The organism is Sulfitobacter pacificus, from assembly GCF_030159975.1.
Taxonomy (GTDB): domain Bacteria; phylum Pseudomonadota; class Alphaproteobacteria; order Rhodobacterales; family Rhodobacteraceae; genus Sulfitobacter; species Sulfitobacter pacificus.
In genome coordinates this window covers 1,582,764-1,810,655 of the sequence record NZ_BSNL01000001.1, presented here as the reverse complement: position 1 = coordinate 1,810,655, position 227,892 = coordinate 1,582,764, and the positions used below count along the sequence as shown (strand labels likewise).

General features: G+C 58.2%; 222 protein-coding genes and 3 tRNA genes (1 of these 225 cut by a window edge). 120 read left to right on the top strand and 105 right to left on the bottom strand.

Annotated elements, in window-relative coordinates:
- Positions 1-81: 81 nt before the first annotated feature.
- The 3 genes from QQL78_RS09130 (at position 82) to QQL78_RS09120 (ending at position 3,632) form a co-directional block, all read left to right on the top strand.
- The gene (locus tag QQL78_RS09130; RefSeq protein WP_284372716.1) at positions 82-2,232 is read left to right on the top strand and encodes a malate synthase G; all 2,151 of its coding nucleotides are present in this window, start codon (positions 82-84) and stop codon (positions 2,230-2,232) included.
- Positions 2,233-2,302: 70 nt separating this feature from the next.
- Positions 2,303-2,728 (top strand): GlcG/HbpS family heme-binding protein, encoded by a 426-nt coding sequence (locus tag QQL78_RS09125; protein WP_284372714.1) that lies wholly within the window; start codon positions 2,303-2,305, stop codon positions 2,726-2,728.
- 127 nt (positions 2,729-2,855) lie between these two features.
- A complete protein-coding gene (locus QQL78_RS09120) occupies positions 2,856-3,632 on the top strand; it encodes a gamma-glutamyl-gamma-aminobutyrate hydrolase family protein (RefSeq protein WP_284372712.1) in 777 nt (258 codons plus the stop codon).
- Between the two features lie 56 nt (positions 3,633-3,688).
- On the opposite strand, the gene QQL78_RS09115 is transcribed toward QQL78_RS09120, so the two are convergent.
- Positions 3,689-4,270, bottom strand: coding sequence for an REP-associated tyrosine transposase (locus QQL78_RS09115; protein ID WP_284372709.1), 582 nt, complete (start codon positions 4,268-4,270; stop codon positions 3,689-3,691).
- Between the two features lie 520 nt (positions 4,271-4,790).
- Between QQL78_RS09115 and QQL78_RS09110 the strand changes: the two genes are divergently transcribed.
- The 4 genes from QQL78_RS09110 to QQL78_RS09095 all read left to right on the top strand — a co-directional run bounded on the left by QQL78_RS09110 (position 4,791) and on the right by QQL78_RS09095 (position 9,933).
- A complete protein-coding gene (locus tag QQL78_RS09110) occupies positions 4,791-6,365 on the top strand; it encodes a Re/Si-specific NAD(P)(+) transhydrogenase subunit alpha (RefSeq protein ID WP_284372708.1) in 1,575 nt (524 codons plus the stop codon).
- Between the two features lie 12 nt (positions 6,366-6,377).
- The gene (locus QQL78_RS09105; RefSeq protein ID WP_284372706.1) at positions 6,378-7,817 is read left to right on the top strand and encodes an NAD(P)(+) transhydrogenase (Re/Si-specific) subunit beta; all 1,440 of its coding nucleotides are present in this window, start codon (positions 6,378-6,380) and stop codon (positions 7,815-7,817) included.
- Between the two features lie 232 nt (positions 7,818-8,049).
- A complete protein-coding gene (locus QQL78_RS09100; protein ID WP_284372704.1) occupies positions 8,050-8,517 on the top strand; it encodes a hypothetical protein in 468 nt (155 codons plus the stop codon).
- Positions 8,518-8,649: 132 nt separating this feature from the next.
- Positions 8,650-9,933 (top strand): DUF3422 family protein, encoded by a 1,284-nt coding sequence (locus QQL78_RS09095; RefSeq protein WP_284372702.1) that lies wholly within the window; start codon positions 8,650-8,652, stop codon positions 9,931-9,933.
- Here the strand turns inward: QQL78_RS09095 and QQL78_RS09090 are convergent.
- The 4 genes from QQL78_RS09090 to QQL78_RS09075 all read right to left on the bottom strand — a co-directional run bounded on the left by QQL78_RS09090 (position 9,869) and on the right by QQL78_RS09075 (position 15,082).
- Positions 9,869-10,942: a YeeE/YedE family protein gene (locus QQL78_RS09090; RefSeq protein ID WP_284372700.1), complete on the bottom strand. Its 1,074-nt coding sequence runs from the start codon at positions 10,940-10,942 to the stop codon at positions 9,869-9,871. The genes QQL78_RS09095 and QQL78_RS09090 overlap by 65 nt on opposite strands.
- Positions 10,943-11,221: 279 nt before the next feature.
- The gene (locus QQL78_RS09085) at positions 11,222-12,220 is read right to left on the bottom strand and encodes an ABC transporter permease (RefSeq protein WP_284372698.1); all 999 of its coding nucleotides are present in this window, start codon (positions 12,218-12,220) and stop codon (positions 11,222-11,224) included.
- Positions 12,213-13,250 carry an ABC transporter permease gene (locus tag QQL78_RS09080; RefSeq protein ID WP_284372696.1) on the bottom strand — a complete coding sequence of 346 codons (1,038 nt, stop codon included), beginning with the start codon at positions 13,248-13,250 and terminating at the stop codon, positions 12,213-12,215. The genes QQL78_RS09085 and QQL78_RS09080 overlap by 8 nt, the downstream gene beginning before the upstream one ends.
- A 110-nt stretch (positions 13,251-13,360) precedes the next feature.
- On the bottom strand, positions 13,361-15,082 hold the full coding sequence (locus QQL78_RS09075; protein WP_284372694.1) for a peptide ABC transporter substrate-binding protein: 1,722 nt from the start codon (positions 15,080-15,082) through the stop codon (positions 13,361-13,363).
- 322 nt (positions 15,083-15,404) lie between these two features.
- On the opposite strand from QQL78_RS09075, the gene QQL78_RS09070 reads away from it, so the two are divergent.
- The 4 genes from QQL78_RS09070 (at position 15,405) to QQL78_RS09055 (ending at position 21,006) form a co-directional block, all read left to right on the top strand.
- Positions 15,405-17,237 (top strand): ABC transporter ATP-binding protein, encoded by a 1,833-nt coding sequence (locus QQL78_RS09070; RefSeq protein WP_284372692.1) that lies wholly within the window; start codon positions 15,405-15,407, stop codon positions 17,235-17,237.
- 3 nt (positions 17,238-17,240) lie between these two features.
- Positions 17,241-18,404 carry an acetylornithine deacetylase gene (gene argE, locus QQL78_RS09065; RefSeq protein ID WP_284372690.1) on the top strand — a complete coding sequence of 388 codons (1,164 nt, stop codon included), beginning with the start codon at positions 17,241-17,243 and terminating at the stop codon, positions 18,402-18,404.
- 64 nt (positions 18,405-18,468) lie between these two features.
- The gene (locus QQL78_RS09060; RefSeq protein ID WP_284372688.1) at positions 18,469-19,815 is read left to right on the top strand and encodes an NAD(P)/FAD-dependent oxidoreductase; all 1,347 of its coding nucleotides are present in this window, start codon (positions 18,469-18,471) and stop codon (positions 19,813-19,815) included.
- Positions 19,816-19,836: 21 nt separating this feature from the next.
- Positions 19,837-21,006, top strand: a complete 1,170-nt coding sequence (locus QQL78_RS09055; RefSeq protein ID WP_284372686.1) for a M20 aminoacylase family protein — start codon at positions 19,837-19,839, stop codon at positions 21,004-21,006.
- A gap of 65 nt (positions 21,007-21,071) precedes the next feature.
- On the opposite strand, the gene QQL78_RS09050 is transcribed toward QQL78_RS09055, so the two are convergent.
- A complete protein-coding gene (locus QQL78_RS09050) occupies positions 21,072-21,602 on the bottom strand; it encodes a hypothetical protein (protein ID WP_284372685.1) in 531 nt (176 codons plus the stop codon).
- Positions 21,603-21,994: 392 nt separating this feature from the next.
- Here QQL78_RS09050 and QQL78_RS09045 point away from each other — a divergent pair, with 392 nt between their 5' ends.
- A complete protein-coding gene (locus QQL78_RS09045; protein ID WP_284372683.1) occupies positions 21,995-23,158 on the top strand; it encodes a M20 aminoacylase family protein in 1,164 nt (387 codons plus the stop codon).
- Between the two features lie 85 nt (positions 23,159-23,243).
- Here the strand turns inward: QQL78_RS09045 and QQL78_RS09040 are convergent, their stop codons facing one another.
- Genes QQL78_RS09040 through moaA form a run of 3 tightly spaced genes read right to left on the bottom strand, consistent with a single transcriptional unit; the run spans position 23,244 to position 26,595 of the window.
- Positions 23,244-24,299: a glycosyltransferase family 4 protein gene (locus tag QQL78_RS09040; RefSeq protein WP_284372680.1), complete on the bottom strand. Its 1,056-nt coding sequence runs from the start codon at positions 24,297-24,299 to the stop codon at positions 23,244-23,246.
- Positions 24,296-25,579 (bottom strand): 3-deoxy-D-manno-octulosonic acid transferase, encoded by a 1,284-nt coding sequence (locus tag QQL78_RS09035; RefSeq protein ID WP_284372677.1) that lies wholly within the window; start codon positions 25,577-25,579, stop codon positions 24,296-24,298. The genes QQL78_RS09040 and QQL78_RS09035 overlap by 4 nt, the downstream gene beginning before the upstream one ends.
- 8 nt (positions 25,580-25,587) lie before the next feature.
- A complete protein-coding gene (moaA, locus tag QQL78_RS09030) occupies positions 25,588-26,595 on the bottom strand; it encodes a GTP 3',8-cyclase MoaA (RefSeq protein ID WP_284372675.1) in 1,008 nt (335 codons plus the stop codon).
- Between the two features lie 111 nt (positions 26,596-26,706).
- Between moaA and QQL78_RS09025 the strand changes: the two genes are divergently transcribed.
- Both QQL78_RS09025 and QQL78_RS09020 read left to right on the top strand, forming a co-directional pair.
- Positions 26,707-26,835 (top strand): hypothetical protein, encoded by a 129-nt coding sequence (locus QQL78_RS09025; protein ID WP_284372673.1) that lies wholly within the window; start codon positions 26,707-26,709, stop codon positions 26,833-26,835.
- Positions 26,836-26,884: 49 nt separating this feature from the next.
- Positions 26,885-27,400 (top strand): hypothetical protein, encoded by a 516-nt coding sequence (locus QQL78_RS09020; RefSeq protein WP_284372671.1) that lies wholly within the window; start codon positions 26,885-26,887, stop codon positions 27,398-27,400.
- 1 nt (position 27,401) lies between these two features.
- Here QQL78_RS09020 and QQL78_RS09015 read toward each other — a convergent pair whose 3' ends face one another.
- From QQL78_RS09015 to glmU, 4 genes are read right to left on the bottom strand one after another with little or no spacing between them, the layout of a single operon-like run.
- Complete coding sequence (locus QQL78_RS09015) at positions 27,402-28,088, bottom strand: DNA alkylation repair protein (RefSeq protein ID WP_284372669.1); 687 nt, start codon at positions 28,086-28,088, stop codon at positions 27,402-27,404.
- Positions 28,081-28,635: a pyridoxamine 5'-phosphate oxidase family protein gene (locus tag QQL78_RS09010; RefSeq protein ID WP_284372667.1), complete on the bottom strand. Its 555-nt coding sequence runs from the start codon at positions 28,633-28,635 to the stop codon at positions 28,081-28,083. Before QQL78_RS09010 ends, QQL78_RS09015 begins: the two co-directional genes overlap by 8 nt.
- Complete coding sequence (gene glmS / locus QQL78_RS09005; RefSeq protein WP_284372664.1) at positions 28,635-30,455, bottom strand: glutamine--fructose-6-phosphate transaminase (isomerizing); 1,821 nt, start codon at positions 30,453-30,455, stop codon at positions 28,635-28,637. The genes QQL78_RS09010 and glmS overlap by 1 nt, the downstream gene beginning before the upstream one ends.
- Before the next feature lie 2 nt (positions 30,456-30,457).
- Positions 30,458-31,810: a bifunctional UDP-N-acetylglucosamine diphosphorylase/glucosamine-1-phosphate N-acetyltransferase GlmU gene (gene glmU, locus QQL78_RS09000; RefSeq protein ID WP_284372662.1), complete on the bottom strand. Its 1,353-nt coding sequence runs from the start codon at positions 31,808-31,810 to the stop codon at positions 30,458-30,460.
- Positions 31,811-31,938: 128 nt separating this feature from the next.
- Between glmU and QQL78_RS08995 the strand changes: the two genes are divergently transcribed.
- Positions 31,939-32,613: an HAD-IA family hydrolase gene (locus tag QQL78_RS08995; protein WP_284372661.1), complete on the top strand. Its 675-nt coding sequence runs from the start codon at positions 31,939-31,941 to the stop codon at positions 32,611-32,613.
- Complete coding sequence (locus QQL78_RS08990) at positions 32,610-33,803, top strand: DegT/DnrJ/EryC1/StrS family aminotransferase (protein ID WP_284372659.1); 1,194 nt, start codon at positions 32,610-32,612, stop codon at positions 33,801-33,803. Before QQL78_RS08995 ends, QQL78_RS08990 begins: the two co-directional genes overlap by 4 nt.
- Positions 33,804-33,879: 76 nt before the next feature.
- Here the strand turns inward: QQL78_RS08990 and QQL78_RS08985 are convergent, their stop codons facing one another.
- Positions 33,880-34,356: a pyridoxamine 5'-phosphate oxidase family protein gene (locus tag QQL78_RS08985; protein ID WP_284372657.1), complete on the bottom strand. Its 477-nt coding sequence runs from the start codon at positions 34,354-34,356 to the stop codon at positions 33,880-33,882.
- Positions 34,357-34,539: 183 nt separating this feature from the next.
- On the opposite strand from QQL78_RS08985, the gene QQL78_RS08980 reads away from it, so the two are divergent.
- The 7 genes from QQL78_RS08980 to QQL78_RS08950 all read left to right on the top strand — a co-directional run bounded on the left by QQL78_RS08980 (position 34,540) and on the right by QQL78_RS08950 (position 43,261).
- Positions 34,540-35,703, top strand: a complete 1,164-nt coding sequence (locus QQL78_RS08980; protein WP_284372655.1) for an isovaleryl-CoA dehydrogenase — start codon at positions 34,540-34,542, stop codon at positions 35,701-35,703.
- A gap of 6 nt (positions 35,704-35,709) precedes the next feature.
- Complete coding sequence (locus QQL78_RS08975; protein WP_284372653.1) at positions 35,710-37,239, top strand: AMP-binding protein; 1,530 nt, start codon at positions 35,710-35,712, stop codon at positions 37,237-37,239.
- Positions 37,236-38,840: a carboxyl transferase domain-containing protein gene (locus QQL78_RS08970; RefSeq protein ID WP_284372651.1), complete on the top strand. Its 1,605-nt coding sequence runs from the start codon at positions 37,236-37,238 to the stop codon at positions 38,838-38,840. Before QQL78_RS08975 ends, QQL78_RS08970 begins: the two co-directional genes overlap by 4 nt.
- Before the next feature lie 101 nt (positions 38,841-38,941).
- Positions 38,942-40,888 (top strand): acetyl/propionyl/methylcrotonyl-CoA carboxylase subunit alpha, encoded by a 1,947-nt coding sequence (locus tag QQL78_RS08965; RefSeq protein WP_284372649.1) that lies wholly within the window; start codon positions 38,942-38,944, stop codon positions 40,886-40,888.
- Entirely contained in the window at positions 40,885-41,550 is a 666-nt protein-coding gene (locus QQL78_RS08960; protein ID WP_284372647.1) for a glutathione S-transferase family protein, read from the top strand. The genes QQL78_RS08965 and QQL78_RS08960 overlap by 4 nt, the downstream gene beginning before the upstream one ends.
- 49 nt (positions 41,551-41,599) lie before the next feature.
- Positions 41,600-42,454: a hydroxymethylglutaryl-CoA lyase gene (locus tag QQL78_RS08955; protein ID WP_284375518.1), complete on the top strand. Its 855-nt coding sequence runs from the start codon at positions 41,600-41,602 to the stop codon at positions 42,452-42,454.
- A 3-nt stretch (positions 42,455-42,457) separates the two neighbouring features.
- Positions 42,458-43,261: a crotonase/enoyl-CoA hydratase family protein gene (locus QQL78_RS08950; RefSeq protein ID WP_284372645.1), complete on the top strand. Its 804-nt coding sequence runs from the start codon at positions 42,458-42,460 to the stop codon at positions 43,259-43,261.
- Positions 43,262-43,364: 103 nt separating this feature from the next.
- On the opposite strand, the gene QQL78_RS08945 is transcribed toward QQL78_RS08950, so the two are convergent.
- From QQL78_RS08945 to QQL78_RS08935, 3 genes are read right to left on the bottom strand one after another with little or no spacing between them, the layout of a single operon-like run.
- Complete coding sequence (locus QQL78_RS08945; protein WP_284372643.1) at positions 43,365-43,757, bottom strand: hypothetical protein; 393 nt, start codon at positions 43,755-43,757, stop codon at positions 43,365-43,367.
- A gap of 13 nt (positions 43,758-43,770) precedes the next feature.
- On the bottom strand, positions 43,771-44,310 hold the full coding sequence (locus QQL78_RS08940) for a hypothetical protein (RefSeq protein ID WP_284372641.1): 540 nt from the start codon (positions 44,308-44,310) through the stop codon (positions 43,771-43,773).
- A gap of 5 nt (positions 44,311-44,315) precedes the next feature.
- Positions 44,316-44,666, bottom strand: coding sequence for a hypothetical protein (locus QQL78_RS08935; protein WP_284372639.1), 351 nt, complete (start codon positions 44,664-44,666; stop codon positions 44,316-44,318).
- Positions 44,667-44,944: 278 nt separating this feature from the next.
- On the opposite strand from QQL78_RS08935, the gene QQL78_RS08930 reads away from it, so the two are divergent.
- The 28 genes from QQL78_RS08930 (at position 44,945) to QQL78_RS08795 (ending at position 68,679) form a co-directional block, all read left to right on the top strand.
- On the top strand, positions 44,945-45,310 hold the full coding sequence (locus QQL78_RS08930; protein WP_025045091.1) for an NADH-quinone oxidoreductase subunit A: 366 nt from the start codon (positions 44,945-44,947) through the stop codon (positions 45,308-45,310).
- Entirely contained in the window at positions 45,301-45,846 is a 546-nt protein-coding gene (locus QQL78_RS08925; protein WP_284372634.1) for a NuoB/complex I 20 kDa subunit family protein, read from the top strand. Before QQL78_RS08930 ends, QQL78_RS08925 begins: the two co-directional genes overlap by 10 nt.
- Positions 45,843-46,451 carry an NADH-quinone oxidoreductase subunit C gene (locus QQL78_RS08920; protein WP_284372632.1) on the top strand — a complete coding sequence of 203 codons (609 nt, stop codon included), beginning with the start codon at positions 45,843-45,845 and terminating at the stop codon, positions 46,449-46,451. Before QQL78_RS08925 ends, QQL78_RS08920 begins: the two co-directional genes overlap by 4 nt.
- Positions 46,451-46,624 (top strand): hypothetical protein, encoded by a 174-nt coding sequence (locus QQL78_RS08915; RefSeq protein ID WP_284372630.1) that lies wholly within the window; start codon positions 46,451-46,453, stop codon positions 46,622-46,624. The genes QQL78_RS08920 and QQL78_RS08915 overlap by 1 nt, the downstream gene beginning before the upstream one ends.
- A 261-nt stretch (positions 46,625-46,885) precedes the next feature.
- A complete protein-coding gene (locus tag QQL78_RS08910) occupies positions 46,886-48,130 on the top strand; it encodes an NADH-quinone oxidoreductase subunit D (protein ID WP_284372628.1) in 1,245 nt (414 codons plus the stop codon).
- Positions 48,131-48,203: 73 nt separating this feature from the next.
- Positions 48,204-49,412, top strand: coding sequence for an NADH-quinone oxidoreductase subunit E (locus QQL78_RS08905; protein WP_284372626.1), 1,209 nt, complete (start codon positions 48,204-48,206; stop codon positions 49,410-49,412).
- 34 nt (positions 49,413-49,446) lie between these two features.
- The gene (locus tag QQL78_RS08900) at positions 49,447-50,538 is read left to right on the top strand and encodes a hypothetical protein (protein WP_489146842.1); all 1,092 of its coding nucleotides are present in this window, start codon (positions 49,447-49,449) and stop codon (positions 50,536-50,538) included.
- Between the two features lie 18 nt (positions 50,539-50,556).
- Positions 50,557-50,808: a DUF5337 domain-containing protein gene (locus QQL78_RS08895; RefSeq protein ID WP_284372622.1), complete on the top strand. Its 252-nt coding sequence runs from the start codon at positions 50,557-50,559 to the stop codon at positions 50,806-50,808.
- A gap of 82 nt (positions 50,809-50,890) precedes the next feature.
- Positions 50,891-52,186, top strand: coding sequence for an NADH-quinone oxidoreductase subunit NuoF (nuoF, locus tag QQL78_RS08890; RefSeq protein WP_284372620.1), 1,296 nt, complete (start codon positions 50,891-50,893; stop codon positions 52,184-52,186).
- A complete protein-coding gene (locus tag QQL78_RS08885; RefSeq protein WP_284372618.1) occupies positions 52,183-52,593 on the top strand; it encodes an MAPEG family protein in 411 nt (136 codons plus the stop codon). The genes nuoF and QQL78_RS08885 overlap by 4 nt, the downstream gene beginning before the upstream one ends.
- On the top strand, positions 52,578-52,994 hold the full coding sequence (locus QQL78_RS08880; RefSeq protein ID WP_284372616.1) for a hypothetical protein: 417 nt from the start codon (positions 52,578-52,580) through the stop codon (positions 52,992-52,994). Before QQL78_RS08885 ends, QQL78_RS08880 begins: the two co-directional genes overlap by 16 nt.
- The gene (locus QQL78_RS08875; protein ID WP_284372615.1) at positions 52,991-53,482 is read left to right on the top strand and encodes a DUF3291 domain-containing protein; all 492 of its coding nucleotides are present in this window, start codon (positions 52,991-52,993) and stop codon (positions 53,480-53,482) included. The genes QQL78_RS08880 and QQL78_RS08875 overlap by 4 nt, the downstream gene beginning before the upstream one ends.
- Before the next feature lie 210 nt (positions 53,483-53,692).
- On the top strand, positions 53,693-54,025 hold the full coding sequence (locus tag QQL78_RS08870; protein WP_284372613.1) for a hypothetical protein: 333 nt from the start codon (positions 53,693-53,695) through the stop codon (positions 54,023-54,025).
- Between the two features lie 114 nt (positions 54,026-54,139).
- Entirely contained in the window at positions 54,140-54,541 is a 402-nt protein-coding gene (locus tag QQL78_RS08865) for a DUF5333 domain-containing protein (protein WP_284372611.1), read from the top strand.
- Positions 54,542-54,545: 4 nt separating this feature from the next.
- Positions 54,546-56,561, top strand: coding sequence for an NADH-quinone oxidoreductase subunit NuoG (gene nuoG / locus QQL78_RS08860; protein ID WP_284372577.1), 2,016 nt, complete (start codon positions 54,546-54,548; stop codon positions 56,559-56,561).
- Between the two features lie 35 nt (positions 56,562-56,596).
- Entirely contained in the window at positions 56,597-56,953 is a 357-nt protein-coding gene (locus QQL78_RS08855; RefSeq protein WP_284375517.1) for a hypothetical protein, read from the top strand.
- Positions 56,954-56,959: 6 nt separating this feature from the next.
- Complete coding sequence (nuoH, locus tag QQL78_RS08850; RefSeq protein WP_037938963.1) at positions 56,960-57,994, top strand: NADH-quinone oxidoreductase subunit NuoH; 1,035 nt, start codon at positions 56,960-56,962, stop codon at positions 57,992-57,994.
- A 7-nt stretch (positions 57,995-58,001) separates the two neighbouring features.
- Positions 58,002-58,496, top strand: a complete 495-nt coding sequence (nuoI, locus tag QQL78_RS08845) for an NADH-quinone oxidoreductase subunit NuoI (protein ID WP_284372572.1) — start codon at positions 58,002-58,004, stop codon at positions 58,494-58,496.
- Positions 58,493-58,891, top strand: a complete 399-nt coding sequence (locus QQL78_RS08840) for a carboxymuconolactone decarboxylase family protein (RefSeq protein WP_284372571.1) — start codon at positions 58,493-58,495, stop codon at positions 58,889-58,891. Before nuoI ends, QQL78_RS08840 begins: the two co-directional genes overlap by 4 nt.
- Positions 58,888-59,319: a carboxymuconolactone decarboxylase family protein gene (locus QQL78_RS08835; protein ID WP_284372570.1), complete on the top strand. Its 432-nt coding sequence runs from the start codon at positions 58,888-58,890 to the stop codon at positions 59,317-59,319. The genes QQL78_RS08840 and QQL78_RS08835 overlap by 4 nt, the downstream gene beginning before the upstream one ends.
- The gene (locus QQL78_RS08830; protein WP_284372568.1) at positions 59,316-59,918 is read left to right on the top strand and encodes an NADH-quinone oxidoreductase subunit J; all 603 of its coding nucleotides are present in this window, start codon (positions 59,316-59,318) and stop codon (positions 59,916-59,918) included. The genes QQL78_RS08835 and QQL78_RS08830 overlap by 4 nt, the downstream gene beginning before the upstream one ends.
- A gap of 74 nt (positions 59,919-59,992) precedes the next feature.
- On the top strand, positions 59,993-60,298 hold the full coding sequence (gene nuoK / locus QQL78_RS08825) for an NADH-quinone oxidoreductase subunit NuoK (RefSeq protein ID WP_008553673.1): 306 nt from the start codon (positions 59,993-59,995) through the stop codon (positions 60,296-60,298).
- 4 nt (positions 60,299-60,302) lie between these two features.
- The gene (gene nuoL, locus QQL78_RS08820) at positions 60,303-62,402 is read left to right on the top strand and encodes an NADH-quinone oxidoreductase subunit L (RefSeq protein WP_284372566.1); all 2,100 of its coding nucleotides are present in this window, start codon (positions 60,303-60,305) and stop codon (positions 62,400-62,402) included.
- Complete coding sequence (locus tag QQL78_RS08815) at positions 62,402-63,964, top strand: NADH-quinone oxidoreductase subunit M (RefSeq protein WP_284372564.1); 1,563 nt, start codon at positions 62,402-62,404, stop codon at positions 63,962-63,964. The genes nuoL and QQL78_RS08815 overlap by 1 nt, the downstream gene beginning before the upstream one ends.
- A gap of 11 nt (positions 63,965-63,975) precedes the next feature.
- Complete coding sequence (nuoN, locus tag QQL78_RS08810) at positions 63,976-65,418, top strand: NADH-quinone oxidoreductase subunit NuoN (protein WP_284372562.1); 1,443 nt, start codon at positions 63,976-63,978, stop codon at positions 65,416-65,418.
- Positions 65,419-65,482: 64 nt separating this feature from the next.
- Positions 65,483-66,217 (top strand): biotin--[acetyl-CoA-carboxylase] ligase, encoded by a 735-nt coding sequence (locus tag QQL78_RS08805; RefSeq protein ID WP_284372561.1) that lies wholly within the window; start codon positions 65,483-65,485, stop codon positions 66,215-66,217.
- A gap of 15 nt (positions 66,218-66,232) precedes the next feature.
- Positions 66,233-67,009 carry a type III pantothenate kinase gene (locus tag QQL78_RS08800; RefSeq protein ID WP_284372559.1) on the top strand — a complete coding sequence of 259 codons (777 nt, stop codon included), beginning with the start codon at positions 66,233-66,235 and terminating at the stop codon, positions 67,007-67,009.
- Positions 67,009-68,679, top strand: coding sequence for a ribonuclease J (locus tag QQL78_RS08795; protein ID WP_284372557.1), 1,671 nt, complete (start codon positions 67,009-67,011; stop codon positions 68,677-68,679). Before QQL78_RS08800 ends, QQL78_RS08795 begins: the two co-directional genes overlap by 1 nt.
- Positions 68,680-68,757: 78 nt before the next feature.
- Here QQL78_RS08795 and QQL78_RS08790 read toward each other — a convergent pair whose 3' ends face one another.
- The 4 genes from QQL78_RS08790 to QQL78_RS08775 form a co-directional block, all read right to left on the bottom strand.
- On the bottom strand, positions 68,758-70,353 hold the full coding sequence (locus QQL78_RS08790) for a DEAD/DEAH box helicase (RefSeq protein ID WP_284372555.1): 1,596 nt from the start codon (positions 70,351-70,353) through the stop codon (positions 68,758-68,760).
- Positions 70,354-70,512: 159 nt separating this feature from the next.
- A complete protein-coding gene (locus QQL78_RS08785) occupies positions 70,513-71,433 on the bottom strand; it encodes a glycosyltransferase family 2 protein (protein ID WP_284372553.1) in 921 nt (306 codons plus the stop codon).
- Positions 71,430-73,049, bottom strand: a complete 1,620-nt coding sequence (locus QQL78_RS08780) for a peptide chain release factor 3 (RefSeq protein WP_284372551.1) — start codon at positions 73,047-73,049, stop codon at positions 71,430-71,432. The genes QQL78_RS08785 and QQL78_RS08780 overlap by 4 nt, the downstream gene beginning before the upstream one ends.
- 195 nt (positions 73,050-73,244) lie before the next feature.
- Positions 73,245-74,258, bottom strand: a complete 1,014-nt coding sequence (locus QQL78_RS08775) for a Hint domain-containing protein (protein WP_284372549.1) — start codon at positions 74,256-74,258, stop codon at positions 73,245-73,247.
- 137 nt (positions 74,259-74,395) lie between these two features.
- Between QQL78_RS08775 and QQL78_RS08770 the strand changes: the two genes are divergently transcribed.
- The 6 genes from QQL78_RS08770 (at position 74,396) to QQL78_RS08745 (ending at position 79,635) form a co-directional block, all read left to right on the top strand.
- The gene (locus QQL78_RS08770) at positions 74,396-75,175 is read left to right on the top strand and encodes an SDR family oxidoreductase (protein WP_284375515.1); all 780 of its coding nucleotides are present in this window, start codon (positions 74,396-74,398) and stop codon (positions 75,173-75,175) included.
- 5 nt (positions 75,176-75,180) lie between these two features.
- A complete protein-coding gene (locus tag QQL78_RS08765; RefSeq protein ID WP_284372547.1) occupies positions 75,181-76,302 on the top strand; it encodes a DNA alkylation repair protein in 1,122 nt (373 codons plus the stop codon).
- Between the two features lie 97 nt (positions 76,303-76,399).
- On the top strand, positions 76,400-77,758 hold the full coding sequence (locus tag QQL78_RS08760; RefSeq protein WP_284372546.1) for an SLC5/6 family protein: 1,359 nt from the start codon (positions 76,400-76,402) through the stop codon (positions 77,756-77,758).
- 34 nt (positions 77,759-77,792) lie between these two features.
- The gene (locus QQL78_RS08755; protein WP_284372545.1) at positions 77,793-78,902 is read left to right on the top strand and encodes an ABC transporter ATP-binding protein; all 1,110 of its coding nucleotides are present in this window, start codon (positions 77,793-77,795) and stop codon (positions 78,900-78,902) included.
- Between the two features lie 9 nt (positions 78,903-78,911).
- Positions 78,912-79,274: a Lin0512 family protein gene (locus QQL78_RS08750; protein WP_284372543.1), complete on the top strand. Its 363-nt coding sequence runs from the start codon at positions 78,912-78,914 to the stop codon at positions 79,272-79,274.
- Complete coding sequence (locus QQL78_RS08745; protein ID WP_284372541.1) at positions 79,267-79,635, top strand: Lin0512 family protein; 369 nt, start codon at positions 79,267-79,269, stop codon at positions 79,633-79,635. Before QQL78_RS08750 ends, QQL78_RS08745 begins: the two co-directional genes overlap by 8 nt.
- Here the strand turns inward: QQL78_RS08745 and QQL78_RS08740 are convergent.
- Positions 79,632-80,297: a helix-turn-helix transcriptional regulator gene (locus QQL78_RS08740; protein ID WP_284372539.1), complete on the bottom strand. Its 666-nt coding sequence runs from the start codon at positions 80,295-80,297 to the stop codon at positions 79,632-79,634. The two genes, QQL78_RS08745 and QQL78_RS08740, sit on opposite strands and share 4 nt — an antisense overlap.
- Position 80,298: 1 nt before the next feature.
- Complete coding sequence (locus QQL78_RS08735; protein WP_284372537.1) at positions 80,299-80,622, bottom strand: hypothetical protein; 324 nt, start codon at positions 80,620-80,622, stop codon at positions 80,299-80,301.
- Positions 80,623-80,845: 223 nt separating this feature from the next.
- Between QQL78_RS08735 and tatA the strand changes: the two genes are divergently transcribed.
- The 4 genes from tatA to QQL78_RS08715 are packed head-to-tail and all read left to right on the top strand — an operon-like array spanning position 80,846 to position 83,277.
- Entirely contained in the window at positions 80,846-81,067 is a 222-nt protein-coding gene (gene tatA / locus QQL78_RS08730; protein WP_276150385.1) for a twin-arginine translocase TatA/TatE family subunit, read from the top strand.
- 3 nt (positions 81,068-81,070) lie between these two features.
- Positions 81,071-81,529: a Sec-independent protein translocase protein TatB gene (gene tatB, locus QQL78_RS08725; protein WP_284372531.1), complete on the top strand. Its 459-nt coding sequence runs from the start codon at positions 81,071-81,073 to the stop codon at positions 81,527-81,529.
- A gap of 3 nt (positions 81,530-81,532) precedes the next feature.
- The gene (tatC, locus tag QQL78_RS08720) at positions 81,533-82,411 is read left to right on the top strand and encodes a twin-arginine translocase subunit TatC (protein WP_284372529.1); all 879 of its coding nucleotides are present in this window, start codon (positions 81,533-81,535) and stop codon (positions 82,409-82,411) included.
- A gap of 23 nt (positions 82,412-82,434) precedes the next feature.
- A complete protein-coding gene (locus QQL78_RS08715; RefSeq protein WP_284375513.1) occupies positions 82,435-83,277 on the top strand; it encodes an ATP-binding protein in 843 nt (280 codons plus the stop codon).
- Here the strand turns inward: QQL78_RS08715 and QQL78_RS08710 are convergent.
- The 12 genes from QQL78_RS08710 to alr all read right to left on the bottom strand — a co-directional run bounded on the left by QQL78_RS08710 (position 83,274) and on the right by alr (position 95,452).
- The gene (locus QQL78_RS08710; protein WP_284372527.1) at positions 83,274-84,212 is read right to left on the bottom strand and encodes a Hint domain-containing protein; all 939 of its coding nucleotides are present in this window, start codon (positions 84,210-84,212) and stop codon (positions 83,274-83,276) included. The two genes, QQL78_RS08715 and QQL78_RS08710, sit on opposite strands and share 4 nt — an antisense overlap.
- 416 nt (positions 84,213-84,628) lie before the next feature.
- Positions 84,629-85,852 (bottom strand): peptidoglycan DD-metalloendopeptidase family protein, encoded by a 1,224-nt coding sequence (locus QQL78_RS08705; protein WP_284372525.1) that lies wholly within the window; start codon positions 85,850-85,852, stop codon positions 84,629-84,631.
- Between the two features lie 62 nt (positions 85,853-85,914).
- Positions 85,915-86,577, bottom strand: a complete 663-nt coding sequence (locus tag QQL78_RS08700) for a protein-L-isoaspartate(D-aspartate) O-methyltransferase (RefSeq protein ID WP_284372523.1) — start codon at positions 86,575-86,577, stop codon at positions 85,915-85,917.
- A complete protein-coding gene (gene surE, locus QQL78_RS08695; protein WP_284372521.1) occupies positions 86,574-87,359 on the bottom strand; it encodes a 5'/3'-nucleotidase SurE in 786 nt (261 codons plus the stop codon). Before surE ends, QQL78_RS08700 begins: the two co-directional genes overlap by 4 nt.
- Positions 87,360-87,428: 69 nt before the next feature.
- Positions 87,429-88,064, bottom strand: a complete 636-nt coding sequence (locus QQL78_RS08690; protein WP_284372519.1) for an SDR family NAD(P)-dependent oxidoreductase — start codon at positions 88,062-88,064, stop codon at positions 87,429-87,431.
- 39 nt (positions 88,065-88,103) lie between these two features.
- Positions 88,104-89,588 (bottom strand): amidophosphoribosyltransferase, encoded by a 1,485-nt coding sequence (purF, locus tag QQL78_RS08685; protein ID WP_284375511.1) that lies wholly within the window; start codon positions 89,586-89,588, stop codon positions 88,104-88,106.
- 157 nt (positions 89,589-89,745) lie between these two features.
- On the bottom strand, positions 89,746-90,876 hold the full coding sequence (locus tag QQL78_RS08680) for a PAS domain-containing sensor histidine kinase (RefSeq protein WP_284372517.1): 1,131 nt from the start codon (positions 90,874-90,876) through the stop codon (positions 89,746-89,748).
- Between the two features lie 104 nt (positions 90,877-90,980).
- Complete coding sequence (locus QQL78_RS08675) at positions 90,981-91,535, bottom strand: CvpA family protein (RefSeq protein ID WP_284372516.1); 555 nt, start codon at positions 91,533-91,535, stop codon at positions 90,981-90,983.
- Between the two features lie 30 nt (positions 91,536-91,565).
- Positions 91,566-92,933, bottom strand: coding sequence for a DNA repair protein RadA (radA, locus tag QQL78_RS08670; RefSeq protein WP_284372514.1), 1,368 nt, complete (start codon positions 92,931-92,933; stop codon positions 91,566-91,568).
- A gap of 108 nt (positions 92,934-93,041) precedes the next feature.
- A complete protein-coding gene (locus tag QQL78_RS08665) occupies positions 93,042-93,824 on the bottom strand; it encodes a DNA repair protein (protein WP_284372513.1) in 783 nt (260 codons plus the stop codon).
- A 126-nt stretch (positions 93,825-93,950) separates the two neighbouring features.
- Complete coding sequence (locus tag QQL78_RS08660) at positions 93,951-94,421, bottom strand: paraquat-inducible protein A (RefSeq protein ID WP_284372511.1); 471 nt, start codon at positions 94,419-94,421, stop codon at positions 93,951-93,953.
- A complete protein-coding gene (gene alr, locus QQL78_RS08655; RefSeq protein ID WP_284372509.1) occupies positions 94,418-95,452 on the bottom strand; it encodes an alanine racemase in 1,035 nt (344 codons plus the stop codon). Before alr ends, QQL78_RS08660 begins: the two co-directional genes overlap by 4 nt.
- A 241-nt stretch (positions 95,453-95,693) precedes the next feature.
- Here alr and QQL78_RS08650 point away from each other — a divergent pair, with 241 nt between their 5' ends.
- Positions 95,694-97,016 carry an alpha/beta hydrolase family protein gene (locus tag QQL78_RS08650; protein ID WP_284372507.1) on the top strand — a complete coding sequence of 441 codons (1,323 nt, stop codon included), beginning with the start codon at positions 95,694-95,696 and terminating at the stop codon, positions 97,014-97,016.
- A 143-nt stretch (positions 97,017-97,159) separates the two neighbouring features.
- On the opposite strand, the gene QQL78_RS08645 is transcribed toward QQL78_RS08650, so the two are convergent.
- The 9 genes from QQL78_RS08645 to QQL78_RS08605 form a co-directional block, all read right to left on the bottom strand.
- Positions 97,160-98,656, bottom strand: a complete 1,497-nt coding sequence (locus QQL78_RS08645) for a replicative DNA helicase (RefSeq protein ID WP_284372505.1) — start codon at positions 98,654-98,656, stop codon at positions 97,160-97,162.
- 150 nt (positions 98,657-98,806) lie between these two features.
- Positions 98,807-99,484 (bottom strand): orotate phosphoribosyltransferase, encoded by a 678-nt coding sequence (locus QQL78_RS08640; RefSeq protein ID WP_284372503.1) that lies wholly within the window; start codon positions 99,482-99,484, stop codon positions 98,807-98,809.
- 69 nt (positions 99,485-99,553) lie between these two features.
- A complete protein-coding gene (gene pyrC / locus QQL78_RS08635; RefSeq protein WP_284372501.1) occupies positions 99,554-100,588 on the bottom strand; it encodes a dihydroorotase in 1,035 nt (344 codons plus the stop codon).
- Positions 100,589-100,621: 33 nt separating this feature from the next.
- Positions 100,622-101,578: a phosphoadenosine phosphosulfate reductase gene (locus QQL78_RS08630; protein ID WP_284372500.1), complete on the bottom strand. Its 957-nt coding sequence runs from the start codon at positions 101,576-101,578 to the stop codon at positions 100,622-100,624.
- A gap of 105 nt (positions 101,579-101,683) precedes the next feature.
- Positions 101,684-102,733 carry a glycosyltransferase family 2 protein gene (locus QQL78_RS08625; protein ID WP_284372499.1) on the bottom strand — a complete coding sequence of 350 codons (1,050 nt, stop codon included), beginning with the start codon at positions 102,731-102,733 and terminating at the stop codon, positions 101,684-101,686.
- Entirely contained in the window at positions 102,733-103,425 is a 693-nt protein-coding gene (locus QQL78_RS08620; RefSeq protein ID WP_284372498.1) for an FkbM family methyltransferase, read from the bottom strand. Before QQL78_RS08620 ends, QQL78_RS08625 begins: the two co-directional genes overlap by 1 nt.
- Before the next feature lies 1 nt (position 103,426).
- Positions 103,427-105,793 (bottom strand): glycosyltransferase family 2 protein, encoded by a 2,367-nt coding sequence (locus QQL78_RS08615; RefSeq protein WP_284372497.1) that lies wholly within the window; start codon positions 105,791-105,793, stop codon positions 103,427-103,429.
- Positions 105,780-106,442, bottom strand: a complete 663-nt coding sequence (locus tag QQL78_RS08610; RefSeq protein ID WP_284372496.1) for a sulfotransferase family protein — start codon at positions 106,440-106,442, stop codon at positions 105,780-105,782. The genes QQL78_RS08615 and QQL78_RS08610 overlap by 14 nt, the downstream gene beginning before the upstream one ends.
- A complete protein-coding gene (locus QQL78_RS08605) occupies positions 106,439-107,458 on the bottom strand; it encodes a glycosyltransferase family 2 protein (protein WP_284375510.1) in 1,020 nt (339 codons plus the stop codon). The genes QQL78_RS08610 and QQL78_RS08605 overlap by 4 nt, the downstream gene beginning before the upstream one ends.
- Positions 107,459-107,688: 230 nt before the next feature.
- On the opposite strand from QQL78_RS08605, the gene QQL78_RS08600 reads away from it, so the two are divergent.
- Both QQL78_RS08600 and QQL78_RS08595 read left to right on the top strand, forming a co-directional pair.
- Positions 107,689-108,597 carry an AAA family ATPase gene (locus tag QQL78_RS08600; RefSeq protein WP_284372495.1) on the top strand — a complete coding sequence of 303 codons (909 nt, stop codon included), beginning with the start codon at positions 107,689-107,691 and terminating at the stop codon, positions 108,595-108,597.
- 63 nt (positions 108,598-108,660) lie between these two features.
- The gene (locus QQL78_RS08595; protein WP_284372494.1) at positions 108,661-109,923 is read left to right on the top strand and encodes a vWA domain-containing protein; all 1,263 of its coding nucleotides are present in this window, start codon (positions 108,661-108,663) and stop codon (positions 109,921-109,923) included.
- A gap of 222 nt (positions 109,924-110,145) precedes the next feature.
- On the opposite strand, the gene purL is transcribed toward QQL78_RS08595, so the two are convergent.
- From purL to QQL78_RS08580, 3 genes are all read right to left on the bottom strand, one after another.
- Positions 110,146-112,305: a phosphoribosylformylglycinamidine synthase subunit PurL gene (gene purL, locus QQL78_RS08590; RefSeq protein ID WP_284372493.1), complete on the bottom strand. Its 2,160-nt coding sequence runs from the start codon at positions 112,303-112,305 to the stop codon at positions 110,146-110,148.
- A 142-nt stretch (positions 112,306-112,447) separates the two neighbouring features.
- On the bottom strand, positions 112,448-112,978 hold the full coding sequence (locus tag QQL78_RS08585; protein ID WP_284372492.1) for a PRC-barrel domain-containing protein: 531 nt from the start codon (positions 112,976-112,978) through the stop codon (positions 112,448-112,450).
- A gap of 502 nt (positions 112,979-113,480) precedes the next feature.
- On the bottom strand, positions 113,481-114,377 hold the full coding sequence (locus QQL78_RS08580) for a LysR family transcriptional regulator (RefSeq protein WP_284372491.1): 897 nt from the start codon (positions 114,375-114,377) through the stop codon (positions 113,481-113,483).
- A 196-nt stretch (positions 114,378-114,573) separates the two neighbouring features.
- Here QQL78_RS08580 and QQL78_RS08575 point away from each other — a divergent pair, with 196 nt between their 5' ends.
- The 10 genes from QQL78_RS08575 (at position 114,574) to QQL78_RS08530 (ending at position 125,897) form a co-directional block, all read left to right on the top strand.
- Complete coding sequence (locus QQL78_RS08575) at positions 114,574-117,990, top strand: indolepyruvate ferredoxin oxidoreductase family protein (RefSeq protein WP_284372490.1); 3,417 nt, start codon at positions 114,574-114,576, stop codon at positions 117,988-117,990.
- Positions 117,991-118,064: 74 nt separating this feature from the next.
- Positions 118,065-118,946: a lysophospholipid acyltransferase family protein gene (locus QQL78_RS08570; protein ID WP_284372489.1), complete on the top strand. Its 882-nt coding sequence runs from the start codon at positions 118,065-118,067 to the stop codon at positions 118,944-118,946.
- A 15-nt stretch (positions 118,947-118,961) separates the two neighbouring features.
- On the top strand, positions 118,962-119,771 hold the full coding sequence (gene murI, locus QQL78_RS08565) for a glutamate racemase (protein WP_284372487.1): 810 nt from the start codon (positions 118,962-118,964) through the stop codon (positions 119,769-119,771).
- Positions 119,772-119,809: 38 nt separating this feature from the next.
- Positions 119,810-120,835: an N-acetyl-gamma-glutamyl-phosphate reductase gene (argC, locus tag QQL78_RS08560; RefSeq protein WP_284372486.1), complete on the top strand. Its 1,026-nt coding sequence runs from the start codon at positions 119,810-119,812 to the stop codon at positions 120,833-120,835.
- A 5-nt stretch (positions 120,836-120,840) separates the two neighbouring features.
- Positions 120,841-121,284, top strand: coding sequence for a cytochrome c maturation protein CcmE (gene ccmE, locus QQL78_RS08555; protein ID WP_284372484.1), 444 nt, complete (start codon positions 120,841-120,843; stop codon positions 121,282-121,284).
- 74 nt (positions 121,285-121,358) lie between these two features.
- Positions 121,359-121,970, top strand: a complete 612-nt coding sequence (locus tag QQL78_RS08550) for a holin-associated N-acetylmuramidase (protein WP_284372482.1) — start codon at positions 121,359-121,361, stop codon at positions 121,968-121,970.
- Entirely contained in the window at positions 121,961-122,536 is a 576-nt protein-coding gene (locus QQL78_RS08545; RefSeq protein ID WP_284372480.1) for a holin family protein, read from the top strand. Before QQL78_RS08550 ends, QQL78_RS08545 begins: the two co-directional genes overlap by 10 nt.
- A 72-nt stretch (positions 122,537-122,608) precedes the next feature.
- On the top strand, positions 122,609-124,579 hold the full coding sequence (locus QQL78_RS08540; protein ID WP_284372478.1) for a heme lyase CcmF/NrfE family subunit: 1,971 nt from the start codon (positions 122,609-122,611) through the stop codon (positions 124,577-124,579).
- Positions 124,576-125,028, top strand: a complete 453-nt coding sequence (locus QQL78_RS08535; RefSeq protein WP_284372476.1) for a cytochrome c-type biogenesis protein — start codon at positions 124,576-124,578, stop codon at positions 125,026-125,028. The genes QQL78_RS08540 and QQL78_RS08535 overlap by 4 nt, the downstream gene beginning before the upstream one ends.
- Before the next feature lie 92 nt (positions 125,029-125,120).
- A complete protein-coding gene (locus QQL78_RS08530) occupies positions 125,121-125,897 on the top strand; it encodes an enoyl-CoA hydratase-related protein (RefSeq protein ID WP_284372474.1) in 777 nt (258 codons plus the stop codon).
- Positions 125,898-125,953: 56 nt separating this feature from the next.
- Here QQL78_RS08530 and QQL78_RS08525 read toward each other — a convergent pair whose 3' ends face one another.
- The 3 genes from QQL78_RS08525 to gltX all read right to left on the bottom strand — a co-directional run bounded on the left by QQL78_RS08525 (position 125,954) and on the right by gltX (position 129,542).
- Positions 125,954-126,253 (bottom strand): hypothetical protein, encoded by a 300-nt coding sequence (locus QQL78_RS08525; RefSeq protein ID WP_284372473.1) that lies wholly within the window; start codon positions 126,251-126,253, stop codon positions 125,954-125,956.
- A gap of 473 nt (positions 126,254-126,726) precedes the next feature.
- Complete coding sequence (locus QQL78_RS08520) at positions 126,727-128,022, bottom strand: citrate synthase (protein ID WP_284372471.1); 1,296 nt, start codon at positions 128,020-128,022, stop codon at positions 126,727-126,729.
- Positions 128,023-128,141: 119 nt separating this feature from the next.
- Positions 128,142-129,542 (bottom strand): glutamate--tRNA ligase, encoded by a 1,401-nt coding sequence (gltX, locus tag QQL78_RS08515; RefSeq protein WP_284372469.1) that lies wholly within the window; start codon positions 129,540-129,542, stop codon positions 128,142-128,144.
- 113 nt (positions 129,543-129,655) lie between these two features.
- Here gltX and QQL78_RS08510 point away from each other — a divergent pair, with 113 nt between their 5' ends.
- Positions 129,656-131,713 (top strand): ComEC/Rec2 family competence protein, encoded by a 2,058-nt coding sequence (locus QQL78_RS08510; RefSeq protein ID WP_284372468.1) that lies wholly within the window; start codon positions 129,656-129,658, stop codon positions 131,711-131,713.
- Here the strand turns inward: QQL78_RS08510 and lexA are convergent.
- The 7 genes from lexA to QQL78_RS08475 form a co-directional block, all read right to left on the bottom strand.
- Complete coding sequence (gene lexA, locus QQL78_RS08505; protein ID WP_284372466.1) at positions 131,707-132,408, bottom strand: transcriptional repressor LexA; 702 nt, start codon at positions 132,406-132,408, stop codon at positions 131,707-131,709. The genes QQL78_RS08510 and lexA overlap by 7 nt on opposite strands.
- An 83-nt stretch (positions 132,409-132,491) precedes the next feature.
- The gene (locus QQL78_RS08500; RefSeq protein ID WP_284372464.1) at positions 132,492-133,664 is read right to left on the bottom strand and encodes a molybdopterin molybdotransferase MoeA; all 1,173 of its coding nucleotides are present in this window, start codon (positions 133,662-133,664) and stop codon (positions 132,492-132,494) included.
- On the bottom strand, positions 133,661-134,134 hold the full coding sequence (gene moaC / locus QQL78_RS08495) for a cyclic pyranopterin monophosphate synthase MoaC (RefSeq protein WP_284372462.1): 474 nt from the start codon (positions 134,132-134,134) through the stop codon (positions 133,661-133,663). Before moaC ends, QQL78_RS08500 begins: the two co-directional genes overlap by 4 nt.
- A complete protein-coding gene (gene trpC / locus QQL78_RS08490) occupies positions 134,134-134,946 on the bottom strand; it encodes an indole-3-glycerol phosphate synthase TrpC (protein WP_284372460.1) in 813 nt (270 codons plus the stop codon). Before trpC ends, moaC begins: the two co-directional genes overlap by 1 nt.
- Positions 134,946-135,611 carry a uracil-DNA glycosylase gene (locus QQL78_RS08485; protein ID WP_284372458.1) on the bottom strand — a complete coding sequence of 222 codons (666 nt, stop codon included), beginning with the start codon at positions 135,609-135,611 and terminating at the stop codon, positions 134,946-134,948. The genes trpC and QQL78_RS08485 overlap by 1 nt, the downstream gene beginning before the upstream one ends.
- Positions 135,608-136,624: an anthranilate phosphoribosyltransferase gene (gene trpD, locus QQL78_RS08480; RefSeq protein ID WP_284372456.1), complete on the bottom strand. Its 1,017-nt coding sequence runs from the start codon at positions 136,622-136,624 to the stop codon at positions 135,608-135,610. Before trpD ends, QQL78_RS08485 begins: the two co-directional genes overlap by 4 nt.
- Positions 136,621-137,202, bottom strand: a complete 582-nt coding sequence (locus QQL78_RS08475; protein ID WP_284372453.1) for an anthranilate synthase component II — start codon at positions 137,200-137,202, stop codon at positions 136,621-136,623. Before QQL78_RS08475 ends, trpD begins: the two co-directional genes overlap by 4 nt.
- 174 nt (positions 137,203-137,376) lie before the next feature.
- Between QQL78_RS08475 and QQL78_RS08470 the strand changes: the two genes are divergently transcribed.
- Positions 137,377-139,053 carry a divergent polysaccharide deacetylase family protein gene (locus tag QQL78_RS08470; RefSeq protein WP_284372451.1) on the top strand — a complete coding sequence of 559 codons (1,677 nt, stop codon included), beginning with the start codon at positions 137,377-137,379 and terminating at the stop codon, positions 139,051-139,053.
- 22 nt (positions 139,054-139,075) lie between these two features.
- Here QQL78_RS08470 and QQL78_RS08465 read toward each other — a convergent pair whose 3' ends face one another.
- The 7 genes from QQL78_RS08465 to fabI form a co-directional block, all read right to left on the bottom strand.
- On the bottom strand, positions 139,076-140,113 hold the full coding sequence (locus QQL78_RS08465; protein WP_284372449.1) for a succinylglutamate desuccinylase/aspartoacylase family protein: 1,038 nt from the start codon (positions 140,111-140,113) through the stop codon (positions 139,076-139,078).
- 5 nt (positions 140,114-140,118) lie between these two features.
- Positions 140,119-141,630: an anthranilate synthase component I gene (gene trpE, locus QQL78_RS08460; protein ID WP_284372446.1), complete on the bottom strand. Its 1,512-nt coding sequence runs from the start codon at positions 141,628-141,630 to the stop codon at positions 140,119-140,121.
- Between the two features lie 8 nt (positions 141,631-141,638).
- Positions 141,639-143,480, bottom strand: coding sequence for a peptidyl-prolyl cis-trans isomerase (locus tag QQL78_RS08455; protein WP_284372445.1), 1,842 nt, complete (start codon positions 143,478-143,480; stop codon positions 141,639-141,641).
- An 80-nt stretch (positions 143,481-143,560) separates the two neighbouring features.
- A complete protein-coding gene (locus tag QQL78_RS08450) occupies positions 143,561-144,739 on the bottom strand; it encodes an aminotransferase (protein ID WP_284372443.1) in 1,179 nt (392 codons plus the stop codon).
- Positions 144,740-144,800: 61 nt separating this feature from the next.
- Positions 144,801-145,322, bottom strand: coding sequence for a xanthine phosphoribosyltransferase (gene gpt / locus QQL78_RS08445; RefSeq protein WP_284372441.1), 522 nt, complete (start codon positions 145,320-145,322; stop codon positions 144,801-144,803).
- 4 nt (positions 145,323-145,326) lie between these two features.
- Positions 145,327-145,935, bottom strand: coding sequence for a LysE family translocator (locus tag QQL78_RS08440; protein ID WP_284372439.1), 609 nt, complete (start codon positions 145,933-145,935; stop codon positions 145,327-145,329).
- Positions 145,932-146,738: an enoyl-ACP reductase FabI gene (fabI, locus tag QQL78_RS08435; protein ID WP_284372436.1), complete on the bottom strand. Its 807-nt coding sequence runs from the start codon at positions 146,736-146,738 to the stop codon at positions 145,932-145,934. The genes QQL78_RS08440 and fabI overlap by 4 nt, the downstream gene beginning before the upstream one ends.
- A 215-nt stretch (positions 146,739-146,953) precedes the next feature.
- On the opposite strand from fabI, the gene pdxH reads away from it, so the two are divergent.
- The 6 genes from pdxH (at position 146,954) to QQL78_RS08405 (ending at position 153,343) form a co-directional block, all read left to right on the top strand.
- Positions 146,954-147,577 (top strand): pyridoxamine 5'-phosphate oxidase, encoded by a 624-nt coding sequence (pdxH, locus tag QQL78_RS08430; RefSeq protein ID WP_284375508.1) that lies wholly within the window; start codon positions 146,954-146,956, stop codon positions 147,575-147,577.
- Between the two features lie 155 nt (positions 147,578-147,732).
- A complete protein-coding gene (locus QQL78_RS08425) occupies positions 147,733-148,266 on the top strand; it encodes a cold-shock protein (protein WP_284375506.1) in 534 nt (177 codons plus the stop codon).
- Complete coding sequence (locus QQL78_RS08420; protein ID WP_284372434.1) at positions 148,227-148,718, top strand: DUF192 domain-containing protein; 492 nt, start codon at positions 148,227-148,229, stop codon at positions 148,716-148,718. Before QQL78_RS08425 ends, QQL78_RS08420 begins: the two co-directional genes overlap by 40 nt.
- Before the next feature lie 78 nt (positions 148,719-148,796).
- A tRNA-Pro gene (locus tag QQL78_RS08415) sits at positions 148,797-148,873 on the top strand.
- A gap of 475 nt (positions 148,874-149,348) precedes the next feature.
- Complete coding sequence (locus tag QQL78_RS08410; RefSeq protein ID WP_284372433.1) at positions 149,349-149,501, top strand: hypothetical protein; 153 nt, start codon at positions 149,349-149,351, stop codon at positions 149,499-149,501.
- A gap of 188 nt (positions 149,502-149,689) precedes the next feature.
- Positions 149,690-153,343 (top strand): vitamin B12-dependent ribonucleotide reductase, encoded by a 3,654-nt coding sequence (locus QQL78_RS08405; protein WP_284372431.1) that lies wholly within the window; start codon positions 149,690-149,692, stop codon positions 153,341-153,343.
- A 369-nt stretch (positions 153,344-153,712) separates the two neighbouring features.
- Here QQL78_RS08405 and QQL78_RS08400 read toward each other — a convergent pair whose 3' ends face one another.
- The 3 genes from QQL78_RS08400 to QQL78_RS08390 form a co-directional block, all read right to left on the bottom strand.
- A complete protein-coding gene (locus QQL78_RS08400) occupies positions 153,713-154,012 on the bottom strand; it encodes a hypothetical protein (RefSeq protein WP_284372429.1) in 300 nt (99 codons plus the stop codon).
- Positions 154,013-154,153: 141 nt separating this feature from the next.
- The gene (locus QQL78_RS08395) at positions 154,154-155,692 is read right to left on the bottom strand and encodes a trimethylamine methyltransferase family protein (protein ID WP_284372427.1); all 1,539 of its coding nucleotides are present in this window, start codon (positions 155,690-155,692) and stop codon (positions 154,154-154,156) included.
- 266 nt (positions 155,693-155,958) lie between these two features.
- Entirely contained in the window at positions 155,959-157,137 is a 1,179-nt protein-coding gene (locus QQL78_RS08390) for a pyridoxal phosphate-dependent aminotransferase (protein ID WP_284372424.1), read from the bottom strand.
- A gap of 230 nt (positions 157,138-157,367) precedes the next feature.
- On the opposite strand from QQL78_RS08390, the gene cysS reads away from it, so the two are divergent.
- The 5 genes from cysS to QQL78_RS08365 all read left to right on the top strand — a co-directional run bounded on the left by cysS (position 157,368) and on the right by QQL78_RS08365 (position 163,064).
- Positions 157,368-158,819 (top strand): cysteine--tRNA ligase, encoded by a 1,452-nt coding sequence (gene cysS / locus QQL78_RS08385; RefSeq protein ID WP_284372422.1) that lies wholly within the window; start codon positions 157,368-157,370, stop codon positions 158,817-158,819.
- A 157-nt stretch (positions 158,820-158,976) separates the two neighbouring features.
- Positions 158,977-160,599 carry a citramalate synthase gene (cimA, locus tag QQL78_RS08380; RefSeq protein ID WP_284372419.1) on the top strand — a complete coding sequence of 541 codons (1,623 nt, stop codon included), beginning with the start codon at positions 158,977-158,979 and terminating at the stop codon, positions 160,597-160,599.
- Positions 160,596-161,576 (top strand): alpha/beta hydrolase, encoded by a 981-nt coding sequence (locus QQL78_RS08375; protein WP_284372417.1) that lies wholly within the window; start codon positions 160,596-160,598, stop codon positions 161,574-161,576. Before cimA ends, QQL78_RS08375 begins: the two co-directional genes overlap by 4 nt.
- The gene (locus tag QQL78_RS08370; protein ID WP_284372415.1) at positions 161,566-162,291 is read left to right on the top strand and encodes a class I SAM-dependent methyltransferase; all 726 of its coding nucleotides are present in this window, start codon (positions 161,566-161,568) and stop codon (positions 162,289-162,291) included. Before QQL78_RS08375 ends, QQL78_RS08370 begins: the two co-directional genes overlap by 11 nt.
- A complete protein-coding gene (locus QQL78_RS08365; RefSeq protein WP_284372413.1) occupies positions 162,288-163,064 on the top strand; it encodes a squalene/phytoene synthase family protein in 777 nt (258 codons plus the stop codon). The genes QQL78_RS08370 and QQL78_RS08365 overlap by 4 nt, the downstream gene beginning before the upstream one ends.
- A 3-nt stretch (positions 163,065-163,067) precedes the next feature.
- Here QQL78_RS08365 and QQL78_RS08360 read toward each other — a convergent pair whose 3' ends face one another.
- Positions 163,068-164,276, bottom strand: coding sequence for an MFS transporter (locus QQL78_RS08360; protein ID WP_284372410.1), 1,209 nt, complete (start codon positions 164,274-164,276; stop codon positions 163,068-163,070).
- A gap of 101 nt (positions 164,277-164,377) precedes the next feature.
- On the opposite strand from QQL78_RS08360, the gene QQL78_RS08355 reads away from it, so the two are divergent.
- From QQL78_RS08355 to QQL78_RS08335, 5 genes are all read left to right on the top strand, one after another.
- Positions 164,378-165,115, top strand: a complete 738-nt coding sequence (locus QQL78_RS08355) for a precorrin-6A/cobalt-precorrin-6A reductase (RefSeq protein WP_284372408.1) — start codon at positions 164,378-164,380, stop codon at positions 165,113-165,115.
- Positions 165,097-165,747, top strand: a complete 651-nt coding sequence (locus QQL78_RS08350; protein WP_284372406.1) for a DNA-3-methyladenine glycosylase family protein — start codon at positions 165,097-165,099, stop codon at positions 165,745-165,747. Before QQL78_RS08355 ends, QQL78_RS08350 begins: the two co-directional genes overlap by 19 nt.
- The gene (locus QQL78_RS08345; protein WP_284372404.1) at positions 165,744-166,409 is read left to right on the top strand and encodes an alpha/beta hydrolase; all 666 of its coding nucleotides are present in this window, start codon (positions 165,744-165,746) and stop codon (positions 166,407-166,409) included. Before QQL78_RS08350 ends, QQL78_RS08345 begins: the two co-directional genes overlap by 4 nt.
- Positions 166,410-166,533: 124 nt before the next feature.
- Complete coding sequence (locus tag QQL78_RS08340) at positions 166,534-167,118, top strand: HNH endonuclease (RefSeq protein WP_284372402.1); 585 nt, start codon at positions 166,534-166,536, stop codon at positions 167,116-167,118.
- 169 nt (positions 167,119-167,287) lie between these two features.
- Positions 167,288-168,202 carry a Hint domain-containing protein gene (locus tag QQL78_RS08335; RefSeq protein WP_284372400.1) on the top strand — a complete coding sequence of 305 codons (915 nt, stop codon included), beginning with the start codon at positions 167,288-167,290 and terminating at the stop codon, positions 168,200-168,202.
- A 65-nt stretch (positions 168,203-168,267) separates the two neighbouring features.
- On the opposite strand, the gene xth is transcribed toward QQL78_RS08335, so the two are convergent.
- On the bottom strand, positions 168,268-169,050 hold the full coding sequence (gene xth, locus QQL78_RS08330) for an exodeoxyribonuclease III (protein WP_284372398.1): 783 nt from the start codon (positions 169,048-169,050) through the stop codon (positions 168,268-168,270).
- A gap of 350 nt (positions 169,051-169,400) precedes the next feature.
- Here xth and QQL78_RS08325 point away from each other — a divergent pair, with 350 nt between their 5' ends.
- Both QQL78_RS08325 and QQL78_RS08320 read left to right on the top strand, forming a co-directional pair.
- On the top strand, positions 169,401-169,673 hold the full coding sequence (locus tag QQL78_RS08325) for a DUF6749 domain-containing protein (protein WP_284372396.1): 273 nt from the start codon (positions 169,401-169,403) through the stop codon (positions 169,671-169,673).
- A gap of 73 nt (positions 169,674-169,746) precedes the next feature.
- On the top strand, positions 169,747-170,832 hold the full coding sequence (locus tag QQL78_RS08320) for a DUF6902 family protein (protein WP_284372394.1): 1,086 nt from the start codon (positions 169,747-169,749) through the stop codon (positions 170,830-170,832).
- A 2-nt stretch (positions 170,833-170,834) separates the two neighbouring features.
- On the opposite strand, the gene QQL78_RS08315 is transcribed toward QQL78_RS08320, so the two are convergent.
- The gene (locus tag QQL78_RS08315; protein ID WP_284372393.1) at positions 170,835-171,158 is read right to left on the bottom strand and encodes a HesB/IscA family protein; all 324 of its coding nucleotides are present in this window, start codon (positions 171,156-171,158) and stop codon (positions 170,835-170,837) included.
- Between the two features lie 84 nt (positions 171,159-171,242).
- On the opposite strand from QQL78_RS08315, the gene QQL78_RS08310 reads away from it, so the two are divergent.
- The 7 genes from QQL78_RS08310 (at position 171,243) to QQL78_RS08280 (ending at position 178,055) form a co-directional block, all read left to right on the top strand.
- Positions 171,243-172,394, top strand: a complete 1,152-nt coding sequence (locus QQL78_RS08310) for a deoxyguanosinetriphosphate triphosphohydrolase (RefSeq protein ID WP_284372390.1) — start codon at positions 171,243-171,245, stop codon at positions 172,392-172,394.
- A gap of 54 nt (positions 172,395-172,448) precedes the next feature.
- Entirely contained in the window at positions 172,449-174,191 is a 1,743-nt protein-coding gene (argS, locus tag QQL78_RS08305) for an arginine--tRNA ligase (RefSeq protein ID WP_284372388.1), read from the top strand.
- A 77-nt stretch (positions 174,192-174,268) separates the two neighbouring features.
- On the top strand, positions 174,269-175,276 hold the full coding sequence (locus QQL78_RS08300; protein ID WP_284372386.1) for an SPOR domain-containing protein: 1,008 nt from the start codon (positions 174,269-174,271) through the stop codon (positions 175,274-175,276).
- Positions 175,276-176,280 carry a beta-N-acetylhexosaminidase gene (gene nagZ / locus QQL78_RS08295; protein WP_284372384.1) on the top strand — a complete coding sequence of 335 codons (1,005 nt, stop codon included), beginning with the start codon at positions 175,276-175,278 and terminating at the stop codon, positions 176,278-176,280. The genes QQL78_RS08300 and nagZ overlap by 1 nt, the downstream gene beginning before the upstream one ends.
- On the top strand, positions 176,273-177,067 hold the full coding sequence (locus QQL78_RS08290) for a segregation and condensation protein A (protein ID WP_284372383.1): 795 nt from the start codon (positions 176,273-176,275) through the stop codon (positions 177,065-177,067). The genes nagZ and QQL78_RS08290 overlap by 8 nt, the downstream gene beginning before the upstream one ends.
- 43 nt (positions 177,068-177,110) lie before the next feature.
- A complete protein-coding gene (gene scpB / locus QQL78_RS08285; RefSeq protein ID WP_284375505.1) occupies positions 177,111-177,716 on the top strand; it encodes an SMC-Scp complex subunit ScpB in 606 nt (201 codons plus the stop codon).
- Between the two features lie 81 nt (positions 177,717-177,797).
- On the top strand, positions 177,798-178,055 hold the full coding sequence (locus QQL78_RS08280) for a hypothetical protein (protein WP_284372381.1): 258 nt from the start codon (positions 177,798-177,800) through the stop codon (positions 178,053-178,055).
- 114 nt (positions 178,056-178,169) lie between these two features.
- Here QQL78_RS08280 and QQL78_RS08275 read toward each other — a convergent pair whose 3' ends face one another.
- From QQL78_RS08275 to QQL78_RS08240, 8 genes are all read right to left on the bottom strand, one after another.
- Complete coding sequence (locus tag QQL78_RS08275) at positions 178,170-179,243, bottom strand: 2'-deoxycytidine 5'-triphosphate deaminase (protein WP_284375503.1); 1,074 nt, start codon at positions 179,241-179,243, stop codon at positions 178,170-178,172.
- Between the two features lie 82 nt (positions 179,244-179,325).
- Positions 179,326-179,402, bottom strand: a tRNA-Pro gene (locus tag QQL78_RS08270).
- Between the two features lie 66 nt (positions 179,403-179,468).
- On the bottom strand, positions 179,469-181,076 hold the full coding sequence (locus tag QQL78_RS21690) for a MerR family transcriptional regulator (RefSeq protein WP_284372379.1): 1,608 nt from the start codon (positions 181,074-181,076) through the stop codon (positions 179,469-179,471).
- A 4-nt stretch (positions 181,077-181,080) separates the two neighbouring features.
- The gene (ihfA, locus tag QQL78_RS08260) at positions 181,081-181,383 is read right to left on the bottom strand and encodes an integration host factor subunit alpha (protein WP_284372377.1); all 303 of its coding nucleotides are present in this window, start codon (positions 181,381-181,383) and stop codon (positions 181,081-181,083) included.
- Positions 181,384-181,478: 95 nt separating this feature from the next.
- Positions 181,479-182,450, bottom strand: coding sequence for a beta-ketoacyl-ACP synthase III (locus tag QQL78_RS08255; RefSeq protein ID WP_284372375.1), 972 nt, complete (start codon positions 182,448-182,450; stop codon positions 181,479-181,481).
- A complete protein-coding gene (gene plsX, locus QQL78_RS08250) occupies positions 182,447-183,532 on the bottom strand; it encodes a phosphate acyltransferase PlsX (protein WP_431358333.1) in 1,086 nt (361 codons plus the stop codon). The genes QQL78_RS08255 and plsX overlap by 4 nt, the downstream gene beginning before the upstream one ends.
- Before the next feature lie 65 nt (positions 183,533-183,597).
- On the bottom strand, positions 183,598-183,804 hold the full coding sequence (gene rpmF / locus QQL78_RS08245; protein ID WP_284372373.1) for a 50S ribosomal protein L32: 207 nt from the start codon (positions 183,802-183,804) through the stop codon (positions 183,598-183,600).
- Between the two features lie 217 nt (positions 183,805-184,021).
- A complete protein-coding gene (locus QQL78_RS08240; protein WP_284372371.1) occupies positions 184,022-184,573 on the bottom strand; it encodes a YceD family protein in 552 nt (183 codons plus the stop codon).
- A 91-nt stretch (positions 184,574-184,664) separates the two neighbouring features.
- Here QQL78_RS08240 and QQL78_RS08235 point away from each other — a divergent pair, with 91 nt between their 5' ends.
- The 3 genes from QQL78_RS08235 (at position 184,665) to QQL78_RS08225 (ending at position 187,794) form a co-directional block, all read left to right on the top strand.
- Positions 184,665-185,129 (top strand): outer membrane protein assembly factor BamE, encoded by a 465-nt coding sequence (locus tag QQL78_RS08235; protein WP_284375499.1) that lies wholly within the window; start codon positions 184,665-184,667, stop codon positions 185,127-185,129.
- Between the two features lie 59 nt (positions 185,130-185,188).
- Positions 185,189-185,917: a GNAT family N-acetyltransferase gene (locus QQL78_RS08230; RefSeq protein WP_284372369.1), complete on the top strand. Its 729-nt coding sequence runs from the start codon at positions 185,189-185,191 to the stop codon at positions 185,915-185,917.
- 65 nt (positions 185,918-185,982) lie between these two features.
- Complete coding sequence (locus QQL78_RS08225) at positions 185,983-187,794, top strand: ABC-F family ATP-binding cassette domain-containing protein (protein ID WP_284372367.1); 1,812 nt, start codon at positions 185,983-185,985, stop codon at positions 187,792-187,794.
- Here QQL78_RS08225 and QQL78_RS08220 read toward each other — a convergent pair.
- Positions 187,791-188,615, bottom strand: a complete 825-nt coding sequence (locus QQL78_RS08220) for a GNAT family N-acetyltransferase (protein ID WP_284372365.1) — start codon at positions 188,613-188,615, stop codon at positions 187,791-187,793. The genes QQL78_RS08225 and QQL78_RS08220 overlap by 4 nt on opposite strands.
- 44 nt (positions 188,616-188,659) lie before the next feature.
- Positions 188,660-189,910, bottom strand: a complete 1,251-nt coding sequence (gene tyrS, locus QQL78_RS08215) for a tyrosine--tRNA ligase (protein ID WP_284372363.1) — start codon at positions 189,908-189,910, stop codon at positions 188,660-188,662.
- A gap of 83 nt (positions 189,911-189,993) precedes the next feature.
- Here tyrS and QQL78_RS08210 point away from each other — a divergent pair, with 83 nt between their 5' ends.
- On the top strand, positions 189,994-191,100 hold the full coding sequence (locus tag QQL78_RS08210; protein WP_284372361.1) for an anhydro-N-acetylmuramic acid kinase: 1,107 nt from the start codon (positions 189,994-189,996) through the stop codon (positions 191,098-191,100).
- A gap of 157 nt (positions 191,101-191,257) precedes the next feature.
- On the opposite strand, the gene QQL78_RS08205 is transcribed toward QQL78_RS08210, so the two are convergent.
- The 4 genes from QQL78_RS08205 to QQL78_RS08190 all read right to left on the bottom strand — a co-directional run bounded on the left by QQL78_RS08205 (position 191,258) and on the right by QQL78_RS08190 (position 194,625).
- Entirely contained in the window at positions 191,258-191,773 is a 516-nt protein-coding gene (locus tag QQL78_RS08205; RefSeq protein ID WP_284372359.1) for a GNAT family N-acetyltransferase, read from the bottom strand.
- Positions 191,774-191,814: 41 nt separating this feature from the next.
- On the bottom strand, positions 191,815-193,089 hold the full coding sequence (gene eno, locus QQL78_RS08200) for a phosphopyruvate hydratase (RefSeq protein WP_284372357.1): 1,275 nt from the start codon (positions 193,087-193,089) through the stop codon (positions 191,815-191,817).
- Positions 193,090-193,164: 75 nt separating this feature from the next.
- Positions 193,165-194,034: a DMT family transporter gene (locus QQL78_RS08195; RefSeq protein WP_284372354.1), complete on the bottom strand. Its 870-nt coding sequence runs from the start codon at positions 194,032-194,034 to the stop codon at positions 193,165-193,167.
- A gap of 171 nt (positions 194,035-194,205) precedes the next feature.
- Entirely contained in the window at positions 194,206-194,625 is a 420-nt protein-coding gene (locus tag QQL78_RS08190) for a Fur family transcriptional regulator (RefSeq protein WP_284372353.1), read from the bottom strand.
- Positions 194,626-195,072: 447 nt separating this feature from the next.
- Here QQL78_RS08190 and QQL78_RS08185 point away from each other — a divergent pair, with 447 nt between their 5' ends.
- Positions 195,073-196,383, top strand: coding sequence for a DEAD/DEAH box helicase (locus tag QQL78_RS08185; RefSeq protein WP_284372351.1), 1,311 nt, complete (start codon positions 195,073-195,075; stop codon positions 196,381-196,383).
- A gap of 92 nt (positions 196,384-196,475) precedes the next feature.
- On the opposite strand, the gene QQL78_RS08180 is transcribed toward QQL78_RS08185, so the two are convergent.
- Entirely contained in the window at positions 196,476-197,240 is a 765-nt protein-coding gene (locus tag QQL78_RS08180; RefSeq protein ID WP_284372349.1) for a DUF533 domain-containing protein, read from the bottom strand.
- Between the two features lie 133 nt (positions 197,241-197,373).
- Here QQL78_RS08180 and QQL78_RS08175 point away from each other — a divergent pair, with 133 nt between their 5' ends.
- Complete coding sequence (locus QQL78_RS08175; protein WP_284372347.1) at positions 197,374-198,264, top strand: DMT family transporter; 891 nt, start codon at positions 197,374-197,376, stop codon at positions 198,262-198,264.
- On the opposite strand, the gene QQL78_RS08170 is transcribed toward QQL78_RS08175, so the two are convergent.
- Genes QQL78_RS08170 through mazG form a run of 4 tightly spaced genes read right to left on the bottom strand, consistent with a single transcriptional unit; the run spans position 198,261 to position 201,960 of the window.
- Complete coding sequence (locus QQL78_RS08170) at positions 198,261-199,670, bottom strand: protein adenylyltransferase SelO (RefSeq protein WP_284372345.1); 1,410 nt, start codon at positions 199,668-199,670, stop codon at positions 198,261-198,263. The genes QQL78_RS08175 and QQL78_RS08170 overlap by 4 nt on opposite strands.
- Positions 199,671-199,675: 5 nt before the next feature.
- Positions 199,676-200,125 (bottom strand): GNAT family N-acetyltransferase, encoded by a 450-nt coding sequence (locus tag QQL78_RS08165; RefSeq protein ID WP_284372343.1) that lies wholly within the window; start codon positions 200,123-200,125, stop codon positions 199,676-199,678.
- On the bottom strand, positions 200,122-201,063 hold the full coding sequence (locus tag QQL78_RS08160; RefSeq protein ID WP_284372341.1) for a nucleoside hydrolase: 942 nt from the start codon (positions 201,061-201,063) through the stop codon (positions 200,122-200,124). The genes QQL78_RS08165 and QQL78_RS08160 overlap by 4 nt, the downstream gene beginning before the upstream one ends.
- A 57-nt stretch (positions 201,064-201,120) precedes the next feature.
- The gene (gene mazG, locus QQL78_RS08155) at positions 201,121-201,960 is read right to left on the bottom strand and encodes a nucleoside triphosphate pyrophosphohydrolase (RefSeq protein ID WP_284372339.1); all 840 of its coding nucleotides are present in this window, start codon (positions 201,958-201,960) and stop codon (positions 201,121-201,123) included.
- 63 nt (positions 201,961-202,023) lie between these two features.
- Here mazG and QQL78_RS08150 point away from each other — a divergent pair, with 63 nt between their 5' ends.
- The 5 genes from QQL78_RS08150 to QQL78_RS08130 are packed head-to-tail and all read left to right on the top strand — an operon-like array spanning position 202,024 to position 206,002.
- The gene (locus QQL78_RS08150; RefSeq protein ID WP_284372337.1) at positions 202,024-203,193 is read left to right on the top strand and encodes a M20 aminoacylase family protein; all 1,170 of its coding nucleotides are present in this window, start codon (positions 202,024-202,026) and stop codon (positions 203,191-203,193) included.
- Between the two features lie 3 nt (positions 203,194-203,196).
- Positions 203,197-204,162, top strand: coding sequence for an agmatinase (gene speB, locus QQL78_RS08145; protein ID WP_284372335.1), 966 nt, complete (start codon positions 203,197-203,199; stop codon positions 204,160-204,162).
- Positions 204,159-204,560, top strand: coding sequence for a DUF5360 family protein (locus QQL78_RS08140; protein WP_284372333.1), 402 nt, complete (start codon positions 204,159-204,161; stop codon positions 204,558-204,560). Before speB (QQL78_RS08145) ends, QQL78_RS08140 begins: the two co-directional genes overlap by 4 nt.
- The gene (gene speB, locus QQL78_RS08135; protein ID WP_284372331.1) at positions 204,557-205,504 is read left to right on the top strand and encodes an agmatinase; all 948 of its coding nucleotides are present in this window, start codon (positions 204,557-204,559) and stop codon (positions 205,502-205,504) included. Before QQL78_RS08140 ends, speB (QQL78_RS08135) begins: the two co-directional genes overlap by 4 nt.
- 33 nt (positions 205,505-205,537) lie before the next feature.
- Positions 205,538-206,002, top strand: coding sequence for a DUF1499 domain-containing protein (locus tag QQL78_RS08130; protein WP_284372329.1), 465 nt, complete (start codon positions 205,538-205,540; stop codon positions 206,000-206,002).
- Here the strand turns inward: QQL78_RS08130 and QQL78_RS08125 are convergent.
- Positions 205,946-206,245: a hypothetical protein gene (locus QQL78_RS08125; RefSeq protein WP_284372327.1), complete on the bottom strand. Its 300-nt coding sequence runs from the start codon at positions 206,243-206,245 to the stop codon at positions 205,946-205,948. The genes QQL78_RS08130 and QQL78_RS08125 overlap by 57 nt on opposite strands.
- Before the next feature lie 63 nt (positions 206,246-206,308).
- On the opposite strand from QQL78_RS08125, the gene prfA reads away from it, so the two are divergent.
- The 3 genes from prfA to QQL78_RS08110 all read left to right on the top strand — a co-directional run bounded on the left by prfA (position 206,309) and on the right by QQL78_RS08110 (position 209,011).
- Positions 206,309-207,364 carry a peptide chain release factor 1 gene (gene prfA, locus QQL78_RS08120; protein ID WP_284372325.1) on the top strand — a complete coding sequence of 352 codons (1,056 nt, stop codon included), beginning with the start codon at positions 206,309-206,311 and terminating at the stop codon, positions 207,362-207,364.
- Between the two features lie 17 nt (positions 207,365-207,381).
- Positions 207,382-208,197, top strand: a complete 816-nt coding sequence (prmC, locus tag QQL78_RS08115; RefSeq protein WP_284375497.1) for a peptide chain release factor N(5)-glutamine methyltransferase — start codon at positions 207,382-207,384, stop codon at positions 208,195-208,197.
- Positions 208,198-208,396: 199 nt separating this feature from the next.
- Complete coding sequence (locus QQL78_RS08110) at positions 208,397-209,011, top strand: DUF4167 domain-containing protein (RefSeq protein WP_284372323.1); 615 nt, start codon at positions 208,397-208,399, stop codon at positions 209,009-209,011.
- A 48-nt stretch (positions 209,012-209,059) separates the two neighbouring features.
- Here the strand turns inward: QQL78_RS08110 and QQL78_RS08105 are convergent, their stop codons facing one another.
- The 7 genes from QQL78_RS08105 to lptF are packed head-to-tail and all read right to left on the bottom strand — an operon-like array spanning position 209,060 to position 217,072.
- A complete protein-coding gene (locus tag QQL78_RS08105; protein ID WP_284372321.1) occupies positions 209,060-209,635 on the bottom strand; it encodes a hypothetical protein in 576 nt (191 codons plus the stop codon).
- A gap of 8 nt (positions 209,636-209,643) precedes the next feature.
- Complete coding sequence (rsmA, locus tag QQL78_RS08100) at positions 209,644-210,486, bottom strand: 16S rRNA (adenine(1518)-N(6)/adenine(1519)-N(6))-dimethyltransferase RsmA (RefSeq protein ID WP_284372319.1); 843 nt, start codon at positions 210,484-210,486, stop codon at positions 209,644-209,646.
- Positions 210,483-211,457: a 4-hydroxythreonine-4-phosphate dehydrogenase PdxA gene (gene pdxA, locus QQL78_RS08095; protein WP_284372317.1), complete on the bottom strand. Its 975-nt coding sequence runs from the start codon at positions 211,455-211,457 to the stop codon at positions 210,483-210,485. The genes rsmA and pdxA overlap by 4 nt, the downstream gene beginning before the upstream one ends.
- The gene (locus QQL78_RS08090; RefSeq protein WP_284372315.1) at positions 211,454-212,677 is read right to left on the bottom strand and encodes a peptidylprolyl isomerase; all 1,224 of its coding nucleotides are present in this window, start codon (positions 212,675-212,677) and stop codon (positions 211,454-211,456) included. Before QQL78_RS08090 ends, pdxA begins: the two co-directional genes overlap by 4 nt.
- Positions 212,678-212,682: 5 nt before the next feature.
- On the bottom strand, positions 212,683-214,848 hold the full coding sequence (locus QQL78_RS08085) for an LPS-assembly protein LptD (protein WP_284372313.1): 2,166 nt from the start codon (positions 214,846-214,848) through the stop codon (positions 212,683-212,685).
- Positions 214,848-215,945, bottom strand: coding sequence for an LPS export ABC transporter permease LptG (lptG, locus tag QQL78_RS08080; RefSeq protein ID WP_284372311.1), 1,098 nt, complete (start codon positions 215,943-215,945; stop codon positions 214,848-214,850). Before lptG ends, QQL78_RS08085 begins: the two co-directional genes overlap by 1 nt.
- A complete protein-coding gene (lptF, locus tag QQL78_RS08075; protein WP_284372310.1) occupies positions 215,942-217,072 on the bottom strand; it encodes an LPS export ABC transporter permease LptF in 1,131 nt (376 codons plus the stop codon). Before lptF ends, lptG begins: the two co-directional genes overlap by 4 nt.
- A gap of 158 nt (positions 217,073-217,230) precedes the next feature.
- On the opposite strand from lptF, the gene QQL78_RS08070 reads away from it, so the two are divergent.
- Positions 217,231-218,703, top strand: a complete 1,473-nt coding sequence (locus tag QQL78_RS08070; protein ID WP_284372308.1) for a leucyl aminopeptidase — start codon at positions 217,231-217,233, stop codon at positions 218,701-218,703.
- A gap of 5 nt (positions 218,704-218,708) precedes the next feature.
- Positions 218,709-219,167 (top strand): DNA polymerase III subunit chi, encoded by a 459-nt coding sequence (locus tag QQL78_RS08065; protein ID WP_284372306.1) that lies wholly within the window; start codon positions 218,709-218,711, stop codon positions 219,165-219,167.
- 92 nt (positions 219,168-219,259) lie between these two features.
- Here QQL78_RS08065 and QQL78_RS08060 read toward each other — a convergent pair whose 3' ends face one another.
- From QQL78_RS08060 to QQL78_RS08045, 4 genes are all read right to left on the bottom strand, one after another.
- Positions 219,260-219,799 (bottom strand): GNAT family N-acetyltransferase, encoded by a 540-nt coding sequence (locus tag QQL78_RS08060; protein WP_284372304.1) that lies wholly within the window; start codon positions 219,797-219,799, stop codon positions 219,260-219,262.
- An 84-nt stretch (positions 219,800-219,883) separates the two neighbouring features.
- Complete coding sequence (locus tag QQL78_RS08055; protein WP_284372302.1) at positions 219,884-220,465, bottom strand: retropepsin-like aspartic protease family protein; 582 nt, start codon at positions 220,463-220,465, stop codon at positions 219,884-219,886.
- A gap of 56 nt (positions 220,466-220,521) precedes the next feature.
- Positions 220,522-221,154 (bottom strand): MarC family protein, encoded by a 633-nt coding sequence (locus QQL78_RS08050; RefSeq protein WP_284372300.1) that lies wholly within the window; start codon positions 221,152-221,154, stop codon positions 220,522-220,524.
- Between the two features lie 109 nt (positions 221,155-221,263).
- On the bottom strand, positions 221,264-223,123 hold the full coding sequence (locus tag QQL78_RS08045; protein ID WP_284372298.1) for an ABC-F family ATP-binding cassette domain-containing protein: 1,860 nt from the start codon (positions 223,121-223,123) through the stop codon (positions 221,264-221,266).
- A 104-nt stretch (positions 223,124-223,227) separates the two neighbouring features.
- On the opposite strand from QQL78_RS08045, the gene ndk reads away from it, so the two are divergent.
- Positions 223,228-223,650, top strand: a complete 423-nt coding sequence (gene ndk / locus QQL78_RS08040; protein WP_284372296.1) for a nucleoside-diphosphate kinase — start codon at positions 223,228-223,230, stop codon at positions 223,648-223,650.
- A gap of 68 nt (positions 223,651-223,718) precedes the next feature.
- Here ndk and QQL78_RS08035 read toward each other — a convergent pair whose 3' ends face one another.
- Both QQL78_RS08035 and QQL78_RS08030 read right to left on the bottom strand, forming a co-directional pair.
- Positions 223,719-224,045: a TfoX/Sxy family DNA transformation protein gene (locus tag QQL78_RS08035; protein WP_284372294.1), complete on the bottom strand. Its 327-nt coding sequence runs from the start codon at positions 224,043-224,045 to the stop codon at positions 223,719-223,721.
- Positions 224,046-224,097: 52 nt separating this feature from the next.
- Complete coding sequence (locus QQL78_RS08030; RefSeq protein ID WP_284372292.1) at positions 224,098-224,220, bottom strand: hypothetical protein; 123 nt, start codon at positions 224,218-224,220, stop codon at positions 224,098-224,100.
- 397 nt (positions 224,221-224,617) lie between these two features.
- Between QQL78_RS08030 and QQL78_RS08025 the strand changes: the two genes are divergently transcribed.
- A complete protein-coding gene (locus QQL78_RS08025) occupies positions 224,618-225,532 on the top strand; it encodes an MYG1 family protein (RefSeq protein ID WP_284372290.1) in 915 nt (304 codons plus the stop codon).
- Between the two features lie 253 nt (positions 225,533-225,785).
- On the opposite strand, the gene QQL78_RS08020 is transcribed toward QQL78_RS08025, so the two are convergent.
- Positions 225,786-225,860: transfer RNA gene (locus tag QQL78_RS08020), tRNA-Asn, on the bottom strand.
- A gap of 75 nt (positions 225,861-225,935) precedes the next feature.
- On the bottom strand, positions 225,936-226,853 hold the full coding sequence (locus QQL78_RS08015) for an MBL fold metallo-hydrolase (protein ID WP_284372288.1): 918 nt from the start codon (positions 226,851-226,853) through the stop codon (positions 225,936-225,938).
- A gap of 45 nt (positions 226,854-226,898) precedes the next feature.
- On the opposite strand from QQL78_RS08015, the gene QQL78_RS08010 reads away from it, so the two are divergent.
- On the top strand, positions 226,899-227,892 hold the 5' portion of the coding sequence (locus QQL78_RS08010) for an ATP-binding protein (protein WP_284372287.1). The gene runs 332 nt beyond the window's last position; the window shows 994 of its 1,326 coding nt (coding positions 1-994); its start codon is at positions 226,899-226,901; the stop codon falls past the right edge of the window.

Sequence of the window (227,892 nt, the reverse complement as noted above, 5' to 3'; positions counted from 1 at the left end):
TTTTTGACCGCGTTGCCTTGTGAGATGTACCCATAGGCTTTATGGGTTTCCGAAAGGAAACATCCGCCGGAGGAACGTGGCATGCAACGCATCGACAAGCAGGGATTGCAGGTGGACACCGCATTGGTGTCTTTTGTGGAAGATATGGCGCTGCCCGGAACGGGTGTGGCCGCTGACGCGTTCTGGACCGGATTTTCTGCCCTCGTGCATGATTTAGGGCCAAAGAACCGCGCGTTGCTGGAAAAGCGCAGCGAGCTCCAGCGTCAGATTGATGATTGGCACAAGGCCCGCCAAGGTCAGCCCCACGATGCGGATGCCTATGCCGCATTCCTGCGCGAAATTGGTTATCTGGTGCCGGAAGGGCCGGACTTTGCCATTGAAACCAAAGGTGTCGATCCTGAAATTGCTGCGGTACCAGGGCCACAGCTGGTGGTGCCGATCACCAATGCGCGTTTCGCGCTGAATGCGGCGAATGCCCGCTGGGGCAGCTTGTATGACGCCTATTACGGTACCGATGCGCTGGGCGATCTGCCAGCAGCGGGCGGCTATGACACGGCGCGGGGCGCGCGTGTGGTTGCGGCGGCCAAGGCGTTTCTGGACGATGCTGTGCCTTTGGCCGCGGGCAGTCATGTTAACCTGACCGGCTACTGTGTGGCGGATGGCGCAGTACAGGGTGTCACGGCGGATGGGTCGGTCACGCTGGCGGATACTGCACAGTTTGCCGGATATGAGGGTGCCGCGGATGCGCCCACAGCCATCGTATTTCAGAAAAACGGATTGCACATCATTGTGCAGATCGACGCCAGCCATGCGATTGGCAAGGACGATCCGGCCCATGTATCGGATGTGATCATGGAATCAGCCCTGTCGACCATCATGGATTGTGAAGACAGTGTCGCGGCGGTGGATGCCGAGGATAAGGTTGTTGCCTACACCAACTGGCTGGGCCTGATGAAAGGGGACCTGTCAGAGACGTTTGAGAAAGGCGGGCAGAGCCTGACGCGGGTGATGAATCCGGATCGTGCATACACGGCACCGGATGGTGGTACGCTGACGCTGAAAGGCAGTGCGCTGATGTTGATCCGTAACGTGGGTCACCTGATGACCAACCCTGCGGTATTGGCCCGGGACGGTGCAGAAGTGGGCGAGGGGCTGATGGATGCGATGATCACATCCTTGATCGCAATGCATGATCTGGCGCGGGACGGTGGCAATTCGGTTGCGGGCTCTGTCTATGTGGTGAAACCCAAGATGCACGGGCCAGAAGAAGTCGCCTTTGCCGACGAGATTTTCACACGTGTCGAAACCGTGCTGGGCCTGCCGGCGAACACAGTCAAGATGGGCATCATGGATGAGGAACGCCGCACCTCGGTGAACCTCAAGGAATGTATCCGCGCCGCCAAATCGCGGGTTGCCTTCATCAACACGGGTTTTCTGGACCGCACGGGGGATGAAATTCACACCTCTATGGAAGCCGGACCAATGGTGCCCAAGGGTGATATGAAGAATGCTGCATGGATTGCCTCTTACGAGGACCGCAATGTGGATATTGGTCTGGCCTGTGGCTTGCAAGGAAAGGCGCAGATCGGCAAGGGCATGTGGGCCATGCCTGACCGGATGGCAGATATGATGGTGGCCAAGATCGGGCATCCGCAGTCAGGTGCGAATTGCGCCTGGGTGCCGTCCCCGACAGCGGCGACCCTGCATGCGATGCATTACCATAAGGTTGACGTTCTGGCGCGTCAGGAAGAGCTGAAGGCAGGCGGGCCGCGCCGCACACTGGAGGATCTGTTGACGATTCCGGTGTTGTCGGGCCGCAACCTGTCCGATGATGAAATCACCCGCGAGATTGAGAACAACGCCCAAGGGATCCTTGGCTATGTGGTGCGCTGGGTGGATCAGGGCGTGGGCTGTTCCAAAGTGCCCGACATCAATGATGTGGGGTTGATGGAAGACCGCGCCACCTGCCGGATTTCTGCACAGGGTCTGGCCAACTGGTTGCACCATGGTGTGGTGACAGCCGATCAAGTGACAGCCGCGCTGCATAAGATGGCGCAGGTGGTGGACCGCCAAAATGCTGGGGATCCGCTGTATAATCCGATGGCACCGGGGTTTGACGGGATTGCGTTTCAGGCCGCCTGTGATCTGGTGTTCAAGGGCCGCGTACAGCCGTCGGGCTATACCGAACCAGTATTGCATGAACGGCGGTTGGAGCTGAAGGCGGCAGGCTGAAAAGCAGGCTTGGGGCGGTGCCGCCCCGAGTTTACCAACGAAAAGTAAAGACTAGAAAAGGGTCATAGAGATGGCAATTTCATTGCGCAAGGCGCGCACGATCATTCGCAAGGCATTGGACAAAGGCCGCGAGATGGACCTCAAACCCCTGTCAGTCGTGGTGTTGGATGCAGGCGGCCATGTGCAGGCTTTTGAGCGCGAAGACGGCGCGGCGCCGGGCCGCTTTGCCATTGCCCATGGCAAGGCCTACGGCGCGGTGATGCTGGGCATGGCGGGCACGGCCCAGATGAACCGGGCAGAGGATCAGGCGTATTTCATGGCGGCGGTGAACGGGGTTTACGGCGGGCAGGTCATTCCGGTGCCCGGCGGCGTTTTGTTGCGCGACAAGAAGGGGGCGGTGATCGGGGCGGTCGGTGTGACCGGCGATACCTCTGACAATGACGCGGTGGCAGCGCTGAACGGGATTGAAGCGGCGGGATTGACCGGCGAAATCTGACCCTGCTGAAAAACCTTGCACTGTCGCCCCAGCGGGCGGCAGAGGCACCTACAAGCCGCCAAGTTTACTTGAGAGATCCCAGCGCCTGTCCTATACTGGATGCAGAGCAGGCAATCTTTGGTGACTTATGGCCCGACCCGTCGTTGGCATTATCGGCAATTCCTATCTTTTGAATGACCAATATCCGGTGCATGCAGGCGGGCAGATGAACTCTGACGCGATTTCTGAAGTATCCGGGTGTATGCCGCTGATCATTCCTTCGGATCCCCGCCATGTCAGCGTCGAGGAACTGTTGAACACCTGTGACGGGTTTCTGTTTACCGGCGGGCGGCCCAATGTACATCCCGAAGAATACGGCGAGGCGGAAACGCTGGCGCATGGGGCTTTTGATCGCGCCCGCGATGCCATTGCCCTGCCGCTGATCCGGGCCTGTGTTGAACGGGGGCAGCCGATTTTCGGCGTTTGCCGTGGCTTTCAAGAGGTGAATGTCGCCATGGGGGGCACGCTCTATCCTGAAATTCGCGAATTGCCGGGGCGGATGAACCATCGGATGCCCCCCGACGGTACCATTGAAGAGAAATTTGAGCTGCGCCATGATGTGACCTTTACCGAGGGCGGCGTGTTTCACAAATTGCTGGGCAGCACGGTAGTGCGCACCAATACGCTGCACGGGCAGGGGATCAAGGAAGCTGGCGCGCGGATTGTGATTGACGGGCATGCGGAGGATGGCACGCCAGAGGCGATCTACGTGCAGGGCGCAGCCGGGTTTACATTGGCGGTGCAGTGGCATCCTGAATGGAATGCTAATGCGGATCCGGTCTCGCGGGCGCTGTTTGCCGGTTTCGGGGATGCTGTGCGCGCTTGGACAAGCCGTAGTGACGCACCTGCGCTCAAGGCTGTTTGATCCCAGCGGCGTTGCTTGCTGCCTTTGCGGATTACCAGACCGCGACTGAGCTGATCCTAGGGCACAACCCCGGCAATCTGTTTCGTTTCATTGGGTAATCTGGTGGTTGGCCTTTGCGCGATAGGTTTGGCTTGCGTGCTATTGTGCAGGCTCAAGGGCAGGTTAATCCCCGCGCGCACGTCACGGTGCAGCGATGTATGCACCCATTCTTGCGGCGTGGCGCAAAGCCCTGCGTGGACCGGGCTGAAGTAGATCAAATCCCGATGGCGCATAAAATCATCCGCGTCACGGATCACATGCTGCCAATGGTGCCTCAGCCAGATGCCTTTCTCACCCCGCTTGATCTGACCCGAACTGCGATTTTCGGACATCGGGCAGCCGCGGGAAAACCGGGATTTCAACATGGCGATCCGGCGGGGGCAGGCCCTTTCACCGGGGGGCAGGGTGCAGAGCATGTGAAGGGTTGCGGGCAGTACAGAGATAGCATCGATGCGAAAGGGATGGCGGTTGAGGGTCTCCCGCATTGCACGGCGCAGCAGATCGATCCGGCGCAGCAACAGGTCGCTGTGTGGGTCTGCAAGGCGGATCGTCAGGAAATAGGTGACGCCTGTGAGAAGGGGCTGCAGGGTGTATGACATGCGCGAGGTTAGGTCTGGTTTGGTTAACAATTGGTGAACCATTCCCGTCTTTGGAGCGACCTTTCTGATCTCCCTGACCTTGCGGCGGGCGGAATGTGGATGACGCGCTGGTTCTGGCGGGTCTGAACAGGTTGCCGTCGTTGGTTGGCTGCGATGCAGCATTGACGGGCCACGACCTTCAAGGGGGTGATGCGGTAGGACGAAACAGCGTGGCCCGCATAAATGTGATTCAAATTAAGGTAAAACACCTCCGTTGGGTGGGAAATATCCAGCTGGCAAGGCGTTCCGCAGTGACATTTTATTGCGCCTACTTTGGTCTTGGTTGAAATAAAGTTTCGGCACAGTTGAGCCTATTTTAGGGCGAAATCGGCAACTTACGGGGTAAACTTTGCGGTAGGAATCCGCTTTTCACCTTGAAATACTTGTTAATATGCTGCCATTTCGCTATTTGCTGCAGGTGCAAAACTATGCCCCGACGCGTATCAAAGACCAGCCGGGACCAAAATTGGGGGAAGACTGAGTGAAGATCGGAACGCCGAAAGAAATTTTTCAGGGAGAGAACCGCGTCGCGATGACGCCGGACTCCGCGCGACAATTGCAAAAGCTGGGGCATGAGTGCCTGATCGAAACGGGAGCGGGCGCTGCTGCCGGTTTCGCCGATGCCGATTACAAGGCTGCCGGTGTCGAGGTGGTCAAAACTGCTGCCGCCCTATGGAAAGCTGCAGATGTGGTTGCCAAGGTGCGTGCACCAAATGAGACCGAGATGAAGCGGTTGCGGGCAGAGCAGACCCTGATCTCCTTCTTCAGCCCCGTGGCTGATGAAACGAACATGAACAAGGCCGCCGAAAAGGGTGCCACCGTGGTCGCGATGGAAATGATCCCGCGTATTTCACGGGCGCAGAAGATGGATGCGCTGTCTTCCATGGCCAATATCGCCGGTTATCGCGCGGTGATCGAAGCAGGCAATAACTTTGGCCGTTTTTTCACCGGTCAGATTACAGCGGCGGGCAAGGTGCCCCCGGCCAAGGTTCTGGTTGTGGGGGCCGGTGTTGCCGGTCTGGCCGCGATCGGGACATCAACATCTCTGGGTGCGATTACGCTGGCCTTTGACGTGCGCCCCGAAGTGGCCGAACAGGTCGAGAGCATGGGGGCCGAATTTGTCTACCTTGATTTCGAGGAAGAGCAGAAAGATGGCGCGGAAACAGGCGGTTATGCCGCGGTGTCCTCGCCAGAGTTTCGCGAGGCGCAGCTGGCCAAGTTCCGCGAACTGGCACCGGAAGTTGATATTGTCATCACCACCGCGTTGATCCCGAACCGCGAAGCACCAGAACTGTGGACCGAAGATATGGTTGCAGCGATGAAACCGGGTTCTGTGATCGTCGACCTTGCCGCAGAAAAAGGCGGTAACTGCAAGTTGACTGTGATGGATGAGAAGATCGTGACCGAGAATGGTGTGACCATCATTGGCTACACCGACTTCCCCAGCCGGATGGCAACGCAATCCTCGACGCTCTATGCCACCAACATTCGTCATTTGATGACTGATCTGACACCGGAAAAAGACGGTGTGATCAACCATAATATGGAAGATGACGTTATTCGCGGGGCAACAATTGCCCACGCTAAAGAGGTGACCTTCCCGCCGCCACCACCCAAAGTGGCCGCAATTGCCGTGCAGAAGAAGAAACCTGCGCCCAAGGAACTGACACGCGAAGAGAAGGCGGCAAACGAGATTGCGGCGTTCAAGCAACAGACCAAGAACCAGGTGACATTGCTTGCCGTTGGCGGGGCGTTGCTCTTGGCCGTGGGGCTGGTTGCTCCGGCCAGCTTTATGCAGCATTTCATCGTGTTTGTATTGGCGGTCTTCGTCGGGTTTCAGGTCATCTGGGGCGTGGCGCACAGCCTGCACACACCGCTGATGGCGGTGACCAATGCGATTTCCTCGATCATCATTCTGGGGGCTTTGATGCAGATCGGGTCAAGCTCCTTCCTGGTGATATTACTTGCTGCCCTGTCGATCTTTATGTGTGGGATCAACATCTTCGGCGGCTTCCTCGTGACACGGCGTATGCTCGCCATGTTCCAGAAATCTTAAGGGGCTGATGTAATGGATTTCGGTTTTACAACAGCAGCTTATGTGGTTGCAGCAATTTTGTTCATCCTGTCCTTGGGTGGGCTTTCGGGGCAGGAAAGCGCCAAGCGCGCGGTCTGGTATGGCATCGCCGGTATGGCGCTGGCCGTGGCGGCAACGCTGATCGGCCCGGGCTCTGGCTACTGGTTTTTGTCACTGGTCCTGATCGCTGGGGGGGGTGCCATCGGGTATCAGCTGGCGACACGGGTGCAGATGACGCAGATGCCCGAACTGGTGGCCGCGATGCACAGCCTGGTCGGTCTGGCAGCGGTTTTTGTCGGGTTTATCGCACATTTTGAGATTGGCCGGGTGTCGAACTATGTCGCTGATGGAGGAGATGTTTATGCACTTGGCACCTTTGCCGGGCTGATCGCCAAGAAAACAGCGGTTGAGATCAACATCCTGCGGGTTGAGGTCTTCCTTGGCATCTTTATTGGTGCGGTGACCTTCACCGGATCGGTGATTGCCTATGGGAAACTTGCAGGCAAGGTGGATTCAGCGGCCAAGAAACTGCCCGGTGGTCACATGCTGAACGCAGGTGCGGCGGGTCTCTCACTGCTCTGCCTGATCTGGTATTTCAACACCGGCGGGTTCTTCCCCCTGTTTGTGATGACGCTGGCTGCGCTGTTCATCGGGTATCACCTGATCACCGGAATCGGTGGGGCGGATATGCCTGTGGTTGTCTCCATGCTGAACAGCTATTCCGGCTGGGCGGCGGCGGCGATCGGTTTCTCGCTTGGCAACGACCTGTTGATCGTGGTTGGGGCCTTGGTGGGTTCCTCCGGTGCGATCCTGTCCTACATCATGTGTAAGGCGATGAACCGTTCGTTCATCAGCGTTATTCTGGGCGGCTTTGGTGGACCAGCTGGTGAACAGATGGCGGTTGAAGGCGAACAGGTCGCGATCGAAGCAGATGGTGTCGCCACGGCGTTGAACGAAGCCGACAGCGTTATCATCATTCCGGGCTACGGGATGGCGGTTGCACAGGCACAGGGCGCGGTGAGCGAGCTGGTGAAAAAGCTGCGCGCGCAGGGCAAGAACGTGCGCTTTGCCATTCATCCGGTTGCGGGGCGTTTGCCTGGCCATATGAACGTGCTGCTGGCGGAAGCCAAAGTGCCTTATGACATCGTAATGGAGATGGATGAGATCAACGATGATTTCCCGGATACCGATGTAGCGATCGTCATTGGCTCCAACGACATCGTGAACCCCGCGGCGCAGGATGATCCCAACAGCCCGATTGCTGGCATGCCGGTCCTGGAATGCTGGAAAGCCAAGACCGTGTTTGTTTCCAAGCGCGGGCAGGGCACCGGCTATTCCGGTATCGAAAACCCGTTGTTCTTTAAGGAAAACACGCGGATGTTCTATGGCGACGCAAAGGCGTCATTGGACAAGCTGCTGCCGATGATTGAATAGTCGTTCTCTTTCAAAGAGAACGGTCGGAAACTTTGAAAGTTTCCGAGACCTGATTGAAACGCCCCGCCAGTGATGGTGGGGCGTTTTGCTTTGCGGAGCGGGCGTTTCGCGAAGCGTGAATGGCGCGTGATGTCGATGGCGTAGCGATCGCACGGTTTCACGTAACAGGGCTGGCCGATCCGTGTCGGGGCCTGTGAATGGTGCTATCACCAACCTACAAAGGACTTTCAAGATGACACAATTCCTGACTGGCGCACCAATCTGGGTCTGGCCCCTGCTGGCTCTGCTGATCTTTGTTGGCCTGCGGGCGCGGCAGGCCAGAAGCGTACCGGTGCTGCTGATCTATCTGCTGCCGCTGTTGGGCATCCTTTCGCTGCGCGCTGTGGCGTCACTGCCGGCGGGGAATTGGATCTGGATGATCTTTCTTGCGCTCTATGGGGCGGGTCTCTGGGCTGGTCACCGGCTACAAGCCCGTTGGGTGCTGGGGCGTACGGGGCGGATGGTACAGCTTGCCGGAGAGAACCTGACGTTGCTTTTAATGATGGCGGTATTCTGGGCAAACTTTCTGGGTGGTGTTCTCTTGGCGGTTGCGCCTGACATCTATGGGAATGCAATGTTTCAGACTGGTTTTACGGCGCTGCTGGCGCTGGCAGCCGGGATATTCGCCGGGCGGGCGCTTTTTGTCTGGCGCGCGGGATAGGGGCTAATACGGTGCAAGTGAAGAAGGGGCGTTGTATACCGCTGTATCCATTTAACACATTGAAAAATATAAGTAATTGAAATGCTCGAAGCAGCGTTCTATGGTTCCTGAAACCCTGCAGGAACCCATGTCATGGCCCCGATCAAAGACTACCCACAACGCTATGCCCTGAGCGGCGAATTGCACGCTCGGCCCTTTCCCTCGCTCAAAGCCCCGTCAAGCGCGGTTTTCCTTGCGATCAAACAGCCAGAGGATGCGGCCAGCCGGGACAAAAGCCTCGACCTCATACATTTGAATGCCCTGCTGGATCACTATGGTGCACCGCGGCCAGACCCGGAGGCGACGCATTATTATGGCGAAATGGGGAAATATTGGCTGAAATGGGAACAGCACACCGAGATGGTGACCTATACGGTGTTTATTGACGCTGTTGGCGCGCGCCCCTTCGACCCTGATGAATTTGGGGTCTTTCCCGAGTATTGGCTGGAGGATGCGCCGGGGGGGCGGATCACCTCGGCATTGTTGCGTTTGATGCCGATGCCACAATCACCGGACCAGATCAGCACCTTGTTGGGCGATTGGTTTGTGCCTGAAAGCCTTGCGGTCGCTTCGGTACTGGGAGAGGCGGCGGTTGTTGCATCGGACTTTCGCATTGATCCGGCCGGACATATGCGGATTGCGGTCTTTACCGATGAGGCGACAGGGGACAGGCGTCGCGGGCGCATTGTGCAGCGGCTCTTTGAGATCGAGAGTTATAAGGCCGCCTCGATGCTGGGCTTTTCCATGGTGCGTTGGCTGGCCCCGCAATTGAACGCGCTGGATATGAAGCTGACCGATCTGATGGCGCAGATGCGCGGCCCGTCGGCGCGGGCAGAGGATACCTTGCATGCGCTTCTCGATATCTCGGTTGAATTGGAAACGCTGGCGGTGAAAACAGCCTTTCGCTTTGGCGCAACCGGGGCCTATCGACGGATCGTGGATCAACGGATTGACGTGCTGCGCGAAAAGCGGTTTCTGGGCCGTCAGGGCTTTGCCGAGTTCATGTTGCGCCGATACGACCCTGCCATGCGCACGGTGCAATCGACAGAGGACCGGCTTAAGGCGATGTCGGAACGCGCCATCCGCGCAGCGGAATTGCTGCGCACGAGAGTGGATGTGGAACGTTCCGCGCAGAATCAGGACATCCTTGCCAGCATGGACCGGCGCGCCGATTTGCAGCTGCGCTTGCAAAAGACAGTAGAGGGGCTGTCAGTGGTGGCAATCAGCTATTACGCGGTCTCGTTGGCGGGCTATCTGCTCTATCCGCTGGCCAGTGCTCTGGGGCTTAGCAAGGGTAGTTTGCTGGCGCTGGTTACCCTGCCGATTGTGGGCGTGGTGTGGTTGATGGTGCGGCGGTTGAAACGGCATCTTGGCTGAGAATCAGCTGGGCGATCTTAGCGCCCAGTGCAATCATGGTGATGGCCAGAAGTGCTGCAACCGACAGGGTCGGCACACCGGATAGACCGGCACCAAGGGTGCAACCACCGGCCAGCACGCCGCCAACCCCCATCAGGGAGGCCCCCAGCAGGTAACGCCCAGTCTGGCGGGGGCTTTCAAAGCTTTGCCATTGAAACCCGCCAAAGATCAGGCTGGCGGCCAATGCGCCCAGGATCACCCCACCGATCAGACCGGTACCAAAGCCCGGCGCAATCGAGGTGCTGGCAATGCCCCAAAACAGCGTGTCCGCAGCTGGAGAGGTGAAGGACAGGCTTTCCATGCCAATTGGGTCAAAATCGTCAAACAGTACAAAGCCAGTGCCAACCCATGCGGCAGGCACCAGCAGGCCGATCAGCGCCGCAAGGATCAGGGTGCCCGCCGCATTGCCAGAGCGGAGCGCAATGGCACCGGCCGCAACTGCGAGCAATGCGGTCCACAGCCATGCGCCACCGGGCAGGGCGGCGAGGGTGATATATTCCCCCATATCCACGGTCACAGCGCCAAGCGAGGTGCGCAGCGGGGCCAGTACCCCTTTCAGCGTCATATGGGCCACAACGGCAAAGACCAGCAGCACAACCGCCGCCCGCAGATTACCGGACCCTGTCAGCACAGTCAGACGTGACACACAGCCACGGGTCAGCACCATGCCAGCCCCGAACAGTAACCCGCCGATGGCGATGGCCAGAACCGGCATGTCAGAGATCATGAAACGGTGATCGTCAAAGCTGATCCATCCGGCAGCAACGGCGGCTTGGGTGCCGACAAGGGCCACAGCAAGAGCCGTAAACCAGACGCCCGCAGCCGCACGGCTGTCTTCACCAACAAGCGCGCGGCGGAAACAGAACTTGGTGATCTGGGCCAGCACACCAAAGAGCACACCAATGATCAGCGCGAAATAGACGGAGGCCTGTGGCGCGGTCAGTGTCTCAAATTCGAACGTCTCAAACATGGCCCGACTCCTTGTGGATCAGTTGGGTGGAACAACTGATCTATTTGGACGGGGAATGCTCGGGGTTCAATGGTGTTTCATAACCATCTACCTTCCTCAGCGAGGAATATTTTCGTAGATACCGGGTGTTTCGGGGAAGTTGTTCTGATTTGCGGGGGTGTCGGGAACAGGCGGGGTATCAGCGATCGCCCGCGGCTGTTCCGGTTCTTATTTTACACACCTTGGATAGAGCAGGGGCCAACCGCGCAGGATGCGGGGGCGGCCCCTGATCAAAAAGGATCAGCGTCCGCGCAGGCGTGGGTCAAGCGCGTCGCGCAGGCCGTCACCAAGGTAGTTCACACTTAGCACAGTCAGGGAAATCGCGATGCCGGGCAAAAGCACCCGCTCGGGGTAATCCTGCATGCGCTGCACTGCATCCGCCAGCAACTTGCCCCAGGTGGGGAAGTCGGAGGGGAAGCCAACGCCAAGGAAGCTCAGCGCACTTTCGGTGATGATCGCGGTGGCAAGGCCCAATGTTGCGGAAACCATGATCGGAGACACCACGTTCGGCAGCAGATGCCGACGAATGATCTTGCCGGATGTGGTCCCGATAGAGCGGGCCGCAAGGATGAATTCGCGTTCCTTCAACGCCAGAATGTCGCCGCGTACAATCCGTGCGGTCTGCATCCATGAGGTCAGGCCGATGATGCCGACGATCAGGATAAACATGCCGCCCTCCGGGCCGAAGCTGGCGTTTAGCGGCTGGCGGAACAGGGTCACGGCGAGCAGGGTCAATGGCAGGATCGGCAAGGAAAGCGCCAGATCGGTAAAGCGCATCAGCCAGAAGTCCAACCGCTTGAAATAGCCCGACAGGACACCCACTGCGGTGCCGATGATCAGCGCCAGCGCCATGGCAAGCCAACCAACGGCCATGGAAACCCGTCCGCCTGCAATCATCTGGGACAGGATATCGCGGCCCAGCTGGTCGGTGCCGAAGGGATGGGCCCAACCGGCCTTGGCATCGCTGTCCCAGAGCAAGGTATAGACCGGGCGCCAGTTCTTGTTGCGGATGTCCAGCGTCTTGGGGTCGAGATCCCAGAGCAGGGGGCCAAAGATAACGCCCAAGGTAATGAAAATCAGGAAACCACCACCGAATACTGCGCCTTTGTGTTTGCGAAACTGGTCCCAAATATCCTTCCATTGGCTTCTGGGCGGCTTTTGCGGCTCTTTATCAGTCAGCGCACCAAAGGTTTCGATGTCGGCCTCGATGGGGCTTGCGGGGAGGGCTTGCTCAGTCATAGCGGATCCTTGGGTCGAGAAGCCCGTAGAGGACATCGGCGATGAGGTTAAACAGAACGATCAGGATGGCGAAGATGAAGGTCAGCGTCATGACCATCGGCAGATCGTTTGCAAAAAGGGCGGTCAGCAGCAACTGTCCGATGCCGTTCACCTTAAAGACGTTTTCGGTGATGATTGCCCCGCCAAAGATCGCCGGCATGCCAAGCGCGATAACCGTGACCACGGGGATCATTGAGTTGCGCAGCACATGGACCATCACAACCACGCCTTCACGCAGGCCCTTGGCGCGGGCGGTGCGTACATAGTCCTGATTGAGATTGTCCAACATTGCCCCGCGCATGTAGCGGCTGATCTGGGCCGTGGTTTGAAGGGCCAGCACCATCACCGGCATGATCATCTGGAAAATCTGAACCTTAAAGCTCTCCCAGTCGGTGACCACATGGGTGGTGTCATAGATCGAGGGTAACCAGCCAAGGTAGACGGAAAAGATCACGATCAGCAGCGGGCCGGTAAAGAACGGCGGGATCGAGAAACCAACCATGGTAATGAAAGTACCAGCCTGATCGAACACCGAATAATGCTTGTAGGCGGAATAGATGCCGATCGGGATTGCGATGACGATGCCCACAACATAGCTTAGCCCGACCACCCAAAGTGTCTGTGGCATACGCTGCATCACGATATCCATCACCGGGCTGCGGGTCTGCCAGGAGATGACGCGCAGCTCACCTTGATAAAACGCGGTGTCAGGCAACCACCCCAGCAGAAAGCTGGTGTTGGTCAGGTAATCGATAAAGATCTTGGGTTCGATCCAGAAGAACTGGATCAGCCATTTATAATATTGCACGTACCACGGGGCCCCAAGACCCAGCGCCTCGCGCATTTTCTGTTTTACCTCTGGTGGTACCGTCAGCGGCACCTGTGCCATCGGATCACCGGGGGCAAGTTGCAGCAATCCGAAGATGATAAAACTGATGAACAAAAGCGTCGGGATAGATAGGATCAACCGGCGGAGTGTAAAGGTCAGCATAGGGTTCAGGCGCCTTTGTTTAGCAGTCTGAGAGATCTGAGAAAGTTGTGTAGGGCGGGGTGAAGCCCGCCCTACGGATTGTCAAGGCGGGGAAGGCCCCGCCGTAACGATTATTCCTTGATGCGATACCAGTCGGCTGCATTCCAGATTTCGCTGTCCCATACGTTCAGGACAACACCGCCAAGGCTGTTGGAGTGGGCGGAAACCCGTGCACGGTTCACCAGCGGAACGATTGTCATCGTGTCTTTAGTGATCATGTCGTTCAGCTTGCGACCAATCTCGCCACGCTTTTCCAGATCGCCGGTTTTTGCCAGCTCATCAAGCAGGGCGTCATAGGCCGGATCACAGAAGCGGTTGATGTTCTCACCCTGCCACTGGCTGGATGGCTTCGGCTCGTTGCCACAACGGTAAGCCGCAAGATAGGCCTGTGGGTCCGTGCCGTTGAAGGTGTTGGCGTACATCTCCACGTCCGCGTAGAATTTCTGGAACGTGTCAGGCGAACCTGGGTCACCACCAAAGAAGACGGAACCGTCAAGGTTGCGCAATTCGGTTTCGACACCGATCTGCTGCCACCAGTCCTTGATCAAGGCCTGGAAGTCCTGGCGTACGGCATTTGTGGATGTCTGATACAGGATCGACAGCTTGACGCCGTCCTTGTCGCGTACGCCGTCACCATCGCTGTCGGTCCAGCCTGCTTCGTCGAGCAAGGCTTTCGCACCGTCAAGGTCCTGCGTCAGACACTCTGTGTTGTCAGAGTTGTAAAGTGCAGGGGCAGGGACGAGGTTACATGTAGGTGTACCGGCCTTACCGTAGCCAACTTCGGTCAGCAGTTCACGGTCGATGGCCATCGACAGCGCTTTGCGGACTTTAAAGTCGGACAGGAAGGGGTGAGGCTCTGCTACGGTTGCCCTTGTTTCAGGCGGCAGATCCGGTGACGGGTTGGTCAGGTTCATTTCCAGACGCTCAACCAGAGGACCGAAGCCCGCGATAGCCTTGCCTTTACCGGCTTCTTCCATCTTTGCAATCACATCGGGTGCCAGTTGCAGGTTCCAGGCGTAGTCATATTCGCCGGTTTCCAGAACCGCACGACCTGCAGCTGCGGCATCGCCACCGCCTTTGAATGTCAGCGTGGCGAAGGCTGGCTTGCCTTCGTGACGATAGTTTTCGTTGGCTTCCATTGTGATTACGTCGTTTGGACGGAACTCAACAACTTTGAAAGGACCTGTGCCGATTGGGTTAAAGTTTGCTTCAGTACATTCTGGCGCTTTGGCCCCCATGCAATCAGCAAACTGGGCGGCTTGGATGATGGGGCTTTCGCCGCCTACAAACGGGCCATATGGGTTTGGCTGAGGTGCAGAGAAGGTGACTTTGACAGTGAGCTCATCAACAGCTTCGACGCTCTCGACACCCTGGAATTTCGCACCCTGTGCACAACCACCTTCGGGGTGCATGCAATAATCAGCGGAGAATTTTACATCCGCCGAAGTGAACGCCGTGCCGTCAGACCATTTCAGGCCGGGCGTGATGTTCCATGTGATTGACTTGAGGTCCTCGGATACGCCGCCGTTGGCGACAGTCGGGATCTCAGTCACCAGAAACGGTACCATGGCACCGGTTTCTGTGTAGCGGGCCAGTGGCTCCACGATCAAAGACGCTGATTCGACGTCCTTGGTGCCGCCCGATAGAAACGGGTTCAGGATGGAAGGGGCCTGCCAATACAGGATTTTGACTTCCCCGTCACGGCCGCGTTCGCCGGAATGTCCGTCGGCAAATGCAACCGGAGCAAAAGCGGTCGTCGCAATTGCTCCCATCAAAAGGGTTCTTAGTTTCATAAATACTCTCCTTGTCGTACACGCTTTGGTTGTGTCACGTATTGGGGCAGGATAATCCCGCCCAGTGGTGTCGATCTGTGGCACTTTAAGAGTGTCGCCTAACTCTACGTAAACGAAGAGTTATATCGAATGCTCCGAACCGCACCTCCAGATCGCATGGCAGCATTCACAACATGTTTCACGAGAAATGCAAGCCCTGTCATCAGTCCGACACAAAATAGGTCCGATTTCGACCAGTCTTGTTTGACCTGCTCTGGTAATCGCCTTAGCCTTGGTTAAAGACGCGCTGCAATAACGTGTCAAAGGATCATCAGGGGACATCATGCTGGATCAGACAAATTCGGGGCCTATTGCACAAATACAGGGCCTCAGGGTCGAATTTCAGACCAAAGACGGTCCAGTTGTCGGGGTTGAGGATGTCAGTTTTGACATCAATCCGGGTGAAACCGTCTGTGTGGTTGGCGAATCTGGCTCCGGTAAATCGGTATCCTCCCTGTCGCTGATGCGGCTGGTTGAGTATGGCGGTGGCGAAATTGCCGGTGGGCGGCTGTTGTTTGACCGCGACGGCAAGGACCAGATTGATCTGGCCCAGACCAGCGGTGCCGATATGCGCCGGATCAGGGGCAACGAGATCGGGATGATCTTTCAGGAGCCGATGACCGCGTTGAACCCGGTGTTTACCGTTGGCCGTCAGCTGACCGAAGGGCTGCGTCTGCATAAAGGAATGACCAAGGTGCAGGCCGAAGCGCGCGCGCTTGAGCTGATGACACAGGTCCGCATCCCCGAGCCCGAGCGCCGGTTGAAGCAATACCCACATGAGCTTTCCGGCGGTATGCGCCAGCGCGTGGTGATCGCCATGGCGCTGGCCTGCGAGCCGAAACTGCTGATTGCGGATGAGCCGACAACGGCACTGGATGTAACGATTCAGGCTGAAATTCTGGCGCTGATGGACCGGTTGAAGCGTGAAACCGGCACGGCGGTGATGTTCATCACCCATGATATGGCGGTTGTGGCCCAGATGGCCGACCGCGTCGTCGTAATGTTTCGTGGCAATAAGGTGGAAGAGGGCACCGTCGAAGAGATTTTCGAGAATCCCCAGCATCCCTATACCAAAGCCCTGTTGGCAGCGGTGCCCAAACTGGGCGAGATGACCGGCAAGGCGTTTCCCGAACCGATGAAGCTGCTGGGGTCCGAAGACAAGCCGATTGTCCCGATCAAGGGCAGCGATGAGGTCTTGCTGACGGTCAAGAACCTCACGACGCGGTTTCCGGTCAAGGGGGGCTTCTTTCGCCGCACGGTCGCCAATGTCCACGCGGTAGAGGATCTGTCGTTCACCATCAACAAGGGGCAGACGCTTAGTCTGGTTGGCGAATCAGGGTGCGGTAAATCCACGGCGGGCCGCTCGATCTTGCGCTTGGTTGAGCCGATGACCGGAGAGATCAATCTGGGTGGCACGGACATCATGGCGCTGAACCAGCGCGAGCTGCGCACCGCGCGTCTGGACATGCAGATGATCTTTCAGGATCCCTTTGCTTCGCTTAACCCGCAGATGCAGCTGGCGGATCAGGTGGCCGAGCCGATCCACAACTTTGACACGCTGAGGGGCAAGGCCATCACGGAGCGGGTCGAGATGCTGTTTGACCGGGTCGAACTGCCGCGCAGTTTCATGCGGCGTTTCCCACATGAGTTATCCGGTGGGCAACGCCAGCGGGTGGCGATTGCGCGTGCCCTTGCCTTGAACCCCAAGCTGATCATCGCGGATGAGGCGGTCTCGGCGCTGGACGTATCCGTGCAGGCGCAGGTGCTGAATCTGATGATGGAACTACAGTCAGAGCTGGATCTGAGTTTCCTGTTCATCAGCCATGACATGGCGGTGGTTGAACGGGTGAGCCATTACGTCGGGGTGATGTACCTTGGCCGGATCGTAGAAATCGGCACCCGTCAGCAGGTCTTTGAGAACCCGCTGCACAGCTATACTCAGGCGCTGATGAAGGCGGTGCCAATTGCCGATCCGCGCAAACGGAAAGACGAGAAGGATCTGAACTTTAAACCGATCCCGTCGCCGATCCATCCAGCAAAATATGACGCCAAACCCTCTGAATACGTAGAGGTTGATCCTGGGCATCACCTTTTGATCACTGATTGCGGATATTGAACCATGACCGACCGTTTGACCCCGCTGGAGCTGATGACCAAGTTGATCAGCTTTCCCACTGTTTCGCGCGATAGCAATATCCCCCTGATTGATTGGGTCGCTGACTACCTGTCCAGCCACGGCATCGAAAGCCACCGCTACATTGATCCGGAGCAGCCCAAACATGCGTTGTTTGCCCATGTGGGTCCATGGGAAGAGGGGGCGATTGTGCTGTCAGGGCACACCGATGTTGTGCCGATTGACGGGCAACCCTGGGACACTGATCCTTTCACGGTGGTTGAAAAAGACGGCAAGTATTACGGGCGCGGCACCTGTGACATGAAGGGGTTTGATGCTCTGGCGATCTGGGCTTTGGTTGAGGGCAAATATAGCGACCTCACACGCCCTTTGCAGATCGCACTCAGCTTTGATGAAGAGGTCGGTTGTACTGGTGCGCCCCCGATGATCAAGGCGATGCAGCCCGTCCTGCCCAAAGGATCCGCAGCGATTATCGGTGAACCCTCATCGATGCAGGCGGTGACCGGGCATAAGGGGGGGAGCGGATTCGATACCCATGTGGTTGGTTTTGAAGTGCATTCATCACTGCTGCACACTGGCGTGAACGCGATCATGGCCGGGGCCAAGCTGATTGAATGGGCTAATGAAATGAACACCGCAAATATGGCGGCCAAGCCAACTGATCTGGCTGCGATGTTTGATCCGCCTTTCACCACCTGCCACGTTGGTGTCATCGAGGGCGGTACAGCCCATAACATCACCGCCAAGGACTGCAAATTCGCAATGGATTTCCGCGTGGTCCCGGGCGAGGACAAGAATTACTGGTCTACCGCATACCTCAAGAAAGTGCGCGAGGTGGAAGAGCAGATGCAGGCAGTTGTGCCTGAAACCGAAATTCGGATCAGCGAACGTTTCGACGTGCCAGCCTTGCAACCCGAGAAAGACGGAGAGGCGGAAGCGCTGGTGCGCCAGATCACCGGGGACAATGCCAGCCACAAAGTCAGCTATGGCACCGAAGCGGGGCAGTTTCAGGAGGCGGGTTATTCCGCCGTGATCTGTGGCCCCGGCGATATCGCGCAGGCGCATCAGCCCAATGAGTTCATCGAGGTGGCGCAGTTTGAGGCTGGCCATGATTTTATGCGCAAGTTGCTGACGCGGTTGAGCGTGTAAGTAACAGTGGGCCAGTGCCCGGTCTTTGACCGGGGCGTCTTTTGCGCAGATCCGGGATATAACGATGCAGGCTTTTCCTATTTCCGAAAAAACGCCGGTAATGTTTGCTGGTCCACCGCCCGTGTCTGCGGATGTGGTGGTGATTGGCGGCGGTGTGATTGGTGTCTGCACAGCGCTTTATCTGGCGCGGGCAGGGCAATCGGTGGTGCTGCTGGAAAAAGGGCGAATCGCGGGCGAGCAATCGTCACGCAACTGGGGCTGGATCAGGCAGCAGGGCCGCGATTCTGACGAATTGCCCATCATGATCGAGGCGCTGGGGCGTTGGAAAGAACTGGCGGGCGAGACCGGAGTGGATTTCGGGCTGCGTCAGGGGGGCGTCACCTATTTTGCAGAAAGCGCCAAACAGCTGGCCGGATACGAACGCTGGACTGCCCATGCCCAGAGCGTCGGGGTGGATACGCAAATCCTGACTGCGGCCGAAACCGCAGCAATGTTCCCGCAGATGGCAAAACCCATGGTCGGGGCGATGGTCACCCCATCGGACATGCGGGCGGAACCCTGGGCTGCGGTGCCCGCATTGGCGGGGATCGCACAACGGGCCGGGGTGCGACTGGTTGAAAACTGTGCCGTGCGGATGCTGGACATACAGGCGGGGCGGGTCGTCGGGGTGATGACTGAGCAAGGGCTGGTAAAGACGGATACGGTCGTGCTGGCAGGCGGGGCGTGGTCATCGCTGCTCCTGCGCAACCATGGTGTTGATATCCCACAGCTTTCCGTACGCGAGAGTGTGGCGGCGACCCACCCTTTGCCGGATGTCCATGCCGGGGCAGCTGCGGATAATCGCGTGGCGTTCCGCCGCCGGATGGATGGCGGATATACCCTGTCACCCGCAGGTGTCGCAGAGCTGTTCATCGGGCCGGATGCCTTTCGTGCCTTTCGCAAATATCTGCCACAGCTGAGGCAAAGCCCGCTTGGACAGACTTACCGGCCCAGTTCGCCCAAGGGTTTTCCTGATGCATGGGATACGCCACGCCGCTGGTCGGGGGATGATATCACCCCCTTTGAGCGGATGCGCATCCTAGATCCCAAACCCGATATGGCACAGCTGCGACGGCTGGTGCGCAGGTTTCAGACACGTTTTCCCAGCCTGCCGCAGGTCCGGTTGAAATCCGCATGGGCCGGTATGATTGATACCTTGCCTGATCAGGTGCCGATTGTAGATCACTGCGCAGGGATTCCCGGCCTGGTGATTGGCACCGGCATGGCGGGCCATGGTTTTGGCATCGGTCCGGGGATGGGCCGGGTGTTGGCAGCTCTGGTCATGGGCGACGCTGTAGGGCATGATTTAGACAGGTTCCGGGCCGGCAGGTTCGCGGACGGGAGTGCGGTCCGATTAGAAACAGTTGTCTGAGTATTATCAAAGGACTTTAACATGCCCATCAAGAACCGCTTTGCCGAAACCCATGCCGAGATTACTGCGTGGCGTCGTCACCTACATCAATACCCCGAGTTGCAATTCGACGTGCATGAGACAGCAAAGTTTGTCGAGGAAAAGCTGCGCAGTTTCGGGATCACGGATATCACCACGGGCATCGGGCAGACTGGTGTTGTGGCTGTAATCGAAGGGCGCAGCACTGGCTCAGGGCGCAGCATTGGCCTGCGTGCCGATATGGACGCCTTACCGATCCACGAGGCAACAGGGGTGCCGCATGCCTCAAAGATCGACGGCAAGATGCATGCCTGCGGGCATGACGGGCACACGGCCATGCTGTTGGGGGCGGCGCAATATCTGGCCGAGACCCGCAATTTTGATGGCCGCTGCGTGCTGATCTTTCAACCGGCTGAAGAAGGTGGCGGCGGTGGCAATGAGATGGTCAAGGACGGGCTGATGGAGCGCTGGTCGATTGACGAGGTTTACGGAATGCACAATATGCCCGGCTATCCGGTGGGCAAGTTTGCGATCCGCAAGGGTGCCCTGCTGGCGGCAGCGGATCAGTTTGACATTGTGATTGACGGGCAGGGCGGTCATGCGGCGGCCCCGCATGAGGCTGTGGACAGCAATCTTGCGGCAGCCCATGTGGTGATCGCATTGCAAAGCATCGCATCGCGCAACGTGGATCCGGTGAAACAGGTGGTGGTATCGGTCTGCACAGTGCGCAGCGACACAGACAGTCATAATGTGCTGCCCCAGACGGTCAAACTGCGCGGCACGGTGCGCTCACTGGATGAGGATGTGCGAGATCTGACAGAGGCCCGCCTGCGTGACATCGTGACCCATACGGCAGCCGCGCATCAATGTCGCGCCGAGATCGACTATGAACGTGGCTACCCGGTGACGGTAAACCATGATGCGGAGACGGATTTCGCAGCGGATGTTGCCGAAACCATTACCCCGGACGTCTGGCGTGACACACCGCCGATTATGGCGGGCGAGGATTTCTCTTACATGCTGAACGCGCGCCCCGGTGCCTATATGATGATTGGCAACGGGGTCGATGGCGCGACGGTGCATCACCCGATGTATGATTTCAACGACGAGGCCATTCCGGCAGGCTGTTCATGGTTTGCCGAAGTAGTCGAGACCCGGCTTAAGGCAGGCTAACACAAGGCTTTTGCGGTAGTTCAGGTGTTTGCGGCCCCGATGATGAAAGGCGGGGCGCGGATACCTCAAACCTTTTTGAAGTTGCCTTGCAGGAATCCGAATTCGATAAGCTGTTTGGTTTGTGTTTTGTCTCCCGTTGGTCCAATGGATTCAAAGTTGATTTGAAACTTGGCTTTGGGAAAGGTGATCCCCCCGCGGGTAACCGTCTTGATCGGACCGGACATATGGACGGTGGCGGATAGATCATAGCCAGTGCAGCATTCGATCGGGTAAGAATTGACGTTGAGATATTCGACGGCCCAGATTTCCTGCGTTTCGCTTGTCTTTGGATGGGTGAACAGATCCAGCTCGCAGCGCCAGCTGGCCTCCAGCGTGACCCAATGTTCGCTGACCATTGTGGGCACAATCAGCTTGAGCTTCTTCTTGTTGAAACTCTTGCGTTTGATGAGCTCCATTGTCTTGAGATAGTCGATTTCCTTGTTGGTGGGGAAAATCCCGGTTGCGATGGCCCGTGTCACTGGTTTGCCGGGCAGTTTCACGATCGGCATTTTGCGTTTGGGAAGGGTTGAATTGTAAGCATAGGTAACTTTTACCAAAACGAATATCCTTGTGCATTTCACCAGATGACCGAAACGCGGGGCGGCAGGTCTGGCGGTGAATTTCCGGTTAAATTGCTTTGCCACGACAAAATAAGCCGCTGGACTTTTTTCAGTGTATTTGCCGGAAGCCATGTCGAAATATGACAACTTCCCCGTAGCTGAACGAAGGCTGGCGATGCAGTAAATGTCCGCAGGTTAAATGTGCCAAGCCGGACAGAGCGTTCAAGTGGGATTGTTAATAGATTATTTAACCCGATTTTTCAATACGGTCGTGTTGCAGGGCGGTTCTGGATGGGGTGCTCACGTCAGGGTGACGCGGCTGTGCCAGCGCTTCCATCCGCTGGTGATTGTCCCTAGAAAGGCTGGGAAACTTGAACAAGGATTACCCCATGCCCGTCAAAAATCGTTTTGCCGAACTGCACGAAAATATCACCGCCTGGCGCCGTGACCTACATGAACATCCCGAGATCCTGTTTGAGACACATCGCACCTCTGCCACAGTGGCGGAAAAGCTGCGCGCCTTTGGCTGTGACGAGGTTGTCGAGGGCATCGGCCGCACCGGCGTGGTTGGTGTGATCAAGGGCAAACAGGACACCAGCGGCAAGGTGGTCGGATTGCGTGCCGATATGGACGCCTTACCGATCCACGAGCAGACAGGTCTGGAGTATGCCTCGAAAACCCCCAATGCGATGCATGCCTGTGGACATGACGGGCACACGGCCATGTTGCTGGGCGCGGCGCAATATCTGGCGGAAACCCGCAATTTCGATGGCACCTGTGTGGTGATTTTCCAGCCCGCCGAAGAAGGTGGCGGTGGCGGCAAGGAAATGTGTGATGACGGCATGATGGACCGTTGGGGCATTCAGGAGATTTATGGCATGCACAACTGGCCGGGCATGCCGACGGGGACGTTTGGCATTCGCACGGGGCCGTTTTTTGCAGCGACAGATCTGCTGAACATCGAAGTTGAAGGTGTTGGCGGACATGCCTCCACCCCGGAAAAAACTGTGGATACAACCGTGGTTGCAGCGCAGATCATCAGTGCCTTGCAAACCATCGTCAGCCGCAATGCCAGCCCCTTGGGCAATATTGTGGTGTCAATCACATCCGTTGAATCCTCATCCAAGGCCTTCAATGTGATCCCCCAGCGGGTCAAATTGCTGGGCACGGTGCGCACGTTGTCAAACGATCTGCGTGATCTGGCGGAAAAACGTGTTGTAGAAATTTGCGAAGGCATCGCTGCAACCTTTGGCGCGGTCGCACGGGTGGAATATGTGCGCAATTATCCGGTCATGGTGAACCATGATGAACAAACGGAATTTGCGGCAGATGTGGCGCGTTCGATCTCTGGTCAATGTGAAGAAGCGCCCTTGGTTATGGGCGGCGAGGATTTCGCCTTTATGCTGGAAGCACGGCCCGGCGCATATATCTTGATGGGCAATGGCGACGGTGCCGAGGTGCATCATCCGATGTATAACTTCAACGATGACGCTATTCCGGCGGGATGTAGTTGGTGGGCCGGTATTGTTGAACAGCGCATGCCTGCTGCGTGATCTGAACGGCGGGGCGGAGGGTAGAAGACCTTCCGCCTTCACCTTGCCTTCCGGGGCGGGCCAAACTATCGGCCTTGTTGCTGTTTCAGCCCTCAGAAAACAGGCGGCGATAAAGAGCGGTCAGCTCTGCCGCTTCCCGCTCAATGGCAAAATGCTCCGCCACATGAGGGCGTACCTTCTGTTCCCATTCCCTGATCGGGCAGGGCGGCGCAAAGGCGGTAGCGATGGCCTGCGTCAGCGCCTGCGGCTGTTCCGGTGCGACCAGCAGGCCGGTGCCCGGCACAACAATCTGCTCAAAGGCACCAACACGCGTGGCGACCACCGGCACACCGCAGGCCATGGCTTCAATCGGGGTCAGGCCAAAACCTTCCCAGCGTTGTGGCGCAACGTAAAGGTCCAGCACGCGATACCAATCGGCCATATCCTCGACCGGTACCTCAGGCAGAAAATGGAAATTGTCTGACAGGCCCAGTGCGTCGATCTTGTCCTTGATCTCTTGCAGGAATGCCCGGTCCTTGGGCACAGCACGGCCCATGATCAGCGCATGTGCCTGTGGGCTGCGTTTTACAACATCGGCCATCGCGGTACAGAACACATCCGTGCCCTTGGAGGCGCGGATCCGCCCGTAACAGCCGATCAGCTGCGCCTCCACCGGCAATCCCAGCTTTGCGCGCAATGCAGCCTTGTCCGCAGCGGGGGTGAACCCATCGAGGTCGATCCCGTGCATGATTACCTGTGCGGGGTTTTCTAGATAGGCCGCCCCCCGTTCAGAGGTGGCAACAACCGCATCCATCTGCCGGATCAGCCAGCGGGTCAGCCCGCTTTGCTGGCGCTGAGAGGCGGAGGTGAAGACCAGCTTCAGCCGCTTGCGCAAAAGGTGTTTCAACACCAGCCCGCCGATCATTTCAACATTGCGCCGCGCATGCCAGACACGCGGCCCATCCGGGCCAGAACGCGGCATGCTCAGCAGTGCGGACAGCGGGATTTGTGGCACATGGGATGGGATCACAGGGCCGGTGGCCGCGATGTTGATGTCACGTGATTGCACAGGCACGAGGCGGACAACTGTGGCCGTCACACCGGAGAGACGTTTTTTGAAATTCGGGGCAATGACCTGAAGGCTGCGCATATCAATTGTCATGGTGTCAGCTCCAGCGCCGAGATCAGGCGGGTGGCAATACCATCCAGCATGTCGGTCCTACCCTCGATGAAATCACGTGCGGCGGTGCAGGCTTTGGTCCGGTCGGCATCATTGCGCAGCAGGTGATTCACCCGTGCCGCCAGATCCGCACCGTCTGCCACGATGCGTGCCGCGCCAAGGGTTTCCATTTCGCCATAGGTTTCCGTAAAGGCAGCCACATGCGGACCGGACAGTACATAGGCACCCGATTGCGCCACTTCAAACGGGTTATGGCCGCCAATGAGTTTCAGGGATCCACCCAGAAACACGATGTCACTCAGATCATACCACAACCCCAACTCGCCCAGGGTATCGGCCAGAAACACCTGTCCGCCCGGCATGTCGCCGCGGCTGCGCCGCGTCAGGCTAAGTCCGGCACCGGCAATCAGGTTCATCACCTCGGTGCCGCGTTCCGGGTGGCGCGGTGCGAGGATCAGGCAAAGGTCGGGGTGGGTTTCCAGCAGCGTTTTATGGGCTGCCAGCACCGCCTGTTCCTCGCCCTCATGGGTTGAGGAGGCAACCCAGACAGGACGGTGACCAAGGGCGGCACGGGCCTCGAACAGGGCATCTTCGTCAACGGGCAGGGGGCCGGCCATGGATTTGATGTTGATGCCCCGCGCAACCCGATCAGCGGGGGCGTGCATATCGACCATGCCCTGGGCCATCTTGTCATTCTGGGTGAGGATCAGCGAAAACACCTCAAGTAGATAACGCGCGGACTTTGGATATTTGCGCCAGCGGGCCATTGAACGATCCGACAGGCGGGCATTGACCATCGCCATTTTTGCCCCGGTTGCATAGGTCCGGCGCAGCATCTGCGGCCAGATCTCGCTTTCCACAAATACCGCCGCATCAGGTCGCCAGTGTTTCAGGAAGCGGCGCAGCGGGCCAGGGGCATCAAATGGGGCAAACTGATGGACGCTGCGCGGCGGCAGGCGGCTGGCCAGTAGTTTCGCTGAAGAAGGCGTGCCCGAGGTGATCAGGAACTGCGCATTGGGCAGATGCACCCCCATCCGGGCGATCAGCGCCAGAACCGACAGGCTTTCCCCGACTGATGCCGCGTGAAACCAGACCAGCGGCACACCTTCTTCACGCGGCTCTGTGGCATGGCCGATTTTCTCATGGGCGCGCAACACGGTGACACCTGCACGGCGCAGCTTTTTGGTTTCGATGAACGTGGCAAAGGGAAGCAACACCATGCTGGCCGCGACCCATGCGCGATAAAGAAAGGGCGCGGACATGTTGAGGTTCAGCCGCCGGTATGGCTCATGTGGCGCGGCATCTGGCCGTCCAACCGCTGGCGGGAATAGTCGAAATCATGGCCTTTGGGTTTGTGGCTGATGGCGTCGCGGATGGCGTGCTCCAGCACGCTGGTGTCATCTGGGCTTGCGCGTAGCGGTGCGCGCAGGTCGGCCATATCTTCCTGCCCCAAACACATGTAGAGCTCACCAGTGCAGGTCAGGCGCACCCGGTTGCAGCTTTCGCAGAAATTATGGGACAGGGGCGTGATAAAGCCGATTTTCTGGCCGGTCTCCTCAAGGCGCACATAGCGCGCCGGGCCGCCTGTGCGTTCGGCCAGATCGGTGACGGTGTAATGATCCGAATAACGCGCGCGCACATCGTCAAGCGACCAATATTGCCCCAGCCGGTCCTCATTGCCCAGATCGCCCATCGGCATAACTTCGATCCATGTCAGATCCATGCCCAGATCGGCGCACCATTTGGTGATTTCGGGCAGCTCGGTCTCGTTAAACCCTTTCAGGGCAACCGCGTTGATCTTGACCTTTAGCCCCGCTTTCAACGCTGCATCCACACCGCGCAATACCTGGGGCAGGCGGCCCCAGCGGGTGATCTCGGCAAATTTGCCCTCGTCGATGGTATCAAGCGAGATGTTCACCCGGCGCACACCAGCGGCATAAAGATCATCGGCGAAGCGCTCCAGCTGGCTGCCATTTGTGGTCAGTGTCAGCTCTTTCAGCGCGCCGCTTTCCAAATGGCGGGTCATGGCGTTGAAAAACGTCATGATCCCCTTGCGCACTAAAGGCTCGCCGCCGGTGATGCGCAGTTTCTCAACGCCCATTCCGACAAAAGTGCTGCACATGGCATCCAGCTCTTCCAGCGTCAGAAGTTCCTTTTTCGGCAGGAAGGTCATGTTTTCGGACATGCAATAAACACAGCGGAAATCACAACGGTCGGTGACCGAAACGCGCAAATAGGTGATGGCGCGGGCGAAGGGATCAATCAAAGGTGCATTCATAGGGCTAATAGGTAATGCCCTGTCGGGGGCTGGGCAAGCGGCATTTGGATGATTGAAGTGGCAGCGTACTAAAGCTAGGCTTGAGGGATTACAAAAAACATGGATTAAAATATGAAACACTTGATGATCATTACCACATTTGCCGTCTTGCTGGCCGGCTGTACCCCGCCGGAAGTTGAAGCACCTGTTGAAGAACCGGAGCAAGAGATTATACCGTTAAGCATTGCATTGCCGACCTGAAGGTCGCGGTTCAAACGGGCATAAACCGGTGCAGGAGATCGGATAGGAAATGAAACAACTTGTGGTCTCCGGCGTTCTTGTGGCGCTTTTGTCTGGTTGTTCGACGGTTGGGGGATTTCTGCGTAAGGATCCTGCGCCGTTAGATGTGGTGACCGGGGAAACCATTCCGACTGCTGCGGAGGTTGAAACCGCCGCCCTTGCGCCTGCGACCGCTGCACCACCGCCGCCGCCTGCGGCCCGCACGGTTGAAGCCTTGGACACAACCACACCTGAACAGCGCGCCGCTGCCGTGGCACCGGCACAGAGCCCCAGCAAAACCCTGGGCAAAACGGTTGTGTCGCTGGGCAGTCCGACGGAACCGGGATTGTGGATGAAAACCCCGCTGGTCAAGGATGAAGCCCAAGGGCGCGTGACCAATCCGGCCAATGGCAAATCCTCTTTGGTGACGCTATTGCCGCTGGATGGACCGTCCACAGCAGGCAGCCGGATGTCGCTGCCCGCATTGCGGCTGATCGGCGCATCCCTGACGGATTTGACTGAGGTTCAGGTTGCCTTGGAAGGCTAGCTCAGGCTGACTTTTTCAGGAACCGCAGGGCTTCCTTCACCGCAAATGGTTTCATCTTGTCGCCATGGGCGTCGATAAACCCTGTGGTGCGGTTCGCGTCATGTTTGGACAATTCGCGCAGCCACCAGCCGATGGCCTTTTGGATAAACCACCGGTGATCAGTGGTCAGGGTGGCAGCCCAGCCAAGGATCCGGTCGCGGGCTTCGATTTCAGCGGGTTTGGGGTGGTTCTGTTTGGTCCAAGGCAGGGTGCTGACGAAGGCAGCGCGCCGTGTCCACATGTGATCCGAGGTGATCCATGTTTCAACGTGATCCAGTCGCGCAGGATCAGCCACCAAACGTTTCTGCCCCGCCATACAGGCGTGATCCGCAATGGCCCAGCTGTCGAAATCCGGTGTCCATGACGCGATCAGCTCCCATGCTGCGGTGTCATCTGGCCGGATGCGGGCCTGCGTCAGCAGTTTCGCCGCGGCCACCCGCGCTTCATAGACATCGGTCTGCCACAGGGCATCCGACAGGGCGACACGGGCGTCGGTCTCGAGCTCTGCCCGCCACTCTTTGGTCAGCGCATCAATCTGCGGGTTGGAAAGACCCAGATAGGTGCGATCGACCTTGTGATACTTGCGCATCTCAACAGCACGGGCTTGATCGGCAAGGGCGGTCAGTTGTTCGAGGTATGGTTCATGCATCAGGCGTATCCAGAATATGTGTCGGCAAACCGTCTATCGTGCGTTGATTGTCGCGGGCCCATCTTTCGGCCACGCCCTTTTCGCCATGTTTTTCGGCCTGCGCCCTCAGCGTGTCCCGTGGCCCCTGATGATCGTAGAAGGGCACCGCATAGCCACAGGAGGTCTGAAGCAGATCAACAGTCATATCGTAAATCTGCCGCGCACCAACGTCGGTTTCAAACTGGGCATTCAGTGCTGCAAAAGCCGCATCGCGGGGGTGCAGGGTTTCTGCGTGGCCATAGGCCCGCATGATCATCGGACGGGTTTCGAATCCACACCACATCAATGTCATCCGGTTCATGCGCAACAGATGGCCGGCTGTCTCATTGCCAGAGCCGCTTAGGTTACGCCAGATGATCCGGTTTGGACCCATCACGCGCAGGCTGTCCATGCCCTTGGGTGAGATATTGACCCGCCCCTCATCTGCGGCTGTGCCGCAAAAGAAAATATGCTGGGCGTCGATGAACCGGCGGTGGTCGTCGGTGATCTGGTCAAACTGCTTGGCCATTACTCCACCGTTACCGATTTGGCGAGGTTACGGGGCTGGTCCACATCGGTCCCTTTGGCGACAGCCGTATGATAGGCCAGCAGCTGCGACGGGATGGCATAGAGGATTGGACCTAAAGCTTCGGAAATCCGTGGCATTTCGATGGTGGCCCAGACGCCCTCGCTGGCCTCGGCCAGTCCTTCGCTGTCCGAGATCAGGATCACCTTACCCTTGCGCGCCATGACTTCCTGCATGTTGCTGACAGTCTTGTCGAACAGCGTGTCGTACGGGGCTAACACCACCACGGGCATGTTTTCATCGATCAGCGCAATGGGGCCGTGCTTCAGCTCACCTGATGCATAAGCTTCGGCATGTATATAGCTGATTTCTTTTAGTTTTAACGCTGCTTCATGAGCCATCGGGAACATCCGTCCCCGACCCAGGAACAACACGTCCTGCGCATGGGACAGCTTTTGTGCCGCATCGCGGATTTCGCCGTTTTTCTCAAGTGCGGCATTGATGACTGATGGCAGGCCACGCAGAGCGCTGACATGGTCGGCAAAAGCCTCGTCACTCAGCGCACCACGCTGCTGCGCCGCTTTGAGCGCCAGCATAAAGAGGACGGTCAGCTGACAGGTAAAGGCCTTGGTTGAGGCGACACCAACCTCGACACCTGCGTAGATCGGCAGGGTCAGATCACTTTCCCGCGCGATGGAGGATTCCGGCACGTTCACAACCGACAGGATGGTTTGCGCCTTGCCTTCGCAATAGCGCAACGCGGCCAGCGTATCAGCGGTTTCGCCGGACTGGCTGACGAACAGTGCCAAGGTGCGACCAGGGATGGGCGGTTCGCGGTAGCGGAACTCAGAAGCGACATCGACCTCGACAGGGATGCGGGCGATCTGTTCGAACCAGTATTTCGCAGTGAGACAGGCATAAGCGGCGGTGCCGCAGGCGACCATGGTGATGCGGTCGATCTGGGTGAAGTCTACGCCCTCACCGGGCAGCAGGATCTCGCCGGTATCAGACATGTAGTGCGACAGCGCCTGACCAATCACACCGGGCTGTTCGGCGATTTCCTTGGCCATGAAGTGTTTATGGCCTGCCTTGTCGATCCGCGTGGCGTCGATCTGAATCTGCTTGATCGCCCGATTGGCAAGGCTGCCATTGACGTCGGTAATTTCAACCGAGCTGCGGGTGATGACAGCAATGTCGCCCTCCTCCAGATAGGAAATGCGGTCGGTCATCGGGGATAGGGCAATCGCGTCACTGCCGACGAACATTTCACCGGTGCCATATCCGATGGCAAGCGGGGATCCCTTGCGCGCGGCAATCATCAGGTCGTCATGTCCGTCAAACAGGAAGGCAAGTGCAAAGGCACCCTCCAGCCGCGACAGGGTCTTTTTCGCGGCGTCCACAGGGGACATCCCGGCGTTCATATGGTGGTAGGTCAACAGGGCAACCGTTTCCGTGTCGGTTTCGGTGACAAACTTGACGCCTGCATCCGCCAGCTCGCTGCGCAATTCGCGGAAATTCTCGATGATGCCATTGTGAACAACAGCAACTTTGCCCGCCTGATGCGGGTGGGCGTTGGTGACATTCGGCGCACCATGTGTGGCCCAGCGGGTATGGCCGATGCCGGATTTACCCGCCAGCGGTTCATGCACCAGAAGATCGGAAAGGTTCACCAGCTTTCCCACCGCACGGCGGCGGTCCAGTTTGCTGTTGTCCACAGTGGCAATACCGGCGCTGTCATAGCCGCGATATTCCAGCCGTTTCAGGGCCTCGACCAAGATTGGGGCAACTTCATGATTTCCCAATACACCAACAATACCACACATTTTTAGCTGCCTCTCTGCTGTTTGGCTTTCTTGGCCTTTAAGATTTCGAACAATTTACGTGCCATGCCGGGTTTTTCAACCTGGGGGGCACGGGCCAATGCAAGCGCGTCTGGCTCCACGTCCGAGGTGATCACGGAACCGCTGCCGGTCATGGCATGCGCGCCGATGGATACGGGAGCGACCAGCATGGTATTGGAGCCGATGAAGGCATTGGCCCCGACATGGGTGTGATGCTTCATCACCCCGTCATAGTTACAGGTAATGGTGCCTGCACCGATGTTTGCCGCTGCGCCGATGGTGGCATCGCCGATATAGCTCAGGTGGTTTACCTTGGCCCCTTCAGCGATCTGGGCGTTCTTGATTTCAACAAAATTGCCGACCTTAACGTGTTCTGCCAGTTCCGCACCGGGACGCAGGCGGGCGTAGGGGCCAATCACTGACCCGCGCGAGACATGACACCCTTCAAGATGTGAAAAAGCGCGGATTGTGGTGCTGGATTCAATGGTTACACCGGGGCCGAAGACCACATTGGGTTCCACCAATGTGTCGCGGCCAATCACCGTGTCGCGGGCCAGGAAGACCGTTTCGGGTGCAGTCAGGGTCACCCCGTCCTCCAGCAGCGCGGCGCGTGCGCGGGTCTGGAAATCCCCTTCGGCGCGGGCCAGTTCAGCGCGCGAGTTAATGCCGACAGTTTCCCATTCCGCGCAGGTTACCGCTGTGGCGGAGAGGTCGCGACCACGGGCCAGCCCGACGATATCGGTGAGGTAATATTCCTCAGAGGCGTTTTTGTTATCCACCGCGTCGATCAGATCAAAAAGCAGATCAGCCTTACAGGCCACAACCCCCGAGTTGCACAGGGTAATCATACGCTCGTCATCAGAGGCATCTTTGAACTCGACAATTCGGTCCAGCTGCTGACCATCCATGACCAGCCGGCCGTAGCGCGCCGGGTCCGCCGCCTCGAACCCCAGCACAACAACGTCGTTCTGGGCGAGGGCCGCCTGCATTTCCTCAAGCGTTTCGGGGCGGATAAAAGGTGTATCCCCGTAAAGAACCAGCGCCATGCCATCAAAGCCGGCAAGGGCGTCGCGGGCTTGCGCGACGGCATGGGCGGTGCCCAGTTGCTCTGTCTGCTCAACAACCTTGAGTGTAGCATCATGGGCAAGTGCTGCGGTACGTACCTGTTCAACCCCGTGACCGGCGACCACTACCGCGCGTTCCGGCGCAAGCATCGCGCCCGCCTCAAGCGCGTGGATCAGCATCGGTTCTCCTGCAATCGGGTGCAGAACCTTGGGCAGGTCGGAATTCATCCGTGTGCCTTTGCCAGCGGCAAGTACGATCAGGGCAGTTTTCATCTTCTACTCATTTCTGCAATTTTCCCCCTCTTTACGCGGTTGGCAGTCCGGTGCAAGTCTGCCACCCATCAAACAAGGTTGCGTATTGCAATAACGGCGGGCGGGGTTTCGCCCATGGGAGTGTTTTTGTGAAGACAGTTGTATTCGATCTGGACGGGACTTTGGCCGATACCAGCGGGGATTTGATCGCGGCGGCCAATATGTGTTTTCGCGAGATGGGCGCGGGTGATCTGCTGGATGCCTCTCGGGATGCGGGCACTGCATTGCGCGGCGGGCGGGCAATGTTGCGTCTGGGGATGGAGAGGCTGGACCGGGCGGGGGATGAGGAGACAATTGATGCCTACTACCCCAAGTTGTTGGCCGCTTACGCCCGCGACATCGACAGGCATACTGTGCTTTACGACGGCGCGATGGCGGCGGTTGCGCGGCTAAAGGGCGCGGGGTATCGCGTGGCGATCTGTACCAACAAGCCTGAAGGTCTGGCTGATACCCTGCTGACGCGACTTGGGGTGCGGGATGCCTTTGACGCCATGTTGGGCGCAGATACGCTGGCGGTGCGCAAACCGGATCCTGAACATCTGTTTGAAACCGCGCGGCGGGCGGGGGGCGATCCGGCGCAATGTATATTGATCGGCGATTCCGATACCGACCGCAACACGGCGCAGGCGGCAGGTGTGCCTTGTGTGTTGGTCACTTTCGGTCCCGCGGGGGGTGATATGTCGGCGTTAGAACCCGAGGCGTTGCTGGACCATTTCGATGACCTGGACAGGATCGTAGCAGATTTGATCGGAACCGCTGCATGAGCGAAGTTTTCAAAGGCAGCTTCACCCAGCAGGAACCCATCCCCGAAGACGGCATTGAAGCGGCGGTTGATGTGATGCGCTCTGGGCGGTTGCACCGCTACAATACGGCAGAGGGAGAGTTGTCCCAGACCGCATTGCTGGAACAGGAGTTCGCCGCGCAGGTCGGGGCGAAATATTGTCTGGCTGTGGCGTCGGGCGGATATGCGATGGCAACAGCCTTGCGGGCGGTTGGTGTGAAACCGGGCGATAAGGTGCTGACCAATGCTTTCACTTTGGCCCCGGTGCCGGGCGCAATTGCCGCGGTGGGGGGCGTTCCGGTGTTTGTCGGGGTGACGGATCAACTGGTGATCGACCTTGATGATCTGGCGGCCCAGGCGGGGCAGGCTGATGTGCTGTTGCTCAGCCATATGCGCGGGCATCTGGCGGATATGGAAGCGTTGATGGCGCTTTGTGATGACGCAGGTGTGATTGTGATCGAGGATTGCGCCCATACGATGGGGGCGTCCTGGAGGGGTGTCCCCTCGGGGACACAGGGCAAGGTGGGCTGTTATTCCTGCCAGACTTATAAACATGTAAATTCGGGTGAGGGCGGATTGTTTGTCACCGATGATCCTGAAGTTGCCGCGCGGGCGGTGATCCTTTCGGGGTCCTATATGATGTATGAGAAACATCTGGCGGGGCCACCTGCAGAGGCTTACGCCCAAATCCGCTATGAAACACCAAATATCTCTGGCCGGATGGACAATCTGCGGGCGGCGATCCTGCGGCCACAATTGCGCAAACTGGATGCGCAGCGCGTGCGCTGGAACGAACGCTATTTCGCAATTGAAACGGGACTGAGGGACACACCTGGATTGACTGTTATCGAACGGCCTGCTGACGAGGTCATCATGGGATCGTCGATACAGTTTCTGCTGCAAGGCTGGTCTGCGACAAATGTTGAAGCGGTGCTGGCCCGTTGCCTGAAACGCGGGGTAGAGTTGAAATGGTTCGGCGGGGCAGAGCCTGTGGGGTTCACCAGCCGCTATGACAGTTGGCGTTATGTCGACGCGCCTGCCATGCCGAAAAGTGATGTTGTCTTGGCGGGGATTGTGGATATGCGGGTGCCGCTGACCTTTTCGCTGGAGGATTGCGCACTGATCGCGCGGATCATCAAGGCAGAGGTCAGTGCGGTGTATCAAGGCAGCTAAAGCATGCCCCCGACAATTGGTCGGGGGCTTTGGGGGACATTTGGCTGTGCCCCTCCACGGGGCGCTGTCAGATGCTTCAGAACGTAATGACCGCATGCTCTCCCATATCGGGTTTGCTTTCAGTCAAATGTGCCTTGGCGATCTCATAGAGAAACTTGACGCTACCGCCGGTGATCCAGACTTCGGCTTCCTTGGGGTCGAAACGCAGCAGCTGAATGTCGGGGTCTTGTTTGCCACCTTCAAACCATGCTTCTGCAACCTTGTTCCAGATATCGTCCAGCTTGGCCGTGTCATTTGACACACTCAGCGTGCCGTCGATGCGGGCGTGCAGGGATTCATCCGTGCTGCTGACGATGAATGTGCCTGCTGTACCGGCACCTGCGGCTTTGGACAGGTCGGTTTGTTTGGCTGTGATGAACCAAAGCGTCGTGCTTGGATCATCGTCGTCGAAATAGTGGCTCATCGGCACGGCGCGGGCAGAACCGGCGGACAACATGCCAGCGCGGGTGTCTTCCAGACGGTCGAGAAATTCTTTTTTGATGTGATCAGTCATGATGCGTGTACCTTTGTATCATCTGCGTTCACTGTCCCAACAGGAAGAGGGCCCTGCGGTTCCATGTTGATCCGCGAAATGGCAAATTTCTTTCCGTCACCGGTCGCCAAGGTTGACGGGTGCGCGGGGCGGGGGTAAAGATATGAACAAGTGTTCATTAATTCGGTTTTTGGGGAGAGAGCCATGTTCACCGCAAGCATGAAATTCAATCTGGGTGAAGACGTCGATGCCATGCGCGAGATGGTGCACCGCTGGGCGCAGGAGCGGGTCAAGCCGATGGCGGCGGAGATCGACCAGAAAAACGAGTTCCCGCCAGAGCTTTGGACCGAGATGGGTGAACTGGGCCTGTTGGGCATGACGGTGCCAGAGGAATTCGGCGGGTCCGGCATGAGCTATCTGGCGCATACGGTTGCGGTCGAGGAAATTGCCCGGGCCTCTGCTTCTGTCTCCCTGTCCTATGGGGCGCATTCCAACCTCTGTGTGAACCAGATCAAGCTGAACGGCACGGATGAGCAACGTGCGCAATATCTGCCCAAACTCTGTTCCGGTGAACATGTGGGGGCGCTGGCGATGTCGGAGCCTTCGGCGGGCAGTGACGTGGTGTCGATGAAACTGCGGGCGGAAAAGCGCAATGATCACTATCGCTTGAGCGGCAATAAATACTGGATCACCAATGGGCCGGATGCGCAAACTCTGGTGGTCTATGCCAAGACCGATCCTGATGCGGGGTCCAAGGGGATCACTGCGTTTCTGATCGACAAGGATATGAAGGGGTTCACCACGAGCCCGCATTTCGACAAGCTGGGCATGCGCGGGTCCAACACTGCCGAGCTGATCTTTGATGATGTCGAAGTGCCGTTTGAAAACGTGCTGGGCGAAGAGGGGCGCGGCGTTGCCGTGCTGATGTCGGGTCTGGATTACGAACGGGTTGTACTGGCCGGTATTGGCCTTGGCATCATGGCTAACTGTCTGGACGAGATCATGCCTTATATGGCCGAGCGCAAGCAGTTCGGCCAGCCGATTGGAAATTTCCAACTGATGCAGGGCAAGATGGCCGATATGTACACGGCAATGAACTCGGCCCGGGCCTATGTTTACGAGGTCGCCAAGGCCTGTGATCGTGGTGATGTGACCCGTCAGGATGCGGCGGCCTGCTGTCTTTATGCCTCGGAGCAGGCGATGGTGCAGGCGCATCAGGCGGTTCAGGCAATGGGCGGTGCTGGTTATCTGTCCGACAACCCAGTGGGCCGGATTTTCCGTGATGCCAAGCTGATGGAGATCGGTGCGGGTACGTCAGAGATCAGGCGCATGTTGGTGGGCCGCGAAATGATGGCCTCGATGGGCTAACCGGACATGTCGCAATCTTTGCCGGGGGTGTTGGACGACGGGGCGTGGGATATACCTGCGCGGTTGAACATGGCCGCGCAGTGTTTGGCGGGCCCTTCGTCCCAGACGGCGATCATCGATCTGACGGGTGAGGGCAGGCGCGATGTCAGTTTCGCAGCGCTTGCAGCAATGACCGATGGTTTGGCGCGCGCATTGCTGGCGAAAGTACAGGCGGGGGATCGCGTCGGGGTTTTGCTGTCGCAATCCCCATGGTGCGCGGCGGCCCATTTGGCAATCTGGAAAATCGGTGCGATTTCAGTGCCTTTGTTCAAGCTCTTCAAGCGCGACGCGCTGTCATCGCGGGTGACGGACGCCGGATGTGAGGTGGTTCTTACCGATGTGGAGGGCACCGCGCTGCTGGGTGATCTGGCCGAGGCGTGGATTGCGGATCAGGTGGGAGTGGGCGGTTCGGATGTGCCATTTGCCGACACTGGTCCTGATGACCCGGCGGTGCTGATCTATACCTCTGGCACCACCGGCAGCCCCAAGGGCGCGCTGCACGGCCACCGGATGCTGACCGGCCATCTGCCCGGCGTCGCAATGAGCCATGATTTTCTGGGACAGCCGGAGGATTGCCTGTGGACCCCGGCGGATTGGGCATGGATCGGCGGGCTGTTTGATGTGGCGATGCCCGGCTTGGCCTTGGGCGTGCCTGTGGTGGCCGCGCGCATGGCGAAATTCACGCCCGAGGGCTGTTGTGACGTGATCAAACGTGGCGGCGTACGCAATGTGTTTTTCCCGCCCACGGCCTTGCGGATGCTAAAGGCTGCGGATGTGTCCGTGGCTGGGCTGCGCTCCGTTGCCAGCGGCGGTGAACCTTTGGGCGCTGAAATGCTGGCCTGGGGGCGGCGGGCCTTTGGGTTGGAGATCAATGAGTTCTACGGGCAGACCGAATGCAATATGATCGCCTCCTCATGCGGTGCGGCGTTCAAGGCAATGCCGGGTGCGATTGGCAAGGCGGTCACGGGGCATCAGCTGGCGGTGCTTGACGCGCAGGGGCAGGAAAGCGACGGTGAGGGGGATATTGCCGTGCGGCGTGGTTCCGCCTCGATGATGTTGGAGTATTGGCAGCGACCGGATGAGACGGCGCAGAAGTATCGCGGCAACTGGATGCTAACCGGCGATCGTGGCATCTGGGAAGGTGACTTTCTGCGCTTTGTCGGGCGCGAGGATGATGTGATCACCTCGGCAGGTTACCGGATTGGACCGGCAGAGATCGAGGACTGCCTGCTGACACATCCGCAGGTTGCCACCTGCGGGGTTGTGGGCAAACCTGATGCGTTGCGTACCGAAGTTGTGAAAGCCTATGTGGTGCGCAAGGTGGGGGCGGAAGTCACTGCCGAGATGCTTCAGGCATGGGTTAAGGAGCGGCTGGCAAGCTATTCTTATCCAAGGGAAATCGAATTTCTGGATGCCCTGCCGATGACGGTGACAGGCAAGGTGATCCGGCGGGAATTGAAGGCGCGTGCAGCGCGGGAAGTTGAGGGACAGACATGAAACTAGCATCACAGGCATTGCCGTCTTCCGAAGCCTATAAGGCCAATGAAGCGGCCCATCTGGAGGCGCTTGACGTGGTTCATCAGGCCGCCGAAGCGGCAGCTCTGGGCGGCGGTGAGAAATCCCGTGCCCGCCATGAAAGCCGGGGCAAGATGTTGCCGCGCGAAAGGGTTGCGAACCTGCTGGATCCCGGAAGCCCGTTTCTGGAGATCGGGGCAACCGCGGCCCATGGGCTTTATGACAATGCGGCCCCCTGTGCAGGGGTGATTGCAGGCATCGGTCAGGTGCAGGGTCAGGAAGTGATGGTGGTGTGCAATGATGCAACCGTAAAGGGCGGCACCTATTTTCCGATGACCGTGAAAAAGCACCTGCGCGCGCAGGAGATTGCCGAAGCGAACCATTTGCCCTGCGTCTATCTGGTGGATTCCGGTGGTGCGAACCTGCCGCAGCAGGATGAGGTCTTTCCTGACCGCGACCACTTTGGCGCGATTTTCTATAATCAGGCGCGGATGTCGGCCAAGGGCATTGCGCAGATTGCGGTTGTGATGGGGTCTTGCACAGCGGGCGGGGCTTACGTGCCTGCGATGTCGGATGTGACGATTATTGTCAAAGAGCAGGGCACGATTTTCCTAGCAGGCCCCCCGCTGGTCAAAGCGGCGACGGGGGAGGTTGTATCGGCCGAGGATCTGGGTGGCGGGGATGTGCACACCCGTCTGTCCGGGGTGGCGGATTATCTGGCTGAGGATGACGCCCATGCGTTGGCCTTGGCCCGCCGGGCCGTGGGGCAGTTGAACCGCGCCAAACCCGCAACGGTGCAATGGCAGGCTTCCGAAGAACCGGCCTATGACCCGTCCGAATTGCTGGGTGTGGTGCCGGCAGATCTGCGCACCCCTTATGACATCCGCGAAGTGATTGCGCGGCTGGTGGATGGCTCGCGGTTCGACGAGTTCAAGGCCCGTTTTGGCGAGACCTTGGTGACCGGATTTGCCCATGTCAAAGGCTGCCCTGTTGGGATCATCGGCAACAACGGCGTGTTGTTTTCCGAGGCGGCGCAGAAAGGCGCGCATTTTGTGGAACTGTGTTCACAGCGCAATATTCCATTGGTGTTCCTGCAGAATATCACTGGCTTTATGGTCGGTCGCAAATACGAGAACGAAGGCATTGCGCGGCATGGGGCCAAGATGGTGACGGCAGTGGCGAGCACCAATGTACCCAAGATTACCATGCTTGTTGGGGGTTCCTTCGGTGCTGGCAACTATGGCATGGCGGGGCGGGCCTATCGGCCAAGGTTCCTGTGGACATGGCCCAACAGCCGGATTTCGGTGATGGGCGGGCCGCAGGCGGCGGGTGTTCTGGCGACGGTGAAACGCGATGCGATCGAGCGGGCAGGCGAGACATGGTCCGCCGAGGAAGAGGCCAAGTTCAAACAGCCGACAATTGATATGTTCGAGGAACAGAGCCATCCGCTTTATGCCTCTGCGCGGTTGTGGGATGACGGGATCATTGATCCGCGCAAGTCGCGGGATGTCTTGGCGCTGAGCCTGTCTGCGTCTTTGAATGCACCGATTGAAGAGACGAAGTTCGGCGTGTTCCGCATGTGATGGTGCTTGGGTGTTCCGGCAGGACATTTCGGAGGCTCTGCCTCCGGACCTCCGGAGCTTAAGGGCAAGATGAAATTGAGAGATGAGAGGTTTGGGTGTCCATGTTTGATACAATCCTGATTGCGAACCGGGGCGAGATTGCCTGTCGGGTGATGGAGACGGCGCAGAGTCTGGGGGTGCGCTGTGTGGCGGTTTATTCGGACGCGGATGCGCAGGCCAAACATGTGGCGATGGCGGATATGGCGGTCCATATCGGCGGATCAGCCCCGGCAGAGAGTTACCTGCGCGGCGATGTGATTATTCAGGCGGCGCTGGACTGTGGCGCGCAGGCGATCCATCCGGGGTATGGGTTTTTGTCCGAGAACCCCGATTTTGTCGAGGCGGTGGAAAAGGCCGGTCTGGTGTTTATCGGCCCCTCGGCATCGGCGATCCGCGCCATGGGTTTGAAGGACGCAGCCAAGGCCCTGATGATTGAGGCTGGCGTGCCGGTGGTGCCTGGGTATCACGGGGCGGATCAAGATGATGGATTGCTGGCAGAGGAAGCGGCCAAGATCGGGTATCCGGTGTTGATCAAGGCGGTGGCCGGTGGCGGCGGTAAGGGCATGCGGCTGGTCGAGGCGGCTGGCGGCTTTCAGGCGGCACTAGAGTCGGCGAGGTCAGAAGCAAAGACGGCTTTTGGCAATACGGATGTTCTGGTCGAGAAGTTTGTCGCCAAGCCGCGCCATATCGAGGTGCAGGTGTTTGGCGATGGCACCAAGGCGGTGCATTTGTTTGAACGTGACTGTTCCCTGCAGCGGCGTCATCAGAAGGTGATTGAGGAAGCGCCGGCCCCAGGAATGACGCAGGAAATGCGTGCTGCGATGGGCGACGCCGCGGTAAAGGCTGCCGAGGCGATTGGTTATGCTGGGGCGGGCACGGTTGAATTCATCGTTGATGGATCGGACGGTTTATCGTCGGACGGATTTTTTTTCATGGAGATGAACACCCGCCTTCAGGTTGAGCATCCGGTGACAGAGATGATTACCGGTGTTGATCTGGTGGAATGGCAGCTGCGCGTGGCGGCGGGGGAAGCTTTGCCAAAGGCGCAGGAGGAATTGAAGATTGACGGCCATGCCTTTGAGGCGCGGCTCTATGCCGAGGACGTGCCGGCGGGCTTTTTGCCGGCGACGGGGACATTGACGCATTTGCAGTTCACGCCACAGACGCGGGCGGATTCAGGCGTGCGTGCGGGGGATACAATCAGCCCGTTTTATGACCCGATGATCGCCAAGGTGATTGTACACGGGGCGACGCGGGATATCGCGCTGGCCAAGTTGCGTGCGGCCCTGAGCGGCTGTCAGGTTGGTGGTACGGTGACAAATCTGGCGTTTTTAGGGGCGCTTGCGGGTCATGTCGGTTTTGGCAAAGGGGATGTCGACACCGGCCTGATTGCCCGCGACATCAACAGTTTGACCCAAGTTCCTGCGGTCGAGGCGCGGCATGTGGCCTTGGCAGGCATGGCGGCTTTGGGCTTGTTGGACGGGAAGGCGGAAACCGGATTTACCCTGTGGCGGCCCCTGCGCCGGGCGGTGACATTAGCGCGCGGCGAGGAAATCCATGCCCTGAAAGTGCGGGTTCTGGGGCCGGATTTGCAGATCTGGAACGTGGATGATGTCGAGGTGCGTGCCACGCGGCGTGGGCAGGGCTGGACCCTCGGCGGGCAACAGGCCGCAGATGTGGTGCTGGCGGCTGGGGTAGTTACGGTCTTTGATGGCTATGGCATGGCCTTTGAGGTGGTTGATCCGTTGGACCGTGCCTCTGGGGCGCAGGGCGATGGCAACCTGATTGAAGCGCCTATGCCGGGGCTGGTCCGGGCAGTGGATGCCAAGGTCGGACAGGTTGTCAGCAAGGGGGACCGGTTGGCTGTGCTGGAAGCGATGAAGATGGAGCATTCCTTGTTGGCGGCGCGGGACGGTGTCGTGGCTGAGGTTCTGGCGGTTGTCGGTGATCAGGTGGAAGCCGGTGCTGCGCTGGTCCGGCTGGAAGCAGAGGCGGAGGTGGCGGCATGATCACCTTGCACCATTGTCCGCAGACCCGTTCGATGCGCACGCTTTGGCTGCTGAATGAGCTGGAGGTGGAATTTCAGGTCAGGTTTCACGCATTTGATCAGTCCTTGCGCGAACCGGAATACCTGAGCCTGTCGCCGGCAGGCCGGGTGCCGGCGTTGGAGATCGACGGGGAGCGGATGTTCGAAACCGGTGCAATCACACAATATCTGTGCGAGCGGTTTTCGCCGGACCGGATGGGACGTTCAAAAGACAGCATGGACCGGATGGCCTGGTTGGTCTGGGTGCATTTTGCTGAAACCCTGAGCCAGCACACGGCGGCGCTAACCCAGCAGCATGTGGCGCTGCGCGAAGACAGTATGCGTTCGCCGATTGTGATGAAACTGGAGGCGGCGCGGATCGGCAAATGTTACGATGCCATTGAGGCGCGGTTGAGTACGCCGGTGGAGAATCGCGACTATTTGCTGACAAGTGGTTTTTCGGCGGCGGATATTTCTGTGGGGCAGGCGGTTTACATGTCGCGCTATTTCGTCAAGCTGGACCGACATCCCGCGGTGGCGGAATGGTATGAGCGTATTTCCGAACGGCCGGGGTTTCAGCAATCCTTGCCGCAAGGGGACGGGATTTATACGCAGGATTTCTATGAACCCTGGCCAGTCGTTTGAAGCGGCTGTTGCAATTGAGTTTATGGGCAAGATGAAGTTGGGGGGCATTATGTCTTTGGGACCATGCGAGATTTTCGAGGTCGGACCGCGCGACGGTTTGCAGAATGAGGCCGGCGAAATTGCCGTGGCGGATAAGGTTGCCTTGGTGGACCGGTTGACCGACGCGGGGTTTCGGCGGATTGAATGTGCCAGTTTTGTATCCCCCAAATGGGTGCCACAGATGGCTGGTTCCGGGGAGGTAATGGCCGCGATCCGGCGCAAGGACGGGGTGCGTTATGCTGCGTTGACGCCCAACATGCGCGGGTTTGAGGATGCTTTGGCGGCTGGCGTGGATGAGGTGGCGGTTTTTGGATCTGCCTCGGAAGGGTTTTCGCAAAAGAACATCAACGCCAGCGTTGCCGAGAGTCTGGCGCGCTTTGCGCCGATTTTGGAAGATGCGCGCCACCGCGATATTCCGGTGCGGGGTTATGTTTCCTGTGTGGTGGAATGCCCCTATGACGGGGCGGTGGCCCCGGCGGCAGTGGCAGAGGTGGCGGATAAGCTGTTTGCCATGGGCTGTTACGAGATTTCGCTGGGCGACACGATAGGCGCGGGCACACCCGACAGCATTGCCCGTATGTTGCTGGCGGTGCGGGATGTGGTGCCTGTGGGCCGTCTGGCAGGGCATTATCATGACACGCAGGGCCGTGCGATGGCCAATATTGATGCCTCCCTGTCTTTGGGGGTGCGGGTGTTTGATGCGGCTGTCGGTGGCTTGGGTGGATGCCCCTATGCGCCCGGTGCCAGCGGTAACGTCGCCACAGAGGCGGTGAACGCGCATTTGACAGCGCTTGGATATGAAACGGGTTTGGATCAGGACGTTCTGGAACAGGCCGCCGGATTGGCACAGGCGATGCGGGGCTGAGAGATGTTTGAGACAATAACGATCGAGATTGATGCACGGGGTGTGGCGACCCTGACACTGGCGCGAGAAGACAAGCATAACGCCATGTCGGCGCAGATGCTGGCAGAGCTGACGCTGGCGGCGGCTGAGCTGGGCGCGGATGATGCGGTGCGGGTTGTCGTACTGACCGGCGCGGGGAAATCCTTCTGTGCTGGGGGTGATCTGGGTTGGATGCGGGATCAGCGCGACATGGACAGCGCAACGCGCGCCGCGGAAGCGGGCAAGCTCGCCACGATGCTGGGCGCATTGAACCGGCTGCCGAAACCGTTGATCGGTCGGGTGCAGGGCAATGCCTTTGGCGGCGGTGTCGGCATGGCCAGTGTCTGTGATGTGGCGGTGGGGGTGGAGAGCCTCAAAATGGGGCTGACCGAGACGCGGCTGGGGATCATCCCGGCGACCATCGGACCTTATGTAATTGCACGGATGGGCGAGGGGCGGGCGCGGCGTGTCTTTATGTCGGGGCGGCTGTTCGGGGCGGCGGAAGCGGTTGAACTGGGCCTGTTGGCGAAAGCAGTGCCCGCCGAAGATCTGGACGCCGCAGTCGAGGCCGAAGTTGTACCCTATCTAAGCTGCGCACCGGGGGCGGTCGCGGCGGCCAAGGCGCTGGCGCTTGATCTGGGTGGTGCAGCGACGGACGAAGCTGTGGCGATGTCGATTGCCGCCTTGTCAGCCCGTTGGGAGACAGAAGAGGCTGCCGAGGGCATCGGCGCGTTCTTTGACAAACGCAAGGCGGCTTGGATGGTTCGATGTGATTGTTCGGGGCATTGATGCATATGCACTTCGCGAAAAATTGGGCTCACCAAACCCTGCGGGAAGTCAAAGGTTCCACGCGTTGAGTGATGCTCAGTTGTCGCGGTTTCGTCGAAGTGCTTTAGGGTCGATTGCCAGAGAGCTTAGACGTGAACGGCGATAGAGGGCCACGGGCGCGTGTCATGACGGTTTTTGCAAAGGTCGGACTACTGACGGCGGCCTTGATCTCATCGTTGCTCATTAGGGTGTCCACCGAGATATCAAAAATATCTGTCAGAACTGTATAGCTGACGGTGAATTGAGCAGGCTCCAGTTGCGTCATGAAGGGGGCCACAATGTTGCAAAAGCCGCGGTGACTTTCTTGTGGGTCACTGTCTTCGAAAAGCAGTACCCAAAGCGCAAACTCGTCATAGCTCTCTTGCAATTCGCCCTGCACCTCGCACCAAAGACCGCCATCGTGCTGGCGCAAAGCTGCGATGACTTCTTGTTCAAGGAGCGCTTTGTCGGCTTTCATATGCTTTCCTTTTCTATCCGGTTGCGGGGCCATCGGGAGGTGGGCGTGTAGCCCAGTCTTCTGCGGCATCTCCGGCCATTTCCGGACATCCCAACTTGTCATATTCACGCATCAGTTTGGCTAGATTGCGTTGCTTTGCATCATATTGCATCAGATGTCCAACCCAGGACCCGATCTTGGCGCCGTCAATAAACAGAGCATCCTCAAGAGCATAGTGGTTCTGAAACAGATTGTGTTCGTCGCGCAGCATGTCATTCGCGCGCGATTGAAGTTCTTCAACCCGCTGCCGTATCTGGTCGCCCTTGTTGCGGCAATCGGGATCCTCGCAGGTGGCACACCAGTCTGAGGTAGTGCGTTCTTCGGCGGTCGACTCCTCCTGCGCCTGCTCTGCGGCTTGATTGGCCGTGAGCACCGCAGTCCCTGCGGCGGCCGGGGCAGCAAGTTGCTCTGCGGCTTCGGCAAGCCGCCGAGCGGCCTGCAGCGCCCTGTAACCGCGGTATGCACGGTAACCGCGATACAGCCAGACACCGGCGACAACAGCGGGAAAAGCCATTGTTGTTATATCTCAGCGCGATCAGAAATTTTGAATACTTCCAGAATTTCATCCAATGCGTGGTGCGGATCAACGCCGGATTCAGTAAGCGCATCTTCGACAACCGGTTCAGTTAGCGCCTGGCCCCCCGTCGCGCGCACAAGGAAGGAGAAAAGGCACAGGCTGTTTTTCCAATGCAGGCCAAGTTGCCGACCACGATGATAGCTGTCGCGTGCTGTCGAAAGAGTTTCTTCATCGGTAAAGGGCGGGGCAGCGTCGGGCTCTAGCCGGTTAAGATAGGCGGCAATGTCACGGATCATCCTCTGGTCTTCAATCTCTTGAAAATCTGCCTTTTGCTGGGCTGAAATCTTCAACAAGAGGTGCTCCTTTGGGGATTTGTTCGATCTTGCGGAAGTAGTTGGATCAAAAATTGACATCGCCGCCTGAAGACTTGTCAGTAGGCTCTACCGAGAAATAGAGCTTACTCTCCCTAAAATTGCAACATTGAAATCAACGGGGCGCGAAGCCCCATTACGCCGCCTTTTCCCATCGCCATCCCGTTGACCCTGTCGGCACTTGGGTTTAGACCCATTTTAACGTCTGTTATGCCGCCGCTCTGACGTGATCCGAGCGGCAAAGCCAAAAGGAGCCTCCCTTGGACGATATGCTGCGGGAATACCTGCCTATCCTTGTTTTTCTGGCTGTTGCCATCGGTTTGGGCCTCGTCCTGATCCTTGCAGCCGTGGTTCTGGCGGTGCGCAATCCGGACCCTGAAAAAGTGTCTGCATATGAATGCGGGTTCAACGCCTTTGATGATGCGCGGATGAAATTCGATGTGCGCTTCTACTTGGTGTCAATTCTATTCATTATTTTCGACCTCGAAATCGCCTTTCTGTTCCCTTGGGCCGTCGCGTTTAAAGACATCTCTATGGTCGGGTTCTGGTCGATGATGGTGTTCCTTGGCGTGCTGACCGCAGGCTTTGCATATGAGTGGAAGAAAGGGGCGCTGGAATGGCAGTAACAGACGCAGGAGTCGCAGGCGGCTATACCGCCGGGCCGGACCGCGAGGTTGCCACGCAAGAGCTGAACGCAGCTTTGCAGGACAAGGGTTTTCTGGTCACGTCCTCGGCGGATGTGATCAACTGGGCGCGCACCGGTTCGCTGCACTGGATGACCTTCGGGTTGGCCTGCTGTGCGGTTGAAATGATGCACACCTCTATGCCGCGCTATGACCTTGAACGGTTCGGGACGGCGCCACGGGCCAGCCCGCGCCAGTCGGATTTGATGATCGTGGCCGGCACGCTGACCAACAAAATGGCGCCGGCTTTGCGCAAGGTTTACGATCAGATGCCAGAACCGCGCTATGTGATCTCTATGGGATCCTGCGCGAATGGCGGCGGCTATTATCACTATTCCTACAGCGTTGTGCGGGGCTGTGACCGGATTGTACCGGTAGACATCTATGTGCCCGGCTGCCCACCCACGGCAGAGGCGTTGTTGTATGGCATCCTGCAATTGCAGAAAAAGATGCGTCGGACAGGGACAATCGTACGATGAGTGACGCACTGAACGAACTGGGTGCCTATATCGAGGCGAAGCGCCCCGATTGTGTGCTGTCATGGGACGTCACCAAGGGTGAGCTGAACCTCAATGTCACGCTGGGCAATATTGCCGGGCTGGTGGATTTTCTGAAAGGCGATGCCACCTGCCGTTTCTCGACGCTCGTGGATATCACGGCGGTGGATTATGCGGGGCGGGCGAAACGTTTTGATGTGGTGTACCACCTGCTGAGCATGTACCAGAACCACCGTATCCGTCTGCGTGTTGCGGTGCGTGAAAAGGATATGGTGCCGTCGCTGGTCGATGTGCACCCGTCGGCCAACTGGTTCGAACGCGAGATTTTCGACATGTTCGGCATCCTGTTTTCCGGCCATCCCGATCTGCGTCGCATCCTGACCGACTATGGTTTCCGCGGCTTCCCGCTGCGCAAGGACTTCCCAACCACGGGCTATACCGAAGTGCGTTATGACGAAGCGCAAAAGCGGGTGGTCTATGAACCGGTGTCACTGGTGCAGGAATACCGTCAGTTCGACTTTATGTCACCATGGGAGGGGGCGGAGTACATCCTGCCCGGTGATGATAAAGCGGAAGGTGCCAAGTAATGGGCGGTTTCTGGTGGCTTGTGATGTCGGCGCTGACAGCGATCCCCATGCTGAAACTGTTGCCGCATTTCGGTATCAACAAATACTGGGCAGCAGTCTGTCTGATCCCACTCGGCCCTGTGGCCCTGCTGTGGTGGATGGGCATGAAGCTGCAAGAATTGGAGAAGCTATGATTGACCTTCTTGAAGAGATGATAGCCAAGCTGTTTGGTCAGCGTCAGGAGCAGCCCATTCGCGTTGCCGCGGATGAAGAGCGGCCAGTGGACAAGCAGTTGAAGGGGCGGAAATGATCTCCACTACTGACTATTTCTTGCTTCTCTTTTTGACAGGCGGTGGGTTGCTTCTGTTTACAGCTACTATTCTCGCCCCGATTCTGATCTGGAGCACATATCGGATCATTTTACGAACCCACTCTTACAAGAAGGTGCTGAAATAATGGACGGCGATATTCGCGTGAACACCTATGATGACGGTTCGACAGATGCCGTCACGGGTGAACAGAGGATCCGTAACTTCAACATCAACTTTGGCCCGCAGCACCCTGCGGCCCACGGTGTTCTGCGTCTGGTGCTTGAGCTGGACGGCGAGATCGTAGAGCGTTGCGACCCGCATATCGGTCTGCTGCACCGTGGCACTGAAAAGCTGATGGAGAGCCGGACGTACCTGCAAAACCTGCCGTACTTCGACCGGCTGGATTATGTGGCCCCGATGAATCAGGAACATGCCTGGTGCTTGGCGATCGAGAAACTGACCGACACGGTTGTACCGCGTCGTGCCAGCCTGATCCGCGTGTTGTTCTGTGAAATCGGTCGTGTTCTCAACCACTTGCTGAACGTCACGACGCAGGCGCTGGACGTGGGCGCACTGACCCCGCCGCTTTGGGGCTTTGAAGAGCGCGAACAGCTGATGGTCTTCTACGAACGCGTCTGCGGTGCCCGTCTGCACGCGGCCTATTTCCGCCCCGGCGGTGTGCATCAGGATCTGCCAGCCGGTTTGCTGGATGATATTCAGGCATGGTCCGAACAGTTCATGACCAAGTTTATGGTCGATATCGATGAGTTGCTGACCGAAAACCGGATTTTCAAACAGCGCAATGTTGATATTGGCATTGTCACTGAAGATGACATTCTGAACTACGGGTTTTCCGGTGTGATGGTGCGCGGCTCCGGCCTTGCCTGGGATTTGCGCCGCTCGCAGCCCTATGAATGTTACGACGAATTCGAGTTCGAAATTCCGGTTGGCAAGAACGGCGACTGCTTTGATCGCTATCTCTGCCGTATGGAAGAGATGCGCCAGTCGGTGCATATCATTCAGCAGGCCATCGTGAAGCTGAACGCGCCCGAAGGGCAGGGGGATGTGCTGGCCCGTGGCAAGATCACACCGCCATCACGCACCGCGATGAAGACCGACATGGAAAGCCTGATCCACCACTTCAAGCTTTATACCGAAGGGTTCCACGTGCCCGAGGGTGAAGTCTATTGCGCGGTTGAGGCCCCCAAGGGCGAATTCGGCGTCTACCTCGTGGCGGACGGCAGCAACAAACCTTACCGCTGCAAAATCCGCGCCCCGGGGTTCCTGCATCTGCAAGCGATGGATCACGTGAGCAAAGGCCACCAACTGGCTGATGTTGCTGCGATTATCGGTACGATGGACGTGGTCTTTGGAGAGATTGACAGGTGATGCAGCCGCCGCTGCATTCCCTTTTTGAAAATACCGGGCGGTGCGCCGCCATCAGATACGAAGGCTAGGATTCATGCTCCGCCGACTACACCCAGACCAACCGCAGGCATTCGCCTTTACCCCCGCCAATCAGGCATGGGCCGAAGCGCAGATCACCAAATATCCAGAGGGCCGTCAGGCCTCGGCGATCATTCCACTGCTCTGGCGCGCACAGGAGCAAGAGGGGTGGTTGACCCGTCCGGCAATTGAACACGTGTCGGAAATGCTGGGGCTGGCCTATATTCGTGGTCTTGAGGTGGCGACCTTCTACTTTATGTTCCAGCTGCAACCGGTTGGTTCTGTTGCGCATATCCAGATTTGCGGCACAACGACCTGCATGATTTGCGGGGCCGAGGATCTTGTGGCGGTCTGCCGTGAGAAAATCGCGGATCAGGCCCATGTGTTGTCAGCGGATGGCAAGTTCTCCTGGGAGGAAGTTGAATGTCTGGGGGCGTGCGCCAATGCGCCCATGGCCCAGATCGGCAAGGATTATTACGAAGATCTGACCGCCGACAAGCTGCGCGCGTTGCTGGACGATTTGTCCGCAGGCAAAGTGCCCACACCCGGCCCGCAGAACGGCCGTTACGCGGCTGAACCAGCCTCGGGCCTGTCCAGCCTCACGGAATTTGAAAGCGGCAAGACACAGTATAATGCATCGGTTCAGCTGGCGGTTGATATTGGCGACACAGTCAAGCGGATTGACGGCACGGAAGTGCCTTTGCTGACGCCATGGCAGGGCAAGCCGGCAAATGCCGGGACCAAACCAGCGGCCAAGAAGGCAACATCGCCAAAACCTGCGGCGGGCAAGCCGGTGGATAAGACCGGCGTGACCAAGCAACAGGCCGTTGCAACCTCGAAAGCAAAACCAGTCTCCAAAGAGGAGCCTGAAAACGCAGTGTCCTCTGGCTCTGCGAAAAAAGCGGATAAGCCAGCGGCGGGTGCGGGCAAAAAGCCCCGTATGATGAAAGCGCCGCGCAAATCGGGGCCGGATGATCTGAAACTCATCAAGGGTGTAGGCCCCAAGCTGGAAAACATGTTAAACGATATGGGCATTTTCCATTTTGACCAAATCTCCAAATGGGGCGCGGCGGAAGTGGCTTGGGCGGATGAGAACCTGAAAGGGTTCAAGGGCCGTGTGACACGGGACACTTGGGTGGATCAGGCGCAGAAACTAGCAGCCGGTGAGGAAACAGCCTTTTCGGCCAAAGCCCGCACGGATGGGCGTTATGACGGCGAGGCGTAAGATCACGCGGTCACCATAGGGGATGTAAACGACGATGACACAGACGCAAAAACGTTCTGAATGTAAAACGATGTGCTGGATTATTGCGGCCATAGCCGGAATTGTACTGATGCTACTTCTGTACAAATTGTTCGGTTTGGGCGGTTTTTGGTCGTTTGTTCTGGGTCTGATCGGCGGTGTGCTTCTGGCATATTTCCTACCGCAATATATGTGCAAGGACAGCCCTGCATCATTGGGGGCGGATACATCGGCAGCAGACACTGTCACCCGTGGACCGGTTGATGTTGGTCAAAACAGCCCGGCGGTGGCAAGTGCTGTGACCGGGGACACCGGAACCACCAATGCGAGCGCGCCATCGGCACATGCTGCGGTGGCTAGCTCGGCGGCAACCACCTCAACATCTGCGACGTCTTCCGGTGATGCCGGAGAGGTCGCGCCTGCCGCACCTTTGATGGCGGCAGAAATCAAACCATCTACCCCACTTGCGGGGGAGGCAGAGCTGGCATCGCGTAAAGGTACGTGGAAATACGAAGCCCCTGCCGCGGAGGCAAAACCCGCTGCTAAGAAACCTGCAGCAAAGAAAGTGGCAGCCAAGAAAACTGCGGTAGCCGAAACGGCCTCTGCGGATATGGTCCCCGAGAAAGCCGCGCCAAAGAAGACGACTGCAAAGAAAGCTGCGGCAAGCACGGCCAAACCGGCCAAGGCGAAAGCCGCACCAAAAGCCAAAACCGCTGCTGCAAAAGCCGCTCCAAAAGCCAAGGCAGAACCAAAGGCCAAGGCTGCACCAAAACCAAAGGCAACGGCAGCCAAGGCCCCTGCAAAGGCAACCACGAAACGCGCGCCTGTGGCGGCGGATGGCAAGCCATTGGTCTATGAGACCGCACCGCCAGAGGGCAGCGATGATCTGAAACTGATCAGTGGCGTGGGCCCTAAGCTTGAGCAGACCTTGAACGAGCTGGGCATTTACCGCTTTGATCAGGTTGCCGGCTGGCGCAAGAAAGAAATCGAATGGGTTGATGCACGTCTGCGTTTCAAGGGCCGGATCGCACGGGATGACTGGATGTCACAGGCCAAGATCCTGGCCAAGGGCGGCGAGACCGAGTTCTCTAAGCGTAAAAAGACCTAAGAGGGAACGGGCCTGATTGTGAACGAGCAGGAAAACAACGGTTCTGCACGGGATCAGGCCCTTGCAAGGAAAGGCCGGATGGTGGGTCTGGTCATCGCGATTACCATGGTGCTTTGGGTGATCGCGAATTTCTCGGTGGCGAAGCTGGGGCTGGAAATGCGCTATTCGCTGCTGTTTGATTTTGCCGCATTGGCCGCGCTGTTTTGGGCGATGGTGGTGATCTGGCAGATGTGGCAAGCGCGGCAGGCTGACAAAAGGTCGGGCCGCTGAAAGTTTAACCGGCCCGCAAGACGGGTCGAGATACCAAAGACCGGCCCGAAGGGGCCGCGATGACAATAGATAGGGCGCAGCAATGCTTGCAGATCAGGACCGCATTTTTACCAACATCTACGGCATGCATGACCGCACGCTGAAAGGTGCGCAAAGTCGCGGCCATTGGGATGGCACGGCGGATATCATCAAAAAGGGTGCGCCTTGGATCGTCGATCAGATGAAGGCATCCGGTTTGCGCGGGCGCGGTGGTGCGGGCTTCCCGACTGGTTTGAAATGGTCCTTCATGCCCAAGGAAAGCGATGGCCGCCCCAGCTATCTGGTGATCAACGCTGATGAATCAGAGCCGGGCACCTGTAAGGACCGCGAGATCATGCGCCACGATCCGCATACGCTGATCGAGGGCTGTCTGATTGCGTCTTTCGCGATGAACGCCCATGCCTGCTATATCTACATTCGCGGCGAATACATCCGCGAGCGCGAGGCGCTTCAAGCGGCGATTGACGAAGCCTATGATGCAGGCTTGGTCGGCAAGAACGCCTGTAAATCCGGTTGGGATTTCGACATCTATCTGGCGCATGGGGCGGGGGCCTATATCTGTGGCGAGGAAACCGCGCTGCTGGAAAGCCTTGAAGGCAAAAAGGGCATGCCCCGGATGAAACCGCCGTTCCCGGCAGGCGCGGGTCTTTATGGCTGCCCGACCACAGTGAACAATGTGGAATCGATTGCCGTCGTGCCAACCATCCTGCGCCGCGGGCCGGAATGGTTCGCCGGCTTTGGCCGTCCGAACAATGCCGGTACCAAGCTGTTTGCGATCAGCGGGCATGTGAACAACCCCTGTGTGGTTGAAGAGGCGATGTCGATCACCTTTGAAGAGTTGATCGAGACCCATTGCGGCGGCATTCGCGGCGGCTGGGACAACCTCAAGGCCGTGATCCCCGGTGGTTCTTCTGTGCCGATGATCCCCGGTGCACAGATGAAAGATGCGATCATGGATTTCGACTATCTGCGCGAGCAGCGTTCGGGTCTGGGCACCGCGGCGGTGATTGTCATGGATAACTCCACCGATGTGATCAAAGCGATCTGGCGGCTGGCGAAGTTCTATAAGCATGAAAGCTGCGGGCAATGTACGCCCTGCCGCGAGGGTACCGGCTGGATGATGCGGGTCATGGACCGTCTGGTGACAGGCGATGCAGAGCCGGAAGAAATCGACATGCTACTGGATGTGACCAAACAGGTTGAGGGCCACACGATTTGCGCGCTTGGCGATGCGGCGGCCTGGCCTATTCAGGGTCTGATCCGCCACTTCCGTGACGAGATCGAGGACCGGATCAAACACAAGCGCACGGGTCGTGTTTCTGCGGTGGCTGCGGAATGATTGACCAATTCGCAGAGTATAGCCACGCCATTGCTGCCCTAGCCATTTGGGCGTTGATGTCGATTATTCTTGGCGGGCTGTCGACTGTTGGGCGGACGGCGGAAACTCGAAGCGATTGTGGCAAACCCATTCGGGACTATGCCAATCCGGTGTACCGGCGTGAACGGGCTTTCGCCAATGCGGTAGAGGTTTCCGGCCCCTTCATTGCTGCGACACTGGCGGCGATTCTGGCCGGGGCTGCGCCGTTTGTGGTTAATCTTCTGGCGTCGATCTTCATTGCCGCGCGCATTGCCATGGCAGTTGTTCATATTGGGACGGAAAACCAGCCGATGCGGTCGGCCATGTTTGTGATTGGCTGGCTCTGCATGATCGGCCTGGCAATTTCGGCGATATGGGCGGTCTTCTGAAGCTCTTTTCGATCGCATTGATCGCAACCTTCTTGCCGGTAATGGTTCAGGCGCAGGGCAAGGCACCGGCACCTGAGTTTGCGGTTGAGATGAATTTTCAATCCTTCATGGCACGGCAGTTTGCAGAGCGGTGCGAGGGGCTTGCCTTTGATCATACGGGGTTTGATCGCCACATGAGGGCGCTCATTGCAAAATTCAGCAACAGGGGCATTCACGCGCGCAATCAGGGCAAGCATTTTGCGCCAATAGATCCGCAACGCTATGAGCCTTACTTTATCGCGTTTTCGGAGAAATATGATCTGACAGAGGATAGCTCCCATCAGAACTATTGTGACGCAGGACATGCTGCAGCAGAGTGGCGCACGCCCGTCGGACAGATGTTGAAAGTTGTTGCCGAATGAATCACCCTGAAGGCCATCACCTAGCCGAGCTAAATCTGGGCATCCTGAAATATGATTGGGACGATCCACGGGTTCAGGATTTTGTTAACGGTCTGGATCTGGTGAATGCGGCAGCGATGCGCAGCCCCGGATTTGTCTGGATGCTGCCAGAAGAGGAAATGCACTTTGAACAGACCTCTGACGCGGGCAATATGGGGGCCAACCCGCGTATGGCCAGTACGTTAAGTGTTTGGGAAGATGTGGCCAGCCTTGAGCATTTCGTCTGGAACACGGTGCATAAGAGGTTCTATGACCGCAAAGCGGAATGGTATGACATGGGCGCTGCCTTGCGTTTTGCCATGTGGTGGGTGCCCATTGGGCATCATCCTACAATGGCCGAGGCGATGACGCGTTTCCGCCATCTGGAACAACATGGGGCCAGCGATCAGGCCTTTGGCTGGGCGGCAGTTAAAGACGCACAACTGTGGCGCAGCAAATCATGCGGGTAGGGACATATGCACTTGCGGCGACAATACATCAGAGCCACGTACACCTGGATACAAAGGTTGCCTGAGGCGCGAATTTAGCAAATATGGGGACCACAATGGGAACACCCCGGATCAGAGTAGGAGAGGCGCTGATGAAAACTTCCGAATCCCACAGGGCACCGGCACCACGACAAACCTCCTGCACAGGTCAGAACTGAAGAGGGCGCAGAGATGAGAACAGGTTATTTGGCAATTGCCCTGGTGTTGGCGGTGCTGGCCGGCTGTACCAGCAGCAAGGACCGCATTGCCTTTGATGGTCATTACTTCCGTACGAAAGTGGCCAAGGTTGATGGGCAAAGAGATGTCTTTTCCGTACGCATTCGCGATGTGGCGCGTTCACTGGATGGGGCACGGGAGGCAGGGCGCCATGCCGGTACGGCCTATTGCGTGGAAAACTACGGCAGTTCCAAAATCACCTGGGTTGTCGGCCCCGACACACCGCCGGAAGAGTTGCAGATCAGCGATAATACACTGGTGTTTCAGGGGGTTTGCCCTCAGCTGTGAAATCGGCAATAAGGGGCGCGTTGAGAACGGGTTAATGACCTGTTATTGCATAACAAAGGGACCCAACCGATGTGGGACAGGGCAAATCCAGCCAACCACATGAGGAACCGAGTGATGAAAATTCTGCTTACAGCAGTTCTGGGCGCAAGCCTTTTGGCCAGCCCGACGATGGCCAAACCCCCTTTGAGCAAGGTGGCGGCCATTGATGATGCGCTGTTTGACCTTGGGATTGCGGATCGTATTCGTAAAAATTGTCCGGTTATTAACGCACGGATGTTCAAGGCGATCGGATATGTGCGCAATTTGGAGAAAAAAGCCCGCGACATGGGCTATACTCAGGCCGAGATTGACGCCTATACGGACAGTGATGTCGAAAAGGACCGGTTGCGGGCAAAAGCAGCCGCATTTTTCCGCGCACGGGGGGTCGATACTTCCGACCCGCAAAGCTATTGTGCGCTAGGACTGCAAGAGATTCAAAAATCGAGCCGGATCGGTTCGTTACTAAGAGCAAAGTGAACCTATGAGCGACCTGCGCAAGATCATCATCGACGGTAAAGAAGTTGAGACTGAGGGGGCGATGACGCTCATTCAGGCGTGTGAGCAGGCGGAGGTCGAAATCCCGCGGTTTTGTTACCATGAACGTCTGTCGATTGCGGGCAACTGCCGCATGTGTCTGGTCGAGGTTGTCGGCGGCCCGCCGAAGCCTGCCGCAAGCTGCGCCATGCAGGTCAAGGATCTGCGCCCCGGTCCCGAAGGCCAGCCGCCGGTTGTGAAAACCAATTCACCGATGGTGAAAAAGGCCCGTGAAGGGGTGATGGAATTTCTGCTGATCAACCACCCGCTGGATTGCCCGATCTGCGATCAGGGCGGTGAATGTGATTTGCAGGATCAGGCGATGGCCTATGGCGTCGACTTCTCCCGCTACCGCGAACCAAAGCGGGCGACCGAAGATCTGGATCTGGGCCCGCTGGTTGAAACCCATATGACGCGCTGCATTTCCTGCACGCGCTGCGTCCGTTTCACCACTGAAGTGGCAGGCATTCACAAGATGGGCCAGACCGGTCGCGGTGAAGATGCCGAAATTACATCCTATCTGGGCGAAACACTTGATTCGAACCTGCAGGGCAACATCATTGATTTGTGCCCGGTTGGGGCCTTGGTGTCTAAACCCTATGCCTTTACCGCGCGGCCATGGGAACTGACCAAGACCGAATCCATCGATGTGATGGATGCGCTGGGGTCCAACATCCGTGTAGATACAAAGGGCCGCGAAGTGATGCGGATTCTGCCGCGCAACCATGACGGCGTGAACGAGGAATGGATTTCCGACAAGACACGCTTTGTCTGGGACGGTCTGCGCCGCCAGCGTCTGGATACACCCTACATCCGCGAAAACGGCAAGCTGCGTAAAGCGGACTGGCCCGAAGCGCTGGCTGCTGCGGCTGCGGCGATGAAGGGCAAGAAAGTTGGCGGTCTGGTCGGTGATCTGGTCTCTGTTGAAGCGGCCTATGCGTTGAAAGCGCTGATCGAGGGGCAGGGCGGTTCCGTTGAATGCCGCACCGATGGTGCGAAATTGCCCGCTGGCAACCGGTCTGGCTATGTTGGGACCGCGACGGTTGAAGATCTGGACAATGCACAGGCCATCATGCTGATTGGTGCGAACCCGGCTGTGGAAGCACCAGTGTTGAACGCGCGCATTCGCAAGGCCTGGACCAAGGGCTGTGGTATTGGGGTGATCGGGCCAAAGGCTGATCTGACCTATGAAACCATGCACATCAGCGAAGATCCCGCGATGATGACAGAGTTGCTGTCGCGTGATCATTCCGAGGTGCAGGAAAAGCCCTCTGTGATCATCGTCGGACAGGCAGCCCTGTGCCGCGAGGATGGCGCGGCCATTCTGGCCGAAGCGATGGCATTGGCCGAATCAACTAAATCCACCTTTATGGTGCTGCACACTGCTGCGGGCCGTGTTGGCGCGATGGACATTGGCGCAACCAGCGAAGATGGCATCACCGATGTGCTGGGCGCGGATGTGATCTATAACCTTGGCGCGGATGAGGGTGATATTCCGGCGGGACCGTTTGTGATCTATCAAGGTTCGCACGGGGATCGCGGCGCACATCGCGCGGATATCATTCTGCCCGGTGCCGCCTATACCGAAGAACCCGGTCTGTTTGTGAATACCGAAGGGCGTCCGCAACTGGCGGCTCGTGCAAGTTTCGCACCCGGTCAGGCCAAGGAAAACTGGGCCATCCTGCGGGCATTGTCTGCGGAGCTGGAGGCGACATTGCCTTATGATTCCATTGCAGCCCTGCGCAAGGCATTGGTGAAAGACGTGCCGCATCTGGGAGATGTTGATGAGGTGCCCGCGAACGATTGGCAGCCGCTGACGCGCGGTGATGTTGGCAGCGCCCCCTTTACGCCCGCCATTGCAGACTTCTATCTGAGCAACCCGATTGCACGGGCCAGCGCATTGATGGCGGAACTTTCCGCAAATGCCGCTGCACGCGCCGCTGCCCCTCTGGCGGCTGAGTGAGAACGGTGGTCGCCTTTGCCCTTGCGTCTGCGGCAATGACGTTAAGCGCTTGCGAACCGCAGGCCCCGTTGGCGTCGGATTTTATCCCTGAATACAAAGGGGTAGAGACCGCGTTGCTGGATGGCGATCTGGTGCAGTTCAACGTGGCAATGACCAAAGCGCAAAGCGGTCAGGACGTGGCGGATTACGCCGAATGTGCCGCCGCGCAATATACGCTTATTCGCGGCTACGGATTCGCAAGACATGTGCGCACAAATGTGGCGCAAGAGGCTGGCCTTTGGCGGGGCGATGCTGTTTATACGATCTCGCCAAGCCTGCCACGTGGCATAAAGACAATCGATGCCGAAGTGACCGTTGCACATTGCGTCGAAAAGGGCATTCCGAGGGTATGAGAAACAATGGTTGAATTCTTTACACAAACCGGCCTCGGCATGGGGCTTTTGCTGGTCGGGCAGGTGTTGCTGCTGGTTGTGCCTTTGCTGTTGGCATTGGCGTTCCTGATGTATGCAGACCGCAAGATCTGGGCCGCTGTGATGATGCGCCGTGGCCCCAACGTGGTTGGCGTTTTCGGTCTGCTGCAATCCTTTGCGGACTTCCTGAAATACATCGTGAAAGAGGTTGTTGTGCCCGCCGGTGCCGACCGGGCGGTGTTCTTCCTTGCTCCGATGATTTCATTTGTCATGGCGATGATTGCCTGGGCGGTGATCCCGTTTAACGAAAACTGGATTTTGGCTGATATCAATGTGGCCATCCTCTACGTCTTCGCGATCTCTTCGCTTGAAGTATACGGCGTGATCATGGGCGGTTGGGCATCCAACTCCAAATACCCTTTCCTTGGATCGCTGCGCTCTGCCGCGCAGATGATTTCCTATGAGGTGTCGATCGGTCTGATCATCATCGGTGTGATCATCTCTACGGGGTCAATGAACTTCGGCGCGATTGTTGCGGCCCAAGAGGGCGGTGGCGGGTTGCTGCACTGGTACTTCCTGCCGCATTTCCCGATGCTGATCCTGTTCTTCATCAGCGCGCTTGCTGAAACCAACCGTCCCCCGTTCGATTTGCCGGAAGCGGAATCAGAACTGGTTGCGGGATATCAGGTTGAATATTCCTCCACACCGTTCCTGTTGTTTATGATCGGTGAACTGGTCGCCGTCGTGCTGATGTGTGCGCTGGTGTCGCTCCTGTTCCTTGGGGGCTGGTTGTCGCCTGTGGCCTTCTTGCCGGATGGGTTCTTCTGGATGTTCATCAAGATGCTGGGCGTGTTCTTTGTCTTCTCGATGGTTAAGGCGATCACGCCGCGCTATCGCTATGATCAGCTGATGCGTCTGGGCTGGAAAGTCTTCCTGCCGTTCTCATTATTCTGGGTGGTGTTTGTGGCCTTCGCGGCGAAATTCGAATGGTTCTGGGGCATCTATGCCCGCTGGCCGATGTGAGGATGATATGAGTCAAACCGATTTTTCCCGCAAAGCCGGATATTTCCTGCTGACCGACTACGTCAAAGGCTTCCTGCTGGGCATGCGTTACTTTTTCGCGCCCAAGGTCACGCTGAACTACCCCCATGAAAAGGGCCCGCTTTCCCCTCGTTTCCGGGGCGAGCATGCCTTGCGCCGTTATCCCAACGGGGAAGAGCGCTGCATTGCGTGCAAGCTGTGCGAAGCGGTTTGCCCTGCGCAGGCCATCACGATTGATGCAGAACCACGCGATGACGGGTCCCGACGCACTACGCGCTACGACATCGATATGACCAAATGCATCTATTGCGGTTTCTGTCAGGAAGCCTGTCCCGTGGATGCGATTGTCGAAGGGCCGAACTTCGAGTTTTCGACAGAGACCCGTGAAGAGCTTTATTACGACAAGGATAAACTGCTGGACAATGGTGCCCGCTGGGAAGCCGAGATTGCCCGCAACCTTGAAATGGATGCGCCCTACCGATGAGCCTTGATGCGCCACAAACTGACAGCTACGCGCGGGGCAAAGCGCTTTCCGAACAGGTGAACCCTGGGATGGAAGACGCGTTGCGCGCGCGCTATGACGCGTTGGTGCCCGGGTTGGCGCATACGGTTGTGGATGTGGCCTATGGCCAGTTCTATGCACGGGGCACGGTTGATGAAAAGACGCGGCTATTGGCGACAATCGCTGCCTTGACCGCTTTGGGCGGGCAGACCAAGCCGCAGTTGAAGGTGAATATCGCCAGCGCGCGGGCCGTCGGTGCCAGCCGCGAGGAAATCAGCGAGATCATTTTTCAAATGACGCTTTATGGTGGGTTTCCGGCGATGATCAACGCATTGAATGCCGCCCTGGAGGTTTTTGAAGCCGAGGAAAGCGCATGAGTGATCAAAGCAACCCTTTCGAAGCGATGATGAAGCAGGCGCAGGAAATGGCCAAGGCAATGCCGGGGATGGATGCGTTTTCGCCCAAGGTATTTGAGGCGATGATGGGCACGATGCCCAAGGACATGATGGAAATGATGTTCGGCAACGGGCTGAACGCCGGGGGGCTGGACGCGCGCACGCGGCTTTTGCTGACGCTGGCCGGGCTGACAATGCAGGGCGCACAAAATGATGTTGCGATCCGTCAGACTGTGCGCCATGCGATTGAGGCAGGGGCGACCCGGCAGCATGTGACCGAAACCATTGCGCAGATGTCGGTTTTTGCAGGGCTGCCGGCGATGACCCGGGCAACGGAACTGGCCAATCAGGCCATGGACGAGAAAGATAACGACATGAAGGGCGACAACATGAAGGGCGGCGAAGCATGATTGTTTTTGCATTTTATCTGTTTTCGATTTGCGTGATTACCGGTGGATTGTTCACCGTTGTCAGCCGCAATCCGGTGCATTCCGTGCTCTGGTTGATCCTGTCTTTCCTGTCGTCAGCCGGGCTGTTTGTCCTGCTTGGGGCTGAATTTGTCGCGATGTTGTTGATCATCGTCTATGTCGGCGCGGTGGCGGTCTTGTTCCTGTTTGTCGTTATGATGCTGGATGTTGATTTTGCAGAATTGAAGGCCGAAATGGCCAAATACCTGCCGTTGGCCTTGCTGATCGGGATGATCATCCTGATGCAGTTTGTGATGGCGTTTGGTGCATGGGAAAGCAATGCGGCGGCTGAAGGTCTGCGTACGCAGGTGACGGATGTAGATGTCCAGAACACTGCGGCATTGGGTCTGATCCTTTATGATGAGTATTTTCTGATCTTCCAACTGGCGGGTCTGATCCTGCTGGTGGCGATGATCGGTGCGATTGTATTGACCCTGCGCCACCGTGTGGATGTCAAACGTCAGGACGTGGTTGCGCAGATGATGCGCGATCCGGCCAAAACGATGGAATTGAAAGATGTGAAGCCTGGGCAAGGGCTTTGAGGGACCAGGAATTTTTGAAAATTCCTACCGTTTTCTTTTGAAGAAAACGAACAACGACGGAAAGACAGTGAACGATGATCGGACTTGAACATTACCTGACAGTGGCGGCAACGCTTTTTGTCATCGGCATCTTCGGGCTATTCCTGAACCGGAAAAACGTGATCATCCTGTTGATGAGTATCGAACTGATGCTCTTGGCGGTGAACATCAATCTGGTCGCCTTTTCCAGTTTCCTTGGGGATCTGGTGGGGCAGGTCTTTACGCTTTTCGTGCTGACCGTTGCCGCCGCAGAGGCCGCGATTGGTCTTGCTATCCTTGTTTGTTTCTTCCGCAACCGTGGCACGATCGCGGTTGAGGATGTCAATGTGATGAAGGGCTAACCACATGGAAACCATCATCCTCTTCGCCCCGCTTGTTGGTGCCATCATCGCCGGTTTCGGCTGGAAGATCATCGGCGAGCCAGCCGCGCAATGGCTGACAACCGGTTTGTTGTTTCTGGCGGCGGCCCTGTCCTGGGTTGTTTTCCTGACACTGGACGGCCCAACCGAACATATCCAGATCCTGCGCTTTATTGAATCCGGCACGCTCAGCACCGATTGGGCGATCCGCATGGACCGTCTGACTGCGATCATGTTGATTGTGGTGACCACGGTTTCAGCGCTCGTGCATCTCTATTCCTTTGGCTATATGGCACATGACGAGAATTTCACCGGCGAGGGTGAAAAATACCGCGCACGGTTCTTTGCCTATCTGTCATTCTTTACCTTTGCGATGTTGATGCTGGTGACTGCGGACAACCTGATCCAGATGTTCTTTGGCTGGGAAGGTGTGGGCGTCGCGTCTTATCTGCTGATCGGCTTTTACTACAAAAAACCCAGCGCCAATGCCGCCGCGATCAAGGCCTTTGTGGTCAACCGGGTGGGGGACTTTGGCTTTATCCTGGGGATCATGGCGCTGTACTTTATGACGGACAGCATCAAGTTTGATGATATTTTTGCTGCTGCCCCAGATCTGGCAGAACAGACCATTGGCTTTCTGTGGACAGAGTGGAATGCGGCGAACCTGATTGCCTTCCTGCTGTTTGTCGGTGCGATGGGTAAATCGGCACAGCTGTTCCTGCATACCTGGTTGCCGGACGCGATGGAGGGGCCGACACCTGTTTCCGCTTTGATCCACGCCGCAACCATGGTGACCGCGGGTGTCTTCCTCGTGTGCCGCATGTCGCCTTTGATGGAGTTTGCGCCCGAAGCTATGATGTTTGTGACGGTGATCGGTGCCACCACAGCATTCTTTGCGGCGACTGTTGGGCTGGTGCAGACTGACATTAAACGCGTTATCGCCTATTCCACCTGTTCGCAGCTGGGCTATATGTTCGTTGCAGCAGGGGTTGGCATGTATTCCGCCGCGATGTTCCACCTGTTCACCCACGCTTTCTTTAAGGCGATGTTGTTCCTTGGTGCCGGGTCGGTCATCCACGCGATGCACCACGAGCAGGACATGCGCAACTATGGCGCGCTGCGCAAAAAGATCCCTTACACCTTTGCGGCGATGATGATCGGTACCTTGGCGATCACCGGTGTTGGTATCCCGCTGACGCATTTCGGCTTTGCCGGTTTCCTGTCCAAAGATGCGATCATCGAAAGCGCTTGGGCCGGTGGTTCCATGTATGGTTTCTGGATGCTGGTGGTGGCTGCGGCGATGACCAGCTTCTACAGCTGGCGTCTGATCTTCCTGACTTTCTATGGCACGGCGCGTGGCGACAAGCATACGCATGAGCATGCCCATGAAAGTCCGATGGTAATGTTGGTGCCTTTGGGCGTGTTGGCGCTGGGAGCGATCTTTGCCGGAATGATCTGGTTCAAGCCGTTCTTTGGTGATCACAAATATGTTGCTGACTTCTACAATATTCCGCTGGTGGAAATGGCCGAAGGGTCTGACAACCATGCCAACGGCGCAGAAGACAGTCATGGCAAATCTGAGGATGGGCATGGCAGCGAAGAGGGGCATCACGCGGCCTTTGGCGGTGCGCCGGGTGAGGGGGCCTTGTACTTTGGCCCGGACAACCACGTGCTTGAGGATGCGCATTCTGCCCCCAAATGGGTCAAGGTCGCCCCGTTCATTGCGATGTTGTTTGGCCTGATCATGGCGCTGTGGTTCTACATCTGGAACCCAAGCCTACCCAGACGTCTGGCCGAGAACCAGCAGCCGCTTTATCAGTTCTTCCTGAACAAATGGTACTTTGACGAGATTTACGATGTGATCTTTGTCAGACCTGCCAAGGCGATTGGCCGGTTCTTCTGGAAGCGCGGCGATGGCAATGTCATCGACGGTACGCTGAACGGCATTGCCATGAGCATTGTCCCGTTTTTCACACGGCTCGCCGGTAAGGCGCAGTCTGGCTATATCTTCACCTATGCTTTCGCCATGGTGATCGGCATCGCGGTGCTGGTGACATGGATGACGATGTCCGGAGGGGCGCACTAATGGATACCCACCTGCTTTCCATTATCACGTTTTTGCCGGCTTTGGCGGCTGCGATTCTGGCGATTTTCCTGCGCGGGGACGATGCCGCGGCACAGCGTAATGCCAAGTGGCTGGCGCTGATCACCACAACGGCGACATTTGTGATCTCGCTGTTTGTGCTGTTTGAATTTGATCCGCAGGATCCCGGTTTCCAGTTTGTCACCGAAGCCGAATGGCTGCTGGGGTTGAAGTACCGGCTTGGCGTTGACGGCATTTCGGTACTCTTTGTGATGCTGACCACCTTCATGATGCCGCTGGTGATTGCCGCCTCCTGGAATGTGGACAAGCGGGTCAAGGAATATATGATCGCCTTCCTGCTGCTGGAAACGCTGATGCTGGGCGTCTTCATGGCGCTGGACCTGATCCTGTTCTACCTGTTCTTTGAGGCCGGGCTGATCCCGATGTTCCTGATCATCGGTATTTGGGGCGGGGCGAACCGTATCTATGCGAGCTTCAAGTTCTTCCTTTATACCTTCCTTGGTTCGGTTTTGATGCTGGTAGCCATGGTGGCGATGTTTGCGGATGCAGGCACCACCTGTATCGGCGGCTGTGACATCAGCTTGCTGAACCACCAGTTCGGCTATGAGAGTTTCTCTGTTCTCGGCATCCAGATCGTCGGCGGTATGCAAACGCTGATGTTCTTGGCCTTCTTTGCCAGCTTTGCGGTGAAAATGCCGATGTGGCCGGTGCATACTTGGTTGCCCGATGCGCACGTGCAGGCCCCGACCGCGGGTTCGGTGGTGCTGGCGGCGATCCTGTTGAAAATGGGCGGCTACGGTTTCCTGCGTTTCTCGCTGCCGATGTTCCCTGTGGGGGCTGACGTGATGGCACCCCTGGTGCTGTGGATGTCGGCGATTGCGATTGTCTATACCTCGCTGGTGGCACTGGTGCAGGAAGACATGAAAAAGCTGATTGCCTATTCATCGGTTGCCCATATGGGGTTTGTGACCATGGGTATCTTTGCTGCCAACCAACAGGGGGTCGATGGCGCGATCTTCCAGATGATCAGCCACGGCTTTATCTCAGGCGCGCTGTTCCTTGCGGTGGGCGTTATCTATGATCGGATGCATACCCGCGAGATTGACGCCTATGGTGGTCTGGTCAATCGGATGCCCGTCTACGCGTTGATCTTCCTGTTCTTCACCATGGCCAACGTTGGTCTGCCGGGCACTTCTGGTTTTGTCGGTGAATTCCTGACATTGGTTGCTGTCTTCCAGGTGAACACCTGGGTGGCTGCCGTGGCCGCAACCGGGGTGATCTTCTCTGCGGCCTATGCCTTGTGGTTGTATCGCCGCGTGGTTCTGGGTGAGCTGATCAAGGAGAGTCTGAAGGGCATCAAGGACATGAGCGCCCGCGAGAAATGGATTATGGCACCGCTGGTGGCGATGACCCTGTTGTTGGGCGTCTATCCGGCGCTGGTGCTGGATATGATCGGACCGTCGGTGTCGGCGCTGGTTGAGAATTACGCAAGCGCGGTAGAGGCGGCTGATACCACCGTCCAATCCGCCGCTGCTTCACACTAAGGATAGATGCGATGATTACCGCAGACCTGAACGTCATTCTGCCCGAAATCCTGTTGTCTGCCTTTGCGCTGGCAGGGCTGCTGGTTGCTGTTTACACCACCAAAGACAAGGTTGGCGGCATGCTGGTCTGGGTCACGGCGATTGTTTTTGTCGTCTTGGCGGCATGGATCGGCACCACGGGCGAGGGGACGCGCGTCGCGTTCAACGGCATGTTCATCGAAGACGGGTTTGCCCGTTTTGCCAAGGTGACCATCCTGCTGTCCGCAGCGGCGGTTCTGGTGATGTCCGAAAACTACATGCGGACACGGGGTTTGCTGCGGTTTGAATATCCCATTCTCGTAGCTCTCAGCGCCGTTGGCATGATGATGATGGTCTCTGCCGGGGACCTAATGGCGCTTTACATGGGGTTGGAACTGCAATCGCTGGCGCTTTACGTGGTGGCCTCGCTGCGCCGCGACTCCGTGCGCTCTACCGAGGCGGGGTTGAAGTACTTCGTGCTTGGCGCGCTGTCATCCGGCCTGCTGCTTTATGGTGCGTCGCTGGTCTATGGCTATTCGGGCACCACGCTGTTCTCTGGCATCATCACTACCGCGCAGGGGGGGGAGACCTCCATTGGGATGCTGCTGGGTATTGTCTTCCTGATTTCAGGCATGGCGTTCAAAGTCTCTGCCGTACCCTTCCACATGTGGACGCCTGACGTCTATGAGGGGTCGCCCACACCGGTCACCGCCTTCTTTGCCACAGCCCCCAAGGTTGCGGCGATGGCGCTGTTTGCCCGCGTGATGCATGATGCCTTTGGCAATGCAGTCAGCGACTGGAGCCAGATTGTCGCGCTGCTGTCCTTGCTGTCGATGTTCCTTGGCGCGGTTGCCGCGATCGGTCAGACCAATATCAAACGTCTGATGGCCTTCTCTTCCATCGCGCATATGGGGTATGCGCTGATGGGGCTGGCCGCGGGAACTGCCTTTGGTGTGCATGCGATGCTGGTCTATATGGCGATCTATGTGACGATGAATGTCGGCACCTTTGCGTTTATCCTGATGATGCAGAAAGACGGCGCGCCGGTAACTGATATTGCGTCGCTGAACATGTATGCCAAGGCGCATCCGGGGCGGGCCCTGTCGATGCTGGTTCTGTTGTTCTCGCTGGCCGGTGTTCCACCGATGCTGGGCTTTTTCGGCAAGCTTTATGTGCTACGTGCTGCATATGAAGCGGGTCTGGTCTGGCTGGCGATTGCCGGTGTGATCGCATCTGTGATCGGTGCCTATTATTATCTGCGCATCGTGTTCTACATGTATTTCGGCGAAGAGCAGAGCGAACAGCTTGACCGTTCGTCCGGCCGTATCCTGCCGGTGTTCCTGACCGCATCAGCGCTGATCATGATCTTCGGGATCATCAATATGTTCGGTGTTGAAACTGCGGCAATGTCTGCCGCCGCCGCGTTGGTGAATTGAGCGGTCTGCCCGTGCAGGCCGTTCCTTCCAGCGGCTCTTACGGCGTCAATGCGGCTTGGATCACATGAGCGGCTGGCCCGCAGGATATGACCGCTGTGTATTTGATGTGGTGGACAGCACCCTCGCCGAAGCGGCGCGGATGCTGCCGCGGCTGACTGGCCCGACATGGATCCTCGCGTTGGAGCAAACCGCCGCACGTGGGCGCCGGGGGCGGGCCTGGGCCACACCACGGGGTAACTTTGCCGGTACACTGATCATGCGTCGGCTTGAAGAGCCGGGTGTTGCTGCCCTTCGGTCATTTGTGACGGCTTTGGCGCTGCACCGCACCTTTGTCGAGGTTACTGGCCGGCCAGAAGCATTTGCGCTGAAATGGCCTAATGATGTTTTGCTTAACGGTGGCAAGGTGGCGGGCATCCTGTTGGAAAGCTCTGGGGAGCATCTGATCATCGGGATTGGCGTAAACCTTGTTCATGCGCCGGGGGCGGAGGTGCTGGAGGCTGGCGCGTTGAAACCGATGAGCCTTGCGCGTGATCTGGGCGTTGATGTTGCGCCCGAGGTGTTCCTAGACGTGCTGGCGCGGGAATATGCATCACTTGACGTGCAATTCACCACCCATGGGTTTGCCCCGATCCGACGTGCCTGGCTTGCCCATGCCGCGAAGCTTGGCGAGGTGATTACCGCTCGCACCATGCGTGAAGAGACAGTAGGCACCTTTGAGGGGATCGACGAAAGCGGCAATCTGATCCTGCAAACCTCTCAAGGGTCTGTGTCGATTGCCGCTGCGGATGTGTTTTTCTAAAAACGGAGATCTCCGATGCTTTTGGCAATTGATTGCGGCAATACCAATACGGTTTTTTCGATCTATGATGGATCAGAGTTTATCGCCACATGGCGCACCGCGACAGAGTGGCAGCGCACGGCGGATCAATATTACGTCTGGCTGACCTCGCTAATGCGGTTTGAAAAGATCGAGGTGGACATCACCGATGTGGTGATATCGTCAACCGTGCCGCGGGTGGTGTTTAACCTGCGCGTTTTTGCAGATCGCTATTTCCACACCCGTCCCATCGTGGTGGGCAAGGCAGGATGTGCTCTGCCTGTTGAGGTACGTGTTGACGCGGGCACAGCCGTTGGGCCGGACCGGCTGGTGAATACCGTAGCGGGTCATGACCTGTTTGGCGGTGATCTGATCGTGGTCGATTTTGGCACGGCAACCACCTTTGATGTGGTGGACACCGATGGGGCATATATCGGTGGCGTCATCGCCCCCGGTGTGAACCTGTCGCTGGAGGCGCTGCACAATGCCGCCGCCGCTTTGCCCCATGTGGATATCAGCCAGCCCGAGCATGTGGTGGGCACCAACACTGTTGCTTGTATGCAATCCGGTGTTTTCTGGGGTTACGTCGGACTGGTTCGTGAGATATGTGCGCGGATAAAGGCGGAACGCGGGCGCGAGATGCGCGTGATTTCGACCGGTGGTCTGGCCCCGCTATTCCAGCAGGCGGTAGACCTTTTTGATGAATTCCGTGATGACCTCACAATGCACGGCTTGACCGTGATTTATAAGTATAACAAGGATTTAGCTGACTAATGAGCAGTGAAAGATTGATCTATCTGCCCCTCGGTGGGGCAGGTGAAATAGGCATGAATGCCTATGTGTATGGCTACGGCAAACCCGGCAAGGAACGTTTGATCGTTGTCGATCTGGGCGTGGCTTTTCCCGATATGGACGGCAGCCCCGGCGTTGATTTGATTATTGCGGACATTGCCTGGCTGCGGGAACGCAAGGATCGCATCGAAGCGGTGTTTGTCACCCATGCCCATGAGGACCACGTGGGTGGCATCGCCCATACCTATGGGCAGTTGCAGGCGCCGATTTATGCGCGCAAGTTCACAGCCAATATTGCCGCCCGTAAGATGGACGAACATGGCCATCCGGCGGATGCGATCCACGTGACTTCCGCTTGGCCACAGCAAGTTACGGTTGGGCCGTTCACCGTTGGTTTTCTGCCGATTTCGCATTCCATCCCTGAAAGCTCTGCCCTGGTGATCGACACGCCAGAGGGGCGTGTGATCCATTCCGGTGATTTCAAAATTGACCTGACGCCGGGTGTTGGCGAAGCCTATGATCCCGACCTCTGGGCCGAGGTCTGTAAGGACGGCGTCAAGGCGCTGGTCTGTGACAGTACCAATGTATTCTCTCGCAATCCCGGTCGTTCCGAAGCAACGGTGGGGCCAGCGATTGAGGAACTGGTCAGCAGCGCCGAGGGCATGGTTGTTGCAACAACCTTCGCCTCTAACGTGGCGCGGGTGAAAACGCTGGCGGTTGCGGCGGATAAGGCCGGGCGCTCTGTCGTTTTGCTGGGCCGTGCGATGAAACGTATGGTCGAAGCTTCGCTTGAAACCGGTGTGATGAAGGATTTCCCACCGGTGGTCAGCCCTGAAGACGCACGTGGCATTCCGCGTGAGAACCTGATGCTGCTGGTGACAGGGTCACAGGGCGAGCGCCGTGCAGCAAGTGCGCAGTTGGCCCGAGGCAAGTTTCAGGGGATCGAGATGAAGGAAGGGGACATGTTCCTGTTTTCCTCCAAGACCATCCCCGGCAATGAAAAAGGTGTCATTCGCATCATCAACCAATTCTCCGAACGTGGTGTCGATGTGGTGGATGAATCTTCCGGTGGTCACTATCACGTGTCCGGCCACGCCAACCGGCCCGATCTTGAGACATTGCATGATGTGGTGAAACCGCAAATCCTGATCCCGATGCACGGTGAACACCGTCACCTGCGCGAGCATGTCAAGATTGCAGACGGCAAGGGCATCAAAGGTGTGCTGGCCGTGAATGGTATGATGATCGATCTTTCCGGCAATACGCCAAAAGTGGCGGAATATATCGAAACCGGCCGCACCTATATCGACGGTTCGGTGCAGATTGGGGCCTTGGACGGCGTTGTGCGTGACCGGATCCGCATGGCGCTGAATGGTCATGTCACTGTGACTGTTATCCTGGATGATGAGGACGAACCGCTGGGGGATCCTTGGGTCGATGCCATGGGTCTGCCAGATATGGGTAAATCCGGCGCGTCACTGGTGGATGTGCTGGAAGAGGACCTGAGCCAGTTTCTGGGTCGCTCCAAAGCTGCGACCCTGCGTGATGATACCAAGCTGAACGACGGGCTGAAACGCGTTGTGCGCCAGTCGGCCAATGATGAGATTGGGAAAAAGCCTGAGGTCACAGTTGTGGTCAGCCGGTTAAGCTGACCTCGACGCTGCGTCCTAGAAACAAAAACGGCCCCGCAATTTATTGCGGGGCCGTTTTTGTTTCAGATGAAGGGCTTATCAGCTGTCTGGCCGCTCGGCAAAGCTCAGCTCGATAAACTCTGGTGTGTGATCACCAAGACCGACAACCCGGTTGCCGCCGCGATCATTATTGCCACGCCCGCCGCCCCGGTTATCGTTGCGCCCACCACCGCGATTGTCATTGCGGCTGCGGTTGTTGTCGCGGGTGTCGTTGCGTTTGCTGTCTTTCTTGCCGTCCTGCGCACCGTCGCGCTTTGTATGGCGCTCTGCGTCGCTCTTTTCCTGCTTGGCTTGGGCAGGGGCATCACTGCTCTGCTTGTCGGCCTTGCCGGCATCATCGGCAACATTCTGATTGGCGGCCTCTGGGGCTTTCGCTTTGGGCGCATCATCCGATTTACGGCTGCGTGAACGGCTGCGTTTCGGCTTTTCTGACTTGGGCGCATCCTCTGCAGGCTTTTCAGCTTCTTTTGCAGGGGCCTTTGCGCTGCCGAGCGGGTTTTCCAGACGTGGAATTTCATGCTGCACCAGACGTTCAACATCGGCGAGGTTCTTTTCGTCGCGCGGCACGCAGATCATGATCGCAGTACCGTCACGGCCCGCACGTCCGGTGCGACCAATGCGATGCACATAGTCTTCGGCGTGGCTGGGTACGTCAAAGTTATAGACATGGCTGACCGAAGGCACATCCAGCCCACGTGCCGCCACATCAGAGGCCACAAGGAAACGCAATGTCCCTTCACGGAACCCGTCGAGGGTTTTGGTGCGCTGGCTTTGATCCAGATCGCCGTGGATAGGGGCCGCGTCATAACCGTATTTTTTCAATGACTTGGCGACGATATCCACATCCATCTTGCGGTTGCAAAAGATGATGGCATTGGTGCATTTGTCACCCTCTGCATCGATCAGCGCGCGCAGCACCTTGCGTTTTTCGGACCCTTCACGGTCTTTGCGCGACGCTTTGAACTCTAGCACCCCTTGGGTGATATTCTTGTTCGTAGTCGCCTGACGGGCCACTTCGATCCGTTCAGGGTTGCTGAGGAATGTATTGGTGATCCGCTCGATCTCGGGTGCCATGGTGGCCGAGAAAAACAAAGTCTGGCGGGTGAAAGGGGTCAGCCCAAAGATGCGTTCGATATCGGGGATGAACCCCATGTCGAGCATCCGGTCGGCCTCATCCACCACCATGATTTTTACGTCATTGAGGATCAGCTTGCCACGTTCAAAATGATCCAGCAGACGCCCGGGTGTTGCGATCAAGACGTCGACACCTTTGTCGATGGCCATGTCCTGTTCCTTGAACGAGACCCCTCCGATCAGCAGTGCTTTGGTGAGTTTTACGTTCTTGGCGTAGGTATCAAAGTTTTCGGCAACCTGTGCGGCCAATTCGCGTGTCGGGCAGAGCACCAGTGAGCGCGGCATCCGTGCGCGGGCACGGCCACGGGCCAGCATGGTGATCATCGGGAGGGTGAAACTGGCGGTTTTGCCGGTCCCGGTCTGGGCGATTCCCAGAACATCGCGCCCTTCAAGGGCAGGGGGGATGGCACCCGCCTGAATGGGGGTCGGGGATTCATACCCGGCTTCATCAATTGCTTTAAGCACTTTGGGGCTGAGCTTTAGATCAGAAAATTTTGTCATATGTGTCCGGTTTTGGCGGACGCTGATTTCGGCCCGCTGCATCAGTCACGTCGGCCCGATTGGCCCAAGGGCGGTATCTGCCGCGACATGTGGCGCACCGATAGCAACTTGGACGGTGCGCGTCAAATAGATCGCATATTTGGGGGTGTCTTTGCGAATTTAGACGGGAAAATGCTTGGAAATTGTGGTATTTAGGTCAAGTTTAGCCTGTTTTAGCAACCCATGGGCGGCCAAGCGGTCGCGCAGAGCGGGCGTATCGGCACAAACCTCATTGAAAAATGCCTGAAGTCCGGCCGTGCCACCTTCGGCCTCGATCATCTGAAACAGCTCATGCATCGACAGCCCACCTTTGTCGCGGGGGCAGTTGGGGGCCAGTTCAGCACGGTAGGATCCTTTTTCCAGCCGGTAGCGATAGGCCGCGTGCCAGTCTTCCCATGATTTGGCGTGGCAATGGGCAAGGTCGATCCCATTGGTGGATTCGGGGCCTTTGAGCATCTCATCATGTTGAAAGGCATTGTGGATTTGCACGCGCACCCCATCCAAGCCACTGCGAACAAAGCATTTTCCGGCCAGATGGCTCAGGAAGCCACCTTTGATATAACTGCCATAGGTCGGGTAAAGCGCCGCAACAACGCGGTTTCGGTCCGGGCCATTGGGCACAAAGGCTTTGAAAGCGGTGCCATCCCCCGCGAGTTGCTCCATCGGTCTGATCCGTGCGATTTTATCTTCGCCCGGCAGATCCGCCAGAATGTCGCCAATCGGGCGGTCCGCAACCAGAAACTCGTCCACATCCATATGGATCAGCCAGTCGACCTCGGACCGGCGCTGATAGGTATGGGTCGCATTATGTGTTTGACGGACCTGATGTTTTTTCGGACGTTTGCCCTTCCACCAATCCGCATCACACAGGGTGGGGCGTGTTTTGGGATGTGCCTTCAGAGCGTCATATGCCGCGCGATTGTCATCATCCAGATAGATGTAGATGCGGTGGGCACCCGCCTCCAGATGGTAGGCGGCAAACCCCAGGATGTCGCGAACCGGCGCGAGGATCGTGGCGCTGATCCCCCAGGTTGCTGTCACACCATCATTTCCTTGGTCGAGGTCAGCCGCACATCGGGATAGTCACGTTCGACCCGGTCAATATCCCATTGCAGCCGCGTCAGGTAAACAATGTCGCCATCATGATCATGGGCGATATGTTGCGGGTTCGCCTGAGTGAATTTGTCCACCGCCGGTTTTTCGCCATTGACCCAACGCGCAGAGGTGAACTGCGACTGTTCAAACCGGACCGGCAGGCCATATTCCAGCTCGATCCGGCTGGCCAGAACTTCGAACTGCAACTGGCCCACCACGCCCACAACAAAGCCAGAGCCGATGGAGGGTTTGAATACTTTTGCAGCCCCTTCTTCGGCAAATTGCATCAGGGCTTTCTCCAGATGCTTTGACTTCAACGGATCGCCCGCACGCACGCCTTGAAGGAGTTCGGGCGCAAAGGACGGGATACCTGTAACGCGCAAAGCTTCCCCTTCGGTTAACGTGTCACCGATCCGCAATTGCCCGTGGTTCGGGATGCCGATGATATCACCGGCCCAAGCCTCTTCGGCCAGCTCGCGGTCTGAGGCAAGGAACATCACCGGATTGGTGATCGCCATCGGTTTCTTGGTGCGCACATGGGTCATTTTCATGCCGCGCAGGAAGTGGCCCGAGGCGAGCCGCACAAAGGCGACACGGTCCCGGTGTTTCGGGTCCATATTGGCCTGAACCTTGAAAACAAAACCGGAAACCTTGTTTTCTTCGGGCAGGATCTGGCGCGGCTCGGCCTTCTGGATCTGCGGTTCGGGGCCGAATTTGGCGATGCCTTCCATCAATTCCTTGACCCCAAAGGAATTGATTGCAGAGCCGAACCAGATCGGGGTCAGCGACCCTTCGGCCATCAGTTCAGCATTCAGAGGTGGCATCAGTTCGCGCACCATTTCGAGGTCTTCGCGCAGCTTGTCCAGCAGGGCGGCGGGCACATGTTCGGCCAGTTTGGGGTCATCCAACCCATTGATTTCAACAGATTCAGAGACCTTGTTGCGGTCTGCACGGTCCATCAGTTCCAGCCGGTCGCGCAGGATGTCGTAACAGCCGATAAAGTCACGGCCCACCCCGATGGGCCAGCTGGCGGGGGTGACATCAATGGCGAGGTTTTCCTGAATTTCATCAATGATCTCAAAAACATCCCGGCTTTCGCGGTCCATCTTGTTACAGAAGGTCAGGATCGGCAGGTCGCGCATGCGGCAGACTTCAAACAGCTTCTGGGTCTGGCTTTCCACACCCTTGGCTCCGTCGATCACCATCACCGCAGCGTCCACAGCGGTCAGGGTGCGATAGGTGTCTTCAGAAAAATCAGAGTGGCCGGGGGTGTCGACAAGATTGAAGCGGAATACATCGTCTTTGCTGGCGAAATCAAACGACATGGCAGAGGCAGAGACAGAGATCCCACGGTCCTTTTCCATCGCCATAAAGTCGGAACGTGTCCGGCGCGCCTCACCTTTGGCGCGGACTTGTCCGGCCATTTGGATCGCCCCACCAAACAGCAGGAATTTTTCCGTCAATGTGGTCTTGCCAGCGTCAGGGTGACTGATGATGGCAAAGGTGCGGCGGCGGGCAATCTCTGGAGGTAGTTCGCCTCGGTTATTCAGTGTATCCAACATCTTGCGCGCCGTTCCTCATGTATTTCTCACCGATGTGTCGGGGAAAGGTAAATGTCGGGCCAAATTCTGCCCGGCGTTCATCGGGCGTACACATACCCTAGATACCGGTGGAAACAAGGGTTGCGGTGTTTTTACCTGTCGCAGGCCAGAGGGTAATCTCGTGCGATCATGGTAGGTAAATGGCCCGTCCACACGCTAACGCGCAGATGCCTTGCGCAACAGTTCTGCGATATCCGGGCGATCCAGCAACGACTCGCTGACGTCCAAACCGGCATGTGGCAGATCGGAATGTCCTGGGATCACCGCGCCCATTGTCGCGGAAAGCGCATCAGGCAGGGCAGATTTGGTGCGCGTGTCGATCAACATCGTTTCTGCGGCGATGCCTTCGGCATAGACAATCTGATGGCTGTCAAACAGCAGTTGGAAATAGTCGACGAAACCGCCGTCCATCACGGTGACCGTGCTGCCGTTCACCAAATGGCGGGCTTTGACCATGATTTCCGCACGCCCAGTCCCCAGTGCATCGCTGCGTTGATAAATAAACAGGCGGTGGTCGGGGCTGACGATAAGGTCGTGATCATTGTTTAGCGTGCCGGCATGGATTTTGATCGGCGCAAAATCCCCCACGGCGCGGACGGTGCTTTGCCCGATCCAGCGCAGCGGCTGCACACCGTCATCGCGGGTCAAGATCCGGTCCCCGACAGAAAGCTCTTCGATCAACCGCTGTTCGCCAGAGGCCAGCGTGATATGGGTGCCACGGGTGAAGGAGACGCTGGCAACCTGTGCGAACTTCTGTCGTGCGGTGGTGGTGTCAATGCCAACCAGCCTGTATTCGACACCGCTGCTAAGTGTGGTCAGGGGCATCAGGAAAACTTCGGCAACGCTGCCTTCCTCGTCCACCTCGACCATCACCAATGCGTCATGCATACTGCCATCGCCGGACATAAAGCTGATCGCGCTGTCCAGCACCAAAGTGGCACGCGCAGTGCCAAGCTCGGAGTCCGGCGCAATGCGAAAATGGGTGTCTGCGCCTGACAGCACCGCAAGCCGTTTGGGCGTTGTCTCAAAAGCAAGTTCATACACATCATCAAGCACCAGCTCACTGGCGAAAGACAGAGGGTCACCCATATTTGCCCCGCCAGAGGCAATAAAATCCTGCGCTGAATAGGCGGCCAGAACTTGCGCGGGGGCGGGTCTTGAACGGGTCATTTCAATCCTTGATGCTCTGGGTTTGGCAGCAGCTAACGCTATGATTGTGACCGCGCTGGGTCAAGGCTGCGGTGTTTTGCTGGCAGTCAGCGGTCAGCATGATAGGTCTGAAGAAATCACAACAGGGGAATCGCGATATGGATCTGGGGATCAAAGGGAAAACCGCGCTGGTATGCGCATCATCCAAGGGTTTGGGACTGGGCTGTGCCGAAGCACTGGCGGAGGCGGGCGTCAATCTGGTGATGAACGCCCGTGGCGCAGAGGCACTGGAGGCTTCAGCCGAGCGGCTGCGCAGCACTTATGGCGTATCGGTCACCGCCGTTGCTGCAGATGTGGCGACGGATGAGGGGCAGGCGGCGGTGATCACGGCAGCGGGTGACGTGGATATTCTGGTCAACAATGCCGGGGGACCCCCTCCGGGCATGTGGTCCGATTGGGACCGTGAGGATTTCATCAAGGCGCTGGATGCCAATATGCTGGCCCCGATTGCGCTGATCAAGGCGCTGGTGCCCGGCATGATGGACCGCGGCTGGGGCCGGGTGGTTAACATTACTTCTCAATCCGTGCGCGCGCCGATCGGCGTTCTGGGCCTCAGCAATTCGGCCCGCACCGGGTTGACCGGCTATGTCGCGGGCACCTCGCGTCAGGTGGCAGGATCGGGTGTGACGATCAATAACCTTCTGCCCGGCATTCATGCCACGGACCGTGCCGACGCATTGGACGGTGTGGTGGTCAAATCGCGCAATATCTCACTTGAAGAAGCGCGCATTGAACGTGCTGCAGGCATTCCCGCCGGGCGTTATGGCACCCGTCAGGAATTCGGCGCAGCCTGTGCGTTTTTGTGCTCCACCCATGCGGGCTTCATTGTCGGGCAGAACCTGCTGCTGGATGGTGGCGCAACCAACATCACGATGTAATTGATATGGCCGAAAAATTCTCGCTCAAGGATCATCTGTTCAATCCGCAAACCATGGCACAGCTGGCCGCAGAGTTTGCCGCCGGGCTACCCGGTTTTGATGCGGAACGTTTTCAGGCTGAAGCCCTGTCTGGCTTTGGTGAACGCGAGCTGATGGAGCGGATGGAATGGATGGCCAATTGCCTTGAGGGGCAATTGGCCAAGGGTTTCCCGACCATGGCGGACCAGTTGGAAGCGGCAATGCCCGCACCACTGGATCCCGCCTTGTGCGACGATGATTTCGGCCAATTCATTCACGCCATGCCTGGTATATTGGCGGTGCGCCACGGGCTTGATGACCATCGCGAACGGGCGCTGGATCTGCTTTATGAGGCGACCAAACGGTTCTCGATGGAGTTCTACATCAGGCCTTTCCTGAACCGTTGGCCGGAGGAAACATTGGCCCGTCTGGCGCGTTGGGCGGCGGATGACAACTATCATGTCCGCCGGTTGGTCAGCGAAGGTACACGGCCCCGTTTGCCATGGGCCAGATCGGTCACGCTGGAGACCGGGCAGCGGGTGCCGCTACTGGCTCGGCTTTATACAGACAAAACCCGCTATGTGACGCGTTCAGTGGCGAACCACCTGAACGATATCGCGAAAAAAGAACCTGAACTGGTGATCTCGCTACTGCAGGAGTGGCAGCAAGAGGGGCGTCAGGATGCAAAGGAGCTTGCGTGGATGACGCGCCATGCGCTGCGCGCCTTGGTGAAACAGGGGCATGCCGGGGCGCTGGACCTGCTGGGCTATCGTGGTGACGTGCCGGTGCGGGCCAGTCTGACGCTGGGCGCAGACAGCTATGCCATCGGGGACCGTCTGGCGATTGGCTGTGAATTGGCGACGGATCAGGATCTGCCGGTCATGGTGGATTACCGCATCACCTTTGCGCGGGCAGGGGGCAAGACGGCGGAAAAAGTATTCAAACTGAAGGTCGCAGAGATCAAAGCGGGCAATCCGCTGACCCTGTCAAAGTCCCATTTCCTCAAGGGTGATGCGACGACTTTCACCCTTTATCCGGGGCCGCATGCGGTGGTTTTACAGGTCAACGGGCAGGATCTGGCCCGCGCCGATTTTGAGCTGACACCCTAAACCCGTTCACGTTTTTGGGACCAGGACGATCATTGGTGGTTGCCTTGCCGATTGGCGGCTAAAGCTGGGCCATTACAGGTCATCATAAGGCAAGCCCATGCAAACCACTGTTCTTATTGCGCTCTTTGCGGCCATTCTGGTCGCCAGTCTGCTGGCCGCCCCCAAACGCGCCTCGGTTGACGGGTTCTTTGGTGGGCTTGGCGTCTCGGGGCGTGCGCCTGGGCTTTGGGTGTTGGTGCTGTCACAGGTCACCACATGGATTTTCGCACGCTCCCTGATGAACGCTGCGATTCTGGGGTATTACTACGGGATTGCTGGTACCTTGGCCTATGCCGCCTACTACGGCTCCTTCCTGACCGGTGGCTTTATTGTCGCCCGATTGCGGGCGAAAGGGGCGCGGTCGATGCAGGATTGGCTGGGCGCGCATTTCGGTGTGGCGGGCAACGGCTGTTACAATCTGGTGATTGCGCTGCGGCTCCTGTCAGAGGTTTTTGCCAATCTGCTGGTGGTCGGGTTGATCTTCAACGCCGTTCTGGCAGGCAGCGGCACCGGGGCGATCCTGATCGTTGCGGTGCTTGGGCTGGCCTATTCGGCATGGGGCGGGTTGTCGGCGGCCCTGCGCACGGATGTTGTGCAAATGCTGGTGTTTCTGGTGGTCTTTGGTCTGGCGTTTCTGGCGCTGATCACCAGCCCCGATTTCGACCTCGGCGCGGTTGTGACGGCCTCCGGCACCTCGGGTGCCTATAACGGTTGGGTCTTGCTGGCGGTGGCTGCATTGCAGGTGTTTTCCTATCCCGCGCACGATCCGGTGATGATGGACCGCGGGTTTATTGCGGATGAAGAAACCACCAAGGCATCGTTTCTACATGCCTTCTGGATTTCCACAGTCTGTATCATCGGATTTGGTTTCTTTGGCATACAGGCCGCCCTGAGCGGGGCAGAATATGAAGGGCAGTTGATCGGCACCTGGGCAGTGATGTTCCCGCCTTGGGTCTTTGTCGCCTTGATGGTGTCGCTGCTGGTCTCTGCCCTTAGCACGCTGGATTCCGCCTTGGCCTCTGCTGCGCGATTGGTTGTTGAAGAGTTGCGCCTTGCACCGCGCACATTGGCGGGGGGGCGCGTTGTGATGCTGGCCTTTATGGTCGCGGGCACGGCTCTTACACTCTGGGGCAATGCGACCCTGTTTGATGCGGTGGCGGTCAGCGGTACAGCGTCGATGTTTCTGACGCCGGTTTTGGTCGTCGGTCTGGTGATGGGGCGCGATGTGGCGCTTTGGGGCTATCTGATTGCCTTTGGTGCGGCGGCAATCGGGGCGGTGGCGTATTTCGGACGCAGCTGGGCGATCTTTGTCGCCATCCTGCCCGAGGGGCATAAATACGAACAACTGCTGGTGATTTGTCTGGCTGTTCTGGCGGTTGGCTTCGCCGGAGTGCTTGCGGCGGTGCGGCGGGGCTGATAGCAGTTTTTCCGAGTAATTCTATCGGATATCTATGACCTTAGCTGCCTCTACGCCGGACCAACCGGTTGTCCCGCGCCTTGAAATCAAGGACCTGCGTCGTTCCTTTGCGGGCCGCCCGGTTGTTGATGGCGTGTCACTGCAAATCATGCCGGGTCAGGTGACTTGCCTGCTGGGCCCTTCGGGTTGCGGCAAATCCACCACTTTGCGGATGATTGCGGGCGTGGAGATGCAAGACAGTGGAACGATCCATGTGGATGGCAAGCTGATCTGTGACACGGTGTTTCGCATCCCGCCCGAGCGGCGCGAAATTGGCCTGATGTTTCAGGACTTTGCCCTGTTTCCGCATCTGTCGGTGGCGGACAATGTGGCCTTTGGCCTGAAGGGATCAAAGGCAGAGAAACGCGTCCGGGTAGAAGAACTGTTGGCGCGGGTCGACCTGTTGCGCTTTATCGACGGCTATCCGCACCAATTGTCGGGAGGCGAACAACAGCGTGTTGCACTGGCGCGCGCCTTGGCCCCCAAGCCGCGTATCATGTTAATGGATGAGCCGTTTTCGGGGTTGGACAACCGGTTGCGCGACGGCATCCGCGATGAAACCCTGAGCATCCTCAAAGGAGAGGATACGGCCGTTCTGCTGGTCACACATGAACCGGACGAGGCCATGCGAATGGCAGATGAAATCGCATTGATGCGCGATGGCAAGATTGTGCAGCAGGGTGCGCCTTACAATGTCTACACTCGGCCTCTGGACCGCGCGGCGGTTGCGTTTTTTTCCGATGCGAATGTGATCGAAGCGACGGTTGAGGGCGCGCTGGCGCATACGGCTTTCGGGCGGTTTCTGGCCCCCGGTGTTGCGGATGGCACGCGGGTGCAGATCGTGTTTCGCCCGCAACATGTGCGGATCGACTTTGACCGTGCGGGCAAGGGGCCAAACCCCACGGCGAAAGAGGGGATGCCGGCACGGGCCGTGGTGTCGCGGGCGCGGTTCATGGGGTCGGAAAGTCTGGTCGAATTTGTAATGGACCATGACGGGTCCCCCTTGCGGGCAACTGTGCCGAATGTGTTTCTGCCGCAACCGGGGGCGGTGATGTGGCTGACTATTCCGCGCGACCGGTGCTTTGTGTTCCCGTTTGATGAATAGGAGTTGGTGATGGCTGAGACGTTGCTTGTTGAGTTTGGCATGGGATCGTCACTGCGGCGGGGGGATTACACCCAAGCAGCCGAGCGTGCGGTGCGCGATGCCCTTTGGCACAATTCAATCAACCTCGCGGAACTCTTCGGGTTTGAGAAAACCGCGATGCAGATCACGCTGGACGTTGGGGTGCAGCAGCCGGACAAGGTTGATGTCGAGGTGCTGAAGGCGGTGTTTCCCTATGGAAATGTGACGGTGAACGTCTCGAAAGGCGGGCTGGATGTGGCGCGTCCTGAGGGGGAACACGGGGACGGGCATCCAACGGCGATGGCCAATGTGGCGCTCTCTGTCGGCTTTGATATGGAGCGGGCAGATGGGTGATCTGAAAAACATGCAGCGCGTGATCATCGAAATGGGCATGGGCAACGACCTGCACGGGATGGATTACACCAAGGCGGCGGGCCGCGCGATTGAAGACGCGCTGCGCCACTCATCGCTGCCGCTTTTCGCCGTTACGGGCGTTTCGCATGAAGAGATGCGGGTGCAGGTGACGATCGGCGTGCAGGAACCGGACAAGCTGGACTTGGCGGCGCTGACAGCGAAGTTGCCACGCGGCGAGGCCGAGGTGTGCGCCGTGCATGGCGGGTTGAATGTGCCGGCTGGGGGTGAAACGATTGTGGTTGCGCAAGCGAGCGTAGAGGCGTTTTTGCCGCCGCAATCCGGTTGGAAACTGAAACCCTAAGGCACGTAATCCGCCAGCGTCTTGCCCGGCTCATCGACAAACAGATCGGGCAGGGCCTCTGCGCTTTCGATCAGATCAAGGCGAAAGACGCGAAAACCCTCGCGCAATTCGCACCATGAGGTCAGGGTCCAGACACGGCCCCAATATTCCATATGCAGCGGGCGGATAACTCGGCTGGTGACGGCATTTTCGCGCGAGGTATAGGTCAGGCGCACCTTCTGGCGGGCTTTGATCGCGGAACGCAGCAGCGGCATATGGGTCAGATTGCGTGTCGGATCGGCAAAGGGGTAAACGGCGAATTTCCACGCCTCGGCCTCGGCAATGGTTTGTGCGGGCAGCACCGCGTCGATCTTGTCTGCCAATGTCTCAGCCGCGATCTTCAACGTGTCATCCGCGGCTTGCCCGACAATTGCCAACCCAAGGTTCAGCGCCTCAAGCTCGGATGCGGTCAAGGTCAGGGGCGGCAAGCTGATCGCCTGAGTGATCATATAGCCCACGCCGCGCTCGCCCTCGATGGGCACACCCGATGCGCTGAGCGTGTCCATATCGCGGTAGATGGTGCGTGTGGATACCTCTAGCCGTTCGGCAATGTCCTGCGCGCGGTAAAGTTTACCGTCGCGCAGGATCTGTATGATGTCAAACAGACGATCAGTGCGGCGCATGCTACTCCTGTTGGTATTTGATCAACCCGTGACGCATCGAGACATGCGCGGGGTCAATCATCTGCATCATCGGGGCGGCAATGGGATCGGCCATCATTGCCTCGGCGGTGGATTTGGCGGCCTCCATCGTGGTCCATGTCACGTGGTCGGTCCACATGCCATCCTTATCACAGGATAGGGTGCGGCTCAGGACGTTGCCGCTGGCTTTGAGCATCGGCTCAATCGCGCGTGCGGCGGTGACAAAGGCCGTCGGGTCGGCACCCTCGTTCAAACGAAATGTCACGATTTCCGCAACAGCGGCGGTGGTGGCTTGGGTCTGGGACATGAGAAACTCCTTTGTTCATGTGTGAGACCCGTCTAGGGGATGCCAACTGACATAAACCTGTCAGTTGGATGCGACAAGAGGCGATTATTTTTGTACTGATGCGTGAAACAGGAGCGGGAAACAGGTTTGCCACTTTGCCTTGCCTGCGGTGCTGCGTAAAACAGGGGCTGAACTGACAGATCGGGCGCGGCAAAGGTGTATGCGCCCCCATGGGAGAAAAGACATGTTGAATAATATTGGTTTGCCGGGCCTTTTGCTGATCGCGGTTGTGGTTCTGGTGCTGTTCGGTCGCGGCAAGATTTCCAGCCTGATGGGTGAGGTCGGCAAAGGCATCACCAGCTTCAAGAAGGGCATCAACGAAGGCGAAAAAGAACTGGCGGATGAGTCCAACACCGTTGAGACCGAGGTTGTCGCCGAAAACGATACGACCAAAGACAAGGTTTAATCCATGTTCGATCTGGGCTGGACCGAACTGCTGGTCATTGGGATCGTGGCGCTGATTGTGGTCGGCCCCAAGGATCTGCCGATCCTGTTTCGCAAGGTCGGGCAGTTTGTGGGCAAGGCCAAGGGCATGGCGCGGGAGTTCTCCTCTGCGATGAACGATGCGGCGGACGACAGCGGCATGCGCGAAATGTCCACTTCGATCAATAAATCGCTCAAGGCGGCGACCAATCCGGTGGGCACGGCGATGGACGGGGTGAAATCCGCAGCCAAATCCCTGACCGATCTGGACCCTGAAAGTGAAACCGGCAAGCTGTCGGCGGAACGTGCGGCAAACGCCAAGAAAATTCAGGCAGCGGGTGCGCGTGCAGCGGCCGAACGCAAACAACGCGAGGCGGCAGAGGCGATGGCCAAAGCCGAAGAGCTCGAGGCGGCAGCAACGCCTCCTGTGGCGGAAAAAGAGTAACACATGAGCGCGACAGACGATATTGACGACAGCGCAGCGCCGCTGATCGAGCATCTGGCAGAGCTGCGCACGCGGCTGATCCATTCGGTGATTGCCTTTATCATCGGGATGATCATCTGTTTCACGGTCTGGAACCCGATTTTCAACTTTCTGACCAATCCCCTATGTTCGGCCATGGCCGAGCGCGGGCAGGAAGATTGCGGGCTGATCCTGATCAAGCTGCAAGAAGGCTTCTTTGTTGCCATCTCGATCTCGCTGCTGGGCGGGCTGGTACTGGGCTTTCCCTATATCAGCTACCAGATGTGGCGGTTTGTGGCACCGGGGCTTTACAAGAACGAGAAGGGTGCGTTTCTGCCGTTCCTGATCGCTTCGCCCATCATGTTCTTTATCGGCGCGTCGTTTGCGTTCTACGTGGTTACCCCGCTGGCGTTTGATTTCTTTCTCGGCTTCCAACAGGGATCACTGACCGGTGACGGATCCGACGCGGTGGCGAACGGTGTGGCCGGCATCGCCTTTCAGGGATCGGCGCAAGAATACCTAAGCTTGACAATCAAATTCATCGTGGCCTTTGGTCTGTGTTTCCAGCTGCCGGTTTTGCTGACGCTTATGGGCAAGGCCGGGCTGGTCAGCGCCGAGGGGCTGGGCAATGTGCGCAAATATGCGGTTGTGGCCATTCTGGTGCTGGCGGCATTGGTCACGCCACCCGATGTGATCACTCAGGTGATCCTGTTTGTGGTGGTTTACGGGCTTTATGAACTGTCCATTCAATTGGTGAAACGGGTCGAAAAACAGCGTGAGGCCAAATTGCGGGCGGAAGGTTTCTATGACGAAGACGAAGACCTGCTGGCCGAATTTGACGACGATGAAGACGATTTGAAGTAAGGGGCGTGTCTATGCCGAACGCGATGATAGATGACCCCATGGATCGGATCGCCGCCGCGTTAGAGCGGATGGCACCGGCCCCGCTTGCGGCCCCTGATTTCGATGCGGCCACGGCCTTTGTCTGGCATACAGAGCCGGACCGGCTGGAGCCGGTTGAAAAGGTCAGTCGCGTTGATCTGTCCTTGCTGATCGGTGTGGACCGCGCGCGCGATACCCTGTTGCAGAATACACGGCAGTTTGCCGCTGGCCTGCCAGCAAATAACGCGCTTATGTGGGGCGCGAGGGGCATGGGAAAATCAAGCCTTGTCAAGGCTATACATGCCAATGTTGTAGCAACACATGAGGCCTTGCGCATTGTCGAATTGCAACGCGAAGATCTGCCTTCGGTGGGGCGGTTGCTGAACCTTCTGCGCGGTGCTTCGCAGCGGTTTATCCTGTTCTGTGACGATCTGAGTTTTGGCCATGATGACGCGCATTACAAATCGCTAAAGGCGGTGCTGGATGGCGGGATCGAAGGGCGGCCCGAGAATGTTGTGCTTTATGCCACGTCGAACCGCCGTCACCTGATGCCGCGCGATATGATCGAAAACGAACGTGGTTCCGCGATCAATCCAGCTGAGGCAGTAGAGGAAAAAGTGTCCCTTTCGGATCGTTTCGGCCTGTGGCTGGGCTTCCACCCCTGTGATCAGGATCAATATCTTGCGATGATCCGGGGCTATTGCGATGCCCATGGGGTGCAGATTGATGACGATACGCTGCGGGCAGAGGCCATTGAGTGGCAGGCAACACGCGGGGCACGGTCCGGGCGTGTGGCCTGGCAGTATTTCGTGGATCTGGCAGGGCGCAAGGGCGTGACCCTGCGCTAAGCATAGGTCGGAAAGCAGGCTGCTTCATAGGATTTTGCCACGGCAAATGCTTGTGGGCCAAAGCTATCCGTATCAATGCAGAGTGCCGGGAAACGCCTGACAATCTCGTTTTTTGAACTTGGAGAGAGCGCCTGCATTGCGGCTGGGCCAGGATAGAAGCTTTCGCTCAACATACCGCTGGTTTGCAGAACGAAGTGGCCCTTTAGCAGTAGGTGATAATAGGTGAACTCTGCCTGTGGCATTCGGTAAATTGTGTCACCATTCACGAGGTCTTTGGCTCTGATAAAGGCGGCTTCGGTGCCGAGCAGTAATTCGGCGCGCCAGTCTTCAACCAGAATTGCGTGGTTCGGAGAGACAGCGATATCGCGATCGTTGTTAAAAGTACCCTTGGTTATTATGATCGGGGCCAGGTCACCATCCGCTTTGACTGTGCTTTTCCCAATCCATTCAACGGTTTGTTCGCCGCCATTATCAGTATTGACCAAATCGCCTTCGGATAGATCGCTGATGCGACGCGGACCTTGGGAGGTATCAATTAAGGTATCCGCTCCAAAGCAGGTGATGTCCTCGTAATCCCAACCGGTGCCACTATCCACCCAACCACCGGCGTTGCCCAACAGGGTATCCCCTGTTTCAAAGGACGAGCCCGGCGTAGGGAGCCAGTACCATTGGCCGGCGACCTGAAAAAAGGCAACTGGTTCAATAACGTCCTGGATGCCATCATTGTTGGTATCCATACGTACATTGAGGATGGAACCGCCGTTTACGACTGCGTTGGTGTGATTGCCATCTGATGTGGTGACAAGTTGGTTGGCGTCACCTGAACCAAACCAATCCATCTGCGCATCATCATCTGTGATGGTGATTGTCAGTTCAGGTGTGGAGGGGATGTTATATCCGGTCCAGCGATAGCCGATGCCATGGTAAGTCGGCATCGTCTATCTCCCCATCCGGTTTGCACCCGATACTGGGGAAACAGACATTGTATCACAGGTTGTTTTTTGGTGATCCCACCGCGTGGTGCATTTGGAAATGTGGCGAGTTATCTGATGGTAAGCGTGAACACGAGACTTATCCAACTGAACGAAGGCACAGGTGTTTAGAGCAGACCGCACATCGCACTTGAGCACTGAATGCACGGGTACAACCGGGCCTTCTGGTCTGAATTCCGTTTCTTTGTAACCGTTATAGTTGAGCATGGTTCAATCCAATCGCGCTTGGTGCGTTGGATTGTTTCTATTCCCGAAACGGGGCGCGATGAGGGCGTTGCCGTGTGGTTTGAGGCAAACTCGCGGCAATTTAGAGGTAATTTGCCCTGAAAACGGATGTCAGGCCCGGTTTTGGACCCGTATCAGTTCAAGAAAGGTGCCGGATCAACCGAGTCGAATCCTTCGCGCACCTCAAAATGCACATAGGCGTCATCACCGCTGCGCAGTTTCGCGATCTGCTGACCACGGCCCACGCTGTCACCTTTGGCAACGCTCACATCCGTCACATTGGCATAGACCGTCAACAGGTTGCCAGCGTGGCGTACGACAACGATCGGCACACCTTCAGCGCTTTTGGTGATGGCGGCCACGGTGCCACTGTCGGCAGCTTTCACCGGCGTGCCGGCGGCAGCTTTGATGTTGATGCCTTCATTGCGGCCCTTGGCATAGCCACGGATGATGCTGCCGGTGACCGGAGTTGTCATCTTGGTGGCTTTGGCGGGTTTGGTGGTTTTGCCAACATCTGCCACCGGCTTGCTGGGTGCCTTGGCAGCAGGGGCGGGTTTGGCCGTGTCGTCCTTGGGCAAGGGCTTGGCCGCTGAGGGTGGTGTTGGCGTAGGTGTGCCGGTGCCGGGGGCGGTGGTGGTTGCCGTCGCACTTGGGGCTGGTGTCGCCTTGCGGGCCGGTGGGTTCTGCTTGGCAACGGGGATCAGCAGGAACTGACCTTCGCGCACGGCAAAATCTGCCCCCAGACCATTCCACTCCGACAGCGCCTTGACCGGCACATTGTAAAGCCGCGCAACGGTATAAGCGGTTTCTCCGCGCTCGACCTTGTGGCGCACAGGTTCCTGCCCGGTTTGCGCCTGTGGGGCGTTGGTTGCGGGGGGCAGGGCGGCGGTTTGTACACCGGGTGTTGCAGGAGCGCGGTCAATTGCGCCACCGGCCAGCGAACTGATGTCAACCGGCTGGATCGGGCCGCTGCTCGCCGCACCGGTTGCAGGCGAAGGTTCCGCGACACGTCGCGGCAGGGCGATGATCTCGTCCTTGCGCAGGGTGTCATCAATGTTGATCCCGTTAAAGCGGGCAAGCGCAGCAGGGTCGACATTCACCCGCTTGGCAACATCACCCAGGGTGTCGCCGCGCCGGGCTACAGCAACCTGATAGTTGGGATAGGAGATCACACCGCGATCGTCAGGCTTGGGCCGGTTGGCCAGTGGGCCGGTGGCTGCATCCGCCGTGGAAAAGCCGCCGCCAATGCCGCGCAGATCAAAATCCAAGGGTTGATCACCGCAAGCGGTCAGAAGGGTGGCACTGGCCGTTGCCAGCAAGCTCAGCCGTACCTTACGGCGCATAATGGATGGGCGCATCTGCTAGTCCTCTTTACACTCGGCCCCCCCGTGTCTCCGAGGGTTCGCAACACAATACTCTATTATCCGTCTTTGCCCAAGCCTTCCAGCAAAGGAACAAAGCGCACAGAACGCATTTCGTCATATTCCAGCCCGTCTGCGGTTTTCCGCACACGGATCAGATGTTGCACCGCATCCGATTGCCCCACCGGCAGCACCATGATGCCGCCCTCCTTGAGCTGCGCCAGAAGGGGCCCGGGTGGGTCTTCGGCGGCGGCCGTCACGATGATGCGGTCAAAAGGGGCCTGTTCGGCCAAACCAAAGCTGCCATCGGCAGTGATCGCGGTGATGTTCACCAGATCAAGGTCCTGAAAAATGGTGCGGGCTTCATGTACCAGACGGCGGTGGCGGTCGATGGTATAGACGCGGCGTGCAAGTTTGCTGAGGATCGCCGCCTGATACCCCGACCCGGTGCCGATTTCGAGCACCTTGTCACGCGGGCTGATCTCCAGCGCCTGTGTCATCAGCCCGACAACAGAAGGCTGGCTGATGGTCTGGCCACAGGCGATGGGCAGCGGCATATCCTCGTAGGCGCGTTCGGAAAACAGCCCTTTGATAAAAGGGCCACGGTCAACGCTTTCCATTGCCGCAAGGACTCGGCTGTCCGTCACCCCCTTGGAGCGCAGCGCATAGAGAAACTGCATCTTACGCTCTGCGGCGGAATGGGCGTCGTCCGCGTTACTCATGAATTGATGCCCGCAAGACTGTCCATCATGTTATGGGCGGTCAGATCCGCGCGCATCGGCGTCACCGAAACATAACCTTCAAGGTTATAGGCCGCATCCGACCCTTTGGCGGTTTTGACCTGCTGATCGCCGCCTTTGATCCATGAGAACCGTCGCCCAGACGGTGCGGTGTGCGGTTCGGTGCCAAAGACCACACCGGGACGACGCCCCTGGGTGGCAAGGCGGGTGCCCTTGACATCCAGTGCTGCGACGGGTGGGAAGTTCACGTTATAAAACAGTGGGTAATCCACATCTTCATCGGGCGTGTTGCGCAAAATGCGGCGCAAAACGGCGGCCCCGTGTTTCGATGCGGCCTCAAACGGGTCTTCCAGCTCACGGTTGGCAGGACCGAAATATTGTGACAGGGCAATGGCGGGTAGCCCTTGCAGGGCCGCTTCCATCGCGCCGCCAATGGTGCCGGAATAGAGCGTGTTTTCAGCCGAGTTATTGCCCCGGTTCACACCGGAGAGCACCAGATCAGGCGGGCAGTCCTTCATCACGTCATGTACGGCGACCAACACACAATCAGCGGGGGAGCCTTCGGCGGCATAGCGGCGTTCGCCCAATTGGGTCATCATCGTGGGATGCACATAGTTGATGCAATGACCAACGCCGGATTGTTCAAAGGCCGGTGCCACGGTCCAGACTTCACCTTTGGGGCCGGCCAGATCGGTGGCGATGGCGTGCAGCGTTTCAAGCCCCGGTGCCGTGATCCCGTCGTCATTTGTAATCAGAATGCGCATGATTTGCCCCTTTCTGCCTTGATAGGTGAGGGGGCAGAGCGCGGCAAGCGCAGGCTTGGCCTCAAAGGGTCAAAGTTGCGCCAAAACCGCAGCCGCTTGCGTGTGGATGTCGCTAAGGCCCTCGCGTGGCTCGCCGGGGAAGAACCGGGCGCGTGTGGCGGTGGGCATCGGCTCAGGTGTCAGAATGCTGACCTTGGGGCCGATCTTGGCGGTTTCGGCGGCCCATGCGCGGGCCAGTGCGATCTGTGCGGATTTTGTTGCCGCATAGGCCCCGAAAAACTTGTGATCGACACGCGGATCGTCAAAGAACACCGCTTGCCCGCTCTGGCCCAGTAAAGGTGCCACATAGGTGATCAGGGTCGAGGTGGCGGTGACATTGCCGGCGACCGATTTCGCCATGTCCTTGGCATCAATGTGATCTGCGGGGGCAAGCGGGGCTGCGTGAATGGCGCAATGCAGCCAAATATCAAGGCTGCCCCAGCGGTCATGGATTCCGCGACACAGAACAGCCATGGCATCGGCGTTGGTCACATCCATCGGGGCCAGGGTGGCGGCACCGCCTTTCGCTTGAATGCGATCGTCCAGTTCCTCCAGCGCGCCGGTGGTGCGCCCGACGGCAATGACGTGATGTGTGGGGGCCAGTGCCTCAGCAAGGGCGGCACCCAAGCCGCGAGAGGCGCCAGTGATCAATGCGGTTTTGGTCATGGGAGCTGCTTGTTTCTTATGGTTTGAAGGGGCGACAGGTTACTCCGCCGCCGGTTTCATTTGGAAACCCTGATCCATCTGATCGGCGGGGGTGACCGGATATTCGCCCGAGAAACAGGCATCACAATACTGCGGGCATTTCTTGTTGCGCCCCTCGGCCTCGCCAACGGCACGATAGAGGCCATCCAGCGAGATGAATTTGAGGCTGTCCACGTTCAAATGCGCGCGCATCTCTTCTTCGGACATTGTGGCCGCAAGCAATTTGTCGCGTTGTGGGGTATCCACACCGTAAAAACAGGGCCAGGCTGTCGGGGGGGAGGCAATGCGGAAATGCACCTCCTTGGCACCGGCATCCAGGATCATTTCCTTGATTTTACGGCTGGTGGTGCCGCGCACCACGCTGTCATCAACCAGAATGACCCGTTTGTCCTTGATCAGCGCCCGGTTGACGTTGAGTTTCAGGCGCACACCCATGTTGCGGATCTGCTCGGTGGGCTCGATGAAGGTGCGGCCCATATATTGGTTGCGGATGATGCCCATCGCATAAGGGATGCCCGATTCAAGGGAAAACCCGATGGCAGCCGGTGTGCCGGAGTCCGGTACGGGGCAGACAAGATCCGCCTCGACCGGGCTTTCCTTGGCCAGCTCCCGGCCAATCGCTTCACGGGTTTCATAGACGGAACGACCGCCCAGAATACTGTCGGGGCGGCTGAAATAGACGTGTTCAAAGATACAGAAACGCGGTTCCTGACGGCGGAAGGGAAAATGGGATTCGATGCCCTTGGGGGTGATGACCACCATTTCGCCGGGGTCGATTTCGCGCACAAATTCCGCGCCGATGATATCTAGCGCACAGGTTTCCGAGCTTAATGCCCAGCCGTCACCGACCTTGCCCAACACCAGCGGGCGCACACCCAGTGGGTCGCGCACACCAATCAGCTTGGTGCGTGTCATGGCCACTACAGAAAACGCCCCTTCAACACGGCGCAGGGCATCTTCCATCCGTTCAGGGATGGTGCGTTGCAAGGAGCGGGCCATCAGGTGAATGATACATTCACTGTCAGAGGACGATTGAAATATGCTGCCCCGTTCGATCAGCTCCCGGCGCAGGGAATTGGCGTTTGTGATATTGCCGTTATGGGCAATCGCCGCACCGCCCATGGCGAATTCGCCAAAGAAGGGCTGAACGTCGCGGATCGCTGTCGGGCCTTTCGAACCGGAGGTGGAATAGCGCACATGACCGATGGCCAGTTCACCGGGCAGGGTTTCCATCACTTTTTGCGAAGTGAAATTGTCGCGCACATAGCCAAAGCGGCGGGCGGATTGAAATCCGGCTTCGGGATCATGGCTGACGATGCCGCCAGCTTCCTGGCCGCGATGTTGCAGGGCATGCAGGCCGAGGGCGACGAAATTCGATGCGTCGGCCACGCCAATCATGCCAAAGACGCCGCATTCCTCTTTCAGTTTATCCTCGTCGCCGGCGTCACGCAGATAGGAGGTGTCAAAGGGGTGTGCGGGGGGCATGATTTTGCGGGAAATCTTGGGCACGGGTGGGGCTGCTCCGAATCCAGTTGGGGACGCACACTATGTAGGAGGATTAATCTCCAGTGTCACCCCGAAGCAGGGCATATGTAAAATTTGTATGAAACGCTCCTGTCGCATTGAGGCGGGGGAGACAGGATTACGCCCGCCGCCGCCCACTGTCCTTGCCCGGCTGATCGCCGATGTCCTGGCTACGCTTCTGGTTTCCTGATTTTGTCGCATCTTCAAGACAGTATCCGGGCAGGGAGAACCGTACCATCGCACCGGACTGGATGGGTAAATTTTGCGCCTTCAACGTGCCGCCGCGTGCAGAGATCAGCCGTTTTACTGCAAACAGGCCATATCCGCTTTCTGCGCGAAACTGACTGTTGTTCATCACCTTCAAGGCATCTGATGAAAAACCCATGCCATTGTCGGTAAGCGTCACTTCCAGCATGCCCGGATCACCCTGACGCACGTCAATTTTGATTTTCATCTTGTCGCGGTGCCCGTGTTTCAGAGCATTCTCAATCATATTGCAGAGGGCGATTTGCATGACCGTGCGATCAGTGCTGAGTGTGGACATGGAGCTTGTGACAGTGTGAACCTGCGTGGGATCAAGTGTCGCGCAGATGTCATTGCACAGTGTGGCAAAGTTAAAGACCGTATGCGGGTTTCGCTCGGCGGCGACCTCTACATGCTGCAATACTTCGGTCACCAGATCCATGGTTTTTGCGGCGATCCGTTCCAGCGTTTCCAGCAGTTCAATATTGCCGATGTCCTGTTCTGCCAGATCGTCGCGCAGTAACCCGGCAATGGCGGAAATCTGACGCATGGGCGCGCGCAGATCATGGGCTGCCATGGCAACAAACTGCTCCATCTCGGTGGCAAGGGTGTTGAACTGAACCTTAGCTTCCTGAGCGTTTTGCTCTGGTGTCAGATCGGTGGAGCAGCCGACAAGACGGGTAACCTTACCTTCATCATCCAGGTCGGGGCATAAAGTGGTTCGAAAGCTGCGAGGCATGCCGGCAACGGGCAGATCCAGCTGATACGACGTCGATACACCGCTGTCGCGCACACCACAGTGAAAGGCATAGGCGGTTCGTCCATAGGCATGGGGGTAGATTTCCTGCGCCGTGCGGCCCAGAAAATCTGAAATCGGACGGCCGGATTTGCGAAGCGCATAGTCGTTGATCGCAGCGTAAACCGGTTCACCTGCATCGTTGATGTGAAGGACAAAAACGGGTGCCGAAATCAGGTCAAAATCGCCATATGAATGCTGAGAAGTCACCAGGTACTCCTTATCGGTGACCTGAGTCATAGTTCAGCTTAGTTAACGAAATATTACCGTCGCCCCGAAAACCGCCTTTTCGGAAAGGTTTTGCGTCCTGTGGGTTACTCGCCGCAGGCCCCGACAAGTGCTTCGTAGCGGGTGGTGATCCAACCCAGGGCCGCTTCGGGGTTTTGTTCTTCGATCTGGCCGGTGAAGCGTGAAAACACCACGGCAGAGCGGCTTTCGTCAACAATGGTAAATTGTTGGCCGGTGATCACGGTTTTGTAGACAAAGAAGGCAATGGCCACCAGCAATACGCCACGCGCCACCCCGAAGATAAATCCAAGACCTTGATCCAGCCCGCCGAACACCGAACGCTGCACAAGGGATGAAAACAGCGGGGTGAACAAAGAGACCACAATCAACGCGATGGCAAAGACGATGGCGAAGGCACCGATGATCGACAATTCGCAGCTGTCGGCCAGAAATTCACCAACCACAGGGAGTTCGCGCACCAAGGGTTCGACACGCGGGGCAAACAGAAAGGCGAGGATCGCGGCGGCAACCCAGCCCACAATCGCCATGCCTTCGCGGACAAGGCCACGGCCATAGGCCAGCAGGGCAGAAAGGATGATGACCAGCGCCACCACGCCGTCAATAATCGTAAAACCTTCCATCTTTTTCCTGCCTTTTACCCGAGTGACGCGTTATCCCGCGCCGAAAATTTCACCAACAAACCCGGTCAGATCGCTCATTGTATTCAGCGATATGCCGGACGCAGCTGCGGTTTTGCCACCTGCAGGCGCGATAGCGCTGGTAAAACCAAGTTTTTGCGCTTCTTTCAACCTATTTTCGGTCTGGGTGGCCGGTCTTAGGGCACCAGACAGGCTGATTTCACCAAAAACCACCGTTTCTGCGGGCAAAGCCGCATCTTCGCGGGCACTGAGTAAAGCAGCGGCGACCGCAAGATCGGCGGCAGGTTCCGAGATTTTCATGCCACCGGCCACGTTCAGATAGACATCAAGCCCGGCAAAAGGGATGCCACACCGCGCCTCAAGCACGGCCAAAATCATCGCAAGGCGGCCCGAATCCCAGCCAACCACCGTGCGTCGCGCCTGTGAATGGGGCGAAGGGGCAACAAGTGCTTGTAATTCGACCAGCACAGGCCGGGTGCCTTCGATCCCGGCAAATACCACAGATCCGGCGGCGGGCTGGCCGCGTTCAGACAGGAACAGGGCAGAGGGGTTGGTCACTTCGGCCAGACCTTTACCGGTCATTTCAAACACGCCAATTTCATCCGCAGGGCCAAAGCGGTTTTTCACTGAACGCAGGATGCGGAACTGATGGCCGCGCTCACCTTCAAAATATAGCACTGTGTCGACCATATGTTCGACAACCCTTGGCCCGGCGATGGCACCTTCCTTGGTGACATGGCCAACAAGGACCACCGAAGTACCGGTGCGTTTGGCGAAGGCGGTCAATTCATGGCTGGCGGCGCGCACCTGAGAGACGGAACCGGGGGCGCTTTCAACGTTATCTGCCCACATGGTCTGGATCGAATCGATGATCGCCAGCTGCGGGCGTTTCTTGTCCAGTGTGGTCAGGATGTCGCGCAGATTGGTTTCGGCGGCCAGTTGCACTGGGGCGTCCGACAGGCCAAGCCGCTGCGCGCGCATGCGCACCTGCGCTGAGGCCTCTTCACCCGAGACATAGATGGTTTTCAAACCGGCTTTGGCAAAATGTGCGGCGGCCTGTAACAGAAGTGTGGATTTCCCGATTCCAGGATCGCCGCCCACAAGGATTGCAGAGGCGGGAACAAGCCCTCCACCCAGCACCCGATCCAGTTCGGTAATGCCGGAGTGGCTGCGCGGGGGCGGGGCCTCCTCGGTGGAAAGGTCGGTCAGCTGTACTGCAGATCCCCGCCGTGCCCCCAGTGATTTGCTGGGTGGACCGGCAGAGATGCCCTTGTCTTCCTGAATGGTGTTCCAATCGCCACAGCCGTCACAACGGCCGGACCATTTGGTGAAACTGGCACCACAAGCGGTGCAGGAGAATGTCTTGACGGGTTTTGCCATGGCGCTGTTGTGGCCCAGCGGGCGGGGGGCGTCAAAGGGAAAAGCAGCACAGGCGACGCTGCTTTCTTTGGGGGAAAGCGGTCAGAAACTCAGAAAGTTTCTGCTATGTTACTCTGCCGCCTTGGGCTGCAAACCCACCACTGTATTGTCCAGCGCGGTCTGATCCGATTTCAGTCGGCTTTCCAGGCCCAGTTCCGGCAGGATCTCCTGCATTTCGGCGCGCAGCCGGTCCAGCTGCGCCACGGCTACGCTTTCTTCCAGCTCGACTTCATGCACCCAGTGTTTGAGGTCCGTGGTGATAGCCTTGGCCTGATCAAGCCGGGTGTTGAACAGGGCGATTTCCTGCTGGCGTTCTTTCAGAAAACTGCGGGCGCGGGCGATTTTTTCATCTGAGTAGACTTCAGCCAACTCACGGCTGAGGTGGCTCATCTGGGCGGCAACTTCCAACAAGGCCGGTTCAAGCGTGGAAAGATCAGGATGGTCGCGCAGATAGGCCAGCCGCTCGCGCACCGCGTCAAACTCCGAACTCAGCCGGAAGGTTTCCGCGCGATCCGCCGCATGCACGGCAGCATAGGCCCGGGCGACATCCTGCATCCCGATTGAAAACTGACGGTGAGAGTTTTCCAAGGTCATGATACGGCGGTTGGACGGCAGAAAGAAACACAGCCCGGTGGCCAAAAGGGTCAGACCAATCTGCACGTACATCCCGGCGTTTTCCACCGGCTGTCCCCGATATTGCAGCGGGAGATCAATCCAGGACCAAAACCCCAAAGCCGCCATGGCGCTGGCCACAAGAAGGGCCAATGCGCCGAGCACAAAAACGAGAAATGCAAGACGTTGCATCATGAACTGGATAAAATACGCAATCGCGCGAACCGTAGACAAAGACATTCCCCCCGGAAGCATCTATCGGCAAGTTTATGCCCAAAACGAAGATTTTGCATAAAAAAAGTCGAAAAAAGGGCGTAAATCACGAAAACTTGCTACAAATATCACATTCTGGCTGCGGCGCGTTTCCTATTCTTCGTCAATCGGTGTGGTCTCTTGGGATTGTTGCGTTTTCCAGCTGATCCAGAGCGAGGCCAGAATGCAGGCCGTGAACAGATACAGCCCCCAAGCGACCTCAATGCGGCCCAATCCGATGCCTCTGGACAGGGTGATATAGAGGGCGATCAGAAAGACATCTGCCATCGCTAGCTTACCCAGAACCTGAAGGACGGGCAGGGCGGCGGGCTTTAGCAACTCGAAATGCACCAGCGTCAACGCGATGGTTTTCAGATAGGGTGCAAAAAGCGCAAACAGGGTGACAACCAGCGCCAGAAAGATGTCCGAGGACCATAGTGATTGCAGCCCGGTCAGCACAGAGATTTCGCTAAGTGAGAACAGTGGCAACAACCCTGCGCGCATCAAAGGGGCCCACCATGCAATCGGGTAGAGCACCAGCAGGCTTAGGTTCAGGAGAACAACTGCCGGGCCGGCGCGGCTCACGTCAGATACACGCGATCATGGCGTGCGCCCAGCGAAGTGAGAATTTCATAACCGATGGTTCCGGCAAACCCTGCCACGGTGTCGACAGATTGATGTAGTCCGATCAGTTGCAGATGTTCGGGGACTTGCGACAGGCGGCTGATGTCGACGGTGATCATATCCATGGAGACCCGCCCGATGATCGGCACGGGTTGTCCGTCAAAGGTCAATGTCGCCCCGTTCCCCATGGCGCGGATCAGCCCATCTGCATAGCCCGCTGCAATTGTCGCCACTCGGGTTTCGGATATGGCAACAAAGGCGTTGCCATATCCGACACTTTCGCCCGCTGCCACATCACGGATTTGGATCACCGGAATGTCCAGCGCCACCACCGGCGTGGCATCAATGAACGGCAATCCACCATAAAGCCCGACACCGGGGCGGGTGACGTCAAAATGGTATTTTTCCCCCAGAAGTATCCCCCCCGTCGCCGCAAGCGACCGGGGCACATCAAGCCCCTGTGTCATCTCGATAAAACTATCCAGCTGCATCTGGTTCATCACATGATCAGGTTCATCGGCACAGGCCAGATGGGACATGATCAACACCGGCTGCTGGGCCACTGCTATCTCGCGCACGGCGGACCATTCGCCGGGCTCCATTCCCAGACGGTTCATGCCGGTATCAAGCTGAATGCCAAAAGGATGGCCCGGCAAGGCTTCCACATGGGTCAGCAATTGATCGACCGAGTTGATCATCGGAGTCAGGTTGGCAGAGCGGATCATGTCCGAATCCCCGGCCATATGGCCCGAAAAGACACAGATGTCAGGACCGGCCCCAAGGACGCGGCGCAGGGCCACACCTTCTTCGGCGGCAGCCACAAAGAACCCGCGCGCGCCCGCCTTGGCCAATGCCGGACCAACCTTGGCGATGCCCAGTCCGTAAGCATCTGCCTTGATGACAGCGGCGGTTTCGCAGTTGGTCAGCTTGTTGAGGGCTTGCCAATTGGCGGCGATCGCCGTCAGGTCGATCGTCAGGGTCGCGGTTGTCATTGTGCAAAGGTCCTGTGGCAGTTGGTAACGGGCAGGCTCGGGGCGGGGCCAAACCTGTGCAAGGCTTACCCAAATCACGCAAAAGGGACAAGCAGGCCCAAGTGTTCTGTGCAAGGCAGCCATGCCGCGCCGCCAAAATGCCTGCGACGCCGATAGAGCTGATGTGATGTAACGTCACCGAAAGGATGCTTGCCCTGAGGTGATCCCCGCGCAAGGCTGCGGCCAACCTGAGGAGGAAAACATGCTGAAGACATCTTTGAAGAGGGCACCGCTTGCCGTGGCGCTTGGCCTTTCTGCAACCGCGGGCCTTGCTGAAAACCGCATTGATACCCAATTGCCCACCGCCCCTGAACTGGCCGCCTATGGGGCGCTGCCGGTTGGGGTGCGCCAGTTGGAAATGGTGAATCCCGGTCAGATCGACATTCTGTCCATTGATCCCGCAGCGGATAAACCGGCAGAGCTGCCGACCTATGACCGTCCGTTGACAGTGGAAATGTGGTACCCTGCGGCTGAAGGCGCGTCGGGGGACACCACATTCAAGGCCTATCTGCGCGATGGCACCACCGAGGTTTCCCTGACAGGCCGCGCCATGCGCGATGCCACCCCGGCAGAGGCGGCGGGCTATCCGCTGGTGCTGATCAGCCATGGCTATCCCGGTAACCGCTTCCTGCTGTCGCATCTGGCGGAAAACATCGCTTCAAAAGGGTATGTTGTGGCCTCGATTGATCACACTGACAGCACCTATCGCACGCAGGCGGCCTTTGGTTCTACGCTGGTGAACCGTTCGCTGGACCAGTTGTTTGTGCTGGAGGAAATGGCAAAGCTGGCCGCGGATGGTGGTGAGTTCGCTGGGTTATATGACGCGGATAACACTGGGCTGATCGGCTATTCCATGGGCGGTTATGGTGCAATCATCACGGCAGGTGGCGGTGTGACCGAGGCCTCTGTTGCCTATCCCTGGGGGGGACCGCATGGTACATTGGGCATCCATCAGGCCGGCAGCGAAACCCATAAGGCATTGCCGGACCCGCGGATCAAAACTGCCGTTGCCTTTGGTCCCTGGGGGATGAACACGGGGTTCTGGGACGCCAAGGGGCTGGCCGGTGTCGGCATCCCGATGTTGTTTATCGCAGGATCACAGGATTCCGTATCGCTCTATGAAAAAGGGGTGCGCGCGATCTGGGAAAACGCATCTGCGCTACCGCATGCGCTGTTGACCTTTGAAAACGGTGGTCACAACACGGCGGCCCCGATGCCTGCCCCTGCCGAAAGCTTCTATTTCAACGAAGACAAGGGGTTTGATATCTCGTCCCACTATACAGACCCGGTTTGGGACACGGTGCGCATGAACAATATCGCACAGCATTTTGTGACCGCCTGGCTGGATCGCGGGTTGAAAGCGGATGCCGACAAAGGGGCCTATCTGGAGTTGATCGAAAACTCCAACGATGGTGTCTGGTCAATGAATGAGGATGGCACACCCAAAGAAGACCACACTGCTTGGAAAGGCTTTGCTGAAGGCACGGCAATTGGCCTGCGCTATGAGGTTAAGTCGGTGGACTGATTTCACGCCCTTTGCACGGTCTCTTTTCAGTAAGGTGAGCTGTGCGACGCAAATCCATGAGATACCATGGCTTTCCAAAGCAAAACCTCTGCCCGGTCTGGGCAGAGGTTGTTTTTTGTCCTGTGGAGAAAATCAACCTGTGGTTAGAATTCCTGCTCGCCGCCGCCTTGCTGCCACGGCTTGGCAAGATTGCCAAAGCGGGTGAACCGGCCTTCGAAACTCAGCTCAACAGTGCCGATGGGGCCGTGACGCTGCTTGCCGATGACCACCTCGGCGCGGCCATGCAGGCGTTCCATTTCTTCTTGCCAGCGGGCCATCGCCTCCAGATCGTGATCACCGGGTTTTTCCCGTTCCTTATAATATTCCTCGCGGAACACGAACATCACCACATCCGCGTCCTGCTCAATCGATCCCGATTCACGCAGGTCCGACAGCTGCGGGCGCTTGTCCTCGCGGTTTTCCACCTGGCGTGACAGCTGGGACAGGGCGATGACAGGGATGTCCAGCTCCTTGGCGATGGCTTTCAGACCCATGGTAATTTCGGAAATCTCGTTTACCCGGTTGTCAGATTTGCCGGTGCCGCGCACCAGTTGCAGATAGTCTACGATCAACACATCCAACCCGTGGGTCCGTTTCAGACGCCGCGCACGGGCGGCCAATTGGCTGATTGGCAGGGCAGGCGTGTCATCAATATAAAGTGGGCAGGCTTCTAACGCCTTGGCTGCATCAACAAAGCGGCGGAATTCGGTTTCGGACATATCGCCCGACCGGATCTGATGTGACGGGATTTCGGCAGCTTCCGAAAGGATACGCGCGGCCAGCTGTTCGGCGCTCATTTCCAGCGAGTAGAACCCGACAACCCCGCCCTCGACGGCCCCTTCAGAGCCATCCGCAAGCCGCCCACGTTTGTAGGCTTTGGCAACGTTAAAGGCGATGTTTGTCGCAAGCGAGGTTTTCCCCATTGAGGGACGACCCGCGAGGATCAGCAAGTCAGACCTGTGCAAACCGCCCAGTTTGCCATCCATGTCGATCAGCCCGGTAGAAACACCAGACAGCCCACCATCACGTTGATAAGCCGTGTTGGCCACATTAACAGCGTCGGTTACTGCCTTGAGAAAACTTTGAAAACCGCTTTCTGTCTGGCCTTGCTCTGCCATCTTGTACAGCTCTTGTTCGGCTTCGACGATTTGTTCGCGGGGCTCGGAAGACACGTCAACCTGCGCCGCCTTGGCCGAAATATCGCGGCCCAGCTGGATCAGATCACGGCGCACCGCCAGATCATAGATCATCTGCGCATAGTCCCGTGCGGCAAAGGCGGAAATCGCCGCCCCGGCCAGGCGGGCAAGGTAGGCCGGGCCACCCAACTCCTTGAGCCCCTCGTCGTCTTCCATAAACGCCTTCAGCGTCACAGGAGAGGCAAGGTTGTTCTTGGCAATGCGTTGCGATGCGATGTCAAAAATGCGGGCATGCACGGGATCGTAGAAGTGCTTGGGGCCAATGATCGCGGCAATGCGGTCATAGATGTCGTTGTTGGTCAGGATTGCGCCCAGAAGCTGCTGCTCGGCCTCGATGGAGTGCGGCATCGTTTCCGGTGCCTGCACGGCAATATCATTCGCGTTCAGTGACGTGATTTCGTTCATTGGTTCACCCGTTTTCCCACGGCATCGTTTAAAGCGCGCGGTGCTGAGGCGCAAATTGTATGTTTTGTGGATAAGCCGCAAAACCCGCGACAGCTACAACATATTGCATGATTGTAGCTGCTCGCGTCAACATGGGGTGGTCACAAGGTGCTATTTTTTATGAGCGTCCTGCCATTCCCTCGGGGCATTCAGGAAGGCTTCGACCTCGTTCAGGGTGGCGGTGTCAAAGGAACCCTGCGCCTTGGCTTCGGCCAGAACATCCCACCATGTGCAAAGGCTGTGCAGTGCAACACCGTGATCGCCCAGCGTCTTTTCCGTCTGCGGGAAGATGCCGTAGTAAAAGATCACGGCGGTATGGGCGCAGGTAGCACCGGTGTCGCGGATCGCATCCACAAAGCTAAGTTTAGAACCGCCGTCGGTGGTCAGATCCTCCACCAGCAGCACACGCTGGCCCTCGGTCATATCCCCTTCGATGCGGGCGTTTTTACCGTAGCCCTTGGGCTTTTTGCGCACATAGGTCATCGGCAGGGCCATGCGTTCCGCGACCAAAGCGGCAAAAGGGATGCCAGCGGTTTCGCCACCTGCAATGTTGTCAAAGGCTTCAAAACCGGCGTTACGCATCACAGTGACGGTCAGGAAATCCATCAATGTGCTGCGGATACGCGGATAGCTGATCAGCTTGCGGCAATCCACATAGGTCGGGCTGGGCAGGCCGGAAGACAGGGTAAACGGGTCTTTGGAGTTGAAGTTGACCGCTTTGATCTCCAGCAGCATGCGGGCGGTAAGGCGGGCCATTTCGGCGGCGTCAGGGTAGCTGGAAGGGATCATGCATGTTCTCCGGGTGGTGAAGGCTTTTGCAAAAGCCTTGGGCAGTTTTCCTGAAAGAAAACGGCCCAGTTACGAAATAGACCAGTTCAGGGGCATATCGGGGTCAAAGACGGTGACAGGACCGTCTGGCGTGTCGATATGCGTTGGATAATCAGGCGCTTGCCGCGTCAGGGTGAGGGTGTCCTCATTCACCGGCAGGCGGTAATAAGTGGGACCATTGCGGCTGGTGAAAGCCTCAAGATGTTCCAGTGCGCCGTCCTGTTCAAAGACCTCGGCAAGGATCGACATGGTGTTCGTCGCGGTGAAACACCCCGCGCAGCCACAGGGCAGCAGTTTGTTGGCGTCGGTATGCGGAGCGGAATCGGTGCCAAGGAAAAACCGCGCATCGCCGGAGGTGGCGGCGGCGCGCAGGGCAAGGCGGTGGGCCTCGCGTTTGGCGACTGGCAGGCAATAATAATGCGGCTTGATCCCTCCGGCGAGGATATGGTTGCGGTTGATCACCAGATGATGCGTGGTGATGGTCGCGGCCAGATTTTGGGGCTGTGATTTCACATAATCGACAGCGTCGGCGGTGGTTATATGTTCCATGATCACCCGCAAATCGGGGTGTTTCCGGCGGATCGGGTCCAACACGCGGTCGATAAACACAGCTTCGCGGTCAAAGATATCGACATCTGCATCGGTGACTTCGCCATGGGTGCACAGCGGCAGGCCGATCTCTGCCATTTTTTCAAGGGTTTGTGCGACATTGTCAAAGTTGGACACGCCGCTGGCGGAATTGGTCGTTGCCCCCGCCGGGTAGAGTTTCACCGCATGGATCAGTCCGGCGGCATGGGCAGCTGCCACATCTGCGGGGTCGGTGTTCTCTGTCAGATAGAGGGTCATCAGCGGGGTAAAACCGCTGCCCTCGGGCAGGGCCGCGACAATCCGGTCGCGATATGCGCTGGCATCCGCCATGGTCACCACAGGCGGCACCAGATTTGGCATGATGATCGCACGGGCGAAATGGGCGGAGGTGTGAGGCAAAACCGCGCGCAGCATATCGCCGTCGCGCAGATGCAGGTGCCAGTCGTCAGGACGGCGGATCGTCAGTGTTTTTGTCATGGGTGCGGCGGTAGCACAGCTGCCTGCGCAGGACTAGTCCTGATCTGCGCTGTCATCTGCCGCGGCGTTGCGGGCTTCCTGAATTTTGCGCAGGGTAATCCTGAACCGGGGCGCGCGCATGCGCTCTGATACATTGGCACAAAGCATTTCAACCAGCTCGGTGCGACCCTCAGCTTCGAAACTGTCCAGCAGATTGCGCAGATAGGGGCGGTAGTCGCGGCGGGCGCGGTAAAGTTCGGCGAAAAACGCAGTGTTCAACTGATCTGTTGCCACGGCTTGCAACAGGGGTGCCCAGGTTCCCATTTCCAACAGATCGGTTTGCAGGGCATTGCCCATAAAACGCATGCGGAATTTATCAACATTGGGACGGGTGAACAGGGCGGCATGCATCGCGTCCAGCTGTTCGCGCGGGTCATAGATGACATAGGCATGTTCGGCCGCGTCCAGCATTTCTGGCGCGTAGCCATAGCGCGTGGTGAAATCCTGAGCCCTCATGTCGGTAAAGCGGTCGTCCCATTCGGTCACACGGGGATCAAGCGTGGCCTGCGGCTGAATGGCCAGCACCCGCGCGCCGGGCGAGGCGACAGAGAAAGCCGCCGCCGCATAGGCGCAGGGACCGGCACCGTAAAACACTACTGTGTCGAATTCGTCAAAAAAGCCGTCATCGATCAGCCGGTCGAAATATCCATAGACCGATTTGTCCCGAAACCAGGTGTCGCCATTGCTTGCCAGACACAGGTGCGACCAATCATGATCGCGCAGCATTTCCCAGCCCAAAGGCTGGCCCATATCCGACAGCGCATGCATGCCTTGCAAGGTCTCAAAGGTGACCAGAAGAGTGCTGCCCTTTTCGATAAATATCGCGTGATGACGGCGGCCAAGCGGTTCGAGATAACCGTCTTCGTCGACGATCTCTTCAACAGCAGCCAGCCATTCCCGCCGGGGCAGGTCGAGCAAGGAAGTCTCTAGTGTTGGCGTTTCATCTGTCATTGCCGCGTCCTCAAATCCACGTATCGCTTGTTTAGATGTGCGATTTGGATGCAGAACTACCAGTGTAATGCGGCAGAAATTTGGTAAATACGCGCCTAAACGGTGCTATTCTCCGGCGTTGTGATGGGCCAGTCGGGCGTGATGGGTCAGGAATTGCGCGGTTTTCTGGCTGAGGGGCTGGGTTGGCGGCGTCATCAGAAGGCGCCCGAAAAGGGCACGATAAGGTTCCTGTTGCAGCAGTTGTGTAAAACGGTTCTTGCGCCATTGCACGGCTTGGGCGTGCAGGGTGGCGAGGCGCGGATCGGCTTTCAGTCTTTCCAGTTCGGCGGCGCGTTGCGGGGCAAGGGCACTGACGGTGGTGTCGGTATCGGTGTTGAAATTGCGTTCCACGAAGTAATCGAGCCCCAGCCGGTCATCCGCATGTACCGCACGGCCGCGATCCGCCTTCACCACATAGGATTCCATGGCGCCCAAGGGATAATGGTTCAACTGCACCAGTTCGTAGTTGTCGCGCCCATAATCCGAAAAGATCCGCTTGGTCTTGAACGCCTCGGGCAGGGGGCGTCCGCTGCCATCAACCCAATGGGCCGCTGCCAGCCGTGTTTTATCCGGGTCGCGCGGGCGGTGGACACCGGGTTTTCGATAGGTGCCATCATTGCGGTACAGGGTTTTGAACATCGCAGCCCGCCAAGGCCAATGCATCACTACGGGGGCACATTGGGAGAATGTGTCCAAAACAGGTGTATCGTGATAATGCGCATGCCCCGAAGTGCCGAACAACCGCCACGTCAGGGTGATGGCGCTGACATCGGGCAGGGCGGCGTGCAGGGCGGTCAAGGTATGATCGCCAGTATGAATGTTTACAAACTCATCCACATCCAGCGGTAAAATCCAGTCGGCCTGTTTGACCTGCGCCGTTTTGGCTGCTGCTTTCAGCGCCGTAAACTGAATGCCGCCCTTGTCATAAGGACCTGTGTTGCGGATGTGGGTCAACAGGCCCATTTCCGCCAAACGGTCCAGCATCAGATCAGTGCCATCATCACAGTCGTTTGAAAAGACAAGGAAATCATCAAATCCGGTGGCGCGGTGATGTGCAAGCCATTCCAGAAGAAAAGCTGCTTCATTGCGCACACAGAGGATGGCGAGGTGGCACATTACCAGCGGTTGCGGAAGGCAACCACCTTGCCCTCAGAGCCGCGGTGATAATAGGTCAGACCCGCATCCATGAAAGCCCGAAACACCTTTTGGATGCCTTCGGGGCCGATCCATTGCGGATGGGTTTCAATGATCGCGGCGCGCAATCCGGTCAGGTCGATGGAGGGGATCAGATCAACCTCTGCTCCTTCGATGTCGCAGATCAGCACTGAGGCCCCGATGTCCTTGAAGGTGGTTTTTGCGTTCAACACGTCTACTTTGACGGATGGCGGGTCAACTTCGCCTTCCAGTACTTCCATCGAAGAGCCCAGCATTGGTTCGCGTATGTAAAAATCGACTTTGCCTTTGCGCGGACCGAGAATCGCGTTGGTGACATGGGCGTTGGTGACGCCATTCACCTCGTGGACCTGTTTCATATAGGGGATCAGATTGGCATTGGCTTCAAACACATGTACGGATTCAATCTTGCGTTTGGTGGCTACCAAGGTGGACATATAGCCAATCCCGCCGCCCAGTTCGACAACCACATCGCCGGCGCGCACCACCCGCAGCGCGGCTTCGCTTTCCTTGCGTTCATAGACACCGCGGCGCAGCATGCGGCGGATCTTGCCTTGCATGATCTCGGGGTGGCGGGGGAATTTCATGCCACGGGACATGATGAACGCGTCGTTTTTTTGTGTCTCGCCGTCCATGTCAGCTCTCCATATCCAGAGAAAGCGCATATGCCACACGCTCTGTTTCATTCAGTTTCACATCCAGCGCCTGACTGTAGAGCTCGGCAAATTCCGGTTTGCCATGCAGTTCAGCGGCCTTGGCCTTGTGCCATGCAAGCCCGTCCTGATGGGCCTGTTTCAACTGGGGGTCCTGCATCAGGCGGTCATATTCGGCCCGCAGGCGCGGGATATTACGTTTGATGGTCACATCGCGAAAATCGGACCAGTCCATGCGGATCCAATAGTTGATCCCAATGGAACGATCTACATGCAGGGCGCGGCCCCGCTGGCGTTTGATCAGGAAGCTTTCGGCACTGCGCAACGCGTAGTGGTTCAGTTGCAAAAGGTCGTACCCGACGTTCTTCTTCGAGGATCGCCAGCCGTTATGGGCGGCGTCGCGGGTCATATCCTGACCGGAGCCGTTCACCCATTTCACCTTGTTTTCAAAGGCTTCGTCCAGTTTGTTGGGTCGGTGGCAGGAGATCTTGGCATAGGCTCCGATGTTACGGAACATGGTTTTAAAGCCCCAGACAGTATGGGGTTTGGGGCAGTATTTCGGGGCGCAGGTGTCAAACTGATCAATCACAAAATCGTCGCTTAGGCGGGTCACCCCGTTATGGCCGAACAACCGCCATGTCATCGCGATATTGGTGGCATCGGGCACCGCGGCAAAAAGATCTTCCAGCGTACCATTGCCGGTCCGCACGTTCATGAATTCATCCACGTCAATATGCGCGATCCACTCTGCGTTCTGGATCAGCGGCTCCTTGAGCGATTTGTTCAGCGCATGTTGTTGCGGCGAATTGCCTTTCCAATTGTCATTGTTGCGGTGTTCCAGAATGCCCATTTCCATCAAGCGGCCAAGCACCTCATCGGTGCCATCGGTGCAATCATTGGTGTAGATCAGGAAGTTATCGACACCCATGGCGCGGTGATAGGCAACCCACTCCATGATATAGGGGGCTTCGTTCTTCATACAGCCGACAATCACATTGCCGCTGCTGCCGTTCTTCAATTTGCGTGGTGTTATTTCAGTATAGGCGGCGGCCAGCTCTTCCTCGTTTACTGCACCCAGATTGTTGTGCGGCTTGAACTGGGTGGACATTACCATCTGGTGGTTGACCTTGACGCGGTTCAACAGGCGTTCGTTGGCCTGCCGCTCTGCTTTGTCAGGGGTTTCACCCGCCAGAATACCGTCGAATTTTTCTGCGGCCTGTTGCGCGGCCTCAAGCTCGGCGCGTTTTTCTGCGCCAGAGGTGGAGGCCTTGCGCAAGGCGTGGGCGAAGGCGGCCAGATACTGGCTGGCGCGAAAGCCCATTGTCGGTTCGGCCTCTTGCCATGGTGCCAGCGGGGCATCAGGGCGCAGCACCGTTTTCAACTCGGGAAAGCGTTTGATCAATGCAGCATTGCCAGGCTTGAAATGATCCGACACCGCAGCAAGGCTGCCCGGCTCAATCGGCTGTCCGGTTGTGCGCACGTTCTTGTGTACCTGGGTCCAGATGTCGCGCGGGATAATCATGTCCCGGACCTTGCCATAGCGGATCAACATGTCGTTCATCTGCCGCATCCGGGCCAGAGAGGGGGCCGGCTCCGCTCTGAACAGGCGGTCGGGGTCAGACTTGCCAAAGGTGTTCTTGATACCCAGCGCGTCACAGACCACATCCATCCCCGCATCCGAGCTGAGCCGCGCCTGATCTAGCGGGCAGAGGGTCACATTGCCGCTGCCAAACACCGCCTCCCATGTCTTCAGAAGGGTTTGGTAATCCAGCCAAAACGGTGGCGCATGAATATCGTCAAAAACCCCGTACAGGGGGGCGGTCTTGCCGCGCATCGCCAAAGCACCTGCCCACCAGTCACTCTGCCCGGCCAGCGTGATTTCCTGATCAAGTGGGGTATGGCGCCCCTCAAGAATGGCAAAGCTGTAGTGTTGCGTCAAAAGGCGGGCCTGTTCGTCAACATGGGCGACGATCCGAATGCGATCGAAATAGGGGGTAAGCAGCTTATGCAACCGGGCAATTTCACTGGGGGCGTTTAGCAAGTTGCCCAGCTGCGCTGCGGCCATCACCACATGTTTGCCGTCCATTTGCGGCAGTTCTTTTTCAAACCGGCTGATAAATTCCGCAGTCAGTGTCTGTTGCACCAACGGATTGTCCAGCCCGCGCCGGTAACGCAGCATGCTGATGGCATCCGCTTCTGCACAGGCCGTGTAAAGGCGCACATGGTTCCATTCGGGGGCGAGAATCCCCTTCTTCGCCAGCGGACCCGCCTTTTCCTTAAGCAGGGCGCGAAACCGCATAGCCGATTTTTCGGTAGGGCCGATCAGCAGTGTCAGGTCAGGTTTGGGCATGTTCATCGCTCTCGGCATCCGGCGTATCGGCCCGGCGAATATTCTCGTTGGCTTTGCCCCACCAAGGCAATTCCAGACTGAGGAAGCGACTGATACGATGTTGGACGTTTTTTTCCTCCAGCTCATAGGCCAGAAAATTGGGTGAGCGGCGGAAGTAGCGGGCGCAGAAATCATAATGGCCGTTGACCCATTGGGTCAGGTTCTCGACATTGCCGCCATAGGGGCGTGGCAGTCCCGGCACGTCATTGCGCGGCAGCCGTGCTTTGCCAAGGTTATTCCAGCCCATGATGCTTTTGGCCACGGCCGCCGGATCGCGCATCGACAGCAGGAACTTGGCACCCGGATGATGTCTCAGGATGGCACCCAACATGCCGCTGTCGGTCTGGGGCCACATGCTCATCTTGCCGTTGATCGCGCTCATTTCCGTGATTGCATGAAATTCGTCGAACCGCGCCAACGGGTCGCCGCTGTCAAAGTAATCCTGATACATCAGTGGCGCGATCAACTGATCCTTGAGGTCGTCCCGAAAGGTCTGGCTTTCACGGATTCGCCAGTCGATGACGTTCAACCCCGCCCGGCGCAGCGCGGTGGCAAGGGTTGTGGTGCCTGATTTGGGCAGGCTCAGACTGATGATAGGGTTTGGGATCATGCGCCGGCCAACTCCTTGAGAATAGCCGTTTCTGCGTCGCTAAAGGGGGGGGCGTTGCGCAATTGCGTGCGCATCTGTTGATAGCTGTCCTGTGCCAGCAATGCGTCGCGTTTGGCCTTGTGCAAGGTGACCGCTTCGGCGTGCAGATCGGCGATCCCCTCCAGAGCCATCAACCGTGCCATTTCGCGGCGCAGGGGGGGCTCATACCGCAGAATGCTGTTGTCAAAATAGGCGGGATCATTGCGTTCGCGCCAATAGCTGTCGTCAAAGGCGCGGTGCTCGCGGTTCACATCACCGCGGTCGTTCTTGACCAGATAGCTGTCCAGCGAGCGTAGCGCGTAATGGTTCAGCGTGGCAAAGCGGCGTGCGTCGCGTGCCGGAAACGCCCGGATACGGCGTTTACCTGCGGCTTTGCGAAATGGTGGCGGCACCTGACGGCCCGACCCGTCGGTCCATTTTGGTTTTGCCTTTTCATCATCATGAAACGGGCGGTGCGCGCCGAAATATTCAGTTGGGAAATCATTTCGCACCAGCGATTTCACTTCAATTGCGGTATCTGCGCCCCAGATGTCAGGGTTGTGGCTATGCAGAAACTGGGTGATTACAGGCGCGTCCACATAATCCTCAACCCCGTTATTGGCCATGAACTGAAAAGTCACTGAAATCGCCTGTGGGTTTTGGCAGGCGTCAATCAGGGCAGGGATCGTGTGATCACCGGTATGGATGTTCAAAAATTCGTCTACATCCGCAATCCAGACCCAATCAGCCTGTTTCACCAAAGGGTGGCGGCGCGCCGCCTTCAGGGCCTGCATCTGGTAATTGCGGTTGGTCGCGGGGTTGGGCAGATGTGCAACCACCCCATGAGTTTCCAGCCTATCCAGCAGCCGGTCGGTGGCATCCGAGCAATCGTTTGAATAGAAAAGGAAATCCGTGACGCCAATGCAGCGGTTAAAGGCGATCCATTCCAACAGGAAAGGCCCTTCGTTCTTGACGCAGGTTACCGCTGTGATGCGCAGATCCGCCATCACCCAGCTGTCCGGGGGAAAGTTGTACTCGTTCTCATATCCGCCTCCGGGTTTCGGGATCAATGCCCGGAAACCTCGATTTATTTTCATAGACTATGCCAGCCCGTCCGAATCACGTCAATCTGGGAAGCAAAGGCAGGGCGCGGCGTGACAAATAGGCAAATCGGATGACTTGACCCCGGCACGTGCAAATGCACCTTTGGCGCATCGGGGAGAATGAAATGACGGAAATGACAAGCATCGATGCGGTGCAGAAGATGCTGGGTGATCAAGGCTACATCTGCGGGCGTGATTTGGGCACGGTGGTGTTTCTGAGTTTGCGACTGGGGCGGCCCTTGTTCCTTGAGGGCGAAGCGGGTGTCGGTAAAACCGAGATTGCCAAGGCGCTGGCCGCCGGGTTGAACCGCAAACTGATCCGTTTGCAATGTTATGAGGGGCTTGATGCCTCCTCTGCGGTTTATGAATGGAACTTTCCGGCACAGATGGTTGCCATCCGCGCTGCTGAAGCGGCGGGCGGGGCAGATACGGAGGCTCTGACCGCTGATCTGTTCAGCGATAAATACCTGATCGAACGCCCGCTGCTTGAGGCGATGCGCCCGGATGAAAACGGCGCGCCCATTCTGCTGATTGACGAGCTGGACCGCACCGATGCCCCCTTCGAGGCATTTTTGCTGGAGGCACTCAGCGATTTTCAGGTCACCATTCCGGAAATGGGCACAATCAATGCCCCAGAGCCACCCATCGTGATCCTGACCTCCAACCGCACCCGTGAAGTGCATGACGCATTAAAGCGCCGCTGCCTTTACCATTGGGTGGATTATCCTGATTTCGACCGTGAAATGGAGATATTGCAGGCCCGCGCGCCCGAAGCTGCTGAGAAGCTCAGCCGCGAAGTGGTCGCCTTTGTTCAACTGCTGCGCACCGAGGATCTGTTCAAGAAGCCCGGTGTGGCCGAAACCATCGACTGGGCGAAATGTCTGCTGGCGCTGGATGTGATCAACCTGAGCCCGGAAGTCATCGCCGACACGCTGGGCGCGATCCTCAAATATCAGGATGATATCGCCAAATTGCAGGGTTCTGAAGCCAAACGCATCCTTGATCAGGCCAAAGCAAGCCTGGAACCCGTATGATCCTCTTTTTGGCCTTAAATGCTGCAGGAGGTTTGGAGGACAGCGTCCTCCAATCAACCATTTATGGTTGAACACCTCCCCCTTGATCTTCCTGACGATCCCAAACTCGCGGGCAATATCACCCATTTTGCCCGTGCTCTGCGCCGCGCGGGGCTGCCCATTGGTCCCGGGCGGGTGATCGATGCGATCCGCGCGGTCGAAGCCGCAGGGTTTTCGAATAAGCCCGACTTTTACTGGACCCTGCACGCCTGTTTTGTGAACCGGCCTGAACATCGCAGGGTTTTTGCCCAGCTGTTCCGGCTTTACTGGCGCGATCCGCGTTACCTTGAACATATGATGGCAGCGATGCTGCCGGCGGTCCGTGGGGTGCAGGAAGACCGCCCCGCGCAAGCTGCGGAAAAACGTGCCGCCGAGGCGCTGCTCGACGGGGCAGAGGGGCCGGAACGAGGTGAGGAAGATGAGAGGCCTGACGAAGATACGGTGATTGAGGTGGACGCCAGTTTCACTATGTCTTCCTCTGAGCGTTTGCGCAGCCTGGATTTTGAACAGATGTCGCTGGCTGAAATGGCAGAGGCCAAGCGGATGCTGGCCCGGATAACCCTGCCGGTGAAACCCTTGCCTTCCCGGCGCGGTATGGCGGCTGCAAATGGCAGGATCGACGCTGCCCGTTCCTTGCGCGCGGCTTTGCGGCGCGGCGGAGAGATGCAGCAGCTGGCGTTTAAAAAACCACGTCCGCGCTATCCCAACCTGGTGGTGCTTTGTGATATTTCCGGGTCGATGAGCCAATATTCGCGGGTAATCCTGCATTTTCTACATGCGGTCAGCAATGCCAAGGGGGCGGGCTGGGCGCAGGTGCATGGTTTCACCTTCGGGACGCGGTTGACCAATATCACCCGTCATCTGGCCACCCGTGACGTGGATGCAGCATTGGCCGCAGCCGGAGCCGAAGCACAGGATTGGGAAGGCGGCACAAGGATTGGCGCGTCGATTGAAGCCTTTAATCGTGACTGGTCGCGCCGTGTCTTGGGGCAGGGTGCGGTGGTATTGCTGATCACCGATGGGCTGGACCGGGACAGGCCGGAAGAACTGGCGCGGCATATGCAGCGGTTGCATTTGACAGCGCGGCGGCTGATCTGGTTGAATCCTCTGCTGCGTTGGGACGGGTTTGCGCCCAAGGCCGCGGGCATTCGCGCGATGCTGCCGCATGTGGACAGCTTTCGTGCGGGTCATTCGATTGCTTCGCTGGAGGAACTGGCGCAGGTGATTTCCCGGCCCGATGATGTGGGTGAGAAAGCGCGGCTTATGGCGGCGGCGCATCAGCCCTGACGGGCCTCTTCACAGGTGATGGGAAAGGAAGGCGCTGCAGGCTCACCAAAACCAGTTGATTCCAAAGCCGCCCTTGCGCGATTCCCGTCTGACAGAGCAGCATGCCCTTGCCAAGAACAATAGCCGTTTCCCGCAGGCGGGGCCCGTGGCGATTGTTCTTGGCAAAGCCCCGCTGCCCCGTCCGCCCGGCCTCACGCAAGGGCGGCTCCGAAACCAGATGGTTCAGGCGAAGGTGGCTTCAAACGTGCCGCAATAAATCGACGACAGCTCTGCCAGGGGGGCGGATGTGCTGCCCATGGTGACATCGGTGCCGCCAAATTTGCCCACGGTGACAAGGGGCAGGCCAGCGGCAGTCGCGGCGATCATCAGGGCTTCGGCTTGATCAAAGTTACAAGCGATCAGATAGCGCGCCTGATCTTCGCCAAACAGGGTTGGGGTATCGGCAGCGTCGAGTGTAACGCCCACGCCCGCCGCTTCGGCCAGTTCAAAGGCGGCCAGTGCAAGCCCCCCATCGCTGAGGTCAGTGCAGGCTTTGATCAACGCGCGGTTGGCGCGGATGAAATCGCCATGGGCTTTTTCCGCAGCAAGATCAACGGCAGGCGCATCCCCTTCGCTGCGGCCAAACACTGTGGCCAACAGGGCGGATTGGCCAAGGTGGCCTTTGGTTTCGCCCAGCACGAGTGCAACATGGCCTTCGCGGACCTCGCAGCCGATGATTTCGTCAGGGTGGTTGATCAACCCGACCGCGCCGATGGTGGGGGTTGGCAGAATGCCGGTGCCATCGGTTTCATTATACAGTGAGACATTGCCGGAGACGATGGGCATGTCGAGGGCAGAAACCGCCGCGCCGATGCCTTTGATTGCGCCGACAAACTGGCCCATGATTTCGGGTTTTTCGGGATTGCCGAAGTTCATATTGTCTGTTGTTGCCAATGGCTTGGCCCCAACGGCGGTGAGGTTGCGATAGCTTTCCGCCACCGCCTGTTTGCCACCCTCGACCGGGTTGGCCTTGACGTAGCGCGGTGTCACATCCGAGGTGAAGGCGATGGATTTGTCGGTGCCATGCACCCGGATGATGCCAGCACCAATGCCGGGGGTGCGGGCGCTGTCGCCCATGACCATGGTGTCATATTGTTCGAACACCCAGTTTTTCGCGGCATAGTTCACGTCAGAAATCAGCGCTTTAAGCCCGTCAAGCGGATCAATACCCGGGACATCGGCCAGCGGTTCGGCGGGGGGTGTTTCTACCCATGGGCGGTCATATTCCGGTGCGGTGGATGCCAGTTTGCTGAGCGGCAGATCCGCCTTGAGTTCACCGTTCAGCATAATCAGGAAACGGTCTTCAGCCAGGGTTTCACCGACGATGGCAAAATCAAGGTCCCATTTGTCGAACACGGCTTTGGCTTCGGCCTCAAGTTCGGGTTTCAGAACCATCAACATACGTTCCTGAGACTCGGACAGCATCATTTCATAGGCGGTCATGTTCAACTCGCGGGTCGGCACTTTTTCAAGATCCAGACGCACGCCAAGGCCGCCCTTGTCGCCCATTTCCACAGCAGAGCAGGTCAGGCCAGCGGCTCCCATGTCCTGAATAGAGATCACGGCACCGGTGGCCATCAGTTCAAGCGTGGCTTCCATCAGGCGCTTTTCGGTGAACGGGTCACCAACCTGCACAGTGGGGCGTTTCTCTTCGATGGTATCATCAAATTCAGCCGAGGCCATGGTTGCACCGCCCACGCCATCACGTCCCGTCTTGGCACCAAGGTAGACCACCGGCATGCCAACCCCGGACGCGGCGGAATAGAATATCTTGTCTGTATCAGCGAGGCCCGCAGCAAAGGCGTTGACCAGACAATTGCCATCATAAGCGGTGTCAAAGCGGACTTCACCGCCGACGGTCGGTACGCCGAAGCAATTGCCGTAGCCACCAACACCGGCGACAACCCCATGCACCAGCTGGCGGGTTTTCGGGTGATCGGGGTGGCCAAAGCTGAGCGCGTTCATTGCCGCAATCGGGCGTGCGCCCATGGTGAAGACATCGCGCAGGATGCCGCCAACACCTGTCGCGGCCCCTTGATAGGGTTCGATATAGCTGGGGTGGTTATGCGATTCCATCTTGAACACCAGCGCCTGACCGTCGCCGATATCGACAATACCGGCATTTTCGCCCGGGCCACAGATCACCTGCGGGCCTTCCGTAGGCAGGGTGCGCAGCCATTTTTTCGATGACTTATAGGAGCAATGTTCGTTCCACATCGCTGAAAAGATGCCCATTTCCGTGTAATTCGGATCGCGGCCAAGGATATTCTTGACCTCTGCGAATTCATCGGGGGTAAAGCCGTGGGCGGCGATCAGTTCATCGGTGATGGCAGGTTCTTGCATGCGGTTTGTCCCCTTGGCGCTGATGCTGCGGTTCTTAGTGCAACCATGGCGAAGGGGGAAGGGGGCAGCCGGACCCATATGCAAAAAGACCGCACCCGGTGAAAGGTGCGGTCAGAGGCAGTGTTGCCAGGGAATGGTAAGATTACATCACGATGACAGTTGTGCGTGTCTCGTCGTCAGCTTTCGATCCATCCTGTGCTTGCAGGTACAGGTTGTCCTCTGAGGTATCGATGAAGATCTTGCCGTCTTTCAGCACAATGCTGTCAGGCAGCAGTGTGATAACCAAAAGCTCCGCATCAATTTTAGTGTCTTCGTTCAGGTCGACCTCAAGGTTGGGGTTGCCCTGTGCATCGATGGTCACATCTTTGATCATGCCCAGAACCTTGCCTTCATTGGTTTGGAAATCTGCGCCGATTGAGGCCGCCAATGCGTCATACTGTTCTTCGGTCATCGCCATCCGCGTTGCGTCAAATGCGGAGTCGCCAATGCCGAAACGCTTTGTCACCAGATCATTGCTGGTATCGGTTGAGCCCACTTCATTTGCATTACCGCCTTCGGTAATCGCTGGCGAATTGCCTTGCAGGTCGCTGGCCGAGTTTTCAGCGGCGAAGGCGAATGAGGTGGCGACCATTGTTGCGATTGCAGTTGTGGTTGCAAGAATTGAACGTGTCATTTTATGTTCCTTTAACTTCGTTGTCCGCAGCGTCTGCGGTCTTGCCTACTCAACGGATGGGCTGCCATGATCGTTCCAACTGTATCTGAAGTATTTGCTCTAAATTATCTTAAATACTTGAAATATATTAACTTATTTTATTGATTTCTGCGTGTCGCTGTTGAGCGAAACGCCTGGGCAGTGGCGCGGTATGATATGTGAAGGAGTCAAAACTGCCAATCTGACGGGCATGCCTCACCAGTGAAGAATGTCAGACAGTTTGGCAGGACAGGACAGTGCGCTGGGGTGTTACCGCCAGTCGAACCGCAGGGGGGCAAGAAAAGAGGCGAAAAAAAAGGCCGAGCATAAAGCTCGGCCAAGTCCAACAGGGAGGTATAAAGCAACAGCCTTGCGGCCATCAAACTTTATAATGATGAATTAAGAGGCGATGTGCCTCCAATCAAGTCATGAACGTATGTTTTTTGACATATCCGCTATGCTCTCTGCGCATAACTGGGCGAAGTCACATATCTTTCAGGCGTTTTCGGTAGCTTATGATCTCGTCTTGTACAAAATCTTTGAAGGCAGAGACCCGTTTGGATTGGCGCAACTCTTCTGGATAGGCAAGAAATACCGGTACATCGGCGGATTGTGTTTCTGGCAGAACCTGTACCAGATCGGGAAAGTCCTCTGTCAGGTAGTTCGGCAGTACGCCGATTCCCAAATCATGCAGCACACCTTGCAGCACGCCGAAATAGTTGTTCACGGTTAAAAGTGACCGCACATCATGCATCATCAGTTGCTGGATCAGGGTCACACCGGCCCCAACCTGATCGCTGTCGGTATTCTGGCAGATCAACCGGTGATCTGACATGTCTTCGATCTTTTGCGGGGTGCCATTGGCCTCAAGATATGCAGGGGAAGCATAGAGGCACATCTTGATCATCATCAGTTTCTTGCGGATCAGGTCGGCCTGAGATGGTTCTTTCATACGGATCGCCACATCGGCTTCGCGCATTGGCAGGTCCAGCACCCGTTCCTCAAGCATCAGATCGACTTTGAGGTCGGGAAATTTTTCGTAAAGTTTGGGCAGGCGCGGGGCCAGCCAAAGTGTGCCGAAGCCGGTGGTGGTGGTGACCCGTAATTCGCCAAAGACTTCTTCTTCGCTGTCGCGGATACGGGCAGAGGCGGTATCTAGCCGTTTGGTCATGGCGGCGGTGGCGTCAAACAGCAGCTCGCCCTGTTCCGTCAGGATCAGCCCACGGGCGTGGCGGTGGAACAGATTGGTGTTCAGCTGTTCCTCCAGACCGCGAATCTGGCGTGAGACGGCGGATTGTGACAGGTTCAGCTTGTCTCCCGCATGGGTCAACGAGCCAGCATCTGCGACAGCGTGAAATATTCTGAGCTTGTCCCAATCCATTTGATCCAGTCCCTTGTTGGTGCACCCGTGAGTTGCTCCGGATGGGCACTGCCTACCCTATAGTAGCCCCTCAAGAATAGAGGGAAGGGGGAATAAATGCAGCGGATGGGCAGAAAATGACTGTATACAGGTCAGCATTTATGACCTATAATTGATCGAGCTATTGCGCCAGATCGTCGGAACCAGGGAGACCGCCATGACCAGCCAAAAGATATCGCTTAACGACCGCTTTGATCTGGAAAGATCAACTGTCCTGCTGAACGGCACGCAGGCTTTGGTGCGGATGATGCTGATGCAATCCGCGCGGGATCGTGCTGCCGGGCTGAACACCGCTGGTCTGGTGACCGGATATCGCGGATCACCCTTGGGAGCGGTGGATTTGCAGATGGCCAAGGCCGAAAAGGTGCTGACACAACATCAGGTTACATTTCAGGCCGGGTTGAACGAAGATCTGGCGGCGACAGCGCTTTGGGGCTCCCAACAGGCGGAGCTGCGCGGTGAAGGCAAATATGATGGTGTCTTTGGCCTGTGGTACGGCAAGGGGCCGGGGGTGGATCGCACCGGTGATGTGATGCGCCACGCGAATATGGCGGGCAGCTCGGTGCATGGTGGCGTCCTGATGGCCATGGGGGACGATCACACGGGCGAATCCTCTACCGTGCTGCACCAGTCGGAATGGGCCATGGTGGATGCCTATATGCCGGTGGTCAGCCCGGCAGGGGTGCAAGAAATTCTGGATTACGGCATCTATGGCTGGGCGTTGTCGCGATTCTCGGGGCTTTGGGTTGGCCTGAAGACCATGAAGGACACGGTTGAAGCCACCAGTGTGGTCAATGGTGATCCAAACCGGATGCAGCTGGTTACGCCCGATTTTGACATGCCCGAAGGCGGGCTGAACATCCGGCTGGGTGATACGCCCCATGCGCAGGAAGCGCGGATGATTGATTACAAACGCTATGCCGCCGAGGCGTTCAGCCATGCCAATAAGATGGACAAGCGTGTCTGGGGTAAACCCGGTGCAAAGATCGGTTTTGTCGCGGCAGGCAAGAACTGGCTGGACCTGATCCACGCGATGAGCCTGCTGAATATTGATGAGAATGAGGCAGAGCGTCTGGGGATCTCCCTATACAAGGTGGGACAGACCTTTCCGCTGGATATGCGCGGCTTTCATACCTTCGCTGAAGGTCTGGATTTGGTTGTGGTGGTTGAGGAAAAGCGCAAGCTGATTGAAGTGCAGATCAAGGAGGCCTTGTTCTCTGATCAGCACCGGCGTGTTTACGGCTGGTACAAGGCCGGGGGCGCTGGGCTGGAACATGGTGAGGAACTGTTCCCGACACGTGGCGCGCTGGACCCGATTTACATCGCGCAAAAGCTGGGCGAGATCCTGATCGAAGAGGGGCGCGAAACCGAAGGGGTCAAAGCGGGCATGGCCGCTTTGGACGAGGCCCGTCGCGCCGACAATGCAGAAGAGATCGCCGCGCGGATGCCGTATTTCTGTTCCGGCTGCCCGCATAACTCTTCCACCAAGGTGCCAGATGGCAGCCGCGCCTATGCCGGTATCGGCTGCCACTATATGGTGCAGTGGATGGATCGCGAAACCACCGGCTTCACCCATATGGGCGGCGAAGGTGCAAACTGGATCGGCGAGGCACCGTTCTCCACCCGCAAACATGTGTTCCAGAACCTTGGGGACGGCACCTATAACCACTCCGGTGTGCAGGCGATCCGTGCGGCCCTCGCGGCGGGGACCAATATCACCTATAAGATCCTCTACAATGATGCGGTTGCCATGACGGGGGGGCAGGATAACGAAGGCGATCTGAACGCGCCGCGCATCGTAGCCGAGCTGCAGGCCATGGGGGTGAAAAACCTTGCGGTGGTCTATGACGAGAAAGAAGACGTTGATGCAGCTGCTTTCAAAGGGGTGGCGATGCATGAACGCGCCATGCTGGAAACGGTGCAAAAGGACTTTGCCACCAAGGAAGGCGTCAGCGCGATCGTTTATATCCAGACCTGTGCGGCTGAAAAACGTCGACGTCGCAAGCGCGGTCTGTTCCCCGATCCTGATAAGCGGTTGTTTATCAATACCGATGTCTGTGAAGGCTGTGGCGATTGCGGTGTGCAATCCAACTGCGTGTCGCTTGTGCCAGCAGAAACCGAACTGGGGCGGAAACGCGCGATTGATCAATCCTCCTGTAACAAGGATTTCTCTTGTATTAATGGCTTCTGCCCGTCCTTTGTGACGCTGGAAGGTGCCAGCGTGCGCAAGGACCCGACAACCAAGATCGAAATACCCGACCTGCCGATGCCTGAATTGCCCGTGATCGAGGGCACCCATAATGTGGTGATTACCGGGGTCGGTGGCACGGGTGTGGTGACCATCGGTGCGCTGATGGCGCAGGCGGCGCAGCTGGACGGCAAAGGCGCGGGTATGATGGAGATGGCAGGCCTTGCCCAGAAGGGGGGCGCGGTGCATATCCACTGCCGTCTGGCAAATGATCCCGGTGATATCTCGGCCATTCGTGTCGCGACAGGCGAAGCCCATGCGCTGATCGGTGGAGATCTTGTGGTGTCGGCCGGGTCCAAGACGCTGGGGCTGACGCAGGGCGGTCGCACGGGAGCGGTTGTGAACTCGCATCAGATCATCACTGGCGATTTCACCCGCGATACCGAATTCCAGATGCCCTATGATCGGCTGACGCTGGCGCTTGAAGCGCGGTTGAAAGATGGTGTGACGATGTTCGATGCATCCGATCTGGCCAAGGCCGCATTGGGCGATTCGATCTTTTCCAATATGATGGTGCTTGGGGGCGCGTGGCAAAAGGGGCTGCTGCCCCTGACCCTTGAGGCATTGCAGGAGGCGATCCGTATGAACGGGGCGGCGGTTGACCGTAACCTGCGGGCTTTCGAAATCGGGCGCTGGGCGGCCCTGTACCCGGAAGATGCGCGGCGTGTGTCCGAACCCAAAGTGGTGGCCCTGCCCAAAACACTGGAGGAGCGGATCACCTTCCGCATGGAGCATCTGACCCAGTATCAGGGCAAACGTCTGGCTAAACGCTATGCCAAGCTGGTGAACGGCATTGCTGATGATGAGGTGAAGGCGGCGGTGGCCGAAGGCTATCACAAGCTGTTGTCTTATAAGGACGAATATGAAGTGGCTCGCCTGTTGCTGAGCAGCCGTGAACAGGCACAGGCAGAGTTTGAAGGTGACTTTAAGATGTCATTCAACCTTGCACCGCCGCTGTTGTCGAAAACCGGTCCCAATGGCCGCCCGATGAAACGCGAGTTTGGTCCGTGGCTGGAGGGCCCCTTGCGCCTGATGGCGCGGATGAAAGGGCTGCGTGGCACGCCGCTGGATGTTTTTGGCTATACCGCAGAACGCAAGATGGAGCGGGCGTTGATCAAGCAATATGAGCAGGACATGGCAGAGGTGCTTGGGCAGGTAACCGACCAGACCCGCGCGGCAATTGTGGCTTTGGCCGAATTGCCCAAACAGATCAGGGGGTTCGGTCCGGTGAAACAGGCAGCGGAGGCCAAGGCCGCAAAACGGCGCGAGGAACTGCTAAGCGTGATCCGCGCTGGTGGACCATCGGTGGCAAAAGCTGCCGAGTAAATCTGCGCTGGGCCAGTCATGCCGGTGTTACCTATCTGCGCTATCTGATGGGGAAACCGGCATGCGGAGCAGATATGGTTCAGTTCACCCATCATCGCCTATCGGCGCTTAGCTATGCCTCGAGTGCAGACAGCAGGTCCGGCAAGGCGCTGATCCGATTGATGGAAAACTCTACCGGGCGGTTGCAACTGATCAAACGGGCGCGGGGCTACGAGCAGGAACTTCTGTCTGGCCGCAGCTTTTTCGAAGTGATGACAGCGCGTTATGGGTTAAGCCTTGAGGTGGTGGGGGGCGCGCTGGACATGATCCCCCGTGACGGACCGGTCATTTTCATTGCCAACCACCCCTATGGTATCCTTGACGGGTTGATGTTGGGCCATCTGATGGAACGCAGGCGGGCTGATTTTAAAATCATGGCAAATGCAGTGTTCAACGGCGCGGCCGATCTGAACCAATATCTGTTGCCGATCAGCTTTGAAACGGACAAGGCGGCATTGACATTGAACCTTGCGACGCGACGCAAGGCGTTGGACTATCTTGGGCAGGGCGGCGCAGTGGGTGTGTTTCCGGGGGGCACGGTCAGCACCGCAGCGAGACCGTTTTCGCGGCCCATGGACCCCGGCTGGCGCAGCTTTACCGCCCGCATGATCGCCAAATCACGTGCCACGGTGGTGCCGATCTATTTTGAGGGTCACACCAGCCGTTTGTTCCAGATTGCCAGCCATTTGCACGCGAACCTACGCATGGGCCTGCTGATCAAAGAGTTCCGCAAGCGGGTGGATACGCCGGTGCGGGTGGTCATCGGGGCCCCCTTGGGCCGGGATGTTCTGGACCCAATTGCCGCAGATGCAAAAGCCATGATGGATTTCCTGCGCAAAGCCACTTATGAGTTGTCGCCAGAGCCATTGGTGACAACCGAGCTTGGCTTTGAATTTGAGGAACATCATCGTGCCTGAAAGGGCTGAGGCAACATGGCAATTGGTATTTTCGACAGTGGTTTGGGCGGGTTAACCGTTCTGCAAGCCGTGCAGGAGCGGCTGCCCGAGACAGAGTTTGTCTATCTCGCGGACAGCGCCCATGCGCCTTATGGGGTGCGCACGGCGGAAGATATCTATGATCTGACCACCGCTGCGACCCAGCGGTTGTTTGATGCGGGCTGTGATCTGGTGATCCTTGCGTGCAATACGGCCTCTGCGGCGGCCTTGCGGCGGATGCAGGAAGCATGGGTGCCAGCGGACAAGCGGGTGCTGGGGGTTTTTGTGCCTTTGATCGAGGCGCTGACGGAACGGCAGTGGGGGGATAACTCCCCCCCGCGTGAAGTGGCGGTGAAACATGTGGCGCTGTTTGCCACGCCTGCCACCGTGTCCAGCCGTGCCTTCCAGCGCGAGCTGGCGTTTCGCGCGATTGGCGTCGATGTCGAAGCTCAAGCCTGTGGCGGGGTTGTTGATGCAATCGAGGATGGTGATTTCATCCTCGCCGAAGCACTCGTACGCAGCCATGTGGATGCATTGAAACGCAAAATGCCTGAACCGCATGCGGCCATTCTAGGGTGTACCCATTATCCGTTGATGCAGGAAACCTTCCAGTCGGCCTTGGGCGAGGGGGTGAATGTTTATAGTCAGGCGAACCTCGTGGCCGAAAGCCTTGCCGATTATCTTGAGCGTCATCCCGACAAAGTCGGCACCGGCAATGCGGCGTTTTTGACGACGGGAGATCCAGCCAAAGTATCCGCCCGTGCGACACAGTTTTTGCGACGATCAATCAGCTTCACCGCCGCTTAATTTTCGCTTAAACGATACCCCAATAAGGGACCAATAAAATGTACAATATCGCCATTCTGGGTGCTTCCGGTTACACGGGCGCAGAGTTGATCCGGTTGATTTCCGGACATTCGTCCATGAAAATCAGGGCTTTGGGAGGAAACTCCAAAGCCGGTCAATCCATGGCCGAAGTTTTCCCACATCTGCGCCATCTGGATCTTCCCGCACTTGTGACAATCGAGGATATCGATTTTTCCCAGATTGATCTGTGTTTCTGCGCCTTGCCGCATAAGACCTCGCAAGAGGTGATTGCCAAACTGCCTGCGGATTTGAAAATCGTTGATTTATCGGCTGACTTCCGGCTGCGTGACCCCGAAGCCTATAAGAAATGGTATGGCAACGATCATGCGGCCTTGGATCAGCAGGGCGAAGCGGTTTATGGGCTAACCGAATTTTACCGCGAAGAGATCAAGAACGCGCGTCTGGTGGCTGGCACAGGATGTAACGCTGCAACCGGGCAATTTGCCTTGCGGCCCCTGATTGCTGCCGGGCTGATTGATCTGGATGAGATCATCATGGACCTGAAGTGCGCCGTATCGGGCGCGGGCCGGTCGCTGAAGGAAAACCTGCTGCATGCGGAATTATCCGAAGGCTATCACGCCTATGCCATTGGCGGGACACACCGGCATCTGGGCGAGTTTGATCAGGAGTTTTCTGCCGTGGCGGGCCGGCCTGTGAAGGTGCAGTTCACCCCGCATCTGGTGCCGGCAAACCGGGGTATCCTTGCGACCTGTTACGTTAAAGGCGATGCGCAGGAGATTCAGGCAGAGCTGGAAAAAACCTATGCGGATGAACCCTTTATCGAGGTGCTGCCCTTGGGTGAGGCTCCCAGCACGCGCCATATTCGCGGATCGAATTTCTGCCATATCGGGGTGGTGCAGGACCGTATCGCAGGACGTGCTATTGTGGTGGCGGCGCTGGATAACCTGACAAAAGGTAGCAGCGGGCAGGCGTTGCAGAATGCCAACTTGATGTTAAATATAGCGGAGACCGAGGGGCTGATGATGGCCCCGCTATTTCCGTGAGCGGCATGAAAAGCCTAAAGAAACAACGTCGTATCCAAGTGATCGCTCTGGCGGTTGTGGCCTTGATCGGTTCAACCGCCCTGATTGGCTATGCGATGCGTGACGGGATCAACTTTTTCCGCGCGCCCTCGCAGGTGATTGCAGAACCGCCCGCCGCCTCAGAGGTGTTTCGCATCGGCGGGTTGGTCGAAGAGGGCACATTGGTGCGCGGCGAAAGTGAAACCGTGCGTTTTAGCGTGACGGATGGCGGCGCAACGGTGCCGGTGACCTATCGCGGGGTGTTGCCTGATCTGTTTGAGGAAGGTCAGGGTATGGTTGGCACCGGCAGTTATGTCAACGGTGTCTTTGAAGCCACTGAAATTCTTGCAAAACACGATGAAACCTACATGCCAAAAGAGGTTGTGGACGCGCTGAAGGAACAGGGTGTCTATGTAGAGCCGGAGAGCTGACAGCGGCCGCTGCCCCTTCATTTCATTAACCAATCTCTGACCTTCTGACCGTGAAACGTGGTGAGGAGCGCAGCATGATATCTGTCAGGGAGATTGCAGAGCAAATCGTCGCCCGCGAGGGGGGATTTGTGAATGACCCGGATGACCCGGGTGGGGCGACGAATTTCGGTGTGACGATTCACACGATGCGCCGTCTGGGGGTTGATCTGAACCGTGACGGGCAGGTCGACATCCGCGACGTCAAAGCGTTAAGCCGCCGACAGGCGGTTGATATTTTTATCAAACATTACTTTGAAAAGCCGCTGATTGGCGATTTGCCCGATGCGTTGCAGCCGTCGGTTTTTGACATGTATGTCAACGCGGGGTCCAATGCGATCCGCATTTTGCAACAGCTCTTGCGGACCATGGGAATCAAGGTGACGGTGGACGGTGTATTGGGGCCACAAACACTTTCCGCCGCGCGTCAGGCCATGGCCGCAGCCCCGGATCATCTGGTGGATGCCTATGGGATTGCGCGGCGTAACTACTATTTCCGGTTGGCTGATCAACGGCTTGCCAGCCGGAAATATGCGCGCAACCGGGCAGGGGGCAAAGGCGGGTGGATCAGGCGGGCAGAGGAATTTATCGCGCCAGCCTACCACCTTAGCACAGAGGCATTTCAACAAAGGGTCTCAGCATGGGATTGATCGAACGGGTGTTGACGCTGGTGTTTGGCGGCCAAAACAATCTGGTTCGCGACACGGTCGAAGTGTTTCGCGAAAACGCCGAGGCCGGGGCGCAGCGCGGCGCAGAGGTGCAGGGCCAAGCAATGACGCAATTTGGGGCGGAGTTTCTGGTGCCCCGCCGCGGCAGGTTTGACCGGTTCATGGACGGGCTGAACCGTCTTCCGCGTCCTGCGCTGGCTTTGGGAACGCTGGGGCTTTTTGTTTCGGCCATGGTTGAACCTTTGTGGTTTGCTGAACGGATGCAAGGGATTGCATTGGTGCCGGAACCGCTGTGGTGGCTTTTGGGGGTGATTGTGTCGTTCTATTTCGGGGCCCGCCATCAGGTAAAAGCACAGGAGTTCCAGCGCGAGATCGTTAGCGGTGTCGCGCAGGTGCCGGAAGTTTTGCGCAACATTGCCCAGATCCGCAGCTTGCGTGCCGATGGCGTTGCGGTGGCAGATACCGCACCGGATGCGGTTCTTTTGGCCCGTTCCATCGCACCGACAGGCAATGCCGCCCTTGACGCGTGGCGGCAGTCGCGCCGCTGACTGCGACGCTTTGGCGCCTGCTGACGTTGGATTGACGTAGCAGCGGGCGCAATTGCCGCCTATATTCGCGGCATGATTACAGAACTCGGACATTTCGCCCTGATCCTCGCCGCCCTTGTCGCGGTTGTGCAAATGGTGGTGCCTTTGATTGGTGCCCATAAACGTTGGGCCGGGTGGATGGCCGTTGCCGAACCAGCCGCCGGGGCGCAGTTTGCACTGACGGCTTTGTCCTTTGGGGCGCTGGTCTGGGCGTTTGTCGTCTCTGATTTTTCGTTGCGGCTGGTCTGGGCGAACAGCCATTCCGCCAAACCGATGCTTTATAAAATCAGCGGCACATGGGGCAACCACGAAGGCTCGATGCTGCTTTGGGTGTTGATCGTGACCCTGTTTGGCGCGATGGCCGCGTGGTTTGGGGGCAATCTGCCCCCCAGTCTGAAAGCACGGGTACTCAGCGTGCAGGCAGCAATTGCGGTGGCGTTTTTCGGGTTTATCCTATTCACTTCCAATCCGTTTCTGCGTTTGGAAACCCCGCCTTTTGACGGGCAAGACCTTAACCCGCTGTTGCAAGACCCCGGTTTGGCATTTCATCCGCCGTTTCTTTATCTCGGCTATGTTGGCCTGAGCATGACGTTCAGTTTTGCGGTTGCAGCGCTGATGGAAGGGCGCGTGGATGCGGCGTGGGGGCGTTGGGTGCGTCCCTGGACCTTGGCCGCCTGGGTGTTCCTGACCATTGGCATCGCGCTTGGGTCCTGGTGGGCCTATTATGAACTGGGCTGGGGTGGTTTCTGGTTCTGGGATCCGGTTGAAAACGCGTCCTTTATGCCTTGGCTGTTGGCGGCTGCGCTGTTGCATTCCGCCATTGTGGTTGAGAAACGCGAGGCGTTGAAAAGCTGGACGATACTGCTGGCGATCCTTGCTTTTGGTTTTTCGCTGATCGGCACATTCATCGTGCGGTCAGGGTTGCTGACCTCGGTCCATGCTTTCGCAAATGACCCTGAACGCGGCATCTGGATCTTGTTGATCATGGGGTTCTTTATGGGCGGTGCCTTGGTGCTGTTCACCCTGCGGGCCGGCGCGATGGAGGCCAAGGGCGTCTTTGCCTTGGCCAGCCGCGAATCCGCCTTGGTGGTGAATAACCTCTTGCTGGCGGTGGCCTGCTTTGTGGTTTTTGTCGGCACCATGTGGCCGCTGGTGGCAGAGATGTTCTTTGACCGTAAGCTGAGCGTCGGACCGCCGTTTTTCAACGCGGCCTTTACGCCGTTTATGGTGGCGCTGGGGGTGATCCTGCCGGTTGGCGCAGCCATGCCGTGGAAACGGGCTGGCATCATCAAGGCCTTCAAACCGCTGCGCTATGTGTTTCTGCTGGCACTGGCGGTTGGCGGTTTGACCTATGCGATGCAAACCGGACGCAGCATGATCGGGCCGATTGGCCTGTTTCTCGGGGCCTGGCTGGTGATGAGCGTGGTTGTGGAACTGGTGCAGCGCAGCGGGCGCGGAGCAAACCGCCTGCGCCGCTTGGCACGTTTGCCGCGTGCCGATTGGGGCAAGGCAACGGCCCATGCAGGGTTGGGGATTACCATGGCCGGTATTGCGGGGCTAACCGCCTGGACACAGGATGACATCCGCGCGGTGCAGTTGGATCAACCATGGAACGTGGGTAAATATGAGCTGACCCTGACCGATGTGCAGGAGGTACGCGGACCGAACTACCTGTCAACAATGGGTGTACTGACATTGCGCAAGGGGGGGGATTTCATTGCGGAATTGCGTCCAGAGAAACGGTTCTACCCGGTGGCGCAGATGCCGACCACCGAGGCGGGGATTGATTATGATCTGATCCGCGACGTCTATGTGGTGATCGGGGACCAGCAGAGCAATGGCGGCTGGACGGTGCGCACCTATATCAAGCCGCTGACCAACTGGATCTGGATCGGGGCGGCGCTGATGGCGCTTGGTGGGATGCTGAGCCTGAGTGACAGGCGGTTCCGCGTGGCGGCTGGGGCGGTCAACAAGGGCCGTCAAACGCCGGTGCCTGCGGAATGAAACATCTTGTCTTGATCCTGATGCTGATTGCGACACCGCTTTGGGCGGTTGAGCCGGATGAAATTCTGGATGATCCGGTGCTGGAACAGCGTGCGCGGGAGCTGTCCAAGGGCCTGCGCTGTCTGGTCTGCCAGAATGAAAGCATTGATGAAAGCAACGCTACCCTTGCACGTGATCTGCGCCTGCTGGTGCGTGAACGTCTGTTGGCGGGCGATAGTGACGAAGCGGCCGTAGAGTATATCGTTGCGCGCTATGGTGAATTTGTTCTGCTGAACCCGCCGGTGACCGGTGCCAACTGGCTGCTCTGGGGGGCAGGACCGTTGATGTTGCTTTTGGCGGGGGGGCTTGGCTTTGTCTATCTGCGGGGGCGTGCGGCAGGGCGCAGCACCCCTGATGCGCCGCTGGACGCGGAAGAGCAGGCCCGGCTGGACAAGATTCTGGGCCGCTGATGCGGAAATCTGCGGATGACGTCCGGTTTTGCTGGTTCCTCGTATCTGCTTTGGTAACACTGTGCAAAATTTCCTAATAAGGACGCTCGATTATGGACTACCAGACCATCACCTATACCGTTGAGAATGACGTGGCGCTGATCACCATGTCGCGGGCTGACAAGATGAACGCGCTGACCACGCAAATGCGGGCCGAGATTGCCCATGCGGCGACACAGGGTGGCAAGGATGCACGGGTTCTGGTGATTACAGGCGCGGGGCGGGCGTTTTGTTCGGGACAGGACCTTGGTGACCGCGCAGGCGGGGCGTCGATTGATATGGAACGTACGCTGCGCGACGAATACGCGCCGATGCTGCGGGCGATTGTGAATTGCCCGGTGCCGACAATTGCGGCGGTGAATGGCCCGGCGGCAGGGGCGGGGGCAAACCTTGCGCTGGCGGCAGATGTGGTGATCGCCGCGGAGTCAGCCTATTTCCTTCAAGCCTTCACACGTATCGGGTTGATCCCGGATGCGGGCGGCACCTATGTGCTGCCGCGTTCCATGGGAACAGCCAAGGCAATGGGCGCGGCCCTGTTTGCGGATAAGATCAGTGCCCGTCAGGCAGATGACTGGGGGATGATCTGGGAGGCGGTGCCGGATGCGGAGTTTGAGGCCAACTGGCGTGGCAAGGCGACCCATCTGGCCGCAGGGCCAACAGCGGCCTATGCAGAGGTCAAGAATGTGATCCGCGGCTCCTGGGACAATAGTTTTGAAGAGCAGCTGACCCTTGAAGCACAGGCGCAGGGCATCTGCGGCAAATCAAGGGATTTCAAAGAAGGCGTGCTGGCCTTCACGGAAAAACGCCCCGCGACATTCGAGGGGCGTTGATACGCAGAGTTTTGCGAAATGGGCCTCGACCTGATGGTCGGGGCCTTTGCGCCATTCTAGATCGAGCGTTCAACCAGCAACACATCTTCCGGCGAGACCGCTGGTCCTGCGGCGCGGGCGATCACCGCCACGGCAACCCCGTCGGCCAGCACTGTATGCACCGAGCCTGAGACCTGTTTAATCGTGATCTCCGGCGGTGTTTCACCCTTGTTATAGACCACAGCGACCTGATCACAGTCATGCATCGTATCGGGCACAAATGCGCCTTGCGGTGCATGTTGCTTGGCCTGTGAGCTCGGCATCAACCCGGCAGCACGTTCCCAACGCAAGGCACCATCATATTTGTCGCGGTTCATGTGCGGTGCCCCCTGTCGATGCTGCGCATGATCCGCGCCTGCACCAAAGCCGATCTGCGTTTTGCATAGCTGCGCTGAGCAACATCAGCGATAAGGAGACAGGATAGGAGAGCAGTTACCGCAACAAACATGAGACTTCCTTCAATGTGTTAACGAGACGCTAACGGCTTGGCAGGGTTTGCGTCAATGATGTGGCAAGGATTGTACAAGGGGGCGAAACAATGCCTTCATTGTGCCTCATTTCTGCCCGCTCCGTTTCGATACCGGCAATTGCAACAGAAACAATTCTACCATTTTTAACCTAATTTCGCAGTTTTGGCGCGATTCTATTCGTATTGATTCGGAACGGAAATGGGGCAGCTCTGCCACATTTGGCAGGCTTGGTTAAAATTTGTTTCGGCTCCGTAAACAGCCCCAAACGCAAAAACGCCCCGGACAAAGCGGGGCGTTTTCTTTGGCAATATCCTGCGGGATCAGCGGTTTTCGATATCCACGTAATCGCGGCTTGTCTCGCCCAGATACAACTGGCGCGGGCGACCGATTTTGTTCTGTGGGTCCGCGATCATCTCTTTCCACTGGGAAATCCAGCCGACGGTGCGCGATAGTGCGAAGATCGGTGTGAACATCGATGTGGGGAAGCCCATGGCTTCCAGAATAACACCGGAATAGAAGTCGACGTTCGGGAAGAGTTTCTTCTCCGCGAAGTAGGGATCTGCCAGCGCCGCTTTTTCAAGCTCCTTGGCGACCTGCAGAATCGGGTTGTTCTCCACACCCAGCAGCTCCAGCACCTCGTCGGCGCTTTCCTTCATCACGGTCGCACGCGGGTCGTGGTTCTTATAGACGCGGTGGCCAAAACCCATTAGGCGGAACGGATCGTTCTTGTCTTTCGCGCGGGCGATAAACTCTGGGATGCGGTCCGGTGTGCCGATTTCCTTGAGCATCTCAAGGCAGGCCTGGTTCGCACCACCATGGGCAGGGCCCCAGAGACAGGCAATCCCCGCCGCGATACAGGCAAAGGGGTTCGCACCAGAGGAGGACGCCAGACGCACGGTCGAGGTAGAAGCGTTCTGTTCGTGATCCGCATGCAGGGTAAAGATACGGTCCATGGCGCGGCTGAGGATTGGATCAACAACGTAATCCTCGGCAGGAACGCCAAAGCACATGCGCAGGAAGTTGGATGCATAATCCAGATCATTGCGCGGGTATTCAAAGGGCTGACCGATGGTGTACTTATAGGCCATGGCGGCAATGGTCGGCATCTTGGCGATCAGACGGATCGTTGCGACCTCGCGCTGCCATTCGTCGGTGATATCAGTGCTGTCGTGGTAAAAGGCAGACATCGCGCCCACAACACCAACCATAATCGCCATTGGATGCGCATCGCGGCGGAAACCGCGGAACAGATACATCATCTGTTCGTGCAACATGGTGTGGTTGGTCACGCGGCTTTCGAAATCCTCCAACTCTGCCGGGGAGGGCAGGTTACCGTAAAGCAGCAGATAGCACACTTCGAGGTAGTGGGATTTGCTTGCCAATTGGTCAATGGGATAGCCGCGGTGCAGCAAGACACCTTCTTCGCCGTCAATAAAGGTGATCCGGCTGTCGCAAGCGGCAGTCGAGGTGAAACCGGGATCGTAGGTAAAGACATCTGCCTGCGCATAGAGCTTGCGGATATCAATCACATCAGGGCCGGCGGTCGGCGAGAAAATCGGTAGGTCGTAGCTTTTGCCGTCAATGGTCAGCGTTGCGGATTTCGTACTCTCTGTCATGCGGTCCCTTTCGTCCGGTGGGCAGCTGGCGTTCTGCCAGCTGTCTGGGGCTTGGCCCTTGTGATCGGGGCCGTACCAACTGTTATCTTGTGCGATGTTGAGAAGTGGTTAACCGCTTCTCAACCAGCCGCGTCGCTCAGGCGGGCGAGGGTTTCATCGCGCCCCAACACAAGCATCATGTCATAAACAGATGGGGTTACTGCGCGCCCTGCAAGTGCCGCCCGAAGGGGCCCCGCGAGTTTTCCGAATTTGGTGTCTTTCGCAGCCGCAAAGCCGTTCATCACCTCTTCCAGCGTTTCTTTGTCCCAGCTAGCATTTTGCAACTGCGGCGTCAATTCGTTCAGCATACCACGGGATACATTGTCGAGATTTTTTATTGCTTTCTCGTCCGGTGTAACGGGGCGTGAAGTCAGGACAAAGTGAGCCTTTTCAATAAGTTCCGGCAGTGTTTTTGCCCTTTCTTTCAGGCAGTAGAGGGCCTGCTCCAATCCGTCACTTTGTTGTGGGGTCAAGGCAGGAAGATTTGCAGCCGCCAAATATGCCTCACATTCACGCCGCAACGCAGCGTCACCTGAGCTGGCAATATGCTGTCCACAGATATTTCCGAGCTTTTTCAGGTCGAATTGTGCCGGACTTTTGCGGATGCCGTTCAGATCAAACCACTCCAGCGCCTGCGCATCGGTAAAGAACTCATCGTCACCATGGCTCCATCCCAGACGGGCCAGATAGTTGCGCATGCCTGCGGCGGGATAACCCATCACCTGATATTCTTGCGCGCCCAAGGCCCCATGACGTTTCGACAGTTTCTTACCGTCATCGCCGTGGATCAGCGGAATATGCGCCCAGACAGGTACATCCCAGCCCATGGCGTTGTAGATCATCATCTGGCGTGCTGCATTGTTCAGGTGATCGTCGCCGCGTATCACATGTGTCACGCCCATATCATGATCGTCCACAACCACTGCCAACATATAAACGGGTGTGCCGTCCGAACGTAACAGCACCATGTCATCCAGGGTGTTGTTCTGAAAGGTAACATCGCCCTGCACCTCGTCGCGGATCACCGTAGTGCCTTCCTGCGGGGCCTTGATGCGCACCACATAGGGGGCATCCGGGTGGCTGTCAGCCTCGGCATCGCGCCAGGGTGAATGATAAAGGGTGCTTTTGCCTTCTGCCTTGGCGGCGTCGCGATAGGCGCTGATGTCATCCTGAGTGGCAAAACATTTGTAGGCCTTGCCCTGCGCCAGCAGATCCAGTGCCACCTCGGCGTGGCGCGGGGCATTGTCAAACTGGCTGACAATCTCGCCATCATGATCCAGACCCAGCCATGCCATGCCCTGTAGGATCGCTGTAGTGGCTTCGGGGGTGGAGCGTGCGCGGTCGGTGTCCTCGATCCGCAACAGGAATTTGCCACCCCGGCCACGGGCATACAGCCAGTTGAACAAAGCGGTCCGTGCGCCGCCGATGTGCAGAAAACCGGTGGGCGAGGGGGCGAAACGGGTGACAACTTCGGCGGTCATTGGGGCTCTTTCTCAATAGGGGTCAACCGGAACAAAGTTGCGTTTACCTTTCGCTAACCATCGTCCCGCTAGTGTTGGGGCCTGTCTATCCAGTGCGGTGAACGGGAGCAAGCATGGGCCGCATCAGCAGAATGTTTCACCGCGGCCTGACCGCCAGCGGCGCGGTATTGCTGGCACAACTGGGCCATATGCTGGGCTGGCTGCCAGTCTGTCTTGCCACTGGCATTGGCTGCTACTTTTCCTTGAAATGGGAACCGGGATGGCCGTTGTTCATCTGGCTGGTACTGGGGGTGCTGGGGCTTGTCACTCTCGCGCGCAATCTGCCAGAGGCGCTTTCGCCTTTTGTCATAGCTTTGGCGTTATGCCTGATCGGTTTTATCCTCGCCGGTGTCCGGGCGCATTCAGTTGCCGGGCCGGTTCTGGGCTGGCGTTATTACGGGGCGGTGGAGGGGCGGATCGTCGCCATCGACCGCAGCCAGTCGGGTGCCCTGCGGTTGACGCTAGACCAGCTGCGCCTTGATGACGTGCCACCGGAGCGCACACCACATCGCGTGCGGATTTCCCTGCACGGCAAAGGGCCTGCGGGCATCACCCCTGAGCCGGGGTTGCGGGTGATGATCACCGCACATCTTTCGCCGCCCGCCGGTCCGGTGGAGCCGGGGGGATTTGATTTTCAACGGCATGCATGGTTTGCGCGGCTGGGGGCCGTTGGCTATGCGCGCACGCCTTTGATGGGGGCTGCTGCTGCCAGCGAAGGTCATGCAGGGTTGATGGTTTTCCGTATCCGCATGGCGGCGTCTGCCCATATACGGAAGCGGTTGGCGGGAGATACCGGCGGGTTTGCAGCGGCGATTACCACCGGCGATCGCAGCGCCATCAGCCCAGAGGCATTGCAGGCGCTGCGGGTCAGTAACCTTGCGCATCTTCTGGCGATTTCGGGCCTGCATATGGGGTTGTTGACGGGTTTTGTCTTTGCCGGTTTGCGGCTTCTGTTGACGCTTCACCCGGTGTCGGCGCTGCGCTGGCCGACCAAGGCGATTGCTGCTGTCGGCGCGCTCATTGCGGCGGCGGGATATCTTGCCTTGTCGGGTGGGAATGTTGCAACGCAACGTGCGTTTATCATGGTCGCGGTTGCCTTGGCCGCCTTGATGATCGGGCGGCGGGCCTTTTCCTTACGGGCTGTGGCGGTGGCGGCCTTTGTCGTTCTTATCCTGCGCCCGGAGGCATTGATGGGGCCGGGGTTTCAAATGTCCTTTGCTGCGACAACCGCACTGGTTGCGGTCTTTGGCTGGCTGCGGGGGATAGATCAGCGCTGGCTGCCAAAATGGGCCAGACCGGTATTTGCCACGGTGGTTTCCTCTGCTGTGGCTGGGTTTGCAACCGCACCGATTGCCGCGGCGCATTTCAACGCTTTTGCCCATTACGGGTTGATCGCAAACCTCGCCTCGGTGCCTTTGATGGGATTGTTTGTGATACCGGCAGCCGTGCTGGCCCTGCTGATGGCCCCTTTGGGGTTGGACTGGATCGGGCTTGCAGTGATGGGGCTGGGGCTGGACTGGATCCTTGGTGTTGCCCATGCCGTTTCAGAACTGGAGGGCGCAAGGGGCCATGTTGTCAGCCCAGGGGCATGGGTTTTGCCGCTGCTGTCGCTGGGGTTTCTGATGCTTATTCTCTGGCAGGGACGGCTGCGATGGGTCGGGGTGCCGGCGATGGCCCTCAGTCTTGTCCTATGGAATGAGGCGGTGCGGCCCGAACTGTTGATTTCCGATACGGGTACATTGGTCGGTGTCATGACGCCCAAGGGGCGCGCGCTGAGCAAAGCAAAAGGGGCAGGGTTTGTCGCCCGCAACTGGTTGGAAAATGACGGGACAGGAGCGACCCAGGCATCTGCGGCAAAGCTATGGCGGCAGGGTGATATTGTACACCTGTCCGGCAAACGTGCCTTGGCAGGGTTTCAGGGCTGTCAGGCAGGGCAGATCGTGGTCGCCTCTGTCAGGGCGGATGTGCTGACCGGCCAACCTTGCAGGGTGTTTGACCCGACCAGCCTGAGACGGACCGGCGCGGTGGCCCTGCGTAAATCCGGGGAAGGGTGGCGGATCACCACGGCGCGGGGCAGTGCCGGCGACCGGCTTTGGACCCATTGGCCCAAAGCCCGGTCACAAGATCAGTAGGTGCGGATCAATCCGACCAAACGACCCTGAACCTTGACCAGATGGGAGGGGAATACCTTGGTTTCATAGGCTGGGTTTGCCGCCTCAAGCGCGATGGAGCCCCCCTTGCGGCGGAAGGTCTTCAAAGTGGCCTCGTGATCCTCGACCAATGCGACCACAATATCACCGTCATCTGCCGTAGAAGTCTCGCGGATCACCACCACATCACCGTCATTGATGCCGGCGTCGATCATCGAATCGCCTTTGACCTCTAACGCGTAATGCTGTCCTGACCCTGCTATCATCCCATTGGGCACAGTGACCGAATGGGTCATATGGTTGATGGCCTCAATCGGGACACCGGCGGCGATCTGGCCCATCACCGGCACATTCAGCGCCTCTGCTACACCCACGGGCTGGGCTTCTGCCGGTGGGTTGGCATCGGGGCGGTCCCCGTCAATCACACGCGGGGTGAAACCCGGGTTCGGCGCACCGCCCAGACTTTCGGGCAGTTTCACAACCTCAATGGCGCGTGCGCGGTGGGCCAGACGACGGATAAAGCCACGTTCCTCAAGGGCCGTAATTAAACGGTGGATGCCGGATTTTGACCGCAGATCCAGCGCCAGTTTCATTTCGTCAAAGCTTGGCGGCACCCCGTCACGCTGCACACGTTTATGAATAAAGGCCAAAAGATCGAGTTGTTTTTTGGTCAGCATGGCCGCCCCCTTTTTCGACAAATGGTTTTCATTTGTTCTAGGGATGTTCTTGTTTTGTGTCAACGCTTGTCGTGTTTGCCGGGTTACAGCAAGAGGTAGGTGCCGATCTCGCCGGCGCTGCGGGTAGGATCATCGACGGGGCGGATCAGCAGCGCGTCAGCGGTTGCCAGCACGCTGAGCAGTGAACTGTCCTGCCGTGTATCCGGGTGCAGTTTCCCGTCAATCAACCGGGCCCGCATGTAATGCGCGCGTGCTCCGTTGGCGGGCATGTCACAGGCCAGTGGCGCGCTGTGCATTTCAGGCTCCGCAATGCCCAGCCCCAGCATCTTGCGGACTATTGGCGCGACAAACACCGTGCCACAGACCATGGCAGAGACCGGATTGCCCGGCAGACCAATCATCGCCATGTCGCCCATGCGCCCCGCCATCAATGGCTTGCCCGGACGCATCGCAACCTTATAAAAACTCTGTTCCATGCCCAATTCGGCGGCAACCGGGGCCACCAGATCGTGATCGCCAACCGAAGCACCGCCGATGGTCACAATCAGGTCTGCACCCTTTGCCAAAGCGAAAGCCTGTTTCAAAGAAGCGGTCGTGTCGCGGGCAATCGGCAGCAGGCGGGTTTCAGCACCCAGTCCCTCCAGCATGGCGGCGAGGCCGAAGCTGTTGGAGGCGACAATCTGGTCAGGCTCGGGCGTTTCACCGGGCTGCACCAGCTCATCCCCGGTGGCAAGGATCGCCACCACAGGTTTGCGAGTCACCGGGACGCTTGCGATGTTCATGGCGGCCAAAAGCGCAATGTCAGCAGGGCGCAGCAGCAGCGGGGCCGTGACGGTTTGACCGGCGCTGAAATCGCCACCGGCGGGGCGGATGTTGTCCTTATCCCCAATGTTATGGCCAAGGGTGATCAGATCGCCGCGGCGGGTCACATCCTCTTGAATGACGATGAAATCCGCACCTTCGGGCAGGGGCGCACCGGTAAAGATACGCACTGCCTGACCGGCTTTCACTGTGCCGTCAAACCGGTGACCGGCTGCCGATTCACCGATAACTTTGAACATGGCATCCGGTTCGACCTCTGCGCGGCGCAGGGCATATCCATCCATGGATGAGGCGGCAAAGGGGGGCTGTGTACGGGTGGCGACAACATCCTGCGCCAATACGCGACCAGCAGCATGGCGCAGCGGGACATGTTGAACCGCCAGCGGCGCGGCAAGCGCCAGAACAGCGGTGCGGGCCTCTTCGACCGATATCATGTGGCCTCAAACCGGCCCGATTTGCCGCCGTCTTTCAAAACAACACGCAGGCCGCCGATTTCCATGGTTTTGTCGACCGCTTTGGACATGTCGTAAACGGTCAAGGCGGTGACAGAGGCGGCGGTCAGCGCCTCCATCTCGACACCGGTCTGGCCAGTGGTTTTCACTGTTGCCGTGATGCGGATGCCGGGCAGGGTTGCGTCCGGTTCCAGATCAACACTGACCTTGGTGATCGGCAGGGGATGACAGAGCGGGATCAGATCCGAGGTGCGTTTGGCCGCCATGATGCCTGCCAGCCGTGCCACGCCCAGAACATCACCCTTTTTCGCGCGGCCTTCAGTAATGATATCAAAGGTCTCTGGGTTCATCTTGATGTGGCTTTCGGCCACCGCGATGCGCGAGGTGACAGCCTTTTCCGACACATCAACCATATGCGCATCACCCTTGGCGTCAAAATGCGTCAGCGCCATCACATCCCCCCGGAAGTCAGCGGGTTGGCCAGCAATTTGCGGGTGGCAGTTGCTACATCATCCTGACGCATCAGGCTTTCCCCGATCAGGAAGCTGCGCGCGCCATATTGCGCCATATCCGCAAGGTCCTGGGGGGTGTTCAAACCGGATTCGCTGACGATCAACCGGTCAGCGGGCACCAGTTTGGACAGGGTGCGCGTGCCATCGAGTGAGGTCTCGAAGGTCTTGAGGTTGCGGTTGTTGACGCCAATCATCACGCTTTTCAATCGGGTGGCGCGCTCCAGTTCTTCAGCGTCATGCACCTCGATCAACGCATCCATGCCCCAATGGGTTGCACAGTCCTCAAGCTCTGCAGCCTGTGCATCCGACACCGACGCCATGATGATCAGGATGCAATCCGCGCCAAGTGCGCGCGCCTCTGCCACCTGATAGGTGTCATACATGAAATCCTTGCGCAGGGCAGGCAGATCACAAGCAGCACGGGCGGCGGTAAGATATTCCTTTGCACCCTGAAAACTGGGGGTGTCGGTCAGCACAGACAGACAGGTTGCACCACCTGCCGCATAAGCCTGCGCCAGGCTGGCGGGATCAAAATCCTCGCGAATCAACCCTTTGGAAGGGCTGGCTTTTTTGATCTCCGCGATCAGGCCATATCCTTCGCGGGATGCTGCGTGCAGCGCATCGGCAAAGGGGCGCACCGGGCTGGCGGCCTGTGCATCAGCCTCAATTTCGGCCAGTGGCTTGGCGATCTTATCGGCGGCCACTTCCTCAAGCTTATAGGCTTTGATTTTATCTAGGATGGTATCAGTCATCATTCCTCCGGGTTGCCCCAGTTTATGGCCTTCTGACCCTGTGTCTGCAACCACGCATTGGTGCGACTAAAGGGGCGGGAGCCGAAAAAGCCGCGATGAACGGACAGGGGTGAAGGGTGCGCGGTTTCGATCTTCAGATTGTCACTGGCGCTGACGTTTTTGGCCGCTTTTTGCGCTGGCCCACCCCAAAGAAGATAGGCGCGCGGCGCATCGGCAAGACGGGCAAGCACGTCCTGCACCAGCTCCCCCCAGCCCAGTTTTGCATGGGCCTTGGCCGCCCCCTGCGGCACGGTCAGCGCCGTGTTGAGCAGCAGCACCCCCTGATCAGCAAGGTCACCCAGATCGGTGCGTGTACGCTGCAATCCCAGATCGCTTTCGATTTCCTTGAAAATATTCCCCAGACTGTCCAGCCGCCCGCCAAAGTCCTGCGGGATTGAAAAGGCCAACCCATCTGCCTTGCCCGGCGTATGATAGGGGTCCTGACCGATGATCACCACGCGGGTGTCCTGCGGCTGGGTGCGTTCCAGCGCGTGAAATACCTTATCCGGTGGTGGGAAAACAGGGCGGGTTTCCTGCGCCAGCGCCGCTTCAATGTTGGGCAGGGTTTGCTGGAAAAACGGCAGCTTTGCCCAGCCGCCCAAGCGGGACAGATCCAAGGCGGTCATTTCTGCTGGGACACAGCGGCGACATGGGCGAGCTTTTCCTTGGCGGCCCCGGAATCGATGCTTGCTGTTGCCATTTCTACGCCGGTTTTCAGGTCAGGTGCGGCATCCGCAACCACCAGCGCGGCGGCGGCGTTCAGCAGTACGGCATCCCGGTATGCGGATCGCTCCCCGTCAAGCAGGGCCCTGAAATCACGTGCGTTTTCCTCGGGTGTGCCGCCCAGAATATCATCAAAGGGATGTACAGGCAGGCCCGCATCTTCGGGATGGACCTCAAAATCACTGACCGTACCCTGATCCAGCCCCGAAACCCAGCTGACGCCGGTGATGGTCAGCTCGTCCGTGCCGTCTGAACCATGTACCAGCCAGGCCTTTTCGGACCCGAGCGCCAGCAGTGTTTCTGCCATCGGGCGGATCAGGTCACGCCGATAGGCACCGGTCAACTGGCGTTTGACAGAGGCCGGATTGGTCAGCGGCCCAAGGATGTTGAATATGGTGCGGGTGCCCAGTTCCGAACGGGTGGGCATCACATGAGCAATGGCAGGGTGATGCATTGGGGCCATCATGAAACCGATGCCAGCCTCGGCCAGTTCACGTTCGACCACGGGGGCGCCGACCATGACATTCAATCCCATCTGCGTCAGCGCATCTGCTGCGCCGGATTTGGACGACAGGTTGCGGTTGCCATGTTTTGCCACAACCACACCGGCACCCGCGACGACAAAAGCGGTCGCGGTCGAGATGTTCAACGTGCCTTTGCCGTCACCACCAGTGCCGACAATATCCATCGCCCCTTCGGGGGCTTTCACCGCGTGGCATTTGGCGCGCATTGCAGCTGCGGCGGCGGCATATTCATCCACGGTTTCGCCACGTGTGCGCAGGGCCATCAGGAAACCGCCGATCTGGCTTGGGGTGGCCTCGCCGTCAAACAGGATCTCGAAGGCCTCAGCAGCTTGCGCGCGGGTCAGCGGCCCATTGGCGGCGGCGTCGATCAGGGGTTTTAGCGCTTCACTCATGCGGGCACCTGCAATGTATTCAGAAAGTTTTGCAACAGCGCATGGCCATGCTCGGAGCGGATCGATTCAGGGTGGAACTGCACGCCATGCATCGGCAATTCGCGATGCTGCAACCCCATGATTGTCCCGTCCTCAAGCGCGGCTGTAATGCGCAAGGCATCGGGCAGGCTGTCGCGATCAACCACCAGCGAATGATAGCGGGTTGCCTCAAAGGGGGTGGGCAGCCCGGCAAACAAGCCGGTTCCATCGTGATGCATCCGGCCCATTTTGCCGTGTACGATGTCATCGGCGCGCACGACCTTGCCGCCAAAAGCCTGCCCCAGGGTCTGATGCCCCAGACAGACACCCATCAGTGGAATATGGTTTTCGGCGGCGGCTTTGGTCAGTTCCAGACAGATGCCGGCCTGATCCGGGTCACAGGGGCCCGGTGACAGCAGGATACCGGCAGGGCGCATGGCCAGCGCATCGGCGGTGCTTAGCTTATCATTGCGGTGCACCTGCACATCTGCGCCCAAAGACCCCAGATAGTGTACAAGGTTATAGGTAAAGCTGTCGTAGTTATCGATGAGCAGCAACAATGGTCAATTCTTTGCGTTTGGGATGGTCCTTTGGGCTAGAGGTCTTCGCACCCGTCGGAGTATATACGGTGCATAGATGTTCAGGCTTGCCGCGCGCCGTCAAGAGCGTGAGCAGGCAAATTCGGACCGATGCGCCGTTGAGCAGCGGCAGATGCAGTGAGCAGGAGTAGTTAAATGGCACGCGGATTTCTCAGTGGGGCGCTTGTTGGTGGGGTTGTCAGCCTTGGCGTTGGAGCTGTGGCCTCGGTCATGGTGCCGTTGGACCCGCCGGCACCGCTTGCCTCCCCTTTGGTCAGTGACAAGGCCCCGCAGGGCGGTGAAACACCGCAGCCCGTTGACGTGGTGGCTAAGACCAATACGGTCGCCTCAGAGGATGCGCCGGTCGCAGGACTGCCCGCATCCCAGACGCAGGCACCGCAACCGGATACTTTGGATGGTCTGGATGTGACCACTTCGCCTTCGGCCAAGGCACCCGTTACTGCAGAAGCGATTGAGCTGGACGCCCCTGTCGATGTGGCGCAATCCGTTGCGGTTGACCTGTCCGGTGAGGATCCGGTGATCCCCAATCCTCAGGCTTTGGCCCCGATGATGCCGGAGGATTCGGATCAGGTGGCAATTGATACCGCACCCGCGGCCCGTCCGCTGCCAAAACCGCTGGAAAACCCCGAGGTGTCAGCGGAAGCTGCAGAGCAGATCGTTGCTGATGCGCTGGCGGCTGCGCGTAAGGCGCAACCGAATGCCGAAGGGCAGGAGGCAGATGCTTCAGAGGCGAGTCCAGCAGAGACCGTGGTGGCAGGCAATGCGCCAGAGAATTCGGCGCAGGGTGAGGCAGAACAGCCACCAGCAGAGGCTTCAGCACCTGAAACAAGGGAAGCCTTACAGCCAAGCGAAACCCCGCAGATCGTGCAAACCGAAACCGAAACCGCCCCGGCAGCGCCACCGGTAGCAGAGGCACCGGATGAAAATGCACCCGAAGAGAACAGTGAGGCGAATACACAGGTCGCCGTGCTGGCCCCCTCTGCACGTCCACGGATCGGAAAACCGGCAACCACGCTGGGCGATCGTGCCAGTAATGTGACCGTCAACCGCTTGGGCAATTCATCCCCGGATGCGACCGTCGAACAGGCAACCATCATCACCGACAGCCCGTCGGGGATTGAGCTGCGGCCTGTGGAGAAATACGCGCAGGCGTTTTCTAATGCAGAGGGCAAGCCGCTGATGGGGATTGTCCTGATTGATGATGGCCGTGACCCAACCGCAGGGGCGCCGGGGCTCGCGGCACTGCGCAGCTTCCCCTATTCGCTCAGTTTTGCAGTCGACAGCAGCTTGCCCGATGCAGCAGAGCGGGCAGCACTGTACCGCGCCGAAGGGTTTGAGGTTTTGGCGATGATCGATATGCCGCAAGGGGCGTTGGCCTCTGACGTTGAGACCACATTGGGGGCAACCCTGTCGCAGATGCCTGAAGTTGTCGGCGTGCTGGAAGGCGCAGGCGAAGGGCTGCAAGCCTCGCGGGAGGTGGCCGATCAAGTCACTGCGATCCTTGCGCAATCCGGGCATGGCCTGCTGACGCAGGACAAGGGGTTGAACACCATGCCCAAGCTGGCGCTCAAACAAGGTGTGCCCGCCGACCCGGTGTTTCGTGATTTTGACAGCGAAGGGCAGACCGCAACGGTGATCCGTCGCTTTCTTGATCAGGCCGCCTTCAAAGCCGGGCAAGAGGGGGCTGTGGTGATGTTGGGACGTTTGCGGCCAGACACGATTTCGGCCTTGCTGTTGTGGGGGTTGCAGGACCGGGCGGGCAAGGTGGCACTGGCCCCGATTTCCGCAATCCTGACACGTGAGGACCGGTAAAGGCACCGGTCACCGCCGCAGATCAGATGATTTCATCCTCGTCAAACAGCGGGTCGGTCTCCAGCTGAGTGGAGAGATCATCTACCGTGTCTTCCGATGCTTTCGGGCTAAGTTGCGCCAGATGGAACACCGCATCCCCTTCGTTCACCACCGGCAGGATCGCGCGGCCAATCAGGATGCCGGGGCTGGGGGCAAGCAAATCGGTTTCGACGGTGCCAAACGGATCCGATACAGTTGCCAGAACATCGCCCTTGGCCACGGTCTCACCCTCGGCGCGGAAGGTGCGCAGCAGCCCGCCAGCGGGGGCACGCAGCCATGTGGAGGCGCTACAGAAATAGGGGGCAACCTTGGGTTTGGCGATGCCTTTGGCAGGCAGCATGTCCTTGGCCCGCATGACCCGCAGGATGCCAGCAACACCCGCCCGCACCGCCATTTCGTCGAACCGCAACCCTTCGCCTGCTTCATAGAGCAGGATCGGCGTGCCCTGTTTTGCGGCCACGGCCCGCAAAGATCCGTCTCGCAGCGGGGAGGTCAGCACCACAGGGGCACCAAAATCAATCGCCATCTGATGGGTGAAAGGATCGCGCGGGGAGATGCGCACCTGCGGCAGATTGGTGCGGTGGATGGCTGCGGAATGCAGGTCAATCCCGAAGTCGCAGCGCTGCACGACCTCGTTCAAGAAAATATGTGCCAGACGGGAGCCAAGCGAACCAGAAGGATGCCCCGGAAAACAGCGGTTCAGGTCGCGCCGGTCGGGCAGGTAGCGCGAGCGTGACAGAAAACCAAAAGAGTTGACCACCGGCACGGCCAGCAATGTGCCGCGCAGGGAGGCAAGCTGCGGTGCGCGCAGCAGCCGGCGCACGATTTCGACGCCGATCACTTCGTCGCCATGTACGGCGGCAGTTACACAGATGGTCGGGCCTGCACGTTTGCCATGGTGGACCTGAACATGCAGGCCAACCGGCGTGTGATCGGGTAGGATTGAAACCGGCAAGGTGACAGTCCGGTTGGTGCCGGCGGCAATTTCAACGCCTGCAATTTCGAAAGGGGCGTTGGGCATCTTGCCTAATTCCGTCCTGTGCCGTCAAACCGGGCCGCATCCGCCGCCGCGCGGCGGATTGCGCCGGACTTATGGATGGTTTCCATAAACTCGGCCTCTGCGTCGCTGTCATAGACCACGCCGCCACCGGCCTGAATATAAAGGGTTTCATCCTTGATCACCGCAGTGCGCAGGGCGATACACATGTCCATATCGCCACCGGCACTGAAATACCCGACACCGCCGCCATAGACGCCGCGTTTTTCTGGCTCAAGCTCGTCGATGATTTCCATCGCACGGACCTTGGGAGCACCAGATACGGTGCCCGCAGGCATCCCGGCAAAGAAGGCATCAAGCGCATCACAGCCTTCTTTCAACTCGCCCACCACATTGGACACGATATGCATCACGTGGGAATAGCGTTCGACTATGAATTCCTCGGTCGGGCGCACCGTGCCGATTTTCGCCACACGTCCAACATCGTTGCGGCCCAGATCCAGCAACATCAGATGTTCGGCCAGTTCTTTTTCATCGGCAAGCAGATCGGCCTCAAGCGCGCGGTCTTCTTCTGGCGTTGCGCCACGTGGGCGGGTGCCAGCGATGGGGCGGATCGTGACCTCATTGCCAAAAACACGGACAAGGATTTCGGGGCTGGCCCCAACCACATGGAAGCCGCCGAAGTTGAAATAGAACATGAAAGGCGAGGGGTTGGTGCGCCGCAAGCTGCGATAAAGCGAGAAGGGCGGCTGGGCAAACCCCTGCGCCCAGCGTTGGCTTGGCACCACCTGAAAAATGTCACCCGCAACGATATATTCACGCGCCTTTTCCACCGCTGATTTATAGCCTTCACGGGTGAAGTTGCTGACCGGTTCATCGGCTTCGGCAGCTTCACCCAGATCGCGGCTGGCACCGGGCATGGCGCGTTCCAGATCACGCACCGCATCCATCACACGTTCAGCGGCCTGCGCATAGGCGGCGCGGGCGGATTGCCCGTCTGACACCCAGGCGGGTGAGACAATCGTGACCTCACCCTTCACCCCGTCCAGCACGGCAATTACCGAGGGGCGCAGCATCATTGCATCCGGCAGTCCCAGCGGATCGGGGTTCACATGTGGCAGATGTTCCACCAACCGGATCATGTCATACCCCAGATAGCCGAACAGACCGGCGGCGGCCTGCGGCAGATCTTCGGGCAGGTCAATTTTGGATTCAGCGATCAATGCGCGCAACACATCCAGCGGGTTGCCGGTGGCCTCCTCAAAGGCATCCGCGTCATACCGTGCGGCGCGGTTGATGGCAGAGGTTTCACCGCGACAGCGCCAGATCAGATCGGGTTTCATGCCGATGATTGAATAGCGGCCCCGGACCTCGCCCCCGGTCACCGATTCCAGCACAAAGGCGTTTTCAGCCGCCCCGGTCAGCTTGAGCATCAGCGAGACGGGGGTGTCCAGATCCGCGGCAAGACGGGCATAGACAACCTGATTGCGACCCTCCGCGTGGCCGGCCGCGAAATTGTCAAAGCTGGGGGTCAAAGCCATGATGTGCCTTACGGAAAGTTGACATGAACGGCCTGCAAGGCGCGTTGATCTATCTGCGGCTCGGCGCGGCGCACCACATCATCCGCGTAAATGGTGAACAGGTCCTGTGCGAGAGCCTGATCCATCTGCGCCCCCAGCTGGCTGAGCAAGGCAACGTTTTCCGCCGCATCCGAAGCGGGGTTGATGGCATCAAGACGTACAATCACCACTGAATCCTCATTCGGCAGAACCCGGATTTCACCAATTTCCATGTCAAAGACATCGGACATAAAACCGGCAGGAGTATTGGTGATAAAGGCGTTGCGCCGTTGGTCGGTCTCTATCACCGCATCCAGGCCAGCGGCCTCAAAGCCCACGGCACCGTCCAGTGTCGGCACCAGCGCTTCGGCCTGTGTGGTCAGAGCCGCGAGGGTCTGTTCCATGCTAAGGGTTGCACGCACATCTTCAAGCGCATCCTCGAACGGGTTGACCCGCGCGGGAAGTTCTTCATCCAATCGCATGGCAAAGATGCTGCCGTCCTCAAGCTGTTGGATCTTGGCGAAATCACCGGCCTGCAAGTTGCGCGCAGCCTCGCGGAAGTCGACATAGGCCGCGATATCCTCGCTTGAATCCGCGTGCCAGGCGATGCTGCCCAATGTCATTTTGGTTTCATCGGCCAGTTGTTCCAGTGTGGCACCGCCGGCCAGCTGATCGTCAAGGTCCTGCGCACGGGCCTCAACGGCGCGTACTGCACGGGCCAGCGCCAGCTCTTCCTGCAGATCGCCCCGTGCATCTTCAAAGGCGATGGCCTGCGCAGGCAGCACGCCGTTTACACGGAACAGGGCAGGCCCAAGCGGCGTGGGCAGCGGGCCGACCACTTCGCCAACAGCGGCACTGAACACGCCCTCACCAGCGGCATCAAGCTCCAGCCGGCCAACGTCGCCAAGGTCGATGTCCGCAAGGGTCAACCCGCGGTCCTCCACCAGATTGCGAAATCTTGTGCCGCCGACTTCCAGGGCTGCTGCGGCCTGATCGGCAGTTTCCTGATCGGGAAAGACCAGACGTTCAACCAGACGCCGCTCTGGCTGGTTGTAGACATCGGCGCGGGCATCATATTCGGCCCGCAGCTCTTCTTCGGGGACCTCGACCTCGTCAATCATCGCATCCGGCGTCAGCAGCGCATAGGTGATCATTTTAGTGTCGGGCAGCATGAATTTATCATTGTTTTCATCGTAGTAGCTGTGCAACTCGGCTTCATTCGGGACGGGTAATGGGGCGGTCAGGCTTTCGGCCTCCAGCAGGCTCCAGGTGAAATCGCGCTGTTCACCAACATAATTCACCAATGTCTCGGCATAGGTTGCGGGCATTTTGACGCCCCCCAAAACCGCGCCTTGCAGCAGGGTGCGCGCCGCTTCTTCGCGCAGGGAGATTTCAAACTCTGCTTCGGACACGCCACCCTGTTGCAGCGCAAAACGGTATCCTTCTCGGTCGAATTCGCCGTTTACCCCCTGAAAAGATGCGATTTGCAGGATTTCATTGCGCAGGGCCTCATCGCCGATGGACAGACCAAGCTCGCCGGTTTCGTGATCCAATGCGCGGTTGCGCACCAGACGTTGCAATACAGCGCGGTCAAGGCCGATTTCCTGTGCGCGGGCAAAGGGCAGGGGCTGTCCGGTCTGGCTTGAGATTGCCTGCATTTCGTTTTGCAACTGGCGGGCATAGCTGTCGACGGGGATGGATTTGGTACCCACGGTGCCGATGCTGCGGATATTGCCGCTGAGGTTGGCCGCGCCAAAGCCGCCCAGACCGATGAACAACAGACCCAATAGGATCCACATGGCGATTTTGCCGATGCCGCTGCGTTTTGCCATGGGTCGTGTCCTTATCTGCGTTTCAGATCAGTTGTCTAAGCGCTGTCGCTCTGGGGGGCAAGGGGGCGTGGTCCCGCCTGCTAGAGCGTTTCCAATGCGGCGAGCCGGTCAAACAGATCAGCAATGCCGGCTGCGTCAAGATTGGCAAAGGCAATGCGCAATTGCGCGTCGCCGTCGCGGGCCTCTGCGGGGTAGAACATGGTGCCCGGCAGGCAAAGGATTGAAGCGGATTTAACCAACGCCGGGGCCACCTGCGCCGAGGATTTGGCAAAGGGGTGGTGCATATAGGCAAAATAGCCGCCGAGCCCCAGAAGCCGCCAGCCCTTGGTGGTAAGTTTGGGCAGGTTTTCGGTAATGGCCGCGCGGCGGGCGAGGATTTCATCGCGTTCTCCGGCAAGCCATTGTTTCAGGTTCCGCATGCCCCAAAGGGCGGCGTGCTGGCCCAGCTGGCCGGGGCAAATTGCAACTGTGTCGAGAAATTTCTCAACCTCCGCCAGCCGCTCTTCACTGGCGATCATCGCCCCGACGCGGTGGCCGGTCAGCCGGTAGGCCTTGGAGAAGGAATAGAGGTGGATCAGCGTGTCCTGCCAGTCCGGGTCCTGAAACAGGGCGTGTGGCGGGCCGGAGCGGCTGTCAAAATCACGATAGGTTTCATCGACGATCAGCGCGATGCCATGTTTGCGGGCCAGATCAAGGAAGGCCTGCACAAGATCGCTGGGATATTCGACGCCGGTAGGGTTGTTGGGGGTGACCAGCGCGATGGCGCGGGTTTTTCCAGTGATCAGGGCGGCGGCCTGTTCCGGGTCCGGCAGCATGTCGGCACGTACCGGCAGGGCTATGCTGCGCACCCCGGACATGTCGAGCCACATCTTGTGGTTGAAATACCAAGGGGTGGGCAGGATGACCTCATCGCCCTCCGTACAGAGAGTCGCAATGGCAGCGGCGAAAGCCTGATTGCAGCCTGAGGTGATGCAGGTCTGGGCCGCGGTGACGGCCCCTGCGTAATGGCTGGCGGTCTGGCGGGCGAGTTCCGCGCGCAGTTCAGGCAAGCCGAGCACGGGGCCGTAAAGATGGGCGTCGTCATTGCGAAGCGCGGCATCCGCCATGGCCTGACGCAGCGCCTGAGGCGGCGGATCCACCGGGGCGGCTTGGGAGACGTTGATCAGGGGGCGGTCAGCAGGATGGGTGACGCCGTCAAGCCAGCGGCGCGCCTCCATCACGGGAGGGGGGAAGGTGGCGGCGGTACGGGATAAGATCATCGGGCGGCTTCCGGGTGAGAGTGCGGACAGTATATAAGGCCAAAAAGAGGGGGCGGTCGGGTCAGTCCTTGCCTCTGTAGGGTTCGACATACTGAAGCGCCATGTCCCAGGGGAAGAAGATCCATGTGTCCTGACTGACGCCGGTGATGAAAGTGTCAACCTGCGGTTCGCCCTCGGGTTTGGCATAGACAGTGGCAAAATGTGCCTGCGGGTAGAGGCTGCGGACCAGTTCAAGGGTTTTGCCGCTGTCGACAAGATCGTCGATGATCAGAATGCCGGTGCCATCGCCCATCATCTCAGGGTCGGGGGATTTCAGCACTTTGGCGTCGCGCCGGTCATCGGCCTTGCCGCCGCCGGAATGGTAAGAGACCACCGAAATTGTATCAACGGTACGGATGTCCAACTCGCGCGCCACGATCATCGCCGGAGCCATGCCGCCACGGGTGATGGCAACAACGGCTTTCCATGCGCCATTGTCGGGGCCTTTGCCATCCAGACGCCAGGCCAATGCGCGGCTGTCGCGGTGGATTTGATCCCAAGAGATGTGAAAGCCTTTTTCGTGGGGCAGGCGGGTGTCGGACATGGAGTTACCTTTGCAGCAGAAGTTTGAGGCCAAGCCCGCCAAGGAGCAGGGCGGCGATGCGATCAAGCAGGGGTTTGGCGCGCAGATAGCGGGTGCGGGCGGCAGGTGCGCTGAGGATAAAGGCGCAAGCGGTGTAAAACAGTATTTCCAGCGTGAGATGATTGAGCGTAATAAGGGCGATCTCAAAGCCGCTCATCTCTGGTGGAAAGATCACGACAAGCACAGCGGCAGCAAAGAGCACCGATTTTGGATTGCCGAGATTCACCAGAATACCATCCATAAAGGCCCGGCCCTGTGGCCGTGTTGCGGCTACGACAGGGACCTTGGCCCCGCGCCAGGTGGTGATCGCGAGGTAGATCAGATAGGCGGCACCGCCGATCTTGAGAGCGGTAAAGGCCCATGGAAAAATCGCAAAGAGCACGTCCATGCCCAGAAGCGCAGCGAGGGTCCAGAGGCTGGCCATCAGGCCAAGGCCAAAACCGGTTGCAAGACCGGCGTGCCGGCCGTGGGACACGGTGCTGCGCACAGCCATCAGAAAGGCAGCCCCCGGGCTGAGGATCGACAAAATCAGCACGGCATTGAATGCCGCCATATGTGCCAGCGTTAGTGTCATTCCTTGGTCATGTCAGGCGCATCAACCGCCTTCATGCCGACCACATGATAGCCTGCATCGACATGCAGGTTCTCACCGGTGGTGCCGCTGCCCAGATCCGACAGCAGGAACAGGGCGGCCTTGCCCACATCTTCGATGGTGACATTGCGGCGCAGGGGAGAGTTGTATTCATTCCACTTCATAATGTAGCGGAAATCCCCGATGCCCGAAGCGGCAAGGGTTTTGATCGGCCCGGCCGAGATTGCATTCACACGGATGCCGTCCTTGCCCAGATCCTCAGCCAGATATTTGACCGAAGCCTCAAGCGCGGCTTTGGCCACGCCCATGACATTGTAATGCGGCATGACCTTTTCCGCGCCATAATAGGTCAGTGTGACAGCGCTGCCGCCGGGCGACATCATCTTTTCCGCACGCTGCATCACGGCGGTGAAAGAATAGACCGAGATATCCATCGACATGGCAAAGTTGCCGCGGCTGGTGTCGACATAACGCCCGCGCAATTCGCTCTTGTCCGAGAAACCAATCGCATGAACGATGAAGTCGATACCGCCCCATTTTTCCTTCAGGCTGGCGAACAGCGCATCGATCGAGTCCTCATCGCCCACATCACAGGGCAGCACGATGTCGCTGCCCAATTGGGCGGCCAGAGGTCCCACACGTTTCTTCAGCGCGTCCCCCTGATAGGAAAAGGCAAGCTCTGCCCCGGCATCGGCCAGAGATTTCGCAACACCCCATGCGATGGATTTGTCGTTGGCAAGGCCCATGATAAGCCCCCGTTTGCCCTGCATCAGATCGTTCGCCATGCTGTGCCCAATTCTATTAACATTACAGTCCGTTTCGTTTAAGACATTGCGTGGATACCATCAAGAGAGCTGGGCCTTCGCGCAAAACAGGAACGACGTTTTGAAGCGGGTTTTCAACTCTCCTAGGAAAAATCAGCTGTAGGTTGTTGTGATTGCATGGCTTCTATAGCTAATTTGGTAGCTAGGGCGTCATTCGGACGAACCGAGCGCTGAAAATAGAGCAAGAGTGCAAGATGTCTGGTAGAAATGGTAAATTCGGGGGGGACGACCCGTTCGAGATCGTCAAGGGCTGGCTCGCCGAGGCGGAGGCCTCTGAACCCAATGATCCCAATGCAGTGGCCCTGTCCACGGTGGACAGCGATGGCCTGCCGAATGTTCGTATGGTTCTGTTGAAAGAGGTCGAGGCGGATGCTTTTGTCTTTTACACAAACTATGAAAGCCAGAAAGCGCAGGAGCTGGACCAGGCGGGCAAGGCGGCATTTGTTATGCATTGGAAATCACTGCGCCGACAGATTCGGGTGCGTGGTTTAATCAGCCGTGAGGATGGCCCGAAAGCGGATGCCTATTATGCGTCCCGCGGGTTGCAAAGCAGGCTGGGAGCCTGGGCCTCGCGACAATCCCGCCCTTTAAAAAGCCGCTCGGCGCTGATAGCTGAAGTGGCGAAAGTAACAGCAACCAAAGGCATCAACCCGCCGCGACCGCCGTTTTGGGGCGGCTATCGGCTTGCTCCGTTGGAGATTGAGTTTTGGGCTGATGGTGATCATAGGTTGCATGATAGATTCCAATGGCGCAGGGGGTCGCCAGATGCCGCATGGGAGATAGAGCGGTTAAACCCTTAGAATTATAAGATATTTTGTTTTTATAGCTGCTGAAGTGTTCATGGACCGAAGTGGCGCAAGTTTATGGAGTGGCGCGTTCTAGGTGGTGATTTGACGCGTTTAGAAGGTGAAAAGTGAGAGAAGAGAGTTTTAGCAGCGAAGACACGAGCCTCGCGATCTTCGCAGATCAAAGCGCAATTTCGGGCGTTGTAAAATGGTTTGACCCTGTAAAGGGCTTTGGATTTGTCGTGGCTGATTCCGGGGGGCCAGATATTTTGCTGCATGTGAATGTGCTGCGAAACTTCGGGCAAAGCTCTATCGCGGATGGCACTGGCGTTGACCTTTTGGTGCAGAAAACGGAACGCGGGGTTCAGGCAACTGAAATTACCGCAGTGCATCCGGGAGAGGTACCGCAGGGGGCTGTGCTGGCCGATATTGCAGGGTTGGATACCGAAGCGCTGTTGATGGCACCGATTGAACCTGCCCGGGTCAAATGGTTCGATAAATCCAAGGGATTCGGATTTGCCAATGTCTTTGGTAAATCCGAAGATGTCTTTGTGCATATTGAAATTCTGCGCCAGTCAGGCCTATCGGATCTGCAACCGGGGGAGGCGCTGGCGATCAGGGTGATAGAAGGTAAACGAGGCCAGATGGCCGGTGAGGTACAGGCGTGGGAAACGGTACTGCATTCTTCAGACCCGCAGGATTAATCCTTTGGCTCAGCGGGCTCCTGTGCGCAGGGGCGGTTGCCGCTGAAGAATGTCGCAGTGATTCTGTCGATCTGAAGGGGGCGTGGGGCACGGCACGGTTTACTGTTGAAGTGGCGGATGAGCCGGCCGAGCAGGCGCAGGGATTGATGCATCGTACTTCCATGCCCATGGGATCGGGCATGTACTTTATAAACGAACGCCCGCGCCGCACCAGTTTCTGGATGCGCAACACGCTGATTCCGCTGGATATGCTGTTTATCGATGCGCAGGGGGTGGTGAAACACATTCATCACAATGCGGTACCTTTGGACGAAACCGCGATTCCGGGCGGTGATGATATTTTGACAGTGCTTGAGATCAACGGCGGTCTGGCGGCGCGTTTGGGCATAGAAGCAGGCAGTTTCGTACGCCATCCGGCCCATGCAGCACATGCGCCAGTTTGGCCTTGTTGAAAAATCCCGCCGGTCAATGTGATTTAGCACAGATCAGGGCTTTTCATTCCATCGCACAGTGGCTAAAGAAGCCGCAGTCGGAGCGTGGCGCAGCCTGGTAGCGCACCTGTTTTGGGTACAGGGGGTCGGAGGTTCGAATCCTCTCGCTCCGACCACTTTCATCAGAGTTGATATGGGCAAGATACTCCTTGCGCGTGCGGGTCTGCGAGGTTGATATCTGTCGCCGCGTTCTATTTCGCATGCAGTGGTGTTTGGCGCATCCGCAAGCGCAGGACCGCGCCGCGAGATCGCAGGGTACCGCTTCATCTGCCTGCACTCCTTATACATCCTCCATTGTCAAAAGACACATCATCTAGTGGTTGCGTGAAGTTTGTCCGCTTTAGGTGGTGATTTTCCTGCCCAAAGATGTTGCGATTCGGTGCGGCACTCCGGGGCAGCTGTTGCAAAAAGATGATTTCCTCAGGGGCTGCCAAAATTATTTTTTGGGCTTGGTTCCAAAGCGTTTATCCCCCGTTAACCTGTGGATAACTTCACGTAAGACCTGAGCGAACGAGGCTAAACATGCCGTGTCTTTGAGGTTTTTCAAAATTGGCGGGCGTAAAACTCAATGCACGACATTGTGGATATTGAGTGGATGAATCACTGCGCGATGCGTGGCTCAAATTTCGCTTCGCCGGTCAACTGAAACAAAGCTTCAATTTGAAAATAAACGCGTTGACCGAACAGGGGTCTATACGTCAGGTTGTGGGGGCCGAAGATGACGCCACAACATATGGTGGGTAACGCTGAGGGGCGCATCAAGGCACGAGCGCAGGGAAACGACAGTAAGTAACGTCCAAAATCTGCTTATTCCTGACTGCAGAAGCGGTTTGGTATGTGAAATTCGTGTCTGAACCGGCGGTGAAAACGGGTTTGGCTACGCTCCGTGGGCGTGGCCCTAGGTATATAAAGTTAAGACAGAGGCAGCGATAATGAAAATCGAACGCAAATTCACCAAAGCAGGCACAGACGCTTACGCAGAGCTTGATTTCATTTCGACCGTATCCGAGATCCGGAACCCTGACGGTTCTATTGTATTCAAGCTTGATAACGTTGAGGTGCCCGCCAGCTGGAGCCAGGTCGCCAGCGATGTGATTGCGCAGAAATACTTCCGCAAAGCCGGTGTTCCTTCTGCTGTGACTAAAGTGAAAGAAAAAGGCGTGCCTGCGTTCCTGTGGCGCTCAGTGCCAGCCGAAGGCGCGACCATGGGGGGGGAAACCTCCTCCAAACAGGTGTTTGACCGTCTTGCGGGTGCATGGACCTATTGGGGTTGGAAAGGTGGCTATTTCACCACCGAAGCTGACGCGCAGGCCTATTTCGACGAAATGCGTCACATGTTGGCCTCTCAACGGGCGGCACCGAATTCGCCCCAGTGGTTCAACACTGGTTTGCACTGGGCCTATGGCATCGATGGTCCGGCACAGGGCCACTATTACGTTGATTACAAAACCGGCAAATTGACCCGCTCCAAATCCTCTTATGAGCATCCACAGCCGCATGCCTGCTTCATCCAGTCCGTGGGTGATGATCTGGTGGGGGACGGCGGTATCATGGACCTTTGGGTGCGTGAGGCGCGTCTGTTCAAATATGGTTCCGGCACCGGCACCAATTTTTCATCGCTGCGTGGGGCAGGGGAATCGCTTTCGGGCGGCGGTAAATCCTCCGGTCTGATGGGCTTCCTGAAAATCGGTGACCGTGCAGCGGGGGCAATCAAATCCGGTGGCACCACGCGCCGCGCGGCCAAGATGGTGATCGTCGATGCGGATCACCCTGACATCGAAGATTTCATCAACTGGAAGGTGCTGGAAGAGCAGAAAGTGGCCTCTATCGTCGCCGGCTCTAAAATGCACGAGCAGAAGCTGAACCTGATCTTTGATGCGATCAAAGGCTGGGACGGGGCAGCGGCCGATGCCTACGATCCGGCCAAGAACGAGCAGCTGAAATCAGCAATCCGCGCCGCCAAAAAGGTGATGATCCCCGAAACATACGTGAAACGTGTGTTGGATTATGCCAAGCAGGGCCACACCAGTATCGAATTTCCCACCTATGACACCGATTGGGACAGCGAGGCCTATAACTCGGTTTCCGGCCAGAACTCCAACAACTCGATCCGCGTGACCAACGGTTTCCTGACCGCTGTTGAAAAGGACGCCGATTGGGAGTTGATCGACCGTGTGACCGGCCGCGTCAGCAAGACCATCCGCGCCCGTGACCTGTGGGAGCAGGTTGGCCATGCCGCATGGGCCTGTGCCGATCCGGGCATCCAGTACCATGACACCGTCAACGACTGGCACACATGCCCCGAGGACGGCGCGATCCGCGGCTCAAACCCTTGTTCCGAATACATGTTCCTGGACGACACAGCCTGTAACCTGGCCTCGATGAACCTGCTGACCTTCCTTGAAGACGGCGTGTTCAACGTTGAGGATTACATGCATGCCTCACGCCTCTGGACCGTGACGCTGGAAATCTCTGTGATGATGGCGCAATTCCCGTCCAAGGAGATCGCACAGCGCTCCTTTGACTTCCGCACATTGGGTCTGGGCTATGCAAACATCGGTGGCCTGCTGATGAACATGGGCCATTCCTACGACAGCGACGAAGGCCGCGCGCTTTGTGGTTCTTTGACGGCGATCATGACCGGTGTTGCCTATGCCACATCTGCCGAGATGGCGGGTGAGCTGGGGGCCTTTCCGGGCTATGAGAAAAACGCGGACCACATGCTGCGCGTGATGCGCAACCACCGCAACGCTGCCTACGGCAATGCGCAGGGCTATGAAAAGCTGAGCATCAAGCCGGTGCCACTGGATCACGACAACTGCCCGCAGCCGGGTCTGGTGGATGTGGCCATGTCCTGCTGGGACGAGGCGCTGAAGCTGGGGGAGAAGCACGGCTACCGCAATGCACAGACCTCCGTGATCGCGCCCACCGGCACCATCGGTCTGGTGATGGATTGTGATACAACCGGCATCGAACCTGATTTCGCATTGGTGAAATTCAAGAAACTTGCGGGCGGTGGTTACTTTAAGATCATCAACCAATCCGTTCCGGCAGCATTGGAAAAGCTGGGCTATGGCTCTGCTCAGATCGAGGAAATCGTTGGTTATGCGGTGGGCCACGGCACCATCGGCAACGCGCCCGGCATCAATCACACCACGCTGATGGGCCACGGCTTTGGCCCCAACGAGCTGGCAAAGGTCGATGCGGCATTGGCACAGGCCTTTGACATCCGGTTTGTGTTCAACCAGTGGACGCTGGGCGAAGAGTTCTGCACCCAGGTGCTGGGCATTCCAGCCGAAAAGCTGAACGACCCAACGTTTGACTTGCTGAAATCTCTTGGCTTTTCCAAAGCGGACATTGAGGCAGCCAATGATCACGTTTGCGGCACCATGACGCTGGAAGGTGCGCCGCACCTGAAGGAAGAACACTATGGCATCTTTGATTGCGCCAACCCCTGCGGCAAGAAGGGCAAGCGCTATCTCTCGGTGAACAGCCACATCCACATGATGGCGGCGGCACAATCGTTCATCTCCGGCGCGATCTCCAAGACAATCAACATGCCAAATGATGCGACAATTGAGGACTGCCAGAAAGCGTATGAGCTTTCATGGTCCCTGGGGATCAAGGCCAACGCGCTCTACCGTGACGGCTCCAAACTGTCGCAACCGCTGGCCTCAGCATTGGTTGAGGATGACGACGAAGCGGCAGAAACTCTGGAAAGCGGTTCCATTCAGGAAAAAGCTGCCGTGCTGGCCGAAAAGATTGTCGAAAAGATCGTCATCAAGGAGGTCATCAACCGCAGCCGCGAAAAAATGCCCCAGCGCCGCAAGGGGTATACCCAGAAGGCCAATGTCGGCGGTCACAAGGTCTATCTGCGCACCGGCGAGTATGAAGACGGCAAGCTGGGCGAAATCTTCATCGATATGCACAAGGAAGGGGCGGGTTTCCGCGCCATGATGAACAATTTCGCCATCGCGGTGTCTGTTGGTCTTCAGTACGGTGTGCCGCTTGAAGAGTTCGTCGATGCCTTTACTTTTACCAAGTTCGAACCCGCAGGCATGGTGCAGGGCAACGACAGCATCAAGAATGCAACTTCGATCCTCGACTATATCTTCCGCGAGCTGGCGGTTTCCTACCTTGATCGCACCGACCTCGCACATGTGAAACCCGAAGGGGCCACATTCGACGATCTGGGCAAAGGTGAAGAGGTCGAAAACGTCGGCAACCTGTCGGAAATTTCCGAAACCGCCGCGTCGCGCTCCCTTGAAGTGCTGAAACAGATCAGCTCAACCGGCTATCTGCGCAACCGCCCACCACAGGAGCTGGTGCTGTTGCAAGGCGGCATCGACGGTGAAACATTGGCCCCTGAAATCGCCAAGGGTGCGGTTGCGGTCGCCATGGCGTCGACCACATCGGTGGCATCCGGGACGGTTGCATCAGGCTCCGTGTCGCTGGACGCGCGCACCAAAGCCAAGATGCAGGGCTATGAGGGCGAGGCCTGTGGCGAATGCGGTAACTACACGCTGGTGCGCAACGGGACCTGCATGAAGTGCAACACCTGCGGCGGGACGTCTGGGTGTAGTTGAGGGATTGAGGGTTGGGGCCCGAAAGTACCAGTTTCGAGCCCCAGCCTCTCTCTCGTTTCCACGGTGCGGGCGAGAGATGAAGCAGTTCGACCGAAGTCGGTCGACGTACATTGGAAAGAACACGGTCGAAGCTATGGATCAATGACGCACTGAATATCATCCACATTTATTTTGATTCTCTGTGGATCAAATGTGGATAGCTGCCAGCGAGGTATTCTTATGGCTAGCAAAAAGATCACGGTAACGCGTGAAACAACAACCGGTCTTAACACGCACTTCAATGTGCGGGGCCAAGGACAAGTCACACGTGGGGAGCTTTCTAGACAAGTAAACCGCGGAGATCATCCCGGGTATCATACTCGGAAGCTGTCAGATGGTCGAACTATTGTGGCTTCCAATCCCGACGGTTCCGAAAGGAACAATTTGGGGTGAGAAAATGAAGCGCTTCAGCGCTCCATCGATACCGGGTGGGTTCTCGCGCATTGCTTTGCAATACGCTGCCACCCACTTCGCAGCCCCGGCCAAGGCCGGGGCGCGAGACACGGAGCGGATGCGTTCGCTCTGGACGACGTTCAGGCCGCAGGCAAAAACAAACACCGAGCGGTTAACAAATTGAGCTTGAACGGCGAAACTCAGGGGGAACTTCGGTTCTCCCTTTCTTCTTTTCATCCCCGGATTTCCCCAACCTGACCCTGACCCAGACACAACGGGCCGGGGTGCCACGCAACATCGCCGCCAGTTGCCCCTCTTTTTGGCCTTATATCCTGCGGGGAGTCGCGCTTGCGCGGCGGGGCAGAGCCCCATTTTCTCCTACTCTGGCAAATGAATCGTAAACCTCTCGCGGATCGCCCTGTCCAGAACCGGATCAAACCGCGCGCGCGAAGGTGCTGCCAATATCGCTTCTTTGCGCAATGTCGCGTTTGGCACCAGAGCCGGTTTGCCCAGCTCATCCCATTCCTTCGGTGAGGCGCGGTTGCCAAGCGTGGGATAGACATGATCCGTTTCCATCCGGCTTAAGGTCTGGTCGGTCCCAAGGTAATGCCCTGGTCCGCCAAGACAGACCTCGCGCATCTGATCCAGTGCCAGTGTTTCCTCATTCACCTCGATTCCGCGCACACAGCGCAGGGCCTGACCGATGATGTCATCTCCCAAAATCAGCGATTCGTGACAAAACCCCAGCAGGGAGGCATGCATGCCCGCGGCTTCATAGATCATGTTACAGCCCGACAGCCCGGCCATGACATTGGAACACATCTGTTCCCAACCGGCCTGCATATCGGGCATCTTGGCATCGGCAATGCCGGCAGCTGCGCCACCGGGCAGCCCGTAATACCCGTGCATCTGCGCGCAGCCCGCGGTCAGTAGCGCCTGTTCCCCCGATCCGCCCGTCATCGCGCCGGAACGCAGATCGAGCCCAAACGGCCAGGTGCCGAAGATTGCCGGATGACCGGGTTTCACCGCATTGACATAGACCAGACCGGCCAGACATTCCGCCACCGCCTGCGTGATGGCACCCGCCACAGTCGAGGGGGCTGTGGCACCCGCCATGCCTGCGGATAGCAGCAATACCGGCATGCCACCGTCGATACAGGCCTCCATCACCTGACAGGATTCAGTGGCGAATTTCATCGGCGGGACCACGAAACAATTGGAGTTCGACACAAAAGGTCGCTCGCGCCATTTGTCCTCGCCGCCGGCGATCATGTGCAACATCTCCAGCGCCGGAGCGACAAATGCCGGGTCGGTAAAGGAGGTGCCCACATGTTTCATCGTGCCGGAACAACAGCCGTAGATGGTGTTGAGGTCCATCTCCAGATTGTCAGTGATGTCGCGGCAGACCATGGGCCGCTGCAGAAAATGTATGTTATCAAGGACATCCGTGATCCGCGCCGCATCATGCAGATCCTGCACCCCGCATTCGCGATAGCTGTTGCTGGCCACATCCACCAGATGCACCGCTGCACCTGCCGTGCCGTAATGAACACGGTTGCCCGATAGTTCCAGATCATGGGCAGGATCGCGGGCCGAAAGCGTGATGGACCGGTTTGCCTGTGCCAGCATGTCTTCGACGAGGGCGCGGGGAAAGCGGATGCGGCCATCCGCCCCTTCGATGGCGCCGGAACCGGTCAGATGGGCAACACCGGATGGCGGCGCATCCGCCAGCCCGATGGTTTCAAGTGCTTCAAGGGCGGCATTGTGGATTGCCACCATATCCGACTGGGTCAGGGGTTTATACTGTCCGCCTTCCATACCAGGGCGGATCGGTCGCAGATTGGCGGCAAGTGGTTTGGCACGGGCGGCGCGGCGGGCGGCACGGCCACCGCTGCGCGAAAGAGGTTGTTCTGTCATCACATGTATTCCGGTTCACAATGGAAAAAGGGCAGGGCGGTTTACCCCGCCTGCGGTGCCCCCCGTGCCGCGCGCCCGCGTATGGCGCCGATGGTGCGGCAAACCCTTGTGATGATGCAGATATCGACGCGCATAGGCTGACCCTTTCCAAGATCAGCTTGTGCATGGAAAACCGGTGTTTCTGTCCTGTTTACGCCGTGGCTGTCTGTTTGCGACCCGTGCAGGTGCAGCATCATCAGCGCTGCAAATTGTAAAGACCGGTGCGTTTATGCGGGACTTTGTCGATTTTGTGCAAATACGCACAAAACTTTCAGTGCTGCCTCAAAAGCACTGTCCTCAATGGTCATTGCCACGCGCACATGGCCTGCCGCAGCACGGCCAAAGCTTTCGCCGGGCATCACCGCGATCTGATGGGCTTCCAGCAGGGCAAAGGCAAAATCCTCGCCCGACATGCCGGTGTTGCGTATGTCCAGCATCAGATACATCGCCCCCTGTGCCGGCACCAGGGTAACCGCGTTCTGCCCGGCCAATACCCTATGGGCAATGTCGCGTCGCCGCTTGAACGGGGCGGCGATCTCTTCTTCAAAGCTCTCTCCCTGTTGCAGGGCAAACAGGGCCGCGTCCTGAATAAATCCGGGCACACCATAGGTCGTATGGGTGGCCAGATTGATCAAATCGGAAATGACATCACGTGGCCCGACGATCCAGCCGACACGCGACCCGGTCATTGCATGGGATTTCGACATCGACCCGACAACCAATGTACGTTCCGCCATCCCCTCCAGCGCGCGCGGGCTGATATGCGCACCTTCCCAGACCTGCGTGTCATAGACCTCGTCCGAAATCAGCCAGAGGTCATGCTCACGACAGACCTGCGCGATACCTTCCAAGGTGGCGCGGGAATAGACTACGCCTGTGGGGTTGTTGGGCGAGTTGATCAGCAGTGATTTTGCGCCCTTGGCCTGCGCCGCAATGTCGCTGGCGCGGGGCTGAAAGGCATCCTCGGCACGGGTCTGGATGCAGACCGGCTTGGCGCTGGCCCCGCGAATGGTGCCGGGGTAGGTGGCATAAAACGGATCAAGATAAAGCGCGGTATCACCCGCATTGCAGGTCGCCACATGGGCCGAAAAAAGCGCGGCCTGCCCACCGGGGGTGATCAGGACGTTTTCAGGTGCGGTCGGCACGCCGGTGCGGTCCTGCACCCGCCGCGCAACCTCTTGACGCAGGGCGGCGACACCGGGGACCGAGGCATAGCCGGTATGCCCGCCCATTGCGGCGCGGTGCATGTCTTGCAGGATGGGGGCCGCAGTTCGGATGTCATGTTCGCCAATGGTCAGTTCGGTGACCCGGGTGCCTGCTGCAATCATCTCGCGGGCCTTGTTGAACACGTCCCAACCGTCCGAACCGCCGCCCAAAATCCCTGATATCCGCTGTGATGCCTGCATGATGCGCCCTTTCTGTTTCACCGGGCAGGGGCGCAGAGCTGTTCTGATTTGTCAATCAGCTGTTGACCGGAAGATGCGGCATCGGCTAGTCCTTTGATCATGACCATGATGACCTGCATTATTTGCTGCACCATTACCTGCTGAGATTTTTCTCGCGGGTTGTTATCATGTCGTTTCGTTTTCTTAAGATATGTGGCAAGCCCGCGTGACCGCTGCGCGAGGAAGACACGATGAGCACGACGAACAAGATTGCGATCAATCTGTACAACACCAAGACCCGCCGCAAGGAACCTTTCACCCCGATTGATGAGAAGGACGTGCGTATGTATGTCTGCGGGCCGACGGTCTATGACCGCGCCCATATTGGCAATGCGCGCCCGGTGATCGTGTTTGATGTGCTGAACCGGTTGCTGCGCCATGTCTATGGGGCCGAACACGTGACCTATGTGCGCAATTTCACAGATGTTGACGACAAGATTAACGCCCGCGCAGCGCAAAGTGGCAGATCAATCAGTGACATCACCGCCGAGACAACGGGCTGGTTTTTGGAGGATATGGCCGCAGTCGGGGCGTTGCAGCCGTCGATACGAGGCAAGGACCATGAACGCGCAATGCCACGTGCCACCGCCTATATCGGCCAGATGGTTGCGATGATCGAAGACCTGATTGAAAAGGGCCATGCCTATCCCGCAGAGGGGCATGTGTTGTTCCGGGTGCGGTCCTATTCTGAATATGGCGCACTGTCGGGGCGGTCTGTGGATGATATGATCGCCGGCGCGCGGGTTGAAGTGGCCCCGTTCAAAGAAGACCCGATGGATTTTGTCCTGTGGAAACCGTCGGATGATGCAACACCGGGATGGGACAGCCCTTGGGGGCGTGGCCGTCCCGGTTGGCATATCGAATGCTCTGCCATGGCGCATGAATTGCTGGGCGAGAGTTTTGACATTCATGGTGGCGGCAATGATTTGACCTTCCCGCATCACGAGAATGAGATTGCGCAGTCCAAATGTGCAGGCCACGGGTTTGCCAATGTCTGGTTGCACAACGAGATGTTGCAGGTGGAGGGCAAGAAGATGTCCAAGTCCTTGGGCAATTTCTTTACCGTGCGCGATTTGCTGGAGCAGGGCGTTCCGGGGGAGGTGATCCGTTTTGTGATGTTATCGACGCATTACCGCAAGCCGATGGACTGGACCGAGAAGAAGCGGGCGGAGGCGGAGAAGACGCTGCGCAAGTGGCGGGATGCAGCAAATGCGGCGGGAGCCGACGGTAAGCCCTCGGAAAAGGTGCTTAGTGCCTTGGCGGATGATCTGAATACATCACTGGCTATTTCGGAACTCCACAAGATCGCGCAATCCATCCTCAGCAAGCAACATGGTGAGGACGAAGCTGGCGAGATAGATGACTTTGCTGCGTCCGCCAGACTCTTGGGGTTGCTTGAGGACAACGCCGTAATGGGTAGTTGGGTGTTTGATGGAGGAGTTGAAAGTCTATTGCTTGCACCATGGGAAGATCGGCTTGCGGTGCTTCGTGCGGAGGCGATGGAGACCAAGAACTTCGCCGAAGTGGACCGGATCAAGTCAGCCCTGATCGCTGTAGGCATCGAAGTGCAAATGAGCAAGGATGGCGTAAAGCTGACCGCACCTGCAGGATTTGACCGCGCGGCGCTGGAGGGCGTGTTGTGAGTGGTTTGGCAGGACCAGATGTGGCGAGTAGGGCGGGGTTGACCCCGCCGCGCCGGAGTGGCGGGGTCAACCTCGCCCTACGGAGTTTGAGAGCCCGACCATGGAGCGGCAAAATGTACGAACGTTTCTGTGAGACACACGGAAAGGGTTATAACCAATGAAACAACGCCTCTCCCTCTACGACACCACCCTGCGCGACGGGCAACAAACCCAAGGCGTGCAATTCTCGACCGAGGAAAAGCACCAGATCGCAGCGGCGCTCGACAGTCTTGGGGTCGATTACATCGAAGGTGGCTGGCCCGGTGCAAACCCCACCGACAACGCGTTTTTCGACGCCGCCCCGCAGACCCGCGCTAAACTGACCGCCTTTGGCATGACCAAACGCCCCGGCATTTCGGCGCAGAATGATGATGTGCTGGCTGCTGTGCTGAACGCGGGCACTAAATCGGTCTGTATCGTGGGCAAAACCCATGAATTCCACGTCACCAAAGCCCTTGGCATCACGCTGGAGGAAAACCTTGTCTTGCTGCGTGACAGCATCGCGCATCTGGTCGCCTCGGGGCGCGAAGCACTGTTTGACGCGGAACATTTCTTTGACGGGTATAAATCCAACCCTGACTATGCGCTGGAATGCCTGAAAACCGTTTACGCGGCCGGTGCCCGCTGGATTGTCCTTTGTGACACCAATGGCGGCACGCTGCCGGCGGAAATCGGCAGGATCACCGCAGCGGTCATTGCGGCGGGCATCCCCGGCGATCATCTGGGTATCCATACCCATGACGACACGGAAAACGCTGTGGCCTGTACGCTGGCTGCTGTCGATGCAGGGGCGCGCCAGATTCAAGGGACGCTGAACGGTCTTGGTGAACGCTGCGGCAATGCCAACCTCACCGCGATCATCCCGATCCTGCTGTTGAAAGAACCCTATGCCAGTCTGTATGACACAGGTATTCCTGAGAAAGCGTTGAAAGGGCTGACGAGGACCAGCCGGATGCTGGATGAAATCCTGAACCGTGTGCCGCATAAACAGGCCGGGTTTGTCGGGGCGTCGGCCTTTGCCCATAAGGCGGGGCTGCACGCCAGCGCGATTGCCAAGGACCCCACCACCTATGAACATATTGATCCGGCTCTGGTTGGCAATGCGCGGATCATCCCGATGTCCAATCAAGCGGGGCAATCCAACCTGCGCAAACGCCTGACCGAGGCGGGGCTGGAGGTCGCCAAGGGTGATCCGGCTTTGGGACGGATCCTTGATGTGGTCAAATCGCGTGAGGCGGATGGCTATGCCTATGACACGGCGCAGGCCAGTTTCGAACTGCTGGCGCGCGACGTTCTGGGACAGCTGCCGGAACTGTTCGAGGTAAAAAGATACCGCGTCACTGTGGAGCGGCGCAAAAACAAATATGACAAGATGGTCAGCCTTTCCGAGGCGGTGGTCGTCGTCAAAGTCGACGGTGAGAAACGTCAGTCCGTCAGCGAAAGTATGGACGAGGCCGGCAGTGACCGGGGTCCTGTGAACGCGCTGTCCAAGGCGCTGGCCAAGGATCTGGGGCAATATTCCGCCCTGATCGAGGACATGCGTCTGGTGGATTTCAAAGTGCGTATCACTCAAGGCGGTACCGAAGCGGTCACCCGTGTGACCATCGACAGTGAAGACGGGCAGGGGCAGCGCTGGTCAACCGTTGGCGTCAGCGCCAACATAATTGACGCCAGCTTTGAGGCTTTGCTGGATGCGATCCGCTGGAAGCTGATCCGCGATCTGAAGGACCCAAAAGGATGATCCGTAAGGTGCTGACTTTTCTCATTTCCTCCATTTTGATCACGCTTGGCATCGCAGCGGTGCTGATCCTGTCGCAACGCCCCGGTGATCTGCCCCCCGGTGACGGGCTTGATTTCACAAATACGCTTGCGGCGGAGGGGCAGGAGCCGCAGCCCTTGACGCAGGTGGTGATGCGGGATGGCTATCCGTTGCAGGTACGGCGCTATGAGGGGCAGGCACCGGATGCCCCGTTGCTGGTACTGGTGCATGGGTCCGGTTGGCACGGGTTGCAGTTTGACGCTTTGGCGCGTGGCCTTGCCGCCTCGGCTGATGTTGTCGTCCCCGACCTGCGCGGGCATGGCACAGCACCCGGACGGCGCGGGGATATTGATTACATCAACCAGTTCGAGGATGATCTGGCTGATTTGATCACTGCCACCGCCAAGCAGGGTCAGCAGGTTGTACTGGCTGGCCATTCCTCCGGCGGGGGGCTGGTGGTGCGTTTCGCCGGCGGTAAACATGGGGATATGATGGACGGTGCCGTGCTGATGGCACCCTTCCTGAAACATGACGCCCCGACCATGCGCCCGAATGCCGGGGGGTGGTCCTATCCGCTGCTGCGTCGGATCATCGGGCTTAGCATACTCAACACTTTCCACATTACAGCGTTGAACCATTTGACCATCATGCAGTTGCGGATGCCGCAGGTGGTGCTGAATGGGCCGTTGGGGGATACGGCAACCACTGCCTATTCCTACCGGCTGAACACCGGATTTGCCCCGCGCGGCAAATATCTGAAGGATGTCGCTGCTTTGCCGCGTTTCACACTGATTGCCGGTGCGGCGGATGAAGCCTTTGATGCGGCGCAATATGAACCCACACTGTCAGCTGTCACCGACAAAGGCCGTTATGTGATTGTCGATGGTATTGGCCATCTGGACATTGTGAACGCCCCCGAAACACGCGAAGCGATAGAAAGCCTGATCAATGACCTCTGACGCGATGGACGCCTTTTTCAAACTGCACAGGGATCTGCCGCGCGAAGGGCCGGGGGAGCCTGCGGATATCGCATGGGCCGCTGCGCTGGCGGGGCTAAAGCCTGCGGCCCAGATGGCAGATGTGGCCTGTGGCCCGGGGGCGGATATTGGCCCTTTGCTGGCCGCAGCACCTAAGGGGCATGTGACCGCCTTGGACAAGACCGCGCATTTTGTTGATGCAGCGCGTGCGGATTGGCGCGGTGACGGGCGGGTGACTGTGCTCAAGGCGGATATGGCTGCGATCATGAACAGCTATGATATGATCTGGTGTGCCGGTGCGGTTTACTTCCTTGGGGTGACACAGGCGCTGACGGCTTGGCGTAAACCCCTGAACGCAGGCGGTGTTATTGCCTTCTCTGAGGCATGTTGGTTCACCGATAGCCCGTCTGATCAGGCCAAGGCGTTGTGGAACAAGGACTACCCGAGCATGACGGATGAGGCGGGTATCACGGCACAGGTGGTGGCCGCAGGTTATGAGGTGCTGGGCACAAGACGTTTGGATGATGCCGCATGGGAGGCCTATTTCACCCCCCTTGAAGCGCGGGTGCAGATGCTGCGCCCTAACGCAGATGCCACCTTGAATTCCGTGCTGGACAGGAGCGAAGCGGAAATCGCCTGCTGGCGGGCGCATCGCGACGAATTCGGCTATCTGTTAAGCGTTGTGCGCCCCATATGAGTTTCGACGCTGATGTGACAGCCTGTGCCGCATTGGTCGAACGGGCGGACCCCTGGCGGTTTCGTGCGGTCATGGCGGCCCCTCTGGCCGCGCGTCAGGTCCTGTTTTCGCTCTATGCCTTTAACGTCGAGGTGGCCCGTGCCCCTTGGGTGACGCAAGAGCCGATGATTGCGGAAATGCGCCTGCAATGGTGGCGTGATGTTTGCGATCAGATTGCGAGCGGGGACGCGGTGCGCCGCCACGAGGTGGCAACGCCCTTGGCCAGGGTGCTGACACCGCAATGCGCGCAGCTGCTGGACGAGCTTGTTGCGGCAAGGCGTTGGGATATCTACAAAGATGCCTTCGAGGATAGCGCGCATTTTGCCCGCTATATTGACCAAACTGCCGGGCATCTGGCTTGGGTTGCGGCCAGCAGTCTGGGGCAGGCAGATGAACAAGTGGTGCGGGCGGCAGCATATGCCACTGGTATCGCCGCATGGTTGCGGGCCATCCCGGAGCTTGAGGCGCGGGGGCGTATCCCGCTTCTGGATGGCACGCGTGAGGGTGTTGCATCCTTGGCCAAAGATGCCCTGTCGCGGCTTGCCGAGGCGCGGGCACAGCGTTCAACGATCAGCCGGGCGGCGCGGCCCGCACTTCTGCATGTGGGGCCAGCGCAGGCAATCCTGTCCGCCGCCGCGAAAGACCCCGGTGCCGTGATCGAAGCGCGGCTGCCCGATCCCGTGGACGGGGACCGGTTCGGCCTTGCCTATCGCGCGATGACCGGGCGCTGGTAGCAATCAGGCCTCTTTCGGGCGCATCACCAACCAGATCAGCGCCCCTCCGGCCAAGGCCAGAAACGGGATCATCGCCATATTTACAGCGGCCCAGCCGGTTTCCGCATCGCCGCCGGAACAGTTCATCAATCCGCCGGAGGCGAGCGAGGCAAAGGTGACCCCGCCAAATACCAACAGGTCGTTCAACCCCTGCATGCGGCCGCGTTCATGCGGTTCATGGGCACCGGCCAGCATGGTGGTCGCCCCGATAAAGCCGAAGTTCCAGCCAAGCCCCAGCAGGATCAGCGCGATATAGAAATTGCCCAGCTGCACACCCTGAAGGGCTACAACCCCCGCAACAGCCAGAATCGCCATGCCCAGTCCGACGATCTTTTCCACGCCGAAACGGGCGATCAGATGGCCGGTGAAAAACGATGGTGCAAACATGGCCAGTACATGGGCCGTTACGATGTTGGATGCATCTGCAACCTGAAACCCGCAGCCAACAACCGCCAGCGGGGTCGAGGTCATCACAAGGTTCATCAGCGCATAAGCAACCATGCCACAGATGACGGCAACCGCAATGCGCGGGGTGGTTAACAGCTCCCACCGGCTGCGCCCTTTGGGGGCATCAACGGAGGGCAGCGGTGGCTTGGGGATATCAAGCAGGAAAAACAGGGCCATACCGATCACGTTCAACGCCATGGCCGCCAGATAGACCGGGAAAAAGCGCATCACAGTGGCATCCGCACCAGAGGAAAGGACGGACACCAGCTGCGGTCCGATGATCGCCGAAATCAACCCGCCTGCCATGACATAGGAGATGGCTTTGGGGCGGAACGCTTCGGAGGCGGTGTCAGTCGCGGCAAAGCGGAAGAAACCCTGTGAAGACATATAGATGCCGGTCAGATAGCTGCCGATCAGAAAGACCCAGAAGTTACTGATGCTCAGAGCAAAGGCACAGACAATCGCACCGACCAGCCCACCCAGAGCGCCGACCAGAAATCCGGCGCGCCGCCCGTGTTTCTGCATCAGGGGTGACAGCCAGGGTGCGGTGGTCATCGATCCGAAAACGATCATTGAGATTGGCAATGTGGCGAGGCAGACATTGGGTGACAATTGCTGCCCGGCCAAACCGCCGATCACAAAAATCATGGTGATCTGGCTGCCCAGAAAGGCTTGGGCCGCGACGAGAACAGCGACGTTGCGCTTGGCGCGGGTGTCATCAATCATATGAAAAATCCTTTGTTGCGAGATGGGTAAACCTGAGTTTCACGAGGGGCAACCCCTGCCAGGCTCTTGTGCCTGCGCACCGCTTGCCTAAAGTCGCGGCAATGGATCAGTCGGGACATATCCTATTGCTGGCCGGCAGTGCAGAGGCACGCCGGATCGCTGCGGCCTTGCAGGTGCAGGGGCGAGAGGTGCGTGTGCTGATGTCAGAGCCGCCGCGCGGGGCAAATCCGATGCCGGTCTCTTTCGAGGTTTGCCCGTCGGTGACGGAGGGGCAGATTCTGCATGCGGCAAAAGGGGCCTGCGCAATTATTGACGCCAGCCACGGCTTTGACGGGCATATGACGCGGGTGGGCCATGCGGCGGCAACCTCCTGTGGGTTGCCTTTTGTAACCCTGTCGCGGCCCAAGTGGGAGGTTGAGGAAGATGCGCTATGGCAACGTGCGCCTGATGTGGTCCGTGCCATGCCGCTGATCGGGCCGCAGGACCGCGTGTTTTCCGCAACCGGCTGGGCCAGCCTTCCTGACTATAAGGGGTTTCAAGGGGCCTGTTTGATGTTGCGTCAAACCAGCGGGCATCAGCGACCGGTGCCGTTTGATTTTGTTGAACTGGTGTTTGGCACAGCGCCGTTTTCGGTGGCGGATGAGATTGCCCTGTTCAAGGAGCGCCGTGTCGATGTCCTTGTGGTCCGCAACCTTGGCGGGATGCCCAGCCGCCCCAAGCTGGAGGCGGCAAAGGCCCTGCGCCTGCGGGTGATCCTGATTGATCCGCCTGCATTGCCTGCGGGGGGGAGGGTTGTCTCCTCTGTTAATGCGGTGATGGATTGGGTGGCGCAGCTGTGAAAGATGCGGGGCGGATCATTCGAACGGACCTGGATGTTGCCGAAGGTGCCGCATGGCTGGCGCAACAGGATGCGCGGTTTGCACAGGCATTGGCGCAGACCGGCCCGCTGCCGCTGCGGTTGAAGCCGGATGGGTTTAACGGCCTATTAGAGATTATCATCAGTCAGCAGGTCAGCGTCGCCTCGGCCAATGCGATACGCGCACGGATGCTGGCGGCGGGGCTGAACACAGAAGCCGCCGTGCTGGACGCGGGAGAGGAAGGACTGCGCGGTGCAGGTCTCAGCCGCCCGAAGATCCGGTACGCGCTGATATTGGCTGCGGCGGAGCTGGACTATGCGGGGCTGCATGCGCTGGCGGATCGCGATGTGATGGAGAGATTGACGGCAATCACCGGCATCGGTCCGTGGAGCGCAGAAATCTATGCGATGTTCTGTATGGGGCGGGCGGATATCTTTCCGGCGGGGGATCTGGCCTTGCAGGTGGCCGCGCAGGGGCTGTTCGATCTGCCCGCACGTCCCGGCGCAGAGGAATTGGCAAGAATGGCAGAGGTTTGGACGCCTTGGCGGTCGGTTGCGGCCCGCGCCCTCTTTGCCTACTACCGTATTTTGAAAAACAGGGAAGGTTTGGGATGACACGGGTATTGAACGCCGTTCGGCGCGAAGCGAAATCAGGGGAAACGCGGTCGGTTGTGGTGTTTCTGCATGGCTATGGCGCAAACGGGCCGGACCTTTTGGGTCTGGCGGATCCGCTGGCCGAACATCTGCCGGACACTTTGTTTGTTGCACCGGATGCGCCTGAAAACGTCTCTGGGATGCCAAACGGTTTCCAGTGGTTCCCGATCCCTTGGATTGACGGATCATCAGAAGAAGAATCGATGCGCGGGATGGACAGCGCGGTGCAGGATCTGAACGCATTTCTTGATGCATTGATGGTGGATGAGGATGTCCTGCCTGAACAGGTTGTGCTGTTTGGTTTCTCTCAAGGGACGATGATGGCCCTGCATGTGGCCCCGCGCCGCGAGGATGAGGTGGCCGGTGTTGTGGCTTTCTCGGGCCGTTTGCTGTCACCTGAATTGCTGGCGGATGAGGCGGTTGTGAAACCACCGGTTCTTCTGGTGCATGGCGATCAGGACGATGTGGTGCCGCCCCAGTCCTTGCAAGAGGCAGCCGAGGCGCTGGAGGCAGCGGGCTGGCAGGATGTCTATGCTCATGTGATGACAGGCACAGGTCACGGCATCGCACCGGATGGTCTGAGCGTTGCACTGGCGTTTATGCGCGACAAGCTGGGCCTGTGAGCGGTGTCACAAACCTGTGACAAATCGCCCTTAGTGCTGTCCCCGACATCTTGTGGAATTCTTTGGCTTGCCAGAGGAAAACCACGAGATATAGTCGGATCAAACGGCAAGGGGTGCTTCCACGATGGACGGCGATTTCAGGACCGAATTTACCAGACACCCGGCGGGGCTGAAACACAGACCCGCCTTGGTGTTGAATGCGGATTATCGACCGCTCAGTTATTATCCACTGTCGCTTTGGTCATGGCAGGATGCGATCAAGGCAAAGTGGCTGGACCGGGTGGATATCGTCGCTGAATACGACGATTGTGTGCACAGCCCGACGATGACGCTGAAAATTCCATCCGTTGTTGTGTTGAAAGACTATGTAAAACCTCAAAAGCGCGTGGCCTTCACGCGCTTTAATTTATTTTTAAGGGATGAATTCTGTTGCCAGTACTGTGGCGCGCGTGGGGATCTGACCTTTGATCACGTGGTACCGCGTGCGGCTGGCGGGGTGACATCCTGGCAGAATGTTGTTGCGGCCTGTAGCCCGTGCAACTTGCGCAAAGGCTCCAAACCGCTGCATCAAACGGGGCTGCATCTGCGCAAACCGCCACGCCAGCCCGGAGCCGGGGAGCTGCGCAATATGGGGCGCAAGTTCCCGCCAAACCATCTGCACGACAGCTGGATGGATTTTCTCTATTGGGATGCGGAGCTGGAAGCCTGAGGCAGATGTTGGCGTAATCGACCACATCGGCCATCCAAGTTGGCGATGCCGGCTTAAGGGCCAAAACGCGGAAAACCTGCCTAAATTGCAGCTTATTTGACTAAGATTAGCCGTAAAACCGGCCGAATCGTCAGACATACCTTGGTTGTTCCGCAACCTAGGTAATGTCATGCCCACCGCATATGAAGACCAGTTTTTTACCGTCGACCCCGGTGCACCGCCTGCTTCGGGAACCCCGCTGACATTTCAGCGCGTGGAGTTTATCGACGAGGATGACGACGGCAACATCGAGACCGGCACAGGCGATACCTTTAATGGGGTGACCGTGACGCAGGTCTGGGAAGGCGATACGTTAACAGTCAATGTGCCCGGCGTCGGGAATGTAACCTACGAAGGTGTCACCTTTTATCTCAGCAGCGGTTCACCGGTGTTCACGCCGACGGATGGGCAGGTGCTGCAAAATGGTACCTTTGTCAGTTCGACTTTTGTCACCACGCCAACGCAGACTGCCGTTGGCGATTTTGGGCCGACATGTTTCACGCCCGGCACATGGATTGATACACCAGCGGGGCCAAGGCTGATCGAGGATTTGCAGGTTGGTGATCTGGTGTCGACGTTGGACGAGGGTGCGCAGCCGATACAGATGATCGTGGATGATACTTTCCGCGCAGTTTCGCATATCGCGCCGATCCGTTTTGCCGCAGGGGCGCTTGGCAATGACGTGCCGCTTTTGGTCTCTCCTCAGCATCGGATGCTGATCACGGGCTGGCGGGCCGAATTGTATTTTGGTCAGGATGAGGTGCTGGTCGCGGCGAAGCATCTGGTGAATGGTGACACCATTCGTCAGGTCCAGGGCGGCAGCGTCCGCTATATACATCTGCTTTTCGATACCCATCAAATTGTGTTTGGGCAAGGCATCCCATCGGAAAGCTATTTCCCCGGACATGCGCGAACCACATCCGATGATGCTGTCGCGGCAGAGACGCTTGGGCTGTTCCCGCAACTTGCACCGGCGGAATCAGATGATTGGCAGACCGTGCGCCCGGTTCTGAAACGGGGTGAGGCGGCGCTGCTGGCGGCGTGAGAAAGCCGCCCACATGTCGTGATTGTAGGGGGCGGCGTCATAGGACCGCTTGTTTGATCCCGATCCTAGAAATCCAGATCTACCCAGACCGGCACGTGATCTGAAGGCTTTTCACCGGCACGCACATCCTTGTCGATCTGACAGTCGCGCAGCATATCTGCACAAGCAGGGCTGAGCAGAAAATGGTCAATGCGGATGCCGTTGTTACGGTTCCATGCTCCGGCCTGATAATCCCAGAAGCTATAATGCCCCGGGCCGGCTGTGCGGGCGCGAAACGCTTCGGTCAAACCAAGGTTCAAGAGCCTGCGCCATGCAGCGCGGGATTCAGGGCGAAACAGCGCATCTTCCCGCCAGCTTTCCGGTTTCGCGGCATCTTCGGCCTGTGGGATGATGTTATAGTCACCCGCCATCAGGAACGGGATCTCCTCGGCCAGAAGCGCCCGCGCGCGATCTTCCAGCCGCGCCATCCATGCCAGTTTATAGTCAAACTTGGGGCCGGGCGCGGGATTGCCATTGGGCAGATAAAGGCCGCAAATCCGCACCGCATCTTTTTCGCCAATGACCGTTGCCTCAATCCAGCGGGCCTGTTCGTCGCTGTCATCACCGGGCAGACCGCGCGTCACGTCCTCAAGCGGGTGTTTGGACAGGACCGCAACCCCGTTAAAGGACTTCTGACCGTGGGTGTAGACGTTATAGCCGCGTTGTTCAAAAACCTCTGCGGGGAAAGCCTCATCAACGGATTTGATTTCCTGCAACATCACCACATCCGGTGATGCCGCGTCCAGCCAGGCGGGCAGGGCGTCAATGCGGGCTTTGATGCCGTTGATATTGAAGGTTGCGATCTTCATTCTGTCCTGCCCCATGTGCCTAGGTATTGTTGTTGAAAGGGCGCTGTCCGGGAGAAGGTTGCTTTCCCTTGAGATGATTCGGGTGCGTTCAATTCAACCTGAAATTGAAAACATCACGGCCCCTTTTCAGAAACCACGCCTCAACCTCCTTGTAGATAACTCTTTTCTCGCCTGTGGAAAACCCACGAAAGTCACAGTGCGGCGGTTTGCTATCCGGGCAAGTTCATGTGGATGAGCCTGTGCGCAGAAAAACCGTGCAAAAATTTACATTGGCAACTCAGGCTAAGGGGGCAAAGCTTACATAACTTGCAACCTTTGATTGCATTCACTCAACATAAAGGACCGTTTCCATGACTGCATTTGCATATCGTTCCGACATTTCCGCGCCACAGATGGCTGCCTATACCAACCCTTCCACAGGGAAAAGCCCCAGTCCTGACCATTCTCGTGTCAGTGACATGATGACGGGCGACGGCGTGGAGATGTTCACTTGTAGCGTGCTGAGCGCGGGATCAACTTTGGCCGAAGGCGCAGGGACACAGATGTTCACCTGTAGTGTTTTGAACATCGGCACCGCGGCGGCCAATGGGGATGCAACCGGGCTGTTCACCTGTAGCGTCTAGCATCCTCTTAAACTCGTCGGGTCCGGCAGCATCCGTCGGGCCCATCTCGCGCTTGCAATCCAAAAGGCACGCCATGAGCAATATCATTTCTTTTCGGCCCCCTTCAAAGCCCAGCCGAGCGCAGAACCTGCGCGCGCTGATGATCGGCCTGGCCCAACATCGAAGGGGCAAGGATGACGTGTTCTGGCTGAAGGAAAATGCAGAGGTCCTGGGGATGTTGGCCGCGACCGAGACCATGGTTTCTGCTGAAGACTTGGCCCCCTATGCGGAGTTCTACGACCAGATCGAGGAAAAACTGCAATTCTTCCCACAATATTACCGGTTTTTCTTGTCGATCTGTCTGGATCTGGAAGATTTGGGGATGGTAGGGCAGAAGGGTGAAATCCTGTGCAACCGGGTGGCGGAGGCGAGATTGGTTCGGGCCGAACTGTCAGATTTGCAACGTGCAGAGACCCGCCGCCTGCTGGCAAGACGCGGGGTGAGTTATCGGCGTGGCACCAGCAGAATTGATGACAGGTTGCGCCGTTTTGCAGAGCGCGCAGAGACATTTGCCCTGCCGAATAAGAAGGCGGCCTATGAACTGACCCATATCGTGTTTTACTTGTCGGAATACGGCAGAAAGGATCCGCAGCTCAGCCGGAGTTTCATCACGAGCCTAGAGTTTACCGGGGTGCTGGCCTATCTGGATCAGAACCATGACCTGTTGGCAGAAGTCTGCACCGCGCTGCATTTTGCCGGTGTCCCGCCAAGTCCGGTCTGGAATGAGGGTGTCGCGCAGGCACATGCGCTTATCATGCCTCAAAGTGAGGTACCAGAATACCCTCGCAATGATGCTTTCCACACCTATCTTGTCACCGGATGGGCGCAAACGGTCTTGAGTGGTGCGAGCTTCGCCGCGCAAATCCCTGATGGACCTGTATATTTTTTATCGAACCTTCAACAATGCAGCGTATTGCTGCCCTTGTCGGAATCGCTCTATCGCCTCGGCAGGTTACGCAGCGGGGATTGGTCAAAGATGCGCGAACATGTTCTGGCGGCGCTTGATCTGCCATGTCAGGGCGTGCTGATGCGGGCAGAATCCTCAACCGAAGAGTTTGCAGCGTTTTTCGAAGGTTTCGCCCGTGCCAATGAAAACTGGCCCGCCGAAGAGGCCGGATAGGGTTACATCGAAAACGATGTGCCACAGCCACAGGAAGAGGTGGCATTGGGATTATCGATGACAAACCTTGCGCCGATCAATTCTTCAGAGAAATCAATCACCGCATTGGCGAGGAAGGGCAGGGAGATGCTGTCGACCACAACTTTTTGCCCGTCGCCCTCCAGAACCAGATCGTCGTCTTTCGGTTCATCCAGCGCGATTTCATACTGAAACCCTGAACAGCCGCCACCATCTACAGCAACACGCAGGGCCTTGCCGTCACCGGCTGCACCGATTTCAGCCAGACGTTCAAAGGCACGTGGGGTCACTTTCGGGGGCAGGTTCATGGGGCGCACTCCGGTGGGGCGGTTTTCATCAGCTGTTTTACCCAATATAGAAACCCTAAGGACAGGCCACAAGGACCAGCCGCCATGCGCGCACCATATGCCTCTGATCCCGCACACGCCCGGGGACGGCGGGTGCCGGAAGAGGAAAGCACTTTTCGTTCCTGCTATCAGCGGGACCGCGACAGGATCATTCACGCCAGCGCCTTTCGCAGGCTCAAGCACAAAACGCAGGTTTTTGTGGAGCATGAGGGCGATTATTACCGCACGCGGCTGACCCATTCGATCGAGGTGACGCAGGTGGCCCGCACGATTTCCGGCGCTTTGGGGCTGAATGCGGAACTGACGGAAGCGGTCGCACTGGCGCATGATCTGGGCCATACGCCATTCGGCCACACGGGCGAAGACGCGTTGCATGCAGCAATGGCCCCTTACGGCGGGTTCGATCACAATGCACAGGCGATCAAGATCGTAACATCGCTGGAACGTCACTATGCTGAATTCGACGGGTTGAACCTGACATGGGACACGCTGGAAGGGATTGCGAAACATAACGGGCCGGTGACCGGTGATTTGCCCTATGCCTTGTCCGAATATGACGCGCTGCATGATCTTGAACTGCACACCCATGCCAGCGCCGAAGCGCAGGTTGCGGCCCTGTCTGATGACATCGCTTACAACAACCACGATCTGCATGACGGTCTGCGCGCAGGGCTGTTCACTGATGAGGAAATTATCGCATTGCCCCTGGTCGGGCCGGCCTTTGCTGAGGTTGATTTGAGGTATCCAGATACCGACAGCTACAGGCGCAGACATGAGGCCTTGCGGCGGGTGTTTGGTGTGATGGTGGCGGATGTGATTGATACTTCCCGCGCCAATCTCGAAAGCAGCAAGGCAACATCTGCACATGATATCAGGCATTTGGGGCGCACAGTTATCATGTTCTCTGAACAGATGTGGCGGGATCTACAAGAAATCCGTGCCTTCCTGTTCAGCCGCATGTACCGCGCGCCCTCTGTTATGGTGAAGCGCGCCGAAGTGACAAAAATTGTCGAGGATCTATTCCCGATGTTTCTTGAAAACCCCGATCTCTTGCCGCGCCATTGGGCGAAGCAGATTGAAGAAGCAGCGCAGGATCAGACCACGTTGGCGCGGATGGTTTGTGATTATATTGCGGGGATGACGGACCGGTTTGCCTACGCCGAACATGCAAGGTTGACCGGGATTGCGGCGCGTTAGGGCTTGAGTGCGCAAATTGAGGTGATAGAGACACAAGCGAATAAGGAACTGACCATGAATATCTTTGCCGAAATCCGCGATCTTGTCACAACCACCCTGGGCCAGATGGTTTCTGCCGGTACATTGCCGGAGGGATTGAATTTTGACCCGATCACCGCTGAACCGCCGCGCGATCCGGCACATGGTGATATGGCGACCAATGCGGCCATGGTGCTGGCCAAAACTGCCGGTATGAAACCGCGCGATATTGCCGAACTGCTGGCGGGTAAGCTGGCGGAGGATCCACGCATTACTTCGGCAGAAATTGCCGGGCCGGGCTTTCTGAACCTGCGGTTGGCACCGGGTGTCTGGCAGGCGGTCGCCAAAACGGTCTTGAGCGAAGGAACTGGATTTGGTCGCGGCTCTCTGGGACAGGGCAAAAAGGTCAATGTTGAATATGTCTCTGCCAACCCGACAGGGCCTTTGCATGTGGGCCACACGCGCGGCGCGGTGTTTGGCGATGCGCTGGCCTCTTTACTGGCTTTTGCCGGTTTTGACGTAACCCGCGAATATTACATCAACGATGGCGGTGCGCAGGTCGATGTCTTGGCGCGCTCTGTCTATTTGCGCTATCAGGAGGCGCATGGCCAGAAGGTCGCGTTTCCCGATGGCACATATCCCGGTGACTATCTGATCGAAGTGGGTGAAGCGCTGAAAGCCAAAGTGGGCGATGCCTATCTGGACAAGGGCGAACAGTTCTGGATCGCTGAAGTTCGCGAATTTGCCACTGAAAAGATGATGGAGCTTATTCGCAGTGATCTCAAAGCCTTGGGCGTCGAGATGGATGTGTTCTATTCCGAAAAATCGCTTTACGGTACGGGCCGGATCGAAGCAGCCTTGCAAGACCTCAAGGACAAGGGGTTGATCTATGAGGGCGTTCTGGAGCCACCGAAAGGCAAGAAGCCCGAAGATTGGGAACCTCGCGAGCAGACCCTGTTCAAATCGACCGATCATGGTGATGATGTTGACCGCCCGGTGATGAAATCTGACGGCGGCTGGACCTATTTTGCGCCTGACATTGCCTATCACTACGACAAGGTGCAGCGCGGGTTTGACCAGTTGATCGATGTCTTTGGCGCGGATCATGGCGGATATGTCAAACGGATGAAAGCGGCGGTGTCGGCGCTGTCGGGGGGCAAGGTGCCGCTGGACATCAAGCTGACTCAATTGGTGAAACTGTTCAAAAACGGCGAACCGTTCAAGATGTCGAAACGGGCAGGGACCTTTGTGACCCTGCGCGATGTGGTTGATCAGGTGGGGCCGGATGTAACCCGGTTTGTCATGCTGACCCGCAAAAATGACGCGATGCTGGACTTTGATTTTGACAAGGTGTTGGAACAAAGCCGCGAAAACCCGGTGTTTTACGTGCAATACGCCCATGCGCGGGTGGCTTCTGTGCTGCGCAAAGCGGCAGAGGCGGGGATCAAGACGGATGATGCCACATTGGCCGGTGCCGACCTGAGCCTGCTGGATCACGACAGCGAGCTTGGCGTGCTGCGCAAGCTGGCGGAATGGCCACGTCTGGTGGAAACTGCGGCGCGGACCAATGAGCCGCACCGGGTTGCCTTCTATCTGTATGAACTGGCCGCTGATCTGCATGGGCATTGGAACAAGGGCAATGAGGTGCCTTCTCTGCGCTTCATTCAGGATGATCCGGCAACCTCTCAGGCAAAAATTGCCCTTGCGCGGTCCACGGCGATTGTAATTGCGGCAGGTCTTGGTATTCTTGGGGTCACACCGGCAGAAGAGATGCGTTAAGACAGATCGCGCCGACTTACAGGTAACCCCAAGACCAGACCCATCGGGCAATGTATCCGCTGGGCGATGAGGCAAAGATGGCAGATTTCACGTCTTCCCCCATGGCGGGGGAAAACTTTCACGATTCAAGTTCGGGTCAAACATTAACAAAGCCGTCCAGCAGCCTGACAACGCTGACAAATGTGGCGGGGGCTGTGATGTCTTTGGCGCTTGTCGCGGGCATCGGTGTCTGGGGCTATAAGCTTTTGGTGCGGGACGTCAGTGGCATTCCGGTGGTCCGTGCGGCCAGTGGTGAAATGCGCATCCGTCCCGAAGAACCAGGTGGGGATACGGCCAGCCATCAGGGGCTATCGGTGAATGCAGTGGCCGCTGTGGGAACCGCGGCGAAACCTGCGGACAGGCTGATCCTTGCGCCGAAGCCGATTGATTTGACCGCCGAAGATCAGGTGATGCCAGCCGCAATGGTGACAACATCGCCACAGCAGCAAGAGGTCGCCGACTTGCCTGCGGAGGCCGCTGTTCTGGATGCCACCGAGGTTTCCGCTGCGCTGGAAAGTGGTGATGTGGCAGATCTGGTGGCTCAGCTGACTGCGGGTGTCACCCCGCTAAGCGATTTGAGTGACACCACAGAAGAGACATTGGCCTCGGTCAATACAGCCATCGTAGAAGAGGTCAAAGCCGCCGAGGATCAGGTTGCGGCCTTGATCGATGCGCCCGGATTGCGACAGTCACGCCGGCCCAAGAAACGCCCGGCAGTCCGTGCTGTGGTCACCCCTGCGGCCGCCGCCACCAACAGCAGCGCCCCAGCGGAAGTGACAGCTGCCAGCCTGCCTGCCGGGACCCGGCTTGTGCAGCTTGGCGCATTTGACAGCCCCAAGGTGGCGCGCGAGCAATGGGACCAGCTGAGCCGTCGTTTTGATGTCTACCTGTCCGGCAAGACCCGTATTGTACAGAAAGCCACCAGTGGCGGGCGGGTGTTCTACCGTCTGCGGGCCATGGGGTTTGATGATATTGCCGATGCGCGCCGGTTCTGTTCGGCTTTGGTTGCGGAAAACGCAGACTGCATTCCGGTTGTGACCCGCTGATGGCCTATGGTGCAACGATCATCGACGCGGATGGATTGCGCCTGACAGCAGATGAAAAGGCGCTGTTTCGCGAGGCGGACCCCTTTGGGTTTATTCTGTTTGCGCGCAACATTGATACGCCGGATCAGGTCCGCGCCCTATGCGCTGAAATGCGCGAGGCGGTCGGGCGCGAGGCGATCATCACCATTGATCAGGAAGGCGGGCGTGTGCAGCGGATGCGCGCGCCGCATTGGCGCGAATGGATGCCGCCGCTTGATCTGGTGACGCAGGCAGGCCAGGACGCCCCACGTGCGCTCTATCTGATGTATCGGATCATCGCGGAGGAGCTGCGCAGCCTTGGCATCGACAGCAATTGCGCCCCTATGGTGGATGTAGCAGGCGACATCACCCATAAATTCCTGCGCAACCGGTGTTACAGCAGCGATCCGGTGCGGGTTGCCGAACTGGGGCGGGCGGCGGCAGAGGGGCTGCTTGCAGGCGGTGTCCTGCCGGTGATGAAGCATATGCCGGGCCATGGCCGTGCGACCATGGACAGCCATTTCGATCTGCCAACGGTCTGCGCATCACCTGAGGAGCTGCAGGCGGTGGATTTCGCCCCGTTCAAGGCACTTAACGATCTGCCGATGGGGATGACGGCGCATCTGGTCTATGATGCGTTGGACGATGCCCCGGCAACTTTGTCCCCCCGGATGATGCAGTTGATCCGTGAGGAGATCGGTTTTGACAATCTGATCATGACCGATGACATTTCGATGAAGGCACTCGCTGGCACAGCCACGCAAAATGCAACCGCGTCGATCAATGCGGGCTGTGATGTTGTGCTATATTGCAACGCCAGTTTGGAAGACTGCCGCGCTGTGACACAGGCGGCAGGGCGCATGTCGCCCAAGGCGCAGATCCGCGCAGATCGGGCGCTGGCCATGCGCCGCGCCCCCGATGACGTTGACATTCCGGCCCTTGAGCGCGAATTTAAGACGCTTTTGGGCGGGGCGGTGCATGGCTGACTCTTTATTTCAGGAAGACAAAGTCTCGGTCGCCGAACGGATGGCCGCCGAGGCGCTGATCGTTGATGTTGATGGCTTTGAAGGGCCGCTTGATCTGTTGCTGACGCTCAGCCGGACGCAAAAGGTGGATTTGCGCAAGATTTCCGTATTGCAACTGGCACGGCAGTACCTGGCTTTTGTGGAAAAGGCTAAGGCGTTGCGGCTGGAGCTGGCGGCGGATTATCTGGTGATGGCGGCCTGGCTGGCGTTTCTGAAATCCCGTTTGCTATTGCCGCCGGATCCGACCGAGGAAGGACCCTCAGGGGAGGAACTGGCCGCACATCTGGCATTTCAGCTGGAACGGTTGCAGGCGATGCGCGACGCGGCGGCGCGGTTGATGGCACGTGACCAGCTGGGCCGCGATTTCTTTGCCCGTGGTCAGACCAATGAGGTCGAACGGGTGCGCAAGGTCACCTATACCGCGACCTTGCTGGATCTGATGCAGGGCTATGCACGGATCAGGACCAAGGACGAGTTTCGCCCCTTTGTGATGGACCGGGATGCGGTGTTCACAATGGAGCAGGCGCTGGAACGGATGCGCGGGCTGATGGGCTATGCGGGGGAATGGGGCGATTTGATGAGCTTTCTGCCTGAAGGTTGGGAAAGCGATCCGGTGAAACGCCGCTCGGCCACAGCGGCCACATTTGCCGCTTCGCTTGAGCTGGTGAAAGAGGGCCATATGGAAATCCGTCAGAACGAGAGTTTTGCACCGATCCAGCTGCGTAAAAAGGATGCACCACGTGGGTGAAGCGACTGACATACAAGAAGAAAGCCTGTTTGAAGCGCCGCCCATGCCAGAACAGGAACGGATGATCGAAGCGGTGCTTTTCGCCACGGCGGAGCCTGTCACCCTGCGTGAGCTGGCGGCGCGGATGCCGCATGGCTGTGACCCGGCCGAGGCTATGGTGCATTTGCGCAAACGCTACGAGGGGCGCGGGGTTCAGGTGGTTCGTGTGGGCGATGGCTATGCGATGCGCACAGCGGCGGATCTTGGTTATTTGATGCAGCAGGAAACCGTCGAGATCCGCAAGCTGAGCCGGGCGGCCATCGAAACCCTGGCGATCATCGCCTATCATCAGCCCGTCACCCGCGCAGAGATCGAGGAAATTCGCGGTGTTTCCGTGTCGCGGGGCACAGTGGATCAGTTGCTGGAGATGGAATGGATCCGCTTTGGCCGACGCAAGATGACGCCGGGCCGGCCTGTGACCTTTGTGGTGACGCAGGAATTTCTGGATCATTTCGGATTGGAAAACGCCCGCGATTTGCCCGGCCTCAAGGAATTACGCTCTGCCGGATTGTTGGAAAGCCGCGCCCCGCTGGGGGATGTACCGACGATAGGCGATGGTGAAATCGAGGAAGAGACAAACGAAGGGCAATCAGAGCTTTTCGAGGATTAATTGCGCGGGTTCGCAGCATTGGCCTGAAAATCGCCTTAATTCTTGTTATATAGAGGGTTGAGGCAAAACGAGGAACGGTCAATGAACCAGATTATCAATATGGTTATCCGTCAGGTGACAAACCAATTGATCCGCCGTGGCGTCAACGCGGGTTTCGACAAGGCCAGCCAGCTGGGGCAAGGCCGTAAGGGCCAATCGCTGCCTGCGGATACGGTGGATGACTATGGCAACCCGATCCCGCCAAAACCAACACAGGAAGAGCGCCGTCGCGCCCGTCACGCTCGCCAGCAGGCCCGTCAGGCGAAACAGGCGATGAAAGTGATGCGACGGGTCAAATAGGGGCCTTTGGGCAGCAGGCGTTCGTCAGCGAGCACCACACAGGAAATCTGCCCCAGCGCCCTGCCAATTTGCCACTCCCAAAAACAAACGGGCCGCGCGGCAAAGCGTGACGGCTTACGCCTTGAAATGTTTGGACAGTTTCAGGCCTTGCCCCTGATAATTTGACGCTAGTTCCGCACCATAAAGCTGTGTCGGTGCGGCGCACATGCGTTCATAGACCAAACGGCCCACCACTTGCCCGTGCTCCAGCACAAAAGGGGCCTCGTGACAGCGTACTTCAAGTACCCCGCGCGATCCCGCACCGCCAGCGGCAGCATATCCGAAACCGGGATCGAAAAAGCCCGCGTAATGGACGCGGAATTCGCCAACCATCGCCAGATAGGGAGCCATTTCAGCAGCATAATCCGGCGGGATTGTCACCGCCTCGCGGCTGACGAGAATGTAGAATGCGCCGGGATCAAGGATGATTTGCCCGTTGCTGGTGTGGACCTCTTCCCAATATTCGGCAGGGTCATAGAATCCGATGTTATCCAGATCAATCACACCGGTATGGGGTTTGGCGCGGTAGCCGACCAGCGTTGTGTCGGGCAGTTTCAGGTCTACGGAGAACCCCAGACCTTCATCAATCACCGCCGTGCCATCAACCAGCGGGGTGATCTCATGCAGGGCGCGCAGGGCTTCGTCATTCAGCGCCGCATCCCCCCGGCCAAACCGGATCTGGTTCAGCCGCATGCCGGGGCGCACCAGCACAGAAAATGAGCGCGGGCAGATTTCGGCGTAAAGCGGGCCGCTATATCCTGGTGCGATGCGGTCAAACTCTGTGCCGCCATCGGTGATGGTGCGGGTCAACAGATCCAGTCGCCCGGTGGAGCTTTTGGCATTGGCCACGGCAGAAAGATCCGCAGGCAGATCAAGACGTTCCATCAGCGGAACAACATAGACACAGCCTTTTTCCAGCACGGCCCCGTTGTTCAGATCGACACGGTGCATTTCGAATTCTTCAAGGCGATCCGCAACCTTGGCCCCATGTCCCGCCAGAAAAGAGGCCCGCACACGGTAAGCCACATCACCCAGACGCAGATCCAGACTGGCCGGTTGGATTTGTTCGGCCGTGACAGCGGGGCGGGCGGTGATTTCGCCGGATGCGATCATGGTCTGGATCAGTTGGTTGGGGATCACACCCTGCATGATGTCTTTCATTCGAGGGCCTCTTGTAGAAAGTCAAACGCCCGCACACCCAGAAGGCTGCGAGCGTTTAAGTTATGTCGGTTGGTCGGGCTAGCAGGACTCGAACCTGCGACCTTCCGTCCCCCAGACGGACGCGCTACCAGGCTGCGCCATAGCCCGACATGTGGGCGTTCATACCTGATCTTTGCAGGCGTGCAAGAGCGAAGTCGCATGAACCGCACCGGTTTAGTCGTTTGACGGTGTGGGGGCACCTGTCTGTGTGGCACCGCTTCGTGTTGCCGCCATGGAATCGCGCAGCACTGTCAGCTTTTCCAGCAGGGGGGCCAGTTTACGCGCCTGTGCGGTGTTGATCTGCCTGCTGCGAAAGGCGGCGGTCAGAATGGCAGGTGTGGCGGCAATGTCATGTTCCGGCGTCAAGCTGGGCAGGTCGATGATGCGCGGCTTGGGGGCAGGAGGCAGGGTGGATTCGACGGGTGGCGTCTCCTCGACCGGGGGTTCTATTTCCTCGGCAGCTTCATTTGTTTCCGCTGTCTCCGCAGGTGGGTTATCGAGGGTTGTGGCGGGTTGATCCGCCATTGGCCGCCGCAGGAAGGCCGGCAGATTGGCGGATGCGCCATCTTCGCCAGCGGCTTCACCCTCTGGTTGGTCTGTGTCTGGCTCTGTGCGCGGTGCATCAACGGCTGTCGGTTCCTCTACCGGCGCAGGAGCGGGTGATTCGACAGGATCTGCATCTGACGTGGCCTGAACTGGTGCTGTGTTTTCGGGTTCATCCGATACCAACGGTGTTTTTTCGAAATCCGGCTTTGGCCGCGGGATCGGGGCGGGCTCGGCAATCGGGATGTTCGGGTTCACGGGTGTGGGGTCGAAGGGTTCAGGCGGTTCCGGTGTTTCCTCGGGGGCGGTGGCAGGCACGTCCTGCGCGGCTGTTTCAACCGCTGGCGTTTGTTCCTGTGGCGCAGGCTCTTCGACGGTTTTGGACTGTGCGGCTTCTTGCGAAGTGCAGGCGGGTGCTTCGGATGCGGTCTCTGACAAAGCTGGCTCTGTAGGAGCTGCGTCTACCGTGAGGGAGGCATCTTCCGCGCTGGCCGCATCACTGGTCTGATCCGGCTGTGCGGCGGCAAGGGAGGGCGTGACATCTTGGCCGGTAAACACGGGTTCTATGTCAGTAGGGGTTGGGTCTGCCTCAGCAGGTTCTGGCGCTGCTATGGGTGCATCAGAATCGGCGGTTTCTGTCGCGATGGGGTCGGGGTCGGAGGCAGGGACGGGCGGAGCCTCTGGTGCGGTTGACTTTGCCGTCTCCTCGTCGACCATCTGCGATGGCTCTGTCACCACCTCTGCTGCGGGACCAGGATCGGTGATGGCATCCCCCTGTGCGTCCGCCTTTTCGTCTATGTTCACGGAAACCTCTGTTGGCGCTGGCGCATCGGGCGCGTCTCCCTTGGGCTGCGCCTGCTTCTGGTCAAAGCTCAGCACAACGCCGGTTTCTTCCTGAGCTGCAGCGGGCACATCAACAAAGGGGGAGGCAGGAGTTTCTTCCAGCAGCGATTGGGTCAGCTCGTCCAATGGTTGGGACAGGCTGGCCACATGGGTCATGCCCTCTTCGCGCAGGATTTTCTGCACACCTTTAATGGTCAGGCCGTCCTCGTGCAAAAGCTGCCTGATCCCGCCAAGCAGCAACATGTCGTTGGGACGGTAATACCGGCGCCCGCCAGCCCGTTTCACAGGTCTTACCTGAGTGAACTTGCTTTCCCAAAAGCGCAGCACATGGGCCTGAATACCCAGCCATTGGGCAACTTCGGAAATGGTGCGAAAGGCATCCGCAGACTTGGGCATGGGATTAGGACTTGTTGCCGTCCGCGACCCGGTCTTTCATCAGGTGCGAAGGACGGAATGTCAGCACACGGCGCGGGTTGATCGGCACCTCTTCGCCAGTCTTGGGATTACGGCCGACGCGGGCTGTTTTGTCACGGACAGAGAAGGTCCCAAAAGATGAAATCTTGACCTGATCACCGGCAACCAGCGCGTCGGACATATGGTCCAACACTGATTCGACCAGTTGTGCGCTTTCATTGCGGGACAGACCCACTTCGCGGAAGACCGCTTCGCTCAGGTCCATACGCGTCAAGGTTTTATTCGCCATTCATCTTCCCCCGGGTTTTGGTCACCATAACGGCGGGCAAATTTAAGAGTCAATATCAATGACTTGGACAGGCGTCTTTAGGCGGCTGTTCCCAGTTACCAACGCAGGACAACCGCGCCCCAGGCCAGACCGCCACCGATGGCTTCGGTCACGATCAGATCGCCGGGTTTAATCTGTCCACGTGTGCGGCCCACCGAAAGGGCCAGCGGGATCGAGGCGGCAGAGGTATTACCGTGATCCTGAACCGTGACCACAACCTTCTCCATCGGCAGGCCCAGTTTTTTGGCGGTGCCTTGAATGATGCGGATGTTGGCCTGATGCGGCACGATCCAGTCCACCTCCTGTGCAGCAACGCCAGCGCGTTCCATGGCTGTGGTGGCCGTAGAGGCGAGTTTGCCAACCGCGTGGCGGAACACCTGATTGCCCTGCATGCGCAGATAGCCGGTTGTGCCGGTGCTGACCCCGCCGTCGACATAAAGCAATTCGCGGTGGCGCCCGTCGGAATTCAGGTCCGTGGCAAGAATACCGCGATCGGTTGAATCTCCTGCACCCTCCTGCGCCTCAAGCAATACAGCACCAGCCCCATCGCCAAACAGCACACAGGTGCTGCGGTCGGTCCAATCCATGATCTTGCTAAAGGTCTCGGCCCCGATGACCATCACCCGCTTGGCCTGACCCGAGGCAATCAGCGCATTCGCATTGCTGAGAGCAAAGACAAACCCAGCACAAACCGCTTGCACATCAAAGGCATAGCCGCGTGTCATGCCCAATTGATCCTGCACCATCGTGGCCGCAGAGGGAAAGGTGAAATCGGCGGTCGATGTGGCCAGCACAATGGCGTCCACGTCATCCGCTTCCAGCCCCGCATCTTTCAACGCAGCTTTGGCTGCGGCGGTGGCCATGGAGGATGTTGTTTCTCCCTCAGAGGCAAAATGGCGGCGTTCAATGCCGGAGCGCGAACGAATCCATTCGTCGTTGGTGTCGAGTGTTGCCTCGAATTCAGCGTTTTCTACCACGCGGGAGGGCAGGTAATGCCCACAGCCAATCACAACAGCGCGGGTGGTCATTCTGGGGTCTCCTCGACCGGTAGGATGGCGGCAATGCGGGCGGCCAATCTATCGTTGAACTGGTTCTGGGCCAATTGCGCTGCCAGTTTGATTGCTGCCGAGACGCCAGTGGCATCTGCGGATCCATGTGATTTAACAACCGTGCCGTTCAAACCCAGAAAGACCCCGCCATTGACGCGACGGGGATCGATCTTGGTGCTGAGCCGGCGCAAAGACGTATAGGCCAGCAGTGATGCCAGTTTGGACAGGATGGAGTATTTGAAAGCTTCGCGCAGGCGAATGCCGATCAGCTTGGCGGTGCCTTCACCGGTTTTGATTGCGACATTGCCGGTAAAACCGTCGGTCACGATCACATCAACCTTATTGCCGGAAATATCGCCGCCTTCGACGAAGCCGACAAAATCAAAGCCAACTTCGCTTTCCTGAGCGCGAATCAGATCATAGGCCTCTTTGAGTTCCGAACGCCCCTTGTGTTCCTCTGTGCCGACATTCAGCAGGCCAACCCGCGGCTTGCGCAGGTTCATGCCATTGCGGGCATAAGAGGCACCCATCAGGGCAAAACGCAAAAGATCTTCGGCGTCGGCGCGGATGTCCGCGCCCACATCCAACATCACGTTGAACCCGTGTTTGTTTGCGGACGGGTAGAGCACAGCAATGGCCGGACGGTTGACGCCGGGCAGCTTGCGCAGCCGGATCGTCGAGATCGCCATCAGGGCGCCGGTGTTGCCACAGGAGACCGCCACAGCAGATTCGCCAGAGCGCACAGATTCCACCGTGGCCCACATCGAGGTGTCCTTGCCGGTGCGCACGACATGACTGGGTTTGTCATCCATGCTGACCACGCCTTCGGCATGGCGGATGTCACAGCGCCCCTGAAGGTGGCTGTCGCGCTCGACCAGAGGCTTCAGCTGGGCTGCATCCCCGTGAAGAATAAAGGCAATATCGGGATTTATCTTGGCAGACAAAGAGCACCCGGCAACAACTGCTGCCGGGCCTTCGTCACCTCCCATGGTATCCACGGATATGAGAGTGCGCCCCTTGAAAAGGGCCCCATCTGACTGGGCAGGGGTCGCCGCGTCAATATGATCGGTCGGTGCCGTCACGGATGCGCGTGCCCCCTTATGATCTGAATGAACGATGGCCCAGCTTAGGCTGCGTCGTCTTCCAGGTCGACTTCTTCTGTCAGTGCGACGATTTCTTTTTCGTCATAGTGACCACAAGACGCACAAATGTGGTGTGGGCGCTTCAGCTCACCACAGTTGGAACATTCATCTGGGTTCGCTGCGGTAAGCGAATCATGTGCACGGCGGTTGTTGCGGCGTGACTTGGAAACTTTATTCTGCTGGACAGCCATGACTGGTGCCTTTGTCATTCGGGGGGCGGGGTCACAATGCGCTGACCAAGCCCCGTGTTTCTATTTACCCCGGATCGGGCGTGTCGCCGCTTTAGGCAAAGCGGCGGGTGATGTCCAACCTTAATTAGGATAGGTCGGGCCTAATTGGAGTGAGAGCGGCAAAATACTGCGAAAACGCGCGGGCGCAAGAGGGATTCCACCGCTGATGGCACTCTGGTCAGTGACCGTCCTTTTCCAGTTTGCTTTTGAAATCGGCCAGCCCGGCAAAGGGGCGGGCGTCCTGATCCGTCATCGGGGTCTCACCGGGTTTGGTATAGACCAGCTGGCCCAGTTCGGCGTCATCCTTGCGCGGATAGTCGGGCGCGGCCAATGCCAGCGCTTCGCGCATCACAATGCCGGGATCAATCCAGCTGCCCAAAGGTTCTGAGGTGTCATCCTCGGGCATTTCTACCTCGGGTTCATCCGGGTAGGAAAAAGTATTGAGGAAATGGCGGGTCACATCAGTGTCAATCCGCGTCATCACCGGTTCAAGCGTGACAACACAGGGCTGCACGACCGTGGCCCCCAATCGCCCTTCCAACGTCCAATCCTTGCCGGCCAGTGGAATAATGCGTCCTGAAAAGGACAGTTTGCGCAGGGTTTCAAAGCCAAGTTCCGCCGCAATTTCCTTTAACGCTTCGGCATCAGGACGCAGGGCAAAGGTGTTTTCGGCAGTCTGCGACAGCTCTGCTACGCGCAGTGCGGTGTCGCTTGGAGGGAGTTGCGCCATATCTGGTCTACTTTCGTTTCTTGAACACAAGGTGCAGCATGGTGTATGCGGAATAAAAGCCGGAACTTCCATGGCCAAGAGGGCAGACAATATGCGTATCACTCGCCGAACGGGCCGTCACGCCCTTCATGCAGCGGTTTTTGCCTTGGCCATCGGGGTTGCAGGCTGCACCCCACAGTTCAATAACTATGGGTATGTCCCCCCGGAAGAGGATCTGGCCCTGATTGAAGTGGGCAATGACACCCGCGAAACAGTGGCGGACAAGGTTGGCGTGCCCGCCTCCTCAGGCGTGTTGAACGCATCGGGCTATTATTATGTGCGCATGCGCACCCGCACCGTCGGGCCCTTGGCTCCGCAGGAAATCGACCGGCAGGTGGTTGCGATCAGCTTTAGCGACGCGGGCATTGTTCAGAACGTTGAACGTTTCGGATTGGAACGCGGGCAAGTGGTGCCACTGTCGCGCCGCGTGACGTCCTCACCGGTCAGCGACAACAGCTTCCTGCGCCAGCTTCTGGGCAATATCGGACGGTTTAACCCCACGGGATTCGGGAGCTAGGCAAACATGATCGGCGTCTTCTTGTTGCGCATATGGGCGTTGCAAGGAGGGGGGCGGACGTGATTGCACCGCTTTTCAAAGGCAAACTCTGTGCTCGGCCTGCGGTCTCTGATGTAGATTTCGCAGCGGTTGCCGCCTTGCAACACCAGTGTTTTGGTGCGGGCGCTGTGGCGGAGGGGGATGGTTTTAACGCCCTCAGCACGCAGATTCTGGTCGAAGACACCAAGGCGGGCAGAGTGCTGTGCTGCTACCGCTTGCAGGTGTTGGAGGGGGGCGAGCTGCGGCGGAGTTATGCCTCACAGTATTACGGGCTTGCCAAGTTAGAGGCATTTGAGGGCCGGATGCTGGAACTGGGGCGGTTTTGTATCGCCCCTGCCTGCCGGGATCCCGATGTGCTGCGCCTGGCCTGGGCAGTAATGACGGAGGTTGTGGACCGTCTGGATGTACAGATGTTGTTTGGCTGTAGTTCTTTTGCCGGTGTCGAAAGCGATATTTATCATGACAGCTTTGCGCTGTTACGGGCCCGCCACCTTGCGCCCGCGTGTTGGTCACCCGGTATCATGGCACCGGAGGTGTTTGAGTTTGCAAAGGAATTACAGCGTGCGCCGAATGTTGCCAAAGCCTGGCGTGAAATGCCGCCCCTGCTGCGTACCTATCTGATGATGGGGGGCTGGGTCAGTGATCACGCGGTGGTGGATCGACAAATGAATACCCTGCATGTGTTCACCGGGGTAGAGGTTGCGGTGATTCCTGAACAGCGCAAGCGGCTGTTGCGGGCGTTGGTTTGAGTTTAAGGGCAAGATGAAGCTCAGGGTCCGTTGACCTTTGCAGGGCGCGCGTTTAGCAGCGTGCCATGGCACGTGCACCTCTTTTACAACTCAACGACATCTCGCTCACCTTTGGGGGTGATCCGGTGTTTGAAGGCCTTTCGCTGGTCGTACAGCCCGGCGATCGCGTGGCGCTGGTCGGGCGCAACGGGTCGGGGAAATCAACACTGATGAAGGTGATGGCCGGTCTGGTCGAAGCGGACAGCGGTGATGTGATCGCGGGGCCGGGTGTTTCTGTTGGCTATATGGAGCAGGACCCGGATCTAAGCGGATATGAAACCCTAGGTGAATTTGCCTCTGCGACGCTTGAGGCGTCAGAAATGTACAAGGTTGAACGCGCGGGCGAAGGGTTGAAGTTTGATCCCGACCGGCCTGTTGCCACGGCCAGTGGCGGGGAGCGGCGCCGTGCGGCATTGGCCCGTTTGATGGCGGAAGAACCTGAATTGATGTTGTTGGACGAACCGACCAACCATCTGGATATTGAAGCGATCCGCTGGCTTGAAGATGAGCTGAAGGGCACACGCACGGCCTTTGTGATCATCAGCCACGATAGGGCGTTTTTGCGCGAATTGACCCGCGCCACCCTTTGGATCGACCGTGGATCTGTGAAACGGCAGGAAAAAGGCTTTGGTGCCTTCGAGGCTTGGCGCGATCAGGTCTGGGAAGAGGAAGACACCCAACGTCACAAGCTGAACCGCAAGATCAAGGCAGAGGCGCGGTGGGCGGTCGAAGGGATTTCGGCGCGGCGCAAGCGCAATCAGGGCCGGGTGCGTGCCTTGCAGGATCTGCGGGCGGAACGGGCCTCGCAGATTAACCGACAAGGGGCTGCTGCGATGGCACTTGAGGCGGGGCCAAAGTCCGGTCGCAAGGTGATGGAAGCGGTCAATATTACCAAGCGTTTTGGCGATAAAACGATTGTGCGCGATTTTTCATTAAAGGTGCAGCGCGGTGATCGCATTGCGCTGGTGGGGCCGAACGGTGTTGGCAAAACCACACTTTTGAACATGTTGATCGGCAAGGAAACGCCAGATCAGGGCGAGGTGACGCTGGGCACGAATCTGGCTTTGGCGCTGTTTGATCAGGCCCGCGCGCAGCTGGATGGTGATATGACCCTGTGGGAATCCCTGACCGGGGATCCGGACATGCGGGTGTCGGGCAAGGCGGATCAGGTCTTGGTGCGCGGCAACCCCAAACATGTTGTCGGGTATCTTAAAGAATTCCTTTTCGACGAAGGGCAGGCGCGTGCGCCGGTGCGCTCGCTTTCGGGGGGGGAAAAGGCGCGGTTGTTGCTGGCCAAGATTATGGCGCGTGAAAGCAATCTATTGGTGCTGGATGAACCGACAAATGATCTGGACGTGGAAACGCTGGATCTGTTGCAGGAATTGCTGGGCCAATATGACGGTACAGTGATCCTTGTCAGCCACGACCGTGATTTTCTGGACCGTGTGGCGGCAACGACCATCGCGATGGAAGGCGACGGGCGCGCCACAGTCTATGCCGGGGGCTGGTCCGACTATCTGACACAACGCGGGCAGGATGATTTTGCCAGCAGCGTGACAGAGACGAAAAAACCTGCCGTTGCTAAGTCCGAACCGAAAAAGGCCGAGAAAAAGGGACTGAGTTTCACCGAAAAACACCGGCTTGAGGCCTTGCCCGCTGAAATTGCGCGGCTTGAGACGGAGATTTCAAAACTTGAGGGGCTATTGACGGATGCAGATCTGTTCACCCGTGAACCAGTCAAGTTCAAGAAAGCCACAGAGGCGCTGGTGGAACGGCAGGAAAAGCTGGCGGCCTCTGAGGAAGAATGGCTGGATCTGGAAGATCGCGCAGCGGGCTAACGCCGTGCAAAGGGGTGCCAATAGAGGTGTGTCCCACCAGTAGGCTGTCGTCTTGCCCCGCAGCGCAGTTTGAATCGGTCTAGATCAGGCGTATCTGCGGATAAAACTCCAAGATGCAATTGGACGATTCCCCGTTTGGCAAAATACCGGCTGGCGCGCCATAACAGCAGGTTATGGGCGCAGAGAGCCTTGCCCTCATTGGTGATATGGCCAAGCTGGTAGGTCGCGCAGGCACCGTGGGTCAAAAACAGCATATGGGCCACGACGCGCCCCTTGTGGAGGGCGCGGAACACATGGGTCTGGTCTGGTGCGGCGGCGGCAAAGCCGGCGGTCAGCGGGGCAGGCCAGTTTGCATAGCCACGGCGGCGCGATTGCAGCTGTTCCTCGCGCAGCACAGGGGTATCGGGATCTGCAGGCAGGGGCTTGCGCGTCACGCTTAGCTGATGTTCCTCACCGCGTTTCAATTGGTTACGCCATTTCCCATGCAGGTTTGCGCGCCTCTCCCCTTCGCTATTGGTAAGGTCAAGCACTGCCATGTCGCGCGGCGCGCGCAGGCGCAAACTGCGCGGCAGTGCGCAGGGAGTTTGTGGTGACAGGATCAAAGGACAGCGGTGCAGGGCGACCGCCCGCAGCTGTGCGTCCAGATCGTCAGGTGGGCTGGCGCGCGGCAACATGGCGAGGGTGATTCCGGCGATACGTCTGCACAACACCAGCATCCCGTCAGGCAAAACCACAGGTTTTTGACCACAGAGCCGCAGGGCCTGTGAAAAAGCCGGGTCTTGCATCAAAGGGGTCAGGAGGGGGCGGGCTTCATCGAACATGCATCCGATGAAGCCGTAGCTTTGGTTAAGACCGGGTTAAGCGATCAGCCGATTTGCACCAGCGCGTGGCGTTTCTTGCCGGCACTCAGCTTGATCGGGCTGGCAAGCGCTGCGGCATCTACCATCATCCCGGCATCAGTGAGCGGTTCATCGTTGATCTTGGCCCCGTTTTCGGAAATCAGGCGTTTGGCTTCCTTACCCGATCCGGCAAGGCCGGATTTGACCAGCAGCTGCACAATTGAAACCCCATCACCAACCTCTTCCCGGCTGAGCGTCAAGGTCGGCAGATCGTCGCCGACGCCGCCTTTTTCAAAAACTTCACGCGCTGTGGCTTCCGCTGCTGCCGCAGCATCTGCGCCGTGCAGCAATTTGGTGACCTCATTGGCAAGGATGATCTTGGCCGCATTGATCTCGGAGCCTTCCAGCGCGCCCAGACGTTCGCATTCCTCAACGGGCATTTCCGTGAACAGTTTCAGGAACTTGCCAGTATCTGCATCCGTCGTATTGCGCCAGAACTGCCAGAATTCATAAGGTGACAACATATCCCCGTTCAACCAGATGGCACCGCCTTGCGACTTGCCCATCTTGCGCCCGTCCGAAGTGGTCAGCAACGGCGTGGTCAGCCCGTAAATCTCGTTGTCGAGCACCCGGCGCGTGAGATCGATACCGTTGACGATATTGCCCCATTGGTCGGACCCGCCCATCTGCAACAGACAGCCGTAGCGGCGGTTGAGTTCCAGGAAATCATAGGCCTGAAGGATCATGTAGTTGAATTCGAGGAAGGACAGCGATTGTTCGCGATCCAGCCGCGACTTCACGCTTTCAAAGCTGAGCATCCGGTTGACACTGAAATGCCGCCCGATGTCGCGCAGGAAATCAAGGTAGTTCAACCCGTCTAGCCATTCGGCATTGTTCAACATCAAGGCGTCGGTCTCGCCTTCACCGTATTGCAGATATTTTGCAAAAACCTGCTGCATGCCTGTGATGTTCGCGGCAATCTGTTCGGGGCCAAGCAGGGGGCGTTCATCGCTGCGGAAAGACGGGTCGCCCACCTTGGTGGTGCCACCGCCCATCAGGGTGATCGGCTTATGGCCGCATTTCTGCAACCAGCGCAGCACCATGATGTTCATCAAATGGCCCACATGCAGGGATTGGGCCGTCGCGTCATAGCCGATGTAAGCGGGCACAACACCCGCGGCAAAGGCCTCGTCCAGACCTTGATAGTCGGTACAATCAGCGAGGAAACCACGCTCCATCATCACGGCGATGAAATCTGATTTGGGATGGTAGGTCATGGTGTCTTGCCTCACGCTTGCTTTGCGGGGCATCTATAGGCGCAAGGGTCGGTAAGGGAAAGGCCCGAGGTTTGGGGCAAGGTATGAGCAGGGCAATCAGCAAAGACGGACCGGTGCGGGCCTTGGGGGCCATGTCGGGCACATCACTTGACGGTGTGGACGCGGCGGTGTTGGTCACCGATGGGCATGAGATTTTTGAGTTCGGGCCAAGCGCCTATCGCAGCTATACACCGCAGGAACGCGCCGTCATCGCGGCGGGCTTTGGTCTGTGGCACGGTGCGGCGGTTGAGGCGGCAGCAGACGTGGTGGAACAGGCGCATGTCGCTTTGCTGGACCCGATGGAACAGGTTGATATTATTGGGTTTCATGGGCAAACACTGGCCCATGCGCCACGCCTGCAGGGCACTTTGCAGGTGGGTGATGGCGCGGCCCTTGCACGGCGTCTGGGCTGTCCTGTGGTTTGGGATTTTCGCAGTGCAGATGTGGAGATGGGCGGCGAAGGGGCACCGCTGGCCCCGTTTTTCCATCACGCCTGTGCGCGCTATGTCGGGTTGACGGAACCCGTGGCGTTTTTGAATCTGGGCGGTGTGGGCAATCTGACCTGGGTTGATCCATCGGTTGCGCGGCCACAGGATGCGGGCGCTTTGCTGGCCTTTGATACCGGCCCTGCCAACGCGCCAATGAATGATCTGATGCAAAGCCGTTTGGGCAAGCCATATGATGAGGGTGGGAAACTGGCCGCAAAAGGCAGGGTGGAACAGGGCGCGCTGGAGTTGTTTCTGGCAGAGCCCTATTTCGCACGCATGCCACCCAAGTCATTGGACCGCAATGATTTTGCCGAGATGGTCGCGCTGGTGGGAGAGCTTTCGGATGCCGATGCTGCGGCCACGCTGACGGCCATGTGTGCGGCGGGCGTGGCCGAGGCCATGCAGCATTGCCCCAGTCTGCCGTCACGGGTGCTGGTCACGGGGGGCGGGCGCAACAATCCGGTGTTGATGCAGATGCTGGCGGTCAGTCTGGATTGTCCGGTGGTGGCGATCGAAGAGGTGGGTCTGGATGGGGACATGCTGGAGGCACAGGCCTTTGCCTATTTGGCTGTGCGCGTGGCGCGGGGCTTGCCGACCTCTTGTGCATCCACAACCGGGGTGCGGGCTGCGGTTGGTGGCGGGACCGTAAGCTTGCCGGTCTGATTGGTGGTTTATGGCGGTGCCGGAAAGCCGACGTGTCTATGTTGAACGCCGGCGGTGTCGTTGGGCCTGAGGATGGATTTGAGTTTATTGGCAAGGTGAAGCCGAGGAGACGGTGGGCCGTTTCGCCGTGGTGCTTTGGTGGGCAACTGGGGTGACGTTAGAGGGCGCGTTCGTAGAACAACAGCTCTGGCAGCATTTCCTCAGGGATTGGCTGGTAAGGGCCGCAGGGGGTAAAGCCCAGGCGCAGATAAAGGCGTTGTGCGGCCTTCAGGCTTTTGGAGGTGTCCAGCACAATACGGGCAAAGCCGTCCTCTTTGGCCCGTGTGATCAATGCGTTGCAGATCAGGGCGGCCACGCCTTTGCCGCGTGCCGCGTCATTTACGAAAACACGTTTGATTTCAGATGTTTCCGCGTCCAGTGCATGGGTCATGCCACAACCCAAGGCAGTGCCATCGCCATCACGTGCCAGCAGCATGATGCCTTTCGGGCGGGCATGAAGCACGGGCAATTCATCCATCAAGGCAGTGTATTTCGGGACAGGATAAAACGTTTCTGTGATTTCCTTGTCGATGTCTGTGTTGGACATCAGGAAATCGCGGTAGGCCCAGCACAGGTTGCGCAGGGCGTCGAGGTCGGCGGGGCTGGTTGCTTCGGTCAGGGTGATCTGGGGCATGGGGTTGTGTGGGTGCGGCAGGACCGCACCCTGTTCCTTGCTTACTTGAGGATGCTGCGGCCGGCAAATTCTGCCGTTTCGCCCAGAGTTTCCTCAATGCGGATCAGCTGGTTGTATTTCGCCAATCTGTCGGAACGCGCCAAAGAGCCGGTTTTGATCTGGCCACAGTTGGTCGCCACAGCAAGGTCAGCGATTGTGGCATCCTCGGTCTCGCCGGAGCGGTGCGACATCACATTGGTGAACCCTGCACGATGCGCCATGTCCACGGCTTTCAGGGTTTCGGTCAGGGTGCCGATCTGGTTGACCTTGACCAGCATGGAGTTGGCGGAACCCTTGGCGATGCCATCTGCAAGGCGGGCAGGGTTGGTGACAAACAGATCGTCACCGACCAACTGGATCTTGTCGCCCAAAGCGTCAGTCAGGGCCTTCCAGCCGTCCCAGTCATCTTCGGACATGCCGTCTTCGATAGAAATGATCGGATAATCGGCGACCAGCGCTGAAAGATAGGCGACGTTCTCATCGCTGCTGAGGGATTTGCCTTCGCCTGACAATTCGTACTTGCCGTTTTTGTAATATTCGGTCGCGGCACAATCGAGGGCAAGATACATGTCCTCGCCCGGTTTATAACCGGCCTTTTCGATGGATTTCAGAACAAAATCAAGTGCATCTCGGGTGGAGCTGATGTTGGGGGCAAAACCGCCCTCATCACCGATACCGGTGGAAAGACCCGCCGCTGAAAGTTCCCCTTTCAGTGTGTGGAAGACTTCGGCACCCATACGCACCGCGTCACGGATATTCTCCGCGGCCACCGGCATGATCATGAATTCCTGAATGTCGATCGGGTTGTCCGCATGTTCGCCACCGTTGATGATGTTCATCATCGGCACCGGCAGGACACGCGCAGAAGTGCCACCGACATAGCGGAACAGCGGTTGGGTGCAGAAATCAGCCGCTGCCTTGGCCGCCGCAAGGGAAACACCAAGGATGGCATTGGCCCCCAGACGGGATTTGTTTTCGGTGCCGTCGAGTTCGATCATGATCTCGTCCAGCTCAACCTGTTCTGTCGCGTCAAGGCCGACCAGTGCATCGCCGATTTCGCCGTTCACTGCGGCGCAGGCTTCTAATACGCCCTTGCCCATGTAGCGGGATTTGTCGCCGTCGCGCCGCTCAACCGCTTCATAGGCACCTGTTGAGGCTCCCGAAGGAACTGCCGCACGGCCCATGGTGCCGTCTTCCAGAATCACATCAACTTCGACTGTTGGGTTGCCCCGGCTGTCGAGGATTTCGCGGGCGTGAATATCAACGATGGTGCTCATGACGGTGTCCTTTGGCTGCTGTCAGCGCTTCTTAACGCGACAAACCTGCAGGGGAAAGGTCTTAGGGCGCTGCCCCTAGGCCTGTCGCGCCACCCGCCGTTCGCGCCAGACCGTGTAAATGCCTGATGCCACGATGATCGCAGCCCCGATCAGGGTCAGCGCATCCGGGGATTCGTTGAAGATTGTGACGCCGATGATCAGCGCAAAGACCAGCCGGGCATAACGGAAGGGCGTGACAAAGCTGACCTCGCCCACACGCATGGCAGCGACAATGGCATAATAGGCAAACAGACCAATTGTGAGGGCGGAGAGAAAATAAAGCCAGCCGCGCACCGCAAAACTGACCACCGGGGTTTGCATGACTAGCATCAGGACAATACCGGCGGGGATCAGCACAAAGAACCCCAGAAAGCTGAGCTGCATGGTGGTGATGGTGGCCGGTGTGCGACGTGTGGCCAGATCGCGCAGGGCCAGCATAAAGACCGCCACAACCGCCAACAGGGAAAGCACCTGAAAGCTGTCCATGCCGGGGCGGATGATCAGCAAGACCCCAAAGAGTCCCACGCAGATCGCGCTCCAGCGACGCCAGCCCACAGGCTCACCCAGAAACAGCGCGGCCCCCAAGGTCACCACCAGCGGCGTGGCCTGCAAGATCGCCGAGGCGCTGGAAATCGGGGTAAGAGACAGGGCCGAAACAAAAGCTACGGTGCCAACCATCTCGCCCAGCCCCCGCAGGCAAATCGGTGCGGTCAGCATATCGCGCGCAAACAGGGGTTTACCTTGCATCAGGACGATAAGGCCAAAAACCACAGAGCCGCCAAAGCCCAGCATGATCAGAATTTGCCCAACACTGGCCGCATCGGAAAGAAGTTTGATGAACATGTCTTCAACGGCGAAGCCAAGCATCGCCAGCACCATCAGCACCGCGCCGCGCATATTGTCCATCGTGTATCCTTGACTGTAGAGAGGGTTTACCTGTTACAGACCCAGATGACGGGTTTGAGGGGCAGGGGCAAGGGCCACAGGCAGATAGACTTGCGGGAATACCGCAACTTGCAGAATGGCGTATCTAGCAGGAAAAAGGGGCTGGCGGGAAAGCGGCCCCTTTGGCGTGAATTAGCCGTCGGATTTCTTGATCGGCACGCCGTAAAGCTCCATCCGATGCCCTCGCAGTTCATATCCCAGCTTTTGCGCGATTTTTTCCTGAAGCGCCTCAATCTCTGCATCGACAAATTCGATCACGGCACCAGAGTTGAGATCAATCAGGTGGTCATGGTGATCGCGCTCTGCGTCCTCGTAACGCGCACGCCCGTCGCCGAATTCCAGCTTGTCGAGAATCCCCGCCTCTTCAAACAGTTTTACCGTGCGGTAGACGGTTGCGATTGAAATCGCCGCGTCGCGGTCGGCCGCGCGGGTAAACAGCTCTTCGACATCAGGGTGGTCGTCACTGTCTTCGATCACCTGTGCGATGATGCGGCGCTGGCCGGTCATGCGCAGGCCCATGCCTTCGCAACGTGTGATGATGGATTTACCCATGATAGCGGCCTTTGGATCGTGAAGTGGGGGTCGTTTAACGTTCTTTTTCGCGGGAGGCCAGTCTTTCGGATCCGTCTTTCCGGGTCTGTGCGGTCTTTCTGCTGTCGTTCAGCGAAGTGTAGCCCGCAGGCATAGCTGCATCATATTAGCCACCACTCTTGCCATCGGTTAGCCATCTTTCAAGGCGGTTGGTTGACTTACGTGGCTCTGTACCCCATGTGGGGGACAAGCGATGCCTTCTGCCGCGTGAGCAGTGCCAGACCCCATGATGCGGTCCGGCTGACCAAGGCCGCCGATGTTCCCAAAATCACGCGTGGGGCGAAACGCGACGGACAGGTTGTGGCATTTGGCCCCTGCCTGCGATCCGGTTTCGCGTGATCCCATGGGGCGCAATGCTGTGCCTGACAATAACGCGTGCGGGGATCTTCGTGCGCAGAAAGACAATGAATGAGCGATTTTGACATGATGGAGCTGCCAGCGAAACTGGTAGCGCGTCTGACTGAAATGGGTCTGAAAGACCCGACACCGATCCAGAAGCAAGCCATCCCCCATGCGCTGAACGGGCGTGATGTGATGGGGTTGGCCCAGACCGGCACCGGCAAGACGGCGGCCTTTGGCGTGCCGCTGGTGGCGCAGATGTTGCAAAACCCCAAGCGGCCGTCGCCCAAATCCGTGCGCGCCCTTGTGCTGGCCCCGACCCGCGAGCTGGCGCAGCAGATCATGCAGAACCTGAAAGGGTTTTGTGAAGGCACGCCGTTGAAGGCGCAGATGGTTGTCGGCGGGCAGTCGATCAACCCGCAAATCTCGCGGCTCTCCAAAGGGGTGGACATGCTGGTGGCGACTCCGGGCCGTTTGCTTGACCTGATGGACCGCCGCGCTGTGCGGCTTGAGGAAACAACCTTTCTGGTGCTGGATGAGGCGGATCAGATGCTGGACATGGGGTTCATCCATGACCTGCGCAAGATTTCCGCGGTGATCCCCAAGGAACGCCAGACGATGTTGTTTTCGGCCACCATGCCGAAGCTGATGAGTGAGATTGCCAACAGCTATCTGAAGAACCCGATCCGCATCGAAGTTTCTCCTCCGGGCAAGGCGGCGGATAAGATCACCCAAGAGGTGCATTTCATAGCCAAGGCGGAAAAGCAGTCTTTGCTGATCGAGCTTTTGGCCAAACACAAAGGTGAACGTGCGCTGGTCTTTGGGCGCACCAAACATGGGTGTGAAAAGCTGATGAAAACGCTGGTTAAGGCGGGATTTGATGCGGCCTCAATCCATGGCAACAAATCGCAGGGCCAGCGGGACCGTGCGATTGCCGGTTTCAAATCGGGGGATGTGACCGTGCTGGTGGCGACCGACGTCGCAGCACGTGGTCTGGATATTCCTGATGTGAAACATGTCTATAACTACGAGCTGCCAAATGTGCCGGACAACTATGTGCACCGCATTGGCCGGACCGCACGTGCGGGCAAGGATGGGGCTGCGGTGGCATTTTGCGCGCCCGATGAGATGGGCGAGCTGATCGCCATTCAGAAGGTCATGAAAATCCGCATCCCCGTGGCCTCTGGCCGTCCGTGGGAAGGGGCAGAGATTGAAGAAAAGCCGAAACAGTCGCGGGGCCGTGGCCGTGGTGGCCGCTCTGGCGGGCGTCCCGGCGGTGGCGGCGGTGGCGGGCAGGGTGCCGGCAAACCCGCTGGCGGCAACCGCAGACGGCGCGGTGGTGGTGGTCGGGGTAAACCCGGCGGACAACAGGCCGCTTAATAACCGACCGTAACAATGAAAAACGCGCCCCGCATCAAATGCGGGGCGCGTTTTTCATTGCGGCCATCCGGCGCGGTGTCAGTATTGCGGTCTCAGGTATAAAGCGACGGCACGCCCATCTGCGCGTGGATCTCGTTCACCTGCGCCGGTTTCATGCCAAACCCCTGCGCCAGCTCGTGCAGATATTTCGCCTCTTGCTGGGTATCCAGGTCAATGCCCAGCAGGGACATCGCATAGATTTGCCCTTCCATGCCGTTGGGTGTTTCGCGCACAAGGGCGGCCACATCAACCGGCGCTTGCAGCTGTGCCTGTACAAAGGCGGCTTCTTCCGCGTCGACATCGCCCAATTGGTCCAGCAGCTTGGTCTTTTCGCTCTCGTCAAAGGTGCCGTCGGATTTGGCGGCCTGAATCATCGCGGCCAACATCAATCCGGCAGCGGCTTCCTGCTCCTGCGAGGGTTCAATCTCCGGTTCCGGCGTTGATTCAAACTGCGAGTTCAGCACGGCACCAAAATCATGGTCATTGGATGCAGGCCGCTTTTTCGCCGCCGCACCTGCACCGGCCAAAAGACCGCCAACCCCCGCAGCGCCTGCCAGTCCACCCAGCAAACCGCCCAAACCGCCGCCTGATGAGCCGCTGCCGCTGCCCCCCAGTTGGTTCAACAAGCCGCCAAGCCCGCCAGACACCCCCCCTGTGCTGGCACCACCAGCACCGCCCAGAAGCCCGCCCAGCATGTCCTGCAGCCCGCCACCGGCACCAGTAGTTCCGCCGCTGCGGTTCTTGTCCATCAGCACCTTGGCCCCTTTGGCCATGGCCACACCAACGGCAACTTTCGCAAGGGTTTTCATCAAGCTCATCTGGTCTCTCCATCTATGATTTCCCGCAGTCTGACAGATTCTACACCGGCCACGAGGGGAAAATCAGGGGCAGCACATCATCGGCTGAAATTTTCGCATTGACGCGCGCGTCTTCTGCCGCGCTATTGGGCCGGTGGAACGCAAGGATCATATGGACGCTTTTGGCGCTGCGGCTTTGATCGCCTTCGCGTTGCATCTGGCGTTTAATCAGGTGGTGATCAAGGTCACGGCAGGTGGATTTGGGCCAGTGTTTCAGGCCGGGCTGCGCTCTGCCGGGGCGGTGGTTGTGCTTTTCCTGTGGATGCGCCTGCGCGGCGTCAGTTTTTCCGTACCGCGCGCCGCATGGGTCGGCGGGATCGCTTCGGGTCTTTTCTTTACTCTTGAATTCATTTGCCTTTTTGTCGCGCTGGACATCACAACTGTCAGCCGCGCCTCGGTGATTTTCTATTCCATGCCGGTCTGGTTGTCGCTGATCGCTCATGTGCTTTTCCCGGGGGAGCGGCTGACTCCGGTCAAGATTGCCGGGCTCGTGCTTGCCATGTCGGGGGTGGCGGTTGCGCTGGCGGATCGCAGTGGCGGCAGCGTTAGCTGGATGGGGGACTTGCTGGCGCTGACGGCTGCATTCTGCTGGGCGGCGATTGTGATCTGCGTGCGCTCCACGCCGCTGTCCACTGTACCACCGGCGCAGCAATTGATGTTTCAGGTACTGGTCTCTGCGCCGATCCTGCTGATACTGGCCCCGCTTTTCGGCCCCTTGCTGCGCGACGTCGCGCCGATCCATCTGGCCGGTCTGTTGTTTCAGATCATTGCCATCGCAAGCCTTGGGTTTCTGGTCTGGTTCTGGCTGATGAGCATCTATCCGGCATCCTCTGTTGCCTCCTTCAGCTTCTTGTCACCGGTATTCTCGGTGATCCTGGGCTGGCTGCTGCTGTCCGAGGATGTTGCCCCATCGGTCTGGGGGGCATTGGTGCTGGTGGCCAGCGGCATCTACCTGATCAACCGCAAACCGCGGGTTCACCCCTAGGTGCCACAAAAGGTGGCCGGCACGATCTCTTGCGCGGAAGGGGGATGTGAGAGGTCAGCATCGGTTTCGACATAAGGCGTGGCCAGCGCCCGCATCAGCCGCTCAAACGGGGCCATATCCCCGGCGACCGCAGCCTCGATCATCTGTTCGATCCGATGGTTGCGCGGGATTAGCGCAGGGTTCGCCGCCTGCATGACGGGTTGCGTGTCCGGCAAACCCTTGATCCGGCTTTGCCATTTCCCATGCCAGTGTTCAAAGGCGTCGCGGTTGGTGAACTGGTCCCTTGCGGCCTTGCGACCAAGTGCGCGGAAACTATTGGTGAAATCGGCCCCATCCGTCTGCATCAACCCCAACAGCTCTTCGATCAGCTCTGTGTCACCTTTTTCGGGGGCGCTGATGCCGATCTTGGCAGCAAAGCGCTTCAGCCAGTTTTCTTCCAAAAGCTTTGGCATGGCATGGACAATCTCGGTGGCTTCTTCGACTGCCGCATCGCGGTCGTCAAACAGTTGGACAAGGCTGGTGGCCAGCTGAGCCATATTCCAGACGGCAATGCCCGGCTGCGCCCCGAAGGCATAGCGCCCTTGGGAGTCGATTGAACTGAACACGCGGTTCTGATGGAAAGCATCCATAAAGGCACAGGGGCCGTAATCGATGGTTTCGCCGCTGATCGTGCAATTATCGGTGTTCATCACACCGTGGATAAATCCAACGGACATCCAATGGGTGACCAGATCAGCCTGTGCGGCACAGACCGCGCGCAGCAGGTCCATCGGGCCAGTCGCGTCAGGATAGTGGCGCTCTATGGCATAGTTGGTCAGGATGCGCAGGTTCTCAACCTCGCCGCGATGGGCAAAGACCTGAAAGGTGCCGACCCGCAGATGGCTTTGTGCCACGCGGGTCAGGATGGCACCGGGCAGGGCACCTTGTTCACGCCAGATCTGTTCGCCGGTGGACACTGCTGCAAGGGCGCGGGTGGAGGGAATACCAAGGGCATGCATCGCCTCTGACACCACATATTCGCGCAACACCGGCCCCAGCCAGGCACGGCCATCGCCCATGCGCGAATAGGGTGTGGGGCCCGATCCTTTTAACTGAATGTCGCGGCGGATGCCGTCCGTGCCAATAACCTCACCCAGCAGGATCGCCCGGCCATCGCCAAGCTGCGGATTATAGCTGCCAAACTGGTGACCGGCGTAAAGCTGTGCCAGGGGTGCGGCTCCTTGGGGTATGGAGTTACCCCCAAATGCGGTGGCAAGTTCTGCCGGATCATTCTGTTCGATGTCCAGTAGATCAGCAAGTTTGTCGTTGAATGCCAAAAGATTAGGGGATGAAACGGAAGTGGGTTTCAACCGGGAATAGAAACTTTCGGGCAGATTGGCATAGCTGTTGTCAAAAGGAATGCGCATTGGGGTCAAAGCTCTCTCGACATGAACATATATTTCTCACGCGGCGTGAAACCGGCGCGTTTGTAAAGCTTGACCGCAGCGGTGTTTTCGCGATCCACTTCAAGGTGAATGGCGCGCAGCCCGCCTTCGGCCAAGGCGCGCGGCAAGGCGATCAGGCTTTCGGTTGCAATCCCGCGGCCGCGTACGCCGGGGCGGATGTAGAGTTCGTCAAGGATCGCATCCAGCCCGCCAAATTCGATAGACCAGCCAAAGCAAACAACCAGATATCCAATCGGTGCGCGGGCTGGCCCAATCAGATAGACCGCACCATAGGGCGATCCCTCCAGCAGCGGGGCAAGGGCGTCGCGGCGGGCCTCATCGCTCTGGGTGATGCCTTCTTCAGTGTGAAAGGCAGCGCAAAGCGTGACCAGTCGGTCGAGATGCTCCGGTTTGGCAAGGGTGAGGGCGGCGCTCACAACCTTGCCAATCGGTCGGTCAACAGGGCGAAAAAGCCATCAGCATCCAGATCACCAATAAACAATGCGTTTGGCTTGCGGTCCGTCACACCCCACCAATCGGCCACGGTCATGCCCATGGTCAGCTCTGACTGGGTCTCGATTTCCACGTTGATATGGCGGCCTGAAAACAGCTCGGGTTTGATCAGATAGGCGGTGACGCAGGGATCATGCAGCGGTGCCCCCTCGGAACCGTATTTCTCCTTGTCGAACCGTTCAAAGAAATCGGTCATCTGTGCCACGGCAATGCCCACAGGCGTATCCAGTGCGCGAAACGCGTCATTGCGTTGTTTAGTGACCAATGCCTTATGTGTTACGTCAAGGGGCATAACAACAATAGGTACGCCGGATTTGAACACGATATCAGCGGCTTGTGGGTCGACGTAGATGTTGAATTCAGCCGTGGGTGTGATGTTGCCCCCCTCGAAATAGCCGCCACCCATCAGGACAATCTCGGACACGCGCGCCACAATGTCAGGGGCTTTCTCAAAGGCGGTAGCGATATTGGTCAGCGGTCCCAGGGGGCATAGCGTGATCTGGCCCGCATCATGTGTTCGAAGCTGTTCGATGATGAAATCAACCCCGTGCCCGTCGCATAGCGGCATCACCGGATCGGGCAGGTTGGGGCCGTCAAGTCCGGTCTTGCCATGGACATGTTCGGCAGTGACCAGTTCGCGGCCCAGGGGGCGGTCACATCCGGCATAAACCTTTACATCCGTTTTGCCTGCCAACTCGCAGATAATACGTGCATTTTTGGATGTGAGGTCTAACGGCACATTGCCTGCAACACAGGTGATGCCCAATAGGTCAATCTCTTCCGGGCTGGCCAGTGCCAGCAGGATCGCAACCGCGTCATCCTGTCCGGGGTCCGTGTCGATAATTACTTTGCGTGGCTGCATGATTTTATCCTCTTTGGCGCAGAGATAGGGGAAAGACAGGGTGAACAAAAGGGCGCGTCAGCCCTTGGTGGCATCGCTCCGCTCATCCGCTTTCACTGCGTTCCAGAGCGCGTCCATTTCATCAAGGTTACTTTGTGACGGGGTTTTGCCAAGGGCGGCAAGGCGTTTCTCAATCTCGCCAAAGCGTTGTTCAACCTTGCGGTTGGTGCGCCTGACAGCGGTTTCCGGGTCCACGCCAAGGTGGCGGGCAAGGTTGGCCATGACAAACAGCAGATCGCCAAATTCATCCTCCACCGCGTCAGCGTCCATGGTGTCGCGGGCCTCTACCAGTTCGCCAGCCTCTTCGACGATCTTGTCAAGCACACTTCCGGTTTCGCTCCAGTCAAACCCGACCCGTGCCAGACGTTTTTGCAGTTTCACCGCGCGGGTCATCCCGGGCAGTCCCAATGCGACTCCCTCCAGCGTGCCGCGTTGGGCTTTTCCGGCGCGTTCCTGTGCCTTGATTGCCTCCCAATCGGCGGTTTGCTGATCGGCGGATTTATCGCGGTTTTCATCGCCAAAGACATGCGGGTGGCGAGCCACCATCTTGTCCGAGATATTGCGCACCACAGAGGCAAAGGTGAAATGGCCCGCTTCCTCGCCCATGGCCGTGTGATAGACCGATTGCAATAGCAGATCGCCCAGTTCGCCTTCCAGTTCGGGCCAATCCTTTCGGGCGATGGCATCGGCAACTTCGTAAGCTTCTTCAATGGTATAGGGGGCGATGCTGTCAAAATCCTGTTCAATATCCCAGGGGCATCCGGTTTCAGGATCACGCAAGCGGCGCATGATTTCCAGCAGCCGGTCGATGCCGCCCTCGGGGTCGTTGATAAGGTCATGATTTTGGTTGCGGGCCATTGCAGCTTTGTCCTGTCTGGTGTCAGATGCACCCTGATCAACCTCACCCAAGGAGTCCAGCCCATGCCCGTGGTCAACCGCATTGCCGATTTCAGCGCCGATATGACGGCATGGCGGCAACATCTTCACACCATTCCCGAACTGGGGCTTGAGTGTCACCAGACGGCCGCTTTTGTTGCTGAACGTTTGCGTGAATTTGGTGTGGATGAGTTGCACGAAGGCATTGCCAAGACCGGTATCGTGGCGATCATCAACGGACAGGGCGCAGGGCCGACCATTGGTCTGCGCGCGGATATGGATGCTTTGCCGATCACGGAAGAGACCGGTGTGCCCTATGCCAGTACCCATGAGGGTAAGATGCATGCCTGTGGTCATGACGGGCACACGGCGATGTTGCTGGGCGCGGCGAAATATCTGGCAGAGACCCGCAATTTCGCCGGGCGTGTGGCCTTGCTGTTTCAGCCCGCGGAGGAAATCATCGGCGGTGGCGAGATCATGGTGAAGGAAGGGGTGATGGATCGGTTTGAGATTGCCCAAGTCTATGCCATCCACAATGCGCCGGGGCTGGAGTTTGGGCGTTTCCACACCACGCCGGGGCCAATCATGGCGGCGGCGGATACCTTTACGATCAACCTGACTGGCAAGGGCGGACATGGTGCGCGGCCCCATGATTGTGTTGATCCCGTTGTCGCGGCCTGTGCGATTGTGCAGTCTTTGCAAACCATTGTCAGCCGGAACACCGATCCCAAAGCACAGCTGGTGATCTCGACCACACAGATCCACACCGGCACAACCGATAATGTGATCCCCGAAGAGGTTTATATTAACGGTACAGTGCGCACCTTTGACAAAGAGGTACAGGCCATGGTGGTGCGCCGGATGCAGGCGATCGTGGATGGTCATGCGGCCAGCTATGATTTGCAGGCGGAGCTGGATTTCGAATTCGGCTATCCGCCAACGGTCAATGACGCAGAGAAGACGGATTTCGCCATTGATGTCGCGGGGGATGTCGCTGGCGAAGCTGGCGTTGAAGCGGCCTTTCCGCCCGTTATGGGAGCAGAGGATTTTTCTTATATGCTGGAGGCGCGCCCCGGTGCCTATCTGATGTTGGGGCAGGGTGAAGGCGCAGGCGTGCATCACGCGAAATACAATTTCAACGATGAGATTGCACCAATTGGCGCCTCCTTCTTTGCCCGTCTGGTAGAGCGGGCGCAGCCCGTCGCGGGGGCATAGAGGATGGCGCTGGAAGATGCAGCAACTCAGGTTGATCAGGCGTTCACCCGCGACGATCTGAAAGGCGCGAGTTTTGAGAATGCCTTTGGCGGGGCAACATCGTTCCTGCGGCGCAAATACACCAAGGATCTGACCGGCGTGGATATCGCTGTGACTGGCGTGCCTTTCGATCAAGCGGTGACCAACCGCAGCGGTACACGGCTGGGGCCGCGTGCGATCCGCGAGGCCAGCGCCCTGCAACCCTATGATCCGCCTTATGGTTGGGATTTCGATGTGCTGAGCGAATTCGCCATCGCGGATTATGGTGATCTGGCGTTTGATTACGGACATACCTCGAAGTTTCCCGCGGCCCTGACCGCCCATATCAAGGGGATTTTGGATGCGGGGGCAGCCAGTGTGACGCTGGGCGGGGATCACTATATCAGCTTTCCGATCCTCAAGGCCTATGCGGAAAAATATGGCCCAATCAGCCTGTTACAGTTTGATGCCCATTCCGATACCTGGCCCGATGATGATATGGAGCGGATTGACCACGGCACGATGTTTTACAAGGCTGTGAAATCCGGGATCGTTGATCCGCATACGTCGGTGCAGGTGGGGATCAGAACGACAAACCCCGATACTTTGGGGGTGGCCACCATTGATGCCCGCGAGGTGCATGAGCGCGGACCGCAAGCGGCGGTGATGCGGATCAAGGAGGTTCTGGGGGATCGACCTTGTTACCTGACCTTTGACATTGATGCGCTGGATCCGGCTTTTGCACCGGGTACCGGCACACCGGTCTGGGGCGGGCTGACCTCTGCGCAGGCGGTGATCATGCTGCGTGATCTTGCGGGGATCAACATTGTGGGCGGAGATATCGTCGAGGTGTCACCGCCGTTTGACACAACCGGGGCAACCGCGATTGCGGGGGCGCATGTGGCGACCGAGATCCTCTGCCTGCTCGGACATAGGATGCGGTCAGAATGAAAATTGCGCTGACAGTCACCGAGGTTGGGATGCTGATTTATTGGGGGTTTGCATCTGTTGTTGTGCTGGGATGGGTCATCGTCGCCCCCGATGCGATGTATCCCTATTACCGGAACCCGTTGATCGTGATCTGGAACTGGTCGTTCCTGCCGATTGACATCCTGTTTGCACTTTGCGGGCTGGCCGCGAGATTTGTGCCGATGGCACCAGAGCGCGCGGTTGTTTTACAAATTGTTTCACTTACCTTGATGTTCTGCGCCGGTTTGATGGCGCTGAACTTTTGGGTCTTGCAATGTTGGTTCGACATTGCATGGTGGGCGGTCAACGCGTGGTTGGTCGTTTTGTCTCTTACCGGGCTGCTGCGTATCTTTTGCCCTTCCGAAAGGCCTTTGGCATGAGCCAGAAAAACCAACCCATCAGCGGCAATGATCTGGCACGGTTTTCCGGCCCTAACACGTTCATGCGCCTGCCGGCGGTGAATGATCTTAAAGGGCTGGATGTGGCGGTCTTGGGTATTCCGCTGGACATCGGTACTTCCTGGCGCTCCGGCACCCGGTTTGGGCCCAAGGAGGTGCGCGCGGAAAGTGCCATGTTGCGGCCCTATAATCTGGGCACCGGGGCGGCTCCCTTTGATAGTTTGCAGGTGGCGGACATCGGTGATCTGGCGATCAATACCTTTTCGTTAAGTGACAGTCTGCGCATCATTGCAGAGAGTTACGATAGTATCCTGATGTCGGATGCGATGCCTTTGGCGATTGGTGGTGATCATTCGATCACCCTGCCGATCCTGCGTGCCATGGCCAAGCGGCACGGGCCGGTGGCGCTGATCCATGTGGACGCTCATGCGGATGTGAATGACGAGATGTTTGGCGAGCGTGAATGCCATGGCACGGTGTTCCGCCGTGCATATGAGGAGGGGTTGATCCTTCCGGCCAAGACTTATCAAGTGGGGCTTCGGGGCACTGGATATTCCGCAGAGGATTTCAAAGAAGCCGCCGGTTGGGGTTTCCAACAGTTCCCCGCGCAGGAGCTTTGGGGGCGTAGCCTTGCCAGTCTGGGATCTGAAATCCGGCGCGATGTCGGGGAGGCACCGGTCTATGTCACCTATGACATCGACAGCCTTGATCCCGCCTATGCGCCCGGCACCGGTACGCCGGAAATCGGCGGTCTGACCACGCCGCAAGCCATGGAACTGATCCGGGCCCTGCGTGGGCTGAACATTGTCGGCGGCGATCTGGTAGAGGTCTCACCGCCCTATGATACTAGCGGCAATACCGCGCTGACCGGGGCGAATATTCTCTATGAGATGTTATGTGTTCTGCCCGGTGTGACATATCGCTGAGGCTCGGGCGGTTGCGCGCGCTGGAATGAGCTTATGGGCAGGATGAATCTGGGGGTGATGCCTATGGTCCTTTGGGGCATATTCTTTGTGGTTGTTGCGGCTTTGGCTTATGTGCGGCTGGCACCGGTTGATCCGCAGGACTGGCATAAACAGGCCTATCCTTCCGGCATGGGGGAAAGGCCAGGGGCAAAAAGCTTTGTCTGGCGCGAACCAGTTGAGGGGGATGGGGCAGCAAAATTCCGTCAGTTGGCCAAGATCATAAGTGCCACGCCGCGCAGCACGCTGGTGGCGGGCTCTGTCGAGGCGGGGCAAATGACCTTTGTGACCCGAACACCAATGATTGGCTTTCCTGATTACACCACCATCGGCATCTATCAGGGCCTCGTGGAAGACGGTGACATCCGTTACCTTGAGGTTTACGGGCGGTCGCGTTTCGGGCGCTCAGATCTTGGGGTGAATGGCAAGCGGATCAAGGGGTGGCTCGCTGCGCTGGAGTGAGGAGGACAGGCAACCTTCCTGCACCTCGCGCCACATCGGCACGTTCAGCGACATCTGGCATTGTGCCATGAACATGCGCCCATCAACTTGCAGACAAATTGTTTCGCCCAGTTCAATCCGGTTATGGCTGCGGTCTGTGCAATAGCAATCCACCGTCTTGCCATTGGGGTAGGTTGCATCGGCAAAAGCTGCCGTAGGGGCGGGCAGGGCCATCAGGCCCGCAAGGAGGCAAAGGCGTTTCATGCAGGTACCATAGCACGACGCGGCCCTTGACCAAAGCCCTTCTATCAGCGACAGCATCTGACCATGATACCATTGGACCGCCTTGAACAAATTTCTCAACGTTTCCAGTTTCTGGAAGCCTCCATGTCATCTGGCTCGGATGGCGCTGATTTTGCGGCCCTGGCTAAGGAATATGCGGATCTGCGCCCGGTGGTCGATCAGATCGATGCTTATATGCAATTGCTGCGCGATCTGGATGAGGCGCAGGTGATGATGGCCGATCCTGAGATGGCAGAGCTGGCGCAAGAGGAAATGCCGCGTATCAAGGCGGCTTTGCCGGAGGCGGAAGCGGCCTTGCAGGTGGCGCTTTTGCCCAAAGACGCGGCGGATGCGAAACCTGCGATGCTTGAGATCAGGCCTGGTACAGGCGGGGATGAGGCAGCCTTGTTTGCGGCAGACCTGTTGCGGATGTACCAACGCTATGCCGAAACACGCGGCTGGGGCTTTGATCTGATCGAAGAGCAGATGACCGAACTGGGCGGCGTCAAGGAAGTGGTGGCGCATATCACTGGCCAGAACGTGTTTGCGCGGCTGAAATACGAAAGCGGCGTGCACCGGGTGCAGCGGGTGCCAACCACCGAATCAGGGGGGCGCATTCATACCTCTGCGGCGACAGTGGCTGTTTTGCCTGAAGCCGAAGATGTGGACATTGAAATCAACGCCAATGACATTCGTATCGACACCATGCGCTCGTCAGGGGCAGGGGGCCAGCATGTGAACACCACCGATTCCGCGGTGCGCATCACGCATATTCCCACCGGAATCGTGGTGACCTCTTCAGAGAAGTCGCAGCACCGCAACCGGGACAAGGCGATGCAGGTTCTCAAGGCGCGGCTCTATGATCTGGAGCGGAGCCGGATGGATGATGAACGCTCTGCGGATCGCGCATCGCAGGTGGGGTCAGGGGACCGTTCAGAGCGGATCAGAACCTATAACTTCCCGCAAGGTCGCATGACCGACCATCGGATCAACCTGACGCTCTATCGGCTGGATGCGGTGATGCAGGGTGATCTGGATGAAATTGTCGATGCTTTGACCGCAGATGCACAGGCCCGGCTGATGGCCGAGATGAACGGGTGAGTACCGCCGCACAGGCCATGGCCACTGCTGCCTCACGTCTGCGCGCCGCCGGGGTGCCGGACCCTGCACGCGATGCGCGCCTGTTGTTGGCCCATGCCGCAAGTGTGGATGCGGCGCGGGTGACACTGATTGCACCCGAAGAGATCGCACCCGAAATTGCTGAAAGATATGAACAGCTTGTCGCCTTGCGGGCGGTGCGTGTACCGGTGTCGCAACTGGTCGGCGCACGGGCGTTTTATGGCCGCGAGTTCAAAATCAGCCGCGAGGTGCTCGACCCACGGCCGGAAACCGAGACGCTGATCGATCTGGCCCTTGGCGCGCCCTTCGATCGGGTGCTGGACCTTGGCACCGGATCGGGCTGCATCCTTGTGACGCTTCTGGCAGAGCGGCCTGATGCCACCGGCGTCGGGGCGGATCTGTCAGAAACCGCCTGTCTGCAAGCCAGTGCCAATGCGGTGCTGCATGAGGTCGCAGGGCGGGCAGAAATCATTCAGTCGGATTGGTTTGAGGCGGTTGCGGGGCGCTTTGATCTGATCGTGTCAAATCCGCCTTATCTGGCGGTCACGGAAATGGCGGATGTTGCGCCGGAATTGCGGGATCACGAGCCGCGGATGGCCCTGACCGACGGGCTGGATGGCTTGTCGGTCTACCGGATCATTGCAGAGAATGCGCAATCCTATCTGACGGCAAATGGCCGTGTGATGGTTGAAATCGGTTGGCAGCAAGGCACGGCGGTTTGTGACATTTTCAGCCGTGCAGGCTGGGCCAGTGTTGAGCTGGCGCATGATCTAGATGGGCGGCCCCGTGTGGTTTGTGCAGCGCAACCGGCGTGAAACTGCACTTTTTGCGCAAATTTAGCGGTTTTACCCTTGCCGTAGGGGCGTTGGCGTGGTTATTCAAAGATGTTGCAGCGGTGGATGCTTTCGGCGGTCCCGCGCGGTTTTTAACCCAACATTTTCTCGACCGATGATGCCCGCGCTTTGCGCAATCGGTCATTCTTCGCGAAACAGCACCAAAGGCTGATATCCTTTCATGAAATCCACAAGATCCCGGGGCCGGTCCAAGAACAACCGCAACCGCAGTAATAACAATCAGGGCGGCAATGTCGTCAACCGCGTCTTTGACAGCTCCGGCCCTGAAGGCAAGGTGCGTGGCACGCCAAGTCAGGTGATTGAGAAATACAACCAGCTCGCCCGCGACGCCCAGCTCTCCAATGACCGTGTTGCGGCTGAGAACTTTCAGCAGCATGCGGAACATTATCTGCGGATGCTGTCCGAAGCCCAACGTGAGATGGAAGAACGGCGCGAAGAGCAAGAGCGCCAGAACCGTGAACGTCAGGCCGAACGCGACCGTGAACGCGCCGAACGTCAGGAGCGTGAGGCCAACAATCAGGGCGGCCAGCAGCAACAGCAGGGCGGACAGCAGCCCCAGCATGGCGGTAAAGAGCCACGCGGCGGACATGCGGCGGATGGTGACCAGCCGATTGTCGAGCCAGAGGCGGAAGAAGACAGCGGTCTGGTGGATACCCCTGAAAGCAAGCCCAAGCCGAAACGCGCGCCCCGCCGCAAACCCAAGCCAAAGGCCCAGCCTGAGGCAAAGCCGGACGGCAGCGGCGACAGTGGCGATCAGCCAGAGGCAGCAGAATAACCCAAAGCCCCGCCAGAGAGCGGGGCTTTTTGTATCCGGTCTGCGGGGTTAGTCGATGGGTGGTGCTGCCAATGACCCGTCCGTGCGGTGGACATAGTGAATACGGCCTTTGTCGCGCAGGACCTGCGCGCGGGGCAGCCAGTTGTAACGGCTGTCCTGAGTTACCGGGGACCAGAAAAGCCGCCCGCCGCCGCGCCAGGGATCAATCACCACACCGTCTTTCATATTGGCCCCGGTAGGGATCAGGACGGCGGTACTGTGATCAATCAGGAACCGCGTATGTGAATTGGCAATCGCGCGGGTCACATCCAGCGTTTCAAAGCCTTCTGCCAGCAGCCGTGCCTGCATGTCTTCAGCCCAGTGATAACACAGGCCGCGTGGCTTGGTGCCTGCGTTCACCTTGCTGTTATGGATCAGCGGATGGTCCGTTATCTGATAGGTTTGCGCCAATGCAAAGGCGGTTTGATAGGAGATCCGTGCGGCACGATCTGCTTCCCGTGGGTCCACATCCGGTGACATCTGGCGCAGGCTTTGGGCAAGGGCAGTGATTTGGGGTTCCGTGGCCGTCACCGGGCCTTTGGTCGCGCAGGCCGTCAGGACCACAAGCAGAATAAAGGCTGACATCAGCCGTTTCATTTTTTCGCGACTTCGCGGGCAAGGGCGCAGAAGGCTTCCAGCGAAACTTGTTCAGCACGTTCGGTAGGTTTGATGCCCGCAGCCCGTAACCGGTCTTCCATATCCGGTGCCACACCTTTCAGCGAGGCCCGCAGCATCTTGCGCCGCTGGTTAAAACCGGCAGCGACCACACGGTTCAGGATTGCCGGATCGGCTGGAAAGCGCGGCTCCGGCAGGGCGGTCAAATGCACCACGGCGGAAGACACCTTGGGCGGCGGTGTGAAGGCTTCCGGCGGCAGGTGCAATACAATGCGCGCATCCGCCCGCCATTGGGCCAAGAGGGCCAGTCGTCCGTAAGCCTTGGACCCGGGCACCGCGACGATACGTTCCGCCACTTCGCGTTGAAACATCAAGGTCAGGCTTTGCCAGAAGGGTGGCCATTCGGCCGGTGTCAGCCAGCGCACCAGCAGTTCGGTGCCCACATTATAGGGCAGGTTGGCGGCCACCCGGATCGGCGGTGTGAGATGTTCCAGCGGGTTGATCTCAAGGGCGTCGCCCTCCATCACCGTCAGCTTGCCGTCATAGGCACTGCTGATTTCTGCCAGCGCGGGCAGGCAGCGGGGGTCTTTCTCGATCGCCAGCACATGGCGCGCCCCTTCGGCCAGCAATCCACGGGTCAGCCCGCCGGGGCCGGGGCCGATTTCAAGCACATCACAGCCGGTCAGGTTCCCCGCCTGTCGCGCGATTTTCGCAGTCAGGTTCAGATCCAGCAGAAAATTCTGCCCCAGTGATTTGCGCGCCGACAGCCCATGGGTAGCAATGACCTCGCGCAGGGGCGGTAAGGTGTCGATGGCGCTCATCGGTTCTGCCCCAAACGATGTGCCATGCGGATTGCCTCTATCATGCTGGTGGGGTTGGCGATCCCTTTGCCGGCGATGTCAAAGGCGGTGCCGTGATCAGGCGAGGTGCGGATAAAGGGCAGGCCCAGCGTGACGTTGACACCTTTGTCAAAATCCAGCGTCTTGATCGGGATCAGCGCCTGATCGTGATACATACAGATCGCGGCGTCGTAACGGGCGCGGGCAGCGGCATGGAACATCGTGTCAGCAGGCAGCGGGCCGGTCAGGCCATACCCTTCGCCCTGCATCTGCGTGACCAGATCGTTGATCCAGCTGCGTTCCTGCATGCCCATGGTGCCGCCTTCGCCCGCATGCGGGTTCAATCCGGCAATGGCAAGGCGCGGCGCGGCAATGCCAAACAGGTCGCGCAGACCGGCATGGGTGATTTCGATCACATGACGCAGGGTCCGCGGGGTCAATTGCAGCGGCACCTGATCCAGCGCGATGTGGATGGTGGCAGGCACCACACGCAACTGGTCCGAGGCCAGCATCATCACCACATCATCTACACCGGCCAGCGCGGCCAGATATTCCGTATGCCCGGGATGGGAAAAACCTGCGCCGTCTTTCAGGGCTTTTTTGTGGATCGGCGCGGTACAGAGCGCAAGAGCATGCCCGTCCTGCACCAGTGCCACACCACGGGCGATCATCTCGATCACCTGCGGGGCATGGACCGGGTCCGCGACACCCGGTTGACGTGGCCTGCCAAAATCCTGTGCCAGCACGGGCAGGGCGTCGGGGCTGGGGTCAGCGGCTTCGCTGGCATGGTTCACAAGCCTGTGCGGCGTGCCTTCGGGCAGATGGCGCGGATCGCCGAGCCAAAGCATCGGCACCTCATGTGCCAGCGCAGCAAAGGCGGCGGCGGCGACCTCGGGTCCGATGCCGGCAGGTTCGCCGCAGGAAATCGCGACCGGCAGTGCGGGGCGGCTCATTGCATCAAGATATGCGCATCGGCGCGCAGCTGCTCCATGTAGAGGTTCGCAAACCCCTGCAATTTGCGCTGGCGCAGGGCGCTGATCACATCTTCGCGGCTGGCTTCGGCATTGGCGGCGGCGGTGCGGTTGCACAGCATCAGAAACACCAGTGTTTCGCCATTTGCACGGGTCAGGGCCGTTGAGACCTCGCCATTGTCCAGCTTGGCCAGTTCAAAGGCGATGTCCTGCGGGATCTCGGCCGGGGCCTTGGCTCCGCGTTCCAGCACCTCTTCCGGCTGGCCTTTGGCGATGGCGTAAAGATCATCACAGGTGTCAACCTCGCCGCGCAAACGTGCAGCCTGTGCCAATGTCGCCTCAGAGCGGCCACCGGCCATGTAATAGGCGGCATATTCAATCTCTGAATACACTTTGGCCGGTTTGCCGCTTTCCTCAATGCCGCGCAGCTGGAACAGGGCAACGGCGTTGGGGATTGGCAGCGGTGCTGTAACCTCACCAGGGGCAAGGGCCAGCAGCAAAGGGTGCAGCGATGGCGGCAGCTGTTCCAGCTGCGTCCAGGGCATGCGCCCGCCGCGCCCACGTGATGCGGTGGCGGAATATTGTGCGGCGTAGCGAGAGAATTCAGCCTCTGATTGGGACTGTGCGATGCGTTCGGCCAATGCCATCACCTGTGTGGCGCGCTGTGGCGGGGCAGGGATGATGATTTCGGATAACAGAACGCGCAGCCCGGAGCCGGTGGAACGCGTGTTGCCGAGGGCACGTTTGATTTCATCCTCAGAGACAGCGGCCTGACGGGAATAGCGGGCCCGGATCAGCTCGCGCCAGCCCAGCGAATTGGCCACAAAATCCCGCAGGGTTTCACGCGACACGCCGGATTGTTCCAGCGCCTTGGTGAATTCAGGCAGGGTCAGATTGGCGCGGGAGGCAAATTCGCTCAGCCCCTCGTTCAGCCCTTCATCGGTTAGGGCGATCCCGGCCTGTGCTACGGCGACCGCGCGCAGCCGGTCATCAATCAACCCTTGCAAAGCTGTGTCGCGATCCGACCCCGGCGCGTTTAGCAACTGCAAAAACCGCTGACGCTGCTGCACTTCAAATTCGGTGACCACCGTGTCGTTGATACGGGCGGCGGGGGCGAACAGGTTTTGTGCCTGCGCCATCTGGCCGCCAAGAACAATCGCGCCTGCAAGGGCAAGGCCCCGAAACACTGCTGAGAATTTCATCTGTATCACCTTTTACATGAGCGATTATATTTTTGGTTGCCCGCCGTGGCTGAAAAGCCCCTTAGGCCCACGTTAAACCCCAAACTTGTCGTAGGCTCAACCGCCGTTGACGAAGAATAGCTGCGCGCCACCGAGAGATCGACGTTGACGCATTCATTGGTGTAGCTGACGCCAAGGCCCGCTGTTGCGGCACGATCGTCTGCCACGTTAAAGCGCCAGTCAGCTTTGACTTCCCAATTGTTGTTGATTTCATACCGCCCGGCCAAGAGGATTTCCGAAACCGCTTCATCACGGTCTTCAGCAGCATCTTCGTCCAGCCATACATAGCTGCCAGCAAGTGATCCGCGTTTGAAACCCCAGTTGCCGCGCAATTCCGCTTTGGCAAAATGTAGATCTTTGTCAAACAGGCTGCGTCCAGACAGGGACAGCCCGTTTGGGGTCACAATCTGTGCCGCAAACAGGATATTGGACGACACGCCACCCAAGCCGGTGGTGATCGAGAAGTCAGGGTCGCTGTCGCTGCGAAACACCTGACCCAGTGAAATATGGCTGTCCCAGCCTTGCGGGTTGATCCGTGACCAGTTCAAGCCAACTGCCGCTACGGTGCCGCGTTCGCGCCGGTCCGGGCGGGGAAACCGTGACAGGGACAACAGGTTGCCTTCGTCAAATTCCACCCGCGTGCTTTCATCGTTGGGCACATTCAGACGGCGTCCCCGGGTCCAGCCGATTTGTGCAACAGGTTCCAGCAGCTGTGTCACACCGCCACCTTCGCGGCGCAGCATGGGATAGCGCAGCGCCAAGGCAGCCACGGGTACGATGTCGGAATGGTTCTGCGCAAAAGAAGCATCCTGCGTGATGTCAAAGAAGTTAAAGCTGACACCGGTGCGCAGATCCGCAACCAGCCCGTTGTTCCACGTAAAGCGACGGCGCCAATCCGCCTGTCCGTGCAGCCGCGCCACATCACGCCCATCCGTCACCAGATCTGCGTCTGGTCCATCGGTATCGCGATCCGAGTTGCGCCGATGCGCATGGGCTTGCAGACGCAGGCGCAGTTCGCCCCCTACAGTTTGTGGGAAAATGCGCCGTTCATATTCCCCGTCCAGCACCACCGTGGGGAGGTTGTCGTTGATGTCATCTGCCCGCAGACTTTCAAAGTTGTAGAAGCTGGCGCGGATAAATTCGTCGCGCCGTGCGCGGCTGGCGGTGATCTGGCTTTCCAGCCGGTCTTCGACAAAATACCCGTATTCGTTCAGGTAGGCGCGGTCGGTGGTGGTTTCGATATCAAAATCCAGCTTGAAATCGCGCTCCAGATCGAAATCGCCGCGCCCGAATACATAGCCGCGCTGCTTTCCGGGCCGCTGGTCGTCACGGGTATAGGCCCCGTCAAAGGTGATGCGCCCCCGTCGAAAGGCTTGCCGATAGCGGAATTCAAGCGTGCGGGTGACACTGGACAGATAGGGCGTCAGAGTCAGGTCGCGGTGATCACCGAGTTTGATAAAATACGGGATTTTCAGCCCGGTGCCTAATTGAGACGTGGTGCGGGTGGAGGGCACCAGAAAACCTGTCGCACGTTCCAGACCGGGGCCGGGCAAGCGCAGGCGCGGCACATAAAACACCGGCATGTTCAGAATGCGAAACTGTGCCTGATCGAAATAGAGCTGATCTTCGAGCTGGTCGTGGATCACCCGTTTGGCACGGATCTGCCACAGCGGGGCGCTGCCGTCGTCACAGACTTTACAGGAGGTTACGGAGACTTTCGACAGCTGGCTATAGCGCCCCTCAACCCTGTCCACCTGTGCGGCGGCCAGTTGCAACTGCTGGTTCAGGATCAACCGTGCACCGGTCAGAATACCGTTGCGCATATCCGCGTCCAGCTGACCGGCATCGGCAAAAATCAGGGTCTCGCCGCCATCTGTCAGGGTGATCGGCCCCACGATGGTCAGGCTGCCGTCATTCTGATTATAGCGAACGGACTTCGCGCGAAGCCGGGTGCCATTCTGAAAGGCCTCGACGTTGCCTTGTGCAACCAAGGTGCGGTCGCTTTCAATAAACACCTCATCTGCGATTAGAATGGCCGCATTTGATTGGGTTTCCTGTGCCCGGAGCGCCACCGGCGATGACAGGGTGACAGGAAGTGACAGGGTGAGGGCAATCAACAGGGTCCGCAGCATCACCCGTCCTCCACATGTAGTAACAGACCAAGCGCAAGCAGCACCGAGGCCACAGGCGGTGCCCAGGCAGCCAATAAAACCGGGATCTGGCCGTTTTCACCCAGAATTTGCGCAAAGCTGCGGATGAAATAGAGCCCAAAGCCCAGCAGTACCGCCATCAGCACGGCCACGCCGGTGCCGCCAAAGCGGGTGTGACGCATGGTAAAGGCGCTGGCCACCAGCACCATCGCCATCAGGAACAGCGGGCGGGCAAATTCGGTTTGCAGCCAAACCTCGTGGCGGCGCGCAGAGAACCCGGCCTGTTTGAGCTGGCCGATGAAGGTCGGCAGATCATAAATCGACACGGCAGCCGGTTTGCCGATGCTTTCCCGAATACGTTCCAGAGTCAGTGAGGATGGAAGCTGCAGATCGTCGAAATACTGCGCGTTGGCTTCGGCATTGACACCGGGGGTCAACGGCCATGATTTGACACCCTGTAAAGACCAGGCACCCTCGATCAATGCCGCACTTGCAGCTTCGATCCGCCGCACGGGTCCGTTTTCCATGTCATAGGAGATAAAGGTCACCTCATAGAGCACAGAGGCATCCGGGTTCGAACGCCAGGCGCGGATCACGGTTTGCCCATCCGCATTGCCCTGACGCAGCCACAGCCCTTCATCGCTGATCGACAGGGCAGATGCGCCACCCGCGCGATAGCTTTCGGAGAGTTGCAGATAGCGATTGCCGGTGGCCGCCACGATGGGGTTCAGCATGCCGACCGCCATGATGCCGATCATCAGCGCCACAAAAACCGGGGCAATCAAGGCCCGCAGGGCAGAGCGGCCTGCGGCGCGTGTCACCACCAGCTCAGACGAACGCGCCAGCGAGATGAACAGAGTGATGGTTGCCAAGATCACAATCAACGGCAGGATCAGATTGATGGTTTGCGGTGCATTCAGAAAGGTCAGCCCCAAAATTCGCTGCCACCCCAAATCAAGCCCGCTGAATTTGCGCGCCTGTTCCACACCATCCACCAGCATGACCAGAGCAAACAGGACGCTGCATATCATCAAAAAGGCGAGCATGAAGCGGCGGGCGAAATAGACGTGTAGAATCATGGTGCTGCACGCCTCCGTCGCATGTTGTTCAGCCAGCTGGGATTGGCCACATGCCACAGCATCGCCACAACCATCATGCCGCCGACAAGCGAGGGCAGGTAAAGCAGCGGCCAGCGGCTGGCGTCCTCGCGTACAGTGTCCACCAGCGCGCCGCGCATGCCGTCAATGGCGATCAGCAGGGCAAAGGCGATGGCAATTTCGCGCCAGACGCCAAAACGTGAAAACCCGCCCACCAGTAAGGTGGCATAGCCGACTAGGGCCGCAATGATACAAAACAGCGGTTGGGCAAACCTTGCATGCAGCTCTTCGGCAATGACGCCCTTGGCATCACCGGTCAGGGTCGAGACCACGTCCCAATCTGCCATCAACCGTGGTGAGATGAGGTTGGAGGCGGTTTGCGACCCATCCGTGCTTTGGTTCACAAGGGCAGAGATATCAAAGGAAAAATCGCGGAATTTCGCGGTGGCCAAACGGGTATCGGATTTGTTCAACCGCTGGGCGAGACCATCCACCATGATCAGGGTTGTACCAGCCCCGTTACGCACCAGATAGGCTTCGGCGGCGGTATAGATCACCCCTTCAGCCGGATTGCGCCGGTCTGACAGGAAAACATCGCGCAGCACCCCGCTGGAATCGATCACGCGGGTGTAGAAGGTGACGTTTTGCGTGGGATGCAGGAATTGCCCTTCACGCAGCAAGCTGGCGGTGACGTTCTGCGAAATCTCGTTTTCACGCTGGGTCAGTTCGGCCTGTGCCATAGGCACCAGAAAATGGCTGAGCACACTCATCATCGCCGCGACACAAAGCCCGTAGATCAACACCGGCCGCGCCAGTCGCCAGGGGCTGGATCCGGTGGATTGCAACACGGTCAACTCTGATTCCGAGGCCATCCGATTGGTGACATAGACCGCGCCGGCAAAGGTGGCGATGGGCAGGACGGTGGTAATCAGCTTGGGCAGGCCAAGGGCGGTGAACTCAAGGAAAACAAGCGCGGATTGCCCATCGCCGATCAGTCGGTCAAACAGGACCACAGCCCGGTTGATCCAGAACAGGGCAACCAGAACAAGGGCGAAAAAGCCAAAGAGCAGCAAAAGCTGTGACAGCATATAGCGGTCTAGTCGTGCCACTCGTTCCTCCCCAAAGGTTCATTTGGCGCCAAACAGATTGATTTGGTCTGTTTTGACGCAATCATTAAAGCAAAATATGGGCGGGGAAAACTGCTAACTGGTCATGGGTGGCCCTTCACGCTAGGTCTTGTGTGAAATCGCAAACAAAGGCCCATCTCATGACTGCTCTCACCCCGATCACCTTTACCGCCACCGACATTGACCAGATCGCCACGCAGGAAGGCCGCGTCGCCATTTTTGTGGCCCCAGAGGGTCCTTTGGACGCAGGCGCGCGGCGGGTCAACAAGCTGACGCGCGGGGCGGTGCAGCGGTTGATGGACGGGCAGAAATTCGCCAAATCCAAGCCGGGTGAGGCCTTCTCTTTGGCCTTTCCCGTAGGCATGGCCGCAGAGGCGGTGGACATCGTGCATCTGCCGCGGCGCACGGATGTGCAGGAGGCGCGCAAGGCCGGGGCGGCACTGGCGAAACTGCGTGGGCGGGCAGAGCTTTTGTTGATTGCCGCCAATATGAAATACGTGGCCGAGGTCTGTTTTGGTCTGGTGATGCGGGACTACGGGTTTGACGATCACAAAACCGAGGCAAAAGAGCGCAGCGGCGCGGTGGTCGTGATGTGCAACAAGCCGGAGGAGGCCGAAGTTGCAGCCGCGCCCTTGCTGGCGATTGCGCAAGGCGCGTTTATGACCCGCGATCTGACCAACGCACCAGCGAATGTGCTGACCACAACAGAGTTTGCCGATCAACTGGCCGCGATGACCAAGCTGGGCCTGAAAGTCGAGGTTCTGGAAGAGGACCAGCTGGCCAAGCTGGGCATGCGCACCTTGCTGTCTGTGGGGCAGGGGTCGGACAGCCCGTCTAAGGTGGTTGTCATGGAATGGAACGGCGGGGCGAAGGATGACGCGCCTTTGGCGCTGGTCGGCAAAGGGGTGGTGTTTGACAGCGGCGGCATCAGCCTGAAACCTGCGGCGGGCATGGAAGACATGACCATGGATATGGGCGGCGCTGGTGTTGTGGCCGGGGTCATGCGGTCGCTGGCGCTGCGCGGTGCCAAGGCAAATGTTGTCGGGCTGGTCGGTCTGGTTGAGAACATGCCGTCGGGCAATGCTACACGTCCGGGTGATGTTGTGACCTCTATGAAAGGCGACACGGTTGAGGTGATCAACACGGATGCCGAGGGGCGTTTGGTGCTCTGTGATGTGATGTGGTACGCGCAGGACCGGTTTGAACCGGCGGCGATGATTGATCTGGCAACGCTGACAGGCGCGATTATTGTCGGGCTGGGACATGAAAATGCTGGCGTGTTTTCCAATGACGACAGCCTGTGTAATGCGTTTTTGAAAGCGGCAGAGGCCGAGGGCGAAGGCGCATGGCGCATGCCGATGGGGTCGGGCTATGACGCGCTGCTGAAAAGCCGGATTGCGGATATGAAGAACATTGGCGGGCGGGCTGCGGGATCTGTCACCGCGGCGCAGTTCCTCAAACGGTTTGTGAAGGAGGGCACCCCGTGGATTCACCTTGATATTGCCGGTGTGGCCTCGGTCAAATCGGAAACCGCATTGGCACCAGCAGGGGCCACCGGCTGGGGGGTGGCGGCGTTGAACCGCCTTGTGCGCGACCGGTTTGAAAAAGGATAGGCGCGATGGGGGCGGCCTATTTCTACCATCTGACGCGCCGGCCACTGGTCGAGACCCTGCGGATGTTGCTTTCCAAATCGATGGAGAATGACTGGACCGTGGCGGTGCGCGGCACCGATATGCAAGCGCTGGCGGATCTGGATCGGGTGTTGTGGCAGGGGCCAGAGGAAGAGTTCCTGCCCCATGCCATGGCAGGGGGCGATGATGATGCCTTGCAACCGGTTTTGCTGACCACGGCGGACGTGGCGGCAAATGCACCGGATTGCGTGATGTCGGTGCATGGCGCAGCGGTCACGGCAGAGGAGGTCGCGGCGTTGCAGCGGGTTTGCGTGTTGTTTGACGGCGAAGACGAGGCCGCGCTGAACGTTGCGCGGGGCCAGTGGAAGGCACTGAAGGACGCAGGGGCATCGGCGCAATATTGGTCAGAGGAATCAGGGCGTTGGGAGAAGAAGGCCGAGACTTGAGGGGGGCTGGATAAAAGTTATCTTGCCCGTTCGGCAGTGACGTCAGGGCCCGACCTCTGCCAATGCGCGCGGATTTTCACGGCTGCGGTCTGTCAGGGCTTCCGCGAACTGCGGTCGGCGTCCATCGGGTGTACCCAGACTTCGGCCTGCGGTTCGTGAGGCGCGCGCGTGTGGTTCGTCACCGCACCGAGACGCTTTGCCACTGCCTGAGACCGCGTGTTGCCAATGTCGATATAGCTAAACAGCCTGTCCAGCCCCAGATCTTCATGGGCCCATTTCTTTACGGCCAATGCGGCTTCGGTGGCATAACCCTTGCCCTCGGCACCCTCGAAAAGATGCCAGGCCAGTTCGATGTCGGGCCAGTTTGAATGTTTGAGCAGCCCGACCCGGCCGACCGGATCACCGGTGCTTTGTTCCACAACGGTAAAAAAGCCGAAACCGTGCCATTGCCAATGGCCTACGCCGGTCAGAAACCCGAACCACGCCTGTTCGGCTGTGACCGTTTCTCCCTGAGCTTGCATGGAAGGGGCGCTGGTCATGAAGCGGGTAAGCGCCGCCAGATCGTCCCGTTCGGGGCCACGCAGAACCAACCGTTGGGTGCGCAATTCAGGGGCTGTCGAAAGAGGTTTCATGCCTCACCTTGGGTTCACATACGGAGGGGTAAATTCGAAGGGATCATAGTGCGGGGATAGCAGAAAGGAAGGCGGCGCGCGCATCTATCGCGTCAGGATCAATTCGCCACCTGTGATTTCGATGCGTCCCCAACGTTGCAGATAGCCCATGCCCAGAAGCGACTGCTCCATCTGCCCTTCATTCACCACGGCGGCGACATCCGTGTCGATAATGCCGCCGAGCTGTACCTGGTCAAGCCGCACAAAGGCGGTGCGCACCTCGCCGTTGGCGGTATTGGCGCGGCCCAGATAGGCAAGGGATTCAGGGTTTATGCCAGCGCGTTTGGCGTCCTTCTGGGTCAGCACCATATCGCTGGCTCCGGTGTCGACCACAAAGCGCAGGTTGGCACCATTCACGTCGGCGGTCAGGTAATAATGGCCGTCACGGGCACGGGGCACGATGATCTGATCACTGCCCGCAACACTGAATTGCGGGGTGCGGGCATCGCGGCTGATGTCCTGCCAAAGGCCCACAGCAGCGGCCCCGCCGATAAAGATCATCATCCAGACCGCGGCGTATTGCAGGGTTTTGTTCAACCCCTCGCGTGATTGCATGAAAAACCAACCACCGACCATCAGCAAGAGGACAATCAGATAGATCAGGTTGCCGGTATCTAAGTCTGCCATGGTGTTCCCTTGGGCTGTTGCGGTGTTTTCACATATAGGGACGCACCGCCTTGCTGTCAGCCCGTGGCGGGGCCAAAACCAAAGGCGGCCAGACCGTCCAGCACAAATTGCACCGCCAGCGCAGCCAGCAACATGCCCAGAATGCGGGTGATGACATCAATGCCTTTTTTGCCAATGATCCGGTCAAGGTAGCTGCTTGCCATCAGGGTCAGGCCCAGCACGATCAGCGTCAGGGCAGTGATGCCCAGCACCGTGAGCAATCCCTCGCCGCCGGGTTTTTCGCCGATCAGCAGGATGATCGAGGCGATGGAACCGGGACCGGCGATCAGCGGGATGGCGAGCGGAAAGACCGCAGGGTCGTCGATTTCTTCCCCTTCGGTGCGGTCCTCGCGGCGTTTTGTGCGCCGTTCGAACAACATATCAAGGGCGGTCAGGAACAACAGGATCCCACCCGCAATGCGGAAGGCAGGCATGGAAATGCCGACAAAGCCTAGCACCGCCTCGCCGAAAAAGGCAAAGAGGGCAAGGACCAGCCCGGCCACCAGACAGGCATTTAATGCGACCCGTCGGCGTTGCCCCGGTGTCATGCCAGAGGTGAGTGCGAGGAACAGGGGTGCGATGCCGATGGGGTCGATCACCACAAACATGGTGACAAGGGCGGTGATCATATAGGCCGTGTCGAAGGTCATCTTAGCGTCGATCCAATTGCGGGCTGCGCCCATTCTTTTGTTTTAAGGGGCTCTGCCCCATCGGTCAAAGACCGTTTCCCCGCAGCATTTAAGGCCAAAAAGAGAAAGCTCAGGCGGAGGCCTTTTCGAGTTTCTCTTCTGCCTGCATCCAGAGGCTTTCGGCGCGGGCGAGGGCGTCCATGACTTCGGCGTATTTCTTGTTCCAGACTTCGAGTTCGCCAACCTTGCTGCCTTCATAGAGGGCGGGGTCGGCGAGTTTCTTGGCCAGCTTATCGCGCATTTCATTGATCTTGGTGACGCGGGCCTCGGCTTTGCGCACTTCGGAACGCAGGGCGAGGATGTCCTCGCGGCTGGCGCGTTTCTCTTTGGGTTTTTCCTTGGCCTTGGTGTTTTTGCTGACCGGTTTGGTCGGGGTCAGCAAAAGTTTGCGGTAGGATTCAAGGTCGTCCTCATAAGGGACCACGGTGCCGTTCGAGACCAGCCAGAGGCGGTCAGCGACCATCGACAACAGGTGCATGTCGTGGCTGACAAGGATGACGGCACCGGAATATTGGGTCAGCGCCTCGACCAATGCCTCGCGAGATTCGATGTCGAGATGGTTTGTTGGCTCATCAAGGATCAGCAGATGCGGAGCGTCGAGCGTTGCAAGCAAGAGCGAGAGGCGGGCTTTTTGTCCGCCGGAAAGGCGGCCCACTTCGGTTTCGGCTTGATCCGGGCCAAGGCCGAAGCCAGCCATTTGAGCCCGCAGTTTGGAATGCAGCACGCCGGGGCGGGCCGAGATCAGATGCTGCAGCGGGGTTTCATTGATGTTGAGTTCATCGACCTGATGCTGGGCGAAGAAGCCGATGCGCAGTTTATTGGCGTTGACCGCCTTGCCGTCCATCAGCACCAGCCGGTCCGACAGCAGTTTTGAGAGCGTCGATTTGCCCTGACCGTTGCGGCCCAAAAGCGCGATGCGGTCATCCTGATCAATGCGCAGGTTGAGGCGCGAGAGCACTGGGTTGCCCTCGGTGTAGCCCACTGCGCCGTTCTCGATGGATATGATCGGGGGCGAGAGCTCTTCGGGTTTGGGGAAGGTGAACACACGTTTCGCCGCCTGTTCCGGCGTTGAAATCATATCCATCTTTTCGATCATCTTCAGACGGGATTGCGCCTGTTTCGCTTTGGACGCCTTGGCTTTGAAGCGGTCCACGAAGGATTGCATATGGTCGCGGCGTTGCTGTTGTTTCTTGGCCATGGCTGCCTGAACCGCACGTTGTTCGGCGCGTTGGCGGGCAAATTGATCATAGGGCCCCTGATAGAAAGTCAGCTTGCGGTCTTCCAGATGCAGGATGCCATTGACCGCGCGGTTCAAGAGGCCGCGGTCGTGGCTGATGATGATGACCGTGTGCGGGTATTTGGCAAGATATGCCTCAAGCCAAAGAGCCCCTTCAAGGTCGAGATAGTTTGTCGGCTCATCCAGCAGCAAGAGGTCGGGCTGGGCAAAGAGAACCCCTGCCAGCGCGACGCGCATGCGCCAGCCACCGGAAAAGGCAGAGCAGGGCATTTGCTGATCTTCGGGTTCAAACCCCAGACCTTTGAGAATCGAGGCGGCGCGACCTTCGGCGGACCATGCATCAATGTCAGACAGACGCGCCTGAATATCCGCAATGCGCCCCGGATCAGTGGCGGTTTCGGATTCGATCATCAAAGCGGCGCGTTCTGTGTCGGCCTCCAGCACCGTATCCAGCAGCGAGGTTTCCGATGAGGGCACTTCCTGGGCCACGCCGCCGATTTTGGCGCGGGAGGGCAGGGTGATTTCCCCGGCATCAAGACCCAATTCGCCACGAATGATCTTGAACAGCGTGGTTTTGCCCGCGCCATTGCGCCCGACAAGGCCCACCTTGTGACCATCGGGGATGACAGCGGAGGCTTCCTCAAACAGAGGGCGACCTTCGACGGAATAGTTGATTTCTGAGATACGTAACATGGGCGGGGTGTGCCGCAATGCGCCCGCGCCGTCAATCACGGCTTTTCATGGGCCAGACTGCATGCTAGGGAGCGGCCAAATTAACCCCCACAGGAGCAAGCCACATGGCCCTTGAGCGCACATTCTCTATCATCAAACCAGACGCAACCCGCCGCAACCTGACCGGTGCGATTGTCAAGAAATTCGAAGACGCAGGTCTGCGCGTTGTCGCCTCCAAGCGTATTCACCTGACCATGGCGCAGGCTGGCGAATTCTACAAAGTACACGCTGAACGTCCTTTCTATGGCGAACTGTGTGAATTCATGGCCTCTGCCCCCATCGTTGCACAGGTTCTGGAAGGCGAAAACGCCATCGCGAAAAACCGCGAAGTCATGGGCGCAACCAACCCTGCGGATGCTGCTGCCGGCACCATCCGCGCCGAGTTCGCTGAAAGCGTTGGCGAAAACTCCGTTCACGGGTCAGACGCACCGGAAACTGCAAAAGAAGAGATCGCTTATTTCTTCTCTGGTCTGGAGCTGGTGGGCTAAGCCTGCTGAGCTAGATCAGACGTATTTGGAAAGGGCCGCAGTGATGCGGCCTTTTTTATGTGGGGGGATCAGGGTTTGCGCACGCCAATGTCGTCAAGCAATTGGTCAAGCGTATGTTCCGGGGCAGGGCGATGTGCTGTTTTCAACGCGTCGAATCTTTTGCGCAAGGCGGCTTTTTCGGCACCTTTGCAATCGTTCCACGGGCGGCCCTGAAGCGCCATCACCAGAACGTAATAGCCGATGAAATGCGGCTTTGCCCCTGTCGCAAGGATTTTAGCATAGGCGGCGTCCGGGCCCAGATCGCGCAGGGTTTCGGCATCTTTGATGCCAGCTGCGGTGCAGCTTGCTTCAAAAGCCGGGCCAAGGTTGCGGATGGTGGAAACGGGTGTGGACATGCTGTGCAGCATATCGTGCTGGCCGTTGTACTGTCACCCGTCAAAAGCGCTGTTAAAGGCTGGCGTAATCTGTAAAAACCGGTTTTGGGCTTGGCTTTGGGGTGCTGGCCTGTGCAGGTGTTTCGGGTTTTGGTGCGGGCGTCTTGGGTGTTTCACTGATGTCTAGGCGTGCCATCTGGCTGCTCCTGAATTGCGACCGGAAGAGGGAGAAACCGGCCAATGCAAGAAGGCTGCCGCAGAAGCTGGGCCTCAGCTGGGCGCAAATGTGGCAATAGTTTGACTTCAATTTTAGAAAACACGGTAGCTATCTTGGACCAATGGATCGCGTGGCTGGCGATTTGCGGCCAAGCTTCATGGGGCCGGGGCGTTCCGCTGGCTGATATCCCTTCATGGAAGGTCAGCAGACCCGATTTCCGGTTGAGCGTAAACTGCGCTATATATGAAGTCGCGCTTGTTCATTTCCAATCAAAGCCTTGTCCTATGTGCCCACATCTGTGAAATGCTGGGGCTGACCCGTTTAAAGGGGGCCGTTTACGCCGCCTGTGCCATTTGACTTCATCAGGAGCGCATCCATGAGCATTTCCTATCTTGTGACCCATTCCGGCGGTTTTCACGCTGACGAACTGTTATCTTCTGCGATCCTGACGCGGCTTTATCCGGATGCGCAATTGCAGCGCAGTCGCGACCGGCAGTGGATCACACCGGCACCGGATCGGATCATTTATGATGTGGGCGGTGATTTTGATCGGGCGGCGCAGATTTTCGATCATCACCAACGCCCCAGCCCGCTGCGTGAGGATGGGCAACCGTTCAGCTCTTTCGGGTTGATCTGGGCGGAATATGGGCGTGCATATCTGACCGCCCTGGCCGTGCCTGAACAGGATATCGAGGCGATTCATGACAAATTTGATACGAAATTCGTACTGCCGATTGATTTGCTGGACAATGGTGCCGTCGAACCTTCGGTTGCAGGGCCTTTGTCGGCGCTGACTTTGCCGGCGCTGTTGGGCAGTCTTAAACCGGTGTTTGATGATGCAAACCCCACAGCAGATGATGAGGCATTTCTGGCGGCCCTGCCGATTGTCACGGCCCTGATCGAGGCGGAAATCCGAACCATGACAGCCAAGGCACGGGCCCGCAGCATTGTTTTGGCGGCGATAGAGGCGGCGGGCAGTTCGGCGATATTGGAATTGCCCATGGGCATGCCCTATGGCGCGGCGCTGGATCAGGCAGGTGCGGATCATATTCTGTTTGTCGTCTGCCCGCGTGGAGAGGACTGGACGCTGGGCGGAATCAAACTGTCGAATGATACGTTCGAACAACGCGCCGACCTGCCTGCCGCATGGGCGGGATTAACGGATGCGGCCCTTGAAGCGGCTTGCGGTGTTGCGGGGGCCAAATTCTGCCACAACGCCCGCTTTATCGCTGTGGCGGATAGCCGGGAAGCCATCATGAAGATGGCCGAGATCGCCGTACAGGAAGCCTGAAGCCGGGTTGCTTTTGGGGGCATGTGCTGTCCCTCCTTTGGATTCGAAATATTTCTAGAGGAGCTTGTGCGGTAACGTCCCGTTCGGGCATCAAAGCCAATTGTCTGTCTCGCTGCGTCACTAGGTGCGCAGGGAGCTGCAAGGATCTTCGGAACAGGTCATCTATGGGTTTTGAGACCGCTTGGCGGAATATCGGTGTATTTTTTGTCAAAAGCAAAAAAGCCACCAAGCTGTTGAGCTTAGTGGCTTTTTATGGCTCCGACGGTAGGGATCGAACCTACGACCAATTGATTAACAGTCAACTGCTCTACCGCTGAGCTACGTCGGAACGGTAAGGGCGTAATAGCCAAAGTGTTTTGGGACGTCCAGAGGGATTTCGCCGGAAAGTCAGATATTTTTCACCTTACCCTACTGCCCTTTGAAATTCGGCTTCCGCATGCAGGGGGCCAAGCGGTTCGACCCGGGATTTCCCCGTGAGATCAACGAGGTGCGCGAGAACGTTGCGGGTGGCCGCACCCAACAGGGCAGCAGGCGTTTCGGCATAGACCTGCCGGGCGATGTTATGGGCGGTGGCTGGACCGGCTTCAAGGGCCTGCAAAATCGCGGCTTCGCGTGATGTGCGGTGGGACACCAACCATGCCAGCCGCGCGGCCGTTTCGGTGACCGGGGCACCATGGCCGGGATAAAACACGCGCCACTCCCGGCTTGCCAGTTTGGCGCAGGAGGCCATGAAATCCGTCAGGTCGCCGTCTGGTGGCGAGACCAGCGAGGAGGCCCAGCCCATGACATGATCCGCCGTGAAACAGGCGTCACCCCAGGCAAGCGACAGGTGGTTGCCGATATGACCGGGGGTATGGAGCGCTTCAAGCTGCCAGCCGTCGCCTTGCACAACCGCACCATCGGCGAGCAGATGGTCTGGCGAAAACGCACCATCGATGCCTTCGCCACCACCCATCAACCCGCTTTCGGCCAGGGTTTGCATGACCGGGGAACGTCCGGCTGTTGCGTCGCCGAAAGCATGGATTTGCGCGCCACAGGCATTGGCCAGCGGGCGGGCGAGGGGCGAATGGTCAAGGTGAGTATGGGTCACAATGATATGGGTAATCCTCTGATCCGGCCCGACCGCATCGAGAATCGCCCTCAGATGGCTATCGCTTGCGGGGCCGGGGTCGATCACCGCGAGGCCACGGGTGCCCAACAGATAGGTATTGGTGCCGCGATAGGTCATGGGAGAAGGGTTTGGGGCAACGATTCTGCGCAAACCGGGTTCCAGCTCTTCGGCTATACCGATGGCGGGGTCAAAGTCGTCGGGGGGCAGCATGGTTTGGCCTTTCGTTGGGGATGGGGGCTGGCTAAGCTGTAGCCCATGTCCTTCCTTTGGCTCAAACAATATATGCCCCGTGGAATCTACGGGCGGGCGGCCCTGATCCTGCTGCTGCCGGTGGTGATCATCCAGCTGGTTGTTACGGTGCTTTTTGCACAGCGGCATTTTGAAGGAGTTACCCATCAGATGACCGATACGGTGCTGCGCGAATTGGCGCTGGTGCTGGACGTGGCCGAAGCGGCACCCTCTCGCGCCGCCGTGCCACGGGTGGTGGCCGCGCAACTGGGGGTTTTGGAGATTGAGGTGATCCCGGTAACTGCGGAGGATCTGCCGCCGCGCAATATGATGCGCTGGTATGACTATTCAGGGCGGGTCAGCGCGAATCGCTTTGCACAGAATATGCCAGCCTTCAAAGCGGTTGATTTTACCGCAAGTGATGGGGTGCGGATTTATCTGATCTCCGACATTGGGCCGCTTGAGGTTATACTGGATCGGCGGCGTATTTCGGCCAGTAATCCACATCAACTATTTGTTTACACGATATTTTTTGGTGTTTTGATGACCTGTATCGCCTTCGTCTATCTGCGCAACCAGCTGAGGCCGATCAAACGTCTGGCGCAGGTGGCCGAATCCTTTGGCCGGGGGCGGCATGAACCCTATTCCCCGGCGGGTGCTGTGGAAGTGCGCAGCGCGGGCAACGCCTTTATCGATATGCGCAACCGGATCGAACGTCATATTGAACAGCGCACCTTGATGTTGTCCGGGGTCAGCCACGACCTGCGCACCCCCTTGACGCGGATGCGGCTTAGCCTGTCGATGCTGGAGGATGATGAGGCTGAACCCCTGATGCAGGATGTGGATGACATGCAGCGGATGTTGGATGAATTCCTGAATTTTGCCAAAGGGGCCGCCGAGGGCACACCGGAAGCAGTGGCACCTTATGATCTGGTGGCTGAGATTGTCGCAGAGGCCCAGCGGGCAGGGCGCGATGTGGTATTACTGAATCGTGAAGGCGACGGCACCGGTACGGTCAAGC

Bases quoted from the DNA above. Each gene is read 5' to 3' on its own strand.
- QQL78_RS09130 (WP_284372716.1), top strand. From the start codon at position 82: ATGCAACGCATCGACAAGCAGGGATTGCAGGTGGACACCGCATTGGTG.
- QQL78_RS09125 (WP_284372714.1), top strand. From the start codon at position 2,303: ATGGCAATTTCATTGCGCAAGGCGCGCACGATCATTCGCAAGGCATTG.
- QQL78_RS09120 (WP_284372712.1), top strand. From the start codon at position 2,856: ATGGCCCGACCCGTCGTTGGCATTATCGGCAATTCCTATCTTTTGAAT.
- QQL78_RS09115 (WP_284372709.1), bottom strand. From the start codon at position 4,270: ATGTCATACACCCTGCAGCCCCTTCTCACAGGCGTCACCTATTTCCTG.
- QQL78_RS09105 (WP_284372706.1), top strand. From the start codon at position 6,378: ATGGATTTCGGTTTTACAACAGCAGCTTATGTGGTTGCAGCAATTTTG.
- QQL78_RS09100 (WP_284372704.1), top strand. From the start codon at position 8,050: ATGACACAATTCCTGACTGGCGCACCAATCTGGGTCTGGCCCCTGCTG.
- QQL78_RS09095 (WP_284372702.1), top strand. From the start codon at position 8,650: ATGGCCCCGATCAAAGACTACCCACAACGCTATGCCCTGAGCGGCGAA.
- QQL78_RS09090 (WP_284372700.1), bottom strand. From the start codon at position 10,942: ATGTTTGAGACGTTCGAATTTGAGACACTGACCGCGCCACAGGCCTCC.
- QQL78_RS09085 (WP_284372698.1), bottom strand. From the start codon at position 12,220: ATGACTGAGCAAGCCCTCCCCGCAAGCCCCATCGAGGCCGACATCGAA.
- QQL78_RS09080 (WP_284372696.1), bottom strand. From the start codon at position 13,250: ATGCTGACCTTTACACTCCGCCGGTTGATCCTATCTATCCCGACGCTT.
- QQL78_RS09075 (WP_284372694.1), bottom strand. From the start codon at position 15,082: ATGAAACTAAGAACCCTTTTGATGGGAGCAATTGCGACGACCGCTTTT.
- QQL78_RS09070 (WP_284372692.1), top strand. From the start codon at position 15,405: ATGCTGGATCAGACAAATTCGGGGCCTATTGCACAAATACAGGGCCTC.
- argE (WP_284372690.1), top strand. From the start codon at position 17,241: ATGACCGACCGTTTGACCCCGCTGGAGCTGATGACCAAGTTGATCAGC.
- QQL78_RS09060 (WP_284372688.1), top strand. From the start codon at position 18,469: ATGCAGGCTTTTCCTATTTCCGAAAAAACGCCGGTAATGTTTGCTGGT.
- QQL78_RS09055 (WP_284372686.1), top strand. From the start codon at position 19,837: ATGCCCATCAAGAACCGCTTTGCCGAAACCCATGCCGAGATTACTGCG.
- QQL78_RS09045 (WP_284372683.1), top strand. From the start codon at position 21,995: ATGCCCGTCAAAAATCGTTTTGCCGAACTGCACGAAAATATCACCGCC.
- QQL78_RS09040 (WP_284372680.1), bottom strand. From the start codon at position 24,299: ATGACAATTGATATGCGCAGCCTTCAGGTCATTGCCCCGAATTTCAAA.
- QQL78_RS09035 (WP_284372677.1), bottom strand. From the start codon at position 25,579: ATGTCCGCGCCCTTTCTTTATCGCGCATGGGTCGCGGCCAGCATGGTG.
- moaA (WP_284372675.1), bottom strand. From the start codon at position 26,595: ATGAATGCACCTTTGATTGATCCCTTCGCCCGCGCCATCACCTATTTG.
- QQL78_RS09025 (WP_284372673.1), top strand. From the start codon at position 26,707: ATGAAACACTTGATGATCATTACCACATTTGCCGTCTTGCTGGCCGGC.
- QQL78_RS09020 (WP_284372671.1), top strand. From the start codon at position 26,885: ATGAAACAACTTGTGGTCTCCGGCGTTCTTGTGGCGCTTTTGTCTGGT.
- QQL78_RS09015 (WP_284372669.1), bottom strand. From the start codon at position 28,088: ATGCATGAACCATACCTCGAACAACTGACCGCCCTTGCCGATCAAGCC.
- QQL78_RS09010 (WP_284372667.1), bottom strand. From the start codon at position 28,635: ATGGCCAAGCAGTTTGACCAGATCACCGACGACCACCGCCGGTTCATC.
- glmS (WP_284372664.1), bottom strand. From the start codon at position 30,455: ATGTGTGGTATTGTTGGTGTATTGGGAAATCATGAAGTTGCCCCAATC.
- glmU (WP_284372662.1), bottom strand. From the start codon at position 31,810: ATGAAAACTGCCCTGATCGTACTTGCCGCTGGCAAAGGCACACGGATG.
- QQL78_RS08990 (WP_284372659.1), top strand. From the start codon at position 32,610: ATGAGCGAAGTTTTCAAAGGCAGCTTCACCCAGCAGGAACCCATCCCC.
- QQL78_RS08985 (WP_284372657.1), bottom strand. From the start codon at position 34,356: ATGACTGATCACATCAAAAAAGAATTTCTCGACCGTCTGGAAGACACC.
- QQL78_RS08980 (WP_284372655.1), top strand. From the start codon at position 34,540: ATGTTCACCGCAAGCATGAAATTCAATCTGGGTGAAGACGTCGATGCC.
- QQL78_RS08975 (WP_284372653.1), top strand. From the start codon at position 35,710: ATGTCGCAATCTTTGCCGGGGGTGTTGGACGACGGGGCGTGGGATATA.
- QQL78_RS08970 (WP_284372651.1), top strand. From the start codon at position 37,236: ATGAAACTAGCATCACAGGCATTGCCGTCTTCCGAAGCCTATAAGGCC.
- QQL78_RS08965 (WP_284372649.1), top strand. From the start codon at position 38,942: ATGTTTGATACAATCCTGATTGCGAACCGGGGCGAGATTGCCTGTCGG.
- QQL78_RS08960 (WP_284372647.1), top strand. From the start codon at position 40,885: ATGATCACCTTGCACCATTGTCCGCAGACCCGTTCGATGCGCACGCTT.
- QQL78_RS08955 (WP_284375518.1), top strand. From the start codon at position 41,600: ATGTCTTTGGGACCATGCGAGATTTTCGAGGTCGGACCGCGCGACGGT.
- QQL78_RS08950 (WP_284372645.1), top strand. From the start codon at position 42,458: ATGTTTGAGACAATAACGATCGAGATTGATGCACGGGGTGTGGCGACC.
- QQL78_RS08945 (WP_284372643.1), bottom strand. From the start codon at position 43,757: ATGAAAGCCGACAAAGCGCTCCTTGAACAAGAAGTCATCGCAGCTTTG.
- QQL78_RS08940 (WP_284372641.1), bottom strand. From the start codon at position 44,310: ATGGCTTTTCCCGCTGTTGTCGCCGGTGTCTGGCTGTATCGCGGTTAC.
- QQL78_RS08925 (WP_284372634.1), top strand. From the start codon at position 45,301: ATGGCAGTAACAGACGCAGGAGTCGCAGGCGGCTATACCGCCGGGCCG.
- QQL78_RS08920 (WP_284372632.1), top strand. From the start codon at position 45,843: ATGAGTGACGCACTGAACGAACTGGGTGCCTATATCGAGGCGAAGCGC.
- QQL78_RS08915 (WP_284372630.1), top strand. From the start codon at position 46,451: ATGGGCGGTTTCTGGTGGCTTGTGATGTCGGCGCTGACAGCGATCCCC.
- QQL78_RS08910 (WP_284372628.1), top strand. From the start codon at position 46,886: ATGGACGGCGATATTCGCGTGAACACCTATGATGACGGTTCGACAGAT.
- QQL78_RS08905 (WP_284372626.1), top strand. From the start codon at position 48,204: ATGCTCCGCCGACTACACCCAGACCAACCGCAGGCATTCGCCTTTACC.
- QQL78_RS08900 (WP_489146842.1), top strand. From the start codon at position 49,447: ATGACACAGACGCAAAAACGTTCTGAATGTAAAACGATGTGCTGGATT.
- nuoF (WP_284372620.1), top strand. From the start codon at position 50,891: ATGCTTGCAGATCAGGACCGCATTTTTACCAACATCTACGGCATGCAT.
- QQL78_RS08885 (WP_284372618.1), top strand. From the start codon at position 52,183: ATGATTGACCAATTCGCAGAGTATAGCCACGCCATTGCTGCCCTAGCC.
- QQL78_RS08880 (WP_284372616.1), top strand. From the start codon at position 52,578: ATGGGCGGTCTTCTGAAGCTCTTTTCGATCGCATTGATCGCAACCTTC.
- QQL78_RS08875 (WP_284372615.1), top strand. From the start codon at position 52,991: ATGAATCACCCTGAAGGCCATCACCTAGCCGAGCTAAATCTGGGCATC.
- QQL78_RS08870 (WP_284372613.1), top strand. From the start codon at position 53,693: ATGAGAACAGGTTATTTGGCAATTGCCCTGGTGTTGGCGGTGCTGGCC.
- QQL78_RS08865 (WP_284372611.1), top strand. From the start codon at position 54,140: ATGAAAATTCTGCTTACAGCAGTTCTGGGCGCAAGCCTTTTGGCCAGC.
- nuoG (WP_284372577.1), top strand. From the start codon at position 54,546: ATGAGCGACCTGCGCAAGATCATCATCGACGGTAAAGAAGTTGAGACT.
- QQL78_RS08855 (WP_284375517.1), top strand. From the start codon at position 56,597: ATGACGTTAAGCGCTTGCGAACCGCAGGCCCCGTTGGCGTCGGATTTT.
- nuoH (WP_037938963.1), top strand. From the start codon at position 56,960: ATGGTTGAATTCTTTACACAAACCGGCCTCGGCATGGGGCTTTTGCTG.
- nuoI (WP_284372572.1), top strand. From the start codon at position 58,002: ATGAGTCAAACCGATTTTTCCCGCAAAGCCGGATATTTCCTGCTGACC.
- QQL78_RS08840 (WP_284372571.1), top strand. From the start codon at position 58,493: ATGAGCCTTGATGCGCCACAAACTGACAGCTACGCGCGGGGCAAAGCG.
- QQL78_RS08835 (WP_284372570.1), top strand. From the start codon at position 58,888: ATGAGTGATCAAAGCAACCCTTTCGAAGCGATGATGAAGCAGGCGCAG.
- QQL78_RS08830 (WP_284372568.1), top strand. From the start codon at position 59,316: ATGATTGTTTTTGCATTTTATCTGTTTTCGATTTGCGTGATTACCGGT.
- nuoK (WP_008553673.1), top strand. From the start codon at position 59,993: ATGATCGGACTTGAACATTACCTGACAGTGGCGGCAACGCTTTTTGTC.
- nuoL (WP_284372566.1), top strand. From the start codon at position 60,303: ATGGAAACCATCATCCTCTTCGCCCCGCTTGTTGGTGCCATCATCGCC.
- QQL78_RS08815 (WP_284372564.1), top strand. From the start codon at position 62,402: ATGGATACCCACCTGCTTTCCATTATCACGTTTTTGCCGGCTTTGGCG.
- nuoN (WP_284372562.1), top strand. From the start codon at position 63,976: ATGATTACCGCAGACCTGAACGTCATTCTGCCCGAAATCCTGTTGTCT.
- QQL78_RS08805 (WP_284372561.1), top strand. From the start codon at position 65,483: ATGAGCGGCTGGCCCGCAGGATATGACCGCTGTGTATTTGATGTGGTG.
- QQL78_RS08800 (WP_284372559.1), top strand. From the start codon at position 66,233: ATGCTTTTGGCAATTGATTGCGGCAATACCAATACGGTTTTTTCGATC.
- QQL78_RS08795 (WP_284372557.1), top strand. From the start codon at position 67,009: ATGAGCAGTGAAAGATTGATCTATCTGCCCCTCGGTGGGGCAGGTGAA.
- QQL78_RS08790 (WP_284372555.1), bottom strand. From the start codon at position 70,353: ATGACAAAATTTTCTGATCTAAAGCTCAGCCCCAAAGTGCTTAAAGCA.
- QQL78_RS08780 (WP_284372551.1), bottom strand. From the start codon at position 73,049: ATGTTGGATACACTGAATAACCGAGGCGAACTACCTCCAGAGATTGCC.
- QQL78_RS08775 (WP_284372549.1), bottom strand. From the start codon at position 74,258: ATGACCCGTTCAAGACCCGCCCCCGCGCAAGTTCTGGCCGCCTATTCA.
- QQL78_RS08770 (WP_284375515.1), top strand. From the start codon at position 74,396: ATGGATCTGGGGATCAAAGGGAAAACCGCGCTGGTATGCGCATCATCC.
- QQL78_RS08765 (WP_284372547.1), top strand. From the start codon at position 75,181: ATGGCCGAAAAATTCTCGCTCAAGGATCATCTGTTCAATCCGCAAACC.
- QQL78_RS08760 (WP_284372546.1), top strand. From the start codon at position 76,400: ATGCAAACCACTGTTCTTATTGCGCTCTTTGCGGCCATTCTGGTCGCC.
- QQL78_RS08755 (WP_284372545.1), top strand. From the start codon at position 77,793: ATGACCTTAGCTGCCTCTACGCCGGACCAACCGGTTGTCCCGCGCCTT.
- QQL78_RS08750 (WP_284372543.1), top strand. From the start codon at position 78,912: ATGGCTGAGACGTTGCTTGTTGAGTTTGGCATGGGATCGTCACTGCGG.
- QQL78_RS08745 (WP_284372541.1), top strand. From the start codon at position 79,267: ATGGGTGATCTGAAAAACATGCAGCGCGTGATCATCGAAATGGGCATG.
- QQL78_RS08740 (WP_284372539.1), bottom strand. From the start codon at position 80,297: ATGCGCCGCACTGATCGTCTGTTTGACATCATACAGATCCTGCGCGAC.
- QQL78_RS08735 (WP_284372537.1), bottom strand. From the start codon at position 80,622: ATGTCCCAGACCCAAGCCACCACCGCCGCTGTTGCGGAAATCGTGACA.
- tatA (WP_276150385.1), top strand. From the start codon at position 80,846: ATGTTGAATAATATTGGTTTGCCGGGCCTTTTGCTGATCGCGGTTGTG.
- tatB (WP_284372531.1), top strand. From the start codon at position 81,071: ATGTTCGATCTGGGCTGGACCGAACTGCTGGTCATTGGGATCGTGGCG.
- tatC (WP_284372529.1), top strand. From the start codon at position 81,533: ATGAGCGCGACAGACGATATTGACGACAGCGCAGCGCCGCTGATCGAG.
- QQL78_RS08715 (WP_284375513.1), top strand. From the start codon at position 82,435: ATGATAGATGACCCCATGGATCGGATCGCCGCCGCGTTAGAGCGGATG.
- QQL78_RS08710 (WP_284372527.1), bottom strand. From the start codon at position 84,212: ATGCCGACTTACCATGGCATCGGCTATCGCTGGACCGGATATAACATC.
- QQL78_RS08705 (WP_284372525.1), bottom strand. From the start codon at position 85,852: ATGCGCCCATCCATTATGCGCCGTAAGGTACGGCTGAGCTTGCTGGCA.
- QQL78_RS08700 (WP_284372523.1), bottom strand. From the start codon at position 86,577: ATGAGTAACGCGGACGACGCCCATTCCGCCGCAGAGCGTAAGATGCAG.
- surE (WP_284372521.1), bottom strand. From the start codon at position 87,359: ATGCGCATTCTGATTACAAATGACGACGGGATCACGGCACCGGGGCTT.
- QQL78_RS08690 (WP_284372519.1), bottom strand. From the start codon at position 88,064: ATGACCAAAACCGCATTGATCACTGGCGCCTCTCGCGGCTTGGGTGCC.
- purF (WP_284375511.1), bottom strand. From the start codon at position 89,588: ATGCCCCCCGCACACCCCTTTGACACCTCCTATCTGCGTGACGCCGGC.
- QQL78_RS08675 (WP_284372516.1), bottom strand. From the start codon at position 91,535: ATGGAAGGTTTTACGATTATTGACGGCGTGGTGGCGCTGGTCATCATC.
- radA (WP_284372514.1), bottom strand. From the start codon at position 92,933: ATGGCAAAACCCGTCAAGACATTCTCCTGCACCGCTTGTGGTGCCAGT.
- QQL78_RS08665 (WP_284372513.1), bottom strand. From the start codon at position 93,824: ATGTCTTTGTCTACGGTTCGCGCGATTGCGTATTTTATCCAGTTCATG.
- alr (WP_284372509.1), bottom strand. From the start codon at position 95,452: ATGACAACCGCGACCCTGACGATCGACCTGACGGCGATCGCCGCCAAT.
- QQL78_RS08650 (WP_284372507.1), top strand. From the start codon at position 95,694: ATGCTGAAGACATCTTTGAAGAGGGCACCGCTTGCCGTGGCGCTTGGC.
- QQL78_RS08645 (WP_284372505.1), bottom strand. From the start codon at position 98,656: ATGAACGAAATCACGTCACTGAACGCGAATGATATTGCCGTGCAGGCA.
- QQL78_RS08640 (WP_284372503.1), bottom strand. From the start codon at position 99,484: ATGATCCCTTCCAGCTACCCTGACGCCGCCGAAATGGCCCGCCTTACC.
- pyrC (WP_284372501.1), bottom strand. From the start codon at position 100,588: ATGACAAAAACACTGACGATCCGCCGTCCTGACGACTGGCACCTGCAT.
- QQL78_RS08630 (WP_284372500.1), bottom strand. From the start codon at position 101,578: ATGACAGATGAAACGCCAACACTAGAGACTTCCTTGCTCGACCTGCCC.
- QQL78_RS08625 (WP_284372499.1), bottom strand. From the start codon at position 102,733: ATGTGCCACCTCGCCATCCTCTGTGTGCGCAATGAAGCAGCTTTTCTT.
- QQL78_RS08620 (WP_284372498.1), bottom strand. From the start codon at position 103,425: ATGGACGGCGAGACACAAAAAAACGACGCGTTCATCATGTCCCGTGGC.
- QQL78_RS08615 (WP_284372497.1), bottom strand. From the start codon at position 105,793: ATGCCCAAACCTGACCTGACACTGCTGATCGGCCCTACCGAAAAATCG.
- QQL78_RS08610 (WP_284372496.1), bottom strand. From the start codon at position 106,442: ATGATCCCAAACCCTATCATCAGTCTGAGCCTGCCCAAATCAGGCACC.
- QQL78_RS08600 (WP_284372495.1), top strand. From the start codon at position 107,689: ATGACGGAAATGACAAGCATCGATGCGGTGCAGAAGATGCTGGGTGAT.
- QQL78_RS08595 (WP_284372494.1), top strand. From the start codon at position 108,661: ATGGTTGAACACCTCCCCCTTGATCTTCCTGACGATCCCAAACTCGCG.
- purL (WP_284372493.1), bottom strand. From the start codon at position 112,305: ATGCAAGAACCTGCCATCACCGATGAACTGATCGCCGCCCACGGCTTT.
- QQL78_RS08585 (WP_284372492.1), bottom strand. From the start codon at position 112,978: ATGACACGTTCAATTCTTGCAACCACAACTGCAATCGCAACAATGGTC.
- QQL78_RS08580 (WP_284372491.1), bottom strand. From the start codon at position 114,377: ATGGATTGGGACAAGCTCAGAATATTTCACGCTGTCGCAGATGCTGGC.
- QQL78_RS08575 (WP_284372490.1), top strand. From the start codon at position 114,574: ATGACCAGCCAAAAGATATCGCTTAACGACCGCTTTGATCTGGAAAGA.
- QQL78_RS08570 (WP_284372489.1), top strand. From the start codon at position 118,065: ATGGTTCAGTTCACCCATCATCGCCTATCGGCGCTTAGCTATGCCTCG.
- murI (WP_284372487.1), top strand. From the start codon at position 118,962: ATGGCAATTGGTATTTTCGACAGTGGTTTGGGCGGGTTAACCGTTCTG.
- argC (WP_284372486.1), top strand. From the start codon at position 119,810: ATGTACAATATCGCCATTCTGGGTGCTTCCGGTTACACGGGCGCAGAG.
- ccmE (WP_284372484.1), top strand. From the start codon at position 120,841: ATGAAAAGCCTAAAGAAACAACGTCGTATCCAAGTGATCGCTCTGGCG.
- QQL78_RS08550 (WP_284372482.1), top strand. From the start codon at position 121,359: ATGATATCTGTCAGGGAGATTGCAGAGCAAATCGTCGCCCGCGAGGGG.
- QQL78_RS08545 (WP_284372480.1), top strand. From the start codon at position 121,961: ATGGGATTGATCGAACGGGTGTTGACGCTGGTGTTTGGCGGCCAAAAC.
- QQL78_RS08540 (WP_284372478.1), top strand. From the start codon at position 122,609: ATGATTACAGAACTCGGACATTTCGCCCTGATCCTCGCCGCCCTTGTC.
- QQL78_RS08535 (WP_284372476.1), top strand. From the start codon at position 124,576: ATGAAACATCTTGTCTTGATCCTGATGCTGATTGCGACACCGCTTTGG.
- QQL78_RS08530 (WP_284372474.1), top strand. From the start codon at position 125,121: ATGGACTACCAGACCATCACCTATACCGTTGAGAATGACGTGGCGCTG.
- QQL78_RS08525 (WP_284372473.1), bottom strand. From the start codon at position 126,253: ATGAACCGCGACAAATATGATGGTGCCTTGCGTTGGGAACGTGCTGCC.
- QQL78_RS08520 (WP_284372471.1), bottom strand. From the start codon at position 128,022: ATGACAGAGAGTACGAAATCCGCAACGCTGACCATTGACGGCAAAAGC.
- gltX (WP_284372469.1), bottom strand. From the start codon at position 129,542: ATGACCGCCGAAGTTGTCACCCGTTTCGCCCCCTCGCCCACCGGTTTT.
- QQL78_RS08510 (WP_284372468.1), top strand. From the start codon at position 129,656: ATGGGCCGCATCAGCAGAATGTTTCACCGCGGCCTGACCGCCAGCGGC.
- lexA (WP_284372466.1), bottom strand. From the start codon at position 132,408: ATGCTGACCAAAAAACAACTCGATCTTTTGGCCTTTATTCATAAACGT.
- QQL78_RS08500 (WP_284372464.1), bottom strand. From the start codon at position 133,664: ATGATATCGGTCGAAGAGGCCCGCACCGCTGTTCTGGCGCTTGCCGCG.
- moaC (WP_284372462.1), bottom strand. From the start codon at position 134,134: ATGGCGCTGACGCATTTTGACGCCAAGGGTGATGCGCATATGGTTGAT.
- trpC (WP_284372460.1), bottom strand. From the start codon at position 134,946: ATGACTGATACCATCCTAGATAAAATCAAAGCCTATAAGCTTGAGGAA.
- QQL78_RS08485 (WP_284372458.1), bottom strand. From the start codon at position 135,611: ATGACCGCCTTGGATCTGTCCCGCTTGGGCGGCTGGGCAAAGCTGCCG.
- trpD (WP_284372456.1), bottom strand. From the start codon at position 136,624: ATGAGTGAAGCGCTAAAACCCCTGATCGACGCCGCCGCCAATGGGCCG.
- QQL78_RS08470 (WP_284372451.1), top strand. From the start codon at position 137,377: ATGGCACGCGGATTTCTCAGTGGGGCGCTTGTTGGTGGGGTTGTCAGC.
- QQL78_RS08465 (WP_284372449.1), bottom strand. From the start codon at position 140,113: ATGCCCAACGCCCCTTTCGAAATTGCAGGCGTTGAAATTGCCGCCGGC.
- trpE (WP_284372446.1), bottom strand. From the start codon at position 141,630: ATGGCTTTGACCCCCAGCTTTGACAATTTCGCGGCCGGCCACGCGGAG.
- QQL78_RS08455 (WP_284372445.1), bottom strand. From the start codon at position 143,480: ATGGCAAAACGCAGCGGCATCGGCAAAATCGCCATGTGGATCCTATTG.
- QQL78_RS08450 (WP_284372443.1), bottom strand. From the start codon at position 144,739: ATGATCTTATCCCGTACCGCCGCCACCTTCCCCCCTCCCGTGATGGAG.
- gpt (WP_284372441.1), bottom strand. From the start codon at position 145,322: ATGTCCGACACCCGCCTGCCCCACGAAAAAGGCTTTCACATCTCTTGG.
- QQL78_RS08440 (WP_284372439.1), bottom strand. From the start codon at position 145,935: ATGACACTAACGCTGGCACATATGGCGGCATTCAATGCCGTGCTGATT.
- fabI (WP_284372436.1), bottom strand. From the start codon at position 146,738: ATGGCGAACGATCTGATGCAGGGCAAACGGGGGCTTATCATGGGCCTT.
- QQL78_RS08405 (WP_284372431.1), top strand. From the start codon at position 149,690: ATGAAAATCGAACGCAAATTCACCAAAGCAGGCACAGACGCTTACGCA.
- QQL78_RS08400 (WP_284372429.1), bottom strand. From the start codon at position 154,012: ATGAAAAGAAGAAAGGGAGAACCGAAGTTCCCCCTGAGTTTCGCCGTT.
- QQL78_RS08395 (WP_284372427.1), bottom strand. From the start codon at position 155,692: ATGACAGAACAACCTCTTTCGCGCAGCGGTGGCCGTGCCGCCCGCCGC.
- QQL78_RS08390 (WP_284372424.1), bottom strand. From the start codon at position 157,137: ATGCAGGCATCACAGCGGATATCAGGGATTTTGGGCGGCGGTTCGGAC.
- cysS (WP_284372422.1), top strand. From the start codon at position 157,368: ATGAGCACGACGAACAAGATTGCGATCAATCTGTACAACACCAAGACC.
- cimA (WP_284372419.1), top strand. From the start codon at position 158,977: ATGAAACAACGCCTCTCCCTCTACGACACCACCCTGCGCGACGGGCAA.
- QQL78_RS08375 (WP_284372417.1), top strand. From the start codon at position 160,596: ATGATCCGTAAGGTGCTGACTTTTCTCATTTCCTCCATTTTGATCACG.
- QQL78_RS08370 (WP_284372415.1), top strand. From the start codon at position 161,566: ATGACCTCTGACGCGATGGACGCCTTTTTCAAACTGCACAGGGATCTG.
- QQL78_RS08365 (WP_284372413.1), top strand. From the start codon at position 162,288: ATGAGTTTCGACGCTGATGTGACAGCCTGTGCCGCATTGGTCGAACGG.
- QQL78_RS08360 (WP_284372410.1), bottom strand. From the start codon at position 164,276: ATGATTGATGACACCCGCGCCAAGCGCAACGTCGCTGTTCTCGTCGCG.
- QQL78_RS08355 (WP_284372408.1), top strand. From the start codon at position 164,378: ATGGATCAGTCGGGACATATCCTATTGCTGGCCGGCAGTGCAGAGGCA.
- QQL78_RS08345 (WP_284372404.1), top strand. From the start codon at position 165,744: ATGACACGGGTATTGAACGCCGTTCGGCGCGAAGCGAAATCAGGGGAA.
- QQL78_RS08340 (WP_284372402.1), top strand. From the start codon at position 166,534: ATGGACGGCGATTTCAGGACCGAATTTACCAGACACCCGGCGGGGCTG.
- QQL78_RS08335 (WP_284372400.1), top strand. From the start codon at position 167,288: ATGCCCACCGCATATGAAGACCAGTTTTTTACCGTCGACCCCGGTGCA.
- xth (WP_284372398.1), bottom strand. From the start codon at position 169,050: ATGAAGATCGCAACCTTCAATATCAACGGCATCAAAGCCCGCATTGAC.
- QQL78_RS08325 (WP_284372396.1), top strand. From the start codon at position 169,401: ATGACTGCATTTGCATATCGTTCCGACATTTCCGCGCCACAGATGGCT.
- QQL78_RS08320 (WP_284372394.1), top strand. From the start codon at position 169,747: ATGAGCAATATCATTTCTTTTCGGCCCCCTTCAAAGCCCAGCCGAGCG.
- QQL78_RS08315 (WP_284372393.1), bottom strand. From the start codon at position 171,158: ATGAACCTGCCCCCGAAAGTGACCCCACGTGCCTTTGAACGTCTGGCT.
- QQL78_RS08310 (WP_284372390.1), top strand. From the start codon at position 171,243: ATGCGCGCACCATATGCCTCTGATCCCGCACACGCCCGGGGACGGCGG.
- argS (WP_284372388.1), top strand. From the start codon at position 172,449: ATGAATATCTTTGCCGAAATCCGCGATCTTGTCACAACCACCCTGGGC.
- QQL78_RS08300 (WP_284372386.1), top strand. From the start codon at position 174,269: ATGGCAGATTTCACGTCTTCCCCCATGGCGGGGGAAAACTTTCACGAT.
- nagZ (WP_284372384.1), top strand. From the start codon at position 175,276: ATGGCCTATGGTGCAACGATCATCGACGCGGATGGATTGCGCCTGACA.
- QQL78_RS08290 (WP_284372383.1), top strand. From the start codon at position 176,273: ATGGCTGACTCTTTATTTCAGGAAGACAAAGTCTCGGTCGCCGAACGG.
- scpB (WP_284375505.1), top strand. From the start codon at position 177,111: ATGCCAGAACAGGAACGGATGATCGAAGCGGTGCTTTTCGCCACGGCG.
- QQL78_RS08280 (WP_284372381.1), top strand. From the start codon at position 177,798: ATGAACCAGATTATCAATATGGTTATCCGTCAGGTGACAAACCAATTG.
- QQL78_RS08275 (WP_284375503.1), bottom strand. From the start codon at position 179,243: ATGCAGGGTGTGATCCCCAACCAACTGATCCAGACCATGATCGCATCC.
- QQL78_RS21690 (WP_284372379.1), bottom strand. From the start codon at position 181,076: ATGCCCAAGTCTGCGGATGCCTTTCGCACCATTTCCGAAGTTGCCCAA.
- ihfA (WP_284372377.1), bottom strand. From the start codon at position 181,383: ATGGCGAATAAAACCTTGACGCGTATGGACCTGAGCGAAGCGGTCTTC.
- QQL78_RS08255 (WP_284372375.1), bottom strand. From the start codon at position 182,450: ATGACCACCCGCGCTGTTGTGATTGGCTGTGGGCATTACCTGCCCTCC.
- rpmF (WP_284372373.1), bottom strand. From the start codon at position 183,804: ATGGCTGTCCAGCAGAATAAAGTTTCCAAGTCACGCCGCAACAACCGC.
- QQL78_RS08240 (WP_284372371.1), bottom strand. From the start codon at position 184,573: ATGGCGCAACTCCCTCCAAGCGACACCGCACTGCGCGTAGCAGAGCTG.
- QQL78_RS08235 (WP_284375499.1), top strand. From the start codon at position 184,665: ATGCGTATCACTCGCCGAACGGGCCGTCACGCCCTTCATGCAGCGGTT.
- QQL78_RS08225 (WP_284372367.1), top strand. From the start codon at position 185,983: ATGGCACGTGCACCTCTTTTACAACTCAACGACATCTCGCTCACCTTT.
- QQL78_RS08220 (WP_284372365.1), bottom strand. From the start codon at position 188,615: ATGTTCGATGAAGCCCGCCCCCTCCTGACCCCTTTGATGCAAGACCCG.
- tyrS (WP_284372363.1), bottom strand. From the start codon at position 189,910: ATGACCTACCATCCCAAATCAGATTTCATCGCCGTGATGATGGAGCGT.
- QQL78_RS08210 (WP_284372361.1), top strand. From the start codon at position 189,994: ATGAGCAGGGCAATCAGCAAAGACGGACCGGTGCGGGCCTTGGGGGCC.
- QQL78_RS08205 (WP_284372359.1), bottom strand. From the start codon at position 191,773: ATGCCCCAGATCACCCTGACCGAAGCAACCAGCCCCGCCGACCTCGAC.
- eno (WP_284372357.1), bottom strand. From the start codon at position 193,089: ATGAGCACCATCGTTGATATTCACGCCCGCGAAATCCTCGACAGCCGG.
- QQL78_RS08195 (WP_284372354.1), bottom strand. From the start codon at position 194,034: ATGGACAATATGCGCGGCGCGGTGCTGATGGTGCTGGCGATGCTTGGC.
- QQL78_RS08190 (WP_284372353.1), bottom strand. From the start codon at position 194,625: ATGGGTAAATCCATCATCACACGTTGCGAAGGCATGGGCCTGCGCATG.
- QQL78_RS08185 (WP_284372351.1), top strand. From the start codon at position 195,073: ATGAGCGATTTTGACATGATGGAGCTGCCAGCGAAACTGGTAGCGCGT.
- QQL78_RS08180 (WP_284372349.1), bottom strand. From the start codon at position 197,240: ATGAGCTTGATGAAAACCCTTGCGAAAGTTGCCGTTGGTGTGGCCATG.
- QQL78_RS08170 (WP_284372345.1), bottom strand. From the start codon at position 199,670: ATGCGCATTCCTTTTGACAACAGCTATGCCAATCTGCCCGAAAGTTTC.
- QQL78_RS08160 (WP_284372341.1), bottom strand. From the start codon at position 201,063: ATGCAGCCACGCAAAGTAATTATCGACACGGACCCCGGACAGGATGAC.
- mazG (WP_284372339.1), bottom strand. From the start codon at position 201,960: ATGGCCCGCAACCAAAATCATGACCTTATCAACGACCCCGAGGGCGGC.
- QQL78_RS08150 (WP_284372337.1), top strand. From the start codon at position 202,024: ATGCCCGTGGTCAACCGCATTGCCGATTTCAGCGCCGATATGACGGCA.
- speB (WP_284372335.1), top strand. From the start codon at position 203,197: ATGGCGCTGGAAGATGCAGCAACTCAGGTTGATCAGGCGTTCACCCGC.
- QQL78_RS08140 (WP_284372333.1), top strand. From the start codon at position 204,159: ATGAAAATTGCGCTGACAGTCACCGAGGTTGGGATGCTGATTTATTGG.
- speB (WP_284372331.1), top strand. From the start codon at position 204,557: ATGAGCCAGAAAAACCAACCCATCAGCGGCAATGATCTGGCACGGTTT.
- QQL78_RS08130 (WP_284372329.1), top strand. From the start codon at position 205,538: ATGGGCAGGATGAATCTGGGGGTGATGCCTATGGTCCTTTGGGGCATA.
- QQL78_RS08125 (WP_284372327.1), bottom strand. From the start codon at position 206,245: ATGAAACGCCTTTGCCTCCTTGCGGGCCTGATGGCCCTGCCCGCCCCT.
- prfA (WP_284372325.1), top strand. From the start codon at position 206,309: ATGATACCATTGGACCGCCTTGAACAAATTTCTCAACGTTTCCAGTTT.
- prmC (WP_284375497.1), top strand. From the start codon at position 207,382: ATGGCCACTGCTGCCTCACGTCTGCGCGCCGCCGGGGTGCCGGACCCT.
- QQL78_RS08110 (WP_284372323.1), top strand. From the start codon at position 208,397: ATGAAATCCACAAGATCCCGGGGCCGGTCCAAGAACAACCGCAACCGC.
- QQL78_RS08105 (WP_284372321.1), bottom strand. From the start codon at position 209,635: ATGTCAGCCTTTATTCTGCTTGTGGTCCTGACGGCCTGCGCGACCAAA.
- rsmA (WP_284372319.1), bottom strand. From the start codon at position 210,486: ATGAGCGCCATCGACACCTTACCGCCCCTGCGCGAGGTCATTGCTACC.
- pdxA (WP_284372317.1), bottom strand. From the start codon at position 211,457: ATGAGCCGCCCCGCACTGCCGGTCGCGATTTCCTGCGGCGAACCTGCC.
- QQL78_RS08090 (WP_284372315.1), bottom strand. From the start codon at position 212,677: ATGAAATTCTCAGCAGTGTTTCGGGGCCTTGCCCTTGCAGGCGCGATT.
- QQL78_RS08085 (WP_284372313.1), bottom strand. From the start codon at position 214,848: ATGCTGCGGACCCTGTTGATTGCCCTCACCCTGTCACTTCCTGTCACC.
- lptG (WP_284372311.1), bottom strand. From the start codon at position 215,945: ATGATTCTACACGTCTATTTCGCCCGCCGCTTCATGCTCGCCTTTTTG.
- QQL78_RS08070 (WP_284372308.1), top strand. From the start codon at position 217,231: ATGACTGCTCTCACCCCGATCACCTTTACCGCCACCGACATTGACCAG.
- QQL78_RS08065 (WP_284372306.1), top strand. From the start codon at position 218,709: ATGGGGGCGGCCTATTTCTACCATCTGACGCGCCGGCCACTGGTCGAG.
- QQL78_RS08060 (WP_284372304.1), bottom strand. From the start codon at position 219,799: ATGAAACCTCTTTCGACAGCCCCTGAATTGCGCACCCAACGGTTGGTT.
- QQL78_RS08055 (WP_284372302.1), bottom strand. From the start codon at position 220,465: ATGGCAGACTTAGATACCGGCAACCTGATCTATCTGATTGTCCTCTTG.
- QQL78_RS08050 (WP_284372300.1), bottom strand. From the start codon at position 221,154: ATGACCTTCGACACGGCCTATATGATCACCGCCCTTGTCACCATGTTT.
- QQL78_RS08045 (WP_284372298.1), bottom strand. From the start codon at position 223,123: ATGTTACGTATCTCAGAAATCAACTATTCCGTCGAAGGTCGCCCTCTG.
- ndk (WP_284372296.1), top strand. From the start codon at position 223,228: ATGGCCCTTGAGCGCACATTCTCTATCATCAAACCAGACGCAACCCGC.
- QQL78_RS08035 (WP_284372294.1), bottom strand. From the start codon at position 224,045: ATGTCCACACCCGTTTCCACCATCCGCAACCTTGGCCCGGCTTTTGAA.
- QQL78_RS08030 (WP_284372292.1), bottom strand. From the start codon at position 224,220: ATGGCACGCCTAGACATCAGTGAAACACCCAAGACGCCCGCACCAAAA.
- QQL78_RS08025 (WP_284372290.1), top strand. From the start codon at position 224,618: ATGAGCATTTCCTATCTTGTGACCCATTCCGGCGGTTTTCACGCTGAC.
- QQL78_RS08015 (WP_284372288.1), bottom strand. From the start codon at position 226,853: ATGCTGCCCCCCGACGACTTTGACCCCGCCATCGGTATAGCCGAAGAG.